This is a genomic window from Bradyrhizobium sp. SOJA106 (assembly GCF_059448745.1).
Window position 1 is genome coordinate 6220846 of the sequence record NZ_CM182549.1, and the last position, 227185, is coordinate 6448030.

The 227185-nt window shown below is 62.6% G+C and carries 210 protein-coding genes and 14 pseudogenes; 121 read left to right on the forward strand and 103 right to left on the reverse strand.

Annotated elements, in window-relative coordinates; genetic code table 11:
- Positions 1–104: 104 nt before the first annotated feature.
- Positions 105–395, reverse strand: a complete 291-nt coding sequence (locus tag AC5V87_RS29315; protein WP_495368538.1) for a response regulator — start codon at positions 393–395, stop codon at positions 105–107.
- A 1068-nt stretch (positions 396–1463) separates the two neighbouring features.
- Here AC5V87_RS29315 and AC5V87_RS29320 point away from each other — a divergent pair.
- The 6 genes from AC5V87_RS29320 to AC5V87_RS29345 all read left to right on the forward strand — a co-directional run bounded on the left by AC5V87_RS29320 (position 1464) and on the right by AC5V87_RS29345 (position 4095).
- Entirely contained in the window at positions 1464–1820 is a 357-nt protein-coding gene (locus AC5V87_RS29320) for a hypothetical protein (protein ID WP_495368539.1), read from the forward strand.
- 62 nt (positions 1821–1882) lie between these two features.
- Positions 1883–2098, forward strand: coding sequence for a hypothetical protein (locus AC5V87_RS29325; protein ID WP_456836942.1), 216 nt, complete (start codon positions 1883–1885; stop codon positions 2096–2098).
- A 174-nt stretch (positions 2099–2272) separates the two neighbouring features.
- A complete protein-coding gene (locus AC5V87_RS29330) occupies positions 2273–2833 on the forward strand; it encodes an ATP-dependent DNA ligase (protein WP_495371968.1) in 561 nt (186 codons plus the stop codon).
- 172 nt (positions 2834–3005) lie between these two features.
- The gene (locus AC5V87_RS29335) at positions 3006–3362 is read left to right on the forward strand and encodes a PRC-barrel domain-containing protein (RefSeq protein ID WP_130370878.1); all 357 of its coding nucleotides are present in this window, start codon (positions 3006–3008) and stop codon (positions 3360–3362) included.
- Between the two features lie 350 nt (positions 3363–3712).
- Positions 3713–3874 (forward strand): hypothetical protein, encoded by a 162-nt coding sequence (locus AC5V87_RS29340; RefSeq protein WP_456836940.1) that lies wholly within the window; start codon positions 3713–3715, stop codon positions 3872–3874.
- Entirely contained in the window at positions 3871–4095 is a 225-nt protein-coding gene (locus tag AC5V87_RS29345; RefSeq protein ID WP_456836939.1) for a hypothetical protein, read from the forward strand. The genes AC5V87_RS29340 and AC5V87_RS29345 overlap by 4 nt, the downstream gene beginning before the upstream one ends.
- 360 nt (positions 4096–4455) lie before the next feature.
- Here the strand turns inward: AC5V87_RS29345 and AC5V87_RS29350 are convergent, their stop codons facing one another.
- Together AC5V87_RS29350 and AC5V87_RS29355 are read right to left on the reverse strand one after the other, a co-directional pair.
- Complete coding sequence (locus tag AC5V87_RS29350; RefSeq protein ID WP_495368540.1) at positions 4456–5130, reverse strand: recombinase family protein; 675 nt, start codon at positions 5128–5130, stop codon at positions 4456–4458.
- Complete coding sequence (locus AC5V87_RS29355; RefSeq protein WP_495368541.1) at positions 5127–5246, reverse strand: recombinase family protein; 120 nt, start codon at positions 5244–5246, stop codon at positions 5127–5129. Before AC5V87_RS29355 ends, AC5V87_RS29350 begins: the two co-directional genes overlap by 4 nt.
- A gap of 255 nt (positions 5247–5501) precedes the next feature.
- On the opposite strand from AC5V87_RS29355, the gene AC5V87_RS29360 reads away from it, so the two are divergent.
- Positions 5502–5729: a hypothetical protein gene (locus AC5V87_RS29360; RefSeq protein WP_456836936.1), complete on the forward strand. Its 228-nt coding sequence runs from the start codon at positions 5502–5504 to the stop codon at positions 5727–5729.
- Positions 5730–6049: 320 nt separating this feature from the next.
- On the opposite strand, the gene AC5V87_RS29365 is transcribed toward AC5V87_RS29360, so the two are convergent.
- Entirely contained in the window at positions 6050–6448 is a 399-nt protein-coding gene (locus tag AC5V87_RS29365; RefSeq protein WP_456836935.1) for a hypothetical protein, read from the reverse strand.
- A gap of 144 nt (positions 6449–6592) precedes the next feature.
- On the opposite strand from AC5V87_RS29365, the gene AC5V87_RS29370 reads away from it, so the two are divergent.
- Positions 6593–6775, forward strand: coding sequence for a hypothetical protein (locus AC5V87_RS29370; RefSeq protein ID WP_456836934.1), 183 nt, complete (start codon positions 6593–6595; stop codon positions 6773–6775).
- Positions 6776–6867: 92 nt separating this feature from the next.
- Here AC5V87_RS29370 and AC5V87_RS29375 read toward each other — a convergent pair whose 3' ends face one another.
- Positions 6868–7596 carry a sulfite exporter TauE/SafE family protein gene (locus tag AC5V87_RS29375; RefSeq protein ID WP_456836933.1) on the reverse strand — a complete coding sequence of 243 codons (729 nt, stop codon included), beginning with the start codon at positions 7594–7596 and terminating at the stop codon, positions 6868–6870.
- A gap of 73 nt (positions 7597–7669) precedes the next feature.
- Entirely contained in the window at positions 7670–7858 is a 189-nt protein-coding gene (locus AC5V87_RS29380) for a hypothetical protein (RefSeq protein ID WP_456836932.1), read from the reverse strand.
- 478 nt (positions 7859–8336) lie between these two features.
- Between AC5V87_RS29380 and AC5V87_RS29385 the strand changes: the two genes are divergently transcribed.
- Positions 8337–11390, forward strand: coding sequence for an AAA family ATPase (locus tag AC5V87_RS29385; RefSeq protein WP_456836931.1), 3054 nt, complete (start codon positions 8337–8339; stop codon positions 11388–11390).
- 1230 nt (positions 11391–12620) lie between these two features.
- Positions 12621–12812: a GNAT family N-acetyltransferase gene (locus AC5V87_RS29390; protein ID WP_495368542.1), complete on the forward strand. Its 192-nt coding sequence runs from the start codon at positions 12621–12623 to the stop codon at positions 12810–12812.
- Between the two features lie 490 nt (positions 12813–13302).
- On the opposite strand, the gene AC5V87_RS29395 is transcribed toward AC5V87_RS29390, so the two are convergent.
- The 3 genes and pseudogenes from AC5V87_RS29395 to AC5V87_RS29405 all read right to left on the reverse strand — a co-directional run.
- Positions 13303–13578 (reverse strand): hypothetical protein, encoded by a 276-nt coding sequence (locus tag AC5V87_RS29395; RefSeq protein ID WP_495368543.1) that lies wholly within the window; start codon positions 13576–13578, stop codon positions 13303–13305.
- A gap of 1426 nt (positions 13579–15004) precedes the next feature.
- Positions 15005–16930: an APC family permease gene (locus tag AC5V87_RS29400; protein WP_495368544.1), complete on the reverse strand. Its 1926-nt coding sequence runs from the start codon at positions 16928–16930 to the stop codon at positions 15005–15007.
- Between the two features lie 823 nt (positions 16931–17753).
- Positions 17754–17857: pseudogene (locus AC5V87_RS29405) on the reverse strand (succinate dehydrogenase iron-sulfur subunit); the annotation flags it as partial.
- A 254-nt stretch (positions 17858–18111) separates the two neighbouring features.
- On the opposite strand from AC5V87_RS29405, the gene AC5V87_RS29410 reads away from it, so the two are divergent.
- From AC5V87_RS29410 to AC5V87_RS29420, 3 genes are all read left to right on the forward strand, one after another.
- Positions 18112–18381: a DUF3551 domain-containing protein gene (locus tag AC5V87_RS29410; RefSeq protein WP_456836928.1), complete on the forward strand. Its 270-nt coding sequence runs from the start codon at positions 18112–18114 to the stop codon at positions 18379–18381.
- Between the two features lie 453 nt (positions 18382–18834).
- On the forward strand, positions 18835–19032 hold the full coding sequence (locus tag AC5V87_RS29415; protein ID WP_495368545.1) for a hypothetical protein: 198 nt from the start codon (positions 18835–18837) through the stop codon (positions 19030–19032).
- A gap of 900 nt (positions 19033–19932) precedes the next feature.
- Positions 19933–20097, forward strand: coding sequence for a hypothetical protein (locus tag AC5V87_RS29420; protein ID WP_456836926.1), 165 nt, complete (start codon positions 19933–19935; stop codon positions 20095–20097).
- An 86-nt stretch (positions 20098–20183) separates the two neighbouring features.
- Here the strand turns inward: AC5V87_RS29420 and AC5V87_RS29425 are convergent, their stop codons facing one another.
- Both AC5V87_RS29425 and AC5V87_RS29430 read right to left on the reverse strand, forming a co-directional pair.
- Positions 20184–20447 carry a hypothetical protein gene (locus AC5V87_RS29425; RefSeq protein ID WP_495368546.1) on the reverse strand — a complete coding sequence of 88 codons (264 nt, stop codon included), beginning with the start codon at positions 20445–20447 and terminating at the stop codon, positions 20184–20186.
- Between the two features lie 519 nt (positions 20448–20966).
- Positions 20967–21341 carry a hypothetical protein gene (locus AC5V87_RS29430; RefSeq protein WP_456836924.1) on the reverse strand — a complete coding sequence of 125 codons (375 nt, stop codon included), beginning with the start codon at positions 21339–21341 and terminating at the stop codon, positions 20967–20969.
- A 1327-nt stretch (positions 21342–22668) separates the two neighbouring features.
- On the opposite strand from AC5V87_RS29430, the gene AC5V87_RS29435 reads away from it, so the two are divergent.
- A complete protein-coding gene (locus AC5V87_RS29435; RefSeq protein ID WP_495368547.1) occupies positions 22669–23673 on the forward strand; it encodes a glycosyltransferase family 2 protein in 1005 nt (334 codons plus the stop codon).
- A gap of 91 nt (positions 23674–23764) precedes the next feature.
- On the opposite strand, the pseudogene AC5V87_RS29440 reads toward AC5V87_RS29435, so the two are convergent.
- The 3 genes and pseudogenes from AC5V87_RS29440 to AC5V87_RS29450 form a co-directional block, all read right to left on the reverse strand.
- Positions 23765–24513, reverse strand: a pseudogene (locus AC5V87_RS29440) (IS110 family RNA-guided transposase); the annotation flags it as partial.
- Between the two features lie 148 nt (positions 24514–24661).
- Entirely contained in the window at positions 24662–25021 is a 360-nt protein-coding gene (locus AC5V87_RS29445) for a nuclear transport factor 2 family protein (protein ID WP_456836921.1), read from the reverse strand.
- A 233-nt stretch (positions 25022–25254) separates the two neighbouring features.
- The gene (locus AC5V87_RS29450) at positions 25255–25464 is read right to left on the reverse strand and encodes a PRC-barrel domain containing protein (RefSeq protein WP_495368548.1); all 210 of its coding nucleotides are present in this window, start codon (positions 25462–25464) and stop codon (positions 25255–25257) included.
- A gap of 502 nt (positions 25465–25966) precedes the next feature.
- Here AC5V87_RS29450 and AC5V87_RS29455 point away from each other — a divergent pair.
- Positions 25967–26593 (forward strand): hypothetical protein, encoded by a 627-nt coding sequence (locus tag AC5V87_RS29455; RefSeq protein ID WP_495368549.1) that lies wholly within the window; start codon positions 25967–25969, stop codon positions 26591–26593.
- 199 nt (positions 26594–26792) lie between these two features.
- Here the strand turns inward: AC5V87_RS29455 and AC5V87_RS29460 are convergent, their stop codons facing one another.
- The 5 genes from AC5V87_RS29460 to AC5V87_RS29480 all read right to left on the reverse strand — a co-directional run bounded on the left by AC5V87_RS29460 (position 26793) and on the right by AC5V87_RS29480 (position 30614).
- Positions 26793–27050, reverse strand: coding sequence for a hypothetical protein (locus AC5V87_RS29460; RefSeq protein ID WP_456836919.1), 258 nt, complete (start codon positions 27048–27050; stop codon positions 26793–26795).
- A gap of 681 nt (positions 27051–27731) precedes the next feature.
- The gene (locus AC5V87_RS29465) at positions 27732–27881 is read right to left on the reverse strand and encodes a hypothetical protein (RefSeq protein WP_456836918.1); all 150 of its coding nucleotides are present in this window, start codon (positions 27879–27881) and stop codon (positions 27732–27734) included.
- 187 nt (positions 27882–28068) lie between these two features.
- Complete coding sequence (locus AC5V87_RS29470) at positions 28069–28233, reverse strand: hypothetical protein (protein ID WP_456836917.1); 165 nt, start codon at positions 28231–28233, stop codon at positions 28069–28071.
- 486 nt (positions 28234–28719) lie between these two features.
- Positions 28720–29388: an alpha/beta fold hydrolase gene (locus tag AC5V87_RS29475; RefSeq protein ID WP_495368550.1), complete on the reverse strand. Its 669-nt coding sequence runs from the start codon at positions 29386–29388 to the stop codon at positions 28720–28722.
- 308 nt (positions 29389–29696) lie between these two features.
- Entirely contained in the window at positions 29697–30614 is a 918-nt protein-coding gene (locus AC5V87_RS29480; RefSeq protein WP_456836915.1) for a glutathione S-transferase family protein, read from the reverse strand.
- Between the two features lie 326 nt (positions 30615–30940).
- Here AC5V87_RS29480 and istA point away from each other — a divergent pair, with 326 nt between their 5' ends.
- Both istA and istB (AC5V87_RS29490) read left to right on the forward strand, forming a co-directional pair.
- The gene (istA, locus tag AC5V87_RS29485; protein ID WP_495368551.1) at positions 30941–32251 is read left to right on the forward strand and encodes an IS21 family transposase; all 1311 of its coding nucleotides are present in this window, start codon (positions 30941–30943) and stop codon (positions 32249–32251) included.
- Complete coding sequence (gene istB / locus AC5V87_RS29490; RefSeq protein ID WP_456836904.1) at positions 32251–33111, forward strand: IS21-like element helper ATPase IstB; 861 nt, start codon at positions 32251–32253, stop codon at positions 33109–33111. The genes istA and istB (AC5V87_RS29490) overlap by 1 nt, the downstream gene beginning before the upstream one ends.
- 80 nt (positions 33112–33191) lie before the next feature.
- Here istB (AC5V87_RS29490) and AC5V87_RS29495 read toward each other — a convergent pair.
- Both AC5V87_RS29495 and AC5V87_RS29500 read right to left on the reverse strand, forming a co-directional pair.
- Positions 33192–33735, reverse strand: a pseudogene (locus tag AC5V87_RS29495) (IS110 family RNA-guided transposase); the annotation flags it as partial.
- Positions 33736–33979: 244 nt separating this feature from the next.
- Positions 33980–34333, reverse strand: a complete 354-nt coding sequence (locus AC5V87_RS29500) for a DUF3833 family protein (RefSeq protein WP_495368552.1) — start codon at positions 34331–34333, stop codon at positions 33980–33982.
- Positions 34334–34767: 434 nt separating this feature from the next.
- On the opposite strand from AC5V87_RS29500, the gene AC5V87_RS29505 reads away from it, so the two are divergent.
- Entirely contained in the window at positions 34768–34989 is a 222-nt protein-coding gene (locus AC5V87_RS29505; RefSeq protein ID WP_456836913.1) for a hypothetical protein, read from the forward strand.
- Positions 34990–35001: 12 nt separating this feature from the next.
- The gene (locus AC5V87_RS29510; RefSeq protein ID WP_456836912.1) at positions 35002–35424 is read left to right on the forward strand and encodes a hypothetical protein; all 423 of its coding nucleotides are present in this window, start codon (positions 35002–35004) and stop codon (positions 35422–35424) included.
- 336 nt (positions 35425–35760) lie between these two features.
- On the opposite strand, the gene AC5V87_RS29515 is transcribed toward AC5V87_RS29510, so the two are convergent.
- Positions 35761–36978 carry an MFS transporter gene (locus AC5V87_RS29515; protein ID WP_495368553.1) on the reverse strand — a complete coding sequence of 406 codons (1218 nt, stop codon included), beginning with the start codon at positions 36976–36978 and terminating at the stop codon, positions 35761–35763.
- A 133-nt stretch (positions 36979–37111) separates the two neighbouring features.
- Positions 37112–37270, reverse strand: a complete 159-nt coding sequence (locus AC5V87_RS29520) for a hypothetical protein (protein ID WP_495368554.1) — start codon at positions 37268–37270, stop codon at positions 37112–37114.
- A 570-nt stretch (positions 37271–37840) separates the two neighbouring features.
- On the opposite strand from AC5V87_RS29520, the gene AC5V87_RS29525 reads away from it, so the two are divergent.
- Together AC5V87_RS29525 and AC5V87_RS29530 are read left to right on the forward strand one after the other, a co-directional pair.
- Positions 37841–39112 (forward strand): SDR family oxidoreductase, encoded by a 1272-nt coding sequence (locus AC5V87_RS29525; protein WP_495368555.1) that lies wholly within the window; start codon positions 37841–37843, stop codon positions 39110–39112.
- Complete coding sequence (locus AC5V87_RS29530) at positions 39112–39591, forward strand: DUF2269 family protein (RefSeq protein WP_495368556.1); 480 nt, start codon at positions 39112–39114, stop codon at positions 39589–39591. The genes AC5V87_RS29525 and AC5V87_RS29530 overlap by 1 nt, the downstream gene beginning before the upstream one ends.
- Before the next feature lie 1845 nt (positions 39592–41436).
- Here AC5V87_RS29530 and AC5V87_RS29535 read toward each other — a convergent pair.
- Positions 41437–41715, reverse strand: coding sequence for a hypothetical protein (locus AC5V87_RS29535; RefSeq protein WP_495368557.1), 279 nt, complete (start codon positions 41713–41715; stop codon positions 41437–41439).
- Between the two features lie 221 nt (positions 41716–41936).
- On the opposite strand from AC5V87_RS29535, the gene AC5V87_RS29540 reads away from it, so the two are divergent.
- Together AC5V87_RS29540 and AC5V87_RS29545 are read left to right on the forward strand one after the other, a co-directional pair.
- On the forward strand, positions 41937–42362 hold the full coding sequence (locus tag AC5V87_RS29540; RefSeq protein ID WP_495368558.1) for an Hsp20/alpha crystallin family protein: 426 nt from the start codon (positions 41937–41939) through the stop codon (positions 42360–42362).
- A gap of 60 nt (positions 42363–42422) precedes the next feature.
- Positions 42423–42821 carry an Hsp20/alpha crystallin family protein gene (locus AC5V87_RS29545; protein ID WP_495368559.1) on the forward strand — a complete coding sequence of 133 codons (399 nt, stop codon included), beginning with the start codon at positions 42423–42425 and terminating at the stop codon, positions 42819–42821.
- 651 nt (positions 42822–43472) lie between these two features.
- On the opposite strand, the gene istB (AC5V87_RS29550) is transcribed toward AC5V87_RS29545, so the two are convergent.
- On the reverse strand, positions 43473–44270 hold the full coding sequence (gene istB, locus AC5V87_RS29550) for an IS21-like element helper ATPase IstB (protein ID WP_456840040.1): 798 nt from the start codon (positions 44268–44270) through the stop codon (positions 43473–43475).
- Positions 44270–45071 (reverse strand): annotated as a pseudogene (locus AC5V87_RS29555) (Mu transposase domain-containing protein). Before AC5V87_RS29555 ends, istB (AC5V87_RS29550) begins: the two are co-directional and overlap by 1 nt.
- A gap of 1105 nt (positions 45072–46176) precedes the next feature.
- Here AC5V87_RS29555 and AC5V87_RS29560 point away from each other — a divergent pair.
- The gene (locus AC5V87_RS29560) at positions 46177–46701 is read left to right on the forward strand and encodes a hypothetical protein (protein ID WP_495368560.1); all 525 of its coding nucleotides are present in this window, start codon (positions 46177–46179) and stop codon (positions 46699–46701) included.
- Positions 46702–46938: 237 nt separating this feature from the next.
- On the opposite strand, the gene AC5V87_RS29565 is transcribed toward AC5V87_RS29560, so the two are convergent.
- From AC5V87_RS29565 to AC5V87_RS29575, 3 genes and pseudogenes are all read right to left on the reverse strand, one after another.
- The gene (locus AC5V87_RS29565) at positions 46939–48396 is read right to left on the reverse strand and encodes an IS4 family transposase (RefSeq protein WP_495368561.1); all 1458 of its coding nucleotides are present in this window, start codon (positions 48394–48396) and stop codon (positions 46939–46941) included.
- A gap of 158 nt (positions 48397–48554) precedes the next feature.
- Positions 48555–48918, reverse strand: a pseudogene (locus tag AC5V87_RS29570) (transposase domain-containing protein); the annotation flags it as partial.
- Between the two features lie 492 nt (positions 48919–49410).
- Positions 49411–49548 carry a hypothetical protein gene (locus AC5V87_RS29575; protein WP_495368562.1) on the reverse strand — a complete coding sequence of 46 codons (138 nt, stop codon included), beginning with the start codon at positions 49546–49548 and terminating at the stop codon, positions 49411–49413.
- 2734 nt (positions 49549–52282) lie between these two features.
- Here AC5V87_RS29575 and AC5V87_RS29580 point away from each other — a divergent pair.
- A pseudogene (locus tag AC5V87_RS29580) lies at positions 52283–52643 on the forward strand (transposase); the annotation flags it as partial.
- A 572-nt stretch (positions 52644–53215) separates the two neighbouring features.
- Here AC5V87_RS29580 and AC5V87_RS29585 read toward each other — a convergent pair.
- On the reverse strand, positions 53216–54298 hold the full coding sequence (locus AC5V87_RS29585) for a transglycosylase SLT domain-containing protein (RefSeq protein WP_495368563.1): 1083 nt from the start codon (positions 54296–54298) through the stop codon (positions 53216–53218).
- Between the two features lie 369 nt (positions 54299–54667).
- On the opposite strand from AC5V87_RS29585, the pseudogene AC5V87_RS29590 reads away from it, so the two are divergent.
- Positions 54668–55512: pseudogene (locus tag AC5V87_RS29590) on the forward strand (IS110 family RNA-guided transposase); the annotation flags it as partial.
- 3509 nt (positions 55513–59021) lie between these two features.
- Here AC5V87_RS29590 and AC5V87_RS29595 read toward each other — a convergent pair.
- The 5 genes and pseudogenes from AC5V87_RS29595 to AC5V87_RS29615 form a co-directional block, all read right to left on the reverse strand.
- Positions 59022–62243: a condensation domain-containing protein gene (locus AC5V87_RS29595; protein WP_495368564.1), complete on the reverse strand. Its 3222-nt coding sequence runs from the start codon at positions 62241–62243 to the stop codon at positions 59022–59024.
- Between the two features lie 92 nt (positions 62244–62335).
- Complete coding sequence (locus AC5V87_RS29600; RefSeq protein WP_495371969.1) at positions 62336–65533, reverse strand: ATP-binding protein; 3198 nt, start codon at positions 65531–65533, stop codon at positions 62336–62338.
- 69 nt (positions 65534–65602) lie between these two features.
- Positions 65603–65680 (reverse strand): annotated as a pseudogene (locus tag AC5V87_RS29605) (zinc-ribbon domain-containing protein); the annotation flags it as partial.
- A gap of 527 nt (positions 65681–66207) precedes the next feature.
- A complete protein-coding gene (locus AC5V87_RS29610) occupies positions 66208–67182 on the reverse strand; it encodes a Bug family tripartite tricarboxylate transporter substrate binding protein (RefSeq protein ID WP_495368565.1) in 975 nt (324 codons plus the stop codon).
- Positions 67183–67602: 420 nt separating this feature from the next.
- Entirely contained in the window at positions 67603–68427 is an 825-nt protein-coding gene (locus AC5V87_RS29615; RefSeq protein ID WP_495368566.1) for an MBL fold metallo-hydrolase, read from the reverse strand.
- Between the two features lie 494 nt (positions 68428–68921).
- On the opposite strand from AC5V87_RS29615, the gene AC5V87_RS29620 reads away from it, so the two are divergent.
- Positions 68922–70592, forward strand: coding sequence for an alpha-amylase family protein (locus AC5V87_RS29620; RefSeq protein ID WP_495368567.1), 1671 nt, complete (start codon positions 68922–68924; stop codon positions 70590–70592).
- 131 nt (positions 70593–70723) lie between these two features.
- Here AC5V87_RS29620 and AC5V87_RS29625 read toward each other — a convergent pair whose 3' ends face one another.
- Positions 70724–71161, reverse strand: a complete 438-nt coding sequence (locus AC5V87_RS29625; protein ID WP_495368568.1) for a hypothetical protein — start codon at positions 71159–71161, stop codon at positions 70724–70726.
- Between the two features lie 3 nt (positions 71162–71164).
- Positions 71165–72289 (reverse strand): AI-2E family transporter, encoded by a 1125-nt coding sequence (locus AC5V87_RS29630; protein ID WP_495371970.1) that lies wholly within the window; start codon positions 72287–72289, stop codon positions 71165–71167.
- Positions 72290–73425: 1136 nt separating this feature from the next.
- Here AC5V87_RS29630 and AC5V87_RS29635 point away from each other — a divergent pair.
- Together AC5V87_RS29635 and AC5V87_RS29640 are read left to right on the forward strand one after the other, a co-directional pair.
- Entirely contained in the window at positions 73426–73926 is a 501-nt protein-coding gene (locus tag AC5V87_RS29635) for a DUF1269 domain-containing protein (protein WP_456836889.1), read from the forward strand.
- Between the two features lie 334 nt (positions 73927–74260).
- Positions 74261–75238 (forward strand): glutaminase, encoded by a 978-nt coding sequence (locus tag AC5V87_RS29640; protein WP_495368569.1) that lies wholly within the window; start codon positions 74261–74263, stop codon positions 75236–75238.
- A 199-nt stretch (positions 75239–75437) separates the two neighbouring features.
- On the opposite strand, the gene AC5V87_RS29645 is transcribed toward AC5V87_RS29640, so the two are convergent.
- Positions 75438–75827 carry a hypothetical protein gene (locus tag AC5V87_RS29645; protein WP_495368570.1) on the reverse strand — a complete coding sequence of 130 codons (390 nt, stop codon included), beginning with the start codon at positions 75825–75827 and terminating at the stop codon, positions 75438–75440.
- Positions 75828–76115: 288 nt separating this feature from the next.
- Between AC5V87_RS29645 and AC5V87_RS29650 the strand changes: the two genes are divergently transcribed.
- Positions 76116–76373, forward strand: coding sequence for a DUF2798 domain-containing protein (locus tag AC5V87_RS29650; protein ID WP_495368571.1), 258 nt, complete (start codon positions 76116–76118; stop codon positions 76371–76373).
- Positions 76374–76592: 219 nt separating this feature from the next.
- Here the strand turns inward: AC5V87_RS29650 and AC5V87_RS29655 are convergent, their stop codons facing one another.
- The 3 genes from AC5V87_RS29655 to AC5V87_RS29665 all read right to left on the reverse strand — a co-directional run bounded on the left by AC5V87_RS29655 (position 76593) and on the right by AC5V87_RS29665 (position 80071).
- Positions 76593–77444 carry a hypothetical protein gene (locus AC5V87_RS29655; protein ID WP_495368572.1) on the reverse strand — a complete coding sequence of 284 codons (852 nt, stop codon included), beginning with the start codon at positions 77442–77444 and terminating at the stop codon, positions 76593–76595.
- A gap of 173 nt (positions 77445–77617) precedes the next feature.
- On the reverse strand, positions 77618–79405 hold the full coding sequence (locus AC5V87_RS29660) for a chloride channel protein (protein ID WP_495368573.1): 1788 nt from the start codon (positions 79403–79405) through the stop codon (positions 77618–77620).
- 12 nt (positions 79406–79417) lie between these two features.
- The gene (locus AC5V87_RS29665) at positions 79418–80071 is read right to left on the reverse strand and encodes an L-fuculose-phosphate aldolase (RefSeq protein ID WP_495368574.1); all 654 of its coding nucleotides are present in this window, start codon (positions 80069–80071) and stop codon (positions 79418–79420) included.
- Positions 80072–80145: 74 nt separating this feature from the next.
- Between AC5V87_RS29665 and AC5V87_RS29670 the strand changes: the two genes are divergently transcribed.
- The 6 genes from AC5V87_RS29670 (at position 80146) to AC5V87_RS29695 (ending at position 84468) form a co-directional block, all read left to right on the forward strand.
- Positions 80146–80433, forward strand: coding sequence for a hypothetical protein (locus AC5V87_RS29670; RefSeq protein ID WP_495368575.1), 288 nt, complete (start codon positions 80146–80148; stop codon positions 80431–80433).
- 42 nt (positions 80434–80475) lie between these two features.
- Positions 80476–80682, forward strand: coding sequence for a hypothetical protein (locus tag AC5V87_RS29675; RefSeq protein ID WP_456836882.1), 207 nt, complete (start codon positions 80476–80478; stop codon positions 80680–80682).
- Positions 80683–80794: 112 nt separating this feature from the next.
- Positions 80795–81367: a YciE/YciF ferroxidase family protein gene (locus AC5V87_RS29680; protein ID WP_456836881.1), complete on the forward strand. Its 573-nt coding sequence runs from the start codon at positions 80795–80797 to the stop codon at positions 81365–81367.
- Positions 81368–81521: 154 nt separating this feature from the next.
- Positions 81522–81905, forward strand: coding sequence for an Hsp20/alpha crystallin family protein (locus AC5V87_RS29685; RefSeq protein WP_456836880.1), 384 nt, complete (start codon positions 81522–81524; stop codon positions 81903–81905).
- Between the two features lie 8 nt (positions 81906–81913).
- Complete coding sequence (gene lon / locus AC5V87_RS29690) at positions 81914–84307, forward strand: endopeptidase La (protein WP_495368576.1); 2394 nt, start codon at positions 81914–81916, stop codon at positions 84305–84307.
- A 5-nt stretch (positions 84308–84312) separates the two neighbouring features.
- On the forward strand, positions 84313–84468 hold the full coding sequence (locus AC5V87_RS29695; RefSeq protein ID WP_495368577.1) for a hypothetical protein: 156 nt from the start codon (positions 84313–84315) through the stop codon (positions 84466–84468).
- Positions 84469–84540: 72 nt separating this feature from the next.
- On the opposite strand, the gene AC5V87_RS29700 is transcribed toward AC5V87_RS29695, so the two are convergent.
- The 6 genes and pseudogenes from AC5V87_RS29700 to AC5V87_RS29725 form a co-directional block, all read right to left on the reverse strand.
- Complete coding sequence (locus tag AC5V87_RS29700) at positions 84541–84843, reverse strand: HU family DNA-binding protein (protein ID WP_027528369.1); 303 nt, start codon at positions 84841–84843, stop codon at positions 84541–84543.
- Between the two features lie 434 nt (positions 84844–85277).
- A pseudogene (locus AC5V87_RS29705) lies at positions 85278–86509 on the reverse strand (acetyl-CoA C-acetyltransferase).
- Positions 86510–86700: 191 nt separating this feature from the next.
- Positions 86701–88164: a GH1 family beta-glucosidase gene (locus AC5V87_RS29710; RefSeq protein WP_495368578.1), complete on the reverse strand. Its 1464-nt coding sequence runs from the start codon at positions 88162–88164 to the stop codon at positions 86701–86703.
- Between the two features lie 134 nt (positions 88165–88298).
- A complete protein-coding gene (locus tag AC5V87_RS29715; RefSeq protein WP_495368579.1) occupies positions 88299–88706 on the reverse strand; it encodes a hypothetical protein in 408 nt (135 codons plus the stop codon).
- 210 nt (positions 88707–88916) lie between these two features.
- Entirely contained in the window at positions 88917–89186 is a 270-nt protein-coding gene (locus AC5V87_RS29720) for a hypothetical protein (protein ID WP_495368580.1), read from the reverse strand.
- A 252-nt stretch (positions 89187–89438) separates the two neighbouring features.
- The gene (locus AC5V87_RS29725) at positions 89439–89774 is read right to left on the reverse strand and encodes a hypothetical protein (RefSeq protein WP_495368581.1); all 336 of its coding nucleotides are present in this window, start codon (positions 89772–89774) and stop codon (positions 89439–89441) included.
- Between the two features lie 464 nt (positions 89775–90238).
- Here AC5V87_RS29725 and AC5V87_RS29730 point away from each other — a divergent pair, with 464 nt between their 5' ends.
- Complete coding sequence (locus tag AC5V87_RS29730; protein WP_495368582.1) at positions 90239–91156, forward strand: MBL fold metallo-hydrolase; 918 nt, start codon at positions 90239–90241, stop codon at positions 91154–91156.
- A gap of 61 nt (positions 91157–91217) precedes the next feature.
- Here the strand turns inward: AC5V87_RS29730 and AC5V87_RS29735 are convergent, their stop codons facing one another.
- Positions 91218–93686 (reverse strand): TonB-dependent receptor, encoded by a 2469-nt coding sequence (locus AC5V87_RS29735; protein ID WP_495368583.1) that lies wholly within the window; start codon positions 93684–93686, stop codon positions 91218–91220.
- Positions 93687–93839: 153 nt separating this feature from the next.
- Positions 93840–95192, reverse strand: coding sequence for a histidine kinase (locus AC5V87_RS29740; RefSeq protein WP_495368584.1), 1353 nt, complete (start codon positions 95190–95192; stop codon positions 93840–93842).
- A gap of 192 nt (positions 95193–95384) precedes the next feature.
- On the opposite strand from AC5V87_RS29740, the gene AC5V87_RS29745 reads away from it, so the two are divergent.
- Together AC5V87_RS29745 and fghA are read left to right on the forward strand one after the other, a co-directional pair.
- On the forward strand, positions 95385–96005 hold the full coding sequence (locus AC5V87_RS29745; protein WP_235544800.1) for a response regulator: 621 nt from the start codon (positions 95385–95387) through the stop codon (positions 96003–96005).
- A 70-nt stretch (positions 96006–96075) separates the two neighbouring features.
- Positions 96076–96921, forward strand: a complete 846-nt coding sequence (gene fghA / locus AC5V87_RS29750; protein ID WP_495368585.1) for an S-formylglutathione hydrolase — start codon at positions 96076–96078, stop codon at positions 96919–96921.
- A gap of 50 nt (positions 96922–96971) precedes the next feature.
- Here the strand turns inward: fghA and AC5V87_RS29755 are convergent, their stop codons facing one another.
- Complete coding sequence (locus AC5V87_RS29755) at positions 96972–97541, reverse strand: DUF3280 domain-containing protein (protein ID WP_456836869.1); 570 nt, start codon at positions 97539–97541, stop codon at positions 96972–96974.
- Positions 97542–97600: 59 nt separating this feature from the next.
- On the opposite strand from AC5V87_RS29755, the gene AC5V87_RS29760 reads away from it, so the two are divergent.
- From AC5V87_RS29760 to AC5V87_RS29785, 6 genes are all read left to right on the forward strand, one after another.
- The gene (locus tag AC5V87_RS29760) at positions 97601–98782 is read left to right on the forward strand and encodes an ABC transporter substrate-binding protein (RefSeq protein ID WP_495368586.1); all 1182 of its coding nucleotides are present in this window, start codon (positions 97601–97603) and stop codon (positions 98780–98782) included.
- 8 nt (positions 98783–98790) lie between these two features.
- A complete protein-coding gene (locus tag AC5V87_RS29765) occupies positions 98791–99759 on the forward strand; it encodes a YVTN family beta-propeller repeat protein (RefSeq protein ID WP_495371971.1) in 969 nt (322 codons plus the stop codon).
- Positions 99756–100562, forward strand: coding sequence for an ABC transporter ATP-binding protein (locus AC5V87_RS29770; RefSeq protein WP_495368587.1), 807 nt, complete (start codon positions 99756–99758; stop codon positions 100560–100562). Before AC5V87_RS29765 ends, AC5V87_RS29770 begins: the two co-directional genes overlap by 4 nt.
- The gene (locus tag AC5V87_RS29775; protein ID WP_495368588.1) at positions 100559–101407 is read left to right on the forward strand and encodes an ABC transporter permease; all 849 of its coding nucleotides are present in this window, start codon (positions 100559–100561) and stop codon (positions 101405–101407) included. Before AC5V87_RS29770 ends, AC5V87_RS29775 begins: the two co-directional genes overlap by 4 nt.
- Entirely contained in the window at positions 101404–102018 is a 615-nt protein-coding gene (locus AC5V87_RS29780) for a hypothetical protein (RefSeq protein ID WP_495368589.1), read from the forward strand. The genes AC5V87_RS29775 and AC5V87_RS29780 overlap by 4 nt, the downstream gene beginning before the upstream one ends.
- 137 nt (positions 102019–102155) lie before the next feature.
- Positions 102156–102455: a copper-binding protein gene (locus AC5V87_RS29785; RefSeq protein ID WP_495368590.1), complete on the forward strand. Its 300-nt coding sequence runs from the start codon at positions 102156–102158 to the stop codon at positions 102453–102455.
- Positions 102456–102541: 86 nt separating this feature from the next.
- On the opposite strand, the gene AC5V87_RS29790 is transcribed toward AC5V87_RS29785, so the two are convergent.
- Positions 102542–103099 carry a PQQ-dependent catabolism-associated CXXCW motif protein gene (locus tag AC5V87_RS29790; RefSeq protein ID WP_495368591.1) on the reverse strand — a complete coding sequence of 186 codons (558 nt, stop codon included), beginning with the start codon at positions 103097–103099 and terminating at the stop codon, positions 102542–102544.
- Entirely contained in the window at positions 103096–103980 is an 885-nt protein-coding gene (locus AC5V87_RS29795) for a substrate-binding domain-containing protein (protein WP_495368592.1), read from the reverse strand. Before AC5V87_RS29795 ends, AC5V87_RS29790 begins: the two co-directional genes overlap by 4 nt.
- Positions 103981–104106: 126 nt before the next feature.
- Between AC5V87_RS29795 and AC5V87_RS29800 the strand changes: the two genes are divergently transcribed.
- The 3 genes from AC5V87_RS29800 (at position 104107) to AC5V87_RS29810 (ending at position 107390) form a co-directional block, all read left to right on the forward strand.
- Positions 104107–105033 carry a quinoprotein relay system zinc metallohydrolase 2 gene (locus AC5V87_RS29800; protein WP_495368593.1) on the forward strand — a complete coding sequence of 309 codons (927 nt, stop codon included), beginning with the start codon at positions 104107–104109 and terminating at the stop codon, positions 105031–105033.
- A 75-nt stretch (positions 105034–105108) separates the two neighbouring features.
- On the forward strand, positions 105109–105927 hold the full coding sequence (locus AC5V87_RS29805) for a quinoprotein dehydrogenase-associated SoxYZ-like carrier (protein ID WP_495368594.1): 819 nt from the start codon (positions 105109–105111) through the stop codon (positions 105925–105927).
- Positions 105928–106025: 98 nt separating this feature from the next.
- On the forward strand, positions 106026–107390 hold the full coding sequence (locus AC5V87_RS29810; protein ID WP_495368595.1) for an IS1182 family transposase: 1365 nt from the start codon (positions 106026–106028) through the stop codon (positions 107388–107390).
- 198 nt (positions 107391–107588) lie between these two features.
- Here AC5V87_RS29810 and AC5V87_RS29815 read toward each other — a convergent pair whose 3' ends face one another.
- Positions 107589–107948, reverse strand: a complete 360-nt coding sequence (locus AC5V87_RS29815) for a hypothetical protein (RefSeq protein WP_456836859.1) — start codon at positions 107946–107948, stop codon at positions 107589–107591.
- Positions 107949–108035: 87 nt separating this feature from the next.
- Here AC5V87_RS29815 and AC5V87_RS29820 point away from each other — a divergent pair, with 87 nt between their 5' ends.
- Genes AC5V87_RS29820 through AC5V87_RS29835 form a run of 4 tightly spaced genes read left to right on the forward strand, consistent with a single transcriptional unit; the run spans position 108036 to position 110858 of the window.
- Positions 108036–109016 (forward strand): ABC transporter substrate-binding protein, encoded by a 981-nt coding sequence (locus AC5V87_RS29820; protein ID WP_495371972.1) that lies wholly within the window; start codon positions 108036–108038, stop codon positions 109014–109016.
- 1 nt (position 109017) lies between these two features.
- Positions 109018–109755, forward strand: a complete 738-nt coding sequence (locus AC5V87_RS29825) for an ABC transporter permease (RefSeq protein WP_495368596.1) — start codon at positions 109018–109020, stop codon at positions 109753–109755.
- Positions 109745–110455 carry an ABC transporter ATP-binding protein gene (locus tag AC5V87_RS29830; protein WP_495368597.1) on the forward strand — a complete coding sequence of 237 codons (711 nt, stop codon included), beginning with the start codon at positions 109745–109747 and terminating at the stop codon, positions 110453–110455. Before AC5V87_RS29825 ends, AC5V87_RS29830 begins: the two co-directional genes overlap by 11 nt.
- Positions 110456–110504: 49 nt before the next feature.
- Positions 110505–110858, forward strand: a complete 354-nt coding sequence (locus AC5V87_RS29835; protein WP_495368598.1) for a hypothetical protein — start codon at positions 110505–110507, stop codon at positions 110856–110858.
- A gap of 117 nt (positions 110859–110975) precedes the next feature.
- Here AC5V87_RS29835 and AC5V87_RS29840 read toward each other — a convergent pair whose 3' ends face one another.
- The 5 genes from AC5V87_RS29840 to lanM form a co-directional block, all read right to left on the reverse strand.
- Positions 110976–111185 (reverse strand): hypothetical protein, encoded by a 210-nt coding sequence (locus tag AC5V87_RS29840; protein ID WP_456836855.1) that lies wholly within the window; start codon positions 111183–111185, stop codon positions 110976–110978.
- 239 nt (positions 111186–111424) lie between these two features.
- On the reverse strand, positions 111425–112294 hold the full coding sequence (locus AC5V87_RS29845) for a DUF6662 family protein (RefSeq protein ID WP_495368599.1): 870 nt from the start codon (positions 112292–112294) through the stop codon (positions 111425–111427).
- Between the two features lie 241 nt (positions 112295–112535).
- Positions 112536–112616, reverse strand: a complete 81-nt coding sequence (gene pqqA / locus AC5V87_RS29850) for a pyrroloquinoline quinone precursor peptide PqqA (RefSeq protein WP_012029362.1) — start codon at positions 112614–112616, stop codon at positions 112536–112538.
- A gap of 227 nt (positions 112617–112843) precedes the next feature.
- Positions 112844–113173 (reverse strand): hypothetical protein, encoded by a 330-nt coding sequence (locus AC5V87_RS29855; protein WP_495368600.1) that lies wholly within the window; start codon positions 113171–113173, stop codon positions 112844–112846.
- 143 nt (positions 113174–113316) lie between these two features.
- Positions 113317–113709: a lanmodulin LanM gene (gene lanM / locus AC5V87_RS29860; RefSeq protein ID WP_456836852.1), complete on the reverse strand. Its 393-nt coding sequence runs from the start codon at positions 113707–113709 to the stop codon at positions 113317–113319.
- Between the two features lie 336 nt (positions 113710–114045).
- Here lanM and AC5V87_RS29865 point away from each other — a divergent pair, with 336 nt between their 5' ends.
- Genes AC5V87_RS29865 through AC5V87_RS29875 form a run of 3 tightly spaced genes read left to right on the forward strand, consistent with a single transcriptional unit; the run spans position 114046 to position 117006 of the window.
- Positions 114046–115710, forward strand: coding sequence for a methanol/ethanol family PQQ-dependent dehydrogenase (locus AC5V87_RS29865; RefSeq protein ID WP_495368601.1), 1665 nt, complete (start codon positions 114046–114048; stop codon positions 115708–115710).
- A 10-nt stretch (positions 115711–115720) separates the two neighbouring features.
- Positions 115721–116077, forward strand: coding sequence for a c-type cytochrome (locus AC5V87_RS29870; protein ID WP_495368602.1), 357 nt, complete (start codon positions 115721–115723; stop codon positions 116075–116077).
- A complete protein-coding gene (locus AC5V87_RS29875; RefSeq protein ID WP_495368603.1) occupies positions 116074–117006 on the forward strand; it encodes a substrate-binding periplasmic protein in 933 nt (310 codons plus the stop codon). Before AC5V87_RS29870 ends, AC5V87_RS29875 begins: the two co-directional genes overlap by 4 nt.
- Here AC5V87_RS29875 and AC5V87_RS29880 read toward each other — a convergent pair.
- Positions 116997–117200 (reverse strand): hypothetical protein, encoded by a 204-nt coding sequence (locus tag AC5V87_RS29880; protein WP_495368604.1) that lies wholly within the window; start codon positions 117198–117200, stop codon positions 116997–116999. The genes AC5V87_RS29875 and AC5V87_RS29880 overlap by 10 nt on opposite strands.
- A 6-nt stretch (positions 117201–117206) precedes the next feature.
- Positions 117207–117680, reverse strand: a complete 474-nt coding sequence (locus AC5V87_RS29885) for a hypothetical protein (RefSeq protein WP_495368605.1) — start codon at positions 117678–117680, stop codon at positions 117207–117209.
- 145 nt (positions 117681–117825) lie between these two features.
- On the opposite strand from AC5V87_RS29885, the gene AC5V87_RS29890 reads away from it, so the two are divergent.
- The 3 genes from AC5V87_RS29890 to AC5V87_RS29900 all read left to right on the forward strand — a co-directional run bounded on the left by AC5V87_RS29890 (position 117826) and on the right by AC5V87_RS29900 (position 119944).
- Complete coding sequence (locus AC5V87_RS29890; RefSeq protein WP_495368606.1) at positions 117826–118254, forward strand: FUSC family protein; 429 nt, start codon at positions 117826–117828, stop codon at positions 118252–118254.
- A gap of 121 nt (positions 118255–118375) precedes the next feature.
- Entirely contained in the window at positions 118376–119374 is a 999-nt protein-coding gene (locus AC5V87_RS29895) for a Bug family tripartite tricarboxylate transporter substrate binding protein (protein ID WP_456836845.1), read from the forward strand.
- A 144-nt stretch (positions 119375–119518) separates the two neighbouring features.
- Positions 119519–119944, forward strand: coding sequence for a hypothetical protein (locus AC5V87_RS29900; RefSeq protein WP_456836844.1), 426 nt, complete (start codon positions 119519–119521; stop codon positions 119942–119944).
- Positions 119945–119978: 34 nt separating this feature from the next.
- On the opposite strand, the gene AC5V87_RS29905 is transcribed toward AC5V87_RS29900, so the two are convergent.
- On the reverse strand, positions 119979–120947 hold the full coding sequence (locus AC5V87_RS29905) for a helix-turn-helix domain-containing protein (protein WP_495368607.1): 969 nt from the start codon (positions 120945–120947) through the stop codon (positions 119979–119981).
- A gap of 515 nt (positions 120948–121462) precedes the next feature.
- Between AC5V87_RS29905 and xoxF5 the strand changes: the two genes are divergently transcribed.
- The 7 genes from xoxF5 (at position 121463) to AC5V87_RS29940 (ending at position 129401) form a co-directional block, all read left to right on the forward strand.
- Positions 121463–123265 carry a lanthanide-dependent methanol dehydrogenase XoxF5 gene (xoxF5, locus tag AC5V87_RS29910; protein WP_456836842.1) on the forward strand — a complete coding sequence of 601 codons (1803 nt, stop codon included), beginning with the start codon at positions 121463–121465 and terminating at the stop codon, positions 123263–123265.
- Between the two features lie 110 nt (positions 123266–123375).
- Entirely contained in the window at positions 123376–123867 is a 492-nt protein-coding gene (locus AC5V87_RS29915; RefSeq protein WP_456843258.1) for a c-type cytochrome, methanol metabolism-related, read from the forward strand.
- Positions 123868–123927: 60 nt separating this feature from the next.
- On the forward strand, positions 123928–125037 hold the full coding sequence (locus AC5V87_RS29920) for an S-(hydroxymethyl)glutathione dehydrogenase/class III alcohol dehydrogenase (protein ID WP_495368608.1): 1110 nt from the start codon (positions 123928–123930) through the stop codon (positions 125035–125037).
- A gap of 33 nt (positions 125038–125070) precedes the next feature.
- A complete protein-coding gene (gene gfa, locus AC5V87_RS29925) occupies positions 125071–125634 on the forward strand; it encodes an S-(hydroxymethyl)glutathione synthase (RefSeq protein ID WP_456836840.1) in 564 nt (187 codons plus the stop codon).
- A gap of 607 nt (positions 125635–126241) precedes the next feature.
- Positions 126242–126694 carry a (2Fe-2S)-binding protein gene (locus AC5V87_RS29930; RefSeq protein WP_129274700.1) on the forward strand — a complete coding sequence of 151 codons (453 nt, stop codon included), beginning with the start codon at positions 126242–126244 and terminating at the stop codon, positions 126692–126694.
- Position 126695: 1 nt separating this feature from the next.
- Positions 126696–129008, forward strand: a complete 2313-nt coding sequence (locus tag AC5V87_RS29935; RefSeq protein ID WP_495368609.1) for a xanthine dehydrogenase family protein molybdopterin-binding subunit — start codon at positions 126696–126698, stop codon at positions 129006–129008.
- 132 nt (positions 129009–129140) lie between these two features.
- Entirely contained in the window at positions 129141–129401 is a 261-nt protein-coding gene (locus tag AC5V87_RS29940) for a hypothetical protein (RefSeq protein ID WP_456836838.1), read from the forward strand.
- A gap of 242 nt (positions 129402–129643) precedes the next feature.
- Here AC5V87_RS29940 and AC5V87_RS29945 read toward each other — a convergent pair whose 3' ends face one another.
- The 5 genes from AC5V87_RS29945 to AC5V87_RS29965 all read right to left on the reverse strand — a co-directional run bounded on the left by AC5V87_RS29945 (position 129644) and on the right by AC5V87_RS29965 (position 134502).
- Positions 129644–131371, reverse strand: a complete 1728-nt coding sequence (locus tag AC5V87_RS29945) for a methanol/ethanol family PQQ-dependent dehydrogenase (RefSeq protein WP_456836837.1) — start codon at positions 131369–131371, stop codon at positions 129644–129646.
- A 129-nt stretch (positions 131372–131500) separates the two neighbouring features.
- A complete protein-coding gene (locus AC5V87_RS29950; RefSeq protein WP_495368610.1) occupies positions 131501–132154 on the reverse strand; it encodes a QcrA and Rieske domain-containing protein in 654 nt (217 codons plus the stop codon).
- A 244-nt stretch (positions 132155–132398) separates the two neighbouring features.
- Positions 132399–132863, reverse strand: a complete 465-nt coding sequence (locus AC5V87_RS29955; RefSeq protein ID WP_456836835.1) for a group III truncated hemoglobin — start codon at positions 132861–132863, stop codon at positions 132399–132401.
- A gap of 138 nt (positions 132864–133001) precedes the next feature.
- Complete coding sequence (locus tag AC5V87_RS29960; RefSeq protein WP_495368611.1) at positions 133002–133853, reverse strand: 3-hydroxybutyryl-CoA dehydrogenase; 852 nt, start codon at positions 133851–133853, stop codon at positions 133002–133004.
- 322 nt (positions 133854–134175) lie between these two features.
- Positions 134176–134502, reverse strand: coding sequence for a hypothetical protein (locus AC5V87_RS29965; protein WP_456836833.1), 327 nt, complete (start codon positions 134500–134502; stop codon positions 134176–134178).
- 191 nt (positions 134503–134693) lie between these two features.
- Here AC5V87_RS29965 and AC5V87_RS29970 point away from each other — a divergent pair, with 191 nt between their 5' ends.
- From AC5V87_RS29970 to AC5V87_RS29990, 5 genes are all read left to right on the forward strand, one after another.
- Positions 134694–135038 carry an ArsR/SmtB family transcription factor gene (locus AC5V87_RS29970; RefSeq protein WP_456836832.1) on the forward strand — a complete coding sequence of 115 codons (345 nt, stop codon included), beginning with the start codon at positions 134694–134696 and terminating at the stop codon, positions 135036–135038.
- Between the two features lie 11 nt (positions 135039–135049).
- Positions 135050–135529 carry an ArsI/CadI family heavy metal resistance metalloenzyme gene (locus AC5V87_RS29975; RefSeq protein WP_456836831.1) on the forward strand — a complete coding sequence of 160 codons (480 nt, stop codon included), beginning with the start codon at positions 135050–135052 and terminating at the stop codon, positions 135527–135529.
- Between the two features lie 16 nt (positions 135530–135545).
- Positions 135546–135956, forward strand: a complete 411-nt coding sequence (arsC, locus tag AC5V87_RS29980; RefSeq protein WP_456836830.1) for an arsenate reductase (glutaredoxin) — start codon at positions 135546–135548, stop codon at positions 135954–135956.
- On the forward strand, positions 135956–136660 hold the full coding sequence (locus tag AC5V87_RS29985; protein WP_456836829.1) for an aquaporin: 705 nt from the start codon (positions 135956–135958) through the stop codon (positions 136658–136660). Before arsC ends, AC5V87_RS29985 begins: the two co-directional genes overlap by 1 nt.
- A 166-nt stretch (positions 136661–136826) precedes the next feature.
- On the forward strand, positions 136827–137525 hold the full coding sequence (locus tag AC5V87_RS29990) for an ABC transporter permease (protein WP_456836828.1): 699 nt from the start codon (positions 136827–136829) through the stop codon (positions 137523–137525).
- Here the strand turns inward: AC5V87_RS29990 and AC5V87_RS29995 are convergent.
- Entirely contained in the window at positions 137499–138308 is an 810-nt protein-coding gene (locus AC5V87_RS29995; protein WP_495368612.1) for an ABC transporter substrate-binding protein, read from the reverse strand. The two genes, AC5V87_RS29990 and AC5V87_RS29995, sit on opposite strands and share 27 nt — an antisense overlap.
- Positions 138309–138468: 160 nt before the next feature.
- Between AC5V87_RS29995 and AC5V87_RS30000 the strand changes: the two genes are divergently transcribed.
- The 5 genes and pseudogenes from AC5V87_RS30000 to AC5V87_RS30020 all read left to right on the forward strand — a co-directional run.
- Entirely contained in the window at positions 138469–138741 is a 273-nt protein-coding gene (locus tag AC5V87_RS30000; RefSeq protein WP_495368613.1) for a hypothetical protein, read from the forward strand.
- Between the two features lie 288 nt (positions 138742–139029).
- Positions 139030–140289 carry a hypothetical protein gene (locus tag AC5V87_RS30005; protein ID WP_495368614.1) on the forward strand — a complete coding sequence of 420 codons (1260 nt, stop codon included), beginning with the start codon at positions 139030–139032 and terminating at the stop codon, positions 140287–140289.
- A gap of 61 nt (positions 140290–140350) precedes the next feature.
- Positions 140351–140619, forward strand: a pseudogene (locus tag AC5V87_RS30010) (TonB-dependent receptor plug domain-containing protein).
- Positions 140620–140789: 170 nt separating this feature from the next.
- Positions 140790–141674 carry a BJP family subclass B3 metallo-beta-lactamase gene (blaBJP, locus tag AC5V87_RS30015; protein ID WP_495368615.1) on the forward strand — a complete coding sequence of 295 codons (885 nt, stop codon included), beginning with the start codon at positions 140790–140792 and terminating at the stop codon, positions 141672–141674.
- A gap of 184 nt (positions 141675–141858) precedes the next feature.
- Positions 141859–142057, forward strand: a pseudogene (locus tag AC5V87_RS30020) (EAL domain-containing protein); the annotation flags it as partial.
- A gap of 8 nt (positions 142058–142065) precedes the next feature.
- Here the strand turns inward: AC5V87_RS30020 and hutU are convergent.
- The 3 genes from hutU to hutI are packed head-to-tail and all read right to left on the reverse strand — an operon-like array spanning position 142066 to position 146516.
- Entirely contained in the window at positions 142066–143736 is a 1671-nt protein-coding gene (gene hutU, locus AC5V87_RS30025; RefSeq protein WP_495368617.1) for a urocanate hydratase, read from the reverse strand.
- A gap of 9 nt (positions 143737–143745) precedes the next feature.
- A complete protein-coding gene (gene hutH / locus AC5V87_RS30030; RefSeq protein ID WP_495368618.1) occupies positions 143746–145305 on the reverse strand; it encodes a histidine ammonia-lyase in 1560 nt (519 codons plus the stop codon).
- Entirely contained in the window at positions 145302–146516 is a 1215-nt protein-coding gene (hutI, locus tag AC5V87_RS30035; protein ID WP_495368619.1) for an imidazolonepropionase, read from the reverse strand. Before hutI ends, hutH begins: the two co-directional genes overlap by 4 nt.
- 100 nt (positions 146517–146616) lie before the next feature.
- Between hutI and AC5V87_RS30040 the strand changes: the two genes are divergently transcribed.
- The 7 genes and pseudogenes from AC5V87_RS30040 to AC5V87_RS30070 all read left to right on the forward strand — a co-directional run.
- Positions 146617–147975 carry a formimidoylglutamate deiminase gene (locus AC5V87_RS30040; RefSeq protein ID WP_495368620.1) on the forward strand — a complete coding sequence of 453 codons (1359 nt, stop codon included), beginning with the start codon at positions 146617–146619 and terminating at the stop codon, positions 147973–147975.
- A complete protein-coding gene (hutC, locus tag AC5V87_RS30045) occupies positions 147972–148700 on the forward strand; it encodes a histidine utilization transcriptional repressor HutC (RefSeq protein WP_456836818.1) in 729 nt (242 codons plus the stop codon). Before AC5V87_RS30040 ends, hutC begins: the two co-directional genes overlap by 4 nt.
- A gap of 106 nt (positions 148701–148806) precedes the next feature.
- Positions 148807–149751, forward strand: coding sequence for an ABC transporter substrate-binding protein (locus tag AC5V87_RS30050; RefSeq protein ID WP_495368621.1), 945 nt, complete (start codon positions 148807–148809; stop codon positions 149749–149751).
- 73 nt (positions 149752–149824) lie between these two features.
- Positions 149825–150598, forward strand: coding sequence for an ABC transporter permease (locus AC5V87_RS30055; protein WP_456836816.1), 774 nt, complete (start codon positions 149825–149827; stop codon positions 150596–150598).
- Positions 150595–151380, forward strand: coding sequence for an ABC transporter ATP-binding protein (locus tag AC5V87_RS30060; protein WP_456836815.1), 786 nt, complete (start codon positions 150595–150597; stop codon positions 151378–151380). Before AC5V87_RS30055 ends, AC5V87_RS30060 begins: the two co-directional genes overlap by 4 nt.
- On the forward strand, positions 151373–152605 hold the full coding sequence (locus tag AC5V87_RS30065) for a Zn-dependent hydrolase (RefSeq protein WP_495368622.1): 1233 nt from the start codon (positions 151373–151375) through the stop codon (positions 152603–152605). The genes AC5V87_RS30060 and AC5V87_RS30065 overlap by 8 nt, the downstream gene beginning before the upstream one ends.
- A gap of 65 nt (positions 152606–152670) precedes the next feature.
- A pseudogene (locus AC5V87_RS30070) lies at positions 152671–153341 on the forward strand (catalase); the annotation flags it as partial.
- Here the strand turns inward: AC5V87_RS30070 and AC5V87_RS30075 are convergent.
- The 3 genes from AC5V87_RS30075 to AC5V87_RS30085 all read right to left on the reverse strand — a co-directional run bounded on the left by AC5V87_RS30075 (position 153261) and on the right by AC5V87_RS30085 (position 155841).
- Complete coding sequence (locus tag AC5V87_RS30075; protein ID WP_495368623.1) at positions 153261–154274, reverse strand: helix-turn-helix domain-containing protein; 1014 nt, start codon at positions 154272–154274, stop codon at positions 153261–153263. The pseudogene AC5V87_RS30070 and the gene AC5V87_RS30075 overlap by 81 nt on opposite strands.
- A 263-nt stretch (positions 154275–154537) precedes the next feature.
- Positions 154538–155314: a BA14K family protein gene (locus tag AC5V87_RS30080; RefSeq protein ID WP_495368624.1), complete on the reverse strand. Its 777-nt coding sequence runs from the start codon at positions 155312–155314 to the stop codon at positions 154538–154540.
- A 173-nt stretch (positions 155315–155487) separates the two neighbouring features.
- Positions 155488–155841, reverse strand: a complete 354-nt coding sequence (locus AC5V87_RS30085) for a hypothetical protein (protein ID WP_456836811.1) — start codon at positions 155839–155841, stop codon at positions 155488–155490.
- Between the two features lie 785 nt (positions 155842–156626).
- Here AC5V87_RS30085 and AC5V87_RS30090 point away from each other — a divergent pair.
- Both AC5V87_RS30090 and AC5V87_RS30095 read left to right on the forward strand, forming a co-directional pair.
- A complete protein-coding gene (locus AC5V87_RS30090; protein ID WP_495368625.1) occupies positions 156627–157631 on the forward strand; it encodes a glycosyltransferase family 2 protein in 1005 nt (334 codons plus the stop codon).
- A 395-nt stretch (positions 157632–158026) separates the two neighbouring features.
- Positions 158027–159187 carry an MFS transporter gene (locus AC5V87_RS30095; protein WP_495368626.1) on the forward strand — a complete coding sequence of 387 codons (1161 nt, stop codon included), beginning with the start codon at positions 158027–158029 and terminating at the stop codon, positions 159185–159187.
- Positions 159188–159193: 6 nt separating this feature from the next.
- Here AC5V87_RS30095 and AC5V87_RS30100 read toward each other — a convergent pair whose 3' ends face one another.
- A complete protein-coding gene (locus AC5V87_RS30100) occupies positions 159194–160183 on the reverse strand; it encodes a Bug family tripartite tricarboxylate transporter substrate binding protein (protein ID WP_495368627.1) in 990 nt (329 codons plus the stop codon).
- A gap of 297 nt (positions 160184–160480) precedes the next feature.
- On the opposite strand from AC5V87_RS30100, the gene AC5V87_RS30105 reads away from it, so the two are divergent.
- Complete coding sequence (locus tag AC5V87_RS30105) at positions 160481–163318, forward strand: ATP-binding protein (RefSeq protein ID WP_495368628.1); 2838 nt, start codon at positions 160481–160483, stop codon at positions 163316–163318.
- 335 nt (positions 163319–163653) lie between these two features.
- Here AC5V87_RS30105 and msrA read toward each other — a convergent pair whose 3' ends face one another.
- From msrA to AC5V87_RS30125, 4 genes are all read right to left on the reverse strand, one after another.
- Positions 163654–164124: a peptide-methionine (S)-S-oxide reductase MsrA gene (gene msrA / locus AC5V87_RS30110; protein WP_495368629.1), complete on the reverse strand. Its 471-nt coding sequence runs from the start codon at positions 164122–164124 to the stop codon at positions 163654–163656.
- 168 nt (positions 164125–164292) lie between these two features.
- Positions 164293–164715 (reverse strand): OsmC family protein, encoded by a 423-nt coding sequence (locus tag AC5V87_RS30115; protein ID WP_495368630.1) that lies wholly within the window; start codon positions 164713–164715, stop codon positions 164293–164295.
- A 168-nt stretch (positions 164716–164883) separates the two neighbouring features.
- Positions 164884–165573, reverse strand: coding sequence for a VOC family protein (locus tag AC5V87_RS30120; protein ID WP_495368631.1), 690 nt, complete (start codon positions 165571–165573; stop codon positions 164884–164886).
- Between the two features lie 47 nt (positions 165574–165620).
- Positions 165621–166289: a sensor histidine kinase gene (locus AC5V87_RS30125; protein ID WP_495368632.1), complete on the reverse strand. Its 669-nt coding sequence runs from the start codon at positions 166287–166289 to the stop codon at positions 165621–165623.
- A gap of 330 nt (positions 166290–166619) precedes the next feature.
- Here AC5V87_RS30125 and AC5V87_RS30130 point away from each other — a divergent pair, with 330 nt between their 5' ends.
- The 3 genes and pseudogenes from AC5V87_RS30130 to AC5V87_RS30140 form a co-directional block, all read left to right on the forward strand.
- The gene (locus AC5V87_RS30130) at positions 166620–169454 is read left to right on the forward strand and encodes an ATP-binding protein (protein WP_495368633.1); all 2835 of its coding nucleotides are present in this window, start codon (positions 166620–166622) and stop codon (positions 169452–169454) included.
- 118 nt (positions 169455–169572) lie between these two features.
- A complete protein-coding gene (locus AC5V87_RS30135) occupies positions 169573–170280 on the forward strand; it encodes a hypothetical protein (protein WP_495368634.1) in 708 nt (235 codons plus the stop codon).
- Positions 170281–170549: 269 nt separating this feature from the next.
- Positions 170550–171026 (forward strand): annotated as a pseudogene (locus AC5V87_RS30140) (helix-turn-helix domain-containing protein); the annotation flags it as partial.
- A gap of 113 nt (positions 171027–171139) precedes the next feature.
- On the opposite strand, the gene AC5V87_RS30145 reads toward AC5V87_RS30140, so the two are convergent.
- Positions 171140–173476 (reverse strand): molybdopterin guanine dinucleotide-containing S/N-oxide reductase, encoded by a 2337-nt coding sequence (locus AC5V87_RS30145; RefSeq protein ID WP_456836800.1) that lies wholly within the window; start codon positions 173474–173476, stop codon positions 171140–171142.
- Between the two features lie 326 nt (positions 173477–173802).
- Here AC5V87_RS30145 and AC5V87_RS30150 point away from each other — a divergent pair, with 326 nt between their 5' ends.
- Together AC5V87_RS30150 and AC5V87_RS30155 are read left to right on the forward strand one after the other, a co-directional pair.
- Positions 173803–173991: a RidA family protein gene (locus tag AC5V87_RS30150; protein WP_495368635.1), complete on the forward strand. Its 189-nt coding sequence runs from the start codon at positions 173803–173805 to the stop codon at positions 173989–173991.
- 8 nt (positions 173992–173999) lie between these two features.
- Entirely contained in the window at positions 174000–174149 is a 150-nt protein-coding gene (locus AC5V87_RS30155) for a Rid family hydrolase (RefSeq protein ID WP_495368636.1), read from the forward strand.
- Positions 174150–174202: 53 nt separating this feature from the next.
- Here the strand turns inward: AC5V87_RS30155 and AC5V87_RS30160 are convergent, their stop codons facing one another.
- On the reverse strand, positions 174203–174826 hold the full coding sequence (locus AC5V87_RS30160; protein WP_495368637.1) for a hypothetical protein: 624 nt from the start codon (positions 174824–174826) through the stop codon (positions 174203–174205).
- An 11-nt stretch (positions 174827–174837) separates the two neighbouring features.
- Between AC5V87_RS30160 and AC5V87_RS30165 the strand changes: the two genes are divergently transcribed.
- The 3 genes from AC5V87_RS30165 (at position 174838) to AC5V87_RS30175 (ending at position 180199) form a co-directional block, all read left to right on the forward strand.
- On the forward strand, positions 174838–175182 hold the full coding sequence (locus AC5V87_RS30165; protein ID WP_495368638.1) for a hypothetical protein: 345 nt from the start codon (positions 174838–174840) through the stop codon (positions 175180–175182).
- Positions 175183–175197: 15 nt separating this feature from the next.
- Positions 175198–177420 (forward strand): TonB-dependent receptor, encoded by a 2223-nt coding sequence (locus tag AC5V87_RS30170; protein WP_495368639.1) that lies wholly within the window; start codon positions 175198–175200, stop codon positions 177418–177420.
- A 145-nt stretch (positions 177421–177565) separates the two neighbouring features.
- Entirely contained in the window at positions 177566–180199 is a 2634-nt protein-coding gene (locus tag AC5V87_RS30175; protein ID WP_495368640.1) for a spermidine synthase, read from the forward strand.
- Between the two features lie 9 nt (positions 180200–180208).
- Here AC5V87_RS30175 and AC5V87_RS30180 read toward each other — a convergent pair whose 3' ends face one another.
- From AC5V87_RS30180 to AC5V87_RS30190, 3 genes are all read right to left on the reverse strand, one after another.
- On the reverse strand, positions 180209–180832 hold the full coding sequence (locus AC5V87_RS30180) for a 2OG-Fe(II) oxygenase family protein (RefSeq protein ID WP_456836795.1): 624 nt from the start codon (positions 180830–180832) through the stop codon (positions 180209–180211).
- A 90-nt stretch (positions 180833–180922) separates the two neighbouring features.
- On the reverse strand, positions 180923–181264 hold the full coding sequence (locus AC5V87_RS30185) for a hypothetical protein (RefSeq protein WP_456836794.1): 342 nt from the start codon (positions 181262–181264) through the stop codon (positions 180923–180925).
- A gap of 90 nt (positions 181265–181354) precedes the next feature.
- Entirely contained in the window at positions 181355–183379 is a 2025-nt protein-coding gene (locus tag AC5V87_RS30190) for a cupredoxin domain-containing protein (protein WP_495368641.1), read from the reverse strand.
- Between the two features lie 233 nt (positions 183380–183612).
- On the opposite strand from AC5V87_RS30190, the gene AC5V87_RS30195 reads away from it, so the two are divergent.
- The 6 genes from AC5V87_RS30195 to AC5V87_RS30220 all read left to right on the forward strand — a co-directional run bounded on the left by AC5V87_RS30195 (position 183613) and on the right by AC5V87_RS30220 (position 188777).
- Positions 183613–184587 carry a peptidyl-prolyl cis-trans isomerase gene (locus tag AC5V87_RS30195; protein ID WP_495368642.1) on the forward strand — a complete coding sequence of 325 codons (975 nt, stop codon included), beginning with the start codon at positions 183613–183615 and terminating at the stop codon, positions 184585–184587.
- Between the two features lie 56 nt (positions 184588–184643).
- The gene (locus AC5V87_RS30200; RefSeq protein ID WP_495371973.1) at positions 184644–185576 is read left to right on the forward strand and encodes a HupE/UreJ family protein; all 933 of its coding nucleotides are present in this window, start codon (positions 184644–184646) and stop codon (positions 185574–185576) included.
- 15 nt (positions 185577–185591) lie between these two features.
- Positions 185592–186197: a HupE/UreJ family protein gene (locus tag AC5V87_RS30205; protein WP_495371974.1), complete on the forward strand. Its 606-nt coding sequence runs from the start codon at positions 185592–185594 to the stop codon at positions 186195–186197.
- Positions 186194–186811 (forward strand): HupE/UreJ family protein, encoded by a 618-nt coding sequence (locus tag AC5V87_RS30210; protein WP_495368643.1) that lies wholly within the window; start codon positions 186194–186196, stop codon positions 186809–186811. The genes AC5V87_RS30205 and AC5V87_RS30210 overlap by 4 nt, the downstream gene beginning before the upstream one ends.
- A gap of 290 nt (positions 186812–187101) precedes the next feature.
- Positions 187102–188085, forward strand: coding sequence for a cation diffusion facilitator family transporter (locus AC5V87_RS30215; protein ID WP_495368644.1), 984 nt, complete (start codon positions 187102–187104; stop codon positions 188083–188085).
- Between the two features lie 527 nt (positions 188086–188612).
- On the forward strand, positions 188613–188777 hold the full coding sequence (locus AC5V87_RS30220; RefSeq protein WP_495368645.1) for a hypothetical protein: 165 nt from the start codon (positions 188613–188615) through the stop codon (positions 188775–188777).
- Between the two features lie 174 nt (positions 188778–188951).
- On the opposite strand, the gene AC5V87_RS30225 is transcribed toward AC5V87_RS30220, so the two are convergent.
- The gene (locus AC5V87_RS30225; RefSeq protein WP_456836789.1) at positions 188952–189446 is read right to left on the reverse strand and encodes a YciE/YciF ferroxidase family protein; all 495 of its coding nucleotides are present in this window, start codon (positions 189444–189446) and stop codon (positions 188952–188954) included.
- 392 nt (positions 189447–189838) lie between these two features.
- Here AC5V87_RS30225 and nuoB point away from each other — a divergent pair, with 392 nt between their 5' ends.
- Both nuoB and AC5V87_RS30235 read left to right on the forward strand, forming a co-directional pair.
- Positions 189839–190120, forward strand: coding sequence for an NADH-quinone oxidoreductase subunit NuoB (gene nuoB / locus AC5V87_RS30230; RefSeq protein ID WP_495371975.1), 282 nt, complete (start codon positions 189839–189841; stop codon positions 190118–190120).
- A 362-nt stretch (positions 190121–190482) separates the two neighbouring features.
- The gene (locus AC5V87_RS30235) at positions 190483–190635 is read left to right on the forward strand and encodes a DUF2267 domain-containing protein (protein WP_495368646.1); all 153 of its coding nucleotides are present in this window, start codon (positions 190483–190485) and stop codon (positions 190633–190635) included.
- Positions 190636–190698: 63 nt separating this feature from the next.
- On the opposite strand, the gene AC5V87_RS30240 is transcribed toward AC5V87_RS30235, so the two are convergent.
- Genes AC5V87_RS30240 through AC5V87_RS30250 form a run of 3 tightly spaced genes read right to left on the reverse strand, consistent with a single transcriptional unit; the run spans position 190699 to position 191811 of the window.
- Positions 190699–191157, reverse strand: coding sequence for a nuclear transport factor 2 family protein (locus tag AC5V87_RS30240; protein WP_495368647.1), 459 nt, complete (start codon positions 191155–191157; stop codon positions 190699–190701).
- Positions 191158–191206: 49 nt separating this feature from the next.
- On the reverse strand, positions 191207–191629 hold the full coding sequence (locus AC5V87_RS30245; RefSeq protein WP_495368648.1) for a protoglobin domain-containing protein: 423 nt from the start codon (positions 191627–191629) through the stop codon (positions 191207–191209).
- The gene (locus tag AC5V87_RS30250) at positions 191626–191811 is read right to left on the reverse strand and encodes a hypothetical protein (RefSeq protein ID WP_495368649.1); all 186 of its coding nucleotides are present in this window, start codon (positions 191809–191811) and stop codon (positions 191626–191628) included. Before AC5V87_RS30250 ends, AC5V87_RS30245 begins: the two co-directional genes overlap by 4 nt.
- 487 nt (positions 191812–192298) lie before the next feature.
- On the opposite strand from AC5V87_RS30250, the gene AC5V87_RS30255 reads away from it, so the two are divergent.
- The gene (locus tag AC5V87_RS30255; protein WP_495368651.1) at positions 192299–193093 is read left to right on the forward strand and encodes an MFS transporter; all 795 of its coding nucleotides are present in this window, start codon (positions 192299–192301) and stop codon (positions 193091–193093) included.
- On the forward strand, positions 193090–193326 hold the full coding sequence (locus tag AC5V87_RS30260) for an MFS transporter (RefSeq protein ID WP_495368653.1): 237 nt from the start codon (positions 193090–193092) through the stop codon (positions 193324–193326). Before AC5V87_RS30255 ends, AC5V87_RS30260 begins: the two co-directional genes overlap by 4 nt.
- 78 nt (positions 193327–193404) lie before the next feature.
- Here the strand turns inward: AC5V87_RS30260 and AC5V87_RS30265 are convergent.
- The 3 genes and pseudogenes from AC5V87_RS30265 to AC5V87_RS30275 form a co-directional block, all read right to left on the reverse strand.
- A pseudogene (locus AC5V87_RS30265) lies at positions 193405–194217 on the reverse strand (N-acyl homoserine lactonase family protein).
- 27 nt (positions 194218–194244) lie between these two features.
- A complete protein-coding gene (locus AC5V87_RS30270) occupies positions 194245–194634 on the reverse strand; it encodes a carboxymuconolactone decarboxylase family protein (protein WP_212022729.1) in 390 nt (129 codons plus the stop codon).
- A 25-nt stretch (positions 194635–194659) separates the two neighbouring features.
- Positions 194660–196003, reverse strand: a complete 1344-nt coding sequence (locus AC5V87_RS30275) for an MmgE/PrpD family protein (RefSeq protein ID WP_495368655.1) — start codon at positions 196001–196003, stop codon at positions 194660–194662.
- Between the two features lie 258 nt (positions 196004–196261).
- Between AC5V87_RS30275 and AC5V87_RS30280 the strand changes: the two genes are divergently transcribed.
- The 12 genes from AC5V87_RS30280 to AC5V87_RS30335 all read left to right on the forward strand — a co-directional run bounded on the left by AC5V87_RS30280 (position 196262) and on the right by AC5V87_RS30335 (position 208289).
- Positions 196262–197155 carry an NAD(P)-dependent oxidoreductase gene (locus AC5V87_RS30280; protein ID WP_495368657.1) on the forward strand — a complete coding sequence of 298 codons (894 nt, stop codon included), beginning with the start codon at positions 196262–196264 and terminating at the stop codon, positions 197153–197155.
- A 31-nt stretch (positions 197156–197186) separates the two neighbouring features.
- Positions 197187–198578 (forward strand): MmgE/PrpD family protein, encoded by a 1392-nt coding sequence (locus AC5V87_RS30285; RefSeq protein WP_495368659.1) that lies wholly within the window; start codon positions 197187–197189, stop codon positions 198576–198578.
- 79 nt (positions 198579–198657) lie between these two features.
- Positions 198658–199593, forward strand: coding sequence for a branched-chain amino acid ABC transporter permease (locus AC5V87_RS30290; RefSeq protein WP_495368661.1), 936 nt, complete (start codon positions 198658–198660; stop codon positions 199591–199593).
- Between the two features lie 2 nt (positions 199594–199595).
- Complete coding sequence (locus AC5V87_RS30295; RefSeq protein WP_495368663.1) at positions 199596–201368, forward strand: branched-chain amino acid ABC transporter ATP-binding protein/permease; 1773 nt, start codon at positions 199596–199598, stop codon at positions 201366–201368.
- Positions 201355–202062 (forward strand): ABC transporter ATP-binding protein, encoded by a 708-nt coding sequence (locus tag AC5V87_RS30300; protein WP_495368665.1) that lies wholly within the window; start codon positions 201355–201357, stop codon positions 202060–202062. Before AC5V87_RS30295 ends, AC5V87_RS30300 begins: the two co-directional genes overlap by 14 nt.
- Before the next feature lie 27 nt (positions 202063–202089).
- On the forward strand, positions 202090–203322 hold the full coding sequence (locus AC5V87_RS30305; RefSeq protein ID WP_495368667.1) for an ABC transporter substrate-binding protein: 1233 nt from the start codon (positions 202090–202092) through the stop codon (positions 203320–203322).
- A 35-nt stretch (positions 203323–203357) separates the two neighbouring features.
- Entirely contained in the window at positions 203358–204593 is a 1236-nt protein-coding gene (locus AC5V87_RS30310) for an ABC transporter substrate-binding protein (RefSeq protein ID WP_495368669.1), read from the forward strand.
- 27 nt (positions 204594–204620) lie between these two features.
- A complete protein-coding gene (locus tag AC5V87_RS30315) occupies positions 204621–205001 on the forward strand; it encodes a carboxymuconolactone decarboxylase family protein (protein ID WP_456836774.1) in 381 nt (126 codons plus the stop codon).
- A 15-nt stretch (positions 205002–205016) separates the two neighbouring features.
- Entirely contained in the window at positions 205017–205787 is a 771-nt protein-coding gene (locus AC5V87_RS30320; protein WP_495368671.1) for an SDR family oxidoreductase, read from the forward strand.
- A 51-nt stretch (positions 205788–205838) separates the two neighbouring features.
- Positions 205839–206552: an SDR family oxidoreductase gene (locus AC5V87_RS30325; RefSeq protein ID WP_495368672.1), complete on the forward strand. Its 714-nt coding sequence runs from the start codon at positions 205839–205841 to the stop codon at positions 206550–206552.
- A gap of 22 nt (positions 206553–206574) precedes the next feature.
- Positions 206575–207291: a GntR family transcriptional regulator gene (locus AC5V87_RS30330; protein WP_456836771.1), complete on the forward strand. Its 717-nt coding sequence runs from the start codon at positions 206575–206577 to the stop codon at positions 207289–207291.
- Between the two features lie 23 nt (positions 207292–207314).
- Entirely contained in the window at positions 207315–208289 is a 975-nt protein-coding gene (locus AC5V87_RS30335; RefSeq protein ID WP_495368673.1) for a tripartite tricarboxylate transporter substrate-binding protein, read from the forward strand.
- Between the two features lie 76 nt (positions 208290–208365).
- On the opposite strand, the gene AC5V87_RS30340 is transcribed toward AC5V87_RS30335, so the two are convergent.
- Positions 208366–209490: a glycosyltransferase family 4 protein gene (locus tag AC5V87_RS30340; RefSeq protein WP_456836769.1), complete on the reverse strand. Its 1125-nt coding sequence runs from the start codon at positions 209488–209490 to the stop codon at positions 208366–208368.
- Positions 209491–210056: 566 nt separating this feature from the next.
- Here AC5V87_RS30340 and AC5V87_RS30345 point away from each other — a divergent pair.
- Positions 210057–210512 (forward strand): Hsp20 family protein, encoded by a 456-nt coding sequence (locus AC5V87_RS30345; protein WP_495368674.1) that lies wholly within the window; start codon positions 210057–210059, stop codon positions 210510–210512.
- Positions 210513–210591: 79 nt separating this feature from the next.
- Positions 210592–211089: an Hsp20/alpha crystallin family protein gene (locus tag AC5V87_RS30350; protein WP_456843253.1), complete on the forward strand. Its 498-nt coding sequence runs from the start codon at positions 210592–210594 to the stop codon at positions 211087–211089.
- Between the two features lie 331 nt (positions 211090–211420).
- Here the strand turns inward: AC5V87_RS30350 and AC5V87_RS30355 are convergent, their stop codons facing one another.
- The 7 genes from AC5V87_RS30355 to groES form a co-directional block, all read right to left on the reverse strand.
- Positions 211421–211660: a hypothetical protein gene (locus AC5V87_RS30355; RefSeq protein ID WP_495368675.1), complete on the reverse strand. Its 240-nt coding sequence runs from the start codon at positions 211658–211660 to the stop codon at positions 211421–211423.
- Positions 211661–211685: 25 nt separating this feature from the next.
- Entirely contained in the window at positions 211686–211868 is a 183-nt protein-coding gene (locus AC5V87_RS30360; RefSeq protein ID WP_456836766.1) for a hypothetical protein, read from the reverse strand.
- 284 nt (positions 211869–212152) lie between these two features.
- The gene (locus tag AC5V87_RS30365; RefSeq protein ID WP_495368676.1) at positions 212153–212488 is read right to left on the reverse strand and encodes a hypothetical protein; all 336 of its coding nucleotides are present in this window, start codon (positions 212486–212488) and stop codon (positions 212153–212155) included.
- A 132-nt stretch (positions 212489–212620) separates the two neighbouring features.
- The gene (locus AC5V87_RS30370; protein WP_456836764.1) at positions 212621–213079 is read right to left on the reverse strand and encodes an Hsp20 family protein; all 459 of its coding nucleotides are present in this window, start codon (positions 213077–213079) and stop codon (positions 212621–212623) included.
- 534 nt (positions 213080–213613) lie between these two features.
- A complete protein-coding gene (locus AC5V87_RS30375; RefSeq protein ID WP_495368678.1) occupies positions 213614–213946 on the reverse strand; it encodes a hypothetical protein in 333 nt (110 codons plus the stop codon).
- Positions 213947–214144: 198 nt separating this feature from the next.
- On the reverse strand, positions 214145–215767 hold the full coding sequence (gene groL, locus AC5V87_RS30380) for a chaperonin GroEL (RefSeq protein WP_495368679.1): 1623 nt from the start codon (positions 215765–215767) through the stop codon (positions 214145–214147).
- Between the two features lie 35 nt (positions 215768–215802).
- Positions 215803–216117, reverse strand: a complete 315-nt coding sequence (gene groES, locus AC5V87_RS30385) for a co-chaperone GroES (protein WP_212470136.1) — start codon at positions 216115–216117, stop codon at positions 215803–215805.
- A 294-nt stretch (positions 216118–216411) separates the two neighbouring features.
- Here groES and AC5V87_RS30390 point away from each other — a divergent pair, with 294 nt between their 5' ends.
- Positions 216412–216642 carry a hypothetical protein gene (locus AC5V87_RS30390; RefSeq protein ID WP_456836761.1) on the forward strand — a complete coding sequence of 77 codons (231 nt, stop codon included), beginning with the start codon at positions 216412–216414 and terminating at the stop codon, positions 216640–216642.
- 43 nt (positions 216643–216685) lie between these two features.
- Here the strand turns inward: AC5V87_RS30390 and rpoH are convergent, their stop codons facing one another.
- Together rpoH and AC5V87_RS30400 are read right to left on the reverse strand one after the other, a co-directional pair.
- Positions 216686–217579 carry an RNA polymerase sigma factor RpoH gene (gene rpoH, locus AC5V87_RS30395; RefSeq protein WP_456836760.1) on the reverse strand — a complete coding sequence of 298 codons (894 nt, stop codon included), beginning with the start codon at positions 217577–217579 and terminating at the stop codon, positions 216686–216688.
- A gap of 259 nt (positions 217580–217838) precedes the next feature.
- Positions 217839–218711, reverse strand: a complete 873-nt coding sequence (locus AC5V87_RS30400) for an NAD(P)H-dependent oxidoreductase (protein ID WP_495368680.1) — start codon at positions 218709–218711, stop codon at positions 217839–217841.
- A gap of 90 nt (positions 218712–218801) precedes the next feature.
- On the opposite strand from AC5V87_RS30400, the gene AC5V87_RS30405 reads away from it, so the two are divergent.
- Together AC5V87_RS30405 and AC5V87_RS30410 are read left to right on the forward strand one after the other, a co-directional pair.
- Positions 218802–219740 carry a LysR family transcriptional regulator gene (locus AC5V87_RS30405; RefSeq protein ID WP_495368682.1) on the forward strand — a complete coding sequence of 313 codons (939 nt, stop codon included), beginning with the start codon at positions 218802–218804 and terminating at the stop codon, positions 219738–219740.
- A 224-nt stretch (positions 219741–219964) separates the two neighbouring features.
- A complete protein-coding gene (locus AC5V87_RS30410; protein WP_456836757.1) occupies positions 219965–220417 on the forward strand; it encodes an Hsp20 family protein in 453 nt (150 codons plus the stop codon).
- Between the two features lie 669 nt (positions 220418–221086).
- Here the strand turns inward: AC5V87_RS30410 and ftsH are convergent.
- The 3 genes from ftsH to AC5V87_RS30425 form a co-directional block, all read right to left on the reverse strand.
- Positions 221087–222928: an ATP-dependent zinc metalloprotease FtsH gene (gene ftsH / locus AC5V87_RS30415; RefSeq protein ID WP_495368684.1), complete on the reverse strand. Its 1842-nt coding sequence runs from the start codon at positions 222926–222928 to the stop codon at positions 221087–221089.
- 149 nt (positions 222929–223077) lie between these two features.
- Positions 223078–223353, reverse strand: a complete 276-nt coding sequence (locus AC5V87_RS30420) for a hypothetical protein (protein ID WP_456836756.1) — start codon at positions 223351–223353, stop codon at positions 223078–223080.
- A gap of 573 nt (positions 223354–223926) precedes the next feature.
- A complete protein-coding gene (locus AC5V87_RS30425; RefSeq protein ID WP_495368686.1) occupies positions 223927–224460 on the reverse strand; it encodes a tripartite tricarboxylate transporter permease in 534 nt (177 codons plus the stop codon).
- Positions 224461–225078: 618 nt separating this feature from the next.
- Between AC5V87_RS30425 and AC5V87_RS30430 the strand changes: the two genes are divergently transcribed.
- Positions 225079–227085, forward strand: coding sequence for a carbohydrate-binding domain-containing protein (locus AC5V87_RS30430; protein WP_495368687.1), 2007 nt, complete (start codon positions 225079–225081; stop codon positions 227083–227085).
- Positions 227086–227185: the final 100 nt, after the last annotated feature.

The following is a 227185-nucleotide window of genomic DNA, read 5'->3' on the forward strand; positions in this document are numbered from 1 at the left end:
GGTTGGGGACGCGGGGAGCAGAAGCGCACGGTAAACGCACCGCCCGAAAGGTTGGTTCCCACACACGTCAGCGTCGGCTCTAGAGGGCGCCAACTCATGCGACATTAATCAGTCGGCGCCGGCGCATCGTTTAGCAATTGAGACACAGCCGTGACGACCTGCGCAGGCGCGAATGGCCTGGTCAGAAGAAGGCTGTTGGGCACGCCACGCGACGCCCACTCGTCTGCAGCTGCGCCGGCCATGTAAACTACAGGAAGGTCGGCGAATAATTCTCTAGCGCGTTTTGCCACCTGCCAGCCCGTGTGTTCGTCCTGCAAATTGATGTCTGTCACAAGCGCGCGGTATTTATGATCGTCATCAAGCAGCGCTAGCGCCTCCTGGCCGGAGGCTACCACCTCCGTCTCGAAGCCCCCTCTGACAACGCCTCCTGGACCATTTCCGCGGTGAAGTAATCGTCCTCGACGACCAATATCCGCAATGGAGTTTGCACGGCCCGCCCTCCAGCCACATCGTTGTGGCTGCGCGCTAAGTACAAAGTGCAGACAACGTTCCAAGCTGTCTTAGGGCATCCCTAGTCCGGGACGCTGGGAGAGTCAGCCTTTCTTTGTCGATACTGATGCACCTATCGCACATCAGGGCGCCGATCTGCCTCCGGCAGTTGGCGCTCTAGCCAATCGGCAATGACCTTGTACTCTCTTTGCATCTTTTCGAGTTCTTCTCTCGTTTCTTTGTGCTGTGTAAGCGCAGCCTGCTCTCGGCAAGTCCGCTCTAACGCGCGGTACATACGATGAGGCATTGTGACTTCCCCGTCACGAAGGATGCCGCAAGTAACACCTCATTCCGGGCTTGGGAAATTACCCATGTGAATTATCCGGAATTTTCCGGGCGGCCGTTTGGGCCTCTCGTGGAAAAGGCTCTTGTGTTTTCCTCCCGAGGAACGTGTCGGGAACAGGAAATCGAATGAGGATCTGTTCGGCTTCCCTGACGCTTTCACGTAAGAGCTCTAAAAGGCTGATGCAGAAGCCGTCAACTCGACTATCCAGCGAGCGTCATCCAAACCGCGACGGTTTGGCTTCTTTGTCTGGCAAATGTCGGAAGCGTATCCCAGTGAGGAGCTTTCCCTCGTCGACCGCACAAGGTTCGCGGTGATGCAACGAAGAGCTGGGCTAATTACCATGGAGCCACATCCAATAAGGACGAATACCGGAAGCGCCGGGATGCAAATCTGACGTGGCTATGCATTGTGCCGGTCAGTTATCCGATAGTGATGTTTGCTCTCCTATGGGTCATCGACGGATTCCGACGTCGCTAGCAAAATAGTGCCAGTCGGCGAAGCCACACATCAACTCCCGATTCCCGCGCAGTTGGCTATCCACATCCACGATGCGCAGTGTCTCGCTCACGATCCGAGCCACTAGGGATTGATTATTTGACTCTACCCCGCGCCTCGCTTCGATAACGGCATGCCTCGCCCTGTTCGCCGCCACACGCCCACACAAGCCGACGGCCGACCGTGCAAGATCACGTTCGGCGAGATGCGTGAGATGGGCTTGCGCGGCGTCTTGGTCTACTGCCATTGCGGGCACCACGTCGAGCTCAGCGCTGATCGCTGGCTGGACGAAGTGCGGCTATCCGACGTCGAGCCCGCGGTTCGTCTGCGCCCGCTGTGGCAACCGTGGCGCAGTGGTCAGGCCGGATTTGGAAAGCGGCAAGCCGCCGGAATTCGCGAGATCACGTCCGTAAGGGGTTGCCGCGAGGCGGCCCGCCCGAATGAAACCGAAACCTTGCCCGCTTTCTCTCCCGAGATTCACATTCGTTAATGCAGCTACAAAGATGAATGCGCCTCCCTGCTAGATGCTGGGCAATTCGGGAGCATGCTTCATTGACCGACGAAGTTTCATCAAAGGGCCGATTTTTCATTCGAATGGGAGGCAAAGGTTGGATGGTCTACGATCGAGAACGCAAGGGTCCAGCACTGATCGGAACCGCATGGGCGGCCAATTTGACCAAGGAGCACGCTGAAGAAGTGCTACGTTTGCTTACTTCTTCGCCTCTGGATAAGCCGCTTTCTGCAACCGAAAGGGGCCCGCCAGCCTGATGCCCAGAGGGCCCTGCAAAAGGGCGGCCCCAACTGGGCAGCAGCTGGGGCCGTTGGGGTCTGCTCCGGTTTCAGGGGGCTCTTGGGGAAGCCGGAGCAGGAAAGAAGTTCGCCAGATTGCCACTTGTTCCCGACTCGTAAAGGCAGCGGGAGTCTTATCTTCGGCCCATGCGTATGGCGTACGAGCTGTGCCTAGCGACAGCCGGCAAGCAGGTCCCGAACGGGCCGGACTGGATTCACGAAGTGAAGCACGATGGCTACCGGATGCTAGTCATCCGGGAGAACAAACGCGTGCACCTCCTCTCGCGCAACGGCACTGACTGGACCACGCGCTATCCCTGGATTGCCGAGGCGGCGCTGAAGAACCGGCAGAAGCGCTTTGTGATCGATGGCGAGGTCGTGATCCTTGGAGTGGACGGCACCAGCGACTTTAACGCGCTGCACAGCCGGCAACACGACCACGAGGTGCAGCTCTGCGCCTTCGATGTCCTCGCGATGGGCGGAGACGACTTGCGGCCCGTCCCCCTCCACTTGCGCAAAGCAAATCTGGAGCGGCTACTGGCGCGGCGCCCGGACGGTATAACCGTGGCCCCGTTCGAGCGTGGCGAGATCGGGCCGCGGCCGCAACGCAAGAGCGATCACTTCATCCGCTGCGCGATCTGGCGAGTTGCTAGATATGCGCGAGCTCGGCGAGGTGATAGCCGGCCATGTGGCCGGCGATATCGCCCACGATAGCTCCCTTGATGCATCCTTTTGGCTTTCATGCGGTTCTCCGAGGTAGAATCCGTCGGATCAATCGTCGCAGGCCCGCCCATTCCCCGTCTTCGCAAGTCCGGAAATTGCTTCAGGAACGAGGCTCGGCCGCGCATCGTTATCGTATCGATCTTAACCGAAGAGGAGGATGACAATGGAAACGGAAAGGCGTGAAACAGGAACGCTGATTGGCAGCGACAAGGTCGAAGGCACCGCGGTGTACGGCGCCGGGGACCAGAAGATTGGCTCAATCGAGCGCGTGATGATCGACAAGGTGAGCGGCCAGGTCTCGTACGCAGTCCTCGGCTTCGGCGGCTTCTTAGGCATCGGCGACGACCACTATCCGCTACCATGGCAGTCCCTGAAGTACGACACGAACCTGGGCGGGTACCGGACCAACCTAAGTGCCGACAGGCTGCAGGGCGCGCCCCACTACGGCAATGATAACGAGTGGAATTGGGACGACCCGGGACGGGCGAGAGTGGTGAACGACTATTACGCTGGGTTCTAGGCGCCGCTGCTCCTTTCGGGCGAGGAGCCGCGGCCTGGGAACACGCAAGCGGAGCGGCCTCGACGTTTCTACGGAACACCGAGGCCGCGGACATTAGCGCGCCCGGAAATCGCCTGCCTCGGGTCGCACTGCCGCTGATAGAGCAGATCGAATGATTGAGCTTGATCCAGCCGCGACTACAGCAAAAGGCCCCGACGTATCGCACGAAAATCATCAAGCACGGTTACATTCACCGTCCCCTTCTCTTCGCGGATGAGTCCCGCGAAGGATGCGGGACCGTAAACGAAGCTTGCGGCCAGGAACTGAGACTATAAAGGGGAACAACACTGTGGCCTCCAAATTAAGCTCCCATGGGAGCTGTAAAGGACATCCGCAAGCAGGCTGAGGTGGCCGAAAAGGCAGCCGCACGCGCTGCTGATGCCTTTGTGGCAAATCAGATGAAGACTTTGGCCGAGGCATTCCGAGCCCAGGCAGATACGATGAAAAAGAACAAAAAGAAGAAGAAGAAATGAGCTTCACCGTCAAAGGCATGTGCAAGCACGGCGGGCTGGCGCACCGGAGGAAGACCGCCGAAGCGGCCCTCACGAAAGCCAAGGAGCTTGCTAAGATAGGCTGCTACGACGTTCATATCATCACCCCGGAAGGCCGGGACTACGCCTCGTCCGAGTTCGGAGACCTTCCACGATCGCCCGTCACGTGGCGACCCATTCAGAAAACCAACCGCCACCCGTGAGCTGGGCCTCGACAGTATTCGGGTCGACGCCAGGCAACGGTCGCGTGCGTCGATGGACTCTTCCTGCAACGTCCGCCGGATGCTTGGTGCACTCCCACTTGTCGGCTGAGCGAACGGCTCCCGCGAGCGGCAGCTCAACGAGCTGCGAGCGAACACGTCGACCGGCCATGCGCGGCCGAATCGCCACGGAGCGCCAGCTCAAGGAAGAGCCAGATGTCTAAAAGTGACCGTATGTCGCCGTCGTTCGTGGCCGCCGCTGCGCGGCGCAACACGGGGCTTGCCGTTTTCGCCGCTCAATAATTCGTTAAGCGGCGTCAAAGATATTCCGCGGCACAATCTGCTTAAGTACGTCAACCCCTCCTATCCACTTGGCCTTGGCGTTGATGACACGGCGCCCTCGCAAGTAGTTCGATGTCCGGCAGTAGACCGTGTTGCCGGTGTAATTCTCGTTGCGAAGATACGACCAATCATCTGAACATTCCACGGAACGCCGCGATGGTTGACAACGCCTCTCACGTTCAGCTCGCGGGCGATGGCGGTTTTCGTTCCCGGCGACGAGCTTTCGAATATCCATCGCAGGATCGCGGTTTCATCGGGTGGCACGGCCCGCAGCAAGACCCTGTCAGTCTGCAACCCCTTTTGCTGGTCATATTCGAGAGATCCCCTTGCGTCGGTCAGCTCTCTGCGTAGCGCGAAACCGGGCCGACCGCCCACCCAATAGCCAAGCCCGGCGATCCTGCTCTGCCCCGCAAAAATTTTTGCCGACTGATTCCGGCTGTCCTCCGCTGCCATCAGGCGCTTCATGTTTTTCCAGAGGCCCGATATCGGGCTTCCGTCGTTCTCGAACACCTCGGCGCAATAGAGCACCTTCACACCACCCAGCTTGCAGATGAATTCGTAATATGCGTTCTCGTCTGTGTCCTGAAATCGACCCCAGCGACTGACGTCCCGCACCAACACAGTCCCGAAATCGGCGGCACCCGATTGAACGTCATGGATTAAACCGATCAGCCCCCGTCGGTTGTTGATCCTCATCCGCTGATGCCCTCGTCGATATATGTGCGCACGATCGTGAGCCGATGCTCGGCTGCGTAGCCGGCGATGACAGCCATCTGGCTTGCGATCGAATATTGCTGCCGATCCGTCGACATGCGGACGTACTGCGCAGCCCGGAGCACGCGCTCCCCGACGCCGGGGCAGCCTGCCACGCTGGACAGTGAGCCCTCTGCCGATGGAACGCTCCCGACCTGTGCAGCTGTCAGCCTAATCCAACCCGCCTGAAAACCAAGAGGCGTGAAGCTGCTCATCCCCGCCGAATCTCTCCTCGCCTACAATAGGAACGTCTTCGTTCCGGAGGCTTATCCGGGAATGGACGAGTCGGAGCTGGTTAAGCTGGAGGCGCGGCCATGAAGCACCACGCCATGACCAAATCGTTCGGTAATGGCGCCGGCCACGTTCGGCGCCAGCACAACAGCGCCGTGCTGCTGTTCAGCTGGCGCGGCAAGCCCGACGGATCGGCCCACTACGTCGAGCGCGTCAATCGCTATGCTCGCAATGGAGTGGAGTATCCCAGCCTTGCCGCCCTGCTCCGCGCCGTGGAGGCCGAGCACGCTCACCCCTCAGCCACCTCTTGAGTCTGTACATCGACGCCAACCGCGCACTGGAGCAGGCGATCACGGCGCTCAATGCCGCAGCCGCATGGCCGCGGCAGCGATTCGGTGCCGGCCTCAAGCTTGCGCCGCGCGCCGCTGGCTCAAGCTGCACGAAAGCGGCACCTATGTGAGGCTACTGACGACGGAGAAGATCTGCTGACAAGATGATTGCGCGGTCAGCGGCTCTTGGGTGCGCCGCCGTTGGTCGTCGCAAAGTCGACGCTGCGGATTTCTGGCGAGCTGGACGCCGGCAGTCCGTAATCCTCCGCGCGCTTGGCGGCCAGTTTCCGATACGAGCCGGCCTATTGCAGTAGTTGCGCTCTCAATGCGGGCTCCGGTTCACTTGCGGCCAGTTCTTCAAACTTGACCGCTCTCTCCAAATATTCGGTCAATCGCTTCACGATACATCTCGCTCTCGTTTGATCGCACCAAGCGCGACCGAGGGGGCGGAGCACAGCCAACCAGTCGCTGATCTTCAAGGCCAATTCGGCTTGCCTGATCCGCTTCATCAAAAGCTCACGGACGTTCCCGGTAACGGCCAGTCCGTCTACCCCGACCTTCCACTCAATCGCACGCCGTACCGTGCGAACTCCTCGACGACGTCCGGCCTTGCGACTTGCACGTGCTGCCAACTCGGCGTCAATCTTGTCAATCTCGGCCTGATTGCCCGCAATGAAGGCAGCAAGCTCGTCGCGAGACATTTCAGAAAGCGATTTATGCTGCGAAGAGGTCTCCTTGCGTGACGAAGCTGGAAGCCGGGGTGACGACGGGAGCTGCGGGCCCGCGCCCTGATCACCACGTGTTCCCGCCGGAACAAGCGCATAGGCGGCCGCGTTCGCAACATCATGCTGACCTCCTGTGACTTCTGCGAGCGCGAAATTCCGTCGGGCGCGACGGTCTGCCCCTATTGCGGTCACGTGCAGAAGACCGGCACGGAATGGAGCAGCCAACACCGCTCGGTGCTGCTGGCGATCGTGCTTTCGGTCGGCGTGATGATCGCCTGGTCGACGCTGCGCGGGCCGCACTAACCCGGCGTGCGATCGCATCTGGCGGTGGCCATGCAGCATGGTCCCGCATCCCTTTATGGCGGGGTGGAGAAGCCCGGTATCTCGTGACCGCTCTACAACACCAGCAACAGTCCCGAAACCAGCAAGATGCTGAGAATAATTCGCCGGAACAGCGCGTCATCGACGCAGCGAAAAATGAGAATCCCGAGCGCTGTTCCGGCGAGGAGTGCGGGGATGCTGACTGCGAAGTCGATCAGGACCTTTGTCGACAGATCTCCTCGGATCAGCATGAGAACAAGTGCGAATATCTGCATGGCGGCGATGAAGGGTTGAACCATTCCGCGCTGCTCGGTTTTTGGCACCCCGTGGATGTCACACCATATGGTCGGTATTGCACCCGGCATTGCCGTCAACCCGCCGACAAACCCTCCGCCGAAGCCGATCAATGCATTACGCGCCGCATTCATCTGCAAGCGATGAGAAAGCACCGGCCTGAACAGCGTGTAGGCCGCATAGCAGGCAACGACAAAACCAAAGCTCTCCCTGAAGATCCGCGCGTCCGCAGCTTGCAGCAGCCACACGGCGATCGGAACGCCAAGCAATCCGCCGACGACCAGTCCCGAACTCTGTTTCCAGCGGATGCTTTTTCTTAGGGCCCAAAGACCGACGGCTTGCACGGTGATGCTGCAGGCCATCATCAGCGGCACCGCCTCCAGCGGTGGGAGGACGTGAAGGAGAATCGCGCCGGCCACAGCCGAGAAGGCAAAGCCCACAAGGCCCGAGACTAAAGCGCCGCAGAACGCAGCGACACTGAGCAGGCAGAACGACGCAACGTCGCCCATGAGCTAACCCTTTTGGCCGGTCGCATCCTGGAATGACGACTTGGAATGATCACTTGGAATGATGATTTGGCGATTAGTCCCCGGACGACAGTCCGGGCAGCTCGGGCACTGTCCCGGCATCGGTCTGGCGGGCCGGCGTCGACATGGTGGCTGCAAGGATGTGCAGAACGAGAAAGCAGATGGCGATCGTTGCCAGCAGCGCCGTCTCGCTCGGTGCCGGAATCCGAAAGTTGCGCTCGGTCGAGTGTTCACTGAGCGACATTGTCGTGTCCTCCAACATCTGGCGGAGAGGCAAACTGGACCAGCTGACGATACTGTCGAAGCGTGCGCTCTGCCTGTAGCCGTCGCGAATGGTGGAGCGCCTGAAGGAGTCGCCTCGACCAGCCATCTTGTCGAGAAGACCTCGAGGAGGCGGCAAAAGGGCTCGCTGAAAATAACGCATCGCTTCGGGTCGAAGCTCTGCCGTTGAATAGGGGTCCGGAGGATGCCGCGATCGACTGGAATATCCTGTGGAGCAGCAGCCCGTAGAACACACGCGTGAGACGCCGAGCCTTTTCTTCCAAGCGCATGACACGAACACCTTCCTGAATACGGCCGGAAGTATCGAGCGGGCGGCCACGCCACGCTTTAACGCGGGCTTAATTTGTTCTTATCGTTTTCTCGATTTTGAACGCCGCGCTTGATTTCGGGCCGGTGTACCGGTTGAATATCCGCCTCGCGCGCACCCCGAAGGCATTGTTTTGCTGTATCTATTTGACGATTTCGTCCTCGACACCGATCAGCGGGAGTTGCGCCGTGACGGACATCCGGTGCCGTTGCAGCCCCAGGTTTTCGACCTCCTCGAATATCTGATCCGCAACCGCGCCCGGGTGGTGACCAAGGACGATTTGATCAGCGCAATTTGGGGCGGACGCATCGTCTCGGAGTCTGCGCTCACCACCCGCATCAACGCAGTCCGTACGGGAATAGGCGATTCCGGCGAGGCGCAACGGCTGATCAAGACCTTACCGCGCAAAGGCGTCCGCTTCATTGGTACGGTGAGGGAAGCACAAAGGGAGGTCGAGAACGCGGTCGTACCTCTGAGGACTGAAACCTCCACCCTGGTGGTCGGCCGGACAGCCGCCTTCGCGATGATCGACCAGGTGACGCGCCACGTCTTGTCCGGCAAACGGCAGATGGTTTTTGTCACGGGAGAAGCCGGGATTGGCAAGACGGCCTTCATAGCCAGAGCGGTCGAGCAGTTGACGGAACAGGGCTTCGATCAGCTCTATGGGCGCTGCACTGAACGATTCGGGACGGACGAAGTCTTTCTTCCGCTGATCGATGCACTGGTGAACCGTTGTCGCGCAAACAGTCCGGAATTGATTTCGGCAATTCGCGTGCACGCCCTTACCTGGATACTGCAATTGCCGGGCGTCATCGACGCAACGGAACGCGCGACTTTCCAGGATGCAGTGTTCGGCGCGACGCGCGAGCGGATGCTGCGCGAATTTTGCGATCTTCTTGAAGCGCTGAGCACCGACCGCCCCTGGGTCCTTGTTCTCGAAGATCTGCATTGGAGCGACTTCGCGACGCTCGACTTGCTGTCCCGCTTCGCGCGCGGGAACGGTAGCGCGCGCGTGCTGGTCCTCTGCTCCTACCGCCCGGCCGACAGTTTCGCCGGCGGGCATCCCATCCCCCGCCTGCACCGGGATCTCGAGATTCACGGATACTGCAGCGAATTGCGCCTCGATCGATTGTCGCGTTCGGAGGTCGAGCATTACTTGGCATTGCGCTTCGGTGACGAGGAACTTGCCTCCAGCCTGTCAAAGCCCGTATTCGAGCGAACGCTGGGGCATCCCCTATTTGTTGCCTCGCTGCTCAAACACTTAATCGACCAGCAGTCGATCGTCGAAATGGACGACGGATGGCGCCTGTCCTCGCAGGCGGCATTTACTCAAGATCGCGTTCCGGACAGCCTCCTGAACATGATCGGCCACGAGCTCGATCGCCTCACCGATAACGAGCGGCGTCTCCTCGATGTCGCCAGCGTTGCCGGCGAGGAGTTTTCCGCGGCCCTCATTGCCACCGGCCTGTCCGAAGATGCGCTCGACGTTGAAAGGAACATCGAAGCAACGATCCGGAAGCATCAAATCCTCGTTCGTTCGGGTGTTTCCGAGTGGCCCGACGGAACATATTCGGGCTCCTACACCTTCCGTCACATTCTCTATCAGAACGTCATTTACCAATCTCTGCCCCCCGGGCCCCGCGCGCAAACGCACAAGCGCCTGGGCAAGAGGCTCGAGGAGGCTTATGCCGGCCGCACCGGCGATATAGCTCCCGCGCTCGCACTTCACTTCGAGCAGGGACGCGACTTTCCGAGCGCGTTGCGCTACCTCCGGGAGGCGGCAAAGAGCTCGACCAAGCGCCTTGGCCACGCAGAGGCCGCGAGCTATCTCAGCCGCGCGCTTGGCATACTCGATCGTTTCGATGCCGCCGACAAATTCTCTATCCGCATCGCGCTTCTGCGCGAGCGCAGCTGGGCTCTTCGCTCGTGCGGAGACCTCGCAGGCTCCATTCGTGATCTCCGCGACATGATCGCGTGCGCCGAACAAGCGAGCGACATCAAGCAGCAGCTCAACGGCCTCACGGCCGTAAGTAGCCTCTGCTTACGGGTGGATCGCCGCGCCTGCCTTGACGCTGCTGAAGATGTCCTGTCGCGAAGCCAGGCGCTCGCGGACGACACCTTCAAAGCCCTCGTTCAGGGCAGCAGCGCGAGCGTCAACCTGTTCCTCAACGGCTGGCGCAAACAGAATGCCGCCCTCTGCGACAGGGCGATCGAGCTGAGCGCGAACGCCACCAATTATGGCATCTTGATCAGGCGTAATGGAATATCCGGTATCGTTGACTGTTGGAGGTCACGGTACCAGGAGTGCCGCCGCGCCGCCACGGAAGGAAAACGGTTGGCGCGGTTGGCTGGCGACGTTTACACTTTCGTTCTGTTCAGCGTTCTTGAATCAATCGCGCTCATCCATCTGGGCGAATGGCGCGAATTGCGACGTGAGATCACGGCCGGCCTCGAACTGGCCGTCAGAAACGCGAACGGCCCCAGCAGCGCCTTGTGCCGGCTGACGCTTGCTTGGTTGCACGTCGAAGCGATGGACTTTGACGGAGCTCGGGAGCTCTGCGAGAGCGTTGACGACAGTCTGCTGGTCGGTGATCAGTCGACATACTTCCACAAACGGGCGGTCCTCGCGAAAGCCTATGTCGGCCTGAACGATTCGGCGGGAGCTCGCAGGCAATTTGACGATATTGAGCGCCGCCGGCATGAAGAAGGCATCGACATCGAATTTACCGCCGCGACGCAGGTGTATCATTGCCTCGGCGAATATTACTTGCAGGTTGAGGACTTTACGCAGGCTCAGAGCTGTGCACGGCAGCTCCACGACTATGTGGCTACCGCTCCAGATCTTAATCACCTGGCCCAGGCCCACGCACTGCTCGCACGTACTGCGCTTGCCCTCGGCGATTCAGCGGATGCTCAGTTGCACCTGTCCCGCGCACTCGAGATCGTCGACAGTGCCGACTTCCCGATTGCTTCCTGGCGGGTGTACCGCACGGCCGCCGAGATCTTTGCCAGGTGCGGAGACGTCGACAAGGCGGCGACACATCGCATGCGATTTGCCGAAACCATCCGAAGGCTCGCGCAAAATTTCGAACCCGAGGATCGGCTGCACAAGAGCTTGTTCGCTATGCTAGCAACGCGAACGGCGCACCTCGAAACGATGACCTCGCTGCCTTCACGGCCCGCTTAGCCGACTGGCTCGCCGAACGCGTTTGAGAATGACGTACTCAAGGTCGGCCAGCGGGTTGTGCGTGGCATTGGAAGTACCGCTAAATCGAACGTCGGCTCCGCATCCAAGGTGCACCATCCGCGACTGATGTCTCCCACGCCTGTGGCTCAATAGTTGCAGCCGGCCGCTCATAACGGTCTCGGTATCGGTTCGAATCCGGTGGCGCCCACCACCAGCTGGTGGTGGTGGTGGTGGTGTGCGGACACTTTGAGAACGACTCGGTTTCCGCTTTTAGAACGACTCGATTTCGCTTTGAGAACGACTCGATCCCAGATCATCCTGAAAGTATAGCGCGACAATCTGGGTGGGAAGCACTGTCACCCTGATTGCCGCGCGGCACTGAAAGAACTTGCGAATTTCGTCTCGGTTTTTTCCCCGGTTCTGGAGCTCGAAAAAAGCGAGGGTGGTCTATTCAGCCTTTTCCCGCGGCTTGCACATCCCGGCTCGCACTCAAAGACCTCCTGAGGAACAAGGCACCGCCGTGCGCGCCACCCTGCTGGGCTTGGTGTCGTGTCGCCTTGGGGTGGCTTTGGTTAGCGATGCAACACGTTGGCAATACCCGAAGGAAATAGTCCTACGTCAAGTCGCCGACTTGAACTTCTCGCTGATGTCTTATCTTGGAAGAAAAGCAATCCGTCGCCCTTGCTCCGCGAGTTTGTCGCTCAGGGCCGGACAGACGGCCAAACGGCTGATACCACCCTTTGAGGTGTGTAGGCGCCTGCTTAGTGCCGGGTGATCCAAAAGCACCTAGCATCTTTCAGGATCCGCCACGTAGATGGAGACCAGCAATTGACCAATTAGGGAAGCAGCGAAAAGGTCGGGTACTATGCACGTGCATTGTTGATAGGCTTTCACATGCGCCGCAATAAAACAAGGCAGGTCGTCACTGTTGCGCTGCAGCCCGTAGGAGTTGATGATGAGGTCGTTGTCGATCGTCTCTTGGAGGGGCTGAAAGATTATTCAATGAAAGTTGGATGCTGTACCTAAAATGATAGGCGGAGCTCATCACTTTCTCACCGCCACTTCCAGCGGATACGGCCGAGAGTCGAAATATACTTTCGTGGTTCGGCTGAAAGCTGAAGATGTGGGCCTTGTCGACGTGATCCGCGGTTATCCCGAAGCGTCGACATCATTCATTTGGCTCCTCCCATCATAGAGACGCATCAACGCCGAGACATCGGACGGGCTGCGTTGCGAGCCCTCGAACGGTTCGCTCGCAACCGCCTTGGTGCCTCTAAACTGAGGCTGGCAATCGTTGCGACCAATCCGGTTATGGGTTTCTGGCGTACCATGGGATTTCACGAAACGGGTGAGGTGCGTCCGTACAACGGCGAGCGCATATCCAGCACCGTGCACCTGATGGAGAAGCGAATCGGGCTCTGAAATGAGTTCCGCATCTGGCTTTGCTGCAACGGCTGCTAGTGCATGTGAGGAAACTCCCGACCGATCGCAGCCCCAAGCTGGGCCAGGTCGCTCGGTAAAATTTCGCTATGTACCAGTTGACAAAGCGCACCTGCGCCGTCCGCTTGCCCTCGACGCGCGGGTTTTGCAAATCACTGCCAACGACGATTTGCCAGGGAGCTTCAATGAACCGACTAGCTATCTGGAAGAAGCGGTGAGCAATTCCTTGCGTTCCATTTGCCAAACAGCCAAACACTCGCGCAAGGCCAGCGATTCCAGACAGGCCACCGTCATTCCTTGGCCATAGGCCTGGAGGCGATCGGCCCGCCGTCACGCGTTTTGAGCTTTTCTTCGTCAGTCTAAATGGGGAAATCGTCCGCCCTTAGCGGTCCTTGGTCATCTGTTGATCCCCACGATGCATTTGCCATCTCCGGAAAAAGCCGGCCGGCGAACCTGCGCCGACGGGCTGTTCTTACTTCTTAGTGTCACGCCCCTTCGACTTGGTGTCGTTCATCGTCGCCGAGGGGTTCGCGGACGTTGGGCTGCTCGAGGCGCCCTGGCCGGTGGTAGCCGCCGGAGAATCGCCGCCACCTCCGCCGGAGCCGGAACCTCCGCCCGCCCCACCTCCCGCACCCGCTCCGCCGCCAGCGCCACCACCCGCACCGCCTCCGCCTGCGCCTTGAGCGGACGCTGCCGCGATCGAGCCGAAGACCAGTGCCGCAGCCAAGGCAATCTTTGCAATCTTCATTGTTGCAGTCTCCTGTTGAACTTCGCTTGAAACTCGGTCTCCAGGTGAACGTTCCTCGCTCGATGAAGCCGGATCATCGCCCATGGCTATGGCCTAAGCGCCAATGTTATGAGGAAATGAGCGCCCATAGCAGAAAGATGCGCCATCGCTGTCGTGGCCATGAGGCTATTTGCCCCACCGTCGAGAGTGGGCCGGGCGCGGCCAAGAGTAGCGCGATGTCCGCAATCAGATCGGTCGGCCGATCTTAAAGCGGACGATGAATACGGCGCATTTCGGAGCGGTGTCCATTCGACCCGGTAGAAAGTCGCCCAGATTCCGGGATTGAGATGATGCTGCAAAAGGACCAGCACATTCGCAATCAAACCGGCAACGACTTCTCTCGATGCTTCAATCCTGACCCGTTGGACACCCAGACGTAAGGCTCGCTTGCTGACGCAAGGCAGAGGCTAGCCTCCAACGTGTTGAGCAACAACGGGCGGCGTTGAAGATTTTCCTGCTCGTTTGGCCCCTCACACGGGCTGGCTTAAATGCCTGCCGGGAGGCCCCGGGGCTGACCGGCGCCGTCTCCGTTTGAGCCGGTGTTCGAACTTAATCTGCGCTATTTGTCATTTCGTCCGTACGAAGAAAAATCTCAGCCCGACTGCGAGCGCGTGCGTCGAGTAGCGTGCGTGGCAGCCCCGGCTCGTCTCCTACCAGCCCCGGAGATGGGCTTGGGGTCCGTTCCGAGGCTCGGCGGGTCCAAGAAGCAGCGATTTCGCTCTGCCACACGGCTCTTCTATTTTGAATCGCCGCAATGATCGCTAATACGCTCTCGAAGCTAAACGTTGCCGGACATCAGCTCGGCTCGGCTCTTGACCTTTTCATCAAGGATCGCGATCCCGTTGCCGTTTGATGTCTCGCCTGCTGATCGATGCAACCGGTGCGGAGTTTCCCAGCCGCCAGACCAGCTGGGTAACTGATCGCGACAGGGCCGCTTGGCTGGGGCGCGCTGCCGACGGGACGAGCTGGTGAATCCGACCATAGGAACGATGGTCCAAGGCGAGACCTGGCTCTGCATGCGTTTCCGACGCATGAGGCTCTCCAACGGATAGCCCGAGCGGCCCCAGCCCTGGGCCAACGTCCAGGCCTGGGGTCGTTTCATTGCATAAACAGGTCCGCCAAGATCAGCCGCCTCTTGTTGCGCCTAGGCATCTGCGAACGGTCCAGGCTTTTGGGAGCGTTGGCTCGTACGTCCGCAAGCTCGTTCGAGCAGGCTTGGGCCGACTTTCAAGCCGACCGAGGTCAATCCTGGTCGCCGCAGACGTACTGGGTCGCACCAGTTGGACGCCCCCTGAACAACGCGTCTACGGCAGCGTCTTTCGGGCCGCCGCCACTTCTGCTTGTTAGGCCGCGAGCATCAGGCGCATCTCGTTGCGGCCGTGACGCATTACTCCGGGTGATCATGCTTCGCTGCATGCTTCATGCGAAGCGGCACATTGATCACCGTCAGCTCTTCATCCCCGAGTCGGAGCAGTCGTGAGCGCAGACGGGCCGCCCGATGCGTATGCAGAAGGTGCTGGTACCATCGATCCTTCACCACGTCTGGTATCAAGACTGCAATGCGCTTGCCCGGATGTTGGGTTTTGGTCTCGTTGATCAACTTGACCATGGGGATCTGCAGGTTTCGATACTGGGATTGCAGTATGACGAGTCGGGGCCGCGACATCCCCGCTCGGCTCAAAGGCTCTTCCAGTTGAGTCCGCCAGCGCTCCTCCAGTCTCCGCCGCTCTTCTTCCTGATCCGGTCCAGACAGCTTCAGAAGATGGATCGCTGTTACGTCCGGCGAGATGCTCATGGCGAACATGAGGGCGTTTTCGCTGAGCTTGGTCCAGCTCTCGAACGCGACCATGGCGATCGGTGCGCTCAACTTGCTTAGCTCAATGGGCGCTGCAGCACGAAGCTCGTCGAAAAGCTTATCGTAATAGCTTCGTATACCCTTGAGCAGAACGATGACGATCGGAAGCACCAGAATTGTAATCCAGGCCCCCTCCAGAAATTTAGCAGCCACGATGACGATCAAAGCTAGGCTGGTCGTGAGCGCGCCCGCCATGTTCAGGGCAAGATGGGCCTTGTTTTCGCTGTTTGAATGTCCGGCCGCTACGGTCCTGCGCCAGTGCCAAACCATTCCGACTTGGGAGATCGTGAACGTCAGGAAAGCGCCGATGGCGAAGAGCGGGATCAACCTGTCCGTAATCCCTCCGAATGCAATCAACAGAATTCCGGACGTCACGGCCAGGTAGAGGATCCCGACATCGAAGACCAGACGGCGGCCTGCGATGGCGAATGATTTCGGCAGAAAACCGTCTTCAGCGACAACCCGGCACAGGCGAGGGAAATCCACGAAGCTGGTGTTGGCCGAAAAGGCCAGCACGCAGAGCAGCGACCCGATCGTCGTGTAATAGAGAACGCCTTCCCCCACGACCGCGGCTGAGATCTGGGACAGGACGCTGCGATATCCATCATGTTCCTGAGACATCGCACCGATCCCGTAGGTGCGGGCGAGAAACGCGATCCCAAGCAGCAGCACACCCAGAATAACGACGACAGCAGTCAAGGTTCGATGCCCGTATTTCACCGCAGGCTCTCGAAAGGCCGTCATGCCGTTAGAGACGGCTTCGACGCCAGTCATGGCGGTGCAGCCGCTGGCGAATGCACGCAAGAGCAACCACAGCGTCGCCGCCTCGGTGGCCTCCCCCATTGCTGGCGGCGGCACGAGCGCTTGTGGATGACCGCCGGATGCGAATCCGCGATAGACACCTAGAATAAGAACGAAGCCGAAGCTCACAACGAAGAGGTAGGTTGGGAGCGCGAACACGCGGCCGGCATCCAAGGTGCCGCGCAGGTTGACCAAGGTGACTATGGCGAGGATCGACAAACAAAGAGGAAGGATGTACGGATGCAGCGCTGGCGCGGCGGATACCAAGGCGCCCACGCCCGCGGCAATCCCAACCGAGACGTTAAGGACATAATCCACCATCAGCGCAGCGGCGGCCAGGAGACTGGCGTTCGTACCGAGATTGTCTCTCGCGACGATGTACGCGCCCCCGTTACTGGGATAGGCGCGGATGGTCTGCCAGTATGACGCAAAAAGAATGGCCAAAAGGGCCACTATCGGCAACATGACCCAGCCAAGGTAGGATGTCGCACCTGCTCCCAGTGGAATCAGGATCGAGAGCGCGGCTTCGGGTCCGTATGCGGACGAGCCGAGCCCGTCCAGTCCCATCGCTGGCAGCCCTTCGAACGCCCCGATTTTCCGCTCGTTGAACTCGCGATTGGCTAACCGTCTGCCGAGAATAAAGTCGAGTACGCTCACAGAAGTATCCAGAAGTAAGAGACGAATCGACGGTCTCTCAAAAACGGCTGTCTTTGTTCTTTCGCCAGCCCCGCCACATCGTCCTCCGGATCAGCTTCCTTCGATCGAAGCCCCCTACCCTGCTCGCCCGGTCGCAGGGATGTGGGGTCGCTCCTGGGCGGATGGTCTGCGAACCAATCTGATGCAGCGGTGAACGTTCCTCGTGTTGGCGAGGCTTGCGGACGGGGCCCAGGTGGCGGCCGCTTCGGAGCAGGGAGCTATCGCGATGGCTAGCTGATGAGCCCAGGCCCGCTTCTTGTACGCGCCCTGGCCTGCCACGGCTGGCTGCCGCTATGACGCGAGGACGTTCGCGCAAGGACTTAACGGGCAGCAAATCATTTCCGCCGTCGACGCCGGGTACGCCTGCGGTTGGCGAGCGCCTCGAAGGCAAGGTGCCAGCCAGCTACCAGACGCTGCTGCAGGACCTCATCAGTTCCTCCGCCAGGAACGATCCTAATAGAGTCGCTTTATTCGGGGACATCTCGGACCAGCCGTTTTCCGATACCCGGAGATGAACGAAGGACCAGTCTATGCGCATCCTTCTCATCGGGGGTACGGGACTGATCGGGCTGGCATTCCAGGCCAGGTTGTCGGCCGAAGGGCATGGATGCGTACTGGTGTCGCGTCATCCGGCAGTGGCATCCGATACGCACCACATTGCCCTCGATGTTGCCCGGACCACCGACGCTTCGAAACGCGGCGAATTGTTTTTTCCCATCAGGCGCCTCCAATGAGGTGATAAGCACAGGCCGTTGCCGTGGTTCCTCTTGCTGGAGCCCAGTGATCAGAACTTCCGCTCGACCATCTTGAGCCGCAGGGCTGAAATCGCTTCTCCGGGATTGAGCCCTTTCGGCACGCCCTCGCACAATTGAGAATGGTGTGGCATGAAAGATCGTCGAGCATCGCGAACACGCGCCAGGAGCTCCCTATTCGGTTTCTGGTCCTTTGGGACCGGCCCTCCGACAGGCCGGTTCGCGGGCGAGACATTCGCCCAGCTCATGCGCTTTATTGCCGCTATCCCTGCCTAGGAAGTGCAGATGTGACATTCGAAACGAGCGTGCGGGATTTGCGCCTGAGATCGAAACGGTGTCACCTCTTCCGCGAGGACAGCTAACGTCCTGGCCTGATTGAGGAGTGTTCCGATGCGCCTTCCAGTCCTTGCGATTCTCGTGAGCGGCGCAGTCTCCACCGCCACATCCGCGCAAGCGCAGACCTACGATCCCGCCTACCCGATCTGCCTCCAAATCTATACGGGCGGCTTCATGGATTACTATTTCGAGTGCGCCTACACCAATATGGCCCAGTGTCAGGCCTCCGCATCGGGCCGCGCGGCATCCTGCGTGGTCAATCCGTACTATGCCGGAAAAGGCGGAAAGCCCGCAGTGCGTCACAAGCGAACGCATCGTCAGTGACGACGCAATGCCGTCAGATCCCGGTGCGCGCCGCCTGCCGCCATGTGACGCAGATCCAAATCATTCGCTGTGACGGATTTGCCCAAGATCGTGACGCGGGTCGATGACGATGCCGCGCTCGATGCGCGATGACGCGACGCGCGCCAGCGTGGGCGGAGCACGATCGCGCTCCAAAGAGAACGGAGCTGGACCGTCGAAAGTGCCCCCCTCCGCGCGGCCGAGTCCCCAAAAGGATCGCTCCCTTTGCGGGGTACGCGCGACCGCGCCGTGGGAGGATTTTTGCAGTTTTTGATGTCGCGCTTTCGTTTTGTACCAACTCGCACAGAACTTCGGCGCGGAGTGGCTTACGCAAGCCGTGATCTTCAGGGTTGGAACGCGGAGACCGACATAAGGTTTACTTTTTGCGTATCATCGCGCTGCGCTAACGGACGCGCGCTGCATTGGAGGCGCCGCATGAAAGTCATCGTTGATGAAACTGGCGAGGTCATCGCCATAGCAACGGATGATCATATTCTGCTCGGAGGCCACCATCGCCTGGCGGTGGCAGGAAGCATGGCCAAAAAATTATTCTGGCGAGATACCGGTGAACCTGTGAAGCTTGATCTCTTCTTCAAGCACCATCCGCATGGAAATTCCCGCCGTTCAGCCTGAGCCGTTCGCCTAGTACCCTTTGAGTGGGTGAAGAACGCGAAGCATCCGGCATATCGGCGCTTGCAGGTTCAGTTCTGAACCCGCATCCGGTTTGGCGGCCTATGGGAACCGCCAAAAGGCCACTAGACGCCTCAGATGCTTCCGGACTGGCCGGGATGCAGACGCGTCCCCGCCGTTAGAAGCGATTGAGGGCTCGCCGCCGTCCAACTCGGCAAGCCGCTCGACCAAGCCTTCCAGTCGCAACGGTAGCGGCTCTGCATCTTCCGCGAGGGCGCCACGAAGCCGCTCGCCAATCTCCTTGCGGATCGCTCGGCATTGCTCTGGGTCTGTGGAATGGTCAGAGGCGAAGTGGGTTGCAGGGACCTCGACCATGGCGGCCACCCTTGGCTTCGTGGGCTTCGTTGCCCGGCACTTCCGCGCTGCTGCGCTCACAACGCGCATCGGACTTGCTCAGGTCCTGCAAGACCAAATTTGTTGTCATAGGTAAATCCGCGTGGGCGTTGCGAGGCACAATCCCCGTCCGCACAATTCGGTAAAACAGACTGATCTTTCTTCTAGGAACCTACTCGGTTCGGTCCTATTGTTATTCGCCTCACCGGCCGAGGCACCGCCCGTAGGCGTCGGTGGTTGAGAGACCGATTGCGCTCCCGCCTGCACAATGAGGGGGATCGGATGCTGGCACACAGCGATATCAGCACTATCAGAGCTGGCTCTTCCGAGATCATGGAAATCTGCGCGCGTACGCGTGAGACAGTGGCAAACTCTCGGGAAATACTAAAGACGCCAGCGCCCGACACCTTCCTTCGCCAGCATGTACGCGATGCTTTCGCTGCCTGAGCGAGACGAGGATGACATGGCGGCCGTTGCCATCTTGCTCATTGCGAGTCGAGGAGCAGTGACATGGCTATTTACCGGCTACTACAAAACTCTGGCATGAGGCCGGAAGAGATTAGCTCGATCACCGCAGCTTACGAGCAAGCGCTGCATGCGCTCTGCGTGAAGGATCGCGACGACCCGCTAACGGAAATGATCGCCAAGAAGATCACCGCAAACCGATGTCGGTGACCCCGCAGAGATATCGGCTCTGGCGATCAAAGAACTATAGAAATGCGGTAAGCCGATCGCCCCCGCGAGTAAGCCCTGCCGAAGAATCAGCGCGATTTTCGCTTGCGACGTGTTTGTTTGCGGCCGAGCCGTTTGGCGTTGGCTGCCACCTTTCTTCGATACTGCGCAACAATCTTGTCACCGGATGCTCCAGCGATGAGGCTTTTACCGGCCTGCGCCGCCGAAAAGATTTTCTCGCTCACCATCAGTTGGGCTTCACGTTGAGCGGCTTTGCCGCCGCGCATCAGCTTCGCCATGCGCAGGCCGATCACGCGGTTGCTTTCCAGCCCGAGCATCATCCAGTTCCACATGCGGCGATATCCCTAGCAAGCAATAGCCTCGGATCACATGAACAACCCCGGTGTGCGCGGGTCCAATCAAAGACGCGTGGCTTATCACGACGGCAATCGCCGCGGATCATTCTGGCGGTAACGCGCGCCCCCAGGAGCTAAGGGTTCCTTCACGTTGATCTAGGGAACACCCGAACTGGCAATAGCTCGGCCCTTTCGCGCTGAATATCAGACCGCTGCTGCTGGGAGCCAAACGGAGATGTCCGATGGGTGCGGCAGGTTTGCGCTTCGCGCAACTGAGACGATCGTCCCGTGTTCGAGCGGCCCTTGTCAGCCTGTTGGAAGAGCGGCCGTTTATCTGCCCTGCGGCAATGGCAGTTGTGGGCGCGAAGGCGCTTCATACCTGCGCTCACTCGCCGACGGCAAGCCGCTGAAATGCAAACTTCGCGGATTTGGCCGCGCCCCGTCTCGCCAACTGCCTCATGTTAGGCAGTTCGTTTCCGATCCTTCGCCGCCTCCAGCTCCCCCGTGGCGCGGTTATCATTTGTCCTTCCTGAATGTCCTGTCGGTCTCAAACATGAAAAGACCGTCGTTGCGGTCCTCATCGTAGAACCCGATGCGGTAGTATTCACGGTGATCGTGCTGCATCTTCTCACCGCCGCAGACGAACGTCGCGCGATACTCGACATCGCCCCGCGTCGGTCGCTGCGGCGACAGCCCAATGAGGCGGCACCCAAGCTCGCCCGCCTCATGCTGGAAGCCGCGCGCCGTGACGTGGATGCCGTCCTCGTCCTTCGTGCAGTGCTTCAGCCGGTGCCGCTCGCCGCACCATCGACCGTGAAACATCGAGGGCATTTCGACGGCACTGGCATCGGTCGCCACGAGCAGCAGTCCGCTCATAAGCATGATTTTCAATGAGCCTTTTTCCACGGCCTCTCCGTTCTTGTCCAGCTCCGTTCAGCTCGGCAGCGTGAACTTGGCAGCCAGACCGGCGATCACCGCCGCGATAAAGACCAGTCTCGATCCGGCTCATACGCCATCAGCGCCATCAGCCAATGTACCAACTCGATAGGAAACAAAATCCAAAATGCAAAATGACAAATATACACAAACGTCGCCGTCGCGCGTCCCTCGCGAGGGGGGCGTCGCTCGAAGGACCCGATGGCGCGCGCTCCGTCAGGTAACGCCTCTGTAGCTTATCAAGTACGCCCGTCGCTGGCCGGCATCAGCGATCTCAGGCTGCGTACTTATCCCGACTTTCCGAGTAGTCCGGCTCGCTGCTGTGACACTTGTTCGGCGTCCTCTCCGTGCCGCTGGAGAGCGTGGCCATGGCCGACAAGCGCGGTAGCATCACATCTATTACGCAGAGAAGTGCGGCTCCGAAGCAAACGAGCGCGCACGCGAGGTAGCGAACAAGGCGCCCAGGTGCTCAGGGACAATCCGCCGCCGGACAACTTCTTACGCCGCAAACGCATGAGCCGTTCCCGATGGACCTAGCAGGAGGGTGGCCAGTCGTGCCACCCCATACGTCGATTGCCATATCGCCAGACTGCCCTAGCCGGATGCATGTTGGGAGCTGGGCAGCTTGATGCTGGGGGCTGGGCCAGCATCATGCCCTTCGAACAGCTTTCTCTGCCCCAACTTTGCCCGCCAGCGAGTTGGGGCCGCTTTTTGGGACGAGGCGGTGCGACGTGCTTGGAATTAGTTCCAAGTTCCAATGCAAGCCGCTCGCACCGCCCCCATACATCGGATGCCATATCGCGAGAACGCCCGAGCCCGGTGCACGTTGGGCCATGGGCCAGTTAATCCCCATTGGCTGTCCCGGCGTAGTGACGGCCCCACCTCAGCCCCCCTGAGTGGGGCCGCTTTTTGCGAGACGAAAGCGTAGTGCCTCAACTCCGCCCGGCCGAGACGACATGCCAGATTTTCCCGGTGCAAGGACTGAACTTCTTACCTATTCGCGAAGCCCAGTGACACCAACCAAAGCCAGCCTTGCCAGGTTTTCCCTATGCTGGTTGCATCGACATTAACATGTGTGAAGCGTTTTCTCGGTGTGGTCCGCTTCAAAACATCGCGGCCGCGCCACCGTCATGCAAATGGACGATGACGATGTGCCCCTCGGTGTCCAGCGTCCGGCCAACTCGGCTTACTCAGCGCGAGGATGGTCTACTTTCACTGCGATCAGTTTCGATCGGACGCGAGGACGATCTTCAGCAATCGCTTCTTAGTGAGGAGCTACCGAATGGACAGGTTGCAGGCCAAGCGGCGCGGCAGCTCCCAAGGCTCGGACTTCCGGCCATTCATTTCGGTCGCGATACCAACCTTCCGCCGTCCAGACATGCTGCGCCGCGCGGTCGAAAGCGTGCTGCAGCAGGACTTCTCCGATTGGGAATTGGTTATAAGCGATGACGAAGGGCCGGCGGGCGAGAGTTGGCATATTTCGTGCGAGTATGCCCACAAGGAGCCGCGCATCCGAGTTATCGAAAATCGCAGAGGCCGTGGTCAGGTCGAGAACACGAACAACGCGATGCTTACGTGCCGCGGCCCCTGGATCAAATTGTTGCATGATGACGACTGGCTAGCGCCAGGAGCGCTCACAACTTTCGCGAAGCTTGCGAGGGCTTACCCAGCCGCAGCATTTATGACCTCCTCATGCCATCTCGTTCAGGACAACGGCATAAGGTACCGACGAGGAGGCGAGATTTACTGTTATTCAAGTCAGCAGTGCCTAGCGGATCTCTATTTGGCGGGGAAGACCCGGTTGCTGCGGATGGTCCCTTCGACACTGCTGGTCAACGGCAAGGTCGTCAAAGCCGGCTGCCTGATGCGAAACTACCACTCGATAAGTTGGGGAGTGGACCAACTGTTCTTCGTTGATCTGGCCTGTCACGGCGACATGGTGGCGATAGACGATGGTCTTATCTTTTACGACATGACGGATCACGCAAGCATCACGGCTTCCGGATCGTTCACCCAAATTGACCAGGAGACATTTGATCTCAAGCGTCTCACCTGGAGCCTTTTGGAAGATAAGAGAGCGCTTCCCAATCCCGAAACGATCGTGCGTGCACTACGCGTTGCTCGACTGCGCGGACGGATGGGCCGCCAACCAATCGTCGCAACTATCCGCGATGCAATTCAAATCCTTCGGCCCTCGGTTCTCAGAGCTGCCAACAGGACCATGCGAGCCTGGGCGCGCGCTCCGGGGATCATACTCGTGCTTTCTTGTGGAAACGCTCTGATCTGATGTGCTCTTCACCGAGACAACTCGGCTCGACCGGTGAAGCAGGTCCGGAAGTTCCCCCGCGAGCAAGGATCGCGCTGCGGTGCCTTTTAGAGCGTGTAAGCGTTCGCTCTCCCATCTTGAAGAGGCGTGAGACCAACCAGGCGGCAAAGTCGCGGCCCTTGGCAAAGGTCTCGGCCGGCGGTGCTAGGGCGGCGATCGCAGTGGCGGAGATCGGGCCGATGCCAGGAATGGTCATCAGCTGCGCGATACCTCGTCCTCGCGAGCACGTCGCGCGATCTCCTTGTCAAGATCCACGATCTTGCCATTCAACTCGCCAGAAGGGCTAGCATCACACGAGCCGCTTCGGGAAGGGAGCTGGCCATCGCTTCTCCCTCGATGAGGTCGGCAAGCGTCTCCAAATGCGATGGACCCTTGGGCGCTATCCACCATATTCCGTGAGGTGTCCTCGGATCGCGTTCATGAGCTGAGTTCGCTGCCGCACCAACAGGTCCCGGGTTCGAAACACCAGACCCGCAGCCTGTTGCTCCCTCACTCTTCGCGGCAACGAACCGCATGCTCGGCCGCTGCGCAGCTTCGCAGATCGCCTCGGCATCGATCGCGTCGTTCTTTTGCCGCTTTACAAACGGTTTTACATAAGCGGATGGGATCAGCCGAACCTGATGGCCAAGCTGCGTGAGCTGTCGGGCTCTGCCACATCAACTCGGCTGAGCTGCGAAGAAATCCAAGAGCTTTCCTCGGCTGATCCGTTTTGCTGAATACTGCCCGTCCTTTCCCGTCCGCTCCATGAACGTGGAAAACATGTTTGGCGATATCCAGACCGATTGCGCTAACCTGCAACACGGACGCCTCCCTTAAGTGGTGCTAAACACCTCCGCTTTGGCACATCGATGCCGTCGGCGGGGCGTCCACCCCATCATAAGTCCGAGCGTTCGCTTTTGGCGCAAATGAGGGACCAAGCAGGCAAGTCCAGGATACCTGATCGTGACCCTTAGCAGACCGCGCCTTGGCAGGAGCTGGACTGGGCGTGCTGTCGCGGGCCGCAGCTCAGTGTCCTGATTTTCCCGGCGCCATTAAAGTCCAAGACCGCCTGCACTACGTTTTCCCCGCTGACGTACGAGATCATTGCGCCACCGTGCGAGGGCTGAAGATTATCCAGCTCGGCAGCTGGGTTTTCCTGCAGATGGATAACCCAGTAGCCACGCAGGTTTTCTCTGCCGGAGATCGCCAATTGGTTACAATCGCAATAGATCACGGCATCTTCGGCGTACATTTCGAGTAGCGTTTCGATATCGCCCGCGCGGTAGGCATCCAGCCAATCGACGGCAGCGGCCATCGGGTCAAAAGACATAAAGTACCTCTTGCGCCAGAAACAGAGAGGCCGGGGTACCCAGCTGATCTCTTCGCCAATCGATCGCGAATTTTTTGATCTTCACTCGGCCAAGCCCATATGCCGAATGCCATAGGTCGGATACCGGCCCACCTTGGGCATTCTGGCATCGCCATTTTAGCAGGCATCTTGGTGACTGACCTTATGGAGGCTAGCAGTGGCGGGGCGTCCACAAGATGGCGTCGGCAGGCCCGTCACTTCTCCACCAGCTTGATTGTCGAGACGGGCCATTTGCCGGGATGGCCAGCCACGGAAAGACGCAAACCGTGCGCCTCGTCCAAATGTAATCCCTCGACGGTCCCCGCCTTGCCGTCCGTGAGCACGACTGCCTTGCCGATCAATTCGGCCTCGGCTTTGTGATATTCCCGCAGGATGGCGGCGGCATGCGCTTTAGCTCGGGGCATTGCCTGGGGCCTCGTCCTACAGCGACGGTGCAGATTGCAAACTGGTCAGATTGGACCGCGTTCCGAACGAACAACTGAGCCACAGGCGCCCCGCGGCAACGCAGCACTTCGGCTACCCCGGGGGATTGCAAGGCAGTCGCGCGCCCGCCATTCAAATAGGGCCTAATAGGGCCCGGCGAGTTTCCGCAGGGCCGGTCTGCCACCTCGAAAAATCAAGAAAAAAATACTTATTTACAAGAGCTTATATCCATTTCCACAATCCCAAAAAACTGCTGGCGGAAAGGGCCACACGACTAGCTTTCGGGCCTCGGTGAAATACCGTGAAATTAAGTAAGCACTTTCTGCTTAGGCTTGTTTCGGGCTGTTCCTTGCGTGTTCGCCAAATCGGGGCCGGGACCAAGCTCGAATTTCGGCCCTTTGGTCTCAGGCTTAGGAGCCGAAACCACATGGAGACTACCATTGCCGCCCCGCTGGCAAGCGGGGCAGCAAGAGCAGCGTCATCTTGACTGACCGCATGTGCGAGAAGCGGGTGACCGGGCGCACCAAAATCTACGAGCGTAAATGCGCCGGCCTCTACCTCAGCAACACCGCCGATCGCCACTTCCTCGTTCAAATTCACCGACCGGCAGACCAGCAAGCAAGGCACCGGTTGGCTGGGCGTCTACACCCCGAGACCTTCATCGTCGAGGACGCCCGCGGCAAGGTTTATGGTCTCAAGGGCATGGGAGCCAAGGCACTTGCCGAGACCTTCCGCGGCCAGAAGGCGAAGGCCGCGCAGAACTGCAAGACCGTCTCCGAGATCATCGAGGAGCGGATCGACTGGATGAAGACGCCCGTCCGCAGCCGGACGGCGAGCGGCGGCCCCGGCTGGAGGCGCGGGAGAACACCGCCAGCCATCTGCGGCGCTTCTCTCGGTGCCCGGCTTGGCAAGAAACTGGCGCGAGAGGTCACCAAGAATGACATCGCGACGCTCTCGAAGGACATTGTCGCGGGCGAGTTTGGTAAGCCCTCGGTCAGCAATGGGCGGAACATGCGGAAGGTGGCCAGTGCTCTGTTCAATTGGGCGGCCGAGGCTGGCCGCGACTACGTCAGCGCGTCGCCTTGCTTGGGAGCCCGATCAATACTTTAATCGAGCTTCGACGGCGCCGTGTACTCTCCACGGGGGCCACCCATTTCGGCCGCGCGTAGGCAAATTCCTACAGCGATGCCCCCAACGTGCATTCCGACTATCGGGCGCTCATCGAGCGCAACACAGGCGCCGGAAGTGGTCGCCGTGATATGCTAAGGCATCCGCCCAACCGCGCGCCGGCTCGCAAAGAAAGATTGTGTCAGTGGAGCACGCCCTGGGGCTGATGGTTCTCTGACTGATCATCCAATTGAGCGCTCATCCGCTCCAATCGTTGCTCTAGCTGCTCATTAACAAGCATCAATGCCCTAAGCGCGCCGCGTACGTCACCGTCACAAGCGGCGACGACCTCGTCAATCTCGAGTTCGTATGCATCAAGAAGAGAACTGGTGTGTGGGCGTGACATGCGAACAACATACAAGCATAAAATCTTACTGGAGAAATAATTACGCAGCATCATCCCCGCTATTCACAGCGGGGCGGGCTTGCATCGGATCGTTTCTGGATTTGAATTTCGGCGGCAATTTTTACCGCGCTGCACATCAATTGGCCGTGCAGCATCCGAGGCATTGATTAAGTGGCCGGGGGTAAAGATGTTTGAAATCTATTTCAATCGTAAACGTGATTTCCTCGTCTTAAGCAAAGGCTCTCCGATCCCGGCACTTGACCCATCGATCAAATGGCGGAAGAGCAAAAAAAGAGTTTCTAGGGTCAGCGACGAGATTAGATTGGCCGTTGAGAGACAAGGCTACTACGTTCGGCGCTTGCGGGACAGCAAGGTACGGACGAACTCAGTTTGAACACAAACCGCACTCTCAATACTTTATCACCGCGCTGTCGAGGCTTGCGATGTATGGATGCGCGCGCCTTGGGACGAGGCGAAGGCGCGGAACCGGCCGTGGCCGGATCACGGTCCGTTGAGGTTGGCAGGCTCACCCGGCTGTCCGATTGTTGCCTCAGCCCTCCATCAATCCCCAAAGTACGATCAAGTAATAGACCACAACCGCGACGACAACGTTGATCGCAACTATCAGCAAAACATCGATAGGTAAGATCGGTTTCCGTCTAGCCATCGCTGGGATCCTAGCCGGGCTGGGATACCCTGACTTCTCACAAATGATGGCCGATGCACGTTACTCCGCTACTGTTGCGTTAGCGCCGCAGGTAGTTCCATCGTATGAATAAAAGTCTGATCGCGGCGATCATCTGCAGTGGCTTTCCAAGCGGCTACGCCAAAGTAGGCAGTGAGCGCCAGAGCAACCGCGACCAAAACAGAATTGAACTGCGTCATCGATCGGCCCCTCCTTCTCTACAGAGAAGCACCTTCGATTTGAGCGCGCACGACTGAAAGCTGCAAATGTCGAACTTTGCGCGTGCAATCCACAGGGAAGAGATCAACACACGCATAGTCCTCGGCCCACCGAGCGGAACATCTCAATACTGAGATCGTAAAAGCAGCTCCGGCCGTGTAACGCAGCTCACTGCAGCCAATCCTTGTAGAGGGTGATGCCGATCATGATCAGCGAGCCGATTACGACCGCCACTGGGCAGATAAACGGCAGCTCTTCCAGCACGCCAATAGCGACCGCCCGGACGCGGAGCGTTCGCTTCATATGCGCAAAGCGCCAGCCTGCGACACCCATCGGACGACTCCGTTTGGCCCCCAGCAGCAGCGGCCTCACTCTTCAGCGCGAAGCGATCTTCGGCTATTGCCCGTTAGGATGTATCCCTAGATTAAGGTGAAGGAACCCTTGTAAGTCGTCCGCTTTGTGCTCGGAAGGGACGTTGATGCTGCCAGGCTGCATGTCGGCCTTGGGCCCATAACCCGCCGCGAGCAGTTGCAGCAAGGCGAACTTATTCGGTCAACTCGTCGGCGATGAGCAGCCTATCCGGCACGGCGAGGCCGAGTGCCTTGGCAGCGGTCAGATCGAAAGTTGACGACCGGATTGGTTGGTGAGCAGCTCTTCCTTGCGTAAGCTCACGTTGCGCCACTTGGAGCCGCTGCGTGAGGTAGCCGGTGCGGGCGAACAGCACGTGGTAGAATGTTCTTCGCTGAGCAGGTCATGCCCTGCTCGTGCCAATTCGTGTGATGAAATCGTGGACGGCATCGAAGACTGGCTGCGGCTGTTCTAGCAGCATGAAATGCCCGGCTTGCGGAATGTCGACGACCGTAACCCGGTTCCCAAGGTCTTGCGAAGCGCATGGCCATTACCGGGTGGCGCCGCGTCGTCATCGATCCCTTGGACCACAAGCATCGGCGCGGTTCCACCAGTCCACCAGTGTTCCAGCGGTGTCTGGCGGCTCGTCGCGATCTGCGCGATATGCACCTGCGGCCAGCACTCGACGGGCTGCAGCACATTGGGATCCGATGCCGGCGACAGCCACCGCGCGCCGAGCGCCGCGCACTCTGGTCCCCTACGTCTTGCCTCGCCGGCATTACGAAAGGCCGTGCCGAGGGGCGTAGCCAATGCGATCAGCCCGCCGGCCGCGAGCAGGATCAGGCTGCGAACCAATTCCGGACGATCGGCCGCCAGGCAGCGGGCTACCCTGTTGCCGAAGGCATGACCGAGGATGTGGGCCGGAGCACAGCCGAGCATCTCGATCACGCCGGCCACATCGGCGGCGAGATCTTGCAGCGAGACGCCATCGAGGGGTCCGGTGCTGCTTCCGACGCCGCGCATGTTGACGGCAATAATCTGCAGCCCGCCGGCAGCCAATCGGCGGGCAAGGGGATCGAAGTAACCAGTGCTGCATTCGCCAACAGGACCAGCGCTTCTCCTGATCCGTGCAAGGTACATTCGAGCTCCGCCTCCCCAACCTTGATCATTTGATTTCGCATCATAGTCCCTCGCTCAGCGCAGGGCCGTTCTCTCTACGGCAACGCTCTCAGACGTGACTGGTGCCGTCTACCGGACAAAACAGAAGCTTTGCGGCGCAACCATTACGAGCCGCGCAGGTCTCATCAGGGCGATAACCGGAAGTCAGTCGGCTACTCGATCACCTCGTCAGCGCGGGCGCGATCACGCTCGAAAGTGCGAGACCGAGTGCTTTCGCCGTCTTGAGATTGACAGCGAGTTCGGACTGCGTCGGCGGCTCAATCGGCAAGTCAGGCTGACATCACGACAAAACCGGCGCGTGGGAAATGCACACAGACCTCTCCGGCCGCGGGATCGCTGCGTCGGATGACGATCTCATGGACGCCCGAGGTGACCAACTCGCCGACGACCGGGTCGCGTCCGGTGTCATCCGGCGTGACGGTCACTGTCTGACCAGGTTTCCAGCCGGTCGGCTCTCGTGGATCGGGAATTTCGCTGGCGATCGACGTAGCGTCCTTCGCCGCGTTGAGCGCTTTTTTCGAGGTCATTGGGCTCGGCCTGCCGTGGCCGATTGCGGCAATTCGCTCCGTCCAATTCAGCAGGCTCGGAAAGCCGTCGAGCGGCGCCGCCAACGGTCCGAAGTTTTGCTGCAAGAACCAAACCGGATGGTAGGCGGCGAGATCGGCAAGGCTAGGGGCAGAGCCCTGCAGGAATGAGCGCCCGTCAGTCAGCATTTGATTCAGCCAATCCAAATGTGCGCGCAACTGATCGAGCGAGTTCGGTATTGCCGCCTTCATCGCGGCGGGATCGATATTTCGGCCGGAGAACTTGGCCCGGTCTTCGAGAAATCCCTTGGGCAACGCGTCGGGTCTCTTCGCGAACACGATGCTCGCAGCCGGGCTGAACGTTGTCTTCTCGGCCCACCAGGCAAGCGCATCGGCCGCGCCGTGGCCGGCGGGATAAAAGCTCGGGTTAGGATGCCGGCGCTCGAGTTCGCGCATGATCAACTGGCTGTCGCAATATATGTCTGCGCCGATCTGCAACACGGGCGTCTTTCGGTAGCCTCCGGTCAGCGCCGTCAGGTCGGGTTTTGGCATGGTGACGGGGATTACCACCGATCCCCAGGCCAAACCTTTCAGACCAAGACCGAGCCGAACTTTCTCCGAATAGGGAGAGATCTCGTAGTGATGCAGGATAATATCGGTCATCGAGACGGCCCTCGGCCACGGTTCCGCCCCTACAAGAGCGCCCCTACAAGAGAATGAATGATCGTGCTTAACTCGGGCCCAACCCGAGGCGTAGACTGCTTGTTCCTATTGTTCCAACAATGCTGGCGACCAGCGCTGTTGCCAGCGCCGGACCGACGCCAGGGATCGCGCCCGGCCGCTTGCTCGTCGTGTTTGATCGATGCCAGGCGATGATGCGGCGGTCGAACTCCAGGATCTGGGCCTTTCAGCTGTCGCGCGCCATGGAAAACTGCCCCCTCGGCGTCATGAGGAATTGCCCCCTCCTTGGATAGCCGAGGAGAGAGTGAATGAAAGAGGAACGAATCGCGGAAAGCTCGTCGTGGATTGATCCACGGGGGCAGGTGATGAAGACGCCGGATGACGTGGCGGAGATGTTGCGCCTGAGGGCGTGCGGGTGGGGTCTGAAGCGGATTGCGCGGCAGCTGGGCTGCAGTCATCACACGGTGAAGGGCTACGTGGCGGCGGGCGGTGTGAAGCCGTTCAAGTCGCCTGAGCGGGCGAAGCGGCTCGACGGCCTTGAAGGTTGGCTGCGCGAGCGGTTCATCAGGCATCGGGGCAATGCGGATGTGGTGCGCCAGGACCTGTTGGCCGAGAAAGACGTGGCGGTCAGCCGGCGAACCCTACAACGGGCCGTGCAGCCGTATCGCCAGGCGCTGAAGGCGAAGGCGCTGGCGACGACGCGGTTCGAGACGCCGCCGGGCCGGCAGCTGCAGATCGACTTCGGCGAGCGTCTGGTCGAGATCAGCGGGGCGAAGATAAAAGCGTTCGTGTTCGTGGCGACGCTCGGACACTCGCGGCGGCTCCATGTGCGTGCGTTCCGAGCCGAGAGGCAGGAGCATTGGTTCGCCGGGCTCGAGAGCACATTCATGACCTTCAGCGGTGTGCCGGAGGAAGTGCTGATGGACAATCCACGCGCGCTTGTCGTGCGCCACGACGCAGTGAGCCGGTCGGTCCAATTTAACGACAAGCTGATAGCCTTCGCGAAGCATTGGGGCTTCCGTCCTCGCGCCTGCGCGCCGTATCGGGCGCGGACGAAGGGCAAGACGGAGAATGGCGTCGGTTACGTGAAGAAGAACGCGATCGCGGGGCATTCCTTCGCGAGCTGGGAGGCATTCGAGGCGCATCTGGCCGGGTGGGAGCGTGAGGTGGCGAACGTGCGAATCCACGGCACGACCGGCGAGGCGCCGATTGCTCGCTTTGCGCGTGACGAGGCCCACCGGTTGAAGCCGCTTAGCGGGCAACCGTCGTTCGGATCGTTGCGTGAACTGACCCGCGTCGTCGGCCATGATTGTGCCGTCGAGATCGACACGAACAGCTACTCAGTGCCGTGGCGCCTGATTGGCGAGCGCGTGGCGGTAACGATCGCGGCCGGGGAAGTGCGGATCCGCCATGGATTGCACCAGGTTGCGATCCACAAGCAATCGGATGGACGCCGGCTGCGGATCATCGACACCGCCCATCTCGATGGTGTTGCTGGTCGCAACGGCGCGGTCCGCCGGGCTGAGATCGCGGCGGCGGTGGTGATGGCGCCGTCCTCACCGCCGTCGTTATTGCGCCCTCTTGCCGAATACGAAGCCGTGGTCGGAGGAAGCTTCTGATGGCGCGGGCAAAGAAGATAATGGAAGCAACGACCGATCCGCTCGATGCCATGCTGGCGCGACTGCAGCTCTCCGGTATCCGCGATCAGCTCGACAGCCTGCTCGACGAGGCGGCGCGCGCGAACCTGTCGGCGCGTGAGACGCTGATCCTGCTGTGCGAGCGCGAGATCGCACGCAAGGACCATCGCCGCATAGAGATGGCGCTGAAGCTCGCACACTTCCCGGCGGTGAAGGAGCTTGCTGGCTTCGACTTCGAGGCGCAGCCGTCAATTGATCCAAAGCAGATCCGTGATCTTGCCGCATCACGTTGGATAGCCAACGGAGAAAACGTGCTGCTGCTCGGCCCGCCAGGCGTAGGTAAGACGCACTTGTCGATCGCGCTCGGGCGAGAGGCGATCCTGGCCGGATACACGGTACAGTTCACCACGGCGACGACGCTGGTCGCTGGCCTTGCCAAGGCGCACGGCGAGCGACGCCTAGACGAGAAACTTCTCGCGCTGTCGAAGCCAAAGCTGCTCATCGTCGACGAACTCGGCTACCTGCCTCTGGAACCTGACGCGGCCCATCTGTTCTTCCAACTAGTCAGCCGGCGATACGAAACCGGCGCGATGCTGATCACGTCGAACCGCAGCGTTGCCGAATGGGGTACGGTGTTCGCCGATCCCGTGGTCGCCACCGCGATCCTTGACCGGCTCCTGCATCACAGCCACGTGCTGACGATCCGCGGCGACAGCTACCGGCTCCGCGCCAAGCGCAAAAGCGGCCTTATCAAGACGCCGACCGCCGGTGACGGCCCTCCGGTCGGCTCCGCCTCCCTCCGGCCCGTCACCGGCGGAAACAACCTTCAACCGAGATCATAATCCCGATGGTGGGGGCAGTTCTTCGTGACGCAAAGGGGGCAGTTCCGGATGGCGTTTGACATTCAGCGCGCGCTGACCGCCAAGAGCAGCAAGGCACATCCGGCAACCTCCGGGACTCGGCCTTCGGCTTTATCGGCGACGACTTCCAGCAGCTGCTCGACGCCTCGCCGCCCAACAGGGGCGACAATCCCGAACTCGGCTAGATAGGCGCGGATGGAGTTGATGATCGCGGTCTGCTGGCGGATGAAGAGTTGGCGCGCTCGGTGAAGCATCAGACAGCTCTGTTGCTCGACTGTCTTGGTCGGCACGAACCGCATGTTGGGCCTCGTCACCGCTTCACAGATCGCCTCCGCGTCCCTAGCGTCGTTCTTGACGTAGGGCTTCACATATGCCGGAGGCATCAATCGCACCGTATGTCCCAACGCCTGCAATTCACGGAACCAATGGTGCGATGATGCGCAAGCTCCGATCCCCACCAGGCATGGCGGCAATTTCTGGAAAAACGTTCAAGACGTGGCTGCGCCTCAACTGACGGCGTACGACCGCCTGGCCGGCTGCATCAACGCCGTGCACTTGGAAGACCGACTTCGCAATATCAAGGCCAATCGTCGAAATTGACTGCATAGGCCGCTCCTCCGAATCGCGGGAGCCTTAAAACGGCACCCACTCTTTGGCACTCCCGTGCCGGTGGAGGAGCCGTCCACAGCATCAGATGCGGACGTGCAAGTTGGCCGCGTTATCCGCAAGCCTCCTCGACTTTTGTAGGATTGAACGAAAGCGTCTCGCGCGCTGTCAATGCGCTCGCGGTTCGATCTCCCCCGGGGCCCTCACCCGCTCTCGCCCGTGGCAGTAGCGGACACCAGCGAAGTTAAAGCTTGTGGTAAGTAACGTGCGCCGTCGCAAACGGGATGCCAGCACGGCCAGCACGGCCGCGGACTATGCAAGCTCGTTCATCGATTCCATAAAACCAATCGTCGAAGTTTAACTTGAGCGATTTGCCCTCCCCTTGCGGTGTATCGCGCGTGTATTTCCAATGGAATGCGCAACCGGCTTGCTCCCCAAAGGCTTCACCTTCCAGTCGGTTTTCCAGGCCCGTGTACTTGCCTTCCTCGCCCTTTCGGATCGTCCAATGCAGAGTGTCGCTATGACCATCGTCAAATGTATATGCCTCGATGAAAAGCACTGTATCAGTGTCCGCATCTAGTTCCGCCGTGACCAGCAATCGTTGCGCGCTTCAGTAGTCCACCAACTAGACTTTCGAGCACTGCCCAACCTTCTAACCGCCCGATGAAAAAACGTTCAGGAAGAAACAGCGGCGTTGTCCCTCTAAAAGCATCGATCGCCATAGTTAAAACCCTTCGAAATGCATCTCGTAAACCAAATCTCCTTTCTTCGATTGGTTCCTACTTGGTTCTCCGGCACACGCTCCGCTCAGAGCGCTCAACCATCAACAGCCACCGCCATTTCATATACGATCGGAACTTAATACCGCTGGCAATCGGTTCACTGTTGATGCCGGGTCTACAGGGGTCACCGGCATAGCCCACTTTCGGCAAGCCCGGCGTTGCGCTGCCCCCTTCTTGTCTTGAAAGTTCGCGACTTCGGGCAGATACTTGAATCAAGTCCTTAGCCATCATCATTCCGAGGAAGACGATCATGGCGATCCAAATCGTGATGGACAGCACCGGTGACACCCGCCATTTTTTCAATCCAGACGACGCACGAGAACTCGCGAGGGCGGAGCGGCGGTTTTACGAACTGACCGACGCCGGCTTCACCGCGGCGGTCCGGACGGGTCCGGGTCAAGTATCGCAAATGCGATCGTTTGACCCAAACGCGGAAGAAGCCGTCTTCTTCCCTAGGCTCGTCGGCGGGTGATCGGCCCGCGCCATGTTGGGCTTCAGATCATCTCCCCGACATGAACGTCGGCGGGCGAGAGCCATTCGGGCTCTCTTCTTCAGACACGGCGCCGAGAGAACTCCGGAGGGCCGCTCGCTGCAGCTGTTGCGGACGTGGCTATCGCCGGCCCAACGTGCACAGTTCGCGGGAAAGGGCTATTTCGAGGTCATCGGTGGCGACACTGGCAGGCAATATCGGATCTACGCGGGCGCGTCGACCAACGTCTGCGAGATCGACGAAAAGGGCCGTCCGACGCGCGGCCTGTGTTTCACGCCGCGAGGCAATCTGCCGGTCGGAGATGTTATGCTTTCCCAAAAAATTGCGCTGGAGTGCTGCGAGAACCGCGCGTTGGAGGTAGCCAGAAGGTTCGCACCGACCGGTTTCATGTTTCGGCGCAGCCGGCTCCTTGGTTGAGCCGCCGCGGTCCTTCGTTTCGGCATCGGGAAAGTTGTGCCGTATTTGAGATTCAGGGCGTGCCGAATGGATCCGGACACCTCTCTGCAAGGTCCGCATGAAGACACAACTAAGCTGAAAATTCGAGGGTACGTCGCTGCCAGTGTAGATCTTTAGCCTGCCTTCTCCGTCGAGACGCTCCGACGTGGTCCCGACGGAGAATGAGATGCAGGTTGCAAACGACGGCTCGAACCGGATCTTGCCCGGCCCCCGGACTGGCCGAGGCATGAGACGCAGTTCCAATTCTGCGTTTCGGCGGCGCGTCGACCGACGGCCCCCGTTCGGTCGAACGAAGGATCAGCCCCTCCCATTGGCAAAGCCAAACCAGGCGAATGGGAGTGCGAGGACGCAGAGCGCCGCCATAGGAAAGAACGCCGCCCCGGCAAAAGAACCATACAGTTCACCGGACAAGAAGGTTATTACTGCCGTTAGCAACCCGGAGCCAAACGCATAGAGAGATTGAGCAGTTGCGGCCACGCTTGCTGCGACCAGCGTCGCCATCATTCGCATGCAAGCGAGATGAAGCAGAGCGAACGTTAGTCCGTGCAACGGCTGTATCAGCGAGAGCAGCAATAGCGAGGTGGTCACGCCTGCTACGGACCAGCGGACGATACCGGCCGCAGCTGCCAAGATAGCCGCGCCACGCACGCCAAACCTATCCAGGAGCGCTGGACCGGCCAGCATGAACACCAACACTTCAGCAACCACCGCTTCTGACCATAGGAAGCTAATCGCCGAGGTGCTGATGTCCGCATCGCTCCACCTGATCACTGCAAATGCATCGTGCACGGCATGACTGCCATAGATCAAAGCTGATGCGATGATCATGATGCGAAACTGCGACACGCTGATTAGTGCTTTCATCTCTGACACAATAAAGGACGGCGATGTCTGCGATCTGGCTTGCTCAACTAGCAATGCAGTGGCGCCAGCGGTGGCGATCAGGAAGGCAGCGTTCACCCAGATAACAGGGGTGAGATCGGCTGGGCTCACGAGTTGTCCGGCCATCAGTGTTCCCAGAACGAAAGCCGCGGAGGCAGCTCCCCGTATCCACCCGTACTCAAATGGCCTTCCCGCGAACCGAGGCCTCCTTGTATTGACCGACAACGCATCGGCGATAGAGGTGGTGGGGGCAAGAGCGGCAGCCTGAACCAACGCGACAAGAAGCAAGAACCAGAACTTATCTGCCCAAAGCAATGCGACCGCTGCTGCGGCCGCCACGGCAGCACAGCCCGCGAGCACGAGGCGCAATGACCCGATCCGATCCGCCAGCATAGCAACCAACGGTCCGAAAACGAGCCGCGTCAGCATTGCGGCAGCCAGGATCAGACCGATCTGCTGAGACGCCAAAGCTCGCGTTTCGAAGAATTTTGGCCAGAACGGAGATGCGGCTCCGAACGCCGCGTAGAGGGCGACGTAAAGGACTATATAGGCGATTGGTTCGGGAATGCGCACAGGGTCCTTATAGGTTGCTTTATAGCCTCCATGGCTGCGAACGCTGGTGCCATGGCGCAAGTCAGATCGGAGCACTGGCTCCGAAAGCAAAGTTTGGTCGCACAGACCAGTCAGTCGCGGTCCGACAGTACTCAGACCGGCCGGGCCTAACAATCCGATGAACCCCGCCGCCGCATCACCGTAGTGGACGAGCTCAAATCCAGATTGGGGCGCAGCCTTTCGCAGTGCTTCTTTCTCCTGGTGACCCGACGGTCGGTTCTATGATGTCGAGCTTTTTCAAGTCGGAAACAAGCTGCTTGAAAAAGCCAATGCGCATTTGAGTCACCGCGTCCTCGCCACCGACCCCGTTCATCACGTTTCCGGTAATCATCCCACCGGGATGTGCGCGACAGGATCAATAGCTATCGCGGTAAATACTAGCGGAACTTCAGGAACGGATTTCTCGAATGCCTCGACCATGCCGCGAGCAAGACCGATCACAGATCGTACCGACCTCGACTTGCAAGGTCTACAATCGTTCCAAGCGGATGAAGGAGAAGCACGCGGTGCTGGATGGCGTCGCGGCCGAGCTGAGGCGGATCGTCGGCAAGCCACTGCCTGCGATGCCTGCTAAAACGAATCTGCATCTGGTCGCCTGCCCCTCAGCATAGATTCATGGGGCAGATAGCGCGGCAACGGATCGACCGGGCTGTGGCCGATGCAGCCTGTTCAGAGAAATTCGATAATCGGCCGCGCCTCAGCTTGACGGCGAAGCGGCCGCTTCACTGAGGCCTCCGACGGTGCCAAAGCGAACGACACAGAATTGTGGCGACTCACTAGTTCCGCCACGAGGAACGATTGCATCAGCCGCGCTTTATTCGTCCGCATCTTCAGAGCTTGATCAGCGGTTTGCGCTCTGCGCAGCCAACCGAAGGACCCGTTTATGCGCATCCTTCTCGTTGGGGGCACGGGCCTCATTGGATCGGCAATCCACGCGCGGCTGTCCGCCGAAGGGCACGAATGCGTACTGGTGTCTCGCCATCCAGCGGCACCTGATAGGCACCACATCGCGCTTGACGTCGCTCGGGCTACCGATGCTACGAAATGGAACGGAGTTCTTGCCGGCGTCGATGCCGTCGTCAACGCGTCGGGTGCTCTGCAGGGCCAGAACATGCAAGCCCTTCATGTCGCCGGGAGCGCGACGCTTTACGCGGCCTGTGAAAGCGCGGGAATCCGCCGTGTCATCCTGTTCTCGGCCATCGGCAGCAATCGCGACGCCCGTAGCGATTTTTCTCGCACCAAGGGCGAGGGCGAAGCCGCCTTGATGGCGAGGAACCTCGATTGGGTCGTGCTGCGGCCTTCTGTCGTGGTGGGCCGGCCGGCCTATGGTGGCAGCGCGCTATTGCGAGGGCTGGCATCACTCCCGGTTCTACCGGTAATGCCAGACACCGCAGCTATTCAACCGGTGCATCTCGACGACGTGGTTGAGACGGTGGTGTTCTTCCTGCGGCCGGGCGCTCCCTCCCGCGTCGCGCTTGATCTGCCCGGTCCAGAACGGATTGCCTTCAGCGATGCGGTCGCGCTGTTTCGCTCCTGGCTGCGCTGGAGGCCGGCTTACCGCCTTCACCTGCCAACTTGGGTGGCTTCGGCTGCTTATCGCATGGGTGATGTTGCGCAGATGTTGGGTTGGGCAACACCCATCAACTCGACCGCGCATGCAGAAATGCGGCGCGGCGCGACCGGCGATGCTGAGCCCTGGCGTCAGATCACCGGCGTAAGGCCGCGTGACATCGAAGCCGCACTCGTTCGCGAACCGGCCTCGGTGCAGGAACGCTGGTTTGCACGGCTATATGTGCTCAAGCCGCTGATTTTCGTTGTTTTCGGCCTGTTCTGGATCGTCACGGGCATCATCTCGCTCGGTCCGGGCTGGGAATTTGGAATGTCGTTGCTGCGTGAAGGCCGGCTGCGAGAAAATATCGCGGCTCTCACCGTCATCGCCGGCGCGCTCGCCGACATCGTCATTGGCCTTGCAATTCTTTGGCGGCCTCTGAGCCGCTATGGGCTATGGGCAGCACTGATCATCTCGCTCACCTATGCCGTCATCGGCACGGCGCTGGTGCCGCGGCTGTGGGCCGATCCGCTTGGGCCAATGCTGAAGATCTGGCCGGTCATCATGCTCAATCTCGTCGCCATGGCGATTCGAGAGGATCGCTGATGTTCTATTTCTTCATGAAGATGGTGCACATCATCGGTGCTGCGGTCCTGCTCGGCACGGGTGCCGGCATCGCGTTCTTCATGCTGGTGGCTCATGTTCGCGGCGACCCGCGCGAGATCGCGGGGGTCGCGCGGACGGTCGTGCTGGCTGATTTCCTGTTCACGGCGAGTGCGGTCCTCCTACAGCCGATCACGGGCACATGGCTCGCTTGGTCGAGTGGGTATTCCCTTGGCGAGGGATGGATTGCGGCGTCCATCACACTCTATATGGTGACCGGCGCCTTCTGGCTGCCGGTGGTGTGGATGCAAATGCGAATGCGGGACCTTGCGATTCGCGCGATCGAGACCGACGGCAAGTTGCCTGCCGAATATTACCGTCTCTTCCGGTCGTGGTTCGTCTTCGGATTTCCGGCGTTCGCAGCCGTCCTGGCCATCTTTTGGCTGATGATCGCGCGCCCAGCTATTCCGTACTGGGACTAACATGACGCGATCAACATCACGCCGACGAGGGATATCATCGCGGGGTCGTGAAGGTAAAGCTGCCGAAGAAAGGCCTGCCACGCGATCCGTGGTTGACACGCGAATAGCCGCTAGATTGCTCTGGATCTGTTGGCGGGCTCGAGAGACCCAAATCGTGCATCGTGGTCCCATGAAGGGCCAGAAGGTCCAGACGGACAAGCGCCCGTTGCGCCATCTCACGCGCTTCATCATTATCGGCCTATACCGCGGAACGCGTGCAGGTGCGATCGCATCGGCCTCACCAGTTGCAGCCATTGGCCGGTCACAGCTTCGCCACAGAAACGGCCCGACCTAACGAGAACGAACATCCTCAAGATGCCTGTAGATTTTGAACGACCTGAAGCGTCTTTCTGGCGCTCATAAGGGTCTGGTTGCAGGTCGCAGGGCCAACCAACGAATTCATTGGGATCTCAGAGCCCTTGTTCAATCGAATGGATCACCGCACCAGAAACTATCGCTCGATTCAGGCCTCCATGAGCTTCGGCCTGAATGAGACCACTGCCGAACTTCCTGGGAGACCAGCCTGGCTCTGCAATCGCAGCAAAGACGAGCTCGGCGTACAAAACGTCAACTTGATCGCGATTTGGCGAACTGCTCGATCAACACTCCCTGTCATTCACGCGAGTCGCAACAGAATTGGTTTGGCGGTTTCCCGCAGAAGCTGTGAGCGCTGCGTTGGTTGGCGAGACGAAAAATCCTGTAGTTCAGCACATACCAGCCGCGCTCGTCCCGCGCGAGCAGAGCCGGTTCTTTGTCAGCCATTTGGGAACAGTCGAGGAGATATATCTAGCGCATCCGCGGCATGCTGACGGACCGGGTTCCGCGGGACGCGGGGACGTGTTGGCAAACTATATCCTGAAGGACGGGTGATCATCTGTCCAAGACCCTTCTCGCTCGGCTTGCGCCGTTGGAAGCGAGCGCCCATGCCTCCGCGGCAGAGATCGGCGCCACGACGGCGGCCGCCCAGCAGCAGCTCAGGGCCGCGAGGAGCACGAGCTTGTGAGGCGGCTGCGCCAGGCGGATCCCGCGGCGGTTTCGGCCGGAACGCAGGAGACGCTGGACTGGCTGCATGAGGGGCGCGTCCTCACCTTACGGCTGCCCGGGAACAACTTTCCACCATTTGCGTTCTGTGGGACGCTTCACCTGCGAACGAACGCCTGCAAAGGGTCCAGCAACGCAGAGGCGGCGAGCTCGTACCCATCTTGCTCTTGGAGGATATGGATATGAGACCCATTACAACTCTTCTCCGGCAATCGAGCCTGGCACTCATCCGCGTCGTCCGCGCAGTCCGTCGGCAAACAGTCGAACTGTTCGGCGGGCCTGGCGCTGATACGGGCCGTTATTTCGCGCAAGCGAAAGCCGATTTGACGAAGTTGTTTTCGAAGTTGCATAGCAAGCTCAGATCCCTTGTCAGCAAGGTGGCCGCTAATAAGGCGGCCAGCTCTTCGTAAGCTTTGCACGTGCAATTCGGAAAGAGCGATCGTCATGTCCTGAGCGAGCCGATCGTATCGACGATCGCTCGACCGAGCAGCCTTGCTTGATTCAGCACCCTTTGCAAATTTCCGGGATGATCTGCTCGGCCTCAACGGCGTGCCTGGCGCCTGTGTTTCCGCGAAAGCGGGATATCAGAGCTCAGAATGAAGAGGCGCGAGGACTTGGTCGAGTGCCCGCCGACACCTGCCTGCCGCGGATTGTCTGATCCCCAGGCATGAGTTGTCGCGAAGGACAGCTAAGAGAACACCGCGCACCTTCGTTCTCCCAGGTCCATTTGCGAGTGGATTCGCAAATACAGCTGGAAGTCGAATGCTATATTTTCAACGCCAAGCTTCCTGTCTCGAACGAACCGATTCTGGTGGTCGCGAGCTCATGACCGCTTGAATGCTGGATCATCCAGCGCTCTTCCGAACGCGGCAACCATTGCCGCCGCGCGTGGTCTCCGCGATCATCAAGGACGTGATGAAGCAGCTCTGCACGCTGCCGGAATGTGGGCAGAAGCGACGAATCGCGTTCGCACAGAACTCCTGCGATGCAGAGAGTGAGGGCTTCCGCACCCATTTTGATCTGAGCCAATGAGTCTGCAGTCATACGTGTTCCTCCCGTTGATTCGCCTGAGGCGAGAGGCCGCAAGGGGGCTTACGGCGGTGCAAAAGCGATAGTCCGCTCATTTATACCAAATGTTCTCCTAGCAGCCTCGGCAGCATTAGCACCTGGCTCTTGAAACTGCCAAAGACCAACCCAGATCAAAGTACAGAGGGGCGACCGTGATGCCTTCCTCGCCCCGCCAACAACTACCGTGGGGTTCAAACATGATCATGGGATTTGCTGATCCGTTCGACACGCTACTTAACCTTCAACGCTCCCTCGAAGCGAACCTCGCCAGCGACTGGCTCCAAGATTTAACCGCCAGCCGCGGCCCCTTCCCGCCAATCAACGTTTTTCAACAGGGCGACGACATCCTGGCTATCGTCGAACTGGCGGGTGTTAAGAAGGATGACCTGCAAATTCAGGCCAAGGAAAATTCGATACGCATCTTCGGCAGGAAAACGGTCGAGTACCCCGGGGAAGTGAGCCTACACCGGAAGGAACGCGTCTCTGGCGAGTTCGACCGGACGCTCTCATTCCCGGTGCAAATCGAGCCCGATGGAATCAAGGCCGAGTATCGGGATGGCATCTTGGCGCTATTCCTTCCACGTGCGGAAAGCGATAAGCCGCGCACCATCAAGATCACCTGAACCGCAATGACCATCCCTCACTCGCCCAAGTCTGCAGAAAGGCGTTCTAGGAGGCACAACATGGCTTCGAAAAGGGAACTACAGGTCGCGCAAAAGCGCGAGCTGGACAAGAAGGAAGAGACCACTGTCCCAGCCCGCATATTCGTGCCGAATGCTGACATTTATGAGACGAAGGACGGGCTCAACGTAGTCCTCGAAATGCCCGGAGTCGAAAAGAACAGTGTCGACATCCGGGTCGAGGACGATGTGCTCAAGGTTGACGGGAAGCTTGACTTCTCCAAGTACCAGGGCCTGCAGCCACTCTATACCGAATACAATGTCGGCCACTTTTCTAGGAGCTTCCGGCTTTCAAACAAGATCGACCAAGGCAAGATCGCTGCTGATCTCCAGGACGGCGTGCTGTCGCTCATGCTGCCGTTCGCCGAGAAAGCCAAGCCGCGCTCTATTCAGGTGAATTGAGGGCAGGCCATGGAGCGGCCGCGCGTCGGTGCCTCTGCCAGCGGCGCGCGGCAGATGCTGAGCCTCATGTTAATTCACGAATACTCCTTCGCCGCCGGTATTCACGATGCGGAACTCGATCCGCTTTTTCTGCGGCACGTCTGCGTTCCGCAAACCATGCCTTGCTCAATCTCCACGGCACAACGGGCTGCGTCCACTACGCTGCCCGAACCGGGCCAGCAGTCCGTGCCCGTGTTCTTGCCAATGCGCCCGTGTGCTCAGCGATCTTGGAGTAGACGACAGAGCGCAGATGGTCCTGGAGTTGGGTGTGTATTCCCTCTTCGTCCATGCCCGTCAGCCGGCTGTATCCGGCAACGTCGGCTGCCAAGATGGCCGCAAGCCTTCGTTCTACTCGTTTGGTACTCAAGGCTGCCCTCCGGTACAGGCTGGGAGCAGTTTACGCCTTTGGCTGAAATGATCATAGGGACCTTCGGACCGCGAATGGTCCCTGCCACGACAGTCGCCCTTGCTGTCTGCCCATTGTGTCAAGCGACGTCCGGATTTAACCCCGTAACGACATGAAGAAGTGCCCCCCTTGTTGTTTTGGCGGATGTGGAGCAAGCCGCTCGCGGAGCGCGCCCCCATAGCGCCGTAGCGAGCGAGCGGCTTGCTTCACGGCTTTTTCTCCGATTTAGCTTCTGGCGCGGCGGCCTTCTGCAAAAGCCCGCTACGACGCTTTTCCTTCAAGCGGTAGCTGTCGCCGCGGATTGTGATCACGTGACTGTGGTGTAACAGGCGATCAAGGATCGCGGTGGCGACCACAGGGTCGCCGAAGACTGAGCCCCACTCGCCGACGCTGCGGTTGCTGGTGAGCAGGATCGCGCCTCTCTCGTAACGGCGGCTGACGAGCTGGAAGAAGAGATGTGCGGCATTGGGCTCAAAGGGCAGATAGCCGAGTTCGTCGATGATCAGGAGCTTTGGCTTGGCAAATTGCGCGAGCCGCTCGTCAAGCCTGCCTTCGCTGTGTCCTTTGGCAAGTTGCGCAACGACCGTCGTGGCTGCGACGAACTGCACGGAATGCCCAGCCAGGATCGCTTCACGCCCCAGCGCGACCGCCAGGTGCGTCTTGCCAACGCCAGGCGGCCCAAGCAGCAGCACGTTCTCGCCATTGGCAATCCAGCGCGCGCCAGCAAGCTCACGTACCTGCTTGGGGTCTAGCGACGGCTGGGCCGAGAAGTCGAAGCCGGAGAGATCGCGAACGAACGGGAAGCGAGCGAGTTTGAGGGTCATCTCGATGCGCCGCTCGTCCTCGCGGGCGATCTCGCGCTCGCACAGTAGCGCCAGGGTCTCGCGCAGGCTCAGCTCTTGTCGGCCGGCCTCGTCCAATAGCCCATCCAACTGGTCGCGGACGGCGGTCAGCTTCAGGCGGGTCAGCATATCGCTCAGGCGATCGGGGACAGCGGCGCGCATCAGAAGCTCCCCCCGACGATTGCCTCATACTCGCCGAGCGGCCGCAGCAGCGCCGGCGAGTGCGGCACAACGAACGATCCTGCGAGCGCGCCAGCCCGGTTCGATCCAGTCAGGCCCGAAAAATGCTCGGGGTCGACGACGCGGCGGCGACGACCGGCACAAATCGGATGGACGGCCACCTCATGGATCCCATGGTGGATGCGCACTAGCCCGTCGGCGATCATCACTCGCACCATCTCGCCGATTAGCCGCCAGGGCACCGAGTAGGCGTTGCCATCGATCTCGACGGCACAGTCGGCCTGCACACGGAGTGGCGACGAACAGGTAGACGCGAACCTTGTTGCCGCCGATCTCAACCAGCCGTTCGCCAAAATCGATTTGCAGTTGCTTGCCAGGCGCCGTCTCGAACCGCACCGTCGCGCGCGCTTCCGCCGCAAGCTCCTGGCGATAGCGCTGTACCGCCCGCTCAACTGTGCGCAGGCAGACAACGATGCCTTTCTCAGCTGCCAACTCCTGGCGGATCACGTCAGCATTGCCGCGGTGCTGCCGCAGACGCTCCTTGAGCCAGCTCTCCTGGCCCTCAAGCGCCTTTTTGCGCCGCGGTTGCCGATAGGGTGTCCAGCCGCCGGCCGCGATGTACTCCTTCACCGTGTTGCGGCTGACCCCGAGCTCCCGGGCAATCCGTTTGCTACCCCACCCCAGCTCGTTGAGCCGGAGTATTGCCGAAACCTCTTCCGGCTCCAGCATGGCCTCCCTCCGCGGATCTTTGAACCGCAGAGGACCTGAACTGAGTCGCTGCATAAAACCCCCGTTTTGATCGTGTCGCGAGGGGGTCAATTCCTCGTGTCGTGAGGGGGGCAATTTCCCTTGTCGCCCGACACATTGGCCCAATCTATTCCGGGGCTTGTCTTGAAGCGGCTCGATCAGTCGTACCAGGGTGGCCCGGCAGAAGCACTGGATCAAGATCAAGAACCGGCAGCATCCCGCGATCGAGCGGGACTATAAATCCAAAATCCCAGAGAGTGTCAGACAAACCGGATCGCCGGTGAGTACCCCAAACTGTTTGGAGCCGTTCGCGGGCAAACGCCATCTGTTCATTTCAGAATTGCAATTAAATTTGTGCGGCGTCGCTCATCGAATGATGGTTAGCTTGTAATCAGTCCGGGCGGAGACGTTTGATCCCGATCGATTTTGGCCCGGCGGCTTGCACTAGAAAAGACCGCTCTTTGGGCGGTCTTTTTTGTCGCTTTCTTTGCACCTTCGTAGTGGGCAAGGAACGTCTCGATCGCTTCCCTCGCTTTTGCAAAACAGCAGGGCCAATTCGCGCGTCTGGCGGAGATCGTCAGCCGGCACCGCCGGCTCCCGTCCAGCAACATGCGCTCAGCGGCTCGACCCGCCATCAGTTCGATGACCTGAGTATGGCGTTCCCCAAGGCCTTCGACTGGTGGTGCTCGAGCATTTTTTCGCGTCGCCAAGCGCCGCTTCGGCAGCCGCACGGCGGCTGCTCAAGGTAGTGGGCGCGCGCACCCAGCGAGCCTCGCTTTCGAGTTTTTTAATGTGTGATTTTCGTCGGAAGAATGCTGCCATGCTGTCAAGCCTACGGAGAGCAGAGCGCTTTGCGAAGGCTTGATCTGTGGCGTGCACCAACAGGGTGACTGACCCTTACCAATTGCTATGGCGCGCCCCAAAAATATGGCCGCCTTCTTCCGATACCCGTTCTGGAGGTGTAAGGTTCTGTCGCTGCTTTTGAGCTGCCTTAGGGCACGTGCCGAAGTCCCGATTATTTAGCGGCAGCGCCAGAGCCAGCGGCGGGCACTGAGCCTCAGACCAATTGCCTTTTTGGTCGGTTCTACTGCACTCGATGTGTCGTGTGCGCTCGCACACGCGCGTTTCAGAGGAGATTTCAATGACAAAGCAGTTCGTAGTTACGGTGATGTATTCCGCTCTCTGCTTGATCAGCGCAACCGGATTTGCGCAGGCCGAAACGATCGGGCGATTTGAATGCAACGTTCTCGGCGCCGTAAGTCAGGATGCCATTGGCGACAAGGATGGGCACCTGATCCGGAGTGTCCAATATTCTTGCCTAGGTGTGGAGGGCCTGCTGAAAGGCGCACTGTACTCAGGGTCTTCGACTAGTGAGTGGGATGGCGCTCAAGGGACGTACTTTACTGGCGGCGGAATTGTCCGGGCGGCCGGAGGGCTGGCGGTTACCCAACTCACCCAGGGTACAGGGACCGTTATGATGAAGGATGGCAAGCCGGCCGGGGTGGAAAGCTCCGGAAAAGGGGTGTTCAAGTTCGCTTCGGGCACACTCGCCGCGCTCTCGGGAAAGGCCGACAGGTGGGAGGCCAAACCAACGGGCTTTAATCGATTTACTCTCGAATTGATGCCTGACAACGAACCGGGCGCTGTCGGCATGAGCCGACAATAGCATGCATAGCGAAATGATGGCCCCCAGGCCATCAGAACGCTCTTGTCTTGAGTGTGAGGTCGAGACCGTCATCTCAAGACCGGCGCGCTATGCTGGGCGGCATCTGATGGCGTTTTCGGACCCATTGGGTGCCGCTCGCTCTGGCACCAGCGGCTCTTGTGGTCGCGCGCACACTTCATGTTTTCGCGCCCGCTCCTCGGCGCGCCGGCGCACATTCGTAACCATCCGGTGAGGCTTTCAATTACCCACAAATTCTCCTCCGACCATGGCGCCCAGCGCGATGTCGGTGAGGCGTGACAGCCCGCGCCACATAACGGTATTGCCGGGCGGCGGATCGCTGGCGCGGGCGAGATAACCGCCGAGCCGGGCGATCTTGATCAGATAGTGCGAGAGCGTTTTCTGTCTTGCTTTTGCTTTGTCGTTGACGAGGCGATCGAGCACGCCGATTTCAGGCGCACTCAACGCGAGGGTTGGCGGCGCGTCTGGGGCGGAACGGTTGAGCATCGTCATCCAGAAGACCCTCCAACTCAGGATGCAAAAGAGCGAGATCAGGTTGGTCAAACGCTGGGCGGTCCTGAGCTTCGACTCCTCAGCTTTGCAGCCCGATTTGAGGATCTTGTGGAACACCTCGATCTTCCATCTCAGGCCATACCATTCGAGCTTCTCAATGGCCTCGGTGCGGGAACCAACAGGCAGGTCGGTGATCAGCTTCCAATCGATCTTCTTTCTGTTTTTCGGCGTGCCGCGCTCTTCGGCATGGATCACCGTCAGAGTCAGAGCGGGATAGCGCTTCTGCTTTCCGATCGGCGGCAGGACGCGTATCTTGCGATACCTGATCTCAAGAACGGCCTGGTCGGGATCGCCGTTGCTGTCTCTGACTTCGATGCGATGGAGCCCTTTGACGGCGACCTCGTCCATTTTGTCGGCGATCGTGTGATCCCCGTCTCCAGCCAAGCGATCGACGCAGGTCCTGATCAGGAAATGAGTACCGACCTCCTGTGCTGCGCAGAAAAGCTCGTAGATGTCACTCTCGCGATCACCAATATGGATGCATCGTCCCGGATGATCCAAGAGTTGCGTAGACTGCTTGAGATTTTCCAGCCACCGGACGCTTTCCTTTTTCTCGATGGGAATTCGGGTCGGATTGATCTTCTTTTTAAGCGCTGCCGTCCCCTTGAATTTCTTCCGGGTCCAGAACTTAACGGCCGCCAACCCCAGCGGCACCCCTTCAATTGTAACCGCGAGACTCGAATGCATCAGGATGCCGCAAACCGTGTGCGATCTGAGGCGGCCCGCCTTATCCCGTCCACTGTTTATGCTCTTGGTGATGCCGATCGCTTCTGACTTCTCGCGTTGATAGCTGAACTCGGTTGTGTCGTGCAGCACAAGAACGAGACCTTCAGCGGTGGCGGCACGATCACGTGTTGATTGGAAGTGGCCGGCCAGAATGTCCGCTTCGCTGACCCGCTCATTAGAGAAGAAGCGATAGGCTGCCTTGGTATTTGCCCAATCCTGGCAGACGAGCGGAATGCTTTGTCCCATGGCGCTTCCAATCTGCGTGAGCAGTTTGCGGAATCTGCCGCCGAGCCGCGCGTCCCTAAACTCGCATCCACTACTCTCTCGATCAATCCAACATTCACCTTCCAAGGATCGCAAACGGCCTTTTGCGGATCCATCCCTTAATCTCAGCCCCATAGAGCACCCCCTCGCGAATCAGGTGCTCAGCAAGGAATCACAAGTGATTCTTTCGATTCAAGATTTCGTCGTTCGGCGGATCAGCCCGAGTGGTCAAAGTTATGGGTAATTGAAAGCCGGTGAGGGCCGCGTGATGATCGCGCGGTGCGGTGGCTCGATTAGGCCGCAGACTGAACAGGGGTGTTCTTCCATTCCAAAGGCAGCAGCTCAGTGAACCGACCTTGCGGGGCGCTGGCGATACGGGCCAAGACGTCCGCCAGCCAGGCTTGCGGATCGAGGTCGTTGAGCTTTGCCGTCATGATCAGCGTCGCCATGATGGCGGCACGGTCAGCGCCGCGTTCCGAGCCGGCGAACAGCCCCGGCGGCGGAGCATGTAGTCGATTGGCTTGGCAACCGATGAGGAGTTCGATAGCCAAGCACGCTGCTCGCGCAGCCACGCTTCCAGCCCGCCAGCAGGGGTGCGCTTTGCTCTTTGCGCATCCCTAGACGCTGTTCGGCGCTTTGGCCGTTGATGCCGCGCTTCGCGAGCGGCTTGCTCCGACTCGCGGCAGCCGATCCAGAAAGACACCAGGGTGCGCTTCAGTAACATTGTCATCTGAGGCAATATGCGGGGTTAAATCCGGACGTCGCTTGACAGCAGGAGTGACCGGTCCCCGTGCGCGCGGCGTCATACAGCTCGTTGTAGCCGCTATAGACATCGGCCTTGAGGATACCGGAAACGCTTTGAATAGGCCGTGTGGGATGCTCCTGCCGCCGGTCGCGCTAGGTCCAGATGTGCCCCTTAGGCGGACAATTCGACCTGAGCGACGGCAGGCGTCACAAACGCCGCTAACCCCACGTAGACACTCTGAGCTTTGTAATTCATGACGCCATTCACTCCTCCGGTGGATACTTGGCTATTCACCCGAGAATCGTCGTGTCCGTCACTTCGCCATGGCTGCCAGCTCGGCAGCCGTATTGGCGGAACTCGGCTCGCATCAATACGGCCGTGACTGCGCATGAATGAGTCCACGCCTAGTCAATCGAAAGCACCCCGACCACGGCGCGTCCAACACCGAGCAGCGCCGGATTGATTTTGGTTTGTAGCAGGATCAGCAGGACGGCGACGGCGATTGCGGCGGTTTCAACACCGAAGATCGCACCTTTCGCCATGGTGAAGCATTCCCGCCGGGAGGAGCCCGATCGGGACGGGTGCAAGCCACTGTTGAATGGATGTCCGTCACGGCCATTTCTCGAGCTTTATCCACCATCGGCCGACCAAGAGCGTGAGCAGCGCCGTCGGTCCGAAAAACGCGATCAGCACGAGGATCGAGCCCAGTGGGCCGCCCACCCAGTCCCGATGGGAACGATCATCATCATGTTGGGACCGGGCGCCAGCGGCCCCACGCTGTACAAATGGACCAACTGGGGCAAGGTCAGCCACTGGTGGACACCGACGGTCAAGGTCCTCATTTCAGGGAATGCCGCGATGCCCCGCCAACGGTCAGCAGCGACAGACAGGCGAATACCCGAACCAGTGCAGGTAGCTCGTTCATTGCGCTGTCCCAACTTATTCGTGCTGATGGGCCTCGGCTGTTAAGAGTTGGTTTAGTTCCAGGCCGGATCATTGGGAACCACAAGGGACCCGAGCATGCAACTGCATCATGCCAATACCTTGGAAAGGATCAAAGCAGCCGCGGATCACGACGGTTGTCAGATTGCGTCGTGGCCCGTCACTCTCGATCGATGGGATTTCTCGACGTCCAATAGAGATGAGGTCTTGGCGCTGCTTCGGCAACGCGATCATTCAAAACCTATTTTTTGGCTCGTTTTAGTCGCCTTGGCTGGCGGCTTGGGATTGGGGTGGGCTGGGGCTTGGTACGGTCCTGCAACTATCTCGGCTTTCAACCCAATTCCCCAGGTAGAAACGGCTTCGCGCCGCATGCCGGAGGCAAAGCGAAGTGCTAAAGTCGAAAAGGTCCGAAAGATAGCATCAGCATCAGGCTCGCAGACCCCACTTGCTTTAGGTCAGCCCTCGACAGGCAGCCCGAGTCTTGCTCCGAAGCCCCTGGCCAAAGCGTCGAGTGCGGCGCAATCGGCGGAAGCTTCGAACGCAGCTTCTTCGGTTTTTGACGCGGACATGTCTGTGACGGGCTCGCTTGGGTCTGCGGGGCCGCTCCTGTCAGTCCCCGAGACAAGGCCGGCGACTATCGAGGGGTGGGCTGTGCTCGACGTGCGCGGCGGAACGGCGGTGCTCGAAGGGCCAGACGGGGTTCGAATGGCAGCGCGGGGAGACGTGGTCGCCGGCATCGGGCGGATCTACTCTATCGTGCGTTGGGGCAATCGCTGGATAGTTGCAACAGCTCGTGGATTGATCTCGACGCCCTGAGCGTAACGCTTGCGATGCCCGGAGTGCATCAACGAAGTCGTGCCGTTCACAACTGCCGCGAGTTTCGCTCGATGGTTGAGGCAGTTCAGCGGCGCGGTGTGGGAGTCCACGATTTCCAGCCTGCTAGCCGCTGCCGCCAAGCCGACGTTTTCACCGACCTCGACGAATCTCAAAGCTAAGATCGCTGGCACCGACGAGGATGGCGCGCTAACGTCCGTATCAGGTCCTGGGCACCGTGGAAGGACGTAGCCATTTGCCCAGTTCGAAGTCCAGGAGCCGATCTACCATCTCAATCGGTATAAGCGCCTCGTCGCTCCGTTTCCGCAGTCTCGTTTGAGGCCAAGCAACGTCGTGCTCGTTCGATCTGTGCGTCGGTAGCGCCGTGATTACGGGCGTACATCTCCGCCACTGACGCCGAATATTTCGCGACGTAGTATCTGACCTCGCTGCAAGAGATGCGCCCCGTGGGTCTGTGGTGTCGCGAAGCGAAGGCTTCGGATCCTAAGGGAATCAGCAACAACGCAACAGTGACCCCCGTCCGCACGATCATTCTCGCCGTCCCCTATATTCTGTTTGGCTTGTAGAGAGAGCAGGCCTGAATCGCGCAAACGACGCAAATTAACAATCGTGCGCGGGTGCAAAGTGCTGTGAGACTGTTGCTCCAATGCCGCGGTGCTGGACATGAGGTGTCCGTAAAGCGAACGGATGCGAGCTCTAACAATGTCGAAGGAGCAAGGTCGATCGTCGCCTTGGAACGACCAGCCTTACTATGACCGCCACGGGCGCCGTAGTAATGCGCCTGGCCTTTGGCCATCCTTCTCGCCTAAGCGGCTTGCGGGCGGCGCCGTCGGGGCTCAGGAACATGTGGCAGTTTGGTGTCGTAACGCCGCCATCGCAGATCGCGCTGCTTCGACGTTCGTGAAATCAACTGCGCTTGACAACGGTGCCATCCACCGCCCGCGAGCACCACAACGTGCGCGGTCGAGGAAGGCCGCCGATCCGAGCGGAAAGCCAAATCGAACGAAGGCGTGCCGCCGATGTTTACTGGGGAGCATCACCAGCAATGGATGCGACTAGAATGGTCCCAGCCACGAGTCAGCCGCGGCCGGGGTCCTTCTGGCCGTGGCGCAAGGGAGATCACATGGCGCAACAGCACGTCGCCGCGCGCGAGGTGGCCGTCCACCGCGTCGATCGGCTTGCGAGGCACCAACGAGGTAGGCGGCCGCTATCGTCTTACGGTATTCCGGCGTCGCCGCATGCGCGGCACCCGCCCAGAAGCTCGACACGACGAAGAACAGGAGTTCTCGCATTGAGACAACCGTCAGTTGGACAGCTACGGCCGTGGAATTTGCCACTTTAACTCGAATCCCATCAAGGCCTACTGGTTTGAAATTCGTCACTTGCTCTTGTCTAACAACAGCCCATTTTGGTCGTTGTGCCTCCAGCCAACTGGCACCGGCAAGTTATGCCGACGACATTCCTGCATTCGCAGGACCGGGCCAACTTCCGGGTTGGGTCAAGGACTATCGCGTCAGCGGCCCCGACCGTTGGAAGACCATGCGGCTTCACCCGCACGAGTTCATCAGGCGCTTCCTGCTGCACGCTGCACGTGCTGCCCAAGGGTTTCCACCGCATCCGCCACTACGGGCTCTTTGCCTCAACCAACCGTGCCGAGAGCATCGCAACCGCCCGCGCACTCCTCAATGTCGTCCCGTCTGCCGCCGATCCCCAACAAGAGCCGGATGGTGCGCCGGATGCACCGCGGGTGCTGCCGTGCCCATGTCCCCGCTGTGGCGCGCGCATGATCGTCATCGAGACCTTCGCACCCGGCTGCGCGCCGAGCTGGCGACCAACACCGATCAGGATCGACACGTCATGACCAACACCGCGTGTAAGCCTTGCAGTTTTCCTGGCCCGATATGCCGGCTCCACGCCGGTAGCGCTCTCGCTCAACCCAATGGCATCCAGCAGTGCCCGGATCCTGCGTTGATGCACTCCGAGCAGCCGCCGAGATGCCCATTGCATGCTCCCAATCTCGCCCGCGACCCTATCCGCAGGTCACATCCTGCCTCCGTCGCGTCCACCATCGAGGTCGGCGCCGCCGTCAAATCCGCATAGCACTCGCTGCCCGGCCAGTGCCCAACTTCCCGCGACTTCGTGCCTTGGCGCTTTTTGGACGCCGGCTAGTTGAGCGTGCGGAGCGTCTCTCGTTGCCGGCGTCCAAAAACCTGCACAGATGCGGACGTGATTGCCTGTGAATAATCTAAGGGTCCGGGGCGCAGAGCGGCACCGGTCGAGGTGTTGGGTCGATCCGGCCAGCGAAGCCGAACAACAACCCAGTCTCGAAGCGGAACGCAAACTTACTCGGCGCCTGAAACTAGATTGCCGACACATCTCGACGAAACGAATGTTGACCCAGAGGTGTGCGTATAGGAGTCGGCACAGCTGTACCTATCTCGCGCGTTCGGCCGCCGCAGTTAGCACAGGATAGCGGGCATAGAGCGTGTCGACGCGGTCTCGCCACATCGCCACGAACGCACCCGAGGTGAGACTATCGACCGACTTCCATTCGCGTTTGACCGCAGGCAGCGTGTTCCCCCAGATAGCGCGCTTGCACCATCGCTCGCCCTTCGCCAAGCCCTCCCGGGTTGCGCACATCGACTTCCAGGCAATCCGCTGCGGACGGCTGATGTGTTGGGCGGCTCCTTCCCAGCCCTGCTGGTGGATCAGGTAAAGGTCGGAAAAGGTCGGCTTCTTGTGCGTCATTGTTTCGAATAGCGCGGCCTCGCTGAGAAACTTGTAGGCCGCACCCATAGCGTTGTCGCGAGGATTGAGAATGTCGCCGGATCCGTATTTGCTGAACTCAAATTTGCTCAGCTGAAACAGGCCGATATAGGAGCCGGTGCGTTGCCTGGGATTGAAATCGGATTCGATTTTGGCGACCGCCTTCATGAAATTGACATCGACATCGAACGCTTCGGCTGCACGTTCGATCTCCTGGACGGGCGTTCCGACCGGAACGTCGCTCAACACCGACAAGGCGATCTTCGCGGGCTTCTCCGGCGGCGGAATTTCCGAGTAGGCGTAGTATTTGAGATACGACGGTTTGCCTTCGGCTGGATTGGACGAAGCAACGGGCGGATCGTCCTGCTGTAGCTTTGCCGAGTTCTCGGGCGGCGCTGCCTCAAGGCTCGCGACCTGCAACATTGGCTCTTGCGAAGTGGTTACGTCCGACGGCGGCACCGAGTCCGGCGCCGCGGCTCTGAATCCCGCCGCAACGATCGCATTAGCCGATAATCCTGTATCGAGTTTCGTTTCGATTGCCTGGGCCGGAAACGCGGCGCCAGCATTTGTCAGGACCGTCGTCACATTCGGCAGGATGCCACCGAATGCATCAGCCACTCTTGCATTCGGCGTTGCGGTACTAGGGCGCGGTACCGCGAGTTGACCAATCGCGGCAAGCGAAGTCGCTGTCAGCGCACCGGCAATACAGCTTGCTTGCCAAATCTTCAATGTCGCCAGCCGCGCGGCCACGGTCCCCCCAATCGTTCCAACCACAGATCTTCGTTTTCAGCCCGGGCCCAATCCTGCATCGATTTATCTTTTGGATTCGCCACAACGAAGGCGTGAGGCTGGACGGCTCGCATTTCTCACTGGCTGTTGCGGCCAAGACGCACTGGACAGCGATGCTGACCAATTTCGGAGCGATCTTTCCGTCTGCTTTGTAAGCGAACGCCGTGTCAGTTGAGCTGCAAGCCGTATCCGCACCACAGTGCCGATCATCGCGATGGCGGCATCCGCTGTATCGTCGTCCTCAGAGTCTGCCAATGGGACGGTCCGGCCGTGCTCCAGCCCCGCCAGTGACAGAAGCTGGCCCGGGGCAGCGAAGACAAGGAGCACGCCATGTCTCAGCAATCCAACAACTGCGCAATCGCCGTGATCGGCATCGATATTGGCAAGAACTCGTTCCACGTCGTGGGACACGATCAGCGTGGTGCGATCGTGCTTCGACAGAAATGGTCGCGCGGCCAGATCGAGGCGCGACTTGCCAACCTGCCACCGTGCCTGATCGGGATAGAGGCCTGCGTCGGCGCACATCATCTCAGCCGCAAGCTGCAGCTGCTCGGCCACAATGCCCGGCTCATGCCAGCCAAATTCGTGCGGCCATATAGCAAAGGACAGAAGAACGACTTCCGCGATGCGGAGGCGATTGCCGAGGCGGTGCAACGCCCAACCATGAAGTTCGTTGCGACCAAGACCGCGGACCAACTTGACCTACAGGCCCTGCACCGCGTCCGCGAGCGCCTGGTCAGTCAGCGTACCGGCATCATAATCAGATCCGCGCCTTCCTGCTGGAGCGGGGCGTTGCGGTGCGGCAAGGGTTGCGTTTCCTGCGCCCCGAGCTGCCGGGCATCCTGGCGACGCAAACCGATTTGCTCTCTCTCCGCATGTTGCGCATTCTCGAAGATCTGTCAGCAGACTGGCGGCGCCTGGACGCGCGGATCGAGGGCCTTTCCAGCGAGATTGACACGCTCGCCCATCAGGATCAGCACTGCGAGCGGCTGATGACGGTCCGCGGCGTCGGCCCGATCATCTCGAGCGCGATGGTGGCCGCGATCGGCACCGGCGACGCGTTCTCAAAAGGCCGCGACTTTGGCGCCTGGCTCGGGCTGGTACCGAAACAAATCTCGACGGGAGACCGGACGATCCTCGGCAGCATATCAAGGCGCGGCAATCGCTATCTGCGCGCCGGCGGCAATAGGAGGGGTCAAATTTGCAAGCCGATTGACACAGATGGTTATTGGGCCAATGTAACGCCGGCCTTGCACCACTCCTTTGGCTTAGATGCCTATTGTCACTGCGAGAAAAAGCCACATGGGTGCCGGTTAGCCCACGCTACGCTAACACCGTCTGAGAACCCGATCTCGATTGACGGCGATTTGGCCAGAGCGTCGGACTTCGATCGCGTCCAACCGTTGGGCAACACTGGGGGGATTCGATCGGGGCGTCCACCCACAAACCCAATCGAGGAGGAAACCATGTTCGAGGAATTCGATGCGCGGTCGCAGACGAGGATCGTGCGCGACGCGGACGGCATTGCGCGTGTGCTTTCCCACTCTGATCGCTACGTTGCCACTGAGGCGCCGACCCCGCAGCTTGCGGCGCGTGACTATCTGAGCCGCTACGGCGAGTTGCTGGGCCTGCAGCGGGATCAGCTGAGACATCTCTTCCTGCCAACCGAGCAGGAGCCGACCGCCAACGAAGTCGACTACCGCTTCATGAGCGAGAAGCATCAGTTCGAGCTGATCACCGTTGCGCTTTGCCAGACTTGTTTCGGCCTCCCGGTCTGGGAAGCAGGCCTATCGATCACGATGAAGGACAACCCGTTGCGAGTGGTCGGCGCGCGATCGACGCTACATCCTGTGGTCGAGGTGAAGCGGCCATCTGCAGACAGCGTCGCGAGATTGGAGACGTCCGACGTCGAGACCTTAGTCAACAGCCTGGGTCTCGCCGGGAAAACGCTTGGCGACGCGACGCTCAGCATCGATCGGCAACGCTTCATGATCCATCGATACGACAAGGCCAGTCGAACGGACCGGGAGGCGGGTCCGTCGGACGAGCCTACGTTTGAGGGCGGGGGCCCTACCCTTCCGCTGCCCCCGGTCCATTCCTCGATCCATGACGGTCGGCATTACGTCGTCCTTGCTGTCTACTTTCGTTTCGACGTTCCGCCGTTTTGCCCGCTGCACTGGGTTGCGCTCATCGAGGTCGAAACCCTCTCGGTCCTGCTCCTCCGTCCATTCGTCGACAGCGTCACCGGTCTGGTGTTCCAGACTGACCCAGTCACCCTCGCGGGCTGTCCGACAGGTTGTCCGACAGCGAACACCGACAACACGAAGCTCAACCCGTTGCGCAGCTCGGTCGCGCTCGCCGGTCTCGACGCTCCCACGAATGGCAGGCAGGTTCTGAGCGGAATCAACGTGACGCTGTCGGACGTCGAAACTCCGAACGTGCTGGCTCCGACCGAGGCGGTGGGAGGGAATTTCGATTTTGTTGCGCGAACCGACGACTTCGCGGCCGTCAATGCCTACTACCACTGCGACCGCGCCTTTCGGCTAGTTGAAGACCTTGGTTTTTCGATCCCCGGCTACTTCGCCGGCACGACGTTTCCGATCCAAGTTGACCATCGTGGCCATTTCAGTCCAAGCCGTCCGCAGGGTGACGAAATCAATGCACATTGCGCCGGGACGGCCGGCGGAACCGGCATCCTCTATGCTAGCTTCTCGCTTGCAGATATCGGCGATCTTGCCAATCCGATAGGCATGGCCTGCGATTGGCGCATGGTGATGCACGAGCTCTTCGGTCACGGCATCCTCTTCAACCACATCGGCGCGCCGCGTCTCAGGTTTTCGCACAGCGCTGGCGACAGCTTCGCGGCGATCCTCAGCGATCCGGGCAGTCTAGCGCCAGACCGCTACGACACGTTCCCGTGGATCGTTGGCATTCCCGCCGCCCAACGACGTCGTCACGACCGGGCAGTCGCAGCCGGCTTTGGCTGGAGCGGTGACATCGCGCTCCATCCATTTGACGACGTAAAGGATAGAAACGGCTACAAAAACGAACAGATCCTCTCAACCACAATCTTCCGCGTCTATCAATCTATCGGGGGTGATTCCGCCGACCTTGCCACGAAACGCTTCGCGGCGCGCTTCACCTGCCACATCATGCTCGCCGCCATCCAATCGCTGACGCCCACCACAAGCCCTCCGGATGCTGCATCCTTCGCCGGCGCGCTGATGGAGGCTGACCTCGGGGACTGGCCCTCCGAAGGCCACTCCGGCGGCGCCTACAACAAGGTGATCCGTTGGGCGTTCGAGAAGCAGGGCCTTTATCAGCCCGCTGCTACAGCGATGCCCAACAACAACGAGGGTGCACCGCCGCCCGTGGATATCTACATTGAGGACGGTCGAAACGGCGAATATTGGTTCCAGTCGAATTTTTGGAGCTGCCAGGCAATATGGAATCGGCGCCATAATGACAGCGGCACGGCCCACGAGGAGCCGGTCGTCGGCGTGACCAACTACGCCTATGTGAAGATCAAGAACCGCGGCTCGCAGACCGCGACCAATGTGGTCGTGCGGGCCTTTCACTGCCGGCCGTCGGCGGGGCTCGTCTATCCCGATGACTGGCAGCCGATGACAACGGCGCAGCTTGCGGCCGCGAACGTGCCACCCTATTCAGCCGCCGAAATCATCGTCGGCCCGTTCGACTGGGTGCCCTCGCAGGTCGGCCACGAATGCATGTTCATGGTGGCTTCGGCGGATGGTGATGCGAGCAATATCGACAACTTCACCGCAGGCGACTCCATCCCCGACTGGCGGCTGGTGCCGAACGACAACAACATCGGCCAGCGCAACGTCTATCCGATCGCGGGCGCCACCGGCAAGCACCTGTTGGGGGAATTCGACCGCATGAACTTTCAGGTCAAGAACCCCTTCAATAAGCGGGCGCGCATGACCGTCGAGGCTACGCTGCCTTCTTTCCTTGATGAGCGCAGCTGGCGGATCGCATTTGGAAATGCGGGCGCCAACGCATTTGCGCTCGAGCCAGGCGGGGGGCGCGATGTGGTCATGAGGCTGTTGCCCGGTCGAAATTTCACCGCTGCCGACGTCCGCAAAGCGAAGGATCGAATCATCGAAATCGAAGCCTATGCCGACGGCATTCTAGTCGGCGGAATGTCGTACCCGCTCGAGTACGAGGCGAAGAAGCCATTCAGGCCGAAGCGTGGATCGCAGCGGAGGGCGAAGTCCGCGAAATCAAAGTCACGCGCGGCCGTGAGGAAAAAACGGCAGCAAGTCGCTCGCGGCCAATTGAGTTCATCCTCCCTTCGGGCCAGGTAGCTCCCGAGAAAATAAGATAAACCGCCGACCGTTCAGGTACGCGATCGGTGATCAGGTGATTTTGCCGCGGCAACTTTGGCCCGCAGGCTATTTCCGCCGCCGGAGAGCCTTACGCTTCTTAGACGTCAGTTTTTTGTATACAGACAACGTTTTTTTTCTGAGCAGCTCGCGGATCTGCGCAGAAGTATTTAGCTGGCGCAGAACCGCCTCTCTGAGGACTCGCCGTTCCTTCTCGCTTAGTCCTTCAGTTTCCTCGCAATCATAGATGGGGTCAAATCCTCCCATGGGCCGTCCCTCCTTGGAGTTTCGTACCAACAGATTGGCCATTAAGAACAGGCGGACACGTGGTTATGAGATCAAGCTTTCCTATTCAGCGAGACGCGAATAGTCGAAATTGGTCGCTCGGGCTGCGTTACGATTTGCTCCAACACCTCTTGGAAATCTTGAAGCAGGCGATCGATCGTCTTGGCGCGGATGAGATGGGTTTTGTAGACACAGCATCCCACGAGACCGTTTGCGCTCTCGCGCAGCGTCAAAATAACATCGAATGTTGTTGCTGTCACCAGGGGCAACATCATACTTGGATCGGCCTCTTCGAAAGCGAGCGTCTGTCCGGAGCTCGCCAGTGGCCGCAATGCAGCATTGTGCAAAAGAATCATGATTTGGGACAGCTCCATCGGCCTGAGGGCGCGCTCGCGCTTCAGTGTCTCGGCGAGCTCTTCGAAAGGTAGATCCTGGTGGGCGAACGCGGCCACCGTTGTGGCGCGAACGCGGCGCACTACCTCCCGGCAACTTGGGTCGCCGCCGAGGTTGGTGCGGAGTATCACCGTGTTGGCTACTGGACCGATGAGTCCCTCAGTCCCAAGACGATTGCGATTGGCGACGTTCGTAGCCACGCGCAAGTCATCCTGGTCTAGGTAACGATGCAACAGCGTCTTCAAGGCAGCGACGAGCACCATGAACAACGTGCCACCTTCCGCATGGCTGAAACGTTTGGCAGCATCTGACAGATTGGCGGACAACGCCACCTCCCGGCGCGCCGTGCGGAAGCGGTTGACCCTCCGGGTCGGACGAGCAGCGGCGAGCGTTATCGCGGGGAGCGGATCGTGAAGCTGCTCTCGCCAGTAGGCAAGCTGCGCAACAACGTCGGGATATGACTGCCAATGCCGCTGCCAGGTCGCAAAATCGGCGTACTGAATCGGCAGCGGCGGCAGCTGCGGCGCCTTTCCGGCAGCGAAGGCCTCATAGAGTGTGGCGAGTTCGTCGACGAACACGCCGAGCGACCAGCCGTCGACGATGATCTGGTGCATTGTGACGAGCAAGAAGTATTCCCGTTCGGCCATGTGCACCAGGCGCGTCCGAACGAGGGGACCATGCGCGAGATCGAAGGAATGGAGCAGTTCTTCCAGAACGAGTTGGTGTCCAGCCATCTCCCTCTTGAATTTTGGCAACTTGTGCAGATCTTCGAATGGCAGGGGCACGGTCAGCTGGGGTGCAATGACCTGCACGTGGCGACCGTCGACGACGGCGAAGATTGTGCGCAGAATTTCGTGGCGTCGTACGATCTCGTTGATGCTCCGCTCCAGGACCGCCGCGTGGAAAGGCGATGTCAGTCGAAGCGCATAAAAGACATTGAAAAACGGTAGGCCGGACAGAGCCCGCTGCAGTTTCCACAGTCTTTCCTGCGCGAAGGAAGCTGGCACCACGTCATCTTCAATGGGCCTGCGGACAATGGCTGAGGAAGGTCGGCACGCTTGGCCGGCATGAATCAACCGTTCGATATGGTGCGCCACCTCCGCAACAGTCGGCGCCTCGAAAAACCGCGAAGCCTCGAGCTCAGCCTGCGTAATATCGTAAACGTGAACGAGAACCTGAACGGCCAGGAGAGAGTCTCCGCCCGACGCGAAGAAATCATCATGAATTCCGATCTGCGCGACCTGTAGAATCTCTGCCCAGCGTTTGGCCAGCACCTCCTCGAGCGGCGTCCGTGGGGCGATGAAGCTCCGCGGCGGGGCGGTGCTGGTCGCGAGACCCAGTTTAGCCGCCAAGCCGATACGTTGCGCTTTGCCGGTCGGGCCCTTTGGGATTTCCTTGACGATGAGGACCTGGCGCGGGACCTTGAAGTCGGCGATGCGCCCGATTGTGAAATGACGAATGTCTCTCGGCGTCGCCACCGCGTTGGGCCGCAACACTATCGCCGATGCAACGTCCTCACCCAGCGTGACGTGCGGAACCGCAAAGGTTACGGCCTCCGCCACCGCCGGATGATCCAGGAGCACTTCATCGACTTCCTGTGGAGCGACTTTCTCCCCACCGCGATTGATCATCTCGCGAATGCGGCCCACGAGAAACAGGTACTTGTCGTCATCGAAGTAACCGAGGTCTCCAGTCTTGAACCAATCGCCGGCAAACGCGGCCTTGGTCGCCCTAGGATTGCCATCGTAGCCCGCCGTGACGCTTGCGCCCCGAACGACGACCTGGCCGGTCTGGCCGACAGGCAGCAAAGCCCCTCGTTCGTCCATGATCGCGACATCCAAAACCGCTGGCGGCCCAACCGAACCAGCCTTGCGCGGGTGTGGCGGCAGCGGATTGCAGGAGATGGGCGAGGAAGTGACCTCTGTCATGCCGTACCACTCGATCACCGGGCTCTCGAACGTTTGCTCGAGTTCCGCGAAGATGCGGGGCGGAAGAGGAGCTGACGAGGAGCGGACGAAGCGTAGTCGACTGTCTCCCAGTTGCTCGCGATCGCGCCGAGCCTGCGCGAGAATTGCTTGGTGTATGGTCGGCACTCCGGAATACCACGTCGGTTGAAACGCGGTTAGCCACCCAGGGAAGCGAGTGACATCAAATCCAGGGGTACATACGACACTCCCGCCCGCCGCGAGCGAGGCCACCAAAGTGGCGTGGAGACCATGCCCATGAAACAAGGGCAGGACATTCAAGCATCGATCAGCTTCGTTCAACGCGAGTGCTGTGACATGCGCGTAAGCCGACGTACAGATGTTGACATGCCTCTGCAAGACAATCTTGGGCCGTGACGTTGTGCCTGACGTGGGCAGCAGCAGGGCCGTGTCGCTCGCGCTGACCGGCTCGTCGGACGGCGCAGTTCCTCGCTCTCCAGTGAGCGTGAAGAGGCCAGCCTCTGCATGGAATGCGGTCGCCATCTCGATGACAAGGACGCCGCGCGAGAGTGCCACACGGCGCGCGGGCGAGTCGATACCAACCTGAGTGACCACAGCACGGGGCTGCAAATCAGCGAAATATCCCTCCAGTTCCTCGATCCCGAAAGCTGGGTTCAACGGGGCACATGTCGCGCACGCCGCCACGGTGAGAATCGCTACTGCCAGCTCTGGACCATTCGGCAGCACAACGGCGACTCGGTCATGACGACCTATCCCCATGGCGCGCAGCGCGTGCTCCATTGTGTCGATATGCTGATAAAGACGACCGTAGGTCAGCGGAGTGCGCCCTTGAGCCAGGATCGCTGGTGCGTCTGGGATACGCTTGGCTTGATGTTCCAGCACGTGAGGCAGGCACGAAAATGGAAGGGAGAGCCTCGGGAAACGCTCGGCCGGCATGTTTTTTTAATCCATTTTGGAATTACCCCAAGCCTTGAGACCAGGGATTGGAAGGGCGGGCTGAACCCGCGGCCCACATTGCGAGTTTTTCATCAGAGAGCCTGTTCGAGCCAGAAATCCATATCCATCTCGCGGTACATTGTCGTCGCGGCGGTCAGATTCTCCCGAGCCTGCTCCGCCTTGCCGGTGTGCTGGTAAAGCTTCCCTAGGCCGCGATGGCAGTGGGCGGCGAGCGGACGCATGCCGCGCCGTTGGGCGTGTGCCATCGCCTGCCGGTAGTGCGCTGCGCCGCTTTTGGCATCGAACCGGTCGGGATGGGTCGTGATGTCGCCGAGCAGATGCAATGCATGCGCCTCAAAGCCAGGCTGACGCTGAGAGGATTCAACCGAGCGACGGCCCAGGCGGTGCGCCTCGTCTAATTCTCCGACCAACAGACAGGCGCGACTCACCGCATGGTAGGCCCAGCCGTGATGACCGACGATTCCCCTCGCCGCTTGACGTTCGAGGAGCTGCTCAGCGTCTCGTACCCGGCTCAACGCCTCGTCGGTCTCGCCGATCTCCGCGAGCGCCCAGGCGGAGGAGGCGATCGCCCAGGGAAGAAGGACGGCGACATCCAAGGGCCCAGGTGTGTTTAGCCAGTGTTCCACCAGTGAGCGCGCCGTCGACCAGTCGCCCTTGTAAAGGTGGAGCATGCTTGCGGCCAAGCGGGCCCAACCGATGGTGTGCGCGTGCTGGGTTGGTTCGGCGAGCTGGATCGCCTGCGCCTCGTATTTGGCCGCCTCTGCGAATCGACCGAGTTCGGAGAGGCTCATGATCAGCCAGGCGCGACCGAAGATCGATGCCGGCACGGCCATGCCGAAATACTCGTGGACCCAGTCTGCGGGTAGTGCCGCGAGGTTGTCGATGGCGAATTCGACCACATGCTCATATTCACCTCGATAATAATGCGCCTGCTCGAGATAGCTCGTGCTGAGGACGCGAAGCCTCAAGTCGCCAACGCGCCGAGCGATCTCCAGGGCGCGGGTGCCGGTCAGAAGTGCCTCTTCCAGCTCGCCGAGCGTTGACAGGACCGTCGTCATGAAAGCGCAAACACGGCCACGGCGAAGATCGTCCTTGAGCCGCTCGGAGATGACCTCGGCCTCGCGGAGTTGCTCAATCATCTGCCGGGCTTCACCAAGCTGGCGCAGCACCGGCCGCAATTCAAGGCGGATCTCGAAGGCGTCTTCCAGTGCTGCTTCGCTCTCCCGCATGGGCTTGAGAATATCCAACGCCTGCTCAAAGTAAGCCCGAGCTTCCGAGAGCGCCAACCGTCCGGCCGCCTTCTTTCCGGCCTGCCAGAGATACTTCATTGCTTGCTCTCGCCGCTCGCCCCGGACGGCGTGATAGGCGAGCCGCTCGACCTGCTCGCCCATCCGGCCAGCGTAAAGGTTTTCAATCGCATCCACGACACGCGCGTGGATGTCGCGCCGGCGTTCGTGGAGGATCCCACTGTAGGTCACATCGTGAGTGAGGGAGTGCTTGAAAGTGTATTGCAGCTCAGGAAAGAGCCGTGTCGTATAGAGAAAATCAGCAGTCTGTAGACTGTCGAGCAGACCACGAAGCTCGTTCTCTGTCTGCCCACGAATTGCGTGCAATAGGCTGAACGTCGCGTCGCGTCCAATTACTGCCGCCTCCTGCAGTAGGCGCTTCTCGGCGGCAGGCAGAGCGTCGATGCGCGCGGCGAGCACCGCCTGCACTGTGGGCGGAATGTCGACGCTTGAAAACGGCTTCGCGAGGCGGTACCGGCCGCGCGTACCCTCAAGGACACCCGTATCGATCAGCGCTCGCACGATCTCTTCGACAAAGAATGGGTTTCCGTTGGAGCGGTCCTCCAGAAAGCTCTTCACGTCTGGAAGACTTGGGTCGGAGCCCAACAGGGCTAGAAGGAACTCGGCAAGGTTATCGCTGGCAAAGGGATCAAGGCGTAGCTGGCGGTAATTCGGCCGGTTACGCCATTCGTCTTTATGCTCGGGGCGGTAAGTGACTACTAGAAGCAAGCGTGCATTTTGAACACCGACGACGAGCTCGTTCAGTAGACCGAGAGTAAGAGAGTCACTCGAGTGAAGATCCTCAAAAACAGCCACAACCGGTTGGATGCGGCTCTCACTCGACAACAGGTGGCTAACTGCCTGATACGTGCACTGCCGATGCTGGAGCGGATCGAGTGATCGGAAGGGATGCTCCTTATCCAACGCATCGAGGAGATCCAACAACGGCGGTATTCCTTCCTGAAACGAGGAATCGAGTGTCAAAACCTTGCTCGTCACTTTCTCGCAGATGAATCGCGTGTCCTCATCGACATTGATTTTGAAATAATGCCGGAGCACTTCGATGACAGGCAGGTAGGGCGTTGCGCGACCATAAGAAGCGGGATTCGATTGCAGAACCAGCCAATCCGCGGCATGCTCCGAATGAATGAACTCGTCGACCAGGCGCGACTTCCCCACCCCCGCCTCGCCGACGAGAGCGATCACCTGAACATGACCGTCGCCTGCAATCTGCTGCACGTAATGGAGTTGATCCATCTCCACGTCGCGACCGACGAAGCGCGTCAAGCCACGTTCGGCGGAAGCTTCGAGGCGAGTTCGTGCGGCGCCGGCGCCCTTCACCTCGTAGAGCTGTACCAGATAGGGGACTCCTTTTACCGGCACGGGCCCGAGGGGCTCCACGGCGATGTAGCCCTCCACCAATTTGAGAGTGTCCGCCGTCGTAAGCACAGACCCAGGCTTTGCCATCTGTTCCATGCGAGCCGCCAGATTCGCTGTCTGGCCCACGACAGTGTAATCCATGTGCAGATCGTTGCCGATGGCACAGACGATGATCTCCCCTGAGTTGAGTCCTATACGGACCGCCAACGCTACTCCCCGAGAGCGCTGAACCTCGTCTGCATATCGCCCAATCGCCTCTTGCATCCTGAGCGCCGCATAACAAGCGCGCACGGCGTGATCCTCGTGGGCGATCGGCGCACCGAACAGAGCCATAATTCCGTCGCCCATAACCCTGTGCACAGTGCCCTCGTAGTGGTGCACTGCTTCAATCATGCGTTCGAGAATCGGATCGAGAAGCTCTTTCGCGACCTCGGGATCACGATCCGCAAACAGATCCATCGAACCCTTGACATCAGCAAACAGCACCGTGATCTGTTTCCGCTCACCCTCAAGAGCTATCCTTGCGGTGAGGATCTTATCGGCGAGGTGCGGGGGGGTATAACTCTTGGGCGATGCAAATCGGGGATCGTCCGCGACAACCATCAAGGGACGGCCACATTGGTGGCAGAAATTGGCCGTGGACGACACTTGGCTTCCACAGTGGGCACAGCATCTCGCCAGCGGCGTACCACACTGCTCGCAGAACTTTGCGTCAGCAGTGTTCTCGTGCTCGCAGTTTGGACACTTCATTGCATACACTCCGGAGCAAGAACGCCAGCCGGATGCCCTGCAAGGGTAACGTCGGGGACCGTCGGCAACAAGTCATATTCCTTATTTTCCCGCGGTGGTTGACCGGGAAAGCAACGTCACGGTCGGTCTTGCCTTTTCCGGTACTTGCGTCCCGTCGGGCACCGTCCGAAACGCCGGATTGCATCGTTGTCGTCTCCGGCGCCTCACCCAACCAACCTCCTCAATCGGCTTCCAAATTGGCTCTGACTGATGATGGAGCTCGGCGACAGGTGTGGGCTCCGGACGCCGATCATCTTGAAAGAACTAAATCAGTCTCCGGGTAAGGAGCGTGCCAGAGCTGGCATGGAAGCTACTGCTCCGTCTTGCGCGCCCGCCATTGATTTCCGGCCGCGGCGGAGCCCGGTCCTTGGCTCGCGGGACGCGCGCTGCGCGTCCCATGGCAGCTTCTGCCAGGAAATCGTAAGCGGCCGATCGGATGCTTTGCCTATGTCACGCCCCGGCGCAACCGCCTTTCGGCGGATCAGTACTTACTGTGTCTTAATTCTGGCCGCCCGAATGACCTTGGCCCATTTCTCGGTTTCATCAGCCACGAGCTTGCTGAACTCGGCGGGTGAAAGCACAAGGGGCTCGGCCCCGAGCTCAGCGTACCGCGCCCTTATCTTGGGGTGAGCGAGGCCTAAATTAATTTCCTTGTTGAGCTTGATGATGATATCGTCGGGCGTGTTTTTAGGCGCGCCAACACCAATAAACGCGCTCACTTCATATCCTTGCAAAGAATCGCTCAGTGTTGGAACATTCGGCAGTGCGTCCGAGCGCATCACGGTGGTTATCGCCAGAGCTCGAAGTTTACCTGTCCTGATGTGCCCGACGGACGCAGGCAAGTTGTCGAAAGCTGCCTCCACCCGCCCCCCGAGCAAATCGATGAGCATAGGTGCCGATCCGTTGTACGGCACCTGGATCACGTCGATGCCGGCCATCATCTTGAACATCTCTCCGGCCACATGAGAGATTGAACCGGCGCCAAACGACGCCAAGCTGATCTTCCCTGGGTTGGCCTGTGCATAGGCAATGAACTCAGGAACGGTATTGACTGGAACCGCTGGATTTACTGCCAGGACAAGCGGTGAGCGGCTGAGGCCCGCCACCATCACGATATCGCGGTTCAAATCGAAGCTGAGCGTGTCGCGCGCGGCGTTAATCGTGTTCGTCGAACCGACCGTGAGGAGCGTATAGCCGTCGGGGGGCGCACGCGCGACCGCTTCCGTCGCTATATTGGTGCTTGCACCGGGGCGATTCTCGATGACGAATTGCTGGCCGAGTCTTTCTGACAGCCACTGTCCTATCAAGCGTGCGACGATGTCGGTCGTGCCGCCGGCTGCAAAGCCGACGATCAAGCGCACGGGTCGCGTGGGATAGGCTTGCGCCAATGCGATACGCGAGACGACCGAAAAGGTCGTAGCAATTGCTGCCAGACCCAAAAATCGACGGCGTTGAAGTCTCATGTGCTCTGGTGACCAGCCTCGTTGACAGCATGAAGCAGCTTATACCCTAATGGCGCCAGGTAGAAGACCGACTGGCTAGTGCTTACCGGTGCCCGCGGGCATATCGGACCTTCTACGCTTCGTTACCGTGCGTCGCGGACCAGGACGAAGCTCGGTTTGCGAATATGTCGAGGTGTCTTGTGGGAGCGCACCATCTCAGCCACCGCGCCGGAAGCTTGCCACGAGGCCCGGTTGACGTTGGGTGGTTGTTGGGACAGATGAATGACTTCCTGACGCGGAAGCCATCCCCCCGAAGCGTGCGGCGGTGGCAGCACAATCGGCGCAGGTGACGTAGCCTCTAAAGGCCGCGACTTCGGCATGGACGCGGGCGTCACCTTGGGCAACGCGAGCGCTGTTCCTATACTTCGACCCGTCGTAACCTCAAACCTTGTCATAAGCCCCACCGATGGCCGTAACGTAGCGCTCCACCGAACTCTGTAAGATCTGCTTCGCACCGGAATGCATCACCCGCTCGAAGTGGTGGCTGTAGACTCGATCGAAGGCAAGAGGCATCAGTGCGGCGCCGATGGCACGGACGGCCTTTTCGGAAAGGGGGATATGGTTGGGAATGCTGCGCATGAATGCGAAGGACTTCCGGTCCAAGTTCACGATGGCTATGTCTGCTGAGCACACGACGCCTTTACCCTCAGCTCCCGCTGCCCAATGCAGCATCGATCCACCGGGAAAGTGTCCGCCTCCATGGATCAGGGTAACACCTTTGAGCAGTTCGAATCTCTCCCCCTGCCAGAACTTGATGCAGGGGTCCGGCCGCCTCACCCAGTTTGCATCGTTGACGTGGAGATGGACGGGTACCCCCCCAAACGCACGGCTCCACTCGACTAGCGTCGTGTAGAAGTGCGGATGCGAAATCGCGATGGTGTGCAACCCGCCAAGCCCCTTGATTAGGGTGACCGTGGCATCGTCGACTAGCGAGATGCAATCCCACAGGATGTTCCCCCCGGGCGTGCACAGGAGCAATGCGCGTTGGCCGATGCCGAACTTCGGCTGTGTGCCGATGCCGATGAGGCCTGGCTCGTATTGGCGGAATCCGTTGTGGTGCGAAATCCTGAGCCGTTCTAGCGTTGTCCACGACTGCCCCTCAGGCGGGATGTACTGGCGCTCGTCTTCGCAAACGGGGCACTGAGCCGGTGGAACGTCGCTCGGCGGATACTGTGTGCCGCAGGCGGTGCAGATGAATGCAGGCATGGTCTCCCCCATTCGGCCGCTGCTCCAATGCGGGCAGCTTCGCTTGGCCAACAGTCGCGATGCCATCATACTGGGTGCAGGCCTTGATTTATATCCCCTTCGTAGTCCTTCGGCTTCGCGTAGCAGAGATCTCGAAGGCATCGTGCTGGCAAAAAAATGGTGAGGTCCGACTTCGGTTTACCGTTGTCCGATCCGTGTGCTTCGTTGATAGCGGTGCCGCCACGTTGATTTGGGCGCCCCGTGGGTCGACAGCCGCTTGTGACCGGTTGCAGACATGAGAAAACATGCCGACACTCGGGTAGCGTTGCTGAGAGCCAACGCGCAGTTGGAGCGAAGATCGCCGAGACCCGGTAACTCAGTCTTCCGTCCTCGCGCCCAACGAGCGCCGCGCCTACGAACGCTCGGCAATGCCTTCGCTAAAATTGGAGACCCGCTAACGCGCATGTCGCTCCAGGCCTTATTGCTACAAATTCCCGGAACGACTGCCCTCACGGATGGTTACCTGCAAGCCCTCCAGCCGCTCTGCCAGCAAAGGAAGTCGGCGCTTGCTCGATCTCTGGTACAAGAACGCCGTGATTTATAGCCTCAACGTCGCCACCTACAAAGACGGCAACGGGGACGGCATCGGCGACTTCAAGGGACTAACCGAGCAGCTCGATCACATCGCTCAGCTTGGCGTAAACTGCCTGTGGTTGCTTCCGTTTTATCCTAGTCCCGGACTGGATCACGGCTACGATGTCACGGACTACTATAACGTCGCACCGGCACTCGGAACTTTGGGCGATTTCGTCGAATTCAGTCATCAGGCCCGACTGCGCGGATTGCGGCTGATAGTCGACCTTCCCATCAACCACACTTCGGACAGGCACCCGTGGTTTCAGCAGGCTCGCGCCGACCCGTCGTCGCCATTTCGGGAATATTACGTCTGGTCAACCAGCGAACCCGAAAACAGCACAGAGGGCGTTGTATTTCCCGGGGTCCAACTCAGCGTGTGGACTTACGACCTCTGCGCGCAGTCGTGGTACTATCACCGATTTTACCAGCATCAGCCTGACCTCAATATAACCTGCGCTGCCGTCCGCGAAGAAATCTTCAGGATCTTTGGCTTCTGGCTTGAACTCGGTGTCTCTGGATTCCGAATCGACGCTGCGCCTTTCGTTGTAGAGGAAATACGACCGGACCGTCCGGCGAAGCGCCGGTATGAGTTTTTCGCCGAGCTCCGCAATTTCCTGTCCTGGCGCAAAGGTGACGCGGTCTTGCTGGCCGAAGCAAATGTAGCTCCCGCGGAGCTTCAGCATTATTTCGGCGATGGAACGCGGATCCACATGCTATTTGCGTTCCTGTTGAACCAGCACTTGTTTCTAGCACTTGCACGTCAAAGTGCCGAACCGCTGCGGCGCTGCATGACCCAGCTGCCTCAATTGCCGCAATTTGCACACTGGGCCCAATTTCTGCGCAATCATGATGAGCTGGATCTCGGCCGTTTAACTTCCGAAGAGCGCGACGAAGTTTATGCTGCATTCGCTCCAACCCGCAAAATGCAGCTTTACGGTCGGGGAATTCGGCGGCGGCTCGCCTGCATGTTCGGAAACGATCGCCGCCGCATCGAACTGGCGTTCAGCCTGCTGTTCAGCCTTCCTGGCACACCGGTCATTTACTACGGCGACGAGTTGGGAATGGGCGACGATTTGAGGCTTCCGGAGCGATGGCCCGTACGTACGTGCATGCAATGGACGGATGACGAAGACGGCGGATTCTCCACGCGACGGGGTCATCGTTTGCTTCATCATGTGATCCGGGAGGGCCGATACGCGCCAGCCAAGGTGAATGCGATTGCCCAACAGCGCGACCCGGACTCGCTGTTTAACTGGCTGCGGCGTCTGGTTGAAATGCGCCAGTCCTGCCCCGAGATCGGCTGGGGTGAATGCACCGTTCCCGAAAGCAACTGTCCCGCGGTGCTGATCCAGCATTTCGTTTGGGAAGGCAAATCCGTGCTCGTGCTGCACAACTTGTCGCAGAACGGCTGCTGCACGGAAATCAAAGACGTTCCAGCGGGACGGAAGCTGACCGATATATTCGGCAACCGAATTTACGACAAACCCAGCGCCGATGGCACCGCTATCGAGCTTGACGGCTATGGCTATCGGTGGTTTCGCCTCGACTGAGCCGACGAGTGGCATCCCCGACGAACACACCACCCAGCGATCCTGCGGCTGGCAAGGCACGGCCAATACAGGACCCCAGCAGATAGAAGATCATGGACCCTTCAGCCAAGATATCGGGGGACCCGCAAGGATCATCGCAACGCCAAGAAAAGCAATTTGCGGCAATAGAAGACTGACGCTCGCGACGTGCCGAGCACAACAGGGTCAGCAGCAGAAGGCCGGTGGCCGGCGCCGGCAGGAATTTGCTGTACGCTGTTACCAGGACGATATTCATTGCGACCAAGACGGCAATCCAGTGCAACGCCTGGTTCCAGAGCAGCCGCCAGCGGGCCTCCTTGTCGTCGATTGCCAGCCACTTGTTGATGACGCAGGCCGACGCCAATGGCAAGCGCTAGAATCTCGCAATAGTCGACGAGAGGCTGCTGCGACGCGTTGGTATAGACGATTCCGGCAACTGCGAGCGCCAGCGCAGCGATATAGGGAAGTGTTGCCAGAGAAATTGGGACATCCTCGAACGTGTCGGGATAGACCTCCGCATCGTTGTTTCGCCCGGATTCAATCTCGGCCATGATTCACCCCATTTGCGATGGTCTGTTGTCGAAGGTCTGCTCGAGCCGGTCGGCAAGGCAGTCCTCGACGTAGAATCTGATGATCGCGACCCGACCGACGGCAACGAGCGGCATGGCGAGCGCGATACCCAGAACGCCGAACAGCGCGCCGAACACAACAATCGCGACCAATATCCAGGCAGGAGGTGTCTCGAGGGCTTGACGCTGGATAAGCGGTCCGATCACATAACCTTCGATCGACTGAATGATGGTGTAGATGACCACAGCCCAGATCAGCAGCGAACCGCCGAGCGGCATCGCCACGAGCGCGATCGGGACGGCCGCAACAATGGGCCCCAAATACGGAATGAAGTTCGACAGTCCAGCTTGAAGGCCTAGCACGAACGGGCCGGGCAACCCGATGAGATAGAGCGCCAGCCACACACACAGCGTCATCAGGATGATGCGCACAAGCTGTCCGACAAACCAAAGCCGCAGCACGTTTCCCATCTCGTCCATTACCGCCCGCGTGCGGGCGCGATAGGGCGGCTTTACCAGCAGTACCAGGCTGTCGCGGTAGCTCGCGGGATCAAAGGCAAAAAGGATTCCCAGGAACACGATCACGAGCGTTCCGGTCAACATGGTGGATGCGCCGCCAAGGACGAACCGGGCATGGCTCAGAAACCTGCCCTGGTCCGAGAATAGCCATTGTGCAAAATCGCGGCCCCATTCGGGGCCGAGCAGGTCTACGCCGTAGGCGAGAAGATATCCCTGCAGAACATCGAGCTGGGTATCCATCACCTTCAGCAGCAGGCGCGTTTGTTCCGGCAGCTTGCCAGCGCCCCACGCCAGGCCAAGCCCCGTCAGCATGGAGAGCAGCACAAGCACGAATGTCAGCCGCCAGGTGCGGCTGATTGGAAGAACAGACGCCAGAGCCCTAGCCGCAGCATCTAGAAAGGCCGCGAAAAGCATACCCGCGAAGACGAGCAGGAGGCTTGAGACTGTTTGCCAAACCAGAAAAAGCGCGACGCATGTGGCGATCAACGCCAGGCCCGTCGCAAGCATGCTGCGCACCGCGGATCGTTCGGCGGGCTCCTCAGCGAGCCCAAGCTCGGGCCGCCGCTCTTGTCCTTTCCTCGTCTCACTCATCGATCGATCAAGGTGCTGCAAACAGTCTGGATCTCCCATACTCGCCTCCACGTGGCAGCAGGGCGAACCATTCTAAGCGAGACTGCTCCGACCACCAGCAATTGATGCTTGCCGAGCCCAGCACCCGCTGGGCTCTCCGCGTACACAACGATGTGACATGGATGCTGTCCTATGCAGCAGCCCATAGACGGACCGCGACGAGCGAACGATATTGGCAGGATCATCAACTGAAGAAAATATTTGACGATCAAGGGACTTTCGATTGTACGCCAACGTTCTCTTGAGCACGGATGGATCGGATGTCGCGAGAGAAGGTCTTCAGGAAGGAGTCGCCCTGGCAAAGGCGTTTGAACGCCAAAGTGACAATCATCACCGTGACAGAATCGCTGCCGGTCGATTACGGGAGGCCGGTTGGCGCGTGACCTCAACTGACCAAGCCATCGTCGAGCTGGAGCAGGTGCCACAGAAGTTCGCGAAATGCTGCGCACCCACCGCAGTTCGACTCTCGGGGCGGTCGCCAATGCAACGCTCACCGCCGATGCGGCACTCACTCGCGTCGAAGTGATCCGAAACATCGAAGCGCTCTCGCATCACGCTTGGCGCTCTGCAGCCCATCTTGTCGCTCGCGGCTAAAGACTAGGTAGCGTTGCGTCGGATGATCTTCAGAGTAGCATGCCCAAGCCAAGCGCGATAATACCGGCAACAAGGAGTCCGGTTGAACTGTACTCGAACTCGTCGCGATACCGAGGAGGCCGAGAACGATCAGGACCACTCCCCCGAGCTTCTTCAAGAGCAGCGTCGCGACGTCCCCAGTGTACGCGGCCATGATAAATCTCCCGCTCTGCAGCACCATTACTATTATGCGTCCAAGATGAGGCTAAGACCCGGCGGCCATGTTACCGCGTCCGCGGCAGCTTTTTTCGTGGCAAGTTCGCGCCATCCGAACCTCTCACCTGCCCCACCTGCGCTATGACAGCTATGATTACTCAATTGCGTTGAGAGTGCATCACATCTCGTAATTGTGAATATGTGGGCCGCGTTTGAGGCAGGGATTTTTCAGTTCGGTGTTAGGTTTCGGGTGCACGCATCAAGCGTGCGTGGAGGGGCGGAAAATCACATCGTTGCGGGAGAGTTCCATGTCGGATCTAGTCGCGATCGTGTATCCATCCGAAGCCAAAGCAGAAGAAGTTCGGCAGAAAGTCCTCAAGCTCCAGAAAGAATATCTGATCGCGATCCAAGATGCCGTGATCGCGGTCAAGACTGGCGAAGCGGTCAAACTCAATCAACTCGTGAACACAACCATGGCGGGTGCCGCAGGAGGAAGCTTCTGGGGGCTGCTGTTCGGGATCGTGTTCCTGAATCCGCTCATCGGCGTGGCGCTCGGGGCCGGCGCCGGCGCTTTGGGCGGCGCGCTGACCGATTTCGGCATTAACGATCAGTTCATGAAGGACCTCAGCTCGAAGGTGAATTCGGGAGATGCTGTTCTGTTCCTGCTGATCAAGAGCATGACTGCAGACAAGGTCCTCAACGAAATCAAGGACGCGGGAGGGACCGTCCTGAAAACCTCTCTCGACGAAAAGAAAGAACAACACCTGCGCGATACTCTTGCCGCCGCTACCCAGGCCAAGGCTGCCTAGTCGTGTGAGGCAAAGCCAGGGTTGGAGCTGAACGCGAGAGGAGTCTTGGCGTTCGCAGCAGTCCGCCGAGGTCCTTGCTGCTGACCCGGAACGCCGGGTCAGCGCGCGAGCGGTAAAGGTCGCTGCGCAGTTTCGCTTGCGAAAGAGCCGACCGAGCATTCGGGTCTGCCGTTTGGCGAGTTCTCTTCCTAGGGCAGAACCGAGGAGGAAATCATGCGCAAATCGATTTTTTGCATGCTCGCTCTTGCGGCTGCATCGGCAGTGGTGACGACGACGGGCAGTCGCTCGCATGCCGGAATTGTCGGAGGACCGCTGGGCCTGCATGAGGCCGCCGATGATCTTCGGCTTGCGGAGACTGTCCAATTCCGCTGGAGAGGTCATCGCTACTGTTGGTACAGCCGCGGGTGGCGCGGCGCCGGCTGGTATCGGTGCGGCTTTAACTGGCGGCGCGGTCAGGGCTGGGGTGGTCCTGCCGGTTGGCATGGATGGCGGCACCCCGGCCGCCCGGTGGCGCGTCCGCCGAAGCCGGGCCGGCCGGGAATCCAGCGTCCACGACCGCTCCCCGATAGGGTGCCGGGTCGGCCGGGAGTCCGGCCATTGCCTGACAGGATCTGACTTGATGGATACGCTCTCGCCGCCCAAGCACGGGCACTGGCCCTACATATCGACCGGCCATCTGCCTGAAGCCGAGACGGTGCAGGACCTCGTGCGCGAAGCGCACGCCCGTTTCCGATCGAACAATGAGGGCGAGAACCCCAAGGTCTACCCGGCGCTCGAGCGAGCGCCGAGCGACCTGTTTGGCGTGTGCATCGCGGGCGCCCGCGGGCAAATCTACGCCGCCGGCGATACCGACTACGATTTCACGATCATGAGCGTGTCCAAGCCGTTCGTCTTCGCGCTGGTGTACGACCTCATCGGGCCCGAAGAAGCGCGCGACAAGCTTGGCGCCAACGCCACCGGCCTTGCATTCAACTCGCTCGGCGCGGTCGAGCAGATGCCGGGCGCGCGGACCAACCCGATGGTGAACTCAGGCGCGATCGCGACGACCAGTCTGGTCCCGGGCGCGTCGGAAACGGCCAAATGGAAGTTCATTCATGATGGCCTATCGAAATTCGCAGGCCGAACCCTGCCGCTGAACAAGGAAGTCTATGCTTCGGCATCGGCGACTAATTTTCGCAACCGGGACCTGGCCCGGCTGCTGCAGAGCTACAATCGCATCTACAGCGATCCCAAGGAAGCGACCGACCTCTATACCCGTCAGTGCTCACTGAACGTCCCCGCGTCCACCGCAAAGCCCGGCTCGCAAACATGACGACCTCATGATCGCCCCTCAAGAATGAGCCGGGATGGGCGACACATACGATAAATCCGAATTTCGGTAAAGCGGAATATATTTGGCCGCGCCGGTTGACAGACGAGCGACACAGCATCATCAACCGCGACATCCCGGATGCCGGACGCAACAAAAAGGGGCGGTGCAAGGCGCCGCCACTTTTGGCGAAACCGGTCGCCTAATAGGGATAGTAGCCCGGGCCGTAATAAGGACCGCCGCCATAGTAGCCCGGGCCGCCGTAGTAGGGACGCGGGCCATAGTAATAGTTGTCATAGTACTCCTGGCGGCGGCTCTCGGCGATCGCGCCTCCGATCAGACCTGCCGCCACGCCCATGAAGGCGAGACCCGCGGCGCTCGGCCCGCGTCGATAGTAACGATGGCGTCGGGCTGCACTGAAATCGGTGGCATTGGATGAGGCCGAACCTGCCGCGACGGCGGGCAAGGTGTTGGCCGCGACGGAGGATGCCGCAACCGACGGCGACACCGAAACCGCCGCCAGGGCGAGGCCTGCGAACGCGGCCAGCGCAGCAGTGCGGCCAAACCTGGAAGTGACGGGTCGATTGCTCATCTTGACGTCCTCTGTTCGCGCAAAAAACACAAACTCAAACGTGACCCAACACGCAAACTGCTGGAATGGCTTCAGGATCGCGGCAATCTGCCACGCTTTGAACGATTGTAAACCGAACCACCCGATCCAGCTTGCACCATGCAACCTGAGCGGATAATGAACAGCCGCGCCGTTTTGCGGTCGCCGTAAGCGTTCACGTGAACCAACGCATCAACCGACGCCGTCGGGATCGATGCCATTTGGAGGGTTCAACGTGACTGACGCGTCCTTTTCCTCAAGGGAAATCAGATGATTGCGGTTCGCAAACTGCCGGCGCGCTATGCGCCGATCGTGATGCCATTCGTGCTGTCCGTCCTCATGACGGCCGTGGTGTCGGTCATTTCGACGCTGCGGAGCCTCGGCGCAACGCCGGCGTTCCTGGCAACCTGGCCGGGCGCCTGGGCGCTGTCATGGCTGATCGCCTTTCCTACGCGGCTGATGGTGCTGCCACTCGTCCGCCGGATCGCGGCCTGCCTCGTCGCCGCGCCCTCTCAACTACGCCGCTAGCCGGCGCGGACGGCGCGCAGGAAGCATGCCGTCCCGCTTCCATGATCACTCGACACCTTGGATCGAGCCTCCACTCTTTCATCTCTACCGGTTGCCTTGTCGCGACATCGTCGATTGCTGCTCTACATCGCGGCGCGAGTTCTCGGCAGCGTCGGCACCCTCGATGCGGGGCGATCGTCGCCGAATCTGGCCGCGACTACGGGCCCGTAGCGATCGCGACTATTGTCGCGCCGATTGCAGCTGGACTGGGGCCGCCCGTCGCACCGCGGCATGCGGTGACGACGTTGCCGGCGCCGGCTTGGGCGTCTGAGCCGCAGCCGGACGCGGCGCAGGCACTGGTGCTGCGCTCGTCTTCGGCCTTGCGTTCGACCGGCCGGTCGTTTTCCCGGCGATCTCGGGCGTCTTGTTGTCCGGCGCAGACGCCTTGTCTTCAGGTATCTTGGCGACGAGCCGCGCCATTTGTTCCTGGCCTGCTTTCAACTCATCGGCAAGCCTGAGATTGTCGAGCGACATCTGCTCCTGGTTTGCTTTCACTTGCGCGTGGCTCGCCTTGAGCTCATCGATGCCTTGCTGCACGTTTGCGAGATCGCTCGCCAGCTTCTGCAGCAATTCGGTCAACTCCGGCGGGAGCGTGCTGCCGGTTGGCGAAACTACCTCCGGCACGGTTTCGGCGGCAGATGCCGGTTGTGGCGATGCCTCGGCCAATTGAGCAGTCGGGCTCGTCTCTGCTTCGCGCACCGGCTCTGCTCGCAACTGCGACGACGTCGCAGCGTGCAACGGCGCCCAACCTGCGATCATCTGCCTGACCGTATCACCGTGGGATGATTGTGAGACGAAGGCCGCAATTCCAATTCCTGCGGCCAGCCCGAGACCGGCGAGGCCTCGCAGCGCTGTTCCGCCACGCCGCGGGCGACTGCGCGCGGCATCGCGCTCCAGCCGGGCAAGCTGCTCGTTGGCGCGCGCGATCTCTTCATCCACGCTCTTGATTTTCGCGAAGGTATGCGTGAGCTGTGCGTCCATGCGCGCGGACAGCGCATAAGGCGGCTCGATCGGTGTCGTTACGGAGTTCATTGGCGCTCCCCTTCCCAGCCCAATGTCGCCCGAAGGCGTCCGTCGCATTTGCTTGCCCTGATCATCGCTGACGCGGTTTGTCCAAAGCAAGACGCCTTCAAGGAAATTCGAAGGCCGGACGACTGCGGGTGCCGTGGCCCCCTCCCGGAATACCTCTCTCGACCCTGACGCCCCTACGACAGCGCCCCCAGCACGCCGCGCGTCGCCTTGTCGATCTCCTCGACATAGCGGCGGCGGGCGAAGGTCTCGGTGAGGAAGCCGACCACCTTGCGGCTGTCGGTGGAATCGACCACCGCCAGCATCTCCGCTTCGGCCTCGTCGAACACCGCCATCGCCGATTTCACGTTCATTTCCGGGATCAGCACGATGTCGATCAGGCGGGCGAGCTCGATCACCTGGATGTCGTCGGCGATGGTGTCGAGGTCGCTGGAGAACAGATCGGGCAGCAGCACGAGGCCGACATATTCGTCCGCGTTGTTGACGATGACGACGCCCGGCCGCGAGCCCAGCGCGAATTCGCGGCGCGCGGTGGCGATCGTCGTGGTCGACGGCACCTTGCCGACGTCGGAGCGCATCAGCCGCTCGACGGTGAGGTTGCGCAGCCAGCCGACGTCGTTGGCGCTGCGGATGGTCTCGCCGCGCAGATGCAGGCGCCAGGTCGAGAAGGAATGGCCGAACATGAAGCGGACGCAGATCGAGGTGACGATGCAGCCGGCGAGCACCACGGCGGTGACGTCGACGTTGCGGGTCATTTCGAGCACGAGGAACGACATGGTGAGCGGACCGCCGACGATGGCGACGCCGAGCGTCGCCATGCCCGTCAACATCGCCACCAGCGGATCGATCACGAAGTCCGGGCTGATCAGCAGCAGCACCGCGGCGAAGAATTTGCCGATCAGGCTGCCGACGAACAGCGAGGCGAAGAACAGGCCGCCGCGGAAGCCCGAGGCGAGCGAGATCAGGCAGGCCGTCAACTTCAGGCCGATGATCAGCGCGATCAGGCCGACGGTCATGTCGTGGAAGAGATCGAGCACCATGGCGCCGTGGCCGGCCGCCAGCACCTGCGGCGTGAGGATCGCAAAGCAGCCGACGATGAGGCCGCCGATCACCGGGCGCAGCCAGACCGGCAGCCATTTGAACAGCCGCTCGAACATCGGCGAGGAGCGCATCACGGCGATGCCGACACCGCTGGTGACGAGGGCGAGCCCGATCAATGCCAGATACTGCTCGATGCCGACCGAGCTGACCTTGGGGATTTCGATGGAGTACGGCGCGCCGCCGAGCCATTGCGCGGACAAGGCGCCGGCGAGCGAGGCCGCCAGGATCGGCGCGGCGCTGGCGACCGAATAGACGCCGACGATCAGCTCGCAGGCGTAGAAGGCGCCGGTGATCGGCGCACCGAACGCCGCCGCGATCGCCGCGGCGGCGCCGCAGCCGACCATCAGGCGCAGATCGTTGCGGCGGAGGTTGAAGAACTTGCCGAGCAGCGAGGCGATGCCCGAGCCGATCTGGGTATAGCCGGCCTCGAGGCCGACCGATGCGCCGCAGCCATTGGAGATCAGCGTCTGGCTCGACACCACCACGCTGTCGCGCATCGACAGATTGCCGCCGCGCAGGGCATTGGCCTCGATCGGGTCGACCGCATTCGATATCTTCATGCGCCGGCGCGACCATTCCATGATCCCGAGCGCCAGTCCGCCGAGCGCCGGCGCGAGCAGCGCCGCCCAGGGACTGACCCGCGCATTGGCGGACAGACGGACGTCGACGGGAATGCCGTAGATCACGACATGCGCGATCTGCGCGATCTCCGCCATCAGCGTCACGACGGCGCCGGCCAGCGTGCCGATCACCAGCGCCAGCGGGATCAGGTAGAACTCGTTGCTGCGCAACAGCGCCCGGAGCCGAACCATGGTGCGGTTCGTCCGCTTGCGATCGACGAGATGTCTGAGCCGCACGAACACCTTCTGTCCGCCCTACCCGTCCGACAGGCCGTAGCCGGCCATGCGCTGGCGAACCCGCTCGATCTCCTCGCTCGACAGCAGCGGCGGTGGTCCGATCTGGAGACAGCCGTGATACTGCCGCGCCAGCGTCTCGACCTCGACGGCGAGCCACATCGCCTTGTCCAGCGTCTTGCCAATCGCGATCATGCCGTGATGGTCGAGCAGGCAGGCGAGCCGGCCCTCGAGCGCCTGCACCGCATGTTCGGACAGCTCCGCCGTTCCGAAGGTGGCATAGGGCGCGCAGCGGATGGTATCGCCGCCGGCTGCCGCGATCATATAGTGCACGGGCGGGATCGCCATGCCCATGATCGCGAGGATGGTGCAATAGGTCGGATGGGCATGGACAACGGCGTTGACGTCCTCGCGCGACTTCAGGATATCGCGGTGGAAACGCCACTCGCTGGACGGCTTCTGATCGGGCGCATGCTTGCCGTCCATCGTCATGAACACGATCTGGTCGGGCGTCATGGCCTCATAGGGCACGCTGGTCGGCGTGACCAGGAGCCCGTCCGCATGCCGGACGCTGATATTGCCCGACGTGCCCTGGTTGATGCCGAGCGCATTCATGCGGCGGCAGGCCTCGATGATGGCCTGTCTCTTGGCGAGCTCGTCCGCTGTCATCGACATCTCAGTTTCTTCTCGATTTCTTCTCGATTTCCTGGCGATGGGCGATTGCTAGACCCGAAGTACGTCAAAGCAATATGGCAGTGCAAGAGAAAGCGGACCGGATCAGGTACCGTCTTGCCGGCTGTACCGTTACATCGAGAAACCAACTGCAAAATCAGCATATTAGCAGATTGTCGCAGGCTCGCGAAAAGTTCGCGGCCAGCGGCCGCAATGCCGTTGATCACGAACTGCACCGAACAGGCCGCGAGCAGGCCGGCGCACGACCGGCAGGATCAACCACCAGCAGCAGCATCATGAAGGGCGAAGTCGGTCATGTGTCGGGGGCGATCTTTGCGGCGCAGGAACGATGGCTGCCGGACTGACTTAGCCCGGCACAAGCGCCTTGGAAATCAGTGGAGACGACAATGAGCGACAGTGGAATTGGAATGTTGCTCGGCCACCTCTCGGCCAACCTGCTCTGGCTCTGGTTCATCGGAGCCTTCGTGCTCGGCGCGGTCCTCGTCTACGGCGTGATGCGGGCCGGCCGGCTGCGCCGCAGCGAGCGTGCACGGCTCGAGCGCAACACCGAAGCACGGCAGCAGCAGGAAGATCCCTACAAGCGCCCGACCTGAGCGCGGCATCCCGGCGCCGGTCGCGGTTTGGAACTTTCATTGTCCAAAGGGCTTGATCGCCCGAGGATTGAGGAAGGAGACGCCTTCCCGTGTCGCCTCAAGAGGAGGACCAATGGCCAAGAAAGCAAAGAAGCGCACAACCAGGAAATCGTCATCGCGGAGCACGCGGTCGCGTCAGTCCCAGAAGACGCTGAACGACCTTTTCGTGGAAACGCTGAAGGACATCTATTTCGCCGAGAACAAGATCATCAAGACGCTGCCCAAGATGTCGAAGGCCGCGCACTCGAAGGATCTCGCGGCGGCCTTCAACAAGCATCTGCGCGAGACCCAGGGTCAGGTCAAACGTCTCGACCAGATCTTCAAGATGCTGGGCAAGCCCGCCCGCGGCAAGCCGTGCGAAGCCATCAACGGCATCACCGATGAGGGCGCCGAGATCATGAAGGAGTTCAAGGGCGCTCCGGCGCTCGATGCCGGACTGCTCTCGGCCGCGCAGGCGGTCGAGCACTACGAGATCTCCCGCTATGGCACGCTGCGCACCTGGGCCGAGGAGCTCGGCATGCAGGACGCAGCAGAGCTGCTTCAGGCGACGCTGGACGAGGAAGAGGCGACCGATCACGCCCTGACCGAGCTCGCCACCTCCGTGATCAACCTGGAGGCCGAGGAAGATCGGCGTGAGGCGGCCTGAGCCGCACCTCACCCGATGACGGAACGCCGCGGCCCCAAGCCGCGGCGTTGCCTTTTGCGGATCGCACGATGGCACATGGCTGGCCCGCGCAGCAGCACTGGATTTCCCGGGAACCAGCCCCATATGCTGGCTTTCCCATCACCGAGTCCGCATCATGCAACCCAAAAATCCCCTCGACTGGATGCTGTCCGAAGCTTTGGACTCGCTGACCCGCGCCGACCGGCTGCGCCAGCAGTTCGGCCGGCAGGAGGCCTGCTGGGAGCCGCCGATCGACGTGCTCGAGACCGAGCATGAGCTCTTGATCCTGGTCGCGCTTCCCGGCGTCAATCCTGACAATGTCGAGACGGTGATCCATGACGGCGTGCTCATCATCTCCGGCCAGCGCACGCTGCCGCCGGAGCTTCGCAAGGCCCGCATCCATCGCCTCGAGCTGCCGCAGGGCCGTTTCGAGCGGCGCATCGCGCTTCCCATCGGCCGCTACGCCATCAGCCGCTTCGTGATGGACGGCTGCGTCGCACTGCGCCTCGCCAAATCCTGAGGTCGATCATGGCCACCGAACAGATGAATACCGCACAGACCAATTCCGAGAACGGTCCTGACGTGAAGATCCCCGAAGACGCACTGATCATTATCCCCGTCCGTGGGATGGTGCTGTTCCCCGGCGCCATCGCGCCGATCGCCATCGGCCGGGCGAAGTCCATCGCCGCCGCGCAGCAGGCGCTGCGCGAGCAGCGGCCGGTCGGCATCGCGCTGCAGCGCAGCCCCGAGATCGAGGAGCCCGGGCCGGACGACGTTTACCGGGTCGCGACCATCGCCAACATCGTGCGCTACATCACCGCGCCCGACGGCACCCACCACATCGTCTGCCAGGGCGTGCAGCGCGCGCGCATCCTCGACTTCCTGCCCGGGACGCCGTTCCTGGCCGCGCGCTTCCAGCAGATTCCGGAGCCGACCACGAGCTCGCCCGAGATCGAGGCGCGGGCGCTGAACCTGCAACGCCAGGCGATCGAGGCGATCGAGCTGCTGCCGCAGGCGCCACCCGAGCTGGTCGCGATGTTCCAGAGCACCAGTGCGCCCGGCGCGCTGGCGGACCTCGCGACCTCGTTCATGGATATCAAGCCGCAGGACAAGCAGGAGGTGCTGGAGACCATCGACCTCGCTTTGCGCGTCGAGAAGGTGTCGAAGCACCTGGCCGAGCGGCTGGAGGTGCTGCGCATCAGCAATGAAATCGGCCAGAAGACCCGCGCCAGCTTCGACGAGCGGCAGCGCGAGGCGATCCTGCGCGAGCAGATGGCGACCATCCAGCGCCAGCTCGGCGAAGGCGACGGCAAGGCGGCCGAGGTCACCGAGCTGACGGCGGCGATCGCCAAGGCCAACATGCCGCCGGAAGCCGAGGCGCATGCCAAGAAGGAGCTGCGCCGCTACGAGCGCATGCCGGAGGCGGCCGGCGAAGCCGGCATGGTCCGCACTTATCTGGACTGGCTGATCGAGCTGCCCTGGGCCTTGCCCGAGGAGAAGCCGATCGACATCAAGGAGGCGCGGCGCATTCTGGATGCCGATCATTTCGGCCTGGAGAAGATCAAGAGCCGGATCATCGAATATCTGGCAGTGCGCAAGCTGGCTCCGCAGGGCAAGGCCCCGATCCTGTGCTTCGTCGGTCCGCCCGGCGTCGGCAAGACCTCGCTCGGCCAGTCCATCGCGCGTGCGATGGATCGCCCCTTCGTGCGCGTCAGCTTAGGTGGCGTGCACGACGAGGCCGAGATCCGCGGTCACCGGCGCACCTATATCGGCGCGCTGCCCGGCAACATCATCCAGGGCATCAAGAAGGCGGGCGCACGCAACTGCGTCATGATGCTGGACGAGATCGACAAGATGGGCCGCGGCGTGCAGGGCGATCCCTCCGCCGCGATGCTGGAGGTGCTCGACCCCGAGCAGAACGGGACGTTCCGGGACAATTACCTGGGCGTGCCCTTCGACCTGTCACGCGTGGTCTTCATCGCGACCGCCAACATGCTGGACCAGATTCCCGGGCCGCTCCTGGACCGCATGGAGCTGATCAGCCTGGCCGGCTACACCGAGGACGAGAAGCTGGAGATCGCGCGGCGGTATCTGGTGCGGCGGCAGCTGGAGGCCAACGGCTTGACCACCGAGCAGGCCGAGATCGAGCCCGAGGCGCTGAAGCTGGTGGTCAAGGGTTACACCCGCGAGGCCGGCGTGCGTAACCTCGAGCGCGAGATCGGCAAGGTGTTCCGCCATGCCGCGGTGCAGATTGCCGACGGCACGGCTGCCAAGGTTGTGGTGACGACAAAGGACATCGGCACCGTGCTCGGCCAGCCGCGCTTCGAAGGCGAGATCGCGCAGCGCACCAGCATTCCGGGCGTGGCCACCGGCCTTGCCTGGACGCCTGTCGGCGGCGACATCCTGTTCATCGAGGCAACGCGCGTGCCCGGCAAGGGCGGGCTGATCCTCACGGGGCAGCTCGGGGACGTCATGCGCGAGAGCGTGCAGGCGGCAATGACGCTGGTGAAGAGCAGGGCCAGCCAGCTCGGCATCGATCCCCAGTTGTTCGAGAAGAGCGACATCCACGTTCACGTGCCCGCGGGCGCAACCCCGAAGGACGGACCGAGCGCGGGCGTTGCGATGTTCACCGCACTGACATCCCTGCTCACCAACCGCACGGTGCGCAGCGACACCGCGATGACCGGCGAGATCTCGCTGCGCGGCCTGGTGCTCCCTGTCGGCGGCATCAAGGAGAAGGTGGTGGCCGCGGCTGCCGCCGGCCTGAAGCGGGTGATGCTGCCGGCGCGCAACAAGCGGGATTACGACGACATCCCGAAGAGCGCGCGGGACGATCTGGAATTCATCTGGCTGGAGCGCGTCGATGAGGCCATCGCCGCAGCGCTCGAGCCGGCGGAAGCCAAGGTGGAGGCGGCGGAGTAAATGCGATGAAGAAACTGCTGGAGAAAGCAAAGAGATCGCGCAAGACGCAGCGGCTGCGCCAGCTGCTCGATCGCGCCATCGATCGGGTGCGCAATGCGCTCTCAAGGCCCGAGCCGCGGCTTGCGCCGGTCCCGATCCGGGTGAAGCGCCGCAAGGGTTGAGCCCTCCGTCTCAGGCCCTCGCGGCTGCCCCAAATCAAAAGGCCCCCTCTCGCCGAGGGGGCCTTTGCGCTATCAGGCGACGGCGTCCTTGGCAGCCTTGACCGGGCGGGCGCGGACGATCTTCCGGGCCGGCTTGGCCTTGAACATCATCTCTTCACCCGTGAACGGGTTGGTGCCCTTGCGCGCCTTGGTCGCGGGCTTCTTGATGACCACGAACTTGGCGAAGCCCGGCACCAGGAAGAGGCCGTTCTTCTTGAGCTCCTTGTGGCCGACGTCGGTCAGCGTCTCCATGACGTTCTTGACGTCGCGCTTGGAAAGCTCGGTGGCGGTCGCAATCTTTTCGATCAACTGCGATTTGGAAAGTTGGGTCGGCATCGTGTCTCCTCTGATTCGTTGCCGGTTGCATATTAGACCAACCGGCGAAGGCCTATAGCCTTCTGCACAGTTTTGTCGAGAATTTACGGGCTTTTTTGGCCCCCTGTGGCAAAAAACCCTGCTTTTTAGCGGCTTCCGGAGCGGAAGGCGCCTCCGGCACCGGTTTTTGCCTTGTTTCAAAGGCCCGCAAGCCATCTTGCTAAAGCTGATTCGATGCTTTGGACAAGTGACGAGCGGCCTCTTTGCCGGAGGGGAAGCGCGATTCACCGTGAAAATAAGGGTTGGATCGCATGGCAGGTCGCTCTCCCTCTCCCCGTTCTTACGGGGAGAGGGTCGGGAGATCGACGATAGACCTGTACCCCCTCACCCAGATTGCATCTGACGATGCAATCAGACTTCTCCCCGCAAGCGGCGAGAGGTGACGAGAAGGCGCACTAGGCGCGCTCGATGATGATGGCCGGCGCCATGCCGCCGGCGGCGCACATGGTGACGAGCCCGCGCTCGAGGTCGCGCCGCTCGAGCTCGTCGAGCACGGTGCCGATCAGGATCGAGCCGGTCGCGCCAATGGGATGGCCGAGCGCGATCGAGCCGCCATTGACGTTGACCTTGGCGCGGTCGAGCTTGAGATCGCGGATGTATTTTTCCGCCACCACAGCGAAGGCCTCGTTGATTTCGAACAGGTCGATGTCGTGGATGGTGAGGCCCGCCTTCGCCAGCACCTTGCGCGTCGCCGGCACGGGCGCGTTCAGCATCAGGGTCGGCGAGTCCCCATGTTGGCCATCGCCACGACGCGGGCACGGGGTTTAAGGTCATGCGCCTTGGCGTAAGCAGGTGAAGCCAAGAGGATCGCGGCCGCGCCGTCGACCACGCCGGAGGAGTTGCCGGCGTGATGCACGAAATCGATGTCGAGATCAGGATATTTTTGCAGGATCAGGCCGCGATAGGTCGTGCCCTTGTCGTCGAGCGCATAGTCGGCGATCGCGGGGAACGCCGGCTTCAGGCTGCTGAGGCCCTCCATCGTCGTCTGCGGCCGCGGATATTCTTCGTGGTCGAGCGCGAGGCTTCCGTCCTCGCGGTGGACGGCCACGAGGCTCTTCTTGAAGTGGCCGTTCGCGATCGCATGCGCGGCGCGCTTCTGGCTTTCGAGGCCAAGCGCGTCGACATCCTGCCGCGTGATGCCTTCTAGGGTCGCGATCGCGTCGGCGCAGACGCCCTGATGCGACTGCGGATGCTTGGCCCGCAGGCGCAGATTGCCGGAGTCCATCATCATCGGACCGCCGCCGCGGCGTCCCTCCATCGACATCATCTCGCAGCCACCGGCGATGACGAGGTCTTCGGCGCCCGCGATGATCGAGGCTGCTGCCATGTTGACGCTGGTGATGCCGCTTCCGCAAAAGCGATCCAGCGTCACGGCGCTGGCGCGAACGTCATAGCCGGCATCGAGCGCCGACATGCGGCCGAGATCGCCGCTTTGCGTTGCGACCTGCGCGCTGCAGCCCCAGACGATGTCGTCGACATCGGCGGTGTTGATGCCGGTCCGGTCGGCCAGCGCGCGCAGCACGGTTGCGCCCAGCTGCTGCGGATGAATGCCGGAGAGCGCTCCCTTGCCGGCCTTGCCGACGCCCCGCGGGGTGCGGCAGGCGTCGATGATCAGCGCGTCGGTCATGGGCGTTGTCCTCTTGTTATGAGTGTTGAGAGGCGTTGTGAATCAGGGGGAGGAGGGAGTCAATGCGCGGCGCAGACAACCCTCACCCGGATTTTCCGCTGCGCGGTTTAGCGCACGAAGCCTCCGCGACGTCATGGCCGGGCTTGTCCGGGCTTGTCCCGGGCATGACGACCTCAATACGATGGAAGCGATCACACCCCCACCGCGTTCTTCGCGATGACGTTGCGGTAAAAGCTCGCGCTGAGCTTTGGCGTGCGCGCCTGGGTGTCGAAATTGACGTGGTAGAGGCCGAACCGCTTGTTCAGCCCAAACACCCATTCGAAATTGTCCATCAGGCTCCAGAGGAAATAGCCGCGCACCGGCACGCCCTCCGCCGTCGCACGCTGGAGCTGGCCGAGATAGTTGCGCAGGTACATGATGCGGTCGGTGTCGTAGATCTTGCCGTCGGGCGAGATCTCGTCCTCGCCGGAGGTGCCGTTCTCGGTGATGTAGATCGCATCCGTCTTCCAGATCTTTGCCGCGAGCCTCGGCACCCAGTAGATCGTCTCCGGCGCGACGCGAAGCCAGTTCGAATTCATGTGCGGAAAGGATTTCGGGATCGGCAGCGGCATGAAGCCCGCGCCCTGGTCGGACGGCACCACGTAGTTCTGCGGCGCATAGATGTTGAGGCCGAGGAAGTCGACCGGCGAGGAGATGATCTTCAGCTCGGCGTCGGTGTATTTCGGCGCATTGGCGCCGGCGTATTTCAGGAAGGCGTCGGTATACTGGCCCGTCATGATGACGTTGAGATAGCCGGCATTCATTTCGCGCAGCGCGATCTCGGCAGCGCGGACATGCTCGGGTGTGTCGATCGCGGGAACGCAGACGTCGATGTTCTCGGCCGGCCCCACTTTGGTGCCGCGGCGGCCGCGCGCCCGCACGGCCTGCACCGCAAGCCCATGCGCGAGCGCGCTGTTGTGCCTGATCTGGTTGATCTCGGCTTGCGGCAACGTCATCCCGGGCGCATCGATGCCGAGGCCATAGCCGAACTGCACGAAGCGGCCGCTCTCGTTCAACGTGAACACGTTCCTGACGCGGTCGGTCAGGCGCTCGGCGACATAGCCCGCATAGTCGCCGAAGATCTTGCAGGTCTCGGTCGAGCGCCAGCCGCCAAAGCGGTCCTGGAGCGATTGCGGCAGATCCCAATGATAGAGCGTCGCCCACGGCTCGATGCCGTTCTTCAGCAGCTCGTCGATGAGGCGATTATAGAAATCGAGCCCTTTCGGGTTCGCCTTGCCGTCACCGTCCGGAAACACCCGCGGCCAGGCGATCGAGAAGCGATAGGCCTTACAGCCGAGATCCTTGATCAGCGCGATGTCTTCCTTGTAGCGATGATAATGCTCGTTGGCGCGGTCGCCGGTGGTGCCGTCCTCGATCTTGCCGGGAATGCGGACGAATTTGTCCCAGATCGAGGCCCCTCGCCCATCCGCGTTAACCGCGCCCTCGACCTGATAGGACGAAGTCGCCGTACCCCAGACGAAGCCCGACGGAAAGCCATCCATGCCCCGCGGCGCCGATGCCGGCCTGGCGTCGGCGAGCTCAACGGGACCTGTCATTGCGGCTGCGGACAATCCCGCCAGCGTGGCAAACTGGCGACGCGAGACCTTGTCCCACATTGATGCTGCTCCGAGGTGATGCTGGTGCAGCGTCACAATGACGCGTGGCGGGCCATTTGAGAAGCGCCGGAGCGGAAGTTTGAGGATGCAGAATTGCGCTGCCTGAGCGCGACGGCCGGCGCACGCTGCCGCGATCAGCGCGAGCGCTTCGGCAGCTTTGGAAGCTTATCGGGATTGAACGCAGGCACCTGCGGCGTTCGTTCGGGCGCGGCCATCGGCTTTTCCGTCAGGATCAGCGTTCCCTCGAGGACGATTCCCGGCGCCTGTCCCGCCGTGGCCGTGTAAGTCGCAATCTTGCCGGGGCACGTCCCTACGATGTTCAGCGTGAGCTCGTCATAGACGCCGAAGACCGTGTCACGTCCTTCGGTGTGACGCTTCGTCAACACGGTCGCGGTGAAGCGATCGCCGTCGACCTGACACGAACCATGATACGTCATCAGGCTGTCGCGGCCCCAGATCTGGCCGTCTGCGACATGGACGATGCCGGCGCCCTGCTGGAGTGGCGTCTTGTACCAAGCCGCGTAGGTACCGTCGTTCAGCATGGGAGCAGTCTCCCCTGGTATTCCCATGCAGATCATCCGCATGATTAGCGGTAAAAAACCGTTAATCACGCAGCCCGTGTGAATCCGGCCTATCGAGGCCGGCGCGGCGTCCGCGACGATGCGTCAGCCGCACTATCAGCGCACGGCCGAAATCATCTACTCCGATCTCGACGGAATGCTGGCGTAGTTTCGCCGCAAGCCGGCGGCGATCTATCGCCGTACGCCGACGCGATTGACGCCGCCGTTCCAGTTGGTCGAGCTCGCCGTGCCGGCCCGGACCGCGGCCCGCGCCACCGGCCGCGGACGGAGCACGATACCGGCCCTGGCGACGCAGCTCGGCGGATAGTCGATGTACTGGCAATAGACCACCGCGTGAGCCGGAGCCGGACCGAGCGTGGCGGCCGCAAGTCCCAACAGAGCGCTGGCTGCGATTCCTGCAATGGTTGCGGACTTGGTCGAACGGCGCTGGTTGCGACGCATGATGATTCTCCCCAATGGTGCTTGCGAACTGCAGGCGGCGAAGCCGCCGCATGCGCCCTGTGTATGACGTGAGCACCAGAGGAGAGGCAGCGTTGATATAGATCAATCCGGGACCAGGTCAACTTCTGCTCTCAAGCGCGATGAGATCAGGATGAATCGTCATCGCGCTCTAGCTTGTCGATTGCGCATGATCCTTTCGGGAAACCGCTACGCGCTTTGCGCTGACGCGGCCCTTCGGGTCCGGATCATGCTCTAGGAGGCCAGACGAAGCCAGACGTCCTTGCTCGCTAGCGTGCCGTTCGGCGTGGCGATCTCCATGTCCACGACATCCAGAGAACCAGGCTGGTCGCCATAGATGTACTTGAGGTGCCACATCAGACCCAGGTCCGGAGAGACGATAAAATCGTCCAATCCGTCGGTAATCGCGCGAACGGCCTGCCGATGCGTCAATGGGGCGGAAAACATTCCATCGATCAGGTTGGCGAGGCTCATGCCGTCAACGAGCATCATTCGCGCGACCTCGTCACCGTAAACGTGCCGAAGCGCTGCAACGATGGCCGCGACTGCGTCCGGATTCTTCAATGACACGGTGAAGTGAACCTCCGGGCCTATCATGCCGGAGGCGGGATATTCTGTGCAAGCCGTCCGCCCGCGGCAGTGTCGGCCAAGGCCCCGCCCCGGCCGTCGGCACCGAGCCATTTCAACGAATCTATTCCTCTTGCAAATCGACACTGCAACCACGCGCGCTGCGCGGCGGGCGTTTGCGAAAGCGCGCGTGGGCTCGGAGCAGGATCAGGCAAAGCATGGGCGCTTCAGGCAAGACGCTCGGTCGTGGCAGCGCCTAGAACGCCCCCGACCCGTAGAAACACGGACGCCTGATCCGAGCGCGAAGCGATCGGGAGGAGCCGAGCGCGCCGCGGCGTTGGCGTCGGCCGATCCAGAACGCGTGACCAGCCTCTAGTCGCATCGCGCAACGGCGGCCGCGCTCCCCGGCGGCGCAGCCGGCTCACCCAGGATCAGCCGGGGCCTTGACCTTGAAACAGGAGACGAACATGAACATGCACAACGCCTCATCCTCCGTAACGTCGAAGCCCGAAGAGCTGGTCCCGTCGCGCTATGCGCTGAAGATCGGCGACATCGATGTCATGGTGATCAGCGACGGCGTGCTGCCGCTGCCGTCCAAGATGCTGGCCTACAACGCCGACCCGGCCGTCCGCGCCGCCTGGCTGGACGACATGTTCCTGCCGCCGGACGCGTTCGACTGGGCACTGAACGTGGTCGTGGTACGCAGCGGAGCGCAGACCATCCTGATCGACGCGGGTCTCGGACTGGACCCGGATCTGCACCTGCCGCGGGCCGGGCAGTTGGTCAAGCGACTGGAAGCGGCCGGCATCGATCTGGCGTCCGTGACCGACGTGGTGCTGACCCACATGCACATGGACCATGTCGGCGGGTTGCTGGTCGAGGGCGTGAAGGACCGGCTGCGTCCGGACCTGCGGATCCACGTGGCGGCCGCCGAGGTCAAATTCTGGGAGGCGCCCGATTTCTCCCGCGTCTCGATGCCGCCCGGATTCCCAGACGCACTTCGGGCCACCGCCAAGCGGTTCGCGAACGAGTACCACAACCAGCTGCGGACGTTCGAAGATGAGCACGAAGTTGCGCCGGGCCTCGTAGTCCGCCGCACCGGTGGCCACACTCCCGGACACAGCGTGGTTCGCGTGGCATCCGGCGGCGACCGGCTGACGTTCGCTGGCGACCTCGTCTTCACCGTCGGGTTCGAGCACCCGGATTGGCACAACGGATTCGAGCACGATCCCGAGGAAGCCGCCCGCGTCCGGATCGAACTTTTGCGCGAACTAGCCGCGAATCGCGAACTGCTGGTGGCCACGCACATGCCGTTCCCGTCGGTCGGTCATGTCGCGGTCGCCGGCGATGCCTTCCGCTGGGTGCCGGCGTTCTGGGACTACTGAGAGAGCGGGTTTGACCCGGATCGAACCAGGGCGCGTTTGCGCGCTCTGGTTCAGCACGTGGTCAGAACGTCACGCGCATGCCCGCATAGAACGCGCGCGGCCTTGCCGGGCTCAGCGAGCGCGGATCGGTGAATTCCGCGCCGCCATTGGTGAAGTTGGGCACGCCTTCGCGATCGAAGAACCGGCCGTAGGTGGCGTAACGCTTGTCGAAGACGTTGTCGATGCGACCGTAGAGCTGGACGTTCTTCGTCACCTGGTAGGAGGTGTGGAGATTGAACACGGTGTAGGATGGCAGCTTCGCATACTGGTTGGACTCGTCGCCGACCAGATACTGGCTGGAGACGAACAGCGCGTTGCCGCCAACTTTCCAGACGTCGGTGACGTTATAGTCGACACCGACCTTGACCAGATGGCGGGGAATCGCCGGAAGCTGGTTGCCGGGCAGGACCTGAATGGTCTTGGTCACGGGATCCCTGAACGGGCTTTCGGAGCCGAGCTCGAACGCATCGAGATAGCGTGCGTCGACGAACGCGTAGCTCGCCTGGAATTGCAGCGTTGGCGATTTGATATTGACCTCCGCCTCCAGCCCCTGGCGCCTGGTACGGCCGACATTGGTGAAAAAGCCGAACCCGGTGCGTCCCACCGCGGGAACGGCGACGATATCGTCATGATTGATGACGCGGAAGGCACCGACCTTCCATCCGAGCGAGCCGATGTTCAGCTCCTTGGTGCCGCGGAAGCCGGCCTCCACGGTCTTGGATACCACCTGCTTTAGCGGCGGGTCCGAAACCAGAAACGCCGCGAGCAGGCAGGGCCTGACCGGGTCGGCGCAGCCGAGCTCGAGCGGCGTCGGCACGCGGTTGGCCTCGGAATAGCCGGCATAGGCGGTCAGCTCCGGATTGATCTTGTAGGTGCCGCCGATCACCGGATTGAAGCGCATGAAAGTGTGGTCGCCGTTGAGATCGGTGCCGAGCTGATCTTCCAGCGAGATGCGCGCGACGTTGAAGCGGCCGCCGCCGGTGATGGCGAAGGCATCGGTGACGTTGAACGTGTCCATCGCGTAGAGGCCATTATATTGATTGACGGTCCGCAGCGAGACGGGACCGGCGACGGTATCAGGCACGCCGGTCGGCCCCAGGAACAGGCCGCTGCCGCTGACGACGTAGTTCTCCCCGATCGTGCCGATCTCGGCGGTGGCGTTGTAGCGCGTGACGCTGCCATCATAGCTCGCGCCCGTCACGAAGCGGTTGTCGTGCCCGAGCAGTTGGTCGGTGTTGGTGGCCTGCCCCGAGACGCCGAAAGTGGTCGAGCGGATCGAACTGCGGTCGATCTCGCCCAGGATCGTTCCCGGCGCGAAAGGATTGGCAAGCTGTAAACCGTTGGTGCCGTTCGCCGGGGTCGTATCGTCGCCGAAGCACAATAGCCCGGCGATCGCACATTCCTGCACGTCGGTCGGATTGCCGTCGACGAGCTTCTGCTCGTACCTGCGCACATGCGCGGTGCCTTCGACCGTCCAGGTCGGCGTCGCATCGACCTTGCCGGTCAGGTTGAGATAGCCGACGCGGTTCGACGTGGTCTGCGGCGTGGTGTAGGTCGCGCCCCAATATTTATCGAGCAGCTCGGCGGGAACGGTGGCGCTGGCGCCGAAATCGTTCTTGGCGATGCCCATATTGGCGTGGAATTCGCTGTCGCCGGCCTTGTAGCCGATATCGCCGTAGAAGCGCCGCACGTCCGATTGGGAGAAATTGCGGAAGCCGTTGTCGTGCAGGCCTTCGAGCGCGGCATAGACGCCGTAGTTCTTGTCGACGGTCTTGCCCCATTGCGCCGAGCCCTGGATGCGGCCGAACGAGCCGCCCATGACGTCGAGCTCGGCGCCCTGATAGGTGAAGCCGTCCTTCATCTGCAAATTGATGGCGCCGCCGAGCGCATTGAGGCCGAAGGCGGGATTGTTGGTGACGAGCGTCATCGACCTAATCGCGGTGGTCGGGATCAGGTCCCAGTTGACTGCGTCCGAGAAGGCCTCGTTGATGCGCACGCCGTTCTGGTACACGGCGAGGCCCTGCGGCGTGCCCGTCACCGGCGAGGCAACGAAGCCGCGAAACTCGACCTCCGGCTGAAACGGATTGCCGGTGACTTCGCTGGTGTTGACGCCGGCGATGTTTTCGCGGAGCGCGTCGGTGACGTTCAGCGACCCGGTGCGCCTGATCTGGTTCGCATCGACCGCATTGATCGCCGACGGGACCTTGTCGACGTCGAGACCTCTGCCCGTGCCCGGCGACGTCGGGTAGACGTAGATGCGCGTCTTGGGACGCGTGGACGACGATGCTCCCGCCACGCGCGTGGCCGGGCGCGATGGCGCGGTGCGCCTCGGTGTCGACGGCGGCGCCGTCACCTCGACCGCCGGAAGGTTCTGGACGTTGGTCTCCTCCTCGTCCGGCGCGGCGCCGGCCTGGCTCGCGAACACCAGCCCCAGCCCGCTCGAAACCGCGGCCATCAACCAACGACGCTTGAACCAAAGACGATTGCCCATCCCAGCCTTCCGATGCCCGCCCCCCGGCTGTTTTGATCTTCGCCGTTTGATCTGGACGAGTGTAGTCGGCGGGAGCCCGCGCACCAGCCACAAAACGTCGGGCAATATCCGCACCCGTTTTCCCGACCGGATCGGGAATTTTTCCCGACGTGATCAGGACGCCGCCGTCGGAACCAGCGCCTCCACGGTCAAACCGCCATCACCGGAGATGACGTTGAGCGTGCCACCGAGCGCCAGGATCCGCTCGCGCATGCCGACGAGGCCGAAGCCGAGCTTCTGGCCCGGCTCCATGCCACGGCCATTGTCGCTGACCCGCACGCGCGCGCAGGAGCGGCCGCCGGCCTGGTCGACCGGCTCGATCACGACGTTGACCGAGGTCGCGCCGGCATGGCGGAACACGTTGGTGAGCGCCTCCTGCACGATGCGGTAGATGGTGAGATCGGCGGTCTCGCCGGTCGGCCCCAGCGCCGGCGAGATGGACGTCTCGATCGCGACATCGGGATGCGACTCGCGCCACAGCCGCGACAGCGATTCCAGCGCCTGGCGCAGGCCGAGCTCGGCAAGGCCGACGGGGCGGAGCCGCTCCAGCACGCGGCGGTTGAATTGCTGGAGCGCGTTGATCTGTTCCATCATCGCGCTGCCGTGCTTTCGTACGGCCTCCGCGCTCGGCGCGCGCCCGTCCGCCTGCTTCGCCAGCGCGCTGGCATGCGCCCGCAGCGAGAACAGATAGGGCCCGAACTCGTCGTGCAACTCGCGCGCGATCTCCTTGCGCTCGATGTCCTGGAGCGACACCGCGCGCTCGGCAAGGCGCCGCTTGTCTTCGACGGCCTCGCCGAGCGTTGCGGCGAGATGATTGAGCTTGGTGCAGATCGCGGCCAGCTCCGGCGCGCCGCCCGGCGCGACGCGCGCCTCGTAGCGCCCGCCTTCGAGCTCCGCCATCACGTCCGCCAGGGATTGAAGCGGAGTGAGCGCACGGCCGACCACCGTCATCATCAGGAAAAACAGCGCAAGCGCGATCACCGAGCCGACCTCGAGCTGAGTCACGATGCTGTCCCAGATCTCGGCGATCTCGTCGTCGGGATGCGAGGTGATCAGGAGAGAGCCGGGCTTGCCTCGGACCGAGACGGGCACACTGACCGCGGTCTGCTCGGGGTGGACGAGACTCACGAACCAGGCGGGCGGCCCACGCGTGTCGTCGTCGGAATCGGGACGCGGTGCCGTCAGCGGGCTCCCGCTGGAATCCATGAGGGCGATGCTAACATGGCGGAGCCGGCTGAGGTCGCGCGCGATCTGGTTGAGCCTGGCATCCGGATCGGGCGCCTCGTTGAGATCAGCAACGATCATTTCGATGAACTCGCGCGCAAGCCGGATCACGCTCTGGTCCTCGGCCTGCACGCGGGGACCCGCCTCCGTGACCTGCCGGCCGATATTGACGGCGAGCCCCAGCGCCAACAGCAGCGCCAGCAGCAGGTTGATGCGCGCACGCAACGATAGATTTTGCCACATTGATGCCGCCCGTGCCTCGCGAAGCTTGCCCGCACCTGTCCGATGACGTTGACAGGGGCGAAGCGCCCGATATCTAATCGAAAGCGTACAGCAATCCCGGCCGGGTTGCATGAGGCGAACATCGGACGCGCGCGCTCATGTTCGGTGTCATGCGGCGCGACAACAGGCCGGCGCTGTCACGGGGAAACGCCTATGCGCATTCTGATCGTCGACGATCATCCCATTGTCGCCTCCGGCTGCCGCGCCGTGCTGGCCGACGAGGGCGAGATCGAAATCCTCGAGGCCGCCGACGCCGAGGACGGCGAAAGCGTCTTCATCGTCGAGCGCCCCGACCTCTCGATCATCGACATCAACCTGCCGACCGTCTCCGGCTTCGAGCTCGCGCGCCGCATCCTCGAGCGCGCGCCCGAGGCCCGCATCATCATGTTCAGCATGAACGACGACCCCGCGTTTGCCGCGCGCGCGATCGAATGCGGCGCCAAGGGCTACGTCTCCAAGACCGGCGACCCCGACGATCTCGTCGAGGCGATCCGCGCCGTCGGCAGCGGCGGCACTTACCTGCCCACGGCGATCGCGCGCAGCATCGCGTTTGCGGGACCGGCGCTGGCGCAAAGCCCACTGTCGAAGCTGAACGCGCGCGAGATGGAGATCCTGCGGCTGCTCAGCGCCGGCAAGAGCCTGTCCGAGATCGCTTGGCTGGTGCAGTCGTCCTACAAGACTGTGGCCAACACCTCCTCGATCATGCGACAGAAGCTCGGCGTGAAGACTTCGGTCGAGCTGGTGCGGCTGGCCATCGACAGCGGCGTCGCCTGACGGCACGTAGCGCCGCAAGTCACACAAGCGTTGCAATGTTGATGTGGATAGATGCCACGGAGCTTAGGGCATGACCATTCAGACTGTCTCGACCAACAAATCCTACGACGGCGTGCAGGGCGTGTATCGCCATGCGAGTCAGGCGACCGGAACCGACATGGTGTTCTCGGTCTATGTTCCCCCGCATGCCGATGGCGCCAAGCTCCCCGTGGTCTGGTATCTCTCCGGCCTCACCTGCACGCATGCCAACGTCACCGAGAAGGGCGAATTCCGCAAGGCCTGCGCCGAGCTCGGCCTGATCTTCGTCGCGCCTGACACGAGCCCGCGCGGACCCGACGTGCCCGGCGATGCCAACAACGCCTATGATTTCGGCCTCGGCGCCGGCTTCTATGTCGATGCGACGCAGGAGCCGTTCGCGCGCAATTATCGCATGTGGAGCTACGTCACCGACGAGCTGCCAAATGTCGTGGCGGGAAATTTTCCCGTCGATGCCAAGCGGCAATCGGTGATGGGCCATTCGATGGGCGGCCACGGCGCGCTGACCGTCGCGCTGCGCAACCCGCATCGCTACCGCGCGGCGAGCGCGTTTGCACCGATCGTGGCGCCCTCCCAGGTGCCCTGGGGCATCAAGGCGCTGACCGGCTATCTCGGCCCCAACAAGGATGCCTGGCGCAACAACGACACGGTGGCGCTGATCGAGGACGGCGCCAAGTTCTCGAGCTTCCTGGTCGATGTCGGCGAGGCCGATAATTTCCTGAAAGAGCAGCTCAAGCCCGAGCTGCTGGAGGCCGCCTGCGCCAAGGCCAACATCCCGCTGACGCTGCGGCGCCAGGCAGGTTATGACCACAGCTATTATTTCATCTCGACCTTCATGGGCGATCATCTGCATTGGCATGCGGAGCGGCTGAAGGGGTGATTTGCTCTCTCCTCCCCCTCTCCCCCTGTTTACGGGGAGAGGGGAGGACCTCACGGCTTGCCGTAATTCGGCGCGAGCAGGCGGTTGCGGATGAGATAGCTCATCGTGCGCGACCAGGATTCGTCGGTGTTGCCGCGCATGTCGGCGCTGGCCGCCGTAATCATGTTGCCGGTCTTCACGTCGCGCAGATAGATATTCAGATTGATGATCAGGTTCGAGACCTTCTGCACCATGCCGGTGATCTCGAGCTCGGCGCCGAGCTGCCCGGCAAGCTTGAGGTCGCAGCCGCCGCAGGCCTGCAGATTGGCATGGCGGGCGGCGTCCCTGACCGGCGCGATGTCGAGCACCTGGAACTTGCCTGACTCCGCCAATTCCCTGCGCAGCTGCTCGCTGATGCGTAGCAGCCTCGCCTCTTCCGGCTTGGAGCCGTAGAACTCGCCGGGCAGGCTGGTGTCGATCAGCTCGAAATCGAACACCGCGAGCTTCGGCGGCTCGGCAAACGCGACCGAGCGGGTCCACAGCAAAGCCGCCAAACATATCAGCGCTCGCATGATCGTGATTCCGCCTCCACGGCTTGCGACGACGAAATGCGGGGTTGCATGCCCTGACAAATCGGTCATGCTTCAGCAGAGACAATTCTCCACCGACGGTCAAGCCGGGGAGAACGTTTGGAGGAAACATGATCCGATGGTTGGTCGGCCTGATCGGCTTAGGTCTTGCCGCGACGAGCGCGCTCGCGGCCGACCCTGTCACGATCGGCGTCGGCTATCTCGGTGTCGCCGGTACCAGATCGACGCTGTCGCTGGTCGAGCAGCCCGCCGAGAATGACGGCGTCGCCGGCGCGCGCCTTGCCATCGAGGACAACAACACCACGGGAAAATTCACGGGCCAACGTTTTGCGCTGGAGGAGCGCCGTATCAAGGAGGGTGAGGATGCGGTGCAGGCCGCGACCGATCTCGCCGCGCGCAACGGCTTCATCATCGCCGATCTTCCGGCCGACGCGCTGCTGAAAGTCTCGGACGCGCTGCGCGAGCGCGGCACGCTGCTGTTCAACGCGGGTGCGATCGACGAGCGGCTGCGCGAGGCCGATTGCCGCCCCAATGTCATCCATACCGCGCCGACGCGCGCGATGCTGGCCGATGCGCTGGGTCAGTATCTGGTGTGGAAGAAGTGGTCGCGCTGGCTACTGGTGGTCGGCTCGCACGACGAGGACAAGCTGTTCGCGGATGCGCTCCGGCGCACTGCGGCGCGGTTCGGCGCCAAGATCGTGCAGGAGCGCACCTTCGAGGACAAGGGCGGCGCACGGCGCACTGACAGCGGCGTGACGCTGATCCAGCGGCAGATGCCGGTGTTCACACAGCAGGCGCCGGCCTATGACGTGCTGGTCGCCGCCGACGAGAGCGAGGTGTTCGGCGCCTACCTGCCCTATCGCACCTGGGATCCGCGCCCCGTCGCGGGCTCGGCCGGCCTCATGCCGCGCAGCTGGGACGCAGCGCAGGACCAATGGGGCGCGATCCAGATGCAGAGCCGATTCATGAAGCTGAATGCGCGGCGCATGACCCCGCTCGACATGCAGGCCTGGACCGCGGTGCGCATGATCGGCGAAGCCACCTCACGCACCAATTCCGGCGACGCCAAGAAAGTCACCGATTTCATCAAGGGCCCGGATTTCTCCGTCGCCGCCTTCAAGGGCACGCGGCTCACCTTGCGCGACTGGAACCTGCAGCTGCGTCAGCCGATCCTGCTGGTCGACGGCCGCATGGTGGTGTCGGTGTCGCCGCAGGAAGGTTTCCTGCACCAGGTCTCCGAGCTCGACACGCTCGGCTATGATCGCCCGGAAAGCAAATGCAAGCTGAAGTGAGGACGCAGATGTTGCGCATGTGGCGCATTGGGCTTCTCTCCGGACTAGCGCTCGCCGCCGCACCCGCGCATGCCTTCATCGCCTATGTCTCCAACGAGAAGAGCAACACGGTCTCGGTGATCGACACCGACAGCTGGACCGTGACCAAGACCATCAAGGTCGGCCAGCGCCCGCGCGGCATCGAGTTCACGCGCGACGGCAAGTTCGTGATGGTCGCGGTCGGCGACGACGACACCATCCAGGTGATCGACGCCAAGACGCAAATCGTGGTCGACAGCCTGCCCTCCGGCCCAGACCCCGAGCTGTTCGCCCAGGATGCCGCGGGAAAGATCCTCTACGTCGCCAACGAGAACGACAATACGGTGACCGTGATCGACCTCGAGAAGCGCGCGCGGCTCGGCGACATCCAGGTCGGCGTCGAGCCCGAGGGCATGACCATCAGCCCCGACGGCAAGACGCTGATCAACACGTCCGAAACCACCAACATGGCGCATTTCATCGACACCAGCTCGCGGCAGATCGTGGCCAACGTGCTGGTCGACGCCCGGCCGCGCTTTGCCGAATTCAAGCATGACAGTTCGGAAGTGTGGGTGTCCTCGGAGATCGGCGGCACCGTGTCGGTGATCGATCCGAAAAAACACGAGGTGGTCGGCAAGGTCACGTTCGACATCCCCGGCTTGCGGAAGGAAGCGATCCAGCCGGTCGGCATCGGCATGACCAGGGACGACAAGACCGCCTTCGTCGCGCTCGGTCCCGCCAACCGAATCGCCGTGGTCGATGTGGCCTCGCGCAAGGTGACTAAATATCTCTTGGTCGGGCAGCGCGTCTGGCACATGGCGTTCACGCCGGATGAGAAATATCTGCTTACCACCAACGGCGTGTCGAACGATGTCTCGGTCATCGACGTTGCCGCGCAAAAGGTGATCAAGACCATTCAGGTGGGCGAACTGCCCTGGGGCATCACGATCGCGCCATGACCAGCCCTGCTCCCATCGCCGACCCGCGCGAGACACTGAGGCCCGATCCGGCCACGGTGGCGGCGCTGGCGATCGACGGCGTCTGCCATGCCTACGGCCCGCGCCGGGCGCTGATCGACGTGTCCTTCAACGTGCAGCCCGCAAGCTTCACCGCACTGCTCGGGCTCAACGGCGCGGGCAAGAGCACGCTGTTTTCGCTCATCACGCGCCTGTTCGGCATTCAGACCGGCCGCGTCTCCATCTTCGGGCACGACATCAGCAAGAGCCCGAGCGAGGCGTTGCGGCTGCTTGGCGTCGTGTTCCAGCCGCGCACGCTCGATCTCGACCTGTCACTGACGCAGAACCTGCTCTATCACGCCGCGCTGCACGGCATCAGCCGCCGCGAGGCCGCCACACGCAGCGCCGACCTGCTCGGCCGCATCGGGCTTGCGGACCGCGCGGCAAGCAAGGTGCGCGATCTCTCGGGCGGACAGATGCGGCGGCTGGAGATCGCCCGCGCGCTGCTGCACCGGCCGCGTCTCCTCCTGCTCGACGAGCCGACCGTCGGCTTGGACGTCAAGGCGCGCGCCGACATCATCAGCCATGTCCGCCAGCTCGTGACCGAGCAAGGCATCGGCGTGCTCTGGGCGACGCACCTGTTCGACGAGATCATGCCCGGTGACGATCTCGTGGTGCTGCACCAGGGCAAGGTGCTGGCGCAGGGCCCAATGGGCCGCGTCGTCGCGGAAGCCGGCGCGCAGGACGTCAACACCGCCTTCATGCGCCTGACCGGCGCACAAGTGATGCCGGGAGGCGGCGCATGAGCAGCATCACGACGCGGGATGCACCGCGCGGCTTCTCGGCCTCCGAGTACATCACCTGCCTCACCGGTATCGTCTGGCGCGAGGGATTGCGCTTCCTGCATCAGCGCGAGCGCTTCGTTTCGGCGCTGGTGCGACCGCTGGTCTGGCTGTTCATCTTCGCCGCCGGCTTCCGCCAGGTGCTCGGCATCTCCATCATCCCGCCCTACGAGACCTATATCCTCTACGAGGTCTATATCGCGCCGGGGCTGATGGCGATGATCCAGCTCTTCAACGGCATGCAGTCCTCGCTGTCGATGGTCTACGACCGCGAGATGGGCAACATGCGCACGCTGCTGGTGAGCCCGCTGCCGCGTGGTTTCCTGTTGTTCTGCAAGCTGCTGGCGGGCACCGCGGTGTCGTTGCTCCAGGTCTATGCATTCCTTTTGATCGCCTGGTTCTGGGACATCACCCCGCCGCCGTCGGGCTATCTCACCGTGCTGCCGGCGCTGGTCCTGTCCGGATTGATGCTGGGCTCGCTCGGCATGCTGATCTCGTCCGGCATCAAGCAGCTCGAAAACTTTGCCGGCGTCATGAACTTCGTGATCTTTCCGATGTTCTTTGCCTCGTCGGCGCTCTATCCACTGTGGCGGGTGCAGGAGGGCAGCCCCTATCTGTATTATGTCTGCGAGGCCAATCCGTTCACCCATGCGGTCGAGTTGATACGCTTTGCACTCTACGGTCAGATCAACTGGATCTCGCTCGCGGTGGTCGCCGGCTGCACAATCGTCTTCATGATCGGCGCGATTTTGGCCTATGATCCCTCGCGCGGGCTGGCGCGGCGTGGGCCGGCGGGAGGCGAAGGATGAAGGTTCGGGGTCTGGCGACGGCTGTTCTGGCGTTCGCGCTGTCGGCCACGGCGGCGCGGGCGGCCGATCCGCGCTATCCGGACTGGCCCTGCACGCAGGCCAAAGTGCCGGAGATCTCGCTGGCCGCGGTATGGGCCGGTCCGCCGCTCGACGATGTCCAGAACAAGTGGAAGGACGACGCCAAGGTCAGCGCGCTGGTCTCAAAGCTGTCGGCGCGCAAGACGCCGCTGGACGAGGCCGAGAAGTCGGTGAAGGAGTTCCTCGCCGGCTCCCCCGCCGACAAGATCGCGAACGCAAAGCTGCTGTTCGCCGGCCTGTTCGACACGCTCAATGCCCAGCGCGCCCAGGTTATGAGCGGGCTCGAACGCGTCAGCCGCAAGCAGCGCGACGCCGCTGACAAGATCCGCGACGAGACGCTTCAGCTCCAAGCGCTCCAGGGCGCAACGCCGCGCGACGACGCCAAGATCGAGGCGCTCAGCAACGAGCTGGTCTGGAAGACGCGCATTTTCGAGGATCGTCACAAGGTGGTACGCTTCGTCTGCGAGGTTCCCACCACGATCGACCAGCGTCTGTTCGCGCTCGGGCGCGTGATCCAGCAGGAGATCGAATAGCGTCAGACACGCTGACGGCTCATGAAAAGTTCCCGCGATCGCCTCGGCATCGTTACGCTTTTGCCGCGATATCTGCCGGAACCAAATCCATTTAAGATGTCTTGTCGAACTGAACTCCAAGACGTCGGGAGGCCTCGATGGGAACTGCAAAATTCATCTTCGCGGGCGCTGCGGCCCTCGGCATCCTTGCAACCAGCGCTCTTGCTGATGACATGACCGGAATGGTCACGCGAATCGATCGGCTCAACAACACGATCTCGATCCAGCAGACGCAGAAGGGCACCGTCGGCGGCAGCGCAGGCGGCGCCGGCGCGCTGCAGGAGTACAAGGCCAAGGACGCCGCGATGCTGGATGCAGTTCATGCGGGCGACAGGGTCAGCTACTCCGCGACCGACACCAACGGCACGGGGACGCTGACCAAGCTGCAGAAACAGTAGAGCTGGGTTTTTCACCTCTCCCCCGCGTCTGACGCGGCGTCATGGCCGGGCTTGTCCGGCTTGTCCCGGCCATGACGCCCTATCTCCTACTGCTCAGGGCGCGGCTCGGGCTGCGCCTCCTCGGTTGGCAGTTTCGCGCGCTCCCAGCCGTCGGTGCCATCGGGGTACCAGGCGACGTTGGCATAGCCATAAGCCAATGCGCGTTTGGCGGCGTTCCACGACATCCAGCAGTCGGCGAGGCAATAGATCACCAGCAACGCAGCCTTGTCGCCGCGCGATGCCTGCGCGAGGCCGCGCTGGAAATAATCGTCCATCGCCGGCGGCAGCGCGCCGTAGCCGGTGTCCGGCAGCCAGAGACTGCCCGGAATGTTCTTGCGCGGCGCATCTCGCCACACCGTGCCTGCGGGCAGGTTCTTCGGCTTCGGGGCACGCGGCATCACGTCGATGAAGACGCCGCTCTTCGCACGCCAGATCGCTTCGGCCTCTGCCGTCGTCAGCAGGCGCGCGCCTTCGAGCGTCGCCGGCACCGGCGCGCGGTAATTGTCGGTGCGATAGCCTTCGGGCTCGAACGGCTCCTGCTGCTGCGCGCACGCCGGCCCGACCAGCATGGCGGTGACCAGCGCAGCGGCAAGCTGCCGCCTCATGGCGTCTTCTTGGTCGTCTCAGCGCCGAGCGGCTTGTCGCTCTCGTCGAGCAGCGGCACGCCGAAGTCGAGCAGGATCTTGTTGATCTCGCCCTGGTTCTCCTGGATCAGCTTGTTGAGCTGCCGCTTCCAGTTCTGGTCGGCGGGACGGACGCCCATGCCGATGCGATAGACCAGTTTTGGTCCGGTCGTTTCCTTCACCAGCGGCGTGACGTGGAGCGAAGAGCCAGCCTTTTTCGCATAATATCCCGCCATCGGTCCCCACAGCACGCCGGCGTCGATCTTGTCGGCGGCGAGGTCGTCGATCATCGCCTGCGCCGAATTGTCGAAGCGCGTATCGATCATCAGCGGATAGGGCTTTGCATCCCCCATCAGCCCGGCCAGCGCCATGTTGGTCGCCGGCGGGGTGCCGGCGACGATGCCGACATGCTTGCCCTTCAACTTCGGATCCTCGAGCGTGTCGACGTCCTCGAGCCCGCTGCCGGTCTTGGCGACCAGCGCGTAGGTCGTGCGGTAATAGGGATTGGTGCCCTGGACGAGATCGTCGCCCTGCGGGAAGCCCATGATGACATCGCAGCGATGCGCGCCCAGCGTCATACGGACGAAGCCGGTGGCTTGCGGGAAGAAGACGTAATCGAGCTTCTTCTGGAGCTTGTCCGCAAAAAATTCGGCGAGCTTGTTCTCGAAACCCTCGCCCTTCTCGTTGGAGAACGGCAAATTGCGCGGGTCGGCGCAGACGCGCAGCACTTTGGGATCAACCAGCTCGAACGAAAGATCGCCCGTCTCGTTCGTTTGCGCGACGGCGATGCCATTCATCACGCAAGACGCAACCATCAACACCAGCGAAACCAACCAGCGACGATGTCGTCCGGCCTCCGTCATCGCGCTTCCTCCTCGTTTTGTTTGAATGTTATCCATGCAACGCATGACGCGCCATGTTTGCCAAACTTTGCTTGGCTGACTTTGTTGCAGTGCAATGCGGCAAGCCCTTTGAACTGAGGCGGAAAAGTGTCTCGCATCGTTCTCGTGATCGCAGCCTTGTCCCTGCTCGGGATAGCGACGCTAGCACGCGCCGGGGCGGCCGAATTGCCTGTGAGCGAAGTCGCACCGGGAATCTTCGTACACTCCGGGACCATCGCCCTGATGTCCCGCGACAACGAGGGTGACATCGCCAATGTCGGCTTCATCGTCGGCCAGGATGCGGTGGCCGTGATCGACACCGGCGGCAGCCTGCGCGAAGGCGAGGCGCTGCTGACGGCCGTGCGGGCCCATACATCCAAGCCGATCCGTTATGTCATCAACACCCACGGTCATCCCGACCATGTCTTCGGCAATGCCGCCTTCGTGGCTGACGGGACGAGCTTCGTCGGCCACAGCAAGCTGCCGCAAGCCCTGGCGAGCCGCGGGCCGTATTATCTCGACAATTTCAGAAGGATCATGGGCCGCGAGCTGATCGACCCCGTGAGGATCGTCGCGCCGACGATGCTTGTGTCAGACACGCTGACCCTCGATCTCGGCGCGCGTCGCCTGAGCTTGCGGGCCTGGCCGCCCGGGCACAGCGACAATGACCTGACCGTGTTCGACGAGACGAGCAAGACGCTGTTCGCGGGCGACCTCGTCTTCCTCCGCCATATTCCAGTGATGGACGGAAGCATCCGCGGCTGGCTCACTACGCTCGGGGAACTCGAGAAAATCCCGGCGCAGCGCGTCGTTCCCGGTCACGGGCCTGTGAGCGAATGGCCAACGGCACTGGCCGATGAACGGCGTTATCTCACGACACTGCTGGCGGACGTCCGGGCATCGAACAGGAAGGGCGAGTCGATCCAGGCCGCCGCGAATAAGGCCGCCGTTGAGGAGGGGCCTAACTGGCAATTGTTCGACGACTACAACGCCCGCAACGCAACCGCAGCATTTTCGGAAATTGAATGGGAGTAGCGAGCGCGCTACGCTGGGCCAGACGGGGATCAGCTACGCTGACCCGGACTGCTTCGACCGTACGGGACCACGACCATGACGGGATGCACACACCGCCTGCCCCTGATCGCTCTGCTTCTCGGCTTCGCCTTCGCCGGGCCGGTGCAGGCTGAAGAAGCCTATGATCCCTGGCCGGGCCTGGTACAGGACATTTTCAACAGCCGTCCGATGAACGACGGCGCCGATGTCATCGGCATCGAGATGCCCTATCGCGCCGAGGACGCCGCCATCGTGCCGGTGACCCTGCGCAGCAAGCTGTCGCCGGCTGACAGCCGCCGCATCCGTTCGATCACGCTGGTGATTGACCGCAACCCCGCACCGATGGCGGCGAAGTTCGAGCTCGGCGCGGATGCCAACGTCACCGAGATCTCCACGCGCGTGCGCGTCAACAATTACACCGACGTCCACGCGGTGGCCGAGCTCAGCGACGGCCAGCTCTACGTCTCGAAAGTCTATGTGAAGGCGTCAGGCGGCTGCTCGGCGCCGGCGGGCAAAAACATCGAGGAAGCCAAGAACCGCCTCGGCCAGATGCGTTACCGGCAGTTCGCGCGCGAGGACGCGCCGGCGAGCCGTGTCCGCGAAGCGCAGATCATGATCGGTCATCCCAACAATTCCGGCCTGCAGATGGACCAGGTCACCCAGCTCTACATTCCCGCCTTCTTCGTCAACCAGTTGAAGCTGACGCAGGACGACAGCCCCGTGCTGTCGATGGAAGGCGGTATCTCGATCTCGGAAGATCCCAATCTGCGCTTCACCTACGTCTCCAACGGCGCCAAGCGTTTCCGCGCCGAAGCGAAGGACACGGACGGACACGTGTTCCGCAACGAGTGGGACGTGGAGAAGCCGGGGACTTAAGCCGCTCGGTCGTCATGGCCGGGCATAGCCGTCCGAAGGACGGCGCAGATCGCTGACAAACCCCTGGCTTTTGCCGGGGGTTTTTGATTCAAGATGGCATGCTGAGGAAGCCGCTGCCGCAACAGACCGCCTGGGAGATGGTCAGTCTCGACGGTCTTGTTCCGAAGGATCACCTGCTTCGCAAGATCGAGGCGGTGGTCGATTTTTCGTTCATCCACGATCGGGTTGCCGGACTTTATTGCCCGGACAACGGGCGTCCGCCGCTGGATCCGACCTTGATGTTCAAGGCTCTGTTCATCGGCTATCTGTTCGGCATTCGCTCCGAGCGGCAGCTGGTGCGTGAGATCGAGGTCAACGTCGCCTATCGCTGGTTTTTGGGGCTCAAGCTGACCGATCCGGTGTTCGACGCCTCGACGCTGAGCCAGAACCGGCGGCGGCGCTACACCGATACGAGGGTGGCGCAGGACATCTTCGATGCGATCGTGGCTCAGGCGATCGCCAAGGGGCTGGTCGATGGCACGGTGCTCTACACCGACTCCACGCATCTGAAGGCCAACGCCAACAAGAACCGCTATGACACCGCGGTGATCGCCAAGTCGCGCGCGGACTACTGGGATGCGCTGGATGGAGCGATCGAGCAAGATCGCGCCGCGCACGGCAAGAAGCCGCTGCCGGAGAAAGAACGCCAGCCGGCCGAGAAAGAGACCAAGGTCTCGCGGACCGACCCGGAGGCCGGCTACATGGTGCGCGAAGGCAAGCCGAAGGGCTTCTTCTACCTGGATCACCGCACCGTCGACGGTCAGCTCGGCATCATCACCGATACCTATGCGACACCTGCCAATGTCCACGACTCGATCGTTTATCTCGGCCGGCTCGACCGTCAACGGCAACGCTTTGACTTCGAGGTCGCAGCCGTCGGGCTAGACGCCGGCTATGCCACCTCCGGCATCGCCCAAGGGCTGGAACAGCGCGGCATTCTGGGCGTCACCGGCTATCGTCGGCCAACGCCGCCGCGCCCCGGTATGATGGCGAATAAGGCATTTGCCTATGAGGCGGATGTCGATGGCTACCGCTGCCCGCAAGGCCAGCTGCTCGCCTACGCCACCACCGACCGCACCGGCTATCGCCACTACCAGAGCGATCCGACCATCTGCAAAACCTGCCCGCTTTTGGCCTCCTGCACCTCAAGCCGCAACGCCGTTCGCCTGATCACCAGGCATGTCTGGGCCGATGCGCGCGAACGCCTCGATGCTCATCGGCTCACACCCTGGGGCAAGCGCATCTACAAGCGCCGCAAGGAAACGGTTGAGCGCTCCTTTGCCGACGCCAAGCAACTCCATGGTCATCGCTACGCGCGCTTCCGCGGCCTACTGGCTGTCACCTGCCAGTGCCTGCTTGCCGCAGCCGCCCAGAACATCAAGAAAATGGCTCTCGCCCTGGCCCCGAGGCCCGTGCCGGCCTGAGTGGTCCTCAGCCCACCCTCAAAACAAAAACCCCGCCAAAGAAACGGCGGGGTTTGTCAGCGGTCTGAGCCGTCCGAAGGACGGCGTCGCTTCGCTCGACTATGTCCCGGCCATCCACGAACTTTGAACCTAGCCTAAGAACGTGGATGCCCGGGACAAGCCCGCGCATGACGAATGCAGTTGGCGCAAAGCTAGCCGTCAGAAGCACCTCACCTCGGCCTCGGCCTGCGCGCGGCGCAGATCGTTCACTGCCGAGTTCGCCTGCTCCGAGGTGCGAAACTGGACGCCGAGATTGCCGCGGACCTGCGACATGCTGAGCGCGGTCTCGGCGGTGACGTAGCGCTCATACGGCACGATCGACGCCACCACGTCGATCGAGCAGGAACATTGCTCAATGGACTGGCGGCTTTCGCCATTCGCCTTCATGCAGCCATAGACATATTCCGCGCGCGCCGAGGTCGGATAGTCATTGGCCTCTTCCGCCCGCGCCACGCTAGCGGTCGCCGCCAGCACCGCCAATGCGGCGACAATCGGTCGTAGCTGCCCGGCCAGATTCATGCGCGTCCTCCCGCTGGTTGCGACCAAAGCTATGCTATGCGTATTGTCCTGAAAAGCACTCTGTCAGAGGAAACGGCTCACAAGGTGATGAGAGCATTTGGTCGAACTCTTGCACTCGCGGCGATGCTGGTGCTGACGCTGGTTGCGCCCGGCCACGCCGCGGATACGATCCGCCTTGCGGTGCAGAAGACCGGAACATTCTCCTGGGAGCTGGCCGCGATCCGCAGCGCCGGGCTCGACAAGGAGGCCGACCTGTCCCTCGAGGTCACCGAGCTTGCGAGCCCCGAAGCCGGCAAGATCGCGCTGCGCGCCGGCAATGCGGACATCATCCTGTCGGACTGGCTGTGGGTGTCGCGCGAGCGTGCGCTCGGCGCCAAGCTCACCTTCTATCCCTATTCCAGCGCGCTTGGCGCGGTGATGGTGCCCGCGGCCTCGCCGATCAAGACGCTGGCCGATTTGAAGGGTCGCAAGCTTGGCGTCGGCGGGGGCGCGATCGACAAGAGCTGGCTGTTGCTGCAGGCGCGGATGAAGCAGGACGGCATCGACCTCAAGTCGGCAGCGACCGTCGTCTATGGCGCGCCGCCCCTGATCGCCGCCAAAGCGCGCGACGGCGAGATGGATGCGAGCCTCAATTTCTGGAATTTCTGCGCCCAGCTCGAGGCCAAAGGTTTTCGCCGCCTCGCCGGCATCGAGGACATTTTGCCGAAGCTGGGTGCCGAGGGCGCCGTCTCGGCGGTCGGCTATGTCTTTGACGAGAATTGGGCGGCCAGCCGCAAGGATGCCGTAGCGCGCTTCATCACCATGGCCCGCAAGGCCAAGCAGCTGCTCGTGACCTCCGACCAGGCCTGGGACAACATCGCGCCGCTGATCGGCACGAACGATGCCAGCATGCTCAAGACCTACCGCGACCGCTATCGCGACGGCATTCCGCGCCGGAGCATCGACGACGAGGAGAAGGATGCACGCGTGCTCTACCGCGTGCTGGCCGAGATCGGCGGGCGGGACCTCGTCGGCCCCGCGTCGGAGCTCGATCCCGGTACCTTCTATCACGCGGTCCCCGGAGATTGAGGTGCTGCGCCTTCTGTCGTTTGCCCTGTTTCTCGCGATGTGGTGGATCGCTGCACTGTTCGTCGGCGGCGCAAAGCTGCCCTCGCCGCCGGCCGTGCTCCAGGTCATGATCGCGGAGGCATCGAGCGGCGCGTTGTTCCTGCATCTTGGCGCGACGCTGGCGCGCGTCGCGCTCGCCTTCACGCTTGCAATGTCGGTCGGCAGCGCCATCGGTTATCTGATGGGACGGGTCAAGCTCGCCGACCGGCTCGGCGATCCCTGGCTGATCCTGCTACTCAATCTGCCGGCACTGGTCGTGATCGTGCTCGCCTATATCTGGGCGGGCCTGACCGAGGCCGCCGCGATCGCTGCCATCGCCATCAACAAGCTGCCGACCGCCATTGTCACCTTGCGCGAGGGCACACGCGCGCTCGACCGTTCTCTCGACGAGATGGCGAGCGTGTTCGCGATGCCGCGCTGGCGCGCCTTCCGTCACGTCGTGCTGCCGCAGCTTGCGCCCTATATCGCCGCCTCGGCCCGCTCCGGACTATCGCTGGTGTGGAAGATCGTGCTGGTCGCTGAACTCCTGGGCCGGCCCAACGGTGTCGGTTTCGAGATCGGCGTCGCCTTTCAGCTGTTCGATACGCCGCGGCTACTGGCCTATTCGCTGACCTTCGCCGCCGTCGTGCTCGTGATCGAGACCTTGCTGGTGCAGCCGTTCGAAGCCCGCGCAACCCGGTGGCGCCCCCGTGCGGCTTGAGGTCGGGATCACAGCCAAGACCTTCAGGAGTGCCGCGGGCGGAACGCACGAGGTGCTGGCGCCGGTCAAGTTCGCGATTCAATCCGGCGAGGTCGGCGTGCTGATCGGTCCATCCGGCTGCGGCAAGAGCACGATGCTGCGCATCATCCTCGGACTCGATCACGATTTCGAGGGTCACATCGCGCGGCCGCCGCAGGCGCGGATCGGCATGGTGTTCCAGGAGCCACGGCTGCTGCCCTGGCGCTCGGTCGAGCAGAATGTGCGGCTTGCGGCGCCTGATGTCACCGACGCAAAACTGTCGGAGCTGTTCAGGATCCTCGAGCTGGAGGCGCATCGCAGTCACTTTCCCGGCGAATTGTCGCTGGGGCTCGCCCGCCGCGTCGCGCTCGCCCGCGCCTTTGCGGTCGAGCCCGATCTGCTCGTGCTCGACGAGCCCCTCGCCTCGCTCGACGACGCGCTCGCCGGCCGCTTGCGCGAGGAGATCGCGACGCTGGTCGCGAGCCGCCGGGTGATGACGCTGCTCGTCACCCATAGCCTCGACGATGCGATCCGTCTCGGCGACCGCCTGTTCTTCCTGTCGCCGCGGCCGGCGCGCATCGTGCAAGAGGTACCAATTCCGATTCCGCGCGCCAAGCGCAGCGAAGCCGAGCTTGGCAGGATCAGGGCGGAGCTGGCGGCGCTGCCGCTTGAATCGAAATGAGAACTCGTGGTCAACTGGAGCAAACGAGATTGCCTGAGGGAGGTTCACCATGCGGCCTACGCTGATTGCGGTCGGCATCCTGCTCGTTGCGATGCCGGGCGCGGCGCTCGCACAGGCCAAGGGCAAGGGCATCCGGCTCTGGAATCTGACGACCCAGACGATCTCCGGCTTTCAGCTCTCGCCCGCCGGCAAGACCGACTGGGGCCCGAACCAGTGCCTGAACGACAAGGACAAGGAAGTCGACCACGACGAGCGGCTGCGCATCACCGGCGTCGAGCCCGGCCGCTACGACGCCAAGGTCAGCTATCCCAATGCGCGACAGTGCATCGTCCGCGATATCGAGATCAAGGCGGATGCCGTGTTCTCGATCGCTGACAAGGATCTGAAGGACTGTACGAAGTAGTGGCTCTCCCCCATCCTGCGGAGCAGGCGTCTCGAAGGATCACGGTCCGGCTGCAGCATGGTTCGAGACGCCGCTTCGCGGCTCCTCACCATGAGGACTAAAGGCTGTACAGGCAGCTCACGCCTTGTCGTTCGGATGCGGATATTCGCAGCGCCACCGCACCGCCTGCCATTTGGGGTGATCGCCGATCCATTGCGCGATATAGGGCGGCGCGGCCATCGTGCATTGCCGCGGCGACCCCGCATAATTGAACACCAGATGCTGCTCCTCGCAGGTCGCAGGCGAGAGCACAGCACACACAGTCACCACAAGGTCGATCGGATTCATGCCAGGTCCTTACTCGCGGGGCAATCAAGGTTAGCATGAAAGGTTACGTTCCACGGAGGGGGAAGTTTCAAACCGGCGTGAGGGATGGGGAACTGGCTACGCCCCGCGCCGCCATGCGAAGCGAAACATCAAAGCTTCCGCATCGCCACGGCCGAACCCTGTCCCGGGCCATCCACGCCTTGCCCCCTGGGACGAAAGAACATGGATATGCGGGCAAGCCCCGGCATGACGACCTCGTCTCAAAAATTCACCCCGAACACCAATCGTGCCTGATGCCGCTCGAAATTGACGAGATCGAGATTGCCGCCCTTCCCCGCCGGCCGTCCCCAGGCCTGCATGCTCCAGCTGAGAGTGAGCCGCGATTGCTCCGAAAGCTGGAAATAGGCGGTGGGCCCGACGAAAAGGGCCTGGCCCGAAAACTCGCCGAGGCCGATGCCTTCGTACTGCCGGAAGTAGCGCATCTCACCGCCGAGCAGCACGTTGGGGCGCACGCGCACCAGGCCGGCAAATGCCGCCCCGATCGTGGAGCTCTTCTCGGACACTCCCGCCGCCTCGAAGCGCGACCATTCCGGCTGATAGATCAGATTGAGCGCGCCGATGACGAAGTTCGGGACGAGCTCGCGGTCGAAGGCGAGCGTGAAGTCGGTGCCATACATCCGCCCCCTGGCCCCGCTGGTCTCGTCGATGCGGTCGCCGTGAAGCTCGGCGGCGACGGTCAGGCCGAACGGCGCGCGCTCGCGGTCGAGCAGGCGATAGCGCAAGTCGAGCGAGGCGCCCTGGACATTGAACTGGCGACGGTCGTCGATATCGGGGACGCCGGTGATGTCGTGCCAGCTGGCAGTGCCGCCGAGCTCGATACGAAAGTTCGGCAGCGGCACTACCTCGATCTCGACCTCCTGCGCGAGGGCGCGATAGGTGCCGCCGCCCTTGCCGAAGCGTCCCGTGGTCTGGGTCTGGAATTCACGCTCGCCGGGATTGCCGACATCGGTGCCGATCATGAAGCCGAAGATGTGCTCGGTATCGAAGCCCTCCCCCGCGCTGACGCATGCCGGCGCAGCCGCGAGGCCGCACGCCACCGCCGTCCAAAATCTGAGAGCTCCGATCCGCATCCCGCCTTCCGCATGGGCGCGCCGATTTGATGTGGCAGCAACGCTGACTGAGGGTCAGCGTAACACATTGCGGCAAGAGCATGATCGGGATTTTGGAGGAGAAGTCCCGGCGCCCGAACAAGTGTGGCTTTGCGTCAACGGCAAAGCATCAAGGACAAACTGCGGGACGCGGCTATGAGGGGCAGCAACACCACCGCGGCTGCGATGGCGTTCGCCATCGAGCCGCGGCAGGTCGTCGGTCTTACTTGCGCGCAGCGCAGGCGTACATGTTGATTTCCATGCCGACCGGCACTTCCACGATCTTCGGAGCTTTCCAGGCCATTCGGGATCTCCCCAAGGAATTCAGCGCGACATCGCGCGGGGCAAAACCTAGGGCTGGCTCTCCTATAGTTCAAGCTTCGATTCGAATGCTATACCGGTCCGTGTCGATTCTTCGCGCCTACATTTCTCTCTCGGGCAAAGCCGGTTCCCTCCTGGTCAAAGATGACCCGCAGGGAGCCAGCTTGTGCGGCACCGCGCGTCTAATCGACACGACCCTGGGCCTCGCCGTCAGCAATCCTCGTCGGCCGTCACCGTGTTCGGCTTCGCACCTTCGGCCTGCTGAGCCGCCGTCGGCTCGCTCTGCATCTGCCGCTGCGCATCCTCCGACGAGGCCGGCGTCTCGCCGCTTGCGCGATTCATCGTGCTGGTCGGCGGATGCTGGCTGGTGTCGCTCGCTGAACTTGACGAATGCGACTGCGCCGAGCCCACAGTGACGGGACCGGAGCCGGCATCCTTGTCGTTGGCTGCGCGACCGGTGTTGCAGGGGCCTGCGACGGCGACACCGGCGCTCAACGTCAGGATCGCGCATGCAGCAAGGACGGATTGTTTCGTGTTCATCTGCATCATCTCCTCCCCTCCCGTCGCGCAGCCCCAGGCGCCGGCGGAGGTGCGGAGAGAACAGGCCGGGCAGCCCGATGTTCCGGATGTCGGAGCGGAATTGCTCGCGTCCGCCGTTGTCGGGCTTGTTCCGGTTGAGGCACTCAACGCAACAAGCGCAGCAGCGCGCGGCCGGCGCGCGAGTTCAATTCCTTCGCATCCAGCGTTCCGTCCTTGTCGGGATTGGCCGCGTTGAAGCGTTGCTCGACCAGCGCCAGGTATTCGTCGAGCGTGAGAGTCCCGTCGCGATCGGGATCGGCGGCGGCGAGCTCTTTCGCCGATAACCGCCCGCGCAGCTCGCGCGCATCGAGCGTACCGTCGTGGTCGGGATCGAGCTTGGCGAACAATGCGCTCGCCGCCTTCTTCACCTCCGCGAGGTCGAGCGTGCCATCATTGTCGGTGTCGAACATTTTCACCGCGTTGCCGGAAGCCGACCAGGCTGGACCGGACAGCACTGCAATCGTGAGTGCAAGCGCAATCGAGCGACGTGACATCATCGAAACCTCCTGGCCATGCGCCGCGATCCTCGCGGGGCGAGAACGACATCAGTCCACAAGCCTGCCCCGGTTCAAGCCCGGAATGCAAGCTGCGCACTGCACAACCCGCGGAACCTGGTTGCCGAAAACTGCGGTCCGCGCTCGCCGGTGCTTCATGCCGCGGAATTTTTGCAGCGCCTGCACGCAAGCGCGGGGCGATTGTCAGGTTTCCGTAAGGCGCATCCGGCGTCCACCTCATCATCGGCAGCGCGCGTTCGACTTTTCGTATTGACGGGTTTTACATTCGGGCGGAGTGTTATGTCGCAGCGCCAAAGGCGCGCATATTGGGAGGAACGGATGAAACGCTTTGCGACGGCCGCGAGCCTCGTCATGCTTGCATCGACATGTGCAGGCGCCCAGACCACCGAGCAACTGGTCAAGGGCGCGACCGATACATCGAACGTTCTCAACTACGGGATGGGCTACAATCTCCAGCGCTTCTCGACGCTGAACCAGATCAACAAGGATACCATCAAGAACCTCGTCCCGGTCTGGAACTACTCCTTCAACGACGATCGCAGTGAGGAATCCCAGCCCCTGGTGTACCAAGGCGTGATCTACGTGACCTCCCACAACGCAACCATGGCGGTCGACGCCAAGACCGGCAAGCAGATCTGGAAATCCAAGATCGAATATCCCGCCGAGACGCCACGCGTCGTCTGCTGCGGCATCATCAACCGGGGCGCCGCGCTCTACGATGGAAAAGTGTTCCGCACCACGCTCGACGCCAATGTGATCGCGCTCGATGCCAAGGACGGCAAGGAGCTGTGGCGGCAGAAGGCGGCCGACATCAAGGAAGGCTATTCGATGACGGTGGCCCCGCTGGTCGCCGACGGCGTCGTCATCACCGGCATCTCCGGCGCAGAATTCGGCACCCGCGGCTTCATCGACGGTTGGGATTCGGCGACGGGTAAGCATCTCTGGCGGACCTATTCGATCCCCTCGCCGGACGAGCCCGGCGGCGACACCTGGAAGGGCGACACCTGGAAGCTCGGCGGCGGCTCGACCTGGATCACCGGCTCCTACGATCCCGAGTTGAACACGGTCTATTGGGGCATCGGTAACCCCGGCCCGTTCAATTCGGCGGTGCGCCCCGGCGACAACCTCTACACCTGCTCCGTGCTGGCGATGGATCCCAAGACCGGCAAGATCAAGTGGCACTACCAGTTCTCGCCGAACAACCCGTTCGACTATGACAGCGTGGCCGAGATGGTGCTCGCCGACATGAACGTCGAGGGCAAGCCGACCAAGGTGCTGATGGACGCCAACCGCAACGGCTTCTTCTACGTGCTCGACCGCACCAACGGAAAGCTGCTCGCGGCCAATCCCTACGTGAAGGTGAACTGGGCAACCGGCATCGACATGAAGACGGGCCGTCCGATCGAGACGGACGTCAGCAAGGATGCCCGCGAAGGCAAGAAGGTCGTGGTCTACCCATCGCTGCTCGGTGGCAAGAACTGGGAGCCGATGTCGTTCAATCCGCAGACCGGACTTGCCTATGCCAACACGCTCGCATTCGGCGGTCACTACAAGACGGAGCCAGTGACCTATAAGGCCGGCGAATGGTACCTCGGCATGGATCTGACGGACCTCTGGGACTGGCCCGACGGACCGCGCGGTCACCTCAAGGCGATCGATCCGATGACCGGCAAGGCGAAGTGGGAGGCGCCGAGCGATATCCCCCGCTTCTCCGGCGTGTTGTCGACGGCGGGTGGTGTCGTGTTCACGGGCGCGTTGACCGGAGAGTTCGAAGCGTTCGACGCCGACAGCGGCAAGAAGCTCTGGCAGTTCCAGACCGGCTCGGGCATCGAGGGACAACCGATCACATGGCAGCAGGACGGCGTGCAATATGTCGCCGTGACCAGCGGCTATGGCGGCGTCTACTCGATCTTCTCGGGGGACGAACGGCTTGCGAGAGTGCCGGCGGGCGGCTCGCTATGGGTCTTTGCAGTCAAGCAATAACCGCTGCGCGATGCTGAAAGACATCTCTCACAAGACGGTGGCGTTCTTCGCCACCGCCCTGGTACTGACGGTCGCGCTTGCAGCGACCGTCCGTGCCGCGGACGACGCAACCGGCAATCCACTGCAGGCGCAGATCGACCATGGCAAGTCGACCTACGCTTCGAAATGTTCGCACTGCCACGGCCCCAATATGATGAATTCCGGCACCATCACGCCGGATCTGCGCGCCTTTCCCGACGACAAGCCGCGCTTCGTCAGCACCGTGAAGAACGGCAAGAACAACAAGATGCCGCCTTGGGGCGACATCCTCAGCGACGACGAGATCGGGGATCTCTGGGCCTTCGTCTCGAGCCGGAGGAAGCCGTGAGGCGCTCGCTCGCCGCATCAGCCGCGGCCGCGATCCTCGCGGTGGCGGCCACAGTCGCGGCGCGCGCGGCCGACGATCCACTCAAGATCTGCCTCGACGAGGACCGGCCGCCGCTCTCGGCGCATCGGAAGGGCAAGCCGGATGCCGGCTTCGACGTGCTGCTGGCACAGGCGATCGCGCAGCGAATGGGGCGAGCGCTGACGATCCAGTGGTTCGAGAGCAAGCTGGATGAGGATTCCAGCCCGCAGCTGGAAGCCAACGCGCTGCTCTCCGACGCGCGGTGCGCGCTGGTCGGCGGCTACGCGCTGACCACGGATTCTTTGGTCAAGCCCGGTATGACGACGGCGCGCCTGCCCGACTTTGCCGGCGCCACACGCGACGACAGGCGTCGCCGGGTCGCTCTCGGCGTGCTCGCCCCAAGCCGGCCTTACGTCTATTCGCCGATGACGGTGGTGCTGGGGCCGAAGGCGCGGGGCCGAGAGATCAGTGACATCGGCGACCTCGCCGGCCTGCGCCTTGCAATCGAGAGCGGCTCGCTCGGCGATGCCGTCCTGATGACGTTCGATAAGGGACGCCTGATCGACAACATCACCCACCTCGTCCCTGGCCGCGACGACCTGCTCGGCGCGCTCCAGCGCGGCGACTATGACGCGACGCTGATCGATCTTGCCCGGTTCGACGCCTATCGCGCCGCGCATCCCGATACGGCCGTCACCGCGTCCGGCTACTACTACCCGATCGGCGCCAATCGCGGCTATGTCGGGCTCGCCAGCAATGGCCCGCTAATGGATGCGGTCAACAAGGCGCTGACGGAGCTTGCCGCCGAGGGCAAGATCGCGGAGTTCGCCAAGCAAGCCGGCCTCACCTATTTGCCGCCACGCGAGCCCGCGATCCTCGGCGACGTCTGGATGAAGATCATTCAGCGGTGACGATCATGGCGGCGAGCGGCAGCGCCGCCCCGCACGCCACCGTCTTGCCCCGGCTTGGCCGACGCATCCGGTACGCCGCGGCCTATCGATTGAGCCACGAACGTCTCGGCGTACTGGATCGCCTGGTCAAAGCCGGGCGATGACAGCGAGAGCGTGAAAAGGCCGCCGCGCCATACGCAAAGTTTCTGCAGCATTCCGTGCTATGCTCGGCATTTCATTCGCCGCTTTGGTGCCCCGTGAATTCCCGCACGATTCCCACCGCCGCAGGCCTGCGCGATCTCCTCGCCCGCGAGGTCAAAATCGCCGAGCTCGTGCGCGCGCTGATCGTGGTCGGGCCGATGGTCGCCGCCTATTTCATCGCGCGTGAGACGGCGCTGCTCAATCTCGGCCTCATCGCGGTGTCGCTGCTCATTCCGGCGCTCCGGCAACACTTTCCGCCGAAGGTCATTGCCTGGCACTACCTGGCCATCCTCGCCACCTTTGCCGCGTTGTTCCTCGCAGCTCCGGTCAAGCCGCTGTTCGTGGTGTTGACGGCGCTCGCCGGCTTCCTGGCTGTCGCGGGCACGCGCTATGGCGAGCATTTCCGCACGCTCGGCAATTGGCTGTTCATCCCCGCCGTCTATCTCGCCTGCGAGGTGCGGGAGGGCGTCAGCGCCTCGGAAGCGCTGCGGCATGCCGGCGTGATCATCGCCTCCTCTCCGATCGCACTGGCGCTGGTCTGTGCCATCCAGATTTACGACCAGCGCCGGGGCGGCACTGCCGCGACCTCGTTCGGACCGCCCGCGGCCGAAATGGTTTCTGCCCGCGCTCGCGACCGCGATGGCGGTCTTTGCCGCAACGGCGCTGGTCGAGATCCTGAACCTTGCGCAGGGGCAATGGGTGATGTGGTCGGCCGCGAGCGTCGTCGTCGGCGATCTCACGGCCTCCACCGGCAAGCTGAAGCAGCGGGCGATCGGCGCCTTGCTCGGCGTGCCGCTCGGCTTTCTTGCCGGCCTTGCCTTGCCGCAAAGCCGCGCCGGCTATGCGATCGCGGTGCTCGCGGCCTCCCTCACGCTGATCTCGTTCTCCCGCTATGTCGTCGGCTTTGGCCTGCGCTGCTTCTTCATTGCGCTAGCCGCGTCCTTTGCCGGCGGCGCCAGCGGCATTGCCGAGGAGCGTATCGTCAACGTGCTGATCGGCGGCACTTTTGGCCAGATTGCGGTGGCGCTGACCGAGATCGTCTGGCGGCGGATGATGCGGAAGGCCTGATTTCCGGCAGACGGGAGATTCGGCCCGCCCTCTCCTTTTCGAATGCGCCAATCTGTCTCGCCTGTCGCCCATGGTGGCGCCGGCCTGATGCAGTAGGTTCGATAAAAATCAGGAGGGAATCATGTCCGCAAAATTCGATCGCCGCCACTTCATTGCCGCCGGGACCAGCGCCCTCGCTCTGCCTTTCGTTTCGCGCAGCGCCTCGGCGCAAGGCACATCGGGCACGTGGCCATCGCGGCAGATCCGCATGATCTGCAGCTATCCCGCCGGCGGGCAGACCGACCTGCTCGCGCGCGCTTATGGCGAATTCATCTCCAAGCAGGTCGGCAAGACCGTCGTCGTCGAGAACAAGCCGGGTGCTTCCGGCGCGATCGGCACCGCGGAAGTCGCCCGCGCCGAGCCTGACGGCCACACCATCCTGTGCTCGATCTCGACCACCTTCATCATGAACCGGGTGGTGATGAAGAATCCGGGCTACGACATGGACAAGGATCTGACGCTGGTCAGCGTCATCCCGGGCGCGGGCCTGCTGCTGATCGCGAACCCCAAGACCGGCGTCAAGACGCTGGAGGATTTCGTCGCCTTCGCGCGCAAGAGCGGCAAGGTGAATTTCGGCACCTACAGCGCGGGCTCGGCGCCGCACATGACGATCAACGAGCTCAATAAGCAGTACGGCCTCAACATCGAGCCGGTCCATTATCGCGGCGAAGCGCCGATGTGGACGGGGATGCTGGAAGGCACGCTCGATGCGGCCATGGGCAGCTACACGGCGGCGCAATCGGTCCTGCAAAGCGATCGCGGCACCGTGTTCGCGGTGCATTCGAAGAAGGTCGACGCGATCCCGGCGATCAAGACTCTCCCAGAGCAGGGCGCGACGTCGAAGTTCTTCACCGTGAGCGGCTTCTCGGGCTGGGCCGTGCCGAAGGCAACGCCGCAACCGGTCGTCGACCGCCTCGCCGAGCTCTGCGTCGCCGCCAACAGCGATCCAAAAGTGAAGGAGGTTCTCGCGACCTTCGTGCTCGAGCCCGCGATCGGCTTCAAGGAGACCAATGAGCTGTATCAGCGCGAGCTGCCGATCTGGATCGAGAGCGCAAAGTCGCTCGGCCTCGAGCCGGCTTGACCGCTAGGGCATCGCGCAACGGACCAGCTCCTCTGCACGGCCTGGCATCCGACCAAAAGCCTAGTGTCGGAAAACGCACTTTCCCGCTATGATTGCGCGCCGCCGCCAGCACCGTCGACGGCGCGGACGAGAAGGGCCGATCGCATGACACCGGATGCAGTCGCCGTCGCCGTTATGATCATCCTGCTCTTTCCAATGGGGTATTTCACGCTGGCCTCGCCGGCCTTCCTGCTGGTGAGGCTCGATATCCAGCCCGTCGCTCAATTGCTGCGCGGAATGTTCAACGCGCACTTCCTGGTCATGGGCGTTGCCGGCCTCATCGGAACGGTGGCTCTGCTCCTCGACGGTCGCCTGCTCGCCGCACTGGGCGTCGGCATGCTCACAGCCCTCGCGATCTGGGGACGCCCCTGGTTCATGCGACGGATGGACGACCAGCTCAGCGCGAGGGATGCCGGCGATGCCGAGGCCCCGCGTCGGCTGCGCCGACTGCACTGGAGCGGAATGCTCGGCAACGCGGTTTTGCTCGGCGCGCTCCTGGCCAGCATTCCCTACATGGCGACGGGGGCGTGAGCGGCATTGTCGCCGGAGTCATGCCGGCGGCGGTCTAATGCTCGTCCGCGACGGCCGCGGCTTGCTGCGCCTTGTGGATCGAGGACGGCACAACGCCGAAATATTTTCGGAACACGCGGCTGAAATGCGATGAGCTGGAGAAGCCCCAGGAGAACGCGACGTCGGTAATGGTCTTGCCGGCGTGGGCCTCGAGCTCCTGGCGGCAGTTCTGCAAGCGTGCCTGCCAGATGTAGTCGCTCACCGTGGTGCCGCGCTCCGAGAACAACATGTGCAGATAGCGCTTGGAGCAGCCGAGCTCGGCAGAGATCTGGTCGATGCACAAATCCGGATCGCGCAGGTGTTCCCGGATGAAGAACTGCGCGCGCACATACATCGCCTCGGGCCCGACGCGATCGAACATCGTATCGGCTTCGCGCAGCGGCAGCAGCAACAGGTCGATCAGCGAATCGGCGACGCCGACCGCGCTGTTCGCCGACAGCTTGGCCGCCTCATCGAAGGTCGCATGGACGAAGTCATGAGCGATCCGCCCCGTCCCGGTCTTCGCCGACAGTTTGTAGGCCGGCATCCGCTGCGACGGGAAGCCCCGATCGCGCAGCAACGATTTGGGCACGATCACGACGTCGTGACGGGTGAAGGCGGGGCTGATGATCGAATGCGGACAGGAGACGTCATAAGCGATGATGTCGCCGGGATTGATTTCGATATGGCGGCCTTCCTGCTCGAAATAGGATACGCCATAGGTCTGGAAGTGGATCTTGATGTACGGGTGTTCATTGGCCTTGGCGCGCGCCAGCGTGTGCGCGATGCGATGCTGACTCACCTCGATCTGGCATAGCTTCAAGCGAGAGACGGAGGTGTAATCGATGCGGCCTTCGAGCGAGGACGCCTCCAGTGGATCGACGTCGAAATGCCCACACAGGCTCGTGAGTCCGTCGGTCCAGCTTTGGATCTGGCGCTTCGGCGTCATTCCGGTCGTCGAGAGCGTGTGAATTGTGTCGGACATTAATCCAGCCACTGTTTTGATTCGGAGTTTCGACGCGAATCGCGACCGGTGCTGCCGGAGCCCTCAGCCGTGATTGCGTGACGTTTACCTCGAATTTGAGTGGTCTTTTGCAGCGAGCGCCATCGCTCCATTGCCACCCTTCAAAGTTAATCCTCCGCCTTAGTTGCACCGCCGTCAAGGGGAACCTGAGTGCTGACGGCGCTCCAGAAGCCGCGCGGAAGCCGCTGAATTCGCTACTGCAAAATCAAAATCTTCGCCTCCGTGCGCTGTCAAGCAAACCGCCTTCTCTCTTGGGCAAGTTTCCCGATGACGAAGCCGTTAGGGATTGTGTCAGGAACAACAAGAACGGGCCGCTCCTGCACGTGGACCCGTGACTCTCATCCAGGAGGAGGAAGCAGCACAGCATCGTTTCTGGTCCCAATCGTGACCGCCCTGCACGAGCAGACGCCGGACGAGAAGCCCGGTGATTGATCAATGCTTCGGAAACAATAAACGAGACCAACGGAGGAATAACTATGCGCAAGGTGCTACTGGCGACCTATCTTGGCTCCGCGGCGGCTCTCGCCGTCGGCAGCGCCTCAGCCAATGATGAGCTGATCAAGATGTCGCAGAACCCGAAAGACTGGGTGATGCCGGCGGGCGACTACGCCAATACCCGCTATTCCAAGCTGAACCAGATCAACGCACAAAACGTGGGCAAGCTCCAGGTTGCCTGGACCTTCTCCACCGGCGTGCTGCGCGGCCATGAAGGCGGCCCGCTGATCATCGGCAACGTCATGTACGTCCACACGCCGTTCCCGAACAAGGTCTACGCCATTGACCTTTCCAATGAGAACAAGATCATCTGGAAGTACGAGCCCAAGCAGGACCCCAACGTCATCCCGGTGATGTGCTGCGACACAGTTAACCGCGGCCTGTCCTACGGCGACGGCAAGATCATCCTGCATCAGGCAGACACCACCCTCGTCGCGCTCGACGCCAAGACCGGCCAGGTCGCCTGGTCGGCGACGAACGGCGATCCCAGCAAGGGCCAGACCGGCACCTCGGCGGCGCTGGTCGTCAAGGACAAGGTGCTCGTCGGCATCTCCGGCGGCGAATTCGGCGTGCAGTGCCACGTCACCGCTTACGATCTCAAGAGCGGCAAGCAGGTCTGGCGCGCCTTCTCCGAAGGTCCGGATGACCAGATCAAGTTCACCTCCGCCACCACCTCGCTGGGCAAGCCGGTCGGCGCCGACTCCAGCCTGAAGACCTGGCAGGGGGATCAGTGGAAGATCGGCGGCGGCTGCACATGGGGCTGGATGTCCTACGATCCCGCTCTGAACCTCGTCTATTACGGGTCGGGCAATCCCTCGACCTGGAATCCGAAGCAGCGTCCGGGCGACAACAAATGGTCGATGACCATCTTCGCGCGCAACGCGGACACCGGCGAAGCCAAGTGGGTCTATCAGATGACGCCCCATGACGAATGGGACTATGACGGCGTCAACGAGATGATCCTCTCGGATCAGCAGATCAACGGCCAGGCGCGCAAGCTCTTGACTCATTTCGACCGCAACGGTCTCGCCTACACGATGGACCGCGAGACGGGCGAGCTGCTGGTCGCCGAAAAGTACGATCCGAAGGTGAACTGGACCTCCGGCGTCGACATGGACAAAAACTCGCCGACCTATGGCCGTCCGAAGGTGCTCGACGCAGCCTCGACCGACAAGGCCGGTGAAGACCACAACGTGAAGGGCATCTGCCCGGCCGCGCTCGGCACCAAGGACGAGCAGCCGGCGGCCTACTCGCCGGACACGCAGCTGTTCTACGTTCCGACCAACCACGTCTGCATGGATTACGAGCCGTTCAAGGTGAGCTACACCGCGGGCCAGCCCTATGTGGGTGCGACGCTCTCGATGTATCCGCCGCAGGGTGAGAGCCACATGGGCAACTTCATCGCCTGGGATGGCAAGACCGGCAAGATCGTTTGGTCGAACAAGGAGCAGTTCTCGGTCTGGTCGGGTGCGCTCGCGACCGCCGGCGGCGTGGTGTTCTACGGCACGCTCGAAGGCTACCTGAAGGCGGTCGATGCCAAGTCCGGCAAGGAGCTCTACAAGTTCAAGACTCCCTCCGGCATCATCGGCAACGTCACCACCTACGAGAACAACGGCAAGCAGTATGTTGCCGTGCTCTCCGGCGTGGGTGGCTGGGCCGGCATCGGTCTGGCAGCGGGTCTGACCGATCCGACCGCGGGTCTCGGCGCAGTCGGTGGCTACGCCGCGCTCAGCAACTACACGGCTCTCGGCGGTACGCTGACCGTGTTCTCGCTGCCCAACTAGGTCTCTCAACATCGCTCCGGCGCGTGGATCGTTCCACGCGCCGGTTCGTCTCCACCGAACGCCTTCCGAGGAAAAATCTCTTGCGTAAACTCTGCATTGTCATTGCTGCGATGATCTTCGTTGGGTCCGGAGGAATTGCGATCGCGGACGGTCCGGGCGACCCGACCGCCGTGAAGAAGGAAGACGACGGCAAATGGCTCGATAAGGAAGGAAACCCGACCTACAAGATTTCGGCCGATGGCACCGTGGACTGGTTCACCTATTCCGGCTACCGCCGCTATCACTCCGACTGCCACGTCTGCCATGGCCCCGACGGCATGGGATCCACTTACGCACCGGCGCTGAAGGATTCCGTCAAGACGATGAGCTACGGCGATTTCCTCGGCGTCGTCGCCTCCGGCCGCAAGAACATCTCGACCGCGCAGGAGAACGTCATGCCGGCGTTCGGCGACAACCCGAATGTCGCCTGCTACATGGACGATCTCTACGTCTATCTCCGCGCGCGCTCCACCGAAGCCTGGGGCCGGCAGCGTCCTTCGAAGAAGGAAGAGAAGACGGAGGCCTACACCAAGGCTGAAGACGCCTGCATGGGCAAGAAATGAACGTTGCGGAGACTGCCAAGACTACTTCCTGGCGTCTGCTGAGAATTTGAGGAGCTACCGATGAAGACACGTGCCGCCGTCGCTTTCGAAGCCAAGAAGCCGCTCGAGATCGTCGAAGTCGATCTGGAAGGACCCAAGGCCGGCGAGGTCCTGGTCGAGATCAAGGCAACGGGCATCTGCCACACCGACGCCTACACGCTCGACGGCTTTGACAGCGAGGGAATCTTCCCCTCGATCCTCGGCCATGAGGGCGCCGGCATCATCCGCGAGATCGGTCCCGGCGTGATCTCGGTGAAGCCGGGCGACCACGTCATTCCGCTCTACACGCCGGAATGCCGGCAGTGCAAAAGCTGCCTGAGCCAGAAGACCAATCTCTGCACCGCGATCCGCGCGACGCAAGGCAAGGGCGTGATGCCCGACGGCACCAGCCGCTTCTCCTACAAGGGCAAGCCGATCTATCATTACATGGGCTGCTCTACCTTCTCGAACTTCACCGTGCTGCCCGAGATCGCGGTCGCCAAGATCCGTGAGGACGCGCCCTTCGACAAGAGCTGCTATATCGGCTGCGGCGTCACCACTGGCGTCGGCGCCGTCGTCAACACCGCCAAGGTCGAGCCGGGCTCCAACGTCATCGTGTTCGGTCTCGGCGGCATCGGCCTCAACGTGATCCAGGGCGCCAAGATGGCTGGCGCCGACAAGATCATCGGCGTCGACATCAACGACTCCAAGGAGGATTGGGGCAAGCGGTTCGGCATGACCCACTTCGTCAACCCGAAGAAGGTCACGGGCGACATCGTCCAGCATCTCGTCGGCCTCACCGACGGCGGCGCCGACTACACCTTCGACTGCACCGGCAACACCACCGTGATGCGCCAGGCGCTGGAAGCCTGCCATCGCGGCTGGGGCACCTCGATCATCATCGGTGTCGCCGAAGCCGGCAAGGAGATCGCCACCCGCCCGTTCCAGCTCGTCACCGGACGCAACTGGCGCGGCACCGCCTTCGGCGGCGCGCGCGGCCGCACCGACGTGCCGAAGATCGTCGACTGGTACATGAACGGAAAGATCCAGATCGATCCGATGATCACCCACGTACTCAAGCTCGAAGAGATCAACAAGGGTTTTGACCTCATGCACGAGGGCAAATCCATCCGTTCCGTCGTCGTGTACTAGCCCACAGGCATCGCACCCAAGGAGGATCGACTCATGACTGTTGCACTCCATCCCTCGATCGATAACGGCATCAAACAGGGCAGCGGCAGCTTTGCCGGCGGCACGCTGGTCTGCAAGTGCGAGGACCACCCGGTCAAGGTCGCGGTGAAGGGCGATGTCGCCCACAACCACGCCTGCGGCTGCACCAAGTGCTGGAAGCCGCAGGGCGCGACCTTCTCGGTCGTCGCCGTGGTGCCGCGCCAGAACGTCACCGTGACCGAGAACGGCGATAAACTCCAGATCGTCGATCCTTCCGCGGTGATCCAGCGCTACGCCTGCAAGGCCTGCGGCACGCATATGTACGGCCGCATCGAGAACAAGAACCATCCGTTCTACGGCCTCGACTTCATCCATCCCGAACTGTTCCAGGAGCAGGGCTGGCAGGCGCCGCAATTCGCCGCCTTCGTCTCCTCCGTGATCGAATCGGGTGTGAAGCCGGAGCAGATGGCGGGCATCCGCGCGCGGCTGAAGGAAATTGGGCTTGAGCCCTATGATTGCCTGTCACCCGCACTGATGGACGCGATCGCGACCCACGTCGCCAAGGCCAAAGCGGCCTGAACGAGGCCGCCTGAACACAGGCTCTGCCCCGTCCACTCGCCAGCGCCGACGAAGGCCAGCGAGCCGGACGGGGCCCGGTCTCGGAACGATCGCGGCGTGCCCCGCCGCTTCTGTGCGGCGCGTATGCGAGAGAGCCATTGGCTCCTCAGTCCTGGTCTCTGAATGACTGCGCAGTGCCGCCTGCTTCCCGATTGAAGTCCGCGGTGTCTGCGTTTCTCCCTCCCTCGACTGAGGCATCCTGCTTCGTCCGTGCAGTCTTTCTCGCGGACGAAGCCTTTTTCGTGTGCCTGCCTAGGATGCGCGCGGTGTGACGTCGCGCCCTGCTTTTGACAAACCATCGATGCAATCTTTTCCCGGTGAGAACACTCGGCTGTGAACGCCGGGTCGGCGCGATCTCTGCTACGATCGCGCCGTCACGATGCCGTTCAATCAACTAAGAACAAAACGGGAGGTATCGAGCACATCCGGACATCGCCATTACCTGCCTCCCTCCGGGATCTGCCCGCGCGGGATGACGGCAGATATCTGGCGATACGACGCACGAACCACTGCCGATCCAAATCGGCGCATTTGAATTCGATATGCTTATGAAGAGCGAGGGACGATCATGATCAAGGTGAAGATCAACGGCCAGGAACAGAGCTGGGATGGCGACCCGGATCTCCCGCTACTCTGGTTCCTGCGCGACGAGGCCGGGCTGACCGGAACCAAATATGGCTGCGGCCAGGCCCTGTGCGGCGCCTGCACCGTCATCGTCGACAAGGAAGCCGTGCGCTCCTGCATCACGTCGATCAACGACGTCGCCGGACGCGAGGTCACCACGATCGAGGGACTGCATCCGAACGGCGACCACCCGGTGCAGAAGGCCTGGCGCCAGGTCAACGTGCCCCAATGCGGCTTCTGCCAGGCGGGCCAGATCATGCAGGCCGCCGCGCTATTGATGGACAACCCGAAGCCGTCGCATGACCAGATCCGCGAGGCGATGGCCGGCAACATCTGCCGCTGCGGCTGCTATCAGCGCATCGAGAACGCGGTCCATCTCGCATCGACGGGGGTGTGATATGAATTTCATCGACAATCCGGGCAAGCTCCGCGGCTTCGAAAAGAACATCAAAGTCGAGAAGATCTCGCGCCGCACCATCCTGAAGGGGCTCGGCATCACCGGCGGCTTCGTGCTCGCCGCACCCGTGATGTCGCGTCAGGCCTTCGCCTATGAGACCGGCGCCGGCAAGATGCCGCATGGCATCGTGGTCGATCCGCGCGTCTTCGTCGCGGTCGCGCCCGACGGCGTCGTCACCATCCTCGCCCATCGCTCCGAGATGGGCACCGGCGTGCGCACCAGCCTGCCGCTGATCGTGGCGGAGGAGATGGAAGCCGACTGGTCCAAGGTGAAGGTGCAGCAGGCCCATGGCGACGAGGTCAAGTTCGGCAACCAGGACACCGACGGCTCGCGCAGCACGCGCCATTACCTGATTCCGATGCGCCAGATCGGCGCCTCCGCCCGCACCATGCTGGAGCAGGCCGCGGCCAAGCGCTGGAACGTGCCGGCGACCGAGGTCAAGGCCGTCAATCACGAAGTCGTCCATAGCGCCAGCGGTCGCAAGCTCGGCTTTGGCGAGCTCGCGGCCGACGCCGCCAAGGAATCGGTGCCGAGCATCGAAGGCCTCAAGCTGAAGGACCCCAAGGACTTCCGCTATCTCGGCAAGGGCCAGGTCGGCATCGTCGATCTCCACGACATCACCACCGGCAAGGCGCAATATGGCGCCGACGTACGCCTGCCCGGCATGAAATATGCCGTGATCGCGCGGCCGCCGGTGACTGGCGGCAAGCTGGTCAAGTTCGAGCCGGACGATGCGCTGAAGATTCCCGGCGTCGAGAAGGTGATGCAGGTGCGCGGCTGGCCATGGCCGTCGAAGTTCCAGCCGCTCGGCGGCGTCGCGGTGATTGCGCGCAACACCGGCGCGGCGATCAAGGGCCGCGACGCACTGAAGCTGACCTGGGACGACGGCCCCAACGGCAAGTACGACTCGGTCGCCTATCGCAAGGAGCTCGAGGAGGCCGCGCGCAAGCCCGGCCTCGTCGTGCGCCAGGAGGGCGATGCCGACACCGCGCTGAAGAGCGCCGACAAGGTCATCGTCGGCGAATATTATCTGCCGCACCTCGCCCATGTCAGCATGGAGCCGCCGGTGGCGGTCGCCGACGTCAAGGGCGACAAGGCGGAGATCTGGGCGCCGGTGCAGAGCCCCGGCGGCACCCGTGAGGATGTCGCCAAGACGCTCGGCATTCCCGAGGGTAACGTCACCGTCAACGTTACGCTGCTTGGCGGCGGCTTCGGCCGCAAGTCGAAATGCGATTTTGCGCTCGAGGCTGCCCTCCTCTCGAAAGAACTGGGCGCGCCCGTGAAGGTGCAATGGACGCGCGAGGACGATCTCCATCACGACTTCTTGCACACGGTTTCGGTGGAACGGATCGAGGCGGGACTCGACAAGAGCGGCAAGGTGATCGCATGGCGCCATCGCAGCGTGGCACCGACGATCGCCTCGACCTTCGCCGCGGGCGCCAACCACGCAGCTCCCTTCGAGCTCGGCATGGGCCTCGTCGATATGCCGTTCGAGATCGCCAACATCACCTGCGAGAATCCGGAAGCTGCGGCGTTCACCCGTATCGGCTGGTTCCGCTCGGTCTCGAACATTCCGCGCGCCTTCGCGGTGCAGTCGATGGTCGGCGAAATCGCGGCTGCGACCGGCCGCGACCAGAAGGAGACGCTGCTCGCGCTGATCGGCAGTCCGCGCATCGTCAAGCCGGCGGTGAAGGATCTGTGGAACTATGGCGAGCCATTCGACAGCTATCCGATCGACACCGCGCGCCTGCGCAAGGTGGTCGAGCTGGTCGCCGAGAAGGGTGAATGGGGCCGCCGGATGCCCAAGGGCCATGGCCTCGGCATCGCGGTCCACCGCAGCTTCGTCAGCTACATCGCGACCATCGTCGAGGTGGCCGTCGACGAGAAGGGCAAGCTGACGGTACCGCGGGTCGACACCGCGATCGATTGCGGTACCTATGTCAATCCCGAGCGCATCGCCTCGCAGATCGAGGGCGCGGCGATCATGGGGTTGAGCCTTGCCAAATACGGCGAGGTCACCTTCAAGGACGGCAAGGTGGAGCAGAAGAACTTCGATGACTTCCAGCTCATCCGGATGGATGAATCTCCTCTCGTCACTAACGTCTACATCGTTCCGCCCGGACCCGACACGCCGCCGAGCGGCGTCGGCGAGCCCGGCGTTCCACCGTTCGCGCCGGCGATGATGAATGCGATCTTCGCCGCGACCGGAAAGCGCATCCGCAACCTTCCGCTCGGCAAGCAACTCGAAACCTAGGGCCTGACGAAACTAGGTTCGGCGGGCTGTTCATGGTTCACCTCTCCCCTCGGGGGGAGGTGAACCGAGCCCTGAGCGGGGAACACAAGGCGCCCTCGCGCCGTTTCCATCGATCTGACAGGGAGCAGATCGATGACCAACATCTCAAAGGCGCTCGCAGTGTCGCTGCTGTCGGGCGCCTTTTTCATGACCACGACGGGCGCGTTCGCCCAAAGCAAAACGACGCCCCCGGCCACCGCGACGCGCCCCGCCGCGCCGGACCAGAACTCGCTTCCCAACGCCAATGCTCCGCCCCCTTCGACCACCCAGACCACCGGGCAGAGCGATCCGGATCCGAAGGTTCGGGAGATGAACCAGAAAGAAAAGGACAAGGTCGAGCGCGAGGGGAAGTAGCGCTCCTCCAGCGTTTTGCGCAGTAGCGTTGCCGCACCGTCATGGCCGGGCATAGCCGTCCGAAGGACGGCGTCGCTTCCGCTCACGTCTATCCCGGTGATCCACGACCTTTGCCGCGGCACCAAGAACGTGACGAGACGCGTCGGCAAAGGCGCGTCGTCACATGCAAAATGCGGCGGACGTCGCCGTCCGCCGCATTCTCCACCCCCCTGCTGCTCCGCTTTCGTCGATCCGCCGCGAAGCTATTTCTTCAGCGCGAACACCCAGATCACGCCACCTTGCGGCACGTTGGACTCGATGCCGATATTGTTGGTGGCGAGCGCATCCTGGATGCGCTGCGCGTCGACGCCCCAGCCGGACTGGATCGCGACATATTGGGTGCCGTCGACCTCATAGGACACCGGCATGCCCATGATGCCGGAGTTGGTCTTCTGCTCCCACAAGAGCTCGCCGGTCTTGGCGTTGAAGGCGCGGAAGTTGCGGTCGTTGGTGCCGCCGGCGAAGACGAGATCGCCCGCGGTCGCCGTCACCGAGCCGAACAGCTGCGATTTCGGGAAATTGTGCTGCCACACCTTCTTGCCCGTGACGGGATCCCAGGCCTGGAGCTCGCCGAAATGATCGGCACCTGGCTTCGCCTTCAGGCCGATGTCCTCCGGCTTGGTGCCGAGCCAAAGCTCACCCGGCTTGAGCGGAAGCTTCTCGCCGGTGAAGCCGCCGCAGAAATTCTCGTTGGCTGGCACATAGACGAGACCCGTCTTCTGGCTGTAGGCCGCCGACGGCCAATCCTTGCCGCCCCACAGCGACGGACAGAACTCGACTCGCTTGCCGATGACCGGCTTGTGGTCGGGATCGACGATCGGCTTGCCGGTCTCCGCATCGATGCCCTTCCAGACGTCGGTGGAGACGAACGGCCAGCCGGCGACGTAGTTGATCTTGGTCGGCGTGCGCTCCAGCACCCAGAAGATCGCGTCGCGTCCCGGATGGACCAGGCTCTTGATGTTGCGGCCGTCGCGTTGCAGGTCGATCAGCATCGGCGCCTCGACCTCGTCCCAGTCCCAGGAATCGTTCTGGTGGTACTGGTGATAGGTCTTGATCTTGCCGGTGCTGGGATCCAGCCCGAGCACGGACGAGGTGTAGAGATTGTCGCCGGGATGCATCTCGCCGGGCCACGGCGCGGCATTGCCGACGCCCCAATAGATCGTCTTGGTGTCCTTGTCGTAATTGCCGGTCATCCAGGCCGAGCCGCCGCCATTCTTCCAGTCGTCGCCCTTCCAGGTGTCATGACCGGGCTCGCCCTCGCCGGGAATGGTGAAGGTGCGCCACAGCTCCTTGCCGTCCTTGGCATCGAAGGCCGCGACATAGCCACGTACGCCGAACTCGCCGCCGGAGCCGCCGACAATGACCTTGCCGTCGACGATCAGCGGCATCAGGGTCATGTACTGGCCCTTCTTGTAGTCCTGCACCTTGGTGTCCCACACCACCTTGCCGGTCTTGGCGTCGAGCGCGACGACATGGTCGTCGGTGGTGGCGAGATAGAGCTTGTCCTCCCAGAGACCGACGCCGCGGCTCGTGGGGTGTAGCTGGAACAGATCGTCGGGGAGCTGCCGCTTGTAGCGCCAGTACTCGTCGCCGGTCTTCGCGTTGAGCGCGATCACCTGCCCCATCGGCGTTGCCACGAACATCACGCCGTTGTTGACGATCGGCGGGGCCTCGTGGCCTTCGACGACGCCCGTGGCAAAGGTCCAGACCGGCGTGAGATTCTTGACGTTCGAGGTGTTGATCTGGTCGAGCGGGCTGTAGCCTTGGCCGTCATAGGTGCGGCGATAGAGCATCCAATTGCCCGGTTCGGGACTCTCCAACCGCTGCTGGGTGACTGGCGCGTAGCTCTCGATCGGGCCGGCAATTGCGGCGGTCGAGACAAGACACGTGAAGGCGACGAAGCCGGACAGGTACCATTGCTTCCTGGTCATGGACGTTTTCATGGACGTTCCTCTTTTTCATCCGCTTGAATTCTTGTTCTGAATTCTTGTCGTTCGTCCCGTCGTCCGCCCCTCGGCGGATGCGGCCTCTCGTGACGCGGGCCCAACCCGCACCGTCCATCATCCTGGCTGCGTGCCACCTACCTTTCCGATGAAGTTGCCAGCGACGCTGAGCGAGCCGTCAGCGAGCGCCAGCGGCAGCGCGGCAAGCCGTCGCGGCGCCGGCCCGAACACCACCTGCGCGCCCTCGCGAGGATCGTATTCGGAATTGTGGCACATGCACTTGAACACATCCTTGTCGCTGACATCGCTCTTGACCCAGGCAGTGACGGGACAGCCGGCATGCGAGCAGATCGCCGAATAGGCAAGGATGCCGTCGACCGCGCGCGCGCGGGTCTTCTCGTCGAGCTCGGCGGGATCGAGCCGGATGATCAGGATCTCGTTGAGGCGCGAGGCGCTGCGCACGACCGATGTCTTGGGGTCCTTCGGCCAAGCATGCACCGGCGGCCCGCCCGCCGGCAGATCAGCTGGGGTGACGAGCTTTCCCTCCTGGTCTCCTTCGGAGAAGACGAGCACGTCGCCCTTCTGTGGCCGCTCGTCGGAGCCCGGCGGATCCTCGCCCGCGTGCGCCTGTGTGGAACAGCCGAGACACGCGGTGCTGGCGAGCGCGCCGAGCAGGATCGCTCGTCGCGTCTGCTCCCTACACGCGTCAGCTTCGGGTTCCGCAATGGTCTCGGAGGATAGAGAATGGGTGTTGAACGGTGCGCTCGCCATGCCCGCTAGCAGGCGCTGGAACTCTGCCGAAAACAAGGCAAAGAATTGGCGCCGCAATGCATCAATATGGCTTTGCTCGCTTTGATTGAGCGAGAATAAACGCGTTCGCGCGCGTTTTCGCGACTTCTACGTCGCACCGCGCGAACGGCATGATGATTTTGCAGATCAGACCGATGATGCTGGAATTGGTGCGGCGCGCCATCGCGACGCCAAGCCTTTGCGTCTCACGCAGGCGATTTGTATTTCAGGACCTCAGCACGTGACGCGGCGAAGCGATGCGGCCTGCGATGGTGGCCGAAGCCATTTCAAAGCTGTCGGCGATGCGCCGCGCCTTGTCGATGAACAGCGCAGCCGCCGGCTGCGGACAGACTTCGCGCGCGGTCTGCTCGAACAGCTCGAGCCAGCGGTCGAAATGATCGCCAACCAGACTCAGCGGCATATGCGCCCGCATCGGCGAGCCATGATAGCGGCCGCTCATCAGCACGACGGACGACCAGAAATCTTTGAGCTTGGCGAGGTGCTCGTCCCAATTCTGGACGATCGCGAACACCGGCCCCAGCAGTGCGTCCTCGCGCACGCGTCCGTAGAAGCGGGTGACGAGTTCCCCGATCATTTCCTCGGTGATTCCGGTGCGCTCGATTGCATCCTGGGTCAACAGGTTCCGCCGCGCGGCCGCCGCCTCGCGCTCAGCCTTCAGTCGATCCGACATTGTCCTTTGTTTTCCGTTTCGTTGTTCCCGCGAGCCGCCCGTTCGACATTGTCGGGCCACTTGCGCGCGGCGTCTTTGTCGCAGCGCAAATTGCGGGGATCGGGCGGCGGACGCGAAGGCCCGCCGCCTGCACCATGATCAGGTGCCGTAAGTATAAAAGCCCTGCCCGGTCTTGCGGCCGAGATGGCCGGCATCGACCATTTCCTTGAGCAAGGGGGCCGGCCGGTATTTAGGGTCGTTGAAGCCCTTATAGAAGACCTCCATCACCGACAGCATGGTGTCGAGGCCGACCAGATCGGCCAGCGCCAGCGGCCCGATCGGATGATTGCAGCCGAGCTTCATGCCGGCGTCGATCTCTTCCGCCGTCGCAATCCCTTCCTGTAGCGCGAAGATCGCCTCGTTGATCATCGGGCACAGGATGCGGTTGACGGCGAAGCCCGGGCTGTTCTTGGCCGTGATCGCCACCTTGCCGACGCGCTGGGCGAAATCGAGCGCCTTGGCGTGGGTATCGTCGGAGGTCTGCAAGCCGCGGATGAGTTCCAGCAACGCCATCACCGGAACCGGGTTGAAGAAATGCATGCCGATGAAGCGATCGGGACGATCGGTTGCGGCGGCGAGCTTGGTGATCGAGATCGACGACGTGTTGGTCGCAACCAATGTGCGCGGCGCCAGCGTGGCGCAGAGATCCTTCAGGATCTTGACCTTGAGCTCCTCGTTCTCGGTCGCCGCTTCGACGACCAGGTCGCAGTCGGAGAGCTTGGCGCGATCGGTGGTGCCTGTGATGCGCTTCAGCGTCGCCTCGCGATCGGCCGCCGAGATCTTCTCCTTCTTGACTAGGCGCTCGAGGCTGCCGCCGACGGTCGAAAGCCCGCGGTTCACCGCCGCATCCGAAATGTCGACCATCACGACCGAGAGCCCGGCCGCGGCGCAAACCTGCGCAATGCCGTTCCCCATGGTCCCTGCCCCGATGATGCCAACGGTCTGGATCATTGCCTCACATCCTTTATCCTTGCGGGGCGCGCCGGTAGGGCCCGCCCCAGTGTTTCTGCATCAGGGTCTAGCACTGCCCGAGGGCGGGGGCGACCTGATCATGCCCCTTCCTTAAAGCATCCGAGGCGGGAATAAAGCCGCCCTTATGGGCCAAAGCGCCTGATTGGCGCCTTGGCCGGGAGATTTGCCTCGATTTCCGGTCTTCTCCTTCCCGCAGCCGGCGACAGAGGGCGGCTGGGAGCCGCTGCCTGTCTTGATCCTCTTGATTCTCTAGATCAATCGGACGATGCAGCGCTCGCGAACTGATGCTCGATGGGGGACCTCATGCATAGCCTGCAAGTTGAAGCAGTTCGGATTGCTGCTCGGCTTCTCTGGCGCGGTGACGGCTGCAGAGCCGGCCGATGCCCAGGCCATTGTCGATGTCTCCAGAATAACCTGCGATCAGTACGTCACACAGTACATCACTCACAGCCGCACCGATTTCCGTCTCGTGCTGACCAATGCGCCGGGCGAAGACGCCGATCCGATCCACGGGGACGACCTTCGTGCTGATGCCGAAGGTGCCGAAATCACAGCAGCGTGCCTCAACCGCGATCGACTTCGTTCGCTGGTCGCTGGAAAATGGAAGGTCGGAAGCGCAGACGCTCAAATACGTTCCCTGCCGCCGCCCTGGTCCATCAGATCGCGCGCTATTGGCAGCAGAACTTCGAGGCGCAGCGCTCTCCGTAACGGTCAACGTGAAACGTTGAGGCCCAAAGGCCCGGTCGTCAGATCGAGATCGGGGCGGTCCCGCCCCGATCTCGATTGACAGACGTCAAATATTTCCATAATCGTTGAAATATGGAAAAGACAGATGCCGTCGCAGCGCTCGCCGCGCTTGCCCAGGATAATCGTCTGGACGTGTTCCGCCTGCTGGTGCAGGCCGGGCCGGAGGGCATGGCCGCGGGCGCGATCGCCGAGGCGCTGGATCTTGCCCCCAACACGCTGACGTTCCACTTCGACCGGCTGCGGGTGGCGGGGCTTGCGAGCGTCCGGCGCGAGGGGCGCTCGATGATCTATGCGGCGCGCTTCGAGACGATGAATGCGCTCGTCGGCTTCCTGACCGAAAACTGCTGCGGCGGAGCGTCCTGCGCTCCTGCAGCGCCCGCGACATCCGCGCGAAAGCGCAGCAAGGTGCCAGCCTGAAGGGACCGATCATGAAGCGCCTGCACGTTCACGTCTCCGTCGAGGATCTCTCCCGCTCGATCGGGTTCTACTCCGCCTTGTTCGCAAGCGAGCCGTCGGTCGTGAAATCCGACTATGCCAAATGGATGCTCGAAGATCCCCGCGTGAATTTTGCCATCTCGACGCGCGGACGCGCGGCAGGGCTCGACCATCTCGGTATCCAGGTCGAGACCGGCGAGGAGCTGCAGGAGGTCTATGCGCGTCTGCGCGAGGCCGGCGGCGACATCATCGAACAGGGCCAGACCACCTGCTGCTATGCGAAGTCGGAAAAATCCTGGATCGACGATCCCGCCGGCATCGCTTGGGAAACCTTCCACACCACGGGCGAGAGCACCGATTACGGTGACGGCAGCGGCGAGAACCGGGGGCGGGTCGCGCACGAGAAGCAACAGCCGCAATCGGCCTGCTGCGCGCCGCAGGCGGCGCCGGCAGCCTCAAAGGCAGGCTGCTGAGCGCGGAGGTTCTCGAATGGACGCGATCATCTACCACAATCCCGATTGTGGAACGTCGCGCAACGCGCTTGCGATGATCCGCAACGCCGGCATCGAGCCGCACGTGATCGAATATCTGAAGACGCCGCCGTCGCGAGCGCTGTTGCAGCAGTTGATCGCTCGCATGGGAATTTCAGTACGCGAGGCGGTGCGCGAGAAGGCTACGCCTTACGCGGAGCTCGGGCTCGGCAACATGGCACTGACCGACGAGCAATTGCTCGACGCGATGATGGCGCACCCGATCCTCATCAATCGGCCGATCGTGGTGACGTCGAAAGGCGTGAAGCTTTGCCGCCCCTCTGAACTTGTGCTCGATCTCCTGCCGGCGCAGCACGGCGAATTCGTCAAGGAAGATGGCGAGCGCGTCCGACTGGATCGCGGCGCCTGATGCCGGGCCCTGCACAGCGAATCTTTGTCGAGTGGCTCGGGACGGCGTTCCTGCTTGCAGCCGTCGTCGGCTCCGGGATCATGGCGCAGAGACTCTCCGGCGGAAACGTCGCGCTGGCGCTGCTGTGCAATACCATCGCCACCGGTGCTGCTCTCGTCGTGCTGATCCTGACGTTCGCCCCGATATCGGGTGCGCATTTCAATCCGGCGGTGACGTTGGCATTTGCTTTGCGCGGCGAGGTGTCACGGAGTGACGCTGCGGCCTACGTCGCTGCTCAGATCGCCGGCGCGATCGCAGGCGTAGGGCTCGCGCATCTGATGTTCGAGCTTCCCGTCCTCCAGCTCTCGCTCACGGAACGCAGCGGCGCTGGACAGTGGTTGGCCGAGGCCGTCGCCACCTTCGGCCTGCTGTCGACGGTCCTTGGCGTCGGCTATCGGACGCCCGCGGCCGTTCCTTACGCGGTCGCCCTCTATATCACGTCAGCCTACTGGTTCACGTCGTCGACGTCGTTCGCCAATCCCGCGGTCACCATCGCCCGCTCGCTGTCCGATACGTTCGCGGGGATCGCCCCTCGGGGTATTCCGGCTTTCATCACCGCTCAACTCATCGGGGCCGCTCTTGCCGTTCTGCTGGCACGCTGGCTATGGTCCGGAGCCTCTGAAACCTGGAGCACTTCCAAGCTCCCGTCCGGTGAGCCTGTATAACGGGCCCCAAATTCATTTTCTGAAATGAATCGCGTTTCCAAATCGATTCCCACGGGTATTCTGCACAGGTCGGCAAGACCAGCAGAGACCAATCCGTGACCCGATCATGCAGCTTCGACATCGATGATCCCGGGGCATTCTGCCCGGCGCCGAACCGCCCGGCCGAATGAACGATTTCGCGCGATCCGTTGCCGCAGCCTTTGCGCTGATCGGCGAAGCCGATGCCGAGCTGCTGGGCATCGTCGCGTTGTCGGTGCGCGTCAGCCTGACCGCCAGCATCATCGCCCTCGTGATCGGCGCGCCGTTCGGGGCCCTGCTTGCGATCTGCCGTTTCCACGGGCGGCAGGTCATCATCGTGCTGACGAATGCGCTGCTCGGCCTTCCGCCGGTCGTGGTTGGGCTCGCGCTTTATCTGCTGCTGTCGCGATCCGGTGCGCTCGGGGCGGCCGGCCTTCTGTTCACGCCGACTGCCATGGTGATCGCGCAGACCCTGCTCGCCACGCCGATCGTGGTGGCGCTGGTGCACCGGCCGGCAAGCCTGCTGTGGGCGGAGTACGGCGACCTCGCGCGGATCGACGGACTGTCGGCCCTGCGCAGCATGGCGCTCCTGCTCGCGCTGGGCCGGACCTCGCTGCTGACGGCATTTCTCGCGGCGTTCGGACGTGCCATCGCCGAGGTCGGCGCCATCATCATTGTCGGCGGCAACATCCGCGGCTTCACGCGCACGATGACAACCGCGATCGCGCTGGAGACCAGCAAGGGCGATCTGCCGCTGGCGCTCGGGCTCGGGCTGATCCTGCTCGCGCTCAGCGTCGCGGTGTCGACCGTCGCATTCCTGCTAGTGGGACGCGTTGGGGAAAAATAGCTGCTCGCCACCGACCTTGTAGCCGGCGATCGCATCCTGCCCCTTCGGCGAGACGAGCCAGTCGATGAAGGCCTGCCCGTCCTTCGCCTTCACGTTCGGATGCTTGTCCGGATTTACCAGCATGACGCCGTACTGATTGAACAGCCGCTTGTCGCCCTCGGTCAGGATGGCAAGCTCGCCGCGATTCTTGAACGACAGCCAGGTGCCGCGGTCCGACAGCAGATAGGCGTTCGACGACGAAGCCATGTTCAGTGCCGGGCCCATGCCCTGCCCAATCTCGCGATACCAACTGTTCTTGCCGGCGGCGATGTCGATGCCTGCCTCTTTCCACAATCTCAGCTCGGCCGCATGCGTGCCGGACTTGTCGCCGCGCGAGATGAACGGCGCCTTCGCCGCCGCAATCTTGCGCAGAGCGTCAGCGACATCCTTGCCACCGGCGATATGCGCGGGATCGGCCTTCGGGCCGACGACGACGAAGTCGTTGTACATGACGTCGAAGCGCTTCACGCCCTGCCCTTCGGACATGAACTTGTCTTCCGCCGGCTTGTCATGGACGAACACCACATCGGCATCGCCACGCCGTCCGATGTCGAGCGCCTGGCCAGTGCCGACGGCAACGACCTTCACCTCGATGCCCTCGGCTTTCGAGAAAAGCGGCAGGAGATAGCCGAACAGGCCAGACTGCTCCGTCGACGTCGTCGAGGCCACGGTGATGCTGCGATCCTGCGCGAATGAGCATGTCGACCAGAACAGAACCGCTGCGATGGCGGCAAGCTTCCTCATTGCGTCGTCCTCACCTCGTATCGCGTGCTGCAAATTACGTCAGGCGAGCTGCACAGGGAACCCCGACGATCGGCCCGGCTCCGGCCGATCCGGGCGGCCGTCGCCCCGGAACGTTGCTCCCGCGTCCCGGTTGTCCAAACACCAACCCAGGGAGACCCTGATGAAGAAAGTCGTTCTCGCATCCGCCTGCCTCATGGCGCTGGCGGCCAGTGGCGCCTTTGCGCAGACACAACCCGCACCAGACGCAACCGGTCAGGGCGGCGTCGGTCAATCCTCGCGAGGTCCCGCGACCAAGGGCATGACAACGGGTAAGTCGTCGAACATGCAGAACGAGGCCGGCAGCAGCAAGGGCACGCAGTCGCCGAGCGCGGGCGGCACCAACACCAACAATATGGGCAGCCAAGCCGGCGGCGGCGCCGGCTCCGGGAAATAGCCGGAAGGTTGACATGCCAGGGAAGGCACGACTGTGCCTTCCCGCAATCAACGATCTCGGAAGACTCTTGCCGCGCCCAGGAGGCACGAGACATCGACGTTCGGAAAATCTCTGCAAGTGCCGACAGCAACTCACCTGCACGACACGCGTGGATGTTCTGCAATTGGTCCCAGTCAGATTGACATCGATGTGACAGGCGGGGCAGTTTTTCATATTGCTGACGAATCAGCGATTGCCTCACGCCGAGTACCTCTTGGACAACTCCCAGTGCTTTCGAGACTGATATCGTTGCTGCGCCGCATTCCGGCGGTGAATTGGGCGTTGACCCGGCTTCGGCCTTTGCCGCACGGCGGCAGCATCGACGTTGCCGCGAACGCAGCAAGCGGCTCGTCAGTCATCCTCACCGGCGTGGCGGAATCCGCTCCGGTGCTCGACACGGGCAGCGCCGAACCGTTGCATCGCCAGGCCGACATCACGGTCGCGCCTCCCCTTGCCGAGGACGAGCCCGCGATATCGGTCATCGCAGAGAGCCCGTCAGCAGCGCCAGCTGATATCAGCATCAGCAACGAATCCTCCACGGAGACGCCCACGGAGGCCGAGCCTGCCGTCGTCGAGCAGGCTTCGGTCTTGCCGATCGACGCCGCGAGCGAGCCGGTTGAGGCTCCCGAACTCGTCAGTAACGATCCTCCGGCGGAACTGCTTGCGAGCATCGAGCCCGTTATCGTCGAGGAGGCACCGCTCTCGTCCATCGAGGTTGCGAGCGAGCCGGCCGATGCTCCCGAAGCTGTTGTCGGCAGCGTTCCGCTGTTCGAGCTTTCGACCGAGATCGAGCCGGCCACTGCGGACGAGGCTCCGGCCTCGCCGGTCGATGTCACAATCGCTGCGGTCGATGCTCCCGTCCTTGCCAGCACTGACGATCCCGCCCCTGACGTTCTCGTCGATGACGCGCCGGCTGCTGTCGACGGCTCGTGTGTCGCGTGCACCGATGACAATGTCCTGGATGTCTCGGAGAGCAGCATCGACAGCGATCCCTTTCCCAGCTTCGCGGCGGAGATCGAGCCTGTCCGCGCGAGCGCGAGCGATCCTGCCGCGGTCATGGCGGTCGCCGCGGAGGATTCTTCCGCCGACGCAACCAGCGGCGTCGCCGATAGCGCGCCCGAGCCGGCCCTCGAGTCTCCCGTTGCGGAAAACCCTCGCGCGCCGAAGGCGCGCGCAAAGGGCACCGAACCCACCGACCGTGCCGCGCTGATCCGACAGCGCTGGGCGGAAACCGGGATCAGGATGTGGAATCCGCGGCTCCACGGCGCCGGCGATGCGACGCTGAACATCCAGGGGCGGATCGGCCTGCTGCCGCCCGCCCCCGGCGAGACGATGCCGCGCTATGATAAGCTGGAATTCAAGATGCTCGGCGGCCAGATCGTCTGCGAGGGCGTCATCGTCGAAGCGCCCGCGCAGACGGACAGGCGCAGCTTCACCCGGCTGGCCGAGCCGCGTTACCTCGAGCGGGTCCGCGAACCGGTGCGGGAACGCCAGGCTGCCCTCGCTTGATCCTTTTCGCGGCGACCGCCGGCGCGCTGTGATAGGCTGTACTCTCGAGATGGGAGATCGCATGCCCGCAAAATCGCTGCGACTGATCGTGCTCGTCGCGCTCTGTTGCTCGCAAGCTGCCCTGGCGGCATCAGGTAAGCGGCCGCGCCACGCGCCGGCCAATGATCCGACGCCCTACAAGACCGATCGCCTGTCCTCCTCGCGGGCGAGACGATCCTCAACACGCCAGGCCAGACCACCGTACTGACGCGTCAGGTCCTCGACGACATGAACGCAACCAGCCTCCGCGACGCCATGCGCTCGACCGCCGGCGTCACGATCGGGCGCTAGGCAGCTCCGCAGCTTTCAGCCGGCGCGCCGCTATTCCAGCTCGCCCCATGAATATTTCGCCGAGAACCCGGTTGCCCATGACGCCGGCCGCGACGTAACGTGGCTACCGGCTGGGTCACGCGACGTCTGCGTCCCACCAAGAAAGACAAGAACAATCCGGGAGGCAAATGATGAAGAAAATCACGGCCGCGCTGTGTGCGCTGGCCTTCCTCACAACCGGCGCACAGGCGCAGACCATCAAGGACTTCCTGGCAACGGTCATGCAGAAGTGGACGGCGCCGTTCGAGCCATTCCAGCTCATCGGCAACATCTACTATGTCGGCACCGACGGCATCGCCGTCTACGTCATCGAGACCTCGCAGGGGCTGATCCTGATGGATACGGCGATGCCGCAATCGACCGGCATGATCAAGGACAATATCGCCAAGCTCGGCTTCAAGGTTGCCGACGTCAAGATCATCCTCAACACCCACGCCCATCTCGATCACACCGGCGGCTTCGCCGAGATCAAGAAGGAGACCGGCGCGCAGCTCATCGCCGGCGAGCGCGACAAGCCGCTGCTCGAAGGCGGTTACTATCCCGGCGACGAGAAGAACGCAGACCTTTCCTTCCCCGCGGTGAAGGTTGACCGCACCGTCAAGGAAGGCGATAAGGTCACGCTCGGCGACACCACCCTGACGGCGCATGCGACCCCCGGCCACTCGCCGGGCTGCACGAGTTGGGAGATGACCGTGAAGGATGGCAGCCAGGATCGTGAGGTGCTGTTCTTCTGCAGCGGCACGGTGGCGCTGAACCGGCTGGTCGGCCAGCCGACCTATCCCGGCATCGTCGACGATTATCGCGCGACCTACGGCAAGGTGAAGGCGATGAAGATCGACGTGCTGCTCGGGCCGCATCCGGAAGTCTATGGCATGCAGGCCAAGCGCGCCGAGATGAAGGACGGCGCGCCGAACCCGTTCGTCAAGCCCGGCGAACTTACGACCTACGCGACGATGCTGTCGCAGGATTTCGACAAGCAGCTCGCCAAGCAGACCGCAGCGCTGGAGAGGAAATAACGGAGATCCTTCACCTCACTCCGACGGGAGAGGAGAATCCCGCACATCCTCCGATGCGGCCGACGTGCGGCGATCTGCAGCGCCCATGCGCATGGTTAGCAGGACGTGACCACGAACAAGCCGACGAGGTCGAAGCACCGCCCCAGGCGGTCTGTACGCTTGACGGGACCTGACCAATGCACGCGGCCTGTGCGGCGACATGGAGATCGCCTGCGTCGTCGAGGGCGTCGAGACCCGCGCACAGCTCGACACCTTGCGCCGTTTCGGATGCGACTACATCCGGGTATTACTTCGCAAAGCCGATGCCGAGCGATGCGATCGGCGACTACCTCGCGAACGAGAGGCAACACCTCGATGGTGCAGTGGCCAAGGTCGTGGCCTGAGGGCGCGGCTACGTCGAAAGGCTCGGCAGATCGAGCCCCTTGTCACGGGCGCAGTCGATCGCGATGTCGTAGCCCGCATCCGCGTGGCGCATCACGCCGGAGGCAGGATCGTTCCACAGCACGCGCTCGATGCGCTTGGCGGCTTCCGGCGTGCCGTCGGCGACGATCACCATGCCGGCATGTTGCGAATAACCGATGCCGACGCCGCCGCCATGATGCAGCGAGACCCACGTCGCGCCGCTGGCGCAATTTAGCAGCGCATTGAGCAAGGGCCAGTCGGACACGGCGTCCGATCCGTCCTTCATCGCCTCGGTCTCGCGATTGGGGCTCGCTACCGAGCCGCTGTCGAGATGATCGCGGCCGATCACGATCGGCGCCTTCAATTCGCCGCGCGCCACCATCTCGTTGAAGGCAAGGCCGAGGCGATGGCGATCGCCGAGGCCGACCCAGCAGATCCGCGCCGGCAGGCCCTGGAACTTGATACGCTCCTTGGCCATGTCGAGCCAATTGTGCAGATGCTTGTCGTCAGGCATCAGCTCCTTGGCCTTGGCGTCGGTCTTGAAGATGTCCTCGGGATCGCCCGACAGCGCGGCCCAGCGGAACGGCCCGACGCCGCGGCAGAACAGCGGGCGAATATAGGCGGGCACGAAGCCGGGAAAATCGAAGGCGTTCTTCAGGCCCATGTCCTGCGCCATCTGACGGATGTTGTTGCCGTAGTCGAGGGTCGGAATGCCCTGCGCATGAAAATCCAGCATGGCCTCGACGTGCTCGACCATCGACGTCTTCGAGGCACGCTCGACCGCCTTCGGATCGGAGGCGCGCTTGGCTTCCCAATCGGCCAGCGTCCAGCCCTTCGGCAAATAGCCGTTGATCGGATCATGCGCGCTGGTCTGGTCGGTGACGATGTCGGGCTTGACGCCGCGGCGCACCAGCTCCGGGAAAATCTCGGCGGCATTGCCGAGCAGGCCGACCGAGACCGCCTTCTTCGTCTTCCTGGCCTCTTCCATGATCGCAAGGGCTTCGTCGAGCGTTGCAGCCTGGAGATCGAGATAGCCGGTGCGCAGCCGCATCTCGATGCGGCTCGGTTGGCACTCGACCGCAAGCATCGAGGCGCCGGCCATGGTCGCCGCCAGCGGCTGCGCCCCGCCCATGCCGCCGAGGCCGGCAGTGAGGATCCATTTGCCGGCGAGGCTGCCGCCATAATGACGACGGCCGACCTCGACAAAGGTCTCGTAGGTGCCCTGCACGATGCCCTGGCTACCGATATAGATCCAGGAGCCCGCGGTCATCTGGCCGTACATCATCAGACCCTGGCGATCGAGCTCGTTGAAATGATCGAGCGTCGCCCAGTGCGGCACGATGTTGGAGTTCGCGATCAGCACGCGCGGTGCATCGGCATGGGTGCGGAAGATGCCGACAGGCTTGCCGGACTGCACCAGCAGCGTCTGGTCAGCTTCGAGCTTGCGCAAGGCCGCGGTGATCCGGTCAAAGCTCTCCCAGTCGCGCGCGGCACGGCCGATGCCGCCATAGACGACCAGCTCGCTCGGGCGCTCCGCCACGTCGGGATCAAGATTGTTCATGAGCATGCGCAGCGGCGCTTCCGTCAGCCAGCTCTTGGCGCTGATGTCGCTGCCGCGGGGAGCACGGATGGTGCGGTCATTGTCCAGTCGGCGGTTCATGTGGACCTCTTAGTCGAGTCGCGGAAACGGATCGGATGGAAGCGCCGAGAGCGCTGCTGCTGGCAATGCGTCGGCTTCGATCAGCGCGGCGGCCCTGGCGAGGTCGCCGGCCATATAGCGGTCGGCACCGAGCGCAGGCACCTGCTCGCGAAGCTTGGCGATGACAGCGACGAGCGGCGCGCTGGTCGCATGCGGCGCGCGCAGCGTGATGCCTTGGGCGGCGACCAGCAGCTCGATGCCCAGAATGGCCGCGAGATTGTCCGCCATATCGTAGAGACGCCGCGCAGCGTGCGCGGCCATGGAAACGTGATCTTCCTGGTTGGCGCTGGTCGGCGTCGAGTCGATCGAGCAGGCCGCGGCCCGCTGCTTGTTCTCGGCATAGAGCGCCGCGGCCGACACCTCGGCGATCATGAAGCCCGAATTGATGCCGGGATCTTGGGTGAGGAACGGCGGCAGGCCGAAATTGAGCGCGGGATCGACCAGCGTCGCGATGCGCCGCTCGCTGATCGCGCCGATCTCCGACAGCGCCAGCGCGATTTGATCGGCGGCAAAGGCCACCGGCTCGGCGTGGAAATTGCCGCCGGAGACAATCTCGCCGGTCTCGACCAGCACCAGCGGATTGTCGGTGACGGCATTGGCCTCGACGATCAGCGTGCGCGCGGCTTGCGTGATCAGGTCGAGCGCCGCGCCTGCGACCTGCGGCTGGCAGCGCAGGCAGTAGGGATCCTGCACCCGCTCGTCGCCCTCGAGATGGGAGAGGCGGATGTCGCTGGCATCGAGCAGCGCCGTCAGCGTGGCGGCCGCGGCGATTTGCCCGGCATGGCCGCGCAGCGCCTGAATTTCGGAACGGAACGGCGCTGTGGAGGCCATTGCCGCATCGACCGACAGAGCGCCGGTGACAAGCGCGGCCCTCGCGAGACGAAATGCACGCAGCACGCCTGATAGAGCGTAGGCCGTCGAGAACTGCGTGCCGTTGATCAGCGCCAGCCCCTCCTTGGGGCCGAGCGTCAGCGGCATAAGGCCGGCAGCGGAGAGCGCCTCGCTGCCGGATACGATCCTGTCATCGAGAAGCGCCTGCCCCTCGCCGATCATCACCGCGGTCATATGCGCGAGCGGCGCGAGATCGCCGGAAGCGCCGACCGAGCCTTGTTGCGGCACCAGCGGATAGACACCCCGCGCCAGCATCGTCTGCAATTGCTCGATCACCTCGCGGCGGACGCCGGAGGCGCCACGCCCGAGCGAGATGATTTTCAGCGCCATCATCAGGCGGACGATCGGCTCGGGCGTCGCCGGCCCGACGCCGCAGCAATGCGAGACGATGAGATTGCGCTGGAGCAGCGCAGTCTGGTCCGGCGGAATTCGCTTCGAGGCCAGCTTTCCGAACCCGGTGTTGATGCCATACACCGGCGCGGCAGCATGCGCGGCGTTCGCGACAATCTCCGCAGCCGCCTCGATGCGCGGCCAGAACGAGGGATCAAGCGCGACCGACGCACCCGCAAGCACGCGCGCGAGATCGTCGAGAGTGACCATTCCCGGCTTGACGACGATCGCTGCGCCCTGCTCCCTCACCGGCCCCTCCATACCCGCCGATGCAGCGGATTGAAGCCGATGCGGTAGACCAGCTCGGCGGGCCGCTCGATGTCCCAGATCGCGAGATCACACCATTTCCCGGCTTCGAGCGTTCCGGTTTCATCGAGCACGCCGAGAGCGCGTGCGCCTTCACGGGTCACGCCCGCGAGGCACTCGGCGACATTCATCCGGAACAGCGTCGCGCCCATGTTCATGGCGAGCAGCAGCGAGGTCAGCGGCGAGCTTCCAGGATTGCAGTCGGTCGCGAGCGCCATGGGAACGCCGTGCTTGCGGAATGCCTCAACCGGCGGCTTCTGCGTCTCGCGGATGAAATAGAAGGCACCGGGCAAGAGCACGGCGACCGTTCCCGTCTTTGCCATGGCGGCAGCGCCAGCTTCGTCGGTATGCTCCAAATGATCGGCCGAAAGCGCCGAAAATTTTGCGGCGAGCGCCGCGCTGCCGAGATTTGAGAGCTGATCGGCATGGAGCTTGACCGGCAAGCCAAGCCCCTTCGCCGCCTCGAACACGCGCGCCGTCTGCTCAGCCGAGAACGCGATACCTTCCATGAAGGCGTCGACGGCATCGGCAAGGCCGGCCTTCGCGACCGCAGGCAGCATCTCCTTGCACACGAGATCGATGTAATGGTCCTTGTCGCCGTCGGCTTCCACCGGCAGCGCGTGTGCGCCAAGAAAGGACGTGCGGATCGCCACCGGCCGCTGAGCGCCGAGGCTGCGGGCGGCGGACAGCTGCCGCATCTCGGTCTCGGTATCGAGACCATAACCTGACTTGATCTCGACCGTTGTGGCACCCTCGCCGATCAGCGCATCGAGCCGCGGGAGCGCGCTTGCGACAAGCTCGGCTTCGCTCGCCTTGCGCGTTGCGGCCACCGTCGAGACGATGCCGCCGCCGGCCCGCGCGATCTCTTCATAGGTTGCGCCCTTCAGGCGCAGCTCGAATTCATGCGCGCGGCTGCCGCCATAGACGAGATGGGTGTGGCAATCAACGAGGCCCGGCGTGATCCAGCGTCCCTCGCAATCGATCCGCTCGATGGCGTCCGCATCGGCCGAGAACTCCGCCGCAGTGCCCGCATAGACGATGAGGCCGGCGCGCGCGGCGATCACGCCATGCTCGATCTCGCCGAGATCGGGACGGTCGGCCCGCAGCGTGGCGAGCCGGGCATTATGCCAGATCCGGTCGAAGCGCTCTGCCATGAAGGTGTCCCCTTCGCGGATATCCCTGCATCCTGGAATGCTTGACTTATATGTCTAGACATATAATCGTAAGGCGGTTCTGTCCAGCCGCCGTGTCAACATGTCCCGACTGCATTTCGCCTCCGCGCTCCTGCCCTCGGGCTGGGCCAATGACGTGCAGGTGGTGATCACCGCCGGCGCGGTCGCGGCAGTGACGCCAGGTGTAGCGCCTGCCGCCGGCGACGAACGCCACGCCATCGCGCTTCCCGGACTTGCAAGCCTGCACAGCCACGCCTTCCAGCGCGGCATGGCCGGACTCGCGGAGCTGCGCGGCGACTCGACCGACACGTTCTGGACCTGGCGCGAGACGATGTATCGCTTCGCGCTGGCGATGACGCCGGACGACGTCGCGGCTGTTGCAACGTTGCTCTATGTCGAAATGCTGGAGCAGGGATTTACCCGCGTCGGCGAATTCCACTATCTGCATCACGATCGCGACGGCTCGCATTACGGCGATATCGGCGAAATGGCCGGGCGTATTGCGCAGGCTGCCGAGGCCTCGGGCATTGCACTGACGCTGCTGCCGAGTTTTTACGTGCACGGCTCTTTTGGCGGCGCGGCGCCGCATGACGGCCAGCGCCGCTTCATCTGCTCGGTCGATCAGTTCGCCGCATTGATGGATGCCTCGCGCAAGGCGATCACAAGCTTGCCGGGCGCCAATATCGGCATTGCGCCGCACAGCCTGCGCGCGGTGGCGCCGGACGAGCTTACGGCGATCATTCCGCTTGCCGACGGCGGGCCGGTGCACATTCACGCCGCCGAGCAGGTGAAGGAAGTCGAGGATTGCCTCGCCTGGTCCGGCCGGCGCCCGGTGCAATGGCTGCTGGAGCACGCGCCGCTCGATCAGCGCTGGTGCCTCATCCACGCGACCCACATGACCGATGAAGAAGTCAGCGCATTTGCGAAGACTGGTGCGGTGGCAGGCCTTTGCCCCATCACCGAGGCCAGCCTCGGCGACGGCATTTTTCCTGCGCGCGAATTTCTCGGCGCCGGCGGCGCGTTCGGTGTCGGCACCGACTCCAACGTGCTGGTCGGCGTCGCCGACGAATTGCGGCAGCTCGAATACGGCCAGCGCCTGACCCACCGCCAGCGCAACGTGCTCTCCAGCGGCGCAGGCCGCTCGACGGGGCGCACGCTGTTCGATCAGGCGCTTGCAGGTGGTGCACAAGCAATGGCACAAGCCGCAGTCGGCCTAACGCCCGGCGCGCGCGCCGACATCGTCACGCTCGACGCCGCCCATCCGTCGCTGGCAGGACGCGCAGGTGATGCGATCATCGACGGCTGGATATTTGCGGCAGGCAGCGGCGCGATCGATTGCGTCTGGGCGGGCGGCAACAAGGTCGTGGAAGGCGGCCGGCACAGACTGCGCCAGGCCGCGCGCGAGCGCTTCAACGCGGCGGTGCGGAGGCTTGTCGCATGAACCTCGCCACCGATGCGGCTGACAAGCCGACGCTCTACAAGCGTATCCGCGCCGACATCGAGAAGCGGATCCTCACCGGCGAGTGGCCGCCCGGACATCGCATCCCGTTCGAGCACGAGCTGGTCGCGCGCTACGGCTGCTCGCGCATGACCGTGAACAAGGCGCTGTCGGAACTGGCACAGGCGGATCTGATCGAGCGGCGGCGGCGCGCCGGCTCGTTCGTGCGGCGGCCGCAGCATCAGTCAGCCGTGCTCAAGATCGCCGACATCCGGGCCGAGATCAGCGCGCTCGGGCGCGCTTACGGATACGAGCTGACCGGCCGCAAGTTGCGAGCGGCGACTGCCGTCGACCGCGAGCGTCTTGGCGTCAAAAAGGCCGGCAAGGTGGTCGCGATCACCTGCCGCCACAGCGCCGACAACGTGCCCTTCGCGGTCGAGGACAGGCTGATCGATCTTGCGTCCGTGCCGAGTGCGGCGACCGCAGACTTCTCGCGCGAGCCGCCGGGCTCGTGGCTGCTTCATCATGTCCCATGGACTGAAGCCGAGCATACGATCAGCGCCATCGTCGCGGATGATCGTACGGCGGAAGCGCTCGACATCGCAATCGGCGCGCCCTGTCTCGTGATCGACCGCTATACCTGGCGCAGCTCGCGCACGATCACCGCGGTGCGCCTGCTCTATCCCGGTGACTCTCACCGCCTTGTCGCCCGATTCAAGGGAGGCTGAGAGAACGATGTCGGCACAATTCGTGCAATGCTTCGGGCAGCGGTCCATAGCGGCCGACAGAGATCAACAGGACGTCAATCCATCGATCGGCAAGAGGACGACAATCATGCGTAGTTCGACGATTTTTGCGACAATCATTGCCCTTGCGGCCGCCACTCCCGCGCTCGCCGACGACGTCAAGGTCGGCATCGGCATCTCCGGATGGACCGGCTTCGCGCCGCTGACGCTGGCGAAGGAAGCGGGCATCTTCAAGAAGAACGGCCTCGACGTCACCATCAAGAAAATCCCGCAGAAGGACCGCCATCTCGCGATCGCCTCCGGCGACGTCCAGTGCGCCGCGACGACGGTCGAGACCTGGATCTCCTGGAACGCCAACGGCGTTGCCACCAAGCAGATCTTCCAGCTCGACAAGAGCTATGGCGCCGACGGTATGGCCGTGCGCAACGACGTCAGCGCGATCAAGGACCTGAAGGGCAAGACCGTCGCAGCCTCCGCGCCCGGCACCTCGCCCTATTTCGCGCTGGCCTGGATGCTCAAGAAAAATGGTCTGTCGGTGAAGGACGTTACCGTCGTGAATCTCGAGCCGGCCGCGGCCGCACAGGCCTTCGTCTCCGGCCAGAACGATGCCGCGATGACCTATGAGCCGTACCTGTCGACGGTTCGCGCCGCCCCCGATAAGGGCAAGATCATCGCGACCACGCTCGACTACCCCATGGTCATGGACACCTTTGGCTGCACGCCGAAATTCCTCAGCGAGAATCCCAAGGCCGCCAAGGCGCTCGCCGACAGCTATTTCGAGGCGCTCGACATGATCGCCAAGGATCAGGCCAAGGCCTATGAAATCATGGGCGCCGACGTGAAGCAGACCGGGGAGCAGTTCGGCAACTCGGCAAAGTACCTGCGCTGGCAGGACAAGGCCGCGAACCAGAAATTCTTCGCCGGTGACTTCCTGACCTTCAACAAGGAGGCCGCCGACCTCCTGCTCGAGATCGGCATCATCAAGGCGGCGCCGAAGGTCGAGGACCTCTTCGACGCGAGCTACATCAAGTAAATCGCCCAGGAGCTGCCGGCCCCGTCTCGCGGCGGGGCCGGCAAATCCGTTCACTGTCCGGATAGATTCGTCGATGCGTCCCCTCGACCCTGTTACATCGAAGCAGCGCGTGGCTTACGGCCTTGCGTTCTTCGTGCTGTTCGTTGCGCTCTGGTCGTGGGCGACGCTCGGCGGCCATGTGTCGAAGACCTTCCTCGCCAACCCGCTGACCATGGTGCAGGAAGGCTATGACCTCCTGGCCAAGCAGGGCTTCATCTACGACATCGGCATAACGATCTGGCGCGTCGTCGGCGGCTTCGCACTTGCCGCGATCATTGCGGTGCCCCTCGGCGTGCTGATGGGCGCCTACAAGCCGGTCGAGGCGTTCCTCGAGCCGTTCGTCTCCTTTGCGCGCTATTTGCCCGCCTCCGCTTTCATCCCGCTTCTGATCCTGTGGGCCGGCATCGGCGAGTTGCAAAAGCTGCTCGTCATCTTCATCGGTTCGGTATTCCAGGTCATCCTAATGGTCGCCGTCACCGTCGGCGCCACACGACGCGATCTGGTGGAAGCCGCCTATACGCTCGGGGCCACCGATCGCGGCATCATCCGCCGCGTGCTGCTGCCCTCTTCCGCACCCGAGATCGCGGAAATCCTGCGCCTGGTGCTGGGTTGGGCCTGGACCTATGTCATCGTCGCCGAACTGATCGGCTCGTCCTCGGGCATCGGCCACATGATCACCGACAGCCAGGCGCTGCTCAACACCGGCCAGATCATCTTCGGGATCATCGTGATCGGCCTGATCGGCCTGCTCTCGGACTTCATGTTCAAGGCCTTCAACGCCTGGCTGTTTCCGTGGAGGCTCGCATGACGACGCTCAAAATCGAGCAAGTCTCGCGCACCTTCCCCGCGCGCCACGGCAACGCGCCGACGAGAGCGCTGGAGCCGACCGACCTCACCATCGGCAACAACGACTTCGTCACCATCCTCGGCCCCTCCGGCTGCGGCAAATCCACGCTGCTGCGCATCGTCGCCGGCCTTGATCGTCCGACCAGCGGCCGCGTCACGCTCGACGGTCGCGAGGTCACCGGCCCCGGCGCCGATCGCGGCATGGTGTTCCAGTCCTACACGCTGTTTCCCTGGCTGACCGTGCGCGAGAACATCGCCTTTGGCCTGCGCGAGCGCGGCGTGTCCGAGGCGGAGCGTCACAAGATCGCCGACTCCTTCATTCGCCAGGTTGGATTGTCCGGCTTCGAGAATCACTGGCCGAAGCAGCTCTCCGGCGGCATGCAGCAGCGCACGGCGATCGCGCGAGCGCTTGCCAATGATCCCAAGATCCTGCTGCTCGACGAGCCCTTCGGCGCGCTGGACAACCAGACCCGCGCGCTGATGCAGGAGATGCTGCTGGGCATCTGGGAGCGCGACCAGAAGACCGTGCTGTTCGTGACCCACGACATCGAGGAGGCGATCTTCCTCGGCAGCCGCGTCATCGTGATGAGCGCGCGTCCGGGCCGGATCAAGGCCGAGATCATTGTGGAGCTGCCGCATCCGCGCTCCTACAAGATCAAGACCACGCCGGAATTCGTCCAGCTGAAGGAACGGCTGGTCGAGGAGATTCGTACCGAGGCATTGAAAGTTGCCGAACATGCCTGACACCAAGCTGCGCGCCAACGGCGAGCGCGTCCTTGCCGACCTCAACGCGCTCCGCGCCATCGGCGCCTACAAGACCGGGGTGCACAAGCCGACCTTCTCCGAGTCGCACAGGCAATCGTTGGACTGGCTGATGCAGAAGCTGCCGGAGGCTGGCCTCTCTGCTGCGATCGACGGCATCGGCAATGTGCTCGGCACCAGCGCGAAGGCCGGGCCAAAGCTGCTGGCGGGCTCGCATCTGGAGAGCCAGAACTATGCCGGGTGGCTCGATGGCCCGCTCGGCGTCGTCTATGCGCTCGAGGCCGCGCGCGTGCTCAACGCCAATGCTTCCGTCAAGGGCGCGGTCGAGGTGGCCGCATGGTGCGACGAGGAAGGCCATTTCGGCAGCTTCCTTGGCTCGCGCTCCTATATCGGGCAAGTGACCGAGGCCGAGATCGATGCCGCGCGTGACCGCACCAGCGGCCGCGCCATGCGCGAGGCGCTCGCCGACTTGGGTCTCGCCGGGCGGGCACGCGTCGCGGTCGAGCCGGGACGGCACCTCGGATATCTGGAGGCGCATATCGAGCAGGGCGACACCCTCGAAAGCGGCAAGCTCGCGATCGGCGTCGTGACCTCCATCGTCGGCATCTGGCAATACAAGATCAATTTCACCGGCGAGCAGAACCACGCCGGCACCACGCGCATGGCCGTGCGCAAGGATGCAGGGCTCGCGCTCGCCAAGTTCTGCGTCGCGATCGATGAGCGTTTTCCTGACGCGTGCGGGCCGCGCACGGTCTGGACCACCGGCCGCATCACGCTCGATCCCGGTGCGCCGAGCATCATTCCCGGCGGCGCCGAGATGCTGTTCCAGATCCGCGACGCCGACCCGGCCGTGATCGCGCGCATGGAGGAGTTGCTGCGGACCATGGCCGACGAATTCAATGCGAAGGGCCCTTGCACCGTCACCGTAGAGAAAATCCGCACCGGCGCGCCGGCCATGATGAACCCGGGCATACAGGATGCGATCGAGGCCGCGAGCAAGGCTCTTGCAGACGGACGCTGCATCCGCATGCCCAGCGGCGCCGGCCACGATGCGCAGATGCTGGCGACCGTGATGCCTGCAGGCATGCTGTTCGTGCCGTCGATCGGCGGCATCAGTCATCACTGGACCGAAAATACCACTGATGCCGATATCGTCACCGGCGCGGAGGTTTTCGTCGATGCCTGCCGGCGGCTCCTCGGCGGTTAGCCGGGCATCGTTCAGCCGACGCGAGGCAGCCAACTCCGCGCGCTCAGCCATGCACGCATCTTCAGGATCGCGCCAATCTGGTGCTGCGCGGCTTCAACTTCAAGCTCGGTGACGAGGATCATCGATCCGACATTCTCGTCGAGAGCGCGCCGGTGCATTTTGCGCGAACGCTCGACCAGATGCTGGCCTTCCTGGAAGCGCGTATTCCGGGCGCGGACGGCAAGCCCGATGTAGCGAAGGTCAAGGCGTTCTTGGCGGCCAACCCTGAGACGCTCAACCAGGCCAACTACGTCGCCGCGCGTCGGCTACCCGGAGGCATTGCCGGCACCACCTACTGGGGCGTGCACGCCTTTCCGGCAACGAATGAGCAAGGTGAGACGCGCTTCATCAAGTTCAAAGGTGGCCCCAAGGCCGGCGGCGACATCACGCTGAGCGAGGACGAAGCGAGAGCGAAACCGGCTGAGCTCCTGCGCGACGATCTCGGCACGCGGATCGCGGCAGGCGATGCCCGGTGATGGCGCTGCTCGATCGTCCCGGCGATCACACCAGGGACGTCACGATCCGCTGGCCTGAGGAGGATGATCGCGAAGAGGTGCGCCTCGGCACGATCGTGATCACCGCATTCGAGCCGAACGAGGCCTGCGATGCCTCCATTTTAAATCCGGCCAATCTCGCCGATGGCATCGCCTACCCGCCGGACGAGATCTTTGCCGCGCGGCGCTCCGTCTACACCATTCACGCCCCCACGGCTCGAGGCGCCAAGTGCCTCACGGCGCCATATCGCCGGACTGACGCCGACGATCGAGGAGAACACGCGCGTGAAGTGGCTCTGGTTGGCAAAGCCGGCCGAGATCGCGATCTCCGACAGCGGCAGGTCGCGAACGCTCATCAGCTGCTTGGCGGTCTTGATGCGCTGATGCAGCAGCCATTGGTGCGGCGGCAGGCCGATCGAAATCCGGAACGCGCGTGAGAAATGGCTGACCGAAAGGTCGAGCTCGGCTGCGATCTTCTGCAATGAGAGCTTGCCGCTGAGATCGGATTCGAGCCGCTCGCAGGCGCGCTTCGCCTGCCATGGCGCGAGGCCGCCGCGGGCGGAGACAGACATGCGCTGAAGCCCGCCATAGGTCTGAGCAACATGGGCGGTCAGGCCGAGCATCATGTGATCGACGAAGAGCTGATTGGCCTCGTCCGGTCTGCGCAGGCCCTCCTGAAGCGAGGCGCCGATGTGGCGGATGATTCCGTCATCGTGGCCGACGCCGATCTGACAGTCGAGCTCGTCGACGCGCGGCGCACTGCACTGCTCGGCGATGCTGTCGAGCGCCGAACGTGGAATGTAGAAAAACAGCGAGTGGAACGGCTTGTCGATGACGTAGCGCGGATCGCACTTGAGATCGTAGAGATAGGTCGTCCCGGCGCAGACATCCGTCCGCATGACGCATTTGCCGCGTTCCCAGAGCTCGCAGTCCGGATAATCGTGCAGCTTCAGGCTGACGAGAAAGGCATCTTCAGCGGTCAGCGAGCCGGACAGGCCACGCACCGGGCGGTCATTGCGGGTTTCGGTGACCGCGAGCGCAGCGCTGCGCAGCGAGCGCGTGACCAGCGACGGCGGCGCATCCTTCAAACGCAGGCACTGCCCCAGCCTCTGCCCGTAGGCGCCTGCCTGTGTCATCGGGATCGTCCTTCTGTGGAAGCTCAAGTGCAGGCCACAGGGCGCTGCAATCAGGAGCGCACATTATCGGACATTCGCCAATAGTCGTCCACGCTCGCACGCGGCGAGCTCGTCACGGATTTTCACAAATGCACGACGCACGCCGCGGCGTCCCGCCGCACCACCGCGTCCTAGAATGAGGTGCCGCCGCCGAGTGAGGCGGCCGCACCTCGCTGCCCATAGCGGCAGGTCAGCTAGACGTGTTTCCAAGACACCGCTCGAACTTATGGGCAGGAATGCCGCCGTCCGTTATAGGCCACGTAAGTTCCGGATGCCGGATCGTAGGTCTGAAAGTGCTGGCAGCTGTAGCCCCCGCGCGGTTTCTGCTCAACGCGAGCTGGTTCGGCTGGCTTGATAGCCGATTTGCTGTATTCCGTGGTCACCGGTTGGACTACGGGGGCGGACTTCACGAAAGCGGCGTAGCTGTTTGCCCAGGCGGGCAAGGAGGAGACACCGGGCCTCTCTTCCACAGCGGCGGGTTTCCGTTCCGTAGAGCGCCGCGCGTCCGCCAGTTCGGTTGCAAGCGCTTCGGCCCTGTCGTGCTCCTGCTGCAGAGACTGCCACAGTACCGCCGTCGCGCTGTCGACCGCTTGGCTGAACTGGTGCGCCTCGCCGTTGGGCATCGACAACAGCTTCCCGACGTACCGCCATGCCTTCACCAGTTCTTTCTCGAGCGCCTCGGCCCTGTCGTGCTCTCGCTGCAGAGACTGCCGCAGCTCCGCTGTCGCGCTGTCGACCACCTGCTTGAGCTGCGCCGCCTCGTCGTCCTTCGGCAATGGCTTCTGTTGCGCCATCACCGGCGGGATGATCGTGATGAGCTTGGATAAATCCTGCTGAGTGGCGTATTGCGCCACATAGGCGACGACTTCGGCATTGAGACAGAACCCGATGAGCGTGGCCGTGACGAAGGTTGGGGCGATCCAGGAAATTGCAAATCGCCGCCGCGCGTCTGACGCCTCGGGGATGACCACGTTCGGTGTGGTCTCAATCGTATGGCGCATGTAAACCACCCCCGGTTATCAGGCCATTGCTTCTTCACTTCGCCGGAAGCCTAATCCCGCGCGTTGTGGGCCTCAAGTTGCTCTTTTTGGTGATAGCTCCTCGTTGATCGTTCCGGCTGTCATGCAGTTCGCTAGGGCTGTGAGACGTTCCGGAGCCCACCTGCAGAATGGTCCTACTTCTTGAGAATGCCAATATCGGTGTTGCCCAAGTTCTTCATGGCGCGTTCAGCGGCCGGCGTATCCACCGCGTTATCATGCAAGGTTGGAGCCTGCGTAACCGAGGAAGCATCCACGTCGCCGCCAGTCGCTGCATGGCTGAGCGCGTTGCCCACGTCGGGACCGGAGGAGCCCGCAGTGCCGCTTAGGGTATGCCCGGTCGATAGGGTGCCGCCCGCATAACCTGTCGAGCCGGTGGCCGCAGTTCCACTCGCCGCGGAGCCGCCACTGCTCGATTCGCCCGCACTCTGGGCAAAGGCGAGCGAGGCGCCGCCAACGAGTAAGATCAAGACGACGGCGATGTGGTTCAACGAGCGATCCTCTAGATGAACAAGCGCTCAATGAGTTGGGTGGCCGATCGTTCCATAGGGGCCTACCGCTCCCGCCTGCAAAGCAGGAGAGCGTGGCCATGGCGCAAATCCTCCACGAACGAGCTGACGAAAGGATGGCATACGCTACCCAGTGCCGGTCAATTTGGCTCCGGCGTGGGCTCCAACAGACGGTCATGGCAGCGCCGAGCAGGAGGCTGGCCGGTCGCGCCACCCCTTACATCTATTGCCATATCGCCAGACTGCCCGAGCCGGATGAATGTTGAGGGCTGGGCCAGCACGATGCTCTTGGCCCGAACAGCTTTCTCGGCCCCAACTTTGCCCGCCAGCGAGTTGGTGGCCTCTTTTTGCGCCGACGCAAGCCGTGACGCCTCACCAAGCTCCGCTACGCCGCGCTCTTTGCCTCGCGATTTCCGAAGTGAAGAAGCTCGGCGGAGACGATGTGCCGGATTTTCCCGGTGCAAGGGCCGACTTCTTGCCTACCGCAAATCTCAGCTGTCACCAACCAAAACGAGTATTTCCAAGTTTTCCTTATGTTGGTTGCATCGACATTAACATGTGTGAAGCGTTTTCTCGTTGTGATCTGCTTCAAAACATCGCGGCCGCGCCACCGTCATGCAAATGGACGATGACGATGTGCCCCTCGGTGTCCAGCGTCCGGCCAACTCGGCTTACTCAGCGCGAGGATGGTCTACTTTGACTGCGATCAGTTTCGATCGGACGCGAGGACGATCTTCAGCAATCGCTTCTTAGTGAGGAGCTACCGAATGGACAGGTTGCAGGCCAAGCGGCGCGGCAGCTCCCAAGGCTCGGACTTCCGGCCATTCATTTCGGTCGCGATACCAACCTTCCGCCGTCCAGACATGCTGCGCCGCGCGGTCGAAAGCGTGCTGCAGCAGGACTTCTCCGATTGGGAATTGGTTATAAGCGATGACGAAGGGCCGGCGGGCGAGAGTTGGCATATTTCGTGCGAGTATGCCCACAAGGAGCCGCGCATCCGAGTTATCGAAAATCGCAGAGGCCGTGGTCAGGTCGAGAACACGAACAACGCGATGCTTACGTGTCGCGGCCCCTGGATCAAATTGTTGCATGATGACGACTGGCTAGCGCCAGGAGCGCTCACAACTTTCGCGAAGCTTGCGAGGGCTTACCCAGCCGCAGCATTTATGACCTCCACATGCCATCTCGTTCAGGACAACGGCATAAGGTACCGACGAGGAGGCGAGATTTACTGTTATTCAAGTCAGCAGTGCCTAGCGGATCTCTATTTGGCGGGGAAGACCCGGTTGCTGCGGATGGTCCCTTCGACACTGCTGGTCAACGGCAAGGTCGTCAAAGCCGGCTGCCTGATGCGAAACTACCACTCGATAAGTTGGGGAGTGGACCAACTGTTCTTCGTTGATCTGGCCTGTCACGGCGACATGGTGGCGATAGACGATGGTCTTATCTTTTACGACATGACGGACCACGCAAGCATCACGGCTTCCGGATCGTTCACCCAAATTGACCAGGAGACATTTGATCTCAAGCGTCTCACCTGGAGCCTTTTGGAAGATAAGAGAGCGCTTCCCAATCCCGAAACGATCGTGCGTGCACTACGCGTTGCTCGACTGCGCGGACGGATCGGCCGCCAACCAATCGTCGCAACTATCCGCGATGCAATTCAAATCCTTCGGCCCTCGGTTCTGAGAGCTGCCAACAGGACCATGCGAGCCTGGGCGCGCGCTCCGGGGATCATACTCGTGCTTTCTTGTGGAAACGCTCTGATCTGATGTGCTCTGATTTGATCCACCGCTTGGCGGCCTGCCACTTCGCTCGTTGGCGCCACAGCGGCTGACGGCGTTGTGCACGCCATCGAGATGTTGGCGAGACGAACTAAACAGCGCCGTCCGTCCACGCAAAGCCTTAGGGCTCAGGAGAGCAATCCGCCCTGCCCTTGGGCCACTCGCGCCGACGCTGCCGCGTCCACCACAAGCCCGGCTCTCGAAAATCACGACCATATGATCGCCCCTCAAGGATGAGCCGGTCCGGCCCAGACCGGCGCAGAGAGGCCTGCAACAACTGTTCGGTTGCGATATTGCCACCCCTCTCCCCGACATAAAGTCGCGGCAATCTTCGGGCTTGTCGAGTGCACCCTCCTCCGTCTGCTTCTTCTTCCGGAGTTCCCATGCATTCTGCCGATCGGCCGCCGACCCGTCTTGCGACGCGGCTCGCCTTTCTCGTCGCGGGCTTCGGCATCGCGTGCTGGGCCCCGCTGGTGCCGTTCGCAAAGGCGCGGCTCGCCGTCGACGACGGTGTGCTCGGACTGCTCCTGCTCAGCCTCGGGATCGGCTCCGTGCTTGCCATGCTGCTGACCGGCGTCATGAGCGCGCGCTACGGCAGCCGGCCGATTATCATCACGGGCGGCCTCGGCCTTGCGCTAATCCTGCCGCTTTTGGCTGTCGCGAGCGCGTCCGCAACGCTGGCTCTGGCGCTGTTCGTCTTCGGCGCGGCGCTCGGCTCGATCGACGTCGCCATGAACATCCACGCGGTGGAGGTGGAGCGCGATGCGGGCCGGCCACTGATGTCCGGCTTCCACGCGCTGTTCAGCATCGGCGGCTTTGCCGGATCGGCTTTGATGACCGCGCTGCTCTCCCTGCAACTCGGGCCCCTCACCTGCACGCTGATCTGCTCCGCCCTAATGCTAATTGCGATGCTGGTCACCGCGCCGCGTCTGCTTCGCTCCGTGCAGGTGCAGGAGGGACCGCTGTTCGTGGTGCCGCACGGCTCGGTGCTGCTGCTGGCGCTGCTCGGCGCCATCACGTTCCTGGTCGAAGGCGCGATGCTCGACTGGGGCGCACTGCTCGTGATCGGCGCGGGCCTCGTCTCCGAAGCGCAAGGCGGGATTGGCTATACCGTGTTCTCGATTGCGATGACGATGGGGCGGCTCGGGGGCGATGCCATCGTCGCCCGCGTCGGCGACCGCGCGACATTGCTCTGGGGCAGCCTGATTGCGATCGCGGGCTTTGTCGTGCTGCTCACGGCTCCCGTGGCTGCGGTTGCGATCGGCGGCTTCCTGCTGATCGGCCTCGGCGCATCGAACCTCGTGCCGGTGCTGTTCCGCCGGGCGGCGCGGCAGACGGTGATGCCGACGGGGCTTGCGGTGGCGGCGATCACAACCGCGGGCTATGCCGGCATCCTCATCGGCCCCGCCGGCGTCGGCTTCATCGCGCGTATCGGCGGATTGCCTCTGGCGTTCTGGCTCTTGGCCGCGCTGATGGGTCTCGTCACGATGTCGGCGCGCATCGTCACGGCGGAGCGGCGCCAGGCCATACGCGTCGACGCCTGAGCGGCTTCACGGCTTGCCGAGCCCAATCGACTTGATCACGGGCGCCAGGCTCGCCGCCGTCGCCTCGACGATGCGCTGGAATTTGTCTGGGCTCGAATCGCTGTCGGGCTCCATGCCCTGGGCCCGGTAGCTCGCCTGGAGCGTCGCATCGGCCATGGCAAGGCGTGTTGCTTGCGCGATCCGATCGATGATCGCATCCTCGGTGTTCCCAGGCGCGAACAGGCCGAACCAGCCGTCATAACGGAGGTCCGGCATGCCGGATTCGATGGCGGTCGGAATCTCCGGCGCAACACTCAGCCGTTTTTCGGTGACGACCGCGAGCAGCCGAATCTTGCCGGCCAGGCTCAGCTGCTGCAATGGTACCGACATCACGGCAATGACGAGCAAGATCTGGCCGCTGACGAGGTCGTTGCTGGCCTGCGCGATGCCGCGATACGGTACATGGACGATGTCCAGACCGCCCGCCCGCTGTTTGAAGGATTCGCCGACCAGGTGATTTCCACTCCCGATACCGGGCGTCCCGTATGACAGTTTTCCCGGATTGGCCCTGGCGTAGCCGATCAGCTCGCGCAGATTGGCGGCGGGCACCGATGGATGGACGGCAAAGACCAGCGCACTGCTGATGAGCCGGTAGATGGCTCGGAAATCGTCCATCCTATAGGTCGGAGTCTGCGACAGCAGCGGAATGATGGCCTGCGTGCTGTCGTTTCCGAGCAGAAGCGAGTAGCCGTCCGGCTCTTCGCGCGCGATTGTAGCCGTCCCTAGCGCGCCGCCCGCACCGCTGATGTTTTCGACGAAGGCCGGCCCAAGCAGCGATGACATCTTCTCCGCCCAGGGGCGCCCGATCTGATCGCCCGATCCGCCCGCCCCGTACGGGATCACGAGGCGTATCGGGCGCGACGGATAATCGGCGGTTCGTCCACTGCGCGGGCTTGCGGCAAGCGCCGCTGCGCCCGGCAATGCATGGACGATCTGTCGCCGCGAGAGGGAAGGCATATTTGAATCCCGAAGTCAGTTGTCACTGTCGAGGCGGGACCCGCTCCCAAACCATTCCATCGCAGCAATGATTCACCACCGTCAATGCTGCCTCCAGTTTAGTCGGCGTCGTCGTTGCCCTGTCATGTTCGCCTAACCCATTCCTTCTTAAGCAGGATTCCCGGTGCCGGCTGACCCAAGCGGTGCACGCAGGGCTGCCAGCCCTGCCCCTCTGCTTTCGGCCAGTTTACTGTACGTCTCGTTCTGATAGAGCAAAAAGTCATACCTTTTGACTCCCGTTGCGGGGGGCCATGGCGCGTGCCAGATCGTAGCGAAGACTCGGCTATTTCCTTCGGGCCATTTCGACTGTTTCCGAAGTCCCGGCTCTTGGAAAAAGAGGGCTCGCCTCTGCATGTCGGCGGCCGTGCGCTCGATATTCTCATTTTTCTAGCCGAGCGCCCTGGCGAGGTCGTCGACAAGAGAGAGCTGGTCAAGCGGATCTGGGCCGACGTCAATGTCGACGAGGGCAGCCTGCGCTTCCATGTCGCAGCGCTGCGCAAGACGCTCGGCGATACCGGCAAGTCGGCCCGTTATATCGTCAACGTGCCCGGGCGCGGCTATTGCTTCGTCGCCTCGTTCGCTCAAGCTGCGGCGTCCCCCGCGCAGCCCACCGTCGACATCCTGCCGCCGCGCTCGCTGCCCGCGCCGCTCTCCAAGATGGTCGGGCGGGAGGAGATCGTCGAAAAAATATCGAACGGCCTTTCGCTCCATCGCTTCATGACCGTGGTCGGTCCCGGCGGCATCGGCAAGACCGCCGTCGCGGTCACCGTCGGGCACCGCCGCTCAGCGGATTTCGGCGGCCGCGTCTTCTTCGTCGATTTCGGTCCGCTGCGGGATGGCAGCCATATCGCGACCACCATCGCCTCCGCACTTGGCCTCACCATCAGCGCGGAGGATCCGACGCCGGCTCTCCTGACGTTCCTGAAAACCAGCCCGGCGCTGCTGATCTTCGACAGCTGCGAGCATGTGCTGGATACGCTCGCCCCGCTGGTCGAGCGCATCGTTCGCGATGTGCCGCAGCTTCGCGTGCTCGCCACCAGCCGCGAATCGTTCCGGAGCGAAGGCGAGCGCATCTTCCGGCTGTTCCCGCTGGATTGCCCGCCCGAGCGCGAGGGCCTCGGGGTCGACGACGTGCTCGCCTATCCCGCGGCGCAGCTCTTCGTCGATCGCATTGCGCAGAGTTCGGGTCCGTTCCAGCTCAGCGCGGAAGAAGCGCCGCTTGTCGCCAGCATCTGCCGGCGCCTCGACGGCATTGCGCTCGCGATCGAGCTCGCGGCGGGCCGCGTCAACGCCTACGGCATCGCCGGCACGGCATCGCTGCTCGACAGCCGCTTTTCGCTGCAATGGCGGGGACGGCGCACCGCCGTGCCGCGACACCAGACCCTTGCGGCGGCGCTCGACTGGAGCTACGACCTGCTGCCTCCGGCCGAAAGCGCCACCTTGCGCCGGCTCTCGGTCTTCGCCGGGCCGTTCGCGCCGGAAGCGGCCGCGGCGGTTGCCGCCGGCGACGGCCTCAGCGCCTCGGAGACGCTGGAGGCTATCGACAGCCTGGTCACCAAATCGCTGATCTCGCCGTCGGGCTCGCGGATGCTGCGCTATCGCCTGCTCGACACCACGCGCACCTACGCGCAGGGCAAGCTCGCCGAGCTCGGCGAAACCAGGCAGTTCGCGCGGCGCCATGCCGAGCACTTTCGCGATTTCTTCCAGCGCGCCGAAGCAGACTCGTCGACGCCGCTGCCGGAATGGCTGGGTATCTATGGCGCCGAGCTGGACAATGTGCGCGCGGCGCTCGACTGGGCCTTCGCGCCCGACGGCGACGCTGCGCTGGGAATCGCGCTGACCGCAGCTACGGTCACGATGTGGGTGCGCCTGTCCCTGTTCGCCGAATGCCGCGAGCGCGCGCGAACGGCGCTCAGCGCGCTCGGAGATGCCGGCGACGAGCGTATCCGCATGCAGCTTCTGTCAGCGCTCGGCTGGTCGCTGATGTATGGCGAGGGCCGCGCCCGCGAGGCGCGTCCGATCCTGGAGACGACGCTGGAGCTCGCCGACCGGCTCGATGATAAGGACTTTCGCCTCCGCGCGCTGTGGGGCTTGTGCATCGACCAGTTCAACAACGGGCAATTCGGCAAGGCTCGCGCGCTGGCCGATCGGTTTGCGAATGCCGCGGCGAACTCGCCCGACCGGACCGATGCGATGCTGGGCGACCGGCTGATGGCCGTGGCGCTGCACTATCTCGGCGAGCAGAACGAGGCGCGCATCTGCATCGACCGGGTGAACGCATCGCTGCATGTGCTGGCGGAGAAGCCAAAAATCTTCCCGCTCGACCTGCGAATATCCACGCAATATTTCCGCGCTCGCATCCTGTGGCTGCAGGGCCTCGCCGATCAGGCGCAGGCGCTTGCCGCCAGGAACATCGAGGAGGGCCGTGCCAACGGCCACGCGCTGACGTTCTGCAGCGTGCTGGGACAAGCCACCTGCCCGATCGCGTTCTGGGCCGGCGACTTCGAGGCCGCGGAGCGCCACGGCGCCGAGCTCGTCGAACACACCGAGCGCCACGCCATCCGGCTGTGGGGGCTGTGGGCGCGAGCCTTCAACGCCGCGGTGATCGCAAGGCGCGGCGATATCGCGACAGGCCTGCCGCTCCTGCGCGAAGAGCTCAATCGCGCCGGCGATGCGCGCTTCCTGCCGCGCTTTCTCCCGCTGCTCGGCGAGCTCGCCGCGTGCTGTCTGGAGGCCGACCAGATCGACCGCGGCCTCGACGTGATCGAGGACGTCCTGACCCGCTGCAACGACCGGCAGGAGCTCTGGTATCTGCCGGAGCTGATGCGCATCAAGGGCGAGCTGATGCTGAGGAGCCCGCGGCATGCGGGCGCCGCCGAAGCGCGCTTTCGCGAAGCCATGGGCATTGCAGCCCAGCAGGGCGCGCGGTTCTGGGAGCTGCGCTGTGCGACCAGCCTCGCGCGATTCATGATCGGCGCCGCCCGGAGCAAGGAAGCGCTGCCGGGTCTCGAAAACGTCTGTGCCGGGTTTACCGAAGGCTTGGGGATCGCCGACATGCGCATCGCGCGCGACCTGATCGCGCAATTGCGGAGCTGACCGCGCCTTCCGGACTAAAGCGCGATAAGATCAGGTGCATCATCATCGCGCTCTCGCTTTTATTTGCGCATGATCTTCCCGGAAAACCGCTGCGCACTTTTCCGGAACATCCTTTAGCAGGGCTATCGCTGACCCTGCGGCCATCCTTCGAGACGCCCGCTTTGAGCCGGCTCCTCAGGATGAGGGCGGAGTACGCGGCAGTCGTTTCAGCGCGGCGGTGCCGATGAGCCTCATCCTGAGGAGACCGCCACCGCGTCCCGCAAGGCGCGGCCCGGTGACAGGCTCAGCGGTCGTCTCCAAGGACGAGGCGCGCGCTCAGCCGGACGACGCCGTCTCTAGCCGCCCGCAACAGCCGCGCGCCGCGGCAGCTTCCAGTTGGGCCGGATGAAGTGGCAGGTGTAACCGTCGGGATAACGTTCGAGATAATCCTGATGGTCCGGCTCGGCTTCCCAGAACTCGCGCGCCGGCGCGACTTCGGTGACAACCTTGCCGGGCCACAGGCCCGAGGCCTCGACGTCGGCAATGGTGTCCTCGGCGATCCGCTTCTGCTCGTCGCTCGTGTAGAAGATCGCCGAGCGGTAGCTCGTGCCGAGATCATTGCCCTGACGGTTCAGCGTGGTGGGATCGTGGATCTGGAAGAAGAACTCCAGCAAGGTCCGGAAGCTGGTCTTGGCCGGATCGAACATGATCTCGATCGCTTCGGCGTGGCCTTCGTGGTTGCGATAGGTGGCATTCTTGACGTGCCCACCGGTGTAGCCGACGCGGGTCGAGATCACGCCCGGTTGCTTGCGGATCAGATCCTGCATGCCTCAGAAACAGCCTCCGGCCAAAACTGCGCGCTCCATCGTCATCTCTCCGCTCCCGATTGATCGCCCTGCATCCGTCTTATCATATGCATTCGGCTGCCCGTCCGAAAGGCAGGCATTCGCCCATGTCCACCCGGTTCCTCAGAACCGGATGGACATTGCTCGTCTTTAGCCGAGCTTGGCGTCCAGCGTGATCGCGGCGTTGAGCACTTTTGACACCGGACAGTTCTTCTCGGCCTCGCCGGCGATCTTGGCAAATCCGGCCTCGTCCAGGTTTGGTACTTTGGCCCGCAGGGCGAGCGCCGATTTGCTGATCTTGAAACCCTTGCCTTCCGGCTCGAGCGTGACGGCGGCTTCCGTCGAGAGCTCGTCCGGCGTGAAGCCGGCCATCTGAAGGCCAAACGCCAGCGCCATGGTGAAGCAGCCGGCATGGGCCGCCGCGATCAACTCCTCGGGATTGGTGCCCTTCTCGTTCTCGAAGCGGGTCTTGAACGAATAGGGCGTATCGGCGAGCACGCCGGATTCGCTCGACAGATGGCCGGTGCCGTCGCGACCGGTGCCCTTCCAAACTGCTTTTGCCTTGCGGATCATCTCGGTTCTCCTTGTTTGTTTTACAACACCGGCGCTCCGTACCGGTGGAAGGCGACATCGGCGTGATCGCCTGCGCCGTTCCAACCGATCGAGCGCCGCAGCGGTTCCGATGCAAACCGAAGCGAGCGTGAGCGAATGCAAAGTGGCGCGCGACCAACTGCGTTCTCGTTAGGACGGCAGCGGCTGGCCGGCCTGCTCGCGGACGATGTAGTCGGCGTACCAATCCGCCCAGTTCTCGTCATGCCCGCCGGTCCGCTTCTCGTGCTCACCATGCGCCACCGCCGCGCGGCGCATGGTCGCGGCGAGTTCGGCCGTCGAGGCGAATGTCGTGCTGCCTGCCTCGATGCGCCCAGGCAGTCGCGTCGTGACTTCCTGGAACAACCAGCCATTGCCGTCGGGATCGCTGAACGAGGCGAACGAGCTGTAGCTGCCTCGCTTCGGGTCAGCGCCACTGACGCGAGCGCTGCCGAACAGATATGGCTCATCAGGACCGGTGTGCACATCGCCGCCGCCGTGGAATGCTGCGCTTACCGCGATGCCGCGGTCGAGCAGATCCTGCCGGGCCGCCTCCAGATCGGAGACGATCAGGTACAGGCCGCGCACCGCACCGGGCGCTGCAGCCGTGACGTTCCGGCCGAAGATCACCGAGCAGGCCGAACCTGGCGGCGTGAACTGGATCACCCGCCAGTCGTCGCCAGATGTAAAGTCCGCGTCCAGTCGCCAGCCGAGCCGCGTGTAGAACGCCTTAGCGCGGTCGACGTCGGACACGGGGATGACGACGACCTCGAGCTTCAGATCGAGGCTGCGCGATGTCGAAGGCTTGGCCGCGGCGTCGCGGTCGATATCGAGTGTGGCCATGTTGAACTCCCGGATGTGAGGTGCAGCGATTACGAGTAGAGACGTTTTTAGTCAGCCGCCGGCATCACGATGGTTACCCGCGTGCCGCCCTGCCCGGTCTCGCCGTGCAGCCGCGCCTGGATGCTGCGGGCGAGCCCTTCGAGGATACGGCTGCCGGTGCCCTGAACCGGACCGGTCGCACCGATGCCGTTGTCGGCGACTGTGCAGAGCCAGGCGCCGTTGCGCCTCGCCATGTCGATGCGGATCAGCGCACCGTTCTTGTTCGGGAAGGCATGCTTTGCCGCATTCGTCACCAGCTCCATCAGCATCAGCGCGAGCCGATGACATTGCGATGCCGACAACGTGCCGCTCGCGAGCGCAGCTTCGCAGCGGATGCCCGCCGGCGCTAGCACCGCTTCGGAGAGCGCTCCGCACAAATTCTCCAAGAAGGCTTCGATAGAGACCGGCGATGAATCACCGCTGTCGGACAGAAGCTGGTAGAGCCTGCCGAAGGCGACGATGCGCCGCTCGAACCGGTCCACCGCAACCGAAACGTCCCTTGGCCCTGCCCGCGTGAAATCGCGACGGACTGACGCACCCAGCAGCGTCAGCGTGTTCTTCATCCGATGATGTGATTCCCGCAGCACCAGCTCCCAATCGCGCGACTGATCGTCGAGATTGGCCACAAATTCAGATCGAACGACATGGTCGTTCGGCCGAGCGCCGATACCGGACATCATAGCCTCCCGTTTGACGTAACACTGAGCTCGGAGACCATACTGGATGCAGTTTGCGCGCATCGCTCGTTAGACGTTGCAAGATTCTGTTATGATCGGCGGCAAACAGAGTGTGGCAGCGAAGCTGTCCTCTGCACGGTCAAGCATACTGACGAATTGTCGCAGGGCGCGCAGTAAGCCGCTCGCGCTTAAGCAAAATTTGTGACAGATCGTGCCCGTGCGCTCGGCCGATCGGCCGCGCGATTTCGCCACTTTCGGGCAGTTTACTGATAACGTCGTTCTGCTAGACGAAGGTGCAGACGTCAGCTCTCTGACTGGAATCATTGGCCCGTGCCGAACATCAGCGACCAGGATTCGGCCATTGCCTTCGGGCCATTCCGCCTGTTCGCCAAGTCGCGTCTCCTGGAGAAGGACGGCGCCCCGCTTCACCTCGGCGGCCGTGCGCTCGATATCCTGATTTTCCTCGCCGAGCGCGCCGGCGAGGTCGTGGACAAGCGGGAGTTGATCAAGCGCGTCTGGGCCGACGTGAATGTCGACGAAGGCAGTTTGCGGTTCCACATCACGACGCTGCGTAAGGCCTTGGGGGATGCCGGCTTAGGCTCGCGCTACGTCGTCAACGTCCCCGGACGCGGCTATTGCTTCGCGGCTCCACTGCTTCGGGCCGAAGCTGCGGAGCGGCGAACGAGCCCGGCTGCCCCGGCGCCTCACGCGCTTCCAGCGCCGCTTGCGAAAATGATCGGGCGAGACGATGCGGTCGAACGGATCTCCACTGAATTGGCGCAGCATCGCTTCGTCACCATCGTCGGCCCCGGCGGCATCGGCAAGACCTCGGTCGCGCTCGCCGTCGCGCATGGTGAGCTCCAGGCCTTCGACGGCCGGGTGAGCTTCGTCGATTTCGGCGCGCTGACCGATGCCCGGCTCGTTCCCGGGACAATCGCGGCAGCGCTGGGCCTGACCGTCAATTCCGACGACCCGATGCCTGGCTTGCTGACGTTCCTGCGCAGCCGGCGAATGCTGCTGGTGTTTGACAGCTGTGAGCACATCATCGACGAGCTCGCGCCGCTGGCCGAGCGTATGGTTCGCGAGGCGGGCGAGCTGCATGTCCTCGCCACCAGCCGTGAGTCGTTTCGCACCGAAGGCGAACGCGTCCATCGGCTGTTTCCGCTGGATTGCCCGCCGGAGCGCGACGGGCTCGGCATCGCCGACATTCTTGCCTATCCCGCGAGCCAGCTCTTCGTGGAACGCATCGCCGAGAGCCTGGGTAATTTCGAGCTGAGCGAGGAGGACGCGCCGCTCGTCGCGGATATCTGCCGGCGGCTGGACGGCATCGCGCTCGCGATCGAACTCGCGGCCGGACGCGTCAACGCCTATGGCATCGCCGGGACCGCCTCGCTGCTCGACAACCGCTTCTCGCTGTTGTGGCGCGGACGGCGCACCGCCATCCCGCGGCATCAGACCCTGAGCGCCGCGCTGGCGTGGAGCTACGATCTGCTGCCGGCGACCGAAAGCGCGGCGCTGCGCGCATTATCGGTGTTCGTCGGCCCGTTCACGCTGGAAGCCGCGGTGGCGGTTGCGGCCAGCCAGGGCATCAGCGAGCCGGAGGCGGTCGAGGCGATCTCGAGCCTGCTCTCCAAATCCCTGATCGCGACCTCGCCCGCGGAGCGGCGGCTGCGCTATCGCCTGCTCGACACCACCCGCACCTTCGTCGGCGACAAGCTCGTCGAGCGCGGCGAGGCGACCCGCGTCGCGCGCGCCCACGCCGAATATTTCCGCGGCTTCCTGCGCGACATCGCGCTCAAATCCACGGGCATGCAGACGGCAGGCGGCTTTCTCCCCTATGCCGACCATCTGCCTAACGTCCGGGCCGCGCTGACCTGGAGCTTTTCGGACGGCGGCGACCGGATGATCGGCGTGGATCTGGCGGCCTCCGCAGCCCAGTTCTTCCTCGAGCTGACATTGCTGACGGAATGCCATCGCTGGACCCAGCGGGCGCTCGACATGGGTACCATGGACAGCCGCCAGGAGATGACGCTGCAGGCCGCGCTTGGCGTCTCCGTGATGTTCACACAGGGCAATACCGACGCGGTTCGCGCGGCGTTCACGCGCAGCCTTCAGCTGGCGCAGGGGCTCGAGGATATGCATTGGCAGCTCTGGCTGCTGCGTGGCCTGCACATTTACCTCACCAGGGTCGGAGATTTTCACGGCGCGCTCGGGACCGGCGAGCAGAGCGAGAGCGTCGCGCGCAAGCTGAACGATCCCGCCGCATCGCTGAACGTCGAATGGATGTTGGGCGTCGCGCATCATCTGATCGGCAATCAGGACAAGGCCGTGCAGTTCTGCCAAAGTGCGATGCTGCACAATCCGGGTTCGCAGCGGCTGAATATCGGCCATCTCGGTTATGACGACCGCATCGTCGCACTGGTCGCGCTGGCGCGCGGCCTGTGGCTCACGGGCCGGCCCGATCGCGCGATCGAGGCGGCCGAGTACACCGTGCGCGAGGCCGAACTGCTCGAACAGCCGCTGACGCTCGGCATCTCGCTGATCTGGACGATCTACGTGTTTCTCTGGGTTGGCGACTTCGCCAATGCCGAGATCCTGATCGAGCGGCTGATCGAGCATTCGGCGCGGCACTTCCTGGGTCCCTATCAGGCGGTCGGCATCGGCCAGAAGGGCGAGCTGCTGCTGCGCCGCGGCGACGTCGCGGCTGGAATCGAGCACCTCCGCCGCAGCCAGGCGACGCTGTACGCGACACGGCACCGGATCATGACGACGGTGTTTGCGACCGCGCTCGCCGAGGGTCTCGCCGCGCAGGACCAGCCCGAGGAGGCCTTGCAGACGATCAATGAGGCCATCGGTCAAATCCCCGACCATGGCGAATCCTTCGACATGCCGGAGATGCTCAGGATCAAGGGCGAGATCCTGGCGCGGTCGGGCAATGCGGCAGAGGCCGAGAGCCATCTGCGCAGATCACTCGATCTGGCGCGGCGGCAACGCGCGCTCGGCTGGGAGCTCCGCGGCGCGATCAGCCTCGGCCGCATCTGGCAGCGGGCCGGAAAAGCAGGCGAAGCACGCGCCCTGCTCGCCCCGCTCCTCGCGCAATATCAGGAAGGGCTTCAGAGCCGCGATCTGGTCAGCGCAAGGGGACTGCTGGGCACCCTGAATTGAGAGCGTTTTCAACGAGATACCGCCATCTCGCGCGCTCGCAAGTCCTAACAACTTCTAACACGCCAAGCCGCATTTGCCCCGCCATGGTGATGGCGCTTCACGGCGGATATGGCGGGACATGGCGCTCCTTGACGATGCAATCAATGCCAGCGGCGGCATGGCGCGCTGGAATAGCCTGGACCGGTTCACGCTCCACCTTTCCGTTGGCGGCGCGCTGTTCGCCAGCGCCGGACATGCCGGGGAATTCAAGGACGTGACCGCGGAAGGCTCGACCCGCACGCAATCGGTCCGCTTCACCGGCATCACCGGCGGCGAGCACTGCGGCACCTTTCAGCCCGATGCGATCGCGATCGAGAGCGTGGACGGCGAGGTGCTGCGGACCTGGCGCAATCCGAGCCTTGCGTTTCCCGAGCTCGGCTCTCCTGCGCTGGCGGACGAGTTGCACCTCGTCTTCTTCTGTGGCGTCACGATCTGGAACTATCTGACCAATCCGTTCCTGCTCGCCCATCCCGATGTCGTCACCGAAGAGCTTGCGCCATGGCACGAGAACAGCGAGACGTGGCGGCGGCTGCGGGCGCAATTCCCCTCACACCTGATCACGCTCGCGCCCGAACAGATTTTCTATTTCGACGAGAACGCGCTGCAGCGGCGAACAGATCACGATCTTTTCGGAATGAAGATCACGCATTACTCCTGGGCGCATGACAGCTTTGGCGGCATCGTGGTGCCGACGCTTCGACGCGCGCAGGCGCTGCGGCCTGACGGAAGCGTGATCGCAAAGCCCGTGCTGATGGATGTCGAGATTTTCGACGCCGTGTTCGAGTAGCGGCGGCGACAGGAGGCGCTGAGCCGGTCAATCGCCACGCGATATCGCTGCGCTGTCCCGTGACGAGGCTGATCTACGCAATTGTCCGAAAAACTGAGCGCAATCAGAGCTCCTGCGGCGGGCTGTCGCACCCAGTGAGCACGCACAAAAACTAACACATCCTAATCACCCCTAACGGGCTTCCTGGCCAAGTCGCACCTATCCTCTCAGCATGAAAACGAATGGGTCTGCGCGCTTGCCGTCGTTGCAAGAGCGGCGGAGCCAAAAGAGGACGAACGATGTCGATGAATTTGCAAGCGGCGCACGGCTCGATTGATCTTACAATCCGCCCGCGGGTCAATGCCTTGCCGAAATGGCGGTTGCGGCGGGTCGAGCAATACATCGCCGATCATTTCGACCGCTGCATCAGCCTGTCCGAGCTCGCCAATGTCGCCGGCCTGTCCAGGATGCACTTTGCGGCACAATTCCGCACCGCGACCGGCTATCGTCCTCGCGAATATCTGCTCAAATACCGGATCGAGCATGCGAAGACGCTGCTCGCGACGACCGCGCGGCCGCTGGCCGAAATCTCACTCGCCGTCGGTTTCAGCACGCAGGCGCATTTCTCGACCGTGTTCAAGCGCATCAGCGGCCTGTCTCCGGCACGCTGGCGCCTTGCGAGCAAGAACCAGCGTTGCGAGATCGAAGCGCTGCCGCGGCGCCGTCCATCGGCCGACGGGCATTCGATCACTAGCGCCGCTGCATAGCTCGTCGATTTGCGCCGGCTCGCGTCCTCCTCCTCCCGGGTCCGCGAGCCTCTCGGGGCCGTTCCTGCGCCCATACAGGGCGGCCCCATTTTGACGTTCGCCACAAGCGCCGACTACGTAGAGAGCTCCCTAACCGGATCGAACGCCCGGATCGGCGGCAGATTGCCGGTGAACTTCTCGACCTCGACGGTCGTCAGCTGCCCTGTGCAGCCCTGCGCAAACGACGACGTCCCAATGTCGCGCGTGAGCACATTCGGATTGCCGTGGACGCAGAGCGGCGCGTCATCCTCAGGGTCCATCGGATCGTACCAGGCGCCCGTCGGAAGCTGCACGACGCCGGCTGCGATGCCGTCGGTGACGTGGACGGCGGCAAGGCAGGCGCCGCGCTCGTTGAACAGGCGGATGATGTCGCCATCCTTGATGCCGCGCGCGCTAGCGTCGACCGGGTTCATGCGCGCGACCTCGCGGCCGCGATGCTTTGCGCCAAGCGAGTGGCCGCCGAAATCGAGCTGGCTGTGCAGGCGCGTCACCGGCTGGTTGGCGACCAGGAAGCACGGCGAGCCAGGCTTCGGTGTATCGGTCTTCTCGAGCCATACCGGATGGCCCGGACAATCCGCATCGCCATGGTCTGCGATCTTTTGCGAGAATATCTCGATGCGGCCGCTCGGCGTCGGCAGGGCATGATTGACCGGATCCTCGCGGAAGCGGCGTAGCCGGCCGCCGTCGTCGGGCTGCTGCGGCACGACCAGGCTGCCGCGCCGCCAGAACTCGTCAAAACTCGGCGCTTCCAGGCCGCGCTTGGCGAGCGAGGCGCGGGTCGGCTCGTAGAGATGCTCCAGCCACTCGCGTGACGTGCGCCCCTCGGTGAACGGCTCGCGCGCACCGAGACGTTCGGCGAGATCGGCGAAGATCTCGTAATCGTCGCGCGCAAGGCCGAACGGCTCGGCGATGCGGTGCATCGCGACCATGAGGGGGTCGTTGGCGGAATAGCCGATGTCCTCGCGCTCCAGCGTCATGGTCGAGGGCAGCACGATATCGGCGTGGCGCGCTGTCGCGGTCCAGGCAAGCTCGTGCACGACGAACGTGTCGAGCTGCGCAAACGCCTTGCGCAGACGGTTGATGTCCTGGTGGTGGTGGAAGGGATTGCCGCCGGCCCAGTAGACAAGGCGAATGTCCGGATAAGTGCGCGTCTCGCCATTGTAGCGATAGGTCGTGCCCGGATTGAGCAGCATGTCGGCGATGCGCGCCACCGGAATGAAATCGGCGACGCCGTTCCGGCCCTGCCCCAGCGTCGGCCCCGGCACGTCGTTGACGCGGCGGCCGTAGTAGCCGATCGCACCTAACGAATAGGCATAGCCGCCGCCAGGCAAGCCGATCTGGCCGAGGGCTGCCGCCAGCACCATGCCCATCCACACCGGCTGCTCGCCATGCTCGGCGCGCTGGAGCGAATGCGAGACGGTGATCAGTGCGCGCTTGCCGGCGGCGCGGCGCGCAAGCGAGCGGATGGTGTCGGCGTCGACGCCGCAAATTGCTGCGGCCCACTCGGCGTGCTTGGCCTGCCCATCGATCTCGCCATCGAGATAGCGCAGGAAGATGGGCCAGCCTTCGGTGTAGCGATCAAGGAAGGCCTGGTCGTGCAGGTTCTCGCTCACCAGCGTGTGGACGATGCCGAGCATCAGGGCCGTGTCGGTGCCGGGCACGCAGCTCATCCATTCGGCCCCGGCCTCGACGGGCAGATCGTCGCGCAGCGGACTGACCAGAATGAACTCGCAGCCGCGCCGGCGCGCAGCGTCCATTGCGCCACGTTCGACATGCTTGCTGATCGAGCCGCCGGCCACCATCGAGTTCTTCAGCGCCATGCCGCCGAAGGCGAGCACAATGTCGGTCTCGGCGGCGATCTGCTCCCAGGTGACGTTGCGCTTGGTGATGTCCTCATAGCCCGCAAGGATCTGCGGCAGCAGCACCGAGGACGCGCCGGACGAATAGGTGTTCACCGAGCGCACATAGCCGCCTAGGGCGATGTTGAGAAAGCGGTGAACCTGACTTTGCGCATGATGGAAGCGGCCCGCGCTCGACCAGCCGTAGGAGCCGCCGAACACCGCGCCGGGACCCCGCGTATCGCGGATGCGGCCGAGTTCGTCGCCGAGCAGATCGAGCGCCTTCTCCCAGCTGACGGAGACGAATTCGTCGCGGCCGCGGCGATCATCCGGGCCCGGACCGCGCTCGAGCCAGCCGCGGCGAATCGCCGGCTGGGCGATGCGCGCCTGGTGGCGCAGCGCGCCGGGGAAATTGTCGATGATGCCGTTCGGATCGGGATCGCCCGCATAGGCCCGGACCTCGAGCCCGCCTTCGCCCTGACGCGCGGAAAACACACCCCAATGCGAGGTGTGCGGCTTGAAGCCGTCCGACAGATCGAGGCCGGGGTCGGGAAAGCCAATCGTGTCGTCCATCATCTGATCCTTGTTCCGGTGCGTGGTCCGGGTCGTGTCCGAGTCAATTCCGGTCGCAGTATACTGATCCGCTCCCGATTGTCGTTGCGATCAGGCCAGCGGAAATGCCGGACCCTCGTGCGCAAGTACAGGCGAGTAAACCCTCGAGTGAACGATCGCGGAGGTTCATCGACCCGATTGTTCCATCATTTCCAATACCTTGTTCCACAAGCCTTCGGGAGCATCCTGATCGAGCCGCCTGACAAGGGCACGAAATTTCCTCTGACGACACTGACATTGGAATATGCGATATGCCACCCGTACCCCTCGAGCAACATCGGTCTCTCATGATCCAGCGCGTCTTGCCCTACGAAGGACTTCTTCACGAAGTGGTCGAGCACAATGGCGTGCTCTATATCGGCGGAATCGTCCCCGAGGATACGAGCCTCGACATGTCGGGCCAGGCCAACGACGTGCTCGGGCAGCTGGCGCAGCTCCTGAAGACGGATCCGATGTATCCAAGGTCTTGCAGGTGACCATCTACATGACCGATCTCAAGGAGAAGGCCGAGTTCAACGCGGCCTGGAAAGCGCACTTCGCAGAAGCGCATCTACCGGCACGCGCGGCCATCGGCGTGGCCGATCTTGGTCCGGGCGTGAAGCTCGAGATGACCGCGGTCGCGGCGCGGCGATAGCGGCGTATCTCAGGTTCGCCAGACGCCGGCTCGAAACAGGCCTTGCTGCTCACCTAATCGTACTGCGCCGTGTGCGAGCTTCCGCGCTTTGCCGTGCTTTCGGCAACCGCCGACACGTTTGCGGACGCGCCCTGGCTCGTCTTCGTGAGCTCCAGCGTCTCGGTCAGCTCGCCGCGCGCCATGATCACCTCCCGGCGATGCACGGAAAGAAGTTTCCAGCCCTGATAGTCGCCGTCGATCTTGAGGCGCAATGTCGTCTTGCTGTTCTCGTCGACAAAAATCCCGACACCCTGATCGCCGCCGACGACGGTGCCGACCAGCACCAGATGCAACTCGGCCTGCGGCGGGCTCGGCGGCGCTGACGGCGGCGGCGCGCTCGATGCGGTGACCGCGGCCCCAGGCGGTGGCGGCCGCCGCGAAGCTGAAAAGATCGGTCGCTCGCCCGTTTCCGACAATGTTGCGAGCGGGACCGCCCAGAGCGGATTGCCCTTCATTGCCTCACGCTTGACCGGCGAGGCCGATCGCACCGCAGGACTGACGGCCGACGCCGATGTTGCGGGAAGTTCCGGAAGCGGGCGGTCGGGCGCCGGCACGACGTAGGCTGGCGCGTCGGCATCCGAAAAATCCGACGGCAGCGCAAAGGTCGGAGCGGAGGCGGCGAGCAAAGCCGCCAGCATGGGCGCGAGCCATGCCGAGATCCGCCGTATCGCCCGATGTGCTCGCATGCCTCGCGTCATCAACCAAATTGCCAGCAGTGCAGAGTCTCAGTTCACGGAAAGCTGACGGCCTGCATATGCAGGACATGCAGCGCCGAGGGAAGCAAGGCTTATCGGTTACCCATGTGACAGCCGTGCGAAGCGGCGATTGCCTTGCCGATGTTTCAACGGCTTATCCGGAATGCAACGGCGCGCAGATGAATTTGGGCGTCCAGGCCGGCGATGCGCCTTTTGGGGTTGCAGATATTCGCTCCTCGCAATGGCCGCCGCCGGCTAGTATGATATTGTTGCTAGATCGTCATACTCACCTGCCATAGTATGGCTGTGTTGGAATGCAATTGTTGTGGTGCGGAGATATCGTGGTGCGTAGGGTCTTGTTGCGGGTGTTTTCCGCCGCCGCAGCGTCCGCCCTGTGCACGTTCCCGGCCCCGGCCCACGAGATCAGCTCGGCGCCCGCCGAGCTTCCGCCGGTGACCATTGCGGCGGCTGACCATCAGCATCCCAAACGGAACGCCCGCAGAAAACCGCCGAAAAACCCTGGTGTGCACAGCCAGACTGCCGGTCGCACGGACAACCAGGCCGAGAGCGGCAATGCGACCGGTGCGACGCCAGCCGGTTCGACCGCTTTGCAACCCACTGCCGCCAGCGCAACGCGCATCAGCGGCGCACAGGTGAACGCTATTCCGTTCTCGCGGCCCGGCGAAGCGCTGGAAGTGGTGCCAGGGCTGATCGTCACGCAGCATTCCGGTGAGGGCAAAGCCAACCAGTATTTTTTGCGTGGCTTCAATCTCGATCACGGCACCGATCTTGCGATCAGTATCGAGGGCATGCCCGTCAACATGCCGACCCACGGGCATGGGCAAGGCTATGCCGATATCAACTTCCTGATCCCGGAGCTGATCCAGTCGGTCAACGTCCGCAAGGGACCGTATTTCGCCGACCAGGGCGACTTCGCATCAGCCGGCGCCGTGGGGATCGACTACGTCAACAAGCTGCCGCACAATTTCGCGGAGATGACCTTCGGCAGCTTCGGCTATCGGCGCGCGCTGGCGGCCGGATCGACGCGCGTCGGCGACGGCACGCTGCTGACGGCGTTCGAAGCCAACAAGTATGACGGGCCGTGGGACGTCCCCGACGATATCCGCAAGCTGAACGGCGTCGTGCGCTACAGCGAGGGCACCGCGACCGACGGCCTGACGCTGACGGCGATGGCCTATTCCAACGGCTGGACTTCGACCGATCAGGTCCCGCAACGCGCGATCGACCAGGGTCTGATCACCCGTCTCGGCACGCTCGATCCGACCGATGGCGGCACCTCCAGCCGCTTCAGCCTGTCGAGCAACTGGGCGCAGTCGAGCCACTACGGGCAGACCAATGTCAGCGCCTATGTCGTGCGCTCCGACCTGCGGCTGTTCAACAATTTCACCTACTACCTCGACAATCCCGTCAATGGCGACCAGTTCAGCCAGCTCGACGGTCGTACGCTTGGCGGCTTCGACGCGCGGCACACATTCGATTGGCGCTTTGCCGGCCTCGAATCGCAGACTCGCGTCGGCCTGCAGAGCCGCTACGATGACATCCACGTCGGTCTGCTCAAGACCGAGCAGCGCAATTCGCTCTCGACCGTGCGCGACGACCGTGTACAGGAGGGCAATGTCGGTCTGTGGACCGATACGACCACGCACTGGAACGACTGGCTACACACCACGGCCGGCATCCGCGAGGATTTCTTCGCCGGGCACGTCTTCAGCGACACGCCAGCGAATTCGGGCAACGCGCAGGCGTCGATGGCGAGCCCGAAGGCCGGCATCGTGCTCGGCCCCTGGTACAAGACCGAGTTCTACGGCAATGCCGGCTTCGGGCTGCACAGCAACGACATCCGCGGCGCGACGATCACGGTGGATCCCAACGACAAGGTGACCCCGCTCGACCGTGTGCCGCTGCTGGTGCGCTCGCGCGGCGCCGAACTCGGCATCCGCACCAACGTGATCGAGGGCCTCACCAGCACGATCGCAGTTTTCGTGCTCGACTTCGACTCCGAGCTGTTGTTCGTCGGGGACGCCGGCACCACCGAGCCGAGCCGGCCCAGCCGCCGCGTCGGCGTCGAATGGACGAACGAGTACAAGCCCGTGCCGTGGATGACCGTCGATCTCGATATCGCGCAGACCCATGCGCGCTTCACCGATTTCGACCCCGCAGGGTCCCGCATCCCCGGCGCACCGGCCTGGGTGGCCAGCAGCGCAATCACGCTGGGTGGCGACACCGGCTGGTTCGGCAGCCTGAAAGCGCGCTACTTCGGTCCGCGTCCGCTCATCGAAGACGACAGCGTCCGGTCGCGGTCGTCGCTGATCTTCAATGCGCGCGCCGGCTACAGGTTCGACAACGGCATGCGGGTGCAGCTCGACGTGCTCAACCTGTTCAACGCGCAGACCAACCAGATCGAATATTACTATCTGTCGCGCCTGCCGGGAGAGCCCACAGATGGCGTCGCCGACCGTCACGTCCATCCGGCCGAGCCGCTTGCGGTGCGGCTCACGGTGGCGGCGAGATTCTGATCGCACCGGCAACGGGCGCTGACCGGCCGTCACAAATCCTGAAAAAATCTGACATAGAGCGAATGCTCTGATCGGCCGAGAACGAGGGCCGATGCAAGCGCGCAGCTGCCCCGCGGCCGGTCGCGTTCGAACGGGAGTGAGGGGAATGCAATCTGAGCCGGACAGCATCGCGATCGCTTCGGCTGGCCGGTTCGCGGACACGGTCCAGAACGAGACCGCACCGGCGCGCGCGCGTCAGGCTGCAAGCCGAGCCTGGGCTCTCGTTCCGATCGTGACCGCGTCGGGTTTTGCAGGCCTCGGCTACGAGATCGTATGGACGCGCCAGCTGAGCCTCGTGCTGGGGACCGAGATGATGGCGGTCCTTGGGGTCATCGCCGGGTTCTTCGGCGGCCTGGCTCTCGGCGCGTTCGCGCTCGATCGGCCGATCCGCCGCGCGGCATCGCCATGGCGCGTCTATGCGATGCTCGAAGCCGTCATTGCCGTTTGGGGCCTGATCAGCGTCTGGCTGCTGCCTGCCGCGGGTCGCGCTCTTGCCCCGCTGCTCGGCACCGAACCGTCGGCTGCCCTGCTCTGGGCCGGCAGCCTGGCGCTGCCGACCCTCGTGCTACTGCCGGCAACGATGGCGATGGGCGGAACGCTGACGGCGCTGGAACGGATGATGCGGGACGCGCGCGGCGAGGCCCGCGTCACGGCAGGCGTCTATGGGGCGAATACGGCTGGAGCTCTGGCCGGCACACTGATCTCGACATTCCTCCTGATCCCGGCGCTGGGATTTTCGGGCACGCTGATCTGCCTTGCAGCCGTCAACGCGTTCTGCGCGGTTGGCACGCTCGCGCTCGGATCGGCGGCGGGCAAGGCCGATGGCGAGGAACGGCGCCCGGATCGCATCCGCGACGCGCGGCTCATGATCACCTTGTTTGCCACCGGACTGCTCGGAATCGCCTTCGAGGTACTCGTGGTCCGGCTCGCCGCGCAGGTGATGGAGGACACCGTCTACAGTTTCGCTGGACTGCTCGCCGCCTATCTGCTCGGCACCGCAGTGGGGAGCCTGCTTTGGCAGCGATCCGGGCGCGATGCAAGGGATGGAAATCTCCGCGGCCTGCTCGCCGCAACCGCGCTCGCGTGCATTGCGACCGCGGCGCTTGCGCCCTATGCCGGCCGCCTGGTCGAGACCGTATCGGCTGCGGACGAATTCGGCGAGCTGGCCGTGGCGATCGCGCTGTTCCTGGTGCCCGCGACCGCCATGGGCGCACTGTTCGGCCTGCTGGCGCAACGGGTCAGCGATCAGCGTGGCTCGGTCGGAGCGGCGGTCGGCATCAACGGTCTTGGCGCCTGCATCGCGCCGCTGCTGGCGGCGCAATTGCTGATTCCGGGCCTTGGTGCATGGACGGCGCTGCTTGCAATTGCGCTCGGCTATCTGCTGCTGCTCCCGCCCGGCCGATCGGCACTGCTATGGTCCGCGGCGCCCGCGATCGCCGCGCTTGTGCTGTGGCTCAATCCTGCGCCATCGTTGACGCGGGTGCCGCCGGGCGGGGCGCTGCTTGCAGTGCGCGAAGGGCCGATGGCGACCGCCAGCGTCGTCGACGACGCTGCAGGCGTGCGTTACCTCGAGATCAATGGTCACTTCCGCATGGGCGGAACGAGCTCGACGCGCTCCGACTATCGACAGGCCATGCTGCCGCTGCTGCTGCACCAGGCCCCGCAAAGCGCCTTGTTCCTGGGCATCGGCACCGGCGCCACCATGGTCGGCGGCGCGCAGATGCCCGGTGTCAGCGTGCGCGCGGTCGAGCTCTCGCGCGAGGTGGTCGACCTCCTGCCCTGGTTTGCCAATTCGCGGCCGGCATCAGCCCCGCTCGTAACGGTGGCGGATGCCCGCCGCTACGTCGCTGCCGATACCGGCCAGCACGACGTGATCATCGCCGACCTTTTCCACCCCGCACTCGACGGCAGCGGCGCGCTCTACACGGTGGAGCATTTCGCAGCCGTGAAACGGCGCCTCGCGCCCGGCGGGATCTTCTGCCAATGGCTGCCGCTATACCAGCTCGATATGCCGTCGCTGCGCACCATCATTCGTGGCTTTCTCGACGTCTATCCTGACGGCGCGGCCTGGCTCAATCACTACAGCGTCCGCACACCGATGCTTGCGCTGATCGGAACGCGGAACGGCGGCCATCTCGATACCGAGACGCTGGCTGCGCGGCTTCGCAATCCCGCGATCGCATCCGTCGTTCGCCCATTCGGCTTCGAGACGCCCATCGATCTCCTTGGCCAATATCTGGCGGGCCCGCTCGCGCTCTCCGCATTCGCCGGCGAGGGTCCGCGCAACACGGATGACTATCCATTCGTGACCTTCGATGCGCGCCGAAATGTCCGTGCGCTCACGGCGGCGCCCTGGTCACTGCTGCTTGCCGTCATGAAAGACATCCGGACCGATCCGAATGAGCTCCTCGCCCGCGCAGCCGAGCGCGACGCGCTGGGCGCACGCCTCAACGCCTATTGGGCCGCACGCAACCGCTTCCTCGAGGCTGGCGCGTCCTTGCCGGGTGATCCGCGCGGAGCCGCGCTGATCGACTCTGCTTCGCCCGGCCTCCTCGACGCGCTTCGCCTGAGCGCCGAGTTCGATCCAGCCTATGGGCCGCTGATGGGGATGGCGAAGTCCCTGCTCGGCTCCGATCGCGCGGCCGCCGCGCGCCTGCTGCGCCGGATCGATGAGGCAGCGCCGTCACGCCGCGAGGCAAGGGACCTGCTGCTTCGTGAGTTCGGCCTCAGAAACCAGTGATCGACGGCCTCACGGCGCGAAGTTGATGCGATAGCCCCAGCAGTCCAGATGATCCGGAATCGCGTTGAAGGCGATCGTGATCCGCTGCCCGCCCGGATTTCGCGGGACCTCGTGATAGAGATAGCTCGGAAACAGCACGAGATCGCCGGGCTCGGCCTCCGGAAGGACATATTTGCCCGCATTGAACGGGCCGATGGCGGCGCTGCGGGTGTGGTGGCGGAAGGAGAAGTCTGAGCCGCCGGGCGGCCGCACGAACACCGTCTTGCAGGCCGCGTGCGAGGGCGTGAGATAGAAGATGCCGGACACGAAACTGTTGGCATGGGAGTGCAGCGTCTGGTTTCCGCCGGTCTCGAGCATGTTGGTCCACATTTCCTTGACCGTCCAGCGCAGCTGTTCGCCGAACAGCAGGACGCCGAAATCGACCAGCTTCGGCATGGCAAGCTCGGCGATCTGGCGAAACAGCTCGTTGTCGCGGGGATCGGCGACCTCGGTGTGAAACAGCTGGCCCGAACGCAGATTGCCCTCGATCTTGGTGCTGCGGATCGCGGCGACGGCGGCTTCGTTCAGCGATGGCGGCAGCAGCCCAGGCGAGCGCATGAGGGGAATCGGGAAAAGCGGCTCGATCTGATCCATGTCGCGACATCTACCTGTTGGTGAAGCTCGGCCAACAATGCGCGAGGAAAGATGACGCTGCGATGACAGCGCGCAACATCGCCCCTTTCGCTACTCGTTGGGCTTGAGCACTCTCAGCTGCTCGCCCGGCCGTAGCTCATGGCGGCGTTCGCGCACCTCGTCTGAGGCACGCGCGGCCATATCGACACATTCGTCGAACTCGCCGTTGCCGGCCTCGACTAGGGCCTGGTGCAAATGCCGCTCGGCAAAGTAGCGGGACAGATGATCGGGCGGCAGATCGGCCGCCAATGCGCGCGCCTCCGCAACCGCGGCGTTGCAGTCTTCCCGGGTGGGCTCGTCGGAGGCAGGCACCGCACTGGAGGTGGCTACGGCGCAGCCGAAGCCGGCAAGGAGAAACGAGAGTGTGCAGATGGGGATACGGCGCAGATACATCGAGGTCGTGCTGTCGGACTTGCATTGCGAAAGAAAGTACGGCGGGACGCATTTGTCATGCGTCCCGCCGGATGGCCTCAAATCATCGCGTTAGTGGTGGTCGTGATGATGATCGTCGTCATCATGATCGTAATGATCGTGATCATGATCGTTGTCCGCGCGCTGCCCAAGCCGGCGAGCCAGCTCGGCATTGGTCTCGACCAGCAGCTTCGGCGAACGTTCCGGCCGCACGAAGATCGGATTGGCGTAGAACCAGACGTTCGAATAGGCCTGAACGTCGTGGGTCACCTTCTTGGCGCCGTTCACCGTTTCGAGATGCGCGGGACACGCCGGATCCGTGCAGCTGACCAGCGCGTTATTGGAGTCGAGCAGCGGGTTTCCGGCGGTGTCGGTGACGTTGGGCGTGCCGTTCGGAATGTTGGTTCCGCGAGCGCGGATGTAGAACGGCGTATTGCCGGCGGTGAACGTCGTCGTGAACTTCAGGCGGACAGCGCCATGGTGCCGATGCTCGCGATGCATATCCTTCGCCAGGATCTGCTGCGCGACGATCGCCGTCGGGTTGTACACGATCGCCGCGCCGGCCGTGCCGGCCGCATTCGGAACCGCATAGCCGACTGCATCGGGCGCAACGACGCCGGTGATCTTGCCGGTGATAAGGTCGACGTGGTCGAGCGACGGCTTGTTCAGCGGCTGCTTGATGCCGACCGGCAGCAGCAGCGGGTTGTTGAAACTGTAGGGTGCGTTGTTCTCAGCCGGGACGGTCATCTCCATCTCGACCGTTACCTTCTCGCCGGGCCGCACGACCAGCGTCTCGCCCATCGTCTTCCAGTCGTCGCCGTGCGCCTTGGCGCGGAACACCAGATCCGGTCCGATGAGGTCCGCGTTGACCGAGTACGAGTTGCCCGAGCGCATGCCGTCGATGACGTGCTGCGACGAGAAGCGCCCGGCATTCGGAACGTAGAGCTTGGTGTACTCGCCGGGGATGAAGTCGGCCGTCGTGAAGGAATCGCGCGCACCGCCCGCACCGCGGCTGTGCCAGTCGGAGCTCACGAAGATGAAGAAGTTGCGGCCTTCGCCGAGTAGACCGTCCCAGAGGCCGCCGACCTTCGCGGTGTAGATGCCGCTCATGCCATAGGTGCCGCCGCCGACCGCGTTGGCCGTATACGAGCCGGAGCCGCCGTTGGCGCCGCCTTCGGCGAAGTGACCAGGCGATTCGATGCCGAACGCCACCGTCGGACCCGCGTTGTTGAAGTCGCGGAAGTGCTCGATATTGTAGCCCTTGTTGGCGGTCGCGTTGAACGGTCCCTGGCGCTCGGTGTGGGTCGGTATGACGTAGGATTGCAGCGGATAGTTCTGCTGCAGCCACTTGATTCCGGTGAGCGCCTTCTGGTGACCCGCGGTGCCCGTGTTGTTGACGTTGTCCTTGCCGGGCCAGAGCTGGTTGCCGCTGGCGTCGATGGTGGGACCGATCGCATCGGTGTCGGCACGGTCGAAGCGGTATTCGAATTCCGCCATCTTGTCCGCGTTGCCGGGCTTCCACCGGTGCTTCGGGTGCTGTCCGGTGATGACGGCGACGTCGACGTGCTCGTGACCGGGCGCGATCCACTCGAGACCCTCGATCAGCACCTTGTCGTAGGTGTTGGTGCGATTGACGATGGTGGGATACTCGACCTCGCGGATCGACTGCCAGCGCCACATCTGCGCGCCGCTGCCGGTGCCGTTCGGGGTACCCTTCAGGCTGCTGATCGTGATGCCGTCGATGGTCTGACCGAGCGTCTGGCTCCAGGTCGTCGTGGTCTGTCCCGGAAGATTGGCGCTGGTGTCGCTGAAGCGGCAGTCGCGGCTGCCGGAACCGCCGTGGTTGCCGAGCGTGAACCAATCGAGATCGAAATTGTTTCCGCCCGCGGACGCGGTACCGCGGCCGACCGCGCGATCGATCGTGTAGCCGGCTGCGACCGAACCGTCGGTACAGGTGTTGTGGTTGTGCATGTCGCCGGCAACATAGGGATTGCCGCGGCGTTCGCCGCGTCCAAAATCGTCGGCTGCAGCACTCTGTGTCAGCGCCAAGGTTGCCGATGCTGCAGTCAACAGGATCGTCTTGCCGGATCGAAACATCTATCGCCCCTCGTGTCACATATCGAGAAAATTCGTCAGAGGTGCGGGGAGTTTGAGAACCGTTTGGCTCAACCGCGTGCTGCGAGTCCCTGCACGCGGCGATACTGGCCAGAGTTACGATACAGCTTCGTGAAGGATTTGTGTTTGACCGCGACAACTGCGCGCTGCATGTGCGGCATCTTGTCTCTTGCGTTTTCCCATTGCATTTTTCTTCGCGGCATGAGCGATAGAAGATGACAGATGAAAAGCATCGCCGCATGAGACGCGGCGACACGCGCGCCAAGAAAGTTTGTGACAATCGTATGTCAATGCCAGCAACACCCGTTGAAGTGCAGCCCTTTCCGATATCGCGTATCGAAGGTTCAGATTCGAATGATATCGCGCATGGAGTAACGAAGTCCTCGCGTTCGTTCGCCTCTACACTCGTGCGGCTCTCGCGCGAGCCTCTGCTGCACTTCACTTTGCTGGGAGCGATCATCTTCGGCATCGACGCGGTGCTGCATCCGCCGGCAAAGGACGAAAAGGTCATCACCGTCACCAAGGCGATGCGGCAGTCCTTCATCGACAATTTCGACGAGGACAAGGAACGCGCGCCTTCCGAGGCGCAGCTCCAGAAGATGATCGACAGCTGGGTCGCGAGCGAGATTCTCTATCGCGAAGGCAAGGCGCTTGCCGTAGATCGCGGCGACGAGACGATCCGCGATCGCATCGCCTATAAGATGCAGTTGCTGATCTTCGATCAGATCCGCGTCCCCCGCCCCTCCGACGAGCAGCTGCAAGCCTGGTTCGCGGAAAATCACGGTCGCTTCGACGAGCCGGAGCGCGTTTCATTCTATATCACCCCGCCCACCGATCAGGAGACGGCGCAGCGTCAGCTCGACGACATCACCCAGCAGCGCGAATCCGAGGAATTGCAGAAGCTTACGCGCGCCATCCTCGGCCGCCCCGTCGAAAGTCTTGCGGCGTCCTTCGGCGACAGTTTCCGTGACGGACTGCTGGCGATGCCGCAGGGCGAATGGAAATTGTTGCAGTCCAAGGACGGCTGGCACGTCGCCCGGCTGGACTCGCGCCAAGCCGGAAATCTTGCCAGCCTCGACAATGTTCGGGATGAGGCCGCCAGGAACTGGCACACGGAGGAAACCCGCAAGCGCGCCTGGGAAGCGGTCAAGCGGCTCAAGGCATCCTATCAAGTGCGGTACGAGCCGTGACGACCATTCGATATTTGCGGCTGGCGCTGCTGGCCTTGGCCCTGGCTGTGGCCGTGATGATCCGGCCGTCGCCACTTCATGCGCATGAAGCGGCGATGGGCGTGCTCGAGTTCCGCGAGGTTCGCCCCGGCGCTTTCGTCGGCCGCTGGAGCATCGAGCCGTCGATCGGCGCCTCGCGGGTCGATCTGCGGGTGCCGCCGCACTGCTTCTTGCGCCTGCCCGAGATGAACTGCGGCCAGAAGGGGCTGATCGGTCCGATCACGATCACCAATCTCGGCTCCAACATGTCGGTCGTCCTGATCAAGGTCGTTCCGATCGAGGGCGAGCCGCGCAGCTACACGATTTCCACGGCCAATCCCGTCGTCTCCGTGCTCGGCACCGGCGCGCCGACTCTGGAGACCTGGATCGAGTTGGCCAAGACTTATGTGAATTACGGTATCGATCACATTCTGCTGGGCGTCGATCATTTGCTGTTTGTGCTCGGCCTGATCTGGATCGTCGGCGGCGGCTGGCGTCTGGTGAAGACGATCACCGCTTTCACGATCGGGCACAGCGCTTCGCTGGCCGCGGCGGCATTCGGCCTGATCGGCGTGCCGGAACGCCCGCTCAACGCCTGCATCGCATTGAGCATCGCGTTCGTCGGTGTGGAGATCGTCAAGCAACAGCGCGGCGAGATCGGGCTCACCGCCCGCTATCCCTGGATCGTTGCCTTCACCTTCGGCCTGGTTCACGGCATCGGCTTTGCAAGCGCACTGGCAGGACTTGGGCTCGAACGCCGCCTGCTGCCCCCGGCGCTGCTGTTCTTCAACATCGGCGTGGAGATCGGGCAGCTTGCCTTCGTGCTGCTCGTGCTCGCATTGATCTGGGCGCATCGGCGGCTCGATGCCGTCGTGCCGCGCTGGGGCGAGGCGCTGCCGGCCTATGTCATCGGCTCGGTGTCAATGTTCTGGTTCTTCGGCCGTCTGGCGCGCGTGTTCGCCGTGATTTGACGAGAGTGGCACATGATGTCTTTACGAACTTCCCGAGCCCTCACCACTGCAATCACAGCAATCGCGCTGACGCAACCGGCCCTCGCGCACGAGCAGGCTGGCGTGGCCGGCGGCCTCGCGAGCGGCCTGCTGCATCCAGTCACCGGCATCGATCATCTGATTGCCATGGTGGCCGTCGGCATTTGGGGCGCGCAACTCGGTGCGCCCGCCATCTGGATCCTGCCGATCACGTTCCCGCTGGTCATGGCGGTCGGCGGAGTGCTGGGCGTGCTGCACGTTCCGCTGCCGATGCCGGAACTGATGATTGCCATTTCCGCGGTGATCCTCGGCGTGGCTGTGGCTGCGCGGCTGCGCCTGCCCTTTGCCGTGGCCGCCGTGATCGTCGCGATCTTCGCGATCTTTCATGGACATGCGCACGGCGCCGAGCTTCCACGGGCGGCGAACGCACTGGCCTACGGCGTCGGCTTCGTCACCGCGACCGGCCTGCTGCATCTGTGCGGCATCCTGATCGGTACGTTGACGCGCTGGCCCGTCGGCGAGCGTATCATCCAGGGACTTGGGGCCGGCATCGCCGGCATGGGCTGCTACTTCCTCGCGCAGGGTCTCGGAGCCGTCGCATGAGATCGAACCTTGCACGGGCCTTGATCGCCGCAGCGTTGCTGCTGACTGGCGCGCATGCGGCCGAAGCGCATATCGTCGCGGCCCGCCTCGGCGATTTCTACATGGGGGCCTCGCACCCGGTCACCGATCTTCAGGATGTCCTGCTCTGGGCCGCGACCGGCCTGCTGGCCGGTTCGCTTGGCGCGTCCAAGGGGCGCTGGCTCATCCTGGTGTTTCCGCTTGGCCTGCTGGCAGGGCTACCGCTCGCGTCCCTTTTCGGCCCGGCTGTGACGCAACTCGCCGAGGCGACCATGATGCTCGCAATCGGCATGCTGCTCGCGGCAGCGGTGCAAGTTCCCACCTTCGTGCTGTGCGCGATTGCCTTCGCGATCGCAGTGATCCGGGGCGCTGCGAACGGCGCCGAGCTCGGGTCCGAAACCGACCGGCTGCTGTTTGCGGCAGGCCTCGCCTGTGTGGGCTACACGGTGATCACGCTGACGATGGCGCTGACCGCCTTGTTCAGGCAAGCGACGCCGGATAGCACGGCTTCCTGGCGCGCCATCGCGGTTCGCGCCCTCGGAGGCTGGATCGCGGCGATCGGCCTGATGATGGCAAGCCTCGCTCTCGCGACGTGAGAGGACTGCGAGCAGCCGCGACACTGCCGTGACTGAAAAGGCCGCGACCGGTCGCGGCGTGATCGGCGCAATCAGGATGTCGCCGTCAATCGCGCGCACCGGCCCATAAGCCGCGCGCGGCACGGGGCTTGATGGCGACACGCGGGCGCCCATCGCCCACCATCGATGGATGGTCGCGCGCAACTTCGGCCGCCATCGTCAACGTCAGAGCCTCGCGTCCGGCACGGCGAGGAACCGCGTATGGGCGTGCAACGTTGGTCTGCAGTACACTTGGCCCCGCAGGAGATCGCATGCCGGAGCCGGACACTCGCAAGGCGGCCGGATCATCGTCCAAGACGACGGTTTATGCCGCGTTGATCGGCAATATTCTCGTCGCAATCACCAAGATCGGAGCTGCCGCCTGGACCGGCAGCTCCGCCATGATGAGCGAGGCTGTCCACTCCGTCGTCGATTGCACCAACGAGGTCGTATTATTGTACGGCTATCGTCGCGCGAGCCGTCCGCCCGATGAATCCCATCCACTCGGCTACGGGCGCGAGCTGTATTTCTGGAGCTTCATCGTCGCGCTGCTCATCTTTGCGCTCGGATCCGGCGTCTCGCTCTATCAGGGCGTGCTGCACGTTACCGTACCTCAGCCGATCGAGGATCCCATCGTCAGCTTCGTCGTCCTCGGCCTGTCATTCCTGTTCGAAGGCGCATCGTGGCTGTTCGCCTTCCGCCGTTTCCGGTCGGAAGCCGCGAGGTTCGGATATTACGAGGCATTCGTCCGCAGCAAGGATCCGCCGGCCTTCATGGTACTTCTCGAGGACAGTGCGGCACTGGTCGGAATCGTCATTGCCGCCGCGGCGACTGCGGCGGCCGTGTCGCTGGAACAGCCGGTCTGGGACGGAGTCGGCTCAATCCTGATCGGCGTCTTGCTGGGAATCGCGTCCATCGGGCTCGCGCGCGAGAGCAAGAGCCTTCTAATCGGCGAGCCCGCAGATTCGGAGCTTGCGCGATCGATCCTCGAGATCGCGCGACGGTCACCCGGCGTGGTCACGGCCAATGGGCTACTGACCGTGCAGTTGTCGCCGGCCGAGGTCGTTGCGGCATTGAGCATCGAGTTCGCGGACGACAGACGCGCTGACGACATCGAGCAGTGCGTAATCTCGATCGAGACCGAAATCCGCAAACAGCATCCGAGCGTCTCAGCCCTGTTCATCAAGCCCCAGACGAACGCGCGCTATCGCGCCGTTCGTGCGAAGCGCAGGGTGTGGAATCCTAGAGCGGGATAGGGAGAGGTCGGGACGCTCGGACGAGGCTCAGTCGAATGGCCTGAAATCCGTCGGCCGAAAGGCGCTGGGCGATGCCCCCGGCGCGGCCGTAGCGGACCGGGCTCGCTGCGGTCAAAGGTGGACAGACCGTCGCGTCCGAGCCAGGATCCGTGCAAGATCACAGCAGTGCGAAGATCGTGATCACCGCGATGACCCCTGCGCCGGTTACGCACCAGCAGGACAGTTCGAAAAGCGTCATGAAGGACCTCGGAGAGGACCTGCCCGGACCGGACCATACACTGGGAACCGGTACAGCGAAACCTTTTGCCGGTTGGGGGATTTACGAATGGGGCGTGCCGCGCGGGTGATGTCATGCCGCTCATGCCGATGGGTGAAGTGTTTTTCACGGTCGCGATCATGGCGGTCACGTTCCTGGCCGAGATCGCGATTTTCGCCCTCTTGGGAATGTTTTGAGCATCAAAGGCGCTGCCGGCTTCGCCGATACACCATGTCTTTGGCGAACATACAGGTTATTTCGGGAGGACGCGATGTCGGCGGCGGCAAACCTACTTGCGCAGAAGCGCCAGCTCCTCTATCGGCTCCAAAGCGATCCTGGACCGAACGAGCGCAAGGAAATCGAGGCGTTGCTCGCCAAGATCGAGACCGCGCTAAGTCTGCTTGAAACGGGAGATGAGGCAAATCCCGGCGAGTAGCCGAGTTCGTCGTCGGTGAGCGTGCGTCCAGATCGTCCGCTCTTCGCAATGCAACAGCTCGTTCACTTTCACCATCGATCCGTTCACAAGCCCCGTCAGGTCACTTCGGTAACCGGCGGGGTTCTTTTGCGACCAATCATCGAACGGGTATGCTCGCCTGCCGCATCGTTCCGATCAGGCAGCAAGTGCGTCCTGATTGACCTCGCTCTTTGCGAGCGTCGTCAGCACGCGATCAGCCAGTTTTTCCTCCTCCAGGCTCTCGTGCAGCATAGCCTGGTCGTCCCTGAGATCGAGTTGCCCGGCAAGAGCCGCTGCGCTGCCGTAGGCCGCGATTTCGTAGTGTTCGAGCTTCTGGGCGGATGCAATCAGGGCGGCATCGCGTAAATCGTCCTGCGTTACCATCTTCATCATCTTCGCAGTCTCTTCGATCAAGGCTTCCATCGCCTGATCAGTATGTGCAAGCGGGTCCGCATCGTGCCGCTGCAATATCTCCTGCACGCGTTGACCTTGTTGCACCGTCTCCTTTCGATGCTGCTCCAGTGCGCGCTTGAGGATTGGATGCACGGCGACCTCAGACATTCGCTTGAGCGCATCACCCAATTGTCTCTCGACGCTGACGAGCTCCTGCAGCTCGGCGATGTACATGTCCTTGAAATTTTCGATCTTCATAGCGACCGCCTATGGCTCGCATTTGATGGGCCCCACCTCGTGCGGTCAACTACCTATGATTTGGACCGTTCCTCCTGTTACCTGGTCACAGGCAATCAACGAAGGGAGTTAGGAACATGGAGACGGAACGGCCATTGCGCATGAGGCAGAACCAGCTAGGTCGATGCCCATGGACTCCTTCACCACTGTTCCATTCGACCCCATCAAAGACAATCTCGGCGATCGCGGCTTCTTTGTTGCTCCGTTCGACGAACTGATCACGTGGGCTAGGTCAGGCTCTCTGATGTGGATGACGTTCGGTCTAGCTGCTGTGCGATCGAGCAAATGCAAGTGTCGATGCCGAGATACAATATCGAACGATTTGGCGCGGCTCCTCGCGCATCGCCTCGACAATCGATGTCACGATCGTCTCAGGCACGCTCTGCAACAAGATGGCGCCCGCGCTGCTCAGGGTCTATGACCAGATGCCGGAACCGCGTTATGTCATATCCATGGGATCGTGCGCCAACGGCGGCGGCTATTATCACTATTCATATTCGGTTGTCCGCGGCTGTGACCGCATCGTGCCAGTCGATATCTACGTGCCTGGCTGTCCTCCCACCGCTGAAGCCCTCCTCTACGGACTTATGATGCTTCAGAAAAAGATTCGGCGAACCGGAACGATCGAGCGATAGACGGCCGTGCCCGGTCCGGTTGATCCTGGCCCGAGAGATATAGGTGGTCGCGTGGCGCGGGCCCTGGGTTCTGCCCGGCTCGGCCAACATGGATTATCGCATGTTAATGCCGGCTCGTCATTGCGGCGGTTTGCTGAGAGAACCGACCCGCACCTGGTGTCGGTGCCCCCGAACGGCTCCTGCGCCGGATGTACGCGCCGGAGCCGCTCCCTCTTTTTTCCGAATCTCTCTGGGGCGAGGACCCGCAATTTCCCCTTTTGGTCTGCGGTACCTGATTCGACCAGTGGCGGCCGAGCGACACACCATAAACCTGGCGGTCGGCGGAAGAATTTCTCGCGCTTGTATCGGCGCAACTGAGCTCGGTGAAACCGTTGGATGCCGCGGACGCGGCAAAAGCCGTGTTCCGCGTGCTCAATCATCACATCGATCCGAATCAGGCGGAGAAAGTCCGTCACGCCCTGCCCGAGGAGGTTCGCTCACTCTGGCCCGCGCAGGGTGCATCCTCGGCAGCTTGACGCGGCGACTACCATCGCGGCTCCGTACTCATTGGCTATCCGAAGTCGTCCCAACCTCGAAGCCTATTCACCCTGGCCGCGATGATACTCGTTGCGCTGAAGCACGCGAAATCCGAACCAACCCCAGTAGACGCAGTGGCGCTGGATGAGACCCTGATCATTGAGATCCATTGCCTCAACAAAGTCCATCTGTTCGCCCTTGCCGCCATCGCGCGGATATTCCCAGATCAGCCGCTTGCCGTCGGTCAGGTATCCAGTTCGATAATACTGGCGCACCGGAGGTTTCCTGATCGCAAGGAGGTCGAACAGCGGCCGAATCTCTTTGTGCCCGCGCAGGTATCCCCGATCGATGCCCAACAGGTGCGGGACAAGCGGACTTTCGAACCAGGCATCTTCGGCATAAAGCGCCAGGAGGCCATCCGCATCATTATGGGACAGCGCATCATTCCAGGCAAAGTACATGCGTTCGACCGGGGTCGAACCTGCTGTCACTAAATTCCTCGGCAGAGGTCTATCATCCATCGTTCGCTCCTTCCTGCCACGTTTGCGTTGGGGACCGCGAGACCGACCATCAGAAGTCGCCTTCCCGAACGTAAGGCTGGACCCAGAGGGTCGCCTGAAGGATCATCGATTTCCACCAGGCGTCGTACATCCGGTTGACGATGTCGGGAGGATGACCGTTCTTGGCCAGAAACGGCCTCATCGGCACGACAGTGGTCGAGCAGAACGCGAGCAGGTCGCGCGCGCGGATATGGCCCAACGTGTGACCATGGTCCGTCTTGTTCTTCTTGGAGCGATGGTGCCTCAGTCCGATTTCGTACTGGTAATCGAGCCAGGCTTGATCATATTTGGCGCGCGCCGTGTCGGTGACCCATTGGCCAAATCGCTTCGCGACTGCCTTTGCGTACTCAGTATCCACTTCATGGGTCTTTGGATCTTCATCATAGGCGCGAAGGTGGGGATGATCGAAAATGACGCCGCGCCAGACTTTCAACAGGTCTCGACCTGACCGGAGAGGATGTGCTCGGACATGCGGAGATAGATCACATCTTCCTCGGAAAACAGCGCTGATTTTTTCAGTTCCTCCCATTCAGCGAGGGAGATCGGCGACTTGGCGACCTTGTCGGTTCCGAAATCATATCCTGGAATCTTCTGTTGTTTGCCTGGGGCGTCCATCGCTTCTTCTCCTGGTAAGTCGATCGAACGGTAAGCAATTTCGTTTCCCTCGAGCCTCATCGATCCAGATTGGAACGATGAGGATACCCGCGTCTGGCAGCACCTCGATGCCAGCTACCTCGTGCCTGCCGAACGCGCCGGAGTGCGGGACGTTGCAAGGAAGTGGCTGTCAATGCGAGATACGTGATCTCCAATTGATGCAGCCCTCATGCCATTGAGTGCCCCCTCGCAAGGACGATCGAAGCCGTCAGAACTTTCCTGAAGACCGGCCTTGAGAACATTGCGGCGCTGCATGGCCACCGGCGAACGGGTGAGCCCACCAGAGCAGATTGAGAGGCGTTCTCCCGCGCCACATGAAGGCGGAGCTATCGTGTCGTCCGAACTATCGTTTCGCCTTTTGGCGGGAATATGATCATGAAAACGACGCGAGCGGCGCATGTGACCGCCATCCGGCCGTGAGGCTCGATCGTTGATGCGGAGGTCGCCGGTGGCACAATCGAAAGCGGCCGTCAGCCAAGCCTCGCCGGCCTTCCTGTTCGTCATGACGACCGGGATCGTCAATCTCTTCGGCGATATCACCTACGAAGGCGGCGCCAGCATCAACGGTCCCTTCATGGCCTCGCTCGGCGCGAGCGCCGCCATCATCAGCATCGCGGCCGGAGCAGGTGAGTTTCTCGGCTATGCACTTCGACTTCCGTCGGGATACCTCGCCGACCGGACCGGCCGGTATTGGCCGATCACATTCATCGGCTACGTCATCAATCTTTTCGCCGTGCCGGCCATGGCGCTCGCCGGAAGCTGGGAATGGGCCGCCGCGCTCGTCGTGACCGAGCGGGTTGGACGCGCTCTACGCAAGCCCACGGTCGAGGCGATGCTCTCGTATACGACCGGCGAACTCGGCAAGGGATGGGTTTACGCGCTCAACACCGCGCTCGACGAGACCGGCGGCACGATCGGGCCGCTCCTGATCGCGCTGGTTCTGCTGCTCAAGGGAGACTATCGAACCGGGTACACCTTGCTGACGATTTCTGCGGTTGGGGCGCTCGTTGCACTCATCGCAGCCCGCGTGAACTTCCCACTGCCGTCCCGGCTCGAGCACGGACGGACGGCGCCCGCGCGAAGCTTCAAGGCGTCATACTGGCTCTACATGCTGGCCGGCGCTCTGTTCGCGGCAGGGCTGATGAGCTTCGAACTGATTTCGTATCACCTCTCCAATTCGGATGTTGTCTGTTCGGAATGTTGCTGTGGGGCATCGGATACGCCACCCAGGACACCCTATTGAAGGCGATCGTCGCCGAGGTCCTTCCAGAAGGAAAGCGTAACCTCGCATTTGGGCTGTACTATGCCGGCTACGGCATTGGCTGGCTGGTCGGGAGCTTCGTAGCGGGACTGCTGTACGAGCATTCGCGCGTGGCGCTCATCGCTTTCTCCATCGCGGTCCAGCTCGCCTCGATGCCGGTCTTCATCCTTGGGCGGCGGCAGCAGGCTCCGGACGCCGAACAATTCTCGAGATGACAGCGTCGCCCGTGCGGATGGCGACCTCGATGGCGATGATGGAGGCTGCGAAAGTGTAGACTTGGCCGTCCCGATACATCATCGCATGCAGACACTTACGGACGGCGCGACATCGAGGCGAACGGCGACACCAATCAGGGCCGGGTTGGGCGCCGAACAAAATTCCATGACCAGGGGATCGTGGCCGGGAACGATGTGGTCCGCATCCACGGCCGCTGCCCGGAGCTTGTCAAAGCCCACCAGCATGTCACCGACATGAAACGCCGTTGTGAACGGGCGCTCTCTGGTCATGTTCTCGTAGAAGTGACTGACGTCGGAGGCGAGCACGACCGGGCCGCGGCGGGTGCTGACCCGGACGAATTGAAGGCCGGCGGAATGTCCACCTGCCGCGTGGATGGTCAATCCGGGTGCGACCTCGGCGTCGCCATCGCAGAACAGGACGCGGCGTGCATAGTTGAGTCGCACGATTCCACAGACGTCCTCGACCTCGAAGGAATGCGACAGGCACGGATATTGCATGTAGCGCCCGGTCGCATACGCGAGCTCGCGCTCTTGGAGATGAAACCGCGCATTCGGAAATCGGTCGAAATTGCCGGCGTGATCGTAGTGTAGGTGCGTCAAGACAACGTCCGTAACGTCGACCGGGTCGACATCGAACGCGCGAAGCGTGTCCACCGGACAGCGCAGGAACGTCCGCCCGCGCTATCTTGCGATTTCGGCGTTGAACCCGGTGTCGATGACGAAGCTGCGCCCGCCGCCCCTCGCCAGCCACACGAAATAGTCCATCGGCATCGGCCCGTCATGAGGGTCGCCGCCAATGAAATGCTCGCTCCGCTGGGCATCCCGTGTGGCGTAGCGGATTGCGAAGAGCTCGTATTCCGTGTCCGACATGACGTCATACAATCCGCGATTCGTAACTCAGGAACCCGCCGCGTCGATCTCATTAAAGGCCTCGCGCGCATTGCGGAAGGCATCAATGCCTGCGGGCACGCCGCAATAGACCGCGACCTGGAGCAGAATCTCCTTGATCTCCTCCTTGGTCAGCCCGTTCTTCAGGGCGCCTTTAACATGCAGCTTCAGCTCGTGCGGCCGGTTCAGCGCGCCAAGCATCGCCAGATTGACGATGGAGCGCGTGCGACGGTCGACGCCAGGCCGCGTCCACAAGGCACCCCAGCAGAACTCGGTCGACCATTCCGCCATGGTGCGCGTGAACTCGTCGGCGCCCGCGATCGACTTGTTGACGTAGTCCTCGCCGAGCACCTCCTTGCGGACTTTGAGGCCTTTTTCGAACAGTTCGGTCTTGCTCATGATCGTCCCTTTCAGGTCTTAAAGTTTACTTGGAAGTTGTTTCGCGGGTCGCCGGCGACGGGCGCAGCGACTGCAGGAGTTTACCGACGTCATCAACCGCATCGAGCCGCCAAACGGCGTCGATGACGCGGTCGGCATCCCAATCGCTTCGACCAGTCCGTACGCCGTCGCGCAGCTTCTCTTCGATGTCGCGGTCCGACAGCGGCGCAGCCTGGCTGCCGCGCGGCGACGTCACGGTCTCGGTAAACAGCTCACCGGACGACAGGCGCAAGGCGACGCGCGCAGCGCCGTCCGGCATCTGAGCATCGAGCTCCGCCCTCACCTTCTGCCGCATTCGCACGATCTCGGGCCGGACCACGGTCTCGTGCACGAACTCGGTCGCGCCTGCCGCACCGAGCAGCAGTCCGCAGGCCACGCAATGATGGACGCTGACGCGCGCATCGCGCTCGTTGTTGACGGGACGATCGCCGCGCGCGAGCAGCAGCGCCGAGCCGTGCACCGATACGGATTCGATCTGATCGACGTTGCGGCCGATCCGCTCGCGCAGCATGAGGCACGCATCGATGACCGAATGGAACACGATGCCGGCGGGATAGGGCTTGTAGGTGTTTTTTGCGATTTCCCAGGTCTTGCCGAGGCCATCGAGCAAACGAGCAAGATCCGGCACGTCGCCCATGGTGCGCGCCCAGCCGAGCGGACCTTCGATGGCGCGCGGCGCGGCCTCATAACCCTGCTGGGCCAGCAGCGCGGCGAACAATCCGTTGCGCGCCGCGTTGCCGACGCTGACATTCTTCGCGGCGCTCGGCAGATTCTCGACATTGCCGGCGGACTGGCTCGCCGCAACTCCGATCGCATTCGCAATGCCTTCCGCAGGTAGACCCAATAGTTTGGCGCACGCCGCGGCTGCGCCAAAAATCCCGCACGTCGAGGTGATGTGCCAGCCGCGCGCGTAGTGGCGCGGCGAGACCGCATTGCCAATGCGGCATTCCACATCGACGCCGAGAATGAACGCAGTCAACACCTCGCGCCCCGACAGTTTCTGCGTCTCCGCAACCGCGAATATGCTAGCTGCGACCGGCGCGGCCGGATGAATGATCGTATCGGGATGGGTGTCGTCGAAGTCGAGCAGATTGGCCGAGATGGCATTGAGAAACGACGCGCATAGCGCGTCCATCTGCTCGGAGCGACCGATGACCGTCGATGTCGCAGCGCCGCTGAACGGCGACAAGGTCCGCATCGCGGCAGTGACCGCCGGATCGCGCGCGGAGCCGAGCGCGGTTGCGAAGAAATTGAGGATCGAGCGCCGCGCCTCGACGCTCTGCGTCTGCACGTCCGGCCATGACGACGCCGCGACGAAATCGGCGAGCATCCTGCTTACACTCGGAATTGGATCTTGCGGCACGCGGGGCGTCTTCCTCGTTTTCCCGGACCATATGACGATCCACAGCAAACTGTCGATCCAAATGTTATGCTTGACAGCTTGTCTGACAATCATAACAATCCGGCAGCTGGCGCGGGATCCCGCTGCCGCGGCGACGGCGGCCGGAAAGTCCAGCCGGCGACAACGATTGACCAACGACATCGAGAAGGCGCGCCCGTCACGGGACCGCGCGACAGGGAGTAGACGATGGCGGGAGAGACGCTCGGCGTGATCGGCACGGGCCGCATGGGCGGTCCCATGGCGGGACGATTGATGGACGCGGGCTATTCGCTCGTGGTCTTTGACACGCAGGCCGAGGCAACTCAGCCGCTGGTCAACCGTGGCGCGCTGCTCGGCAAGTCGCCGGCCGATATCGCCTCGCGCACCGACGTCGTGCTCGCCAGCCTGCCGACGCCCGACATCGTCAAGACCGTCACGCTCGGCGAGGGCGGCATAAGCAGCGGCAACCGCGCCAAGATCATGATCGATCTGTCGACCTCGGGTCCCGGCGCAGCAAAGCTCGTTGCGGAAGGCCTAAAAGCCAAGGGAATAACGCTGGTCGATGCGCCCGTGAGCGGCGGCATCAAGGGCGCCGTCAGCGGCACGCTGGCCGTTATGGTGTCGTGTCCGCAAGCGACTTACGACACCGTGCAGCCGATCCTGAAGAATTTCGGCAAGCTGTTCTATACCGGCGACAAGCCCGGCGTGGCGCAGACCGCCAAGCTGGCCAATAATCTGATGGCGGCCGCTGCGCTGGTCATCACCTCGGAGGCCGTCGCCATGGGCGTCAAGGGCGGCGTCAACGCAAAGGTGCTGATCGACATCATCAACGCGAGCAGCGGCCGTAACAGCGCCTCCGAGGACAAATTCCCCCGCTCGGTGCTGCCAGGCACTTTCGATTTCGGTTTCACCACCGGCCTTTCCTACAAGGACGTTCGCCTGTGCGTGGACGAAGCAGAGGCCATGGGCGTGCCGATGGTCTGCGGCGCAGTGGTACGGCAGATGCTCGCGATTACCAATGCGAAGTACGGCGCTTCGTCCGATTTCACCTCGATCGCCAAGGTGCTCGAAGAGTGGGCTGGGGTCGAGATGCGCGGCTGATTGCGCGCGCCTTCAGGGAGAATGACCCGCGATGACGATCGGCCCGGCCAGTTCAAGCAAGGGATCGCTCGCGCGCCAGATGGCGCGCAGCGTGCTTGCGCTGGACCTTGGAGATTTTGGGCCGGACGTCGTCGCCAAGGCAAAGCTCTGCCTGCTCGACTTCCTGTCCTGCGTGTTCGAGGCAGGCCATCATCCCTGGAGTCGTCAGGCCGTTGCAATCGCGCAGCGCGCCGGCAACGCGACGATCATGGGGACGTCGCAACTCTCCTCCCCGGCCGACGCGGCCTTCGCCAATGCGGTCATGGGACACGGTCTCGTGCGGGAAGACATGCATGCGGCGAGCATCGCCCACCATGGCGTCGTGATCTGGCCTGCGCTGCTCGCGCTGTCGGAACAAACGCCGCTGCACGGCACGAGGCTGCTCGCGGCTGCCATCATCGGCTATGAGACCGGCGCGCGGATTGGCCGTGCGCTTCTAACCTCCGACCTCGCTCGTCTCTATCGTCCGACTGGACTGGTGACGCCTCCTGGCGCGGCGCTCGCGGGAAGTTACGCGCTCGGCCTTTCCGAGGACCAGGCGACCAGCGCCATCGCAATCGCAGCCAATACGTCCAGCGGACTGAACGAGTGGCCGCATGCAGGCGGCTCGGACATGTATTTCCATCCGGGTTTCGCCGCCAGCAACACGATCAAGGCAGTTGGCCTGGCCGCAGCCGGCGCTTTCGGCTCGGAAACGATCCTCGAAGGCGAGGCCGGTCTGTTTGCCGCCTTTCGCCGCCAGGCCGCGCCGGACAGCATCGCGCTCTTCCCTGATGGCGAGTGCGAGATCATGGCCGTCTACAACAAGCCAGTCCCGGCCTGCAACTTCGCGCAGACCGCCGCTCAAGCCGCGCTCCGCGTCTCGCACGAGCTCGCCAGCACTGATGAGATCGACCGGATCGTGATTCGCGCGCCCGATGCCGCCATTCGCTATCCCGGTTGCGATTCGATGGGCCCCTACCGCAACGCGCTGCAGGCCAAGATGAGCATTCCCTTCAGCGTCGCGGCGACGCTGGCGCGGGGCGAGATCGAGGAACACAACTACTCCGAGCTCGACGATGCCGAGATCATTCGTCTCGTCGCGATCACGGATCTCAAGGCCGATCCCGGCTTCACCGCCGCCTTCCCCGGCAAGCAGGGCGCGGACGTGAGCGTGCATCTGCGCAGCGGCCGGACGATCCAGCACGCGCTGCCTGACGTCATCGCAGCAACGCCTTCAGAAATTCGCGGCCGCTTTCGCGCTGCCGCTGCCAGAATTCTTGGCGAGGATCGCGCGCACCGGCTCGAACAACTCATCGACGATTGCGAGCAGCTCGGCAATGCCGACGCCATTGCGGCGCAATGCCGCCTGGAGACGGAACGGGTTTTTCGGTCGGCACCATAAGAAATGCCGGAGAGTACGGGGGAAACATGGTCGAGCTGGAGGCCAGTCTAGCATCGTCGGCAGCGGGGAGGCATGGCTGATGGAAGGATTTGTGCAAGCGCTTGCCGCGGGCCTGCTGATTGGCGCCGTCTATGGCGTGATGTGCGTCGGGCTCGGCCTGATCTTCGGCGTCATGCGGGTTATCAACTTCGCACACGGCGATTTCATGATGCTCGGCATGTACACCGCCTTCTACCTCTTCACCGCCGCCGGCGTGCAGGGCCTGTTCGGCAACGCGGTCGGGCCGTTCGTGTCCATCCTGCTAGCCGGGCCTGTGCTCGCCCTGTTCGGCTATTTCGTCCATCGGACGCTGATCTCGCACGTATCAGGCACGCGCACCGCCTCCCTTGAAGGCGAAGGCCATTACGCCCAGCTCATCCTCACGCTCGGCATCGCACTGATCCTGCAGAACGGCGGGCTCATCGTGTTCGGCTCGGTGCTGGCCTCGATCCGCACCCCGCTGTCGAGCTCGGCCTGGGAGCTCGGTCCCTTCTTCGACATGAGCATTTTTCTCAACAAGGCGCGCAGCATCGACATGATCATTTCGCTGGCGATCATGATCCTGCTTTCGCTGCTGATCACGCGCACCCGGATCGGCAAGTCGCTCCGCGCCGCCGCCGACAATCCGACCGCCGCGACCTATATGGGCATCGACGTCGACCGCGCCCATCGCACCGCTTTCGCGCTCGGCTGCGGCATCACCGCGATCGCCGGCGGCCTGCTTGCTACCAACTATCCGTTCCACCCCTTCGTCGGCCTCGAATACGTCATCGTCATGTATGCCGGCGTCGTGCTCGGCGGCATGGGCAGCATCATCGGCGCCTTCTGGGGCGGCATGACGATCGGCCTCGTGCAGCAGATGTCGACGCTGATCCTGCCGACGCAATTGCAGAACGCAGCGATCTTCGCCGTCTTCCTCCTGATCATCTTCTTCCGTCCCCAAGGCTTTTTCGGGCGCATGGTCGAGAGGACGTGACCATGCTCCGGATGCGATCCTTCCTGCCGCCCCTGCTCTTCACGCTCGCTTACGCCGGGATCTCGCTCGGCGTCACCAACTCCTACTACCAGCTGATCCTGACGCTGGTGCCGGTGTGGGCAGTGTTCGGCCTGTCCTGGAATCTGCTCAGCGGCTACACCGGGCTCATCTCGTTCGGCCATGCGGCCTTCTTCGGGATCGGCGCCTATGCGACCGCGCTCGGGCAGATCTATTTCAACATCTCGCCCTGGCTGCTGATCCCGCTCGCCGCCATGCTCGGCGGCATCGCCGGGCTCCTGATCGGCTTTCCGACCTTCCGCCTGCAGGGCCACTACTTCGCTTTGGCGATGCTCGCCTATCCGCTCGCCATTCTCTACGTGTTCGAATGGCTCGGCTTCCAGGAGGTGACGCTTCCGATCAAGCGCGACGCGTCTATCGCCTTCATGCAGTTCACCGATCCCCGCTTCTATACGCTGCTGGGGCTCGCCATCATGCTGGCCACCATCGTACTGACCCAGGTGATCGAACGTTCGCGCTTCGGCATGGCGCTGCTCGCGATCAAGCAGAACGAGGCCGCGGCCGAAGCGGCCGGCATCAACACGCTGGCCTGGAAGCTGCGCGCGATCACCCTGAGCGGCGCCCTCGGCGCCGCTATTGGCGGTTTCTACGCGCAAGTGCTGCTGGTCGTGACACCGCAATCGGTGTTCGGCATGCTGGTGTCGGCGCAGGCGCTGACGGTCGCGATGTTCGGCGGCGTCGGCACGGTTTGGGGCCCGGTCATCGGCTCGGTGATCCTGATCCCGCTCGCCGAGATCCTGCATGCCGAGGCCGGCGCGCGCTTCCCCGGCATCCAAGGCGTGATCTTCGGCTTCGCTATCGTCTGCGTCATCCTCCTGGCGCCGGAAGGCTTGTTCTGGAAGTTGCGCGATCTCCTGCGCCAGCGGACCGCGCCCAAGGCGGGTGCAACCAACGCGCCGGAAACGCCCGCCGCCAATGTCACCGCACTGAAGCCCGCCCCTCGCCAGCGACCCGCCACCGGCGAGGTCATGCTCGAAGTCAAGAACTTGTCGCGATCTTTCGGCGGCCTCAAGGCCGTGCAGAATGTCAGCTTCAAGCTGCACAAGAACGAGATCCTCGGCATCATCGGGCCCAACGGCGCGGGCAAGACCACGCTGTTCAACCTCCTCAACGGCTTCCTGAAGCCGAGCGAGGGCGAGGTCCTGATCGATGGCCGCAACATGTCTGGCCAGCGGCCGCACGTGATCTGCGAGGCCGGCATCGGCCGTACCTTCCAGGTGATGCGGCCGTTTCTGCGCATGTCGATTCGCGACAATGTCGTGGTCGGCGCCTATGTGCGCGCGCGGTCCGACGAGGAGGCGCGCAGACTGGCCGCCGACGCGGTTGCCCGTGTTGGACTCTCCGCTGTAGCCAGTCGTGTCGCCGGCGAGCTCTCCACCAAGGAGCTGCGGCTGATGGAGCTGGCTCGCGCGATCGCCGGCCAGCCGCGCATCCTGCTGCTCGATGAGACGCTCGCGGGCCTCGGCCACGGCGAGGCCGACGAAGTCGTGGCCGTGATCCAGCAGCTCGCGCGCGACGGCATGACCATCGCGATCATTGAGCACACAATGCAGGCGATGGTCCGATTGGTCGACAGGTTCCTCGTGCTCGACCACGGCGCCGTCATCACCGAAGGCCTGCCGGAGGTGGTGACGCGCGACAATCGCGTCATCGAGGCCTATCTCGGTAAAAAATGGGTGGGCCATGCTGCGAATTGAGGGACTAAGTGCGGGCTATTCGGCCAAACCCGTCCTGAACGACGTCTCGATCGATGTTGGCGCCGGCCAGTTCGTTGCGATCGTCGGCCCCAACGGCGCCGGCAAGACCACGCTGTTCAAGACCATCTCCGGCATCGTCAAGCCGAGCAGCGGGACCATCAGCTTCAACGGCGTCGATCTCCTCGCGGTACCGCCGCCGCAGCGCGCCCATCTCGGCATCGCCCACGTCCCCGAGGGCCGCCAGGTGTTCCCGTCACTGACCGTGATGGAGAACCTGGAGATGGGTGCGATGACCGACAGCGGCCGACGCGACTGGCACGCCAATATCGAGCGGATCTTCGAATGGCTGCCGGTGCTGAAGGAGCGCCGCGATCAGTTCGCCGGCACGATGTCGGGCGGCCAGCAGCAGATGCTCGCGATTGGCCGCGGCCTCGCCTCCTCGCCAAAGCTCTTGATGCTGGACGAGCCCTCGATGGGGCTGGCGCCATCGACCGCGGACTTCATCTTCGAGCGGCTGATCGAGATCCGCCGCCAGTCCGGACTGACCATGCTGCTGGTCGAGCAGCGCGTGGCGGAAGCCCTGGAATCGGCCGACCACGGCTATGTGCTCGAAGCCGGACGCGTCGTGCTCGAAGGCAACAACGACACGCTGCGCGCCGACGATCGCGTGCGCAAGGCCTATCTCGGCATGTGACGACGAACAAAGACAGGGGAGAAAACAATGAAGACGACGAAGGGACCCTCGCGCCGGACCGTGCTTTCCGGGGCGGCCGCCATCGGCTTCGCCGGCGTGGCACGCGCGCAGGCACCGGCCGAGATCAAGGTCGGGCTGATCGTGCCGCTGTCGGGCATCTACACCCGCCCCGGCCAGGTGATGAAAATGGGCGCCGAGATGGGAATCGAGCACATCAACGCGCAGGGCGGCATCAAGGCGTTGGGTGGCGCCAGGCTGAAGCTCGTCGTGATCGATTGCGGCGACACCACCGAGAAAGCCAAGAACGCGGCCCAGCGCATGGTGGCCCAGGAGCCCGACCTCATCGCCGCGACGGGCTCCTATCTCTCCTCCTTCACGCTCGCCGTCACGGAGGTCACCGAGCGCGCCGAATTGCCGGTTCTGACGCTGTCCTATTCGGACCTTTTGACCGACCGCGGCTTCAAGTACATCTTCCAGACCGCCGCCACCGCGAGCCGCCAGTCCGAGCTCGGCCTGCCGACGCTGATGAAGCTCGCCGAGACTGCGTCAGGCAAGAAGCCGAAGACGGTCGCGATGTTGATGGACAACACCGCGACTTCGGTTGCCACGGCCAAGGCGCTAAAGGAGAAGCTGTTCGCGCAGGAAGGCCTGCAGCTCGTCGTCGAGGAAGTGTGGACGCCGCCGCTGGCGGACGCCACCCCGCTCATCCAAAAGGTTCGCTCGGCCAAGCCCGATCTGCTGCTGTTCATGCCGAATGCGGTGTCAGACGCCAAGCTCGGGTTGGAGAAGATCAGCGAGTTCGGCCTCGGCCAGGGCAAGATCCCGACCGTGTCCTTCAGCATCACGATCGCTGAACCGGACATGCTCCAGAGCGTGAGCCCGGAGACAGTGCAGGGCATCATGACCATCGTCGCCAATTGGGGCTCGAAGGGCCACGAGGCGCTGATCGCCGAGCTCAAGGCCAAATATAAGGAGCCCTGGATGACGCAGAACGTCATCTCGACCTATGGCGACATGTGGCTGATGAAGGAGGCGCTGGAGAAGGCCGGCAAGGCCGACCGCAATTCGGTCGCGCAGGCCTTCCGCACCCTGGATGCCGGACCGTCGAAATACTATCCCGGCGGGCAGCTCAAATTCGACGAGAAGGGCCGCCGCGTCGGCGCTGGTGTCGTCATCGTGCAATGGCAAGCGGGCGTGCCGGTCACCGTTTATCCGCCCGACCTTGCGCAGGCAGAGCCGTTCTGGCCGAAGAAATCATAGCAGCGACGCGCGATCTTTCAGGGAGGAGAATTGCCATGACTGCAAAGAGCAAGTTCACGATCTCGCGGCGAACACTGCTTGCCGGCGCATCCGGCACGCTGATCGCATCCCGCGCCTGGGCTCAGCAACCTTCGGAGGTGAAAGTCGGCCTGCTGGTGCCGATCTCCGGAATCTACGCCCGTCCCGGCACGGTGATGCGCGAAGGCGCCGAGATGGCGATTGACCACATCAACGCCCAAGGCGGCATCAAGGCGCTCGGCGGCGCCAAGCTGAAGCTCGTCGTGCTCGATTCCGGCGACACCACGGAGAAGGCCAAGAACGCCGCCCAGCGCATGGTGGCGCAGGAGACCGATCTGGTCGCGGCCAGTGGCGCCTATCTGTCCTCCTTCACGCTCGCGGTGACCGAGGTCACCGAGCGCGCCAACCTGCCCATGCTCACCCTCTCCTACTCCGACCTCATCACCGAGCGCGGATTCAAGTACGTATTCCAGACCGCGGCCACCGCAGGTTCGCAGGCGAAGCAGGCGTTGCCGCAACTCATCAAGCTGGCGGAGACGGCCTCCGGCAAGCGGCCGAAGGCGGTCGCAATCCTGACCGACAACACGGGCGCCTCGATCGCCTCCGCAAAGGCGATGCGCGAAGGCCTACTGGCGGAGAACCAGCTGCAGCTGATCGTCGACGAGACGTTCACGCCGCCCTTGGCGGACGCGACGTCGCTCGTGCAGAAGATCCGCTCGGCGAAACCCGATCTGCTGTTCTTCCTGCCGACGGTCATCTCGGACGCAAAGCTGCTGCTCGAGAAGATGAACGAGTTCGGCCTCGGCCAGGGCAAGGTTCCGACGATCTCGTTCGGCATCGCGATCGCCGAGCCGGACATGCTGCAGACCGTCAGCCCCGAACTGCTTCAGGGCGTCTTGACGTGCGTCGCGAGCTGGGGCGCCAAGGGGCATGAAGCGCTGATCGCCGAATTGAAGACCCGCTACAAGGAGCCGTGGATGACGCAGAACGCGATCTCCACCTATGGCGACATGTGGGTGATCAAGGACTCGCTGGAGAAGGCCGGCAAGGCAGACCGCCTCGCCGTCGCCGAGGCGCTGCGCACCATGGATGGCGGTCCCTCCAAATATTACCCGCTGGGGGAGATCAAGTTCGACGAGAAGGGCCGCCGGGTGGGCGCCGGCATGACCATCGTGCAGTGGCAGTCCGGCGTGCCGGTGACGGTATTCCCGCCCGAGCTCGCGCTGGCAAAGCCGTTCTGGCCAAAGACCTGACAACACCAATAAGAAACGGAGAACAACATGGACAAGGCGACCTATGACCGCGGCCTCGAAATCCGCAAAAGCGTGCTCGGCAGCGAGTTCGTCGACAAGGCGATCGCATCCGCTGACGAGTTCAACCGTCCGATGCAGGATCTGACCACGGAGTATTGCTGGGGTTACGTCTGGGGCCGCGAAGGCCTGACACGCAAGACCCGCAGCTTCCTGAACCTGGCGATGCTCTGCGCGCTCAATCGCCCGCACGAGCTGAAGACGCATGTCCACGGCGCGCTCGCCAACGGCGCCACCAGGGAGGAAATCCGCGAGGTCTTCATGCAGGTCGCCATCTATTGCGGCGTGCCCGCGGGCGTGGATGCCTTCCGCAACGCCAAGGAAGTCTTCGCCGAGCTCGACAAGAAGTAGCGGAGCGCGGCTGTGATGAAGGGCAAGTGGGCACTCGTGACCGGCGCGACCGCGGGCCTCGGACGGGCCATGGCGGACGGCCTTGCCTGCGCGGGCGCCAACATTGTCCTACACGATCTCATTGCGCCGGAGCAGGCCGCGGATGAGCTCCGTGACCGCTTCGGCGTGGGGATCATCGCGGCTGGCGCCGATCTCGCCCGGCGCGCGGCGATCGAGGCCATGATGGCCGATCTGCTCGACAGGTGCGGCTCCATCGACATCCTCGTCAACAACGCCGTCATCAGGCATTTCTCTGCCATCGAGCAGTTTCCGCCCGAGAAATGGGAGCAGGCGCTGGCCGTCAATCTCTCGGCCCCGTTCCACCTGATCCGCCTGGCGCTGCCGGCGATGAAGCAGCGCGGTTGGGGGCGGATCATCAATTTGGGCTCGATCTATTCGAGCCGTGCGGTCGAGGACCGCATCGACTATGTCACCAGCAAGACCGCGATTTTGGGTATCACCCGGGCCGTCGCCATCGAGACGGCCCGCATCGGCATCACCTGCAACACGATCTGCCCCGGCACGCTGCCGACGCCCGCCATCCTCGACAAGATCGCCGGCATTGCTGCGAACGACGGCCGTCCGGTCGACGACGTGACGCGCGAGTATCTCGGCGAGCGCCAGCCGACGCAGCGCTTCATCGGAATGGATGCTGTCGCCGCCATGGTCGTTTTTCTCTGTAGTCCTGCTGCAAACGACATCACCGGAGCCAGCCTGCCCATCGACGGCGGCTGGTCGGCCGCATGAGGATCTTGGAACGGGAGTGCTGCGATGACTGAGCAACCAGATCAGACCGTCGTGCTGACGGGCGGCGCCGGCGGCATGGGTCGCGCCATCACCAAGGCGCTGCTGGGGAGCGGCCGCCGCGTCGTGCTGGTCGACCGCGATGCCGAGGCGCTGCAGGAACTGGCGGCGACGGGCGGGGACGCGGTGTTTCCGATCCAGCTCGACATCAGCGACGCAAAGGCTGTGGACGGCCTGCCGGATGCGATTCCCGGTCATTTCAAGCCGGTCGACGTCCTCATCAACAATGCCGGACACGATATCGGTGGACGGACCCGCTTCGACATCGGCTCCGCGGACGACTGGTCCAACATCATCCAAACCAATCTGATCGGCCTGATGCGGGTCACCCGCGCGATCCTGCCCGACATGGTCCTGCGCAATACAGGTCATATCGTCAACATCAGCTCGATCAATGCCGTCCGGATCGTCCCTGACATGGCCGCCTACAGCACCAGCAAGGCCGGCGTGCACATGTTCACCGAGACCCTCCGGGGAGAGCTTGCAGAAACCGCGATCCGGGTCACCGAGCTGCAGCCCGGCCTGACCCGGACCAACATTATCCTGACCCGTTACCGCGGCGACAAGCAGAAGGAAAAGGACTATTTCGACCGGTTCAGAATGGCGCTCGAGCCGGCTGACATTGCCCGCTCGATCGTGTTCGCCCTGGACCAGCCCGCCCACGTTCAAATTGCCGAAATGATGATTCTGCCTGTAAACCGGTACTAACTTTTCCCAGCAGGGCCCGGACATGGAAAGACGTAGCGATTTGCAGTCGACACTCCGCATCGAGGACGTTCCGACCGTCCGCGCGATGGTCGCGCAAAAGCTGCGCGAGGCGATCATGTCCGGAACGCTGAAGCCGGGGCAGCGGCTGGTCGAACGCGAACTCTGCGAAATGATGGGCGTCAGCCGCCCTTCGATACGCGAGGCGCTCCGCGCGCTCGAAGCGGATGGGTTGGTCAATACAGTCCCGCACCGCGGCCCCGTGGTTTCCACGATCAGCCTCGAAGAGGCCCGCCAGCTCTATGCGGCGCGAGCGGTGCTCGAAGGCTTCGCCGGCCGTGAATGCGCCAGGCTGCACGACCCCGAAGTGGCTCGCCGGATCGGGGAAGCCCTGACGCGCCTGAAGGCAGCCGCCGCCAAGCAGGACCTCGTTGGATGCCTCGAAGCCAAGACTGACTTCTATGCCGCGCTGATCGGCGGCTGCCGCAACGCGTTCATCGAGCGCATGCTCAAGCCGCTGCATGACCGGATTCAACTGTTGCGGATTACCTCGATGTCGCAGCCGAAGCGCATCAACAAGAGTCTGCGCGAGGTGACCGCGATCTGGCGCGCGATCCAGAGCGGCGATCCTGACCTCGCCGAGCGCTGCTGCGTCGACCACATCAACGCGGCCGCCGTGGCCGCGCTGGACATGATCGAAAAATCGTCGGCGGCCAAGGAGGCGGCGCCTTCCGACGACTGAAAAATGCCGCCAGGGAGTGTTCGATGACGTATCTCGTACGATCGCTGATCCTGCTTTTCCTGTTCTGCCCTTGCAGCACCGCGATCGCGGACGACTATCCCAATCGCCCGATCACGATGATCGTGCCCTTCTCCGCCGGCGGCCCCGGCGACGTCATCGCGCGAATTCTCGGCAACGCCATGAGCGCGACGCTTAAGCAATCCATCGTGATCGAAAACGTCGTCGGCGCCGGCGGAACGCTCGGCACCAATCGCGTCGCCAAGGCCCCGCCCGACGGCTACACGGTCCTCCTGATGCATGTCGGCCAAGCCACAGCGCCCGCGCTGTACGCAAAACTGCCGTTCGACCCGGTCGGCGACTTCGCAATGATCGGCCTCGTGACCGACGTCCCGATGATCCTGGTGGCCAGGCCCAGCTTTCCCGCCAAGGACTTGAGCGAAATGATCGCGCGTATCCGGAACGAAGGCGACAAGATGACCTTCGGCAATGTCGGATTGGGCTCGGCTTCACAGCTCTGCGGCCTGATGTTCATGAGCGCCACCGACACGAAGCTCACGCCGATCTACTACAAGGGTGGCGGGCCGGCGCTGAATGATGTGATCGCCGGTCACATCGACGTCTATTGCGATCCCGCGACCGGACCGACGCCGTACATCCAGTCGAAAACCATCAAGGGCTACGCCATCACCAGCAAGACGCGGGTCGCGACCTTGCCCGACGTGCCGACCTCGGCCGAAGCCGGCGTTCCCGAATTCAATGTCACGACTTGGTACGGCCTCTACGCGCCGCGCGGCACGCCCAAGCCAGTCCTCGACCGGCTTGTCGGTGCGTTACAGACGGCGCTGAGGGACCCCACACTGGTCAACCGCTTTGCCGAGCTCAGCATGGCTCCGGTCGAGCCGGAGCGTGCGACACCGGAAGCCCTCGAAGCGTTTCTTAAAGCCGAGATCGTCAAATGGCGACGGATCATCAAAGCGGCCGGAATCGACCCGCAGTAGACGCCAGCGGCGGAAAGCGCGTGCGCCGCTTTGGACGGTGCGATGGCACTCGATCCGGAGATGCGTATTGGCCCCCTCAGCTGGATTCCCTTTGCACTACAGAGGGCGCCCAAGCATGTGCGTGAGCGGTTAGATGTCCCGCGAAGCTCGGCAGGTGAAGCTCTGATGCAGCGCGCATGCGCAGCAGCTTTTGGTAAAGCTTGACGTATTCGGCAGCCATACGCGTTGCGGAGAAGCGCTCCTCAAAACGGGCGCGCACGGCCTTGCGGTCCAGCGCCAGAAGAGACGGCATGGCCTGCACGGCCTCTTCGATGCTTTTGACGATGCGCCCGGTGATCCCGTCTTCAACGACCTCGGTGACCGATCCCCGGCAGAAGGCCAGGACCGGCGTGCCGCATGCCATGGCCTCGATCATGACGAGACCAAAGGGCTCCGGCCAATCAATCGGAAAGAGCAGCGCTGCCGCGTTTCCGAGAAATTCCGTCTTTTCGCTCTCGTTGATTTCGCCGATGAACTCTACCCCCGGGCCGTTGAGCAGCGGCGAAATGGTCTCGCGGAAGTAGGCCTCATCCGCATTGTCGATCTTCGCGGCAATCTTCAACGGCAGTCCTGCTGCGCGCGCGATTGCAATGGCGCGGTCTGGCCGCTTCTCGGGTGAAATTCGCCCGAGGAAGGCGAGATAGTTACCGCGCGGGTGATAGGTCGGCTTGTGCAGATCGAGCGGCAGCCCGTGGTATACAGTTGACATGAAATTGGCTCGCGGCAGGGGCGCACGCTGCGCGTTGGAAATCGACACCAACGGCATCTCAGGAAAATGAGCATAGAACGGCATGTGGTCGGGCAGATCCTGGCGCCCGTGGAGGGTTGTTAAGGTCCGTCCCGCCTCGGTCCGAAAGAGTGGAAAATGCAAGTAGTCGACGTGGAAGTGGAGGACGTCGAACTCCCTAGCGCGCTCGCGCACCTTGTCGAGCAGCACCATTTGATGCGGTATGGAATTTGCGACAGCCGGGTCAAGGCGCAGGGCCCGCGGCGTGCAGGGAACGAGTTCGGCGGACGTGATGGAGTCCCCGCTCGCGAAGAGGGTGACCTTGTGCCCTTGCCTGACCAGCTCCTCTGTCAGGTAGTGCACGACCCTCTCCGTCCCGCCATAGAGCCGGGGCGGTACGCTCTCGAACAGCGGAGCAATCTGCGCGATCTTCATTGGTCCTCCATGCTTCCGATCGGATACATTGCTTTCAAACATGAGAGCCGGCCGGCTTTGCCACATGGCTACGCCGGCGCGCGGCAGCGCTATGAAGCTCGGAAGGAGCTGGTCGTTCCGGGGTCAGGTGCTTGGAGCGGCGGCCTGGCCGCGCTCGCCAAGCACCGGACCGATCGGGAGAGCCGATGTTGACCCCGAGCGCGGCAAAGCACGGCGGATCACTCGCCGGAAAGGATTCCAGAAGCGCCGTTTCGATCACATCGTCTAGGACTGCTGCCATGGTCACTCTCTTCGGCCAAGTGCGATGGGAGGGACCGGCCGAGGCGCAGCAGGATGATAGGAAAGAATCGTCTCAGACGGCCCCGCCGAAGAACATGGGTGCGGCATTGCAGCTTTCGCAAGATGCCGACGGGACTTGAAACGATTGGGCCCCCTCCTAACTTGAAGAGTGAAAGCGCGAGCCAATCGCGCAGCATCGCTGGGCGCCTGAGACAGGGCCCGGCTAGCGGGCGCCCGGCAGGTGTCCGAAGCGCCCAGAACCATGTTGCTCAAAGGAGGATATGGCTATGACCACGCTTGATCTCGCTCCCCTGTGGCGATCGACCGTCGGCTTCGATCGTCTGTTCGACCTTCTCGAGGACTCCGGCCGATGGACCGGCGGGGACAACTATCCCCCCTACGACATCGAACGCGTCGGCGAGGACCACTATCAAATCTCGCTGGCTCTTGCGGGCTTCACGCCCGACGAGGTCTCCATCACGGCCGAGCAGAACACACTGACCGTTGAGGGTCGCAAGGCCGAGAAGGGCGGCCACCGATATCTCTATCAGGGCATCTCTTCACGCCCGTTCCGGCGGGTCTTCAATCTGGCGGAGTACGTGCAAGTGAAGGGCGCCTCGTTCGAGAACGGCATGCTCAGGATCGATCTGATGCGGGAGGTCCCGGAAGCGATGAAACCGCGCCAGATTGCGATCAGTACAGGTGGCGACCACAAACCAGTTGAGAACAAGCAAGCGGCCTAACGCCGCCTGCTCGCAGTTGGAGCTCGCGGCGTGGCTCCGCCGCGTCGCGGGCGGTTGGAACAGAGAAAGGAGACACTCTATGGCTATCACCGATCTGATCCCCTGGAGCCGTGGTCGTGATCTGGCCCCCCGTCGCTCCGAAAACTACAATCCGGTTCTCACCCTGCATCGGGAAATGAACCGCTTGTTCGATGACGTCTTCCGCGGCTTCGATGTCGCGCCGTTTGGCGGCAGCTTTTTCGAGCAGTCGATGAATTGGCCGAGCATCGAGGTCAATGAGAGCGACAAGGATGTCAAGGTCACGGCAGAGTTGCCGGGCCTCGAGGAGAAGGACGTCCAGGTCGAACTCGCCAACGGCGTGCTCTCGATCAAGGGAGAGAAGAAGACCGAGACGGAAGACAAGGATCGCAAGTTCAGCGAGCGCTACTACGGCCGGTTTGAACGGCGCATCCCGATCGATGACGTAGATCAGGACAAGATCTCTGCCGCGTTCAAGAATGGGGTGCTGACGGTCACCATGCCAAAGCTGCCGCAAGCAGAATCCAAGGTGAAGCGTATCGCGATCAACTCGAAATGACAAAATCGACGGGAGCGGTCTCCGCTCCCGTCGTGCTTCTCAAAGCAATTGCCTTCCGGGGATGTGCCTATGGACACAAAGCGGAAATCCAGTTTTGCGGGCGCTTCGGATGTTGTCGCGCATGCGGAGATCGCGGTCCAGCACATCAAGGAGCTGAAAACGGCTTGCGCCAACGGCGACAAGAGCGCGGCGCGTCGATCATTGCGGCAAGCGATCAGCGAGCTAGAGCTAGCTCGCGCAATGGTGCGGAGCGGCATCGACTGACAACGGGCCAAAGGATCGATCGCTGCGCGCGTTGGCTGGGTTGCGCGCAGCATCGCTTCGCCCGGGACTACGCCGCCGAGTTGAAGTCGCTCCTCTTAGCCCGCTCAGCCGCTGCGCGGCGCACCGCAATCGCCATCCAATCTCGCAACAAGCCCCTGTCCTCCCTGGAAAACGACGCTCGCTGTTTGAGATCCTCGAGAGTCTCGCCGGGATGACATCGCTCGAAATCCTGGCGGATCAGCGATTCAAGATATGCCGTCTCATCTAGAGCGGCACCGCCCAAGCCGGAATCCGGCTCGATCGGCATTGGATGCCCCTCCTTTCCACGGTTCTCAAAGCCTGTCGGGGCTATCAACTGCGTCCAGCTCGGCATCTATTTTTTCGAGGAGACGCTCGATCTCCTCGCGCTCCCCTGGACCTGGATCTTCTTCCAAGCGGCTGATCAGGTGCTGCTTTCGGGTGAGGAGCATTGCCACGCTCGTCATCGGAGGTGTGAATTCGGGATGCTGGTACATTGGTCGCGGCCCTATCTTCATTATCGCGATGCAGCGGACACTCCGAGGCGCTCGGCCGGAGCATGCCAGAGTCCGCTCTGGATACGCGCAGAACTCACGACCGGAACGTCAGTTCCTCCGACGCTAATGGAGGCAATTCGTCCAGCGCAGGAACAATCGCCGTCGACAACATGATTGTTGGTCAACACATAGCCGCGCTTCGCATCGACGATGACTCCCGATCGGAATTTCCCAGAGCGCCGCGGCATGGCCCAGCAGCACGATGCCTCGGACAGCGTCTGTGATCAAGGCAGAGACTTCCGCTGTGCGGCGGCCCAAGGCCGCCGCAGCCGCATGGGGACGCCACCGCCAGGGGGCGGATCATCATCGTCATCTCTGTCGAGTTGCCGCAGCGCTGCCAGTATGTCCGCCAACTTCACAGGGTGGCCCGTTCCCGGGACCTCCCGAAGGTCGGGACAGGATTCCACGGTGTACATGTCCGATGCCCACGAGGACAGAATGATCCGCTTCTCGGGCGTCGAGAGCTTCTTGTCATTCAGGACTTCCGCCGGAGAAACGTAGTAAGCGGCGGGGTGGAAGAATGGGTGAAGACCACCGCCGTCGATCTTTACGTTAGTCATGGCTCGCCTCCCTATTCACTCCTTTCCAAGGGATGGTGCTCGAATTTTAGGTGGCGGCGCAGTCGATGTCGCCACATGTTGATGAGATAGGATAGAGAGCGACTTCCGTTGAGCGCCCATGGATCGAGGCTACTAAGCGACCTTCTTGTGCTCAATTTGCGACGAAGCAGCCGCTCCACTTCCGATCTGAATCTTGCGCGGCTTCATCGCTTCCGGAATCTCTCGAACGAGATCCACGATCAAGAGGCCATCCTGGAACGATGCCTGCTTCACCTGAACGTAGTCAGCAAGACTGAAGACTCTCCGGAACGGTCGCGCTGGAATACCTTGATACAGGTACTCGCGCGCAGCACCCTCGGATTTCCTGCCTTCGATCGTGAGAGCATTCTGCTCGGCAGTCACGGAGATATCGTTGACGCCGAAGCCTGCAACCGCCAGCGTGATTCGATAGTGGTCCTCGCCGGATCGCTCGATATTGTACGGCGGGTAATGGTCCTCGGTCGGCTGGCGTGACATGCCGTCGACGAGGTCAGCGAGATGATCGAAACCGACGGTGGTGCGCCAAAGTGGCGAGAAATCAAGTGTCCTCATAGCCAAGTCCTCCAAAGAGCAATATGGATACGAAGCAAGGCAGGATGGGAATTTCGGTTATGGTCGAACATCCCAATCCAGTGCCTCGTGCCGAGCCCGGCCTGGCGCTCGACACACCGCAGTCGCGGTCGAGAAACGAACTAGAACTGGCGCTCGTAAGTTCAAGAGGCCGTGCGCATTTTTTTGCAGCAGACGCTCGCCAGCGGCTCAGTGACTACGCGGCGAAGCGATCCGGGAAAGCGCCGTGGCGTAGATCATTTATCACTCGCTGCTCTCGCTCAATTCGCGCTTGATAGAGCTGGCGCTCTTGCTCGCTTTTCGCAGTTCGGAGAAGGGACTCGTAGTGACCGATCACCTTCTGGCTGCCTCGGATGAGGAAGTCGCGGACGCCAGGCCCGACGTTTGTGCTTGAGGCCGCGTCGGAGCCCCCGCGCAGGAAATGGTTCGCCGACTTCGGTCCGGACATGATTGTCGCTCGCTCTCGACGGCCTTGCATAAGGCAGCGAGCGGCCTTCGCGGGCCGCTCTCTGACGTTCAGCTTGTTGCCGCCAGTCCGGCGGGATGGGGCGTCGACTGCGGCCAGATGCTGGTCGGCGCGGAGGTCGGCAGCAGCAAGATGTCGATCTTCATCGTTGCCGCTGCAGGCTGCCACTTCAGCCATGGCATCGTGTCGAGATACGGGATTGGCGGCAATTGCACTCCAGTGAACGCACCCTGTGTGGCCTCGGCTCCCCGCGGGCTTTCCACGCCGTAAGCACCGAAGGCGGTCAGGGATATTGCGCTGCCCATGACTAGAGCGAGCAGCCGTCGCCGCAGATTGCGGTTGGTCTCCGTCCGGGCGGAGAACGTATGGTGATGGCTCAGCATCTATACTCCTCCAATCGTTCGAACACAGATCCAGGCAATGGTGACAAAGCTCAGGGAGAACATGAACCAATGGATCGCGTCCTGCCTCATCCTGAGCCGACGACGATTAGACCTATTCATGCGAGACTCCGTCTTTGGATGCGGTGTTCTCTCCTCTCGTTGGGTAGAGCCAGGCCGTGATCGGCCGGGCTCTTTTGTTCAGAAGTCCATGGCGGGAGCTGCCGGAACCGGTTCAGCCTTCTTCGGCTTCTCGGCCACCAGCGCCTCGGTCGTGATCAGCAGCGAAGCCACCGACGCGGCGTCCTGCAAGGCGGTGCGGACGACCTTGGCGGGATCGATCACGCCGGCTTTCACCAAGTCCTCGTACTCGCCAGTTGCCGCGTTGAAGCCCCAATTGTAGCTCTGGTGCTCCAGAAGCTTGCCGACGATCAGTGAGCCATCCTCGCCGGCGTTCTGCACGATCTGCCGAGCCGGCACCTGGATGGCGCGGCGAACAATGTCAATGCCGGCCTTCTGGTCCGCGTTCTCGGTCTTGATGCCGTCAAGCGCGTTAAGGGACCGCAGAAGGGCTACCCCGCCTCCGGGGAGAATGCCTTCCTCCACCGCCGCGCGCGTAGCGTGCATCGCATCGTCGACGCGGTCTTTGCGTTCCTTGACTTCGACCTCCGTCGCACCGCCCACGCGGATCACTGCGACGCCTCCGGCAAGCTTGGCGAGGCGCTCTTGCAGCTTTTCGCGATCATAGTCGGAGGTCGTTTCCTCGATCTGAAGCCTGATTTGCTGGGCGCGCGCCTCGATATCCTTCTTGGCGCCCGCGCCTCCGACGATGGTGGTATTGTCCTTGTCGATGACCACCTTCTTTGCGTGCCCCAGCATCTTCACCGTCACCTTTTCCAGCTTGATACCGAGATCTTCGCTGATGACATTGCCTGCGGTCAGGATCGCGATATCCTCCAGCATGGCCTTGCGACGGTCACCGAAGCCCGGCGCCTTGACGGCCGCGACCTTCAGTCCGCCGCGCAGCCTGTTGACGACCAATGTCGCAAGCGCTTCACCCTCGATGTCCTCCGCGATGATCAGGAGCGGCTTACCGGACTGGACGACCTGCTCCAGCAGCGGCAGCATTGTCTGCAAGCCGGACAGTTTCTTCTCGTGAATCAGAACGTAGGGATCCTCGAGCTCGACGCGCATCTTCTCGGTGTTCGTGACGAAGTATGGCGAGATGTAGCCGCGGTCGAACTGCATACCCTCGACCACTTCGAGCTCGGTATGCAGGCTCTTGGCCTCCTCGACGGTAATCACGCCCTCGTTGCCGACCTTGTTCATGGCGTCGGCCAGGAAGCGGCCGATCTCGGTATCGCCATTGGCCGAGATTGTGCCGACCTGGGCGATTTCATCATTGGAGGTGATTTTCTTGGCGTGTGATTTCAGGTCGGCGACGACCGCGTCGACCGCCAGATCAATACCCCGCTTCAGGTCCATCGGATTCATGCCGGCGGCGACAGACTTGCTGCCTTCCTTGAAGATGGCCTGGGCAAGCACGGTGGCCGTTGTGGTGCCGTCACCGGCGGCATCGCTCGTCTTCGAGGCGACCTCGCGCACCATCTGCGCGCCCATGTTCTCGAACTTGTCCTCCAGTTCGATCTCTTTGGCGACGGTCACGCCATCTTTGGTGATGCGCGGCGCGCCGAACGATTTCTCGATGACGACGTTGCGCCCCTTCGGACCGAGTGTGACCTTCACCGCGTTTGCCAGTGTGTCGACGCCCCGCAGCATGCGGTCTCGGGCCTCGGTTGCGAACTTCACGTCCTTGGCAGCCATTTTGATCTCTCCTTTCCTCTATGACTGTCAGCGCGCTATGCTGCCTTCTTGACGGTGCCTGCCTTGTCGATGACACCCAGAAGGTCGCTTTCCTTCATGATCAGGAATTCCTCGCCGTCGATCTTGACCTCTGTACCGGACCACTTGCCGAACAGGACACGGTCACCAGGCTTGACGTCGAGTTGAACGAGCTGGCCCTGTTCGTTGCGTGCGCCGGGGCCAGTGGCGACAATCTCGCCCTGCTGCGGCTTCTCCTTTGCTGTGTCTGGAATGATGATACCGCCGGCGGTTTTCTCTTCGGCGTCGAGACGTCGCACGAGCACGCGATCGTGCAAGGGACGGAAATGCATGCACATCCTCCTTGGGTAGGTTCAGCGATGTCCAAAATCCGGGTCCGTGACGGCCCCCGGGGCGAAAAAGCACCTAGGAGCGAGGGATCTACTTTCAAGAGGATGGAAGAAATTTTTTTGCGGCGAAGGCCGGCTCGTCGATACCGGTCGCGGCTCGCAGCCGGAGACTCCCCCCAGCGTCCCGAATCGCTCGCCGCACGTTGAAAACTGCGATCGTCACACCGAGATGTTTCTCGGCTGCAGAACAACTCTGCGCGGCAGATTGGAGCATCGTCGAAAGGAGGTTGACCAGAGATGCGGACCTTAATGATACTTGCTGCTCTACTCGGGATGGTGGTTTCGCTGCAGGCAAAAGAAGCGGATTCGTCGCGAGCAGCGCGAAACCCCGACGCCGCCGCCAAGCAGCTTGTCAGCAATTCAAGCGGCCAGCCGTCGGGCAAGCCCGCAAGAACAAAGTCCGATGGCCGCAAGGATCGTGATTTCTCGGCGGAAGCCATCGTGCCCAATATCTGCACCGGCTGCTGATCCACCGATCAGCAGCCGGCCAGCGGCTTTTCGTGTTCTGCTTCTAGTATGCGCTTGCTGAAGCAACCTCGAGATCCGGAAGGCGTGCGCACAGCATCGTCTTGATGCGCTTCAACGCACGCTGCTCGATCTGGCGGATACGCTCACGAGAGATCCCGAAGATATTGGCAAGATCGTCAAGCGTTCTTTGCTCTTCCGCCATGTAGCGGGCTTCGACGATGGTGCGCTCTCGCGGAGAAAGCGCACTCAGCGCCTCCGAGAGTGCGGCCTTCTGCCGTTCGCGGTCCCCGGCCTCCACGAGCAGGGTTTCAGGATCAGGAGATGAATCGGCGAGCCTATCCTGCCATTGCTCGCCTTCTTCGTCACTGAGCTGAACGTTCAGCGTCATGTCGCCACGGATCCGCCCGTTCATCTCGACGACGTCGGCTTTCTTGACCTGAAGATGCTCAGAGATCTGCTTCACCTGCTCCGGCGAAAGCTCTCCATCGTCCGGCGCACCAAGGCGTCTCTTCAGCTTTTGAAGGTTGAAGAACAGCTTTTTTTGCGCTGCGGTTGTGCCGAGCTTAACGAGTGACCACGATCTCAGGACGAACTCCTGCACCGACGCCTTGATCCACCAAGCAGCGTAGGTCGCCAGGCGAAATCCCTTCTCAGGGTCGAACCGCTTGACGGCCAGCATCAATCCGACGTTGGCTTCCGAGATGAGGTCGGCGATGGGCAATCCATAGCGCCGATATTTCAGCGCGATCTTGGCGGCCAATCGCAAATGGCTCGTCACCAGACGGTAGGCAGCTTCGCGATCCCCGGAATCCCGAAGACGCCTTGCATACATCACTTCTTCGGATGCATCGAGCAGCGGGAAGCTCCGGATCTCCTGCAGATACCGAGACAACCCGGCTTCCGAATGGATGGCAGGGAGGGCTGACTTGATTGACATGACTTGCCCTCCTTCAGAAGCCATTCCCGAGTCCGAACGGGCTGCCAAAGGGAAGATGCAGTCGCGAGAGCCTGCCGAGATGAGTGAGACCGGTGGACTGCAAAGAGTAGAGACAGCTGGCTTTCATATCCAAATCCTCCATCGAGCAAAATGGTACGAGCCGCCGCGTCGCCCGGCTTGGCTGGGCCCTGAGGGCACCCAACGACAGCCAGGCCGGCGGCGCCAAAAGAACCGCCAAGCCAATGGGTTGTTCCTCATATCAGTTAGCCAGTTCGTCGGAAGCCGAGCTGCCGCTGCCCGGTGAGGCGGGGGAGGAACCCAACGCGCGGGGCCTACTAACCTGCCTGGCTCCTCGATCCACGTGAAGTGCGAATCCGCTTGTCCCGGGCGCCTCGAGCCCCGCGCGGAGTTGCATGCTCGGGATCAGGTAGTCGCCACCATTCTGTCGCCGATACGGGATGGGCGCGGTGGTCGCGAGCCCGCGCATCCGCTCACGCAATCCTTCAGCGATCGACGTAAAACCGGCATCGTCCAGCCGGTCCACGCGGTAGACCACGAAGGGCGGAAGGACTTCATAGCCGGGATAGTAGAGAATGCCGTGATTGATGGGGAACAGCAGGTCGTCGATGGGTCCGTTAACGCCGCGACCCGAGTAGTGCTCCTCCCAGCCGCCGGCGGTCACGACCAGCATTGCGCGCTTGCCTTTCAGGGTTCCGTCGCCATAGCGATCGCCCCACCGCTTGTCGCTGTGTTCGCCGACCCCATACGCGAACCCGTAGGCGAACACCCGGTCGACCCAGCCCTTCAGGATCGCCGGCATCGAAAACCACCAGAGCGGGAATTGCAGAATCAGGACATCCGCCCACAACAGCTTTTCGATCTCGGCTTTCACGTCGCCGGTCAACGTCTCCGCCTCGAAAGCCTGCTTGGAGGCCGCGGCCGGCTTCAGCCGTTCACCTTGCCGCAGCGACGGAAAGTCTTCTCGATCAACCTCCGATTTCCAGCCCTGGGCATAGAGATCCGACACCTGCACATCGTGGCCGAGCTGTTTGAGCTCCCTAACCGCGACGTCAAGCAGCGCGCCGTTCAGCGAACGCGGCTCCGGATGGGCGAAGACAATCAAGACTTTCATGACAGCACCTCCTGATCACTGACGTTGAACAGGTAGCGCGCGGAGGCGCGATCAAGTAGATGTCGACGATGGATATGATTGTGCCGAAAAATGGATAAATCAGAAGTCACGCTCGAGCGCATGCGCAGCTTCGTTCGGGTTGCGGAGCGGGCCAATCTGTCCGCAGTCGCGCGCGAGCTCGGTGTCGGTCAGCCGACCATCACGCGGCATTTGCGAGAGCTGGAGGAAGCGATCGGCGTGCCCTTGCTCAGCAGAACCACGCGCCGCGTGATGATGACCGAAGAGGGGGCGCGCTATTACCGCGACTGCGTCCAGATCCTCCGCATGGTTGACCAGGCAAGCGAGGAGGCCCGCAGCGCACGAGGCGCGCCAGAGGGGACCGTGCGCATCTCCTGCACCGCGGCCTTCGGTGTGCTACACGTCAGCCGTTTCCTGTTCGCCTTCCAGGATCGCTACCCTGACATCCTGGCTGATCTCAGCCTTACCGACGAGCGAATCGACCTTGTGCGGGAAGGCGTCGACATTGCCATCCGGCTCGGGCCGCCTGGTGATAGCTCGATGAAGTTGAAGTCTCTCGGCCAATCGCGGCGGGCGCTGGTCGCCGCTCCACAATATCTCGCCGCGCGTGGCAGACCGACGCGCCCGCAAGACTTGGCGAGTCATGAGGGTATCAGGATGTCCAACATCGCCGGCAGCGATCTGCTCGTGCTCCACGGGCGTCGCGGCGGCCGGCACGTGGTGCCGTTCCGGGGGCGCTTGCGTGTTGATCATGGACTTGCCGCACGCGAGGCGCTGGCGGCCGGACGGGGGATCGCGCCTGCACATCTCTGGCTCGTGGAGGATCTCCTTGCCGCCAACAAGCTCGAAATGGTCCTGCCCGAATTCTCGCCACCTCCCGTTCCGCTCAACATGCTGATCGTTCCCGAGCGGTCAGGCATCGCCCGGGTGCGTCTGCTGATCGACTACCTCGCCGCGCAAATCGCGCGGACGCCGGGCCTCGAAAAGCCGGGGCTCACTGGTCGGACGTGACCGATCAAGCTCGGTCGAGCCCGCCGGGTAGGCTGCATGGCTCGCATCTCGCCTTCCATTGAACTCGCGGGCATAGGCCTTGAAAGTGGTTCAGGCCGCTCTAATTCCAACAGTGCAGCGTGCTGGATGCGCTGCTCCGGGTGCCTTCTGAGGACCCGGACATCGGGCGCCGGACACGGTGTCCGGCCGCTCGTAACCATGTTGCTCGAAAGGAGGATGTGGCTATGACCACCTTTGATTTCAGCCCGCTCTGGCGATCGACCGTTGGTTTCGATCGCGTGTTCGATCTGCTCGAAGATTCCGCTCAATGGACGGGCGACAATTATCCGCCTTACAATATCGAGCGGACGGATGAGGACCATTATCAGATCTCGCTCGCTCTGGCCGGCTTCTCGCCTGACGATGTGACCATTACGGCGGAGCAGAACGTGCTGACCGTCGAGGGCCGCAAGGCCGACAAGGACCCCCATCAGTTCCTGTACCAGGGAATCTCGTCCCGCCCATTCCGGCGGCAGTTCAACCTGGCCGAATACGTCCAGGTGAAGGGCGCTTCGTTCGTGGACGGAATGCTCAAGATCGAACTGGTGCGTGAGGTCCCCGAAGCCATGAAGCCGCGCCAGATCCCGATCAAGGCCGGCAACGACAACCAGAAGCTCGAGCACATGCAGACGGGCTAAAGCGCGATGAGATTTGGAGGAATCGTCATCGCGCTTTAGGTTGTTGTTTACGCATGATCTTTCCGGAAAACCGCTTCGCGCTTTTCCGGATCATGCTTTAGGCCTGCCGGCTGACTGTATCTCCCGTGCGGCTTGCGGCGACGCGGGAGATACAGCTCGTCTGCACCGGCCGGACGGCCGTTGCCGTTCGAACCGCTTCGGCGCGCATCCCAAGAGTTCGGAAGATAGCCATGGAAACTTGGATCTCAACGAATCTCCAGGACGTCGCGCGCCAGCTGCTTGCAGCTTTCGAACGCCACGGCAGTGCCGGCCGCCAGCCTCCCGGCAGAGTCAATTGCGGAAGAGCAAACGCATTCCGTGTTCTGGAGCCGAGGCGCGAGTGCTGACGTTCTCTCCTCGATCAATCGGGGTTACGCGGGATGGATGACTATCGAGATCTGGTGACTGTCAGCCTGGCGCTTGTGTGTGCCGGCGTCATGTTGGTCGCGGGGCAGCTCTATATCGAGCAACACCCTACACTGCCCGGTCGAGCTTCCCAGCAGCCTCAGACTTCGCCAGCCCTGATCTCGCACGCGCCGTTACCACAGGTGAACGCGACTGATCCGCACCAACGCGCCAAGAAGAACCGCACTGGCTGAACGTACAGCCTCCGGACGTGCCCCACTCTGCTCAAACAGCGCGCAGCCCTTCCTTGGGCATTTCCCGGACCAGCGCATCGATGTCGGCCTGCTCCAGCGTTTCCTTCTCCAGCAACTTCTTGGCGGCGCGGTCGAGGATCGGACGGCGCGCGGTCAGTATGCCTTCGGTCCGTTCAAGAACGCGATCGACAATGTCCTTGACCTCGCGATCCACAGCGGCAGCGGTTTCCTCCGCATAATCGCGCTCGCGAACCGGATAGGGCCGGTCCGCGCTCGCCAGGAAATTTCCGGGATCACGCTCATAGGCGACGCTGCCAAGCTGTTCCGACATGCCGTAGCGCGTCACCATGCTGCGGGCGATGTCCGTGACGCGGCGTAGATCGTCGGCCGCTCCCGTCGAGAGATGGCCGAACACGATCAACTCCGCAGCTCGGCCGCCCAGCAAGACCGCCATCTTGTTCTCGAGTTCCTCCTTGGTCATCAGGAAGCGATCCTCGATCGGCCGTTGAATGGTGTAGCCGAGCGCGCCGACACCCCGCGGGATGATCGAGACCTTGTGCACTGCATCCACGCCGGGGAATGAGAGCGCGACCAGCGCGTGCCCCATTTCGTGAAAGGCGACGATCTCCCGCTCCTTGGAATTGAGCAGCCGATTGCGCTTTTCCAGGCCGGCGACCATGCGCTCGACGGCATTGTTGAAATCGCTCATGCTGACGGAATCGCCGCCGCGCCGGGTCGCCAGGAGTGCCGCCTCATTGACCAGATTCGCGAGATCGGCGCCGGTAAAACCTGGCGTCAATGCCGCGACAGCATCGGGTGCCACGTCGGCTGCGACCCGCACCGTCTTCATGTGAACCTTGAGAATCTCGATGCGGCCTTTCTTGTCCGGGCGATCCACCAGCACTTGGCGATCGAAGCGGCCGGCCCGCAGCAGAGCGGGATCAAGGATTTCAGGGCGGTTGGTCGCGGCCAGGATGACAAGGCCTGAACGGGAATCGAAGCCATCGAGTTCGACCAGGAGCTGGTTCAGCGTCTGTTCCTTCTCGTCATGTCCGCCAGCAAAGGGGCCGATGCCGCGGGCCCGGCCCAGCGCGTCGAGCTCGTCGATGAAGATGATCGCGGGCGCCTTTTCGTGCGCCTGTTGAAACAAATCCCGCACGCGCGCGGCACCGACGCCGACGAACATTTCGACGAACTCCGACCCCGAGATTGAGAAGAACGGCACCTTGGCTTCGCCAGCCACCGCTTTCGCCAATAGCGTCTTGCCGGTGCCGGGCGGCCCGACCAGCAGCACGCCCTTCGGCATCCGGCCGCCTAGCCTGCCGTAGTCGGTGGGGTTCTTCAGGAAATCGACAACCTCCCGAAGTTCGTCCTTGGCTTCGTCGACCCCAGCAACGTCAGCAAAGGTGACGCCGGTGTTGGATTCGACGTAGATCTTGGCCTTGCTTTTGCCGATTTGCATCAGTCCGCCGCCAAGACCCCCGCCTTGTGCTATGCGCTGGCCGATGTACCACCAGACGCCAAAGAACAGCAGAACCGGCACGATCCATGAGAGCAGGTCGCGAAGGAACGTGCTCTCGATTTGCCCGGTGAAACGCACGTGGTATTTTTCAAGCTCCTGCGCGACGTCCTGGTCGACGCGCGTGGTCACGAATTGCTTCTGGCCCCCAGGCAGCGGCTCCTTCAGGATCCCCTGTACGGAGCGATCGGAGATGCCGACGCTGTCAACCTTTCCATCCCGGAGCAGTTGCTGGTACTCGCTGTAGGGGATAACGGCGATCCTGTTCGCCGTTACGATCGCGTACTCGATGAAGAACAGCGCACAGAGGGCGAAAATCGCGTAGGCGATGTTGAATCGGCTATTTTTGGTCATGCATAAAGCTCGATTTGTCTCCGGAACAACCGGAGAGGACGAGCTTGGTTTCAGCGGTGAGCGCCGGTTAGTCGGCTGCTCCGTCGGACGCTAGTTGCGTCCGTGGAGAGCTTGACAGAAGGCCCGGCGGGAGCCGGGCCTTCTGCTCATCACCAGCCATACCAGAAGGGATAAGCCGGTCGATAGTAGCGAACCACCCGATACGGGGGGCCGTAGTAGTAGGGTGGTGGGCCATAGACCGGTCCATAGTAGACCGGGGGCGCTGTGGCAGCCGCCAGTGTTCCGGCGAACAATCCGAGAGCAAGTCCTGGCCCAATTCCCGGACCGCCCCAGCCATGGTGATGCCAATGGGCGGCCGAAGCAGGGGCAACCGATCCAATGAGGAGCGTTGCCGCCGCGACGACTGCAAGAGCAAGCTTTCTCATGTCCCTTTCCTCAACCTCTTAAGCGCTCTGCGCGCTTGCTTCTCTATCGTGCTCCAATTAGCCGAAGCTCGGTTCGGCTATAGAACGAATTAGAACGGTTTGGAGCGAGTTCAAGTAAGTGGTTGACTAAAGAAGGTCGAGAACCGCGGTGACGTGAGGCGCAAACGATTTCGCAAGTCCAGCACGGCGGCGCCAAGTACATTGATCGAGGACCGGTGCTGCCTATTCGATAGCGTAGCACCACGCTCCACGCGGTGTCGGTCACCCGGCGCATCGTCGGCCACTCCCGTCGATAGACGACCAACACGATCAACTCAGCTGCTGGGCCCGCCGAGCCGTCGCGATGAAGAGGCTCTGACGGAGCCAAGGACGGCTCCCCCCCTGCCGATCTCAACCGTTTAGATGCGGCGGTAGCCCACCCTGGGAGAGGTCCCACCCTCGCGTTACGATGCGCCGCAAGCCCCCGACCGTCCCCTATCCCTAGGGGCGAACCTCGGCATCTAGTTCGGGCCGCGCATTACTCTCGCCATCCAAATAGGAGACGGCAAGCGCGGCCGCTTGGACGCCCGTCCGTCAATGCGGTGCGTCGGCCGGCCGCGCCGACGCAGGGACGCGCAGATAGCTGTAGAGCTGCAGCAGGATCAGAACAACGCAAGCGATGATGAATCCGAGGCCGATCGGTCGCTGCAGATAGATCATCAGATCGCCATGTGACAACACCATCGCCCGACGAAAGTTCTCCTCCAGCATGGGCCCGAGCACGAAACCCAGAACAATAGGCGCCACGGGAAATTCGAGCAGAAGGAAGATCGCACCGATACAGCCGAAGGCGGCGACGAGAAGGATATCGAACACGCTATTGTGCGTGCTGTAGACGCCCACCGCGATGAAGAAGAGCGCCGATGGAAACAGGAGTCGGTAAGGCAGACGCAAGAGCCGCACCCAGATGCCGATCAGCGGCACGTTCAACACCATCAGCAACAAGTTGCGACCAGCCCCCAGAAGACATCGGGGTGCTCGGTGATCAATTGCGGCCCGCCGGAGCGCATCGAGAAAATCGCGCGCGTGCTGCGCGCCGAAATCCGCAAGATCGAAAAGATGCTGCACACGAGCTAGACTACCCGTCTGTTTCGGGCGCGAATCCCACGATGTCGTCGGACCCCACAATCAATCCGATCTCGGCGCCGAGCGGGCAGGACACAGGGCCGCGACCCCTGCCATACGCAACAGGACGGGCCCCCGCACAACGCCTGCGATCGATGTAATCGCGGCTCTCTTGAAGAAGCTGAAGCAGGTCGGCGGTCAGGTTCGGCTGCGGATGCGATAACGACATAACGCTCCGCCAGGAGGGATCGTCACACGAAGCTCTTCGACGCCCTGAACGGCGGATGTTATCTTCCCTTTGATCGAGAAGCGACCCACGTCGCTCAAACCGTGATTTGATCATCCCGCACCATCGGTGCCGTGCCACGGGCGCGCTCCTCTTAGCAATCGAGTTTAACGAGCTCCGGCAACGCGCCGCGTAGCTTCGGCTGCGCGTGCTGTGTCGTAGGTGGGCATTGCCGCGGATCCCCCAACTTTGCCCCTCTGATTAGAAATTAGTCAGGAAGTTGTGGCCCATCGGCGTCCGGTCGAATTACACCGTGTACCCCTTGTGCAGCCAAGATCAGATGCGCATAATTCGCTCGGCCGCTTCAATCGACGCTTTCCCAAGTGAGGAGCCCGATGATCGACTTGACAGGCTACAAGCTCACATTCGATGACGAGTTCAACGCGCGGAGCATCTCGCTGACCGGCGCTGGCACAACCTGGGGTGACACGCGAGCGCAATGGCTCGGCGACGCCTTTTCAGACGTCGGCTTCGGCACCAGCTCGTTTGTCGATCCCGGCTCGGGCTATGACCCCTTCTCTGTCTCTCAGGGCGTGCTTTCAGTCACCGCCGTTCCCGATAGAACGCCTTATGGAGTTCCGGGAGCCTGGGAATCCGGCTTGATCACCACGCAGGGACATTTCTCCCAGATGTACGGCTACTTTGAGATCCGTGCGGATTTCTCCAACCTGCCCGGCGCATGGGAAGCGTTTTGGCTTTTGCCCGACCATCCGATCCCGGATCCAGCTGGAGCCGGACACTGGCAGGAGCTCGACGTCGTCGAGAACTATGGCGTCAATGACGCGGCCATCTATAGCGGCATCCACACCACGGACCCGGCGCCGAACCAGAACTGGCAAGCGCTGCTCCAGGTGGCGAGCCTGATGCCGAACCCGGCCGGCTATCATACCTACGGCATGAATTGGGGGCCCAACCAGATCAGCTTCTACGTCGATGGCCAGTTGATCGGGACGCGCGCGACTCCGAGCGACATGCACGGCCCGATGTATCTGATTGCGGACCTCGCTACGCAGTCGCCCGCTTCCGTCCGCGGCGTGCCGATCACCGCCTATATCGACTACATCCGCGTCTATTCTTCGGATCCAAACGCGCTCGCCGTTGTGCACGATACCGTCTCCTCGCCCGATGGATATGATCCCGGCCTCTACGGAGCCCAGGCGGCTTCGCAGACGTTTCCGCCGCCGACGGGCTCCGCGACCGTGATCGGCACCGGACCGGACCAATTGGTGTTGAAGATCAGCGAGGACGCTTATCTCGGTGATGCGCTATATACTGTGTCGGTCGATGGCGTGCAGATTGGAGGCACGCTCACCGCGCACGCCTCCCACGCGGCGGGACAGGACGAACTCATCACGGTGCAAGGCGATTGGGCTCCGGGCGACCACACCGTGCTGGTTCGCTTCCTCAACGACCGCTGGGACGGTACACCACAGAGCGACCGCAACCTCTATGTCGACGGTGCGACTTACAACGGCGTCAACGATGCAGCCGGCGCGATCGGAAACGCCGTAGGACAGAGCTTCCTGTTCACGGACAAGTCAGGCGGAACGACAACGCCGCCGCCCACCACACCTCCGACGACGACGGGCTCCGCGACCGTGATCGGCACCGGACCGGACCAATTGGTGTTGAAGATCAGCGAAGACGCTTATCTCGGTGATGCGCTATATACTGTCTCCGTCGATGGCGTGCAGATCGGAGGCACGCTCACCGCGCACGCCTCCCACGCGGCGGGGCAGGACGAACTCATCACGGTGCAAGGCGATTGGGCTCCGGGCGACCACACCGTGCTGGTTCGCTTCCTCAACGACCGCTGGGACGGTACACCACAGAGCGACCGCAACCTCTATGTCGACGGTGCGACTTACAACGGCGTCAACGATGCAGCCGGCGCGATCGGAAACGCCGTAGGACAGAGCTTCCTGTTCACGGACAAGTCAGGCGGAACGACAACGCCGCCGCCCACCACGCCGCCGACGACGACGGGCTCCGCGACCGTGATCGGCACCGGACCGGACCAGCTGGTGTTGAAGATCAGCGAGGACGCTTATCTCGGTGATGCGCTATATACTGTCTCGGTCGATGGCGTGCAGATCGGAGGTACGCTCACCGCGCACGCCTCCCACGCGGCGGGACAGGACGAACTCATCACGGTGCAAGGCGATTGGGCTCCGGGCGACCACACCGTGCTGGTTCACTTCCTCAATGACCGCTGGGACGGCACGCCACAAACGGATCGTAACCTTTATGTCGATCAGGCGACCTACAACGAAGCGGTCGTTCGGGGAGGAGCGATCGGAAGCGCGGTTGGACAGACCTTCGTCTTCCACGACTTGCTGTGATGTTGCGGCCAAAATGGCCGTGTTCCAACGCTGGGTCAAGACTGCCGAGGGCCAGTAACGGTTGGGCCAATTGAGCGTCAGCACTCATCATCCGACCTCG

What these genes read in the sequence shown, in the direction of transcription:
- AC5V87_RS29545 (WP_495368559.1), top strand. Translation starts at nt 42,423, where the DNA reads ATGGCTTCGAAAAGGGAACTACAGGTCGCGCAAAAGCGCGAGCTGGAC.
- AC5V87_RS29630 (WP_495371970.1), bottom strand. Translation starts at nt 72,289, where the DNA reads ATGAGTGAGACGAGGAAAGGACAAGAGCGGCGGCCCGAGCTTGGGCTC.
- AC5V87_RS30300 (WP_495368665.1), top strand. Translation starts at nt 201,355, where the DNA reads ATGCTGCGAATTGAGGGACTAAGTGCGGGCTATTCGGCCAAACCCGTC.
- AC5V87_RS29435 (WP_495368547.1), top strand. Translation starts at nt 22,669, where the DNA reads ATGGACAGGTTGCAGGCCAAGCGGCGCGGCAGCTCCCAAGGCTCGGAC.
- AC5V87_RS29955 (WP_456836835.1), bottom strand. Translation starts at nt 132,863, where the DNA reads ATGTCGGATCGACTGAAGGCTGAGCGCGAGGCGGCGGCCGCGCGGCGG.
- AC5V87_RS29790 (WP_495368591.1), bottom strand. Translation starts at nt 103,099, where the DNA reads ATGAGGCGGCAGCTTGCCGCTGCGCTGGTCACCGCCATGCTGGTCGGG.
- hutI (WP_495368619.1), bottom strand. Translation starts at nt 146,516, where the DNA reads ATGGCAGAGCGCTTCGACCGGATCTGGCATAATGCCCGGCTCGCCACG.
- AC5V87_RS29755 (WP_456836869.1), bottom strand. Translation starts at nt 97,541, where the DNA reads ATGACCGATTTGTCAGGGCATGCAACCCCGCATTTCGTCGTCGCAAGC.
- AC5V87_RS29785 (WP_495368590.1), top strand. Translation starts at nt 102,156, where the DNA reads ATGGGAACTGCAAAATTCATCTTCGCGGGCGCTGCGGCCCTCGGCATC.
- AC5V87_RS30195 (WP_495368642.1), top strand. Translation starts at nt 183,613, where the DNA reads ATGACAGATGAAAAGCATCGCCGCATGAGACGCGGCGACACGCGCGCC.
- AC5V87_RS29840 (WP_456836855.1), bottom strand. Translation starts at nt 111,185, where the DNA reads ATGAATCCGATCGACCTTGTGGTGACTGTGTGTGCTGTGCTCTCGCCT.
- AC5V87_RS30080 (WP_495368624.1), bottom strand. Translation starts at nt 155,314, where the DNA reads ATGCGCCATACGATTGAGACCACACCGAACGTGGTCATCCCCGAGGCG.
- AC5V87_RS29540 (WP_495368558.1), top strand. Translation starts at nt 41,937, where the DNA reads ATGATCATGGGATTTGCTGATCCGTTCGACACGCTACTTAACCTTCAA.
- AC5V87_RS29865 (WP_495368601.1), top strand. Translation starts at nt 114,046, where the DNA reads ATGAAACGCTTTGCGACGGCCGCGAGCCTCGTCATGCTTGCATCGACA.
- AC5V87_RS29425 (WP_495368546.1), bottom strand. Translation starts at nt 20,447, where the DNA reads ATGTGGAACTGGATGATGCTCGGGCTGGAAAGCAACCGCGTGATCGGC.
- AC5V87_RS30100 (WP_495368627.1), bottom strand. Translation starts at nt 160,183, where the DNA reads ATGCCTTCCCTCTCGCGGCGACAGATCGTCCATGCATTGCCGGGCGCA.
- AC5V87_RS29920 (WP_495368608.1), top strand. Translation starts at nt 123,928, where the DNA reads ATGAAGACACGTGCCGCCGTCGCTTTCGAAGCCAAGAAGCCGCTCGAG.
- AC5V87_RS30200 (WP_495371973.1), top strand. Translation starts at nt 184,644, where the DNA reads ATGATCCGGCCGTCGCCACTTCATGCGCATGAAGCGGCGATGGGCGTG.
- AC5V87_RS30370 (WP_456836764.1), bottom strand. Translation starts at nt 213,079, where the DNA reads ATGAGGACACTTGATTTCTCGCCACTTTGGCGCACCACCGTCGGTTTC.
- lon (WP_495368576.1), top strand. Translation starts at nt 81,914, where the DNA reads ATGGCCACCGAACAGATGAATACCGCACAGACCAATTCCGAGAACGGT.
- AC5V87_RS29810 (WP_495368595.1), top strand. Translation starts at nt 106,026, where the DNA reads ATGCTGAGGAAGCCGCTGCCGCAACAGACCGCCTGGGAGATGGTCAGT.
- AC5V87_RS30400 (WP_495368680.1), bottom strand. Translation starts at nt 218,711, where the DNA reads ATGAAAGTCTTGATTGTCTTCGCCCATCCGGAGCCGCGTTCGCTGAAC.
- AC5V87_RS30420 (WP_456836756.1), bottom strand. Translation starts at nt 223,353, where the DNA reads ATGAGAAAGCTTGCTCTTGCAGTCGTCGCGGCGGCAACGCTCCTCATT.
- AC5V87_RS30355 (WP_495368675.1), bottom strand. Translation starts at nt 211,660, where the DNA reads ATGCCGATCGAGCCGGATTCCGGCTTGGGCGGTGCCGCTCTAGATGAG.
- AC5V87_RS29915 (WP_456843258.1), top strand. Translation starts at nt 123,376, where the DNA reads ATGATCTTCGTTGGGTCCGGAGGAATTGCGATCGCGGACGGTCCGGGC.
- AC5V87_RS29845 (WP_495368599.1), bottom strand. Translation starts at nt 112,294, where the DNA reads ATGCGGATCGGAGCTCTCAGATTTTGGACGGCGGTGGCGTGCGGCCTC.
- AC5V87_RS29950 (WP_495368610.1), bottom strand. Translation starts at nt 132,154, where the DNA reads ATGGCGAGCGCACCGTTCAACACCCATTCTCTATCCTCCGAGACCATT.
- blaBJP (WP_495368615.1), top strand. Translation starts at nt 140,790, where the DNA reads ATGAAGAAAATCACGGCCGCGCTGTGTGCGCTGGCCTTCCTCACAACC.
- groES (WP_212470136.1), bottom strand. Translation starts at nt 216,117, where the DNA reads ATGCATTTCCGTCCCTTGCACGATCGCGTGCTCGTGCGACGTCTCGAC.
- AC5V87_RS30060 (WP_456836815.1), top strand. Translation starts at nt 150,595, where the DNA reads ATGACGACGCTCAAAATCGAGCAAGTCTCGCGCACCTTCCCCGCGCGC.
- AC5V87_RS30405 (WP_495368682.1), top strand. Translation starts at nt 218,802, where the DNA reads ATGGATAAATCAGAAGTCACGCTCGAGCGCATGCGCAGCTTCGTTCGG.
- AC5V87_RS30160 (WP_495368637.1), bottom strand. Translation starts at nt 174,826, where the DNA reads ATGCTGGCGGCTTTGCTCGCCGCCTCCGCTCCGACCTTTGCGCTGCCG.
- AC5V87_RS29595 (WP_495368564.1), bottom strand. Translation starts at nt 62,243, where the DNA reads ATGCCGGCCGAGCGTTTCCCGAGGCTCTCCCTTCCATTTTCGTGCCTG.
- AC5V87_RS29645 (WP_495368570.1), bottom strand. Translation starts at nt 75,827, where the DNA reads ATGAGCAATCGACCCGTCACTTCCAGGTTTGGCCGCACTGCTGCGCTG.
- AC5V87_RS29765 (WP_495371971.1), top strand. Translation starts at nt 98,791, where the DNA reads ATGTTGCGCATGTGGCGCATTGGGCTTCTCTCCGGACTAGCGCTCGCC.
- AC5V87_RS30375 (WP_495368678.1), bottom strand. Translation starts at nt 213,946, where the DNA reads ATGCTGAGCCATCACCATACGTTCTCCGCCCGGACGGAGACCAACCGC.
- rpoH (WP_456836760.1), bottom strand. Translation starts at nt 217,579, where the DNA reads ATGTCAATCAAGTCAGCCCTCCCTGCCATCCATTCGGAAGCCGGGTTG.
- AC5V87_RS29625 (WP_495368568.1), bottom strand. Translation starts at nt 71,161, where the DNA reads ATGGCCGAGATTGAATCCGGGCGAAACAACGATGCGGAGGTCTATCCC.
- AC5V87_RS29370 (WP_456836934.1), top strand. Translation starts at nt 6,593, where the DNA reads ATGCTGACCTCCTGTGACTTCTGCGAGCGCGAAATTCCGTCGGGCGCG.
- AC5V87_RS30365 (WP_495368676.1), bottom strand. Translation starts at nt 212,488, where the DNA reads ATGACTAACGTAAAGATCGACGGCGGTGGTCTTCACCCATTCTTCCAC.
- AC5V87_RS30210 (WP_495368643.1), top strand. Translation starts at nt 186,194, where the DNA reads ATGAGATCGAACCTTGCACGGGCCTTGATCGCCGCAGCGTTGCTGCTG.
- AC5V87_RS30145 (WP_456836800.1), bottom strand. Translation starts at nt 173,476, where the DNA reads ATGGACGACACGATTGGCTTTCCCGACCCCGGCCTCGATCTGTCGGAC.
- AC5V87_RS29610 (WP_495368565.1), bottom strand. Translation starts at nt 67,182, where the DNA reads ATGAGACTTCAACGCCGTCGATTTTTGGGTCTGGCAGCAATTGCTACG.
- AC5V87_RS29340 (WP_456836940.1), top strand. Translation starts at nt 3,713, where the DNA reads ATGGGAGCTGTAAAGGACATCCGCAAGCAGGCTGAGGTGGCCGAAAAG.
- AC5V87_RS29330 (WP_495371968.1), top strand. Translation starts at nt 2,273, where the DNA reads ATGGCGTACGAGCTGTGCCTAGCGACAGCCGGCAAGCAGGTCCCGAAC.
- lanM (WP_456836852.1), bottom strand. Translation starts at nt 113,709, where the DNA reads ATGATGTCACGTCGCTCGATTGCGCTTGCACTCACGATTGCAGTGCTG.
- AC5V87_RS29775 (WP_495368588.1), top strand. Translation starts at nt 100,559, where the DNA reads ATGAGCAGCATCACGACGCGGGATGCACCGCGCGGCTTCTCGGCCTCC.
- AC5V87_RS30155 (WP_495368636.1), top strand. Translation starts at nt 174,000, where the DNA reads ATGACCGATCTCAAGGAGAAGGCCGAGTTCAACGCGGCCTGGAAAGCG.
- istB (WP_456840040.1), bottom strand. Translation starts at nt 44,270, where the DNA reads ATGCGCGCCGCTGTCCCCGATCGCCTGAGCGATATGCTGACCCGCCTG.
- AC5V87_RS29715 (WP_495368579.1), bottom strand. Translation starts at nt 88,706, where the DNA reads ATGCTGAACGACGGTACCTACGCGGCTTGGTACAAGACGCCACTCCAG.
- istA (WP_495368551.1), top strand. Translation starts at nt 30,941, where the DNA reads ATGAAAGAGGAACGAATCGCGGAAAGCTCGTCGTGGATTGATCCACGG.
- AC5V87_RS29520 (WP_495368554.1), bottom strand. Translation starts at nt 37,270, where the DNA reads ATGAACGGGGTCGGTGGCGAGGACGCGGTGACTCAAATGCGCATTGGC.
- AC5V87_RS29780 (WP_495368589.1), top strand. Translation starts at nt 101,404, where the DNA reads ATGAAGGTTCGGGGTCTGGCGACGGCTGTTCTGGCGTTCGCGCTGTCG.
- AC5V87_RS29985 (WP_456836829.1), top strand. Translation starts at nt 135,956, where the DNA reads ATGCCGGGCCCTGCACAGCGAATCTTTGTCGAGTGGCTCGGGACGGCG.
- AC5V87_RS30240 (WP_495368647.1), bottom strand. Translation starts at nt 191,157, where the DNA reads ATGGATGATAGACCTCTGCCGAGGAATTTAGTGACAGCAGGTTCGACC.
- AC5V87_RS30095 (WP_495368626.1), top strand. Translation starts at nt 158,027, where the DNA reads ATGCATTCTGCCGATCGGCCGCCGACCCGTCTTGCGACGCGGCTCGCC.
- AC5V87_RS30075 (WP_495368623.1), bottom strand. Translation starts at nt 154,274, where the DNA reads ATGACACAGGCAGGCGCCTACGGGCAGAGGCTGGGGCAGTGCCTGCGT.
- AC5V87_RS30360 (WP_456836766.1), bottom strand. Translation starts at nt 211,868, where the DNA reads ATGTACCAGCATCCCGAATTCACACCTCCGATGACGAGCGTGGCAATG.
- arsC (WP_456836830.1), top strand. Translation starts at nt 135,546, where the DNA reads ATGGACGCGATCATCTACCACAATCCCGATTGTGGAACGTCGCGCAAC.
- AC5V87_RS29770 (WP_495368587.1), top strand. Translation starts at nt 99,756, where the DNA reads ATGACCAGCCCTGCTCCCATCGCCGACCCGCGCGAGACACTGAGGCCC.
- AC5V87_RS29560 (WP_495368560.1), top strand. Translation starts at nt 46,177, where the DNA reads ATGACAAAGCAGTTCGTAGTTACGGTGATGTATTCCGCTCTCTGCTTG.
- AC5V87_RS29650 (WP_495368571.1), top strand. Translation starts at nt 76,116, where the DNA reads ATGATTGCGGTTCGCAAACTGCCGGCGCGCTATGCGCCGATCGTGATG.
- AC5V87_RS29575 (WP_495368562.1), bottom strand. Translation starts at nt 49,548, where the DNA reads ATGGCGAAAGGTGCGATCTTCGGTGTTGAAACCGCCGCAATCGCCGTC.
- AC5V87_RS30115 (WP_495368630.1), bottom strand. Translation starts at nt 164,715, where the DNA reads ATGATCCGCAAGGCAAAAGCAGTTTGGAAGGGCACCGGTCGCGACGGC.
- AC5V87_RS30275 (WP_495368655.1), bottom strand. Translation starts at nt 196,003, where the DNA reads ATGCTCGCCGATTTCGTCGCGGCGTCGTCATGGCCGGACGTGCAGACG.
- AC5V87_RS29820 (WP_495371972.1), top strand. Translation starts at nt 108,036, where the DNA reads ATGAGAGCATTTGGTCGAACTCTTGCACTCGCGGCGATGCTGGTGCTG.
- AC5V87_RS30390 (WP_456836761.1), top strand. Translation starts at nt 216,412, where the DNA reads ATGCGGACCTTAATGATACTTGCTGCTCTACTCGGGATGGTGGTTTCG.
- AC5V87_RS30295 (WP_495368663.1), top strand. Translation starts at nt 199,596, where the DNA reads ATGCTCCGGATGCGATCCTTCCTGCCGCCCCTGCTCTTCACGCTCGCT.
- AC5V87_RS29375 (WP_456836933.1), bottom strand. Translation starts at nt 7,596, where the DNA reads ATGGGCGACGTTGCGTCGTTCTGCCTGCTCAGTGTCGCTGCGTTCTGC.
- AC5V87_RS29880 (WP_495368604.1), bottom strand. Translation starts at nt 117,200, where the DNA reads ATGCTGCAGAAACTTTGCGTATGGCGCGGCGGCCTTTTCACGCTCTCG.
- AC5V87_RS30345 (WP_495368674.1), top strand. Translation starts at nt 210,057, where the DNA reads ATGACCACGCTTGATCTCGCTCCCCTGTGGCGATCGACCGTCGGCTTC.
- istB (WP_456836904.1), top strand. Translation starts at nt 32,251, where the DNA reads ATGGCGCGGGCAAAGAAGATAATGGAAGCAACGACCGATCCGCTCGAT.
- AC5V87_RS29465 (WP_456836918.1), bottom strand. Translation starts at nt 27,881, where the DNA reads ATGACGCAGTTCAATTCTGTTTTGGTCGCGGTTGCTCTGGCGCTCACT.
- AC5V87_RS30330 (WP_456836771.1), top strand. Translation starts at nt 206,575, where the DNA reads ATGGAAAGACGTAGCGATTTGCAGTCGACACTCCGCATCGAGGACGTT.
- ftsH (WP_495368684.1), bottom strand. Translation starts at nt 222,928, where the DNA reads ATGACCAAAAATAGCCGATTCAACATCGCCTACGCGATTTTCGCCCTC.
- AC5V87_RS29815 (WP_456836859.1), bottom strand. Translation starts at nt 107,948, where the DNA reads ATGAATCTGGCCGGGCAGCTACGACCGATTGTCGCCGCATTGGCGGTG.
- AC5V87_RS29320 (WP_495368539.1), top strand. Translation starts at nt 1,464, where the DNA reads ATGCCTCGCCCTGTTCGCCGCCACACGCCCACACAAGCCGACGGCCGA.
- AC5V87_RS30150 (WP_495368635.1), top strand. Translation starts at nt 173,803, where the DNA reads ATGATCCAGCGCGTCTTGCCCTACGAAGGACTTCTTCACGAAGTGGTC.
- AC5V87_RS29710 (WP_495368578.1), bottom strand. Translation starts at nt 88,164, where the DNA reads ATGTGGGACAAGGTCTCGCGTCGCCAGTTTGCCACGCTGGCGGGATTG.
- AC5V87_RS29470 (WP_456836917.1), bottom strand. Translation starts at nt 28,233, where the DNA reads ATGGGTGTCGCAGGCTGGCGCTTTGCGCATATGAAGCGAACGCTCCGC.
- AC5V87_RS29640 (WP_495368569.1), top strand. Translation starts at nt 74,261, where the DNA reads ATGATCTTCGGCTTGCGGAGACTGTCCAATTCCGCTGGAGAGGTCATC.
- gfa (WP_456836840.1), top strand. Translation starts at nt 125,071, where the DNA reads ATGACTGTTGCACTCCATCCCTCGATCGATAACGGCATCAAACAGGGC.
- AC5V87_RS29760 (WP_495368586.1), top strand. Translation starts at nt 97,601, where the DNA reads ATGATCCGATGGTTGGTCGGCCTGATCGGCTTAGGTCTTGCCGCGACG.
- AC5V87_RS30135 (WP_495368634.1), top strand. Translation starts at nt 169,573, where the DNA reads ATGGCGCTCCTTGACGATGCAATCAATGCCAGCGGCGGCATGGCGCGC.
- AC5V87_RS29970 (WP_456836832.1), top strand. Translation starts at nt 134,694, where the DNA reads ATGGAAAAGACAGATGCCGTCGCAGCGCTCGCCGCGCTTGCCCAGGAT.
- AC5V87_RS29675 (WP_456836882.1), top strand. Translation starts at nt 80,476, where the DNA reads ATGAGCGACAGTGGAATTGGAATGTTGCTCGGCCACCTCTCGGCCAAC.
- AC5V87_RS30315 (WP_456836774.1), top strand. Translation starts at nt 204,621, where the DNA reads ATGGACAAGGCGACCTATGACCGCGGCCTCGAAATCCGCAAAAGCGTG.
- AC5V87_RS30185 (WP_456836794.1), bottom strand. Translation starts at nt 181,264, where the DNA reads ATGTATCTGCGCCGTATCCCCATCTGCACACTCTCGTTTCTCCTTGCC.
- AC5V87_RS29450 (WP_495368548.1), bottom strand. Translation starts at nt 25,464, where the DNA reads ATGCCCCGAGCTAAAGCGCATGCCGCCGCCATCCTGCGGGAATATCAC.
- AC5V87_RS30305 (WP_495368667.1), top strand. Translation starts at nt 202,090, where the DNA reads ATGAAGACGACGAAGGGACCCTCGCGCCGGACCGTGCTTTCCGGGGCG.
- AC5V87_RS29620 (WP_495368567.1), top strand. Translation starts at nt 68,922, where the DNA reads ATGGTTACCTGCAAGCCCTCCAGCCGCTCTGCCAGCAAAGGAAGTCGG.
- AC5V87_RS30285 (WP_495368659.1), top strand. Translation starts at nt 197,187, where the DNA reads ATGACGATCGGCCCGGCCAGTTCAAGCAAGGGATCGCTCGCGCGCCAG.
- AC5V87_RS29935 (WP_495368609.1), top strand. Translation starts at nt 126,696, where the DNA reads ATGAATTTCATCGACAATCCGGGCAAGCTCCGCGGCTTCGAAAAGAAC.
- AC5V87_RS30205 (WP_495371974.1), top strand. Translation starts at nt 185,592, where the DNA reads ATGTCTTTACGAACTTCCCGAGCCCTCACCACTGCAATCACAGCAATC.
- AC5V87_RS29730 (WP_495368582.1), top strand. Translation starts at nt 90,239, where the DNA reads ATGAACATGCACAACGCCTCATCCTCCGTAACGTCGAAGCCCGAAGAG.
- AC5V87_RS30050 (WP_495368621.1), top strand. Translation starts at nt 148,807, where the DNA reads ATGCGTAGTTCGACGATTTTTGCGACAATCATTGCCCTTGCGGCCGCC.
- AC5V87_RS29835 (WP_495368598.1), top strand. Translation starts at nt 110,505, where the DNA reads ATGCGGCCTACGCTGATTGCGGTCGGCATCCTGCTCGTTGCGATGCCG.
- AC5V87_RS29395 (WP_495368543.1), bottom strand. Translation starts at nt 13,578, where the DNA reads ATGAAGATTGCAAAGATTGCCTTGGCTGCGGCACTGGTCTTCGGCTCG.
- AC5V87_RS30225 (WP_456836789.1), bottom strand. Translation starts at nt 189,446, where the DNA reads ATGAAGATCGAAAATTTCAAGGACATGTACATCGCCGAGCTGCAGGAG.
- AC5V87_RS29720 (WP_495368580.1), bottom strand. Translation starts at nt 89,186, where the DNA reads ATGCGTCGCAACCAGCGCCGTTCGACCAAGTCCGCAACCATTGCAGGA.
- AC5V87_RS29695 (WP_495368577.1), top strand. Translation starts at nt 84,313, where the DNA reads ATGAAGAAACTGCTGGAGAAAGCAAAGAGATCGCGCAAGACGCAGCGG.
- AC5V87_RS29700 (WP_027528369.1), bottom strand. Translation starts at nt 84,843, where the DNA reads ATGCCGACCCAACTTTCCAAATCGCAGTTGATCGAAAAGATTGCGACC.
- AC5V87_RS30340 (WP_456836769.1), bottom strand. Translation starts at nt 209,490, where the DNA reads ATGAAGATCGCGCAGATTGCTCCGCTGTTCGAGAGCGTACCGCCCCGG.
- AC5V87_RS30120 (WP_495368631.1), bottom strand. Translation starts at nt 165,573, where the DNA reads ATGGCCACACTCGATATCGACCGCGACGCCGCGGCCAAGCCTTCGACA.
- AC5V87_RS30190 (WP_495368641.1), bottom strand. Translation starts at nt 183,379, where the DNA reads ATGTTTCGATCCGGCAAGACGATCCTGTTGACTGCAGCATCGGCAACC.
- AC5V87_RS29530 (WP_495368556.1), top strand. Translation starts at nt 39,112, where the DNA reads ATGTTCTATTTCTTCATGAAGATGGTGCACATCATCGGTGCTGCGGTC.
- AC5V87_RS29680 (WP_456836881.1), top strand. Translation starts at nt 80,795, where the DNA reads ATGGCCAAGAAAGCAAAGAAGCGCACAACCAGGAAATCGTCATCGCGG.
- AC5V87_RS29480 (WP_456836915.1), bottom strand. Translation starts at nt 30,614, where the DNA reads ATGACCGATATTATCCTGCATCACTACGAGATCTCTCCCTATTCGGAG.
- AC5V87_RS29460 (WP_456836919.1), bottom strand. Translation starts at nt 27,050, where the DNA reads ATGATGCTGCGTAATTATTTCTCCAGTAAGATTTTATGCTTGTATGTT.
- AC5V87_RS29855 (WP_495368600.1), bottom strand. Translation starts at nt 113,173, where the DNA reads ATGAACACGAAACAATCCGTCCTTGCTGCATGCGCGATCCTGACGTTG.
- AC5V87_RS29510 (WP_456836912.1), top strand. Translation starts at nt 35,002, where the DNA reads ATGTTGGGCTTCAGATCATCTCCCCGACATGAACGTCGGCGGGCGAGA.
- AC5V87_RS29655 (WP_495368572.1), bottom strand. Translation starts at nt 77,444, where the DNA reads ATGAACTCCGTAACGACACCGATCGAGCCGCCTTATGCGCTGTCCGCG.
- AC5V87_RS29350 (WP_495368540.1), bottom strand. Translation starts at nt 5,130, where the DNA reads ATGAGGATCAACAACCGACGGGGGCTGATCGGTTTAATCCATGACGTT.
- AC5V87_RS30000 (WP_495368613.1), top strand. Translation starts at nt 138,469, where the DNA reads ATGAAGAAAGTCGTTCTCGCATCCGCCTGCCTCATGGCGCTGGCGGCC.
- pqqA (WP_012029362.1), bottom strand. Translation starts at nt 112,616, where the DNA reads ATGGCCTGGAAAGCTCCGAAGATCGTGGAAGTGCCGGTCGGCATGGAA.
- AC5V87_RS29335 (WP_130370878.1), top strand. Translation starts at nt 3,006, where the DNA reads ATGGAAACGGAAAGGCGTGAAACAGGAACGCTGATTGGCAGCGACAAG.
- AC5V87_RS29945 (WP_456836837.1), bottom strand. Translation starts at nt 131,371, where the DNA reads ATGACCAGGAAGCAATGGTACCTGTCCGGCTTCGTCGCCTTCACGTGT.
- AC5V87_RS29355 (WP_495368541.1), bottom strand. Translation starts at nt 5,246, where the DNA reads ATGTCGACGGATCGGCAGCAATATTCGATCGCAAGCCAGATGGCTGTC.
- AC5V87_RS29420 (WP_456836926.1), top strand. Translation starts at nt 19,933, where the DNA reads ATGGCTATTTACCGGCTACTACAAAACTCTGGCATGAGGCCGGAAGAG.
- AC5V87_RS30410 (WP_456836757.1), top strand. Translation starts at nt 219,965, where the DNA reads ATGACCACCTTTGATTTCAGCCCGCTCTGGCGATCGACCGTTGGTTTC.
- AC5V87_RS30040 (WP_495368620.1), top strand. Translation starts at nt 146,617, where the DNA reads ATGTCCCGACTGCATTTCGCCTCCGCGCTCCTGCCCTCGGGCTGGGCC.
- AC5V87_RS30180 (WP_456836795.1), bottom strand. Translation starts at nt 180,832, where the DNA reads ATGGATCAGATCGAGCCGCTTTTCCCGATTCCCCTCATGCGCTCGCCT.
- AC5V87_RS30065 (WP_495368622.1), top strand. Translation starts at nt 151,373, where the DNA reads ATGCCTGACACCAAGCTGCGCGCCAACGGCGAGCGCGTCCTTGCCGAC.
- AC5V87_RS30215 (WP_495368644.1), top strand. Translation starts at nt 187,102, where the DNA reads ATGCCGGAGCCGGACACTCGCAAGGCGGCCGGATCATCGTCCAAGACG.
- AC5V87_RS30290 (WP_495368661.1), top strand. Translation starts at nt 198,658, where the DNA reads ATGGAAGGATTTGTGCAAGCGCTTGCCGCGGGCCTGCTGATTGGCGCC.
- AC5V87_RS29445 (WP_456836921.1), bottom strand. Translation starts at nt 25,021, where the DNA reads ATGTCTTTTGACCCGATGGCCGCTGCCGTCGATTGGCTGGATGCCTAC.
- AC5V87_RS29410 (WP_456836928.1), top strand. Translation starts at nt 18,112, where the DNA reads ATGCGCCTTCCAGTCCTTGCGATTCTCGTGAGCGGCGCAGTCTCCACC.
- AC5V87_RS29415 (WP_495368545.1), top strand. Translation starts at nt 18,835, where the DNA reads ATGAAAGTCATCGTTGATGAAACTGGCGAGGTCATCGCCATAGCAACG.
- AC5V87_RS30250 (WP_495368649.1), bottom strand. Translation starts at nt 191,811, where the DNA reads ATGGACGCCCCAGGCAAACAACAGAAGATTCCAGGATATGATTTCGGA.
- AC5V87_RS29745 (WP_235544800.1), top strand. Translation starts at nt 95,385, where the DNA reads ATGCGCATTCTGATCGTCGACGATCATCCCATTGTCGCCTCCGGCTGC.
- AC5V87_RS29615 (WP_495368566.1), bottom strand. Translation starts at nt 68,427, where the DNA reads ATGCCTGCATTCATCTGCACCGCCTGCGGCACACAGTATCCGCCGAGC.
- groL (WP_495368679.1), bottom strand. Translation starts at nt 215,767, where the DNA reads ATGGCTGCCAAGGACGTGAAGTTCGCAACCGAGGCCCGAGACCGCATG.
- AC5V87_RS29885 (WP_495368605.1), bottom strand. Translation starts at nt 117,680, where the DNA reads ATGCCGCAGCGCTTCCGAGGCGCTGACGCCCTCCCGCACCTCGCAGGC.
- AC5V87_RS30320 (WP_495368671.1), top strand. Translation starts at nt 205,017, where the DNA reads ATGAAGGGCAAGTGGGCACTCGTGACCGGCGCGACCGCGGGCCTCGGA.
- AC5V87_RS30430 (WP_495368687.1), top strand. Translation starts at nt 225,079, where the DNA reads ATGATCGACTTGACAGGCTACAAGCTCACATTCGATGACGAGTTCAAC.
- AC5V87_RS30090 (WP_495368625.1), top strand. Translation starts at nt 156,627, where the DNA reads ATGGACAGGTTGCAGGCCAAGCGGCGCGGCAGCTCCCAAGGCTCGGAC.
- xoxF5 (WP_456836842.1), top strand. Translation starts at nt 121,463, where the DNA reads ATGCGCAAGGTGCTACTGGCGACCTATCTTGGCTCCGCGGCGGCTCTC.
- AC5V87_RS29365 (WP_456836935.1), bottom strand. Translation starts at nt 6,448, where the DNA reads ATGTCTCGCGACGAGCTTGCTGCCTTCATTGCGGGCAATCAGGCCGAG.
- AC5V87_RS29870 (WP_495368602.1), top strand. Translation starts at nt 115,721, where the DNA reads ATGCTGAAAGACATCTCTCACAAGACGGTGGCGTTCTTCGCCACCGCC.
- AC5V87_RS30350 (WP_456843253.1), top strand. Translation starts at nt 210,592, where the DNA reads ATGGCTATCACCGATCTGATCCCCTGGAGCCGTGGTCGTGATCTGGCC.
- AC5V87_RS29905 (WP_495368607.1), bottom strand. Translation starts at nt 120,947, where the DNA reads ATGTCCGACACAATTCACACGCTCTCGACGACCGGAATGACGCCGAAG.
- AC5V87_RS29930 (WP_129274700.1), top strand. Translation starts at nt 126,242, where the DNA reads ATGATCAAGGTGAAGATCAACGGCCAGGAACAGAGCTGGGATGGCGAC.
- AC5V87_RS29735 (WP_495368583.1), bottom strand. Translation starts at nt 93,686, where the DNA reads ATGGGCAATCGTCTTTGGTTCAAGCGTCGTTGGTTGATGGCCGCGGTT.
- AC5V87_RS30335 (WP_495368673.1), top strand. Translation starts at nt 207,315, where the DNA reads ATGACGTATCTCGTACGATCGCTGATCCTGCTTTTCCTGTTCTGCCCT.
- AC5V87_RS29975 (WP_456836831.1), top strand. Translation starts at nt 135,050, where the DNA reads ATGAAGCGCCTGCACGTTCACGTCTCCGTCGAGGATCTCTCCCGCTCG.
- AC5V87_RS29525 (WP_495368555.1), top strand. Translation starts at nt 37,841, where the DNA reads ATGCGCATCCTTCTCGTTGGGGGCACGGGCCTCATTGGATCGGCAATC.
- AC5V87_RS29345 (WP_456836939.1), top strand. Translation starts at nt 3,871, where the DNA reads ATGAGCTTCACCGTCAAAGGCATGTGCAAGCACGGCGGGCTGGCGCAC.
- AC5V87_RS30175 (WP_495368640.1), top strand. Translation starts at nt 177,566, where the DNA reads ATGCAATCTGAGCCGGACAGCATCGCGATCGCTTCGGCTGGCCGGTTC.
- AC5V87_RS29380 (WP_456836932.1), bottom strand. Translation starts at nt 7,858, where the DNA reads ATGTCGCTCAGTGAACACTCGACCGAGCGCAACTTTCGGATTCCGGCA.
- AC5V87_RS29795 (WP_495368592.1), bottom strand. Translation starts at nt 103,980, where the DNA reads ATGACGGAGGCCGGACGACATCGTCGCTGGTTGGTTTCGCTGGTGTTG.
- AC5V87_RS29940 (WP_456836838.1), top strand. Translation starts at nt 129,141, where the DNA reads ATGACCAACATCTCAAAGGCGCTCGCAGTGTCGCTGCTGTCGGGCGCC.
- AC5V87_RS30280 (WP_495368657.1), top strand. Translation starts at nt 196,262, where the DNA reads ATGGCGGGAGAGACGCTCGGCGTGATCGGCACGGGCCGCATGGGCGGT.
- AC5V87_RS29565 (WP_495368561.1), bottom strand. Translation starts at nt 48,396, where the DNA reads ATGGGGCTGAGATTAAGGGATGGATCCGCAAAAGGCCGTTTGCGATCC.
- AC5V87_RS29360 (WP_456836936.1), top strand. Translation starts at nt 5,502, where the DNA reads ATGAAGCACCACGCCATGACCAAATCGTTCGGTAATGGCGCCGGCCAC.
- AC5V87_RS30170 (WP_495368639.1), top strand. Translation starts at nt 175,198, where the DNA reads ATGCAATTGTTGTGGTGCGGAGATATCGTGGTGCGTAGGGTCTTGTTG.
- hutU (WP_495368617.1), bottom strand. Translation starts at nt 143,736, where the DNA reads ATGAACCGCCGACTGGACAATGACCGCACCATCCGTGCTCCCCGCGGC.
- AC5V87_RS29635 (WP_456836889.1), top strand. Translation starts at nt 73,426, where the DNA reads ATGTCGGATCTAGTCGCGATCGTGTATCCATCCGAAGCCAAAGCAGAA.
- AC5V87_RS30270 (WP_212022729.1), bottom strand. Translation starts at nt 194,634, where the DNA reads ATGAGCAAGACCGAACTGTTCGAAAAAGGCCTCAAAGTCCGCAAGGAG.
- AC5V87_RS29475 (WP_495368550.1), bottom strand. Translation starts at nt 29,388, where the DNA reads ATGTACCTTGCACGGATCAGGAGAAGCGCTGGTCCTGTTGGCGAATGC.
- AC5V87_RS30125 (WP_495368632.1), bottom strand. Translation starts at nt 166,289, where the DNA reads ATGTCCGGTATCGGCGCTCGGCCGAACGACCATGTCGTTCGATCTGAA.
- fghA (WP_495368585.1), top strand. Translation starts at nt 96,076, where the DNA reads ATGACCATTCAGACTGTCTCGACCAACAAATCCTACGACGGCGTGCAG.
- AC5V87_RS29995 (WP_495368612.1), bottom strand. Translation starts at nt 138,308, where the DNA reads ATGAGGAAGCTTGCCGCCATCGCAGCGGTTCTGTTCTGGTCGACATGC.
- AC5V87_RS30310 (WP_495368669.1), top strand. Translation starts at nt 203,358, where the DNA reads ATGACTGCAAAGAGCAAGTTCACGATCTCGCGGCGAACACTGCTTGCC.
- AC5V87_RS29505 (WP_456836913.1), top strand. Translation starts at nt 34,768, where the DNA reads ATGGCGATCCAAATCGTGATGGACAGCACCGGTGACACCCGCCATTTT.
- AC5V87_RS30055 (WP_456836816.1), top strand. Translation starts at nt 149,825, where the DNA reads ATGCGTCCCCTCGACCCTGTTACATCGAAGCAGCGCGTGGCTTACGGC.
- AC5V87_RS29890 (WP_495368606.1), top strand. Translation starts at nt 117,826, where the DNA reads ATGGCGGTCTTTGCCGCAACGGCGCTGGTCGAGATCCTGAACCTTGCG.
- AC5V87_RS29685 (WP_456836880.1), top strand. Translation starts at nt 81,522, where the DNA reads ATGCAACCCAAAAATCCCCTCGACTGGATGCTGTCCGAAGCTTTGGAC.
- AC5V87_RS29600 (WP_495371969.1), bottom strand. Translation starts at nt 65,533, where the DNA reads ATGGTTGTCGCGGACGATCCCCGATTTGCATCGCCCAAGAGTTATACC.
- AC5V87_RS30220 (WP_495368645.1), top strand. Translation starts at nt 188,613, where the DNA reads ATGTCGGCGGCGGCAAACCTACTTGCGCAGAAGCGCCAGCTCCTCTAT.
- AC5V87_RS29900 (WP_456836844.1), top strand. Translation starts at nt 119,519, where the DNA reads ATGACACCGGATGCAGTCGCCGTCGCCGTTATGATCATCCTGCTCTTT.
- hutC (WP_456836818.1), top strand. Translation starts at nt 147,972, where the DNA reads ATGAACCTCGCCACCGATGCGGCTGACAAGCCGACGCTCTACAAGCGT.
- AC5V87_RS29805 (WP_495368594.1), top strand. Translation starts at nt 105,109, where the DNA reads ATGACGGGATGCACACACCGCCTGCCCCTGATCGCTCTGCTTCTCGGC.
- AC5V87_RS29535 (WP_495368557.1), bottom strand. Translation starts at nt 41,715, where the DNA reads ATGACTGCAGACTCATTGGCTCAGATCAAAATGGGTGCGGAAGCCCTC.
- AC5V87_RS30165 (WP_495368638.1), top strand. Translation starts at nt 174,838, where the DNA reads ATGCCGAGATCCGCCGTATCGCCCGATGTGCTCGCATGCCTCGCGTCA.
- AC5V87_RS29895 (WP_456836845.1), top strand. Translation starts at nt 118,376, where the DNA reads ATGTCCGCAAAATTCGATCGCCGCCACTTCATTGCCGCCGGGACCAGC.
- msrA (WP_495368629.1), bottom strand. Translation starts at nt 164,124, where the DNA reads ATGCAGGATCTGATCCGCAAGCAACCGGGCGTGATCTCGACCCGCGTC.
- AC5V87_RS29740 (WP_495368584.1), bottom strand. Translation starts at nt 95,192, where the DNA reads ATGTGGCAAAATCTATCGTTGCGTGCGCGCATCAACCTGCTGCTGGCG.
- AC5V87_RS29990 (WP_456836828.1), top strand. Translation starts at nt 136,827, where the DNA reads ATGAACGATTTCGCGCGATCCGTTGCCGCAGCCTTTGCGCTGATCGGC.
- AC5V87_RS29960 (WP_495368611.1), bottom strand. Translation starts at nt 133,853, where the DNA reads ATGATCCAGACCGTTGGCATCATCGGGGCAGGGACCATGGGGAACGGC.
- AC5V87_RS29665 (WP_495368574.1), bottom strand. Translation starts at nt 80,071, where the DNA reads ATGTCGATGACAGCGGACGAGCTCGCCAAGAGACAGGCCATCATCGAG.
- AC5V87_RS29670 (WP_495368575.1), top strand. Translation starts at nt 80,146, where the DNA reads ATGGCAGTGCAAGAGAAAGCGGACCGGATCAGGTACCGTCTTGCCGGC.